Annotated in this window: 223 protein-coding genes, 8 tRNA genes and 2 pseudogenes (2 of these 233 cut by a window edge); 96 read left to right on the top strand and 137 right to left on the bottom strand. The window is 38.8% G+C overall.

The features are described from left to right. Positions 1-631, bottom strand: the 5' portion of a protein-coding gene (locus tag F2A31_RS05965) for a hypothetical protein (RefSeq protein ID WP_150025598.1). The gene continues 299 nt to the left of window position 1, outside the view; only the first 631 of its 930 coding nucleotides appear in the window; the start codon lies at positions 629-631; its stop codon lies off the left edge, out of view. 102 nt (positions 632-733) lie between these two features. Next, positions 734-1,288 (bottom strand): hypothetical protein, encoded by a 555-nt coding sequence (locus F2A31_RS05960; protein ID WP_150025597.1) that lies wholly within the window; start codon positions 1,286-1,288, stop codon positions 734-736. A gap of 95 nt (positions 1,289-1,383) precedes the next feature. Here F2A31_RS05960 and F2A31_RS05955 point away from each other — a divergent pair, with 95 nt between their 5' ends. After that, positions 1,384-1,599, top strand: coding sequence for a hypothetical protein (locus tag F2A31_RS05955; RefSeq protein WP_150025596.1), 216 nt, complete (start codon positions 1,384-1,386; stop codon positions 1,597-1,599). An 11-nt stretch (positions 1,600-1,610) separates the two neighbouring features. On the opposite strand, the gene F2A31_RS05950 is transcribed toward F2A31_RS05955, so the two are convergent. Then, on the bottom strand, positions 1,611-2,324 hold the full coding sequence (locus tag F2A31_RS05950) for a hypothetical protein (RefSeq protein WP_150025595.1): 714 nt from the start codon (positions 2,322-2,324) through the stop codon (positions 1,611-1,613). 121 nt (positions 2,325-2,445) lie between these two features. Continuing rightward, positions 2,446-2,571, bottom strand: coding sequence for a hypothetical protein (locus tag F2A31_RS15940; protein WP_267285522.1), 126 nt, complete (start codon positions 2,569-2,571; stop codon positions 2,446-2,448). Positions 2,572-2,741: 170 nt separating this feature from the next. Here F2A31_RS15940 and F2A31_RS05945 point away from each other — a divergent pair, with 170 nt between their 5' ends. Beyond that, complete coding sequence (locus tag F2A31_RS05945) at positions 2,742-3,638, top strand: hypothetical protein (RefSeq protein WP_150025594.1); 897 nt, start codon at positions 2,742-2,744, stop codon at positions 3,636-3,638. Between the two features lie 392 nt (positions 3,639-4,030). Here the strand turns inward: F2A31_RS05945 and F2A31_RS15850 are convergent, their stop codons facing one another. Next, positions 4,031-4,648, bottom strand: a complete 618-nt coding sequence (locus F2A31_RS15850) for an oxidoreductase (protein ID WP_228715653.1) — start codon at positions 4,646-4,648, stop codon at positions 4,031-4,033. A gap of 111 nt (positions 4,649-4,759) precedes the next feature. On the opposite strand from F2A31_RS15850, the gene F2A31_RS05935 reads away from it, so the two are divergent. The 3 genes and pseudogenes from F2A31_RS05935 to xseB all read left to right on the top strand — a co-directional run bounded on the left by F2A31_RS05935 (position 4,760) and on the right by xseB (position 6,268). Beyond that, the gene (locus F2A31_RS05935; protein ID WP_150025593.1) at positions 4,760-5,641 is read left to right on the top strand and encodes a LysR family transcriptional regulator; all 882 of its coding nucleotides are present in this window, start codon (positions 4,760-4,762) and stop codon (positions 5,639-5,641) included. Continuing rightward, positions 5,632-6,081 (top strand): annotated as a pseudogene (locus tag F2A31_RS05930) (exodeoxyribonuclease VII large subunit); the annotation flags it as partial. The gene F2A31_RS05935 and the pseudogene F2A31_RS05930, both read left to right, overlap by 10 nt. Continuing rightward, positions 6,074-6,268 carry an exodeoxyribonuclease VII small subunit gene (xseB, locus tag F2A31_RS05925; RefSeq protein ID WP_150025592.1) on the top strand — a complete coding sequence of 65 codons (195 nt, stop codon included), beginning with the start codon at positions 6,074-6,076 and terminating at the stop codon, positions 6,266-6,268. The pseudogene F2A31_RS05930 and the gene xseB, both read left to right, overlap by 8 nt. Before the next feature lie 54 nt (positions 6,269-6,322). Here the strand turns inward: xseB and F2A31_RS05920 are convergent, their stop codons facing one another. The 6 genes from F2A31_RS05920 to F2A31_RS05895 are packed head-to-tail and all read right to left on the bottom strand — an operon-like array spanning position 6,323 to position 11,310. Continuing rightward, positions 6,323-6,667 carry a hypothetical protein gene (locus tag F2A31_RS05920; protein ID WP_150025591.1) on the bottom strand — a complete coding sequence of 115 codons (345 nt, stop codon included), beginning with the start codon at positions 6,665-6,667 and terminating at the stop codon, positions 6,323-6,325. Positions 6,668-6,688: 21 nt separating this feature from the next. Beyond that, positions 6,689-7,558 carry a metal-dependent hydrolase gene (locus tag F2A31_RS05915; protein WP_150025590.1) on the bottom strand — a complete coding sequence of 290 codons (870 nt, stop codon included), beginning with the start codon at positions 7,556-7,558 and terminating at the stop codon, positions 6,689-6,691. 35 nt (positions 7,559-7,593) lie between these two features. After that, complete coding sequence (locus F2A31_RS05910) at positions 7,594-8,823, bottom strand: NADH:flavin oxidoreductase/NADH oxidase family protein (RefSeq protein ID WP_150025589.1); 1,230 nt, start codon at positions 8,821-8,823, stop codon at positions 7,594-7,596. Positions 8,824-8,880: 57 nt separating this feature from the next. Then, the gene (locus F2A31_RS05905; RefSeq protein WP_150025588.1) at positions 8,881-9,750 is read right to left on the bottom strand and encodes a metal-dependent hydrolase; all 870 of its coding nucleotides are present in this window, start codon (positions 9,748-9,750) and stop codon (positions 8,881-8,883) included. Between the two features lie 13 nt (positions 9,751-9,763). Then, entirely contained in the window at positions 9,764-10,510 is a 747-nt protein-coding gene (locus tag F2A31_RS05900; RefSeq protein WP_150025587.1) for an acetoacetate decarboxylase family protein, read from the bottom strand. Continuing rightward, positions 10,507-11,310, bottom strand: a complete 804-nt coding sequence (locus F2A31_RS05895; RefSeq protein ID WP_150025586.1) for an SDR family NAD(P)-dependent oxidoreductase — start codon at positions 11,308-11,310, stop codon at positions 10,507-10,509. The genes F2A31_RS05900 and F2A31_RS05895 overlap by 4 nt, the downstream gene beginning before the upstream one ends. A 108-nt stretch (positions 11,311-11,418) precedes the next feature. Here F2A31_RS05895 and F2A31_RS05890 point away from each other — a divergent pair, with 108 nt between their 5' ends. Next, positions 11,419-12,474, top strand: coding sequence for an AraC family transcriptional regulator (locus F2A31_RS05890; RefSeq protein WP_150025585.1), 1,056 nt, complete (start codon positions 11,419-11,421; stop codon positions 12,472-12,474). 436 nt (positions 12,475-12,910) lie between these two features. On the opposite strand, the gene F2A31_RS05885 is transcribed toward F2A31_RS05890, so the two are convergent. Beyond that, positions 12,911-13,000: transfer RNA gene (locus tag F2A31_RS05885), tRNA-Ser, on the bottom strand. Positions 13,001-13,086: 86 nt separating this feature from the next. After that, positions 13,087-15,117 carry an NADPH-dependent 2,4-dienoyl-CoA reductase gene (locus tag F2A31_RS05880; protein ID WP_150025584.1) on the bottom strand — a complete coding sequence of 677 codons (2,031 nt, stop codon included), beginning with the start codon at positions 15,115-15,117 and terminating at the stop codon, positions 13,087-13,089. A 169-nt stretch (positions 15,118-15,286) separates the two neighbouring features. On the opposite strand from F2A31_RS05880, the gene F2A31_RS05875 reads away from it, so the two are divergent. The 3 genes from F2A31_RS05875 (at position 15,287) to F2A31_RS05865 (ending at position 18,126) form a co-directional block, all read left to right on the top strand. Beyond that, positions 15,287-15,676, top strand: coding sequence for a hypothetical protein (locus F2A31_RS05875; RefSeq protein ID WP_150025583.1), 390 nt, complete (start codon positions 15,287-15,289; stop codon positions 15,674-15,676). A gap of 229 nt (positions 15,677-15,905) precedes the next feature. Beyond that, positions 15,906-17,249 carry an argininosuccinate synthase gene (gene argG, locus F2A31_RS05870; RefSeq protein WP_075315351.1) on the top strand — a complete coding sequence of 448 codons (1,344 nt, stop codon included), beginning with the start codon at positions 15,906-15,908 and terminating at the stop codon, positions 17,247-17,249. 193 nt (positions 17,250-17,442) lie between these two features. Continuing rightward, complete coding sequence (locus F2A31_RS05865) at positions 17,443-18,126, top strand: pirin family protein (protein WP_075315347.1); 684 nt, start codon at positions 17,443-17,445, stop codon at positions 18,124-18,126. Positions 18,127-18,722: 596 nt separating this feature from the next. Here the strand turns inward: F2A31_RS05865 and F2A31_RS05860 are convergent. Continuing rightward, positions 18,723-19,508, bottom strand: coding sequence for a BRO-N domain-containing protein (locus F2A31_RS05860; protein ID WP_150025582.1), 786 nt, complete (start codon positions 19,506-19,508; stop codon positions 18,723-18,725). Positions 19,509-19,654: 146 nt separating this feature from the next. Between F2A31_RS05860 and F2A31_RS05855 the strand changes: the two genes are divergently transcribed. After that, entirely contained in the window at positions 19,655-20,131 is a 477-nt protein-coding gene (locus F2A31_RS05855) for an Arc family DNA-binding protein (RefSeq protein WP_150025581.1), read from the top strand. Between the two features lie 100 nt (positions 20,132-20,231). Here F2A31_RS05855 and F2A31_RS05850 read toward each other — a convergent pair whose 3' ends face one another. From F2A31_RS05850 to F2A31_RS05830, 5 genes are all read right to left on the bottom strand, one after another. Beyond that, complete coding sequence (locus F2A31_RS05850) at positions 20,232-20,639, bottom strand: hypothetical protein (protein WP_150025580.1); 408 nt, start codon at positions 20,637-20,639, stop codon at positions 20,232-20,234. 29 nt (positions 20,640-20,668) lie between these two features. Beyond that, a complete protein-coding gene (locus F2A31_RS05845; protein ID WP_150025579.1) occupies positions 20,669-21,106 on the bottom strand; it encodes a hypothetical protein in 438 nt (145 codons plus the stop codon). Then, positions 21,103-21,561, bottom strand: a complete 459-nt coding sequence (locus F2A31_RS05840) for a hypothetical protein (protein ID WP_150025578.1) — start codon at positions 21,559-21,561, stop codon at positions 21,103-21,105. The genes F2A31_RS05845 and F2A31_RS05840 overlap by 4 nt, the downstream gene beginning before the upstream one ends. Positions 21,562-21,648: 87 nt before the next feature. Beyond that, the gene (locus F2A31_RS05835) at positions 21,649-22,734 is read right to left on the bottom strand and encodes an XRE family transcriptional regulator (RefSeq protein ID WP_150025577.1); all 1,086 of its coding nucleotides are present in this window, start codon (positions 22,732-22,734) and stop codon (positions 21,649-21,651) included. Positions 22,735-22,754: 20 nt separating this feature from the next. Beyond that, a complete protein-coding gene (locus F2A31_RS05830; protein ID WP_150025576.1) occupies positions 22,755-23,378 on the bottom strand; it encodes a hypothetical protein in 624 nt (207 codons plus the stop codon). Between the two features lie 217 nt (positions 23,379-23,595). Here F2A31_RS05830 and F2A31_RS05825 point away from each other — a divergent pair, with 217 nt between their 5' ends. The 9 genes from F2A31_RS05825 to F2A31_RS05785 all read left to right on the top strand — a co-directional run bounded on the left by F2A31_RS05825 (position 23,596) and on the right by F2A31_RS05785 (position 28,105). Further along, positions 23,596-23,817, top strand: a complete 222-nt coding sequence (locus F2A31_RS05825) for an excalibur calcium-binding domain-containing protein (protein WP_130161278.1) — start codon at positions 23,596-23,598, stop codon at positions 23,815-23,817. A 9-nt stretch (positions 23,818-23,826) separates the two neighbouring features. Continuing rightward, positions 23,827-24,477, top strand: coding sequence for a hypothetical protein (locus tag F2A31_RS05820; protein ID WP_150025575.1), 651 nt, complete (start codon positions 23,827-23,829; stop codon positions 24,475-24,477). A gap of 19 nt (positions 24,478-24,496) precedes the next feature. Beyond that, a complete protein-coding gene (locus F2A31_RS05815; RefSeq protein ID WP_150025574.1) occupies positions 24,497-24,745 on the top strand; it encodes a CPCC family cysteine-rich protein in 249 nt (82 codons plus the stop codon). Positions 24,746-24,860: 115 nt separating this feature from the next. Then, the gene (locus tag F2A31_RS05810) at positions 24,861-25,391 is read left to right on the top strand and encodes a PAAR domain-containing protein (RefSeq protein ID WP_150025573.1); all 531 of its coding nucleotides are present in this window, start codon (positions 24,861-24,863) and stop codon (positions 25,389-25,391) included. Next, positions 25,384-26,073: a hypothetical protein gene (locus F2A31_RS05805; protein WP_023013334.1), complete on the top strand. Its 690-nt coding sequence runs from the start codon at positions 25,384-25,386 to the stop codon at positions 26,071-26,073. Before F2A31_RS05810 ends, F2A31_RS05805 begins: the two co-directional genes overlap by 8 nt. Before the next feature lie 2 nt (positions 26,074-26,075). After that, the gene (locus tag F2A31_RS05800; RefSeq protein WP_150025572.1) at positions 26,076-26,489 is read left to right on the top strand and encodes an NF045616 family extracytoplasmic (lipo)protein; all 414 of its coding nucleotides are present in this window, start codon (positions 26,076-26,078) and stop codon (positions 26,487-26,489) included. A gap of 125 nt (positions 26,490-26,614) precedes the next feature. Next, positions 26,615-27,097, top strand: coding sequence for an NF045616 family extracytoplasmic (lipo)protein (locus F2A31_RS05795; protein ID WP_150025571.1), 483 nt, complete (start codon positions 26,615-26,617; stop codon positions 27,095-27,097). Positions 27,098-27,130: 33 nt separating this feature from the next. Beyond that, a complete protein-coding gene (locus F2A31_RS05790; RefSeq protein WP_150025570.1) occupies positions 27,131-27,586 on the top strand; it encodes an NF045616 family extracytoplasmic (lipo)protein in 456 nt (151 codons plus the stop codon). A gap of 105 nt (positions 27,587-27,691) precedes the next feature. After that, on the top strand, positions 27,692-28,105 hold the full coding sequence (locus F2A31_RS05785) for an NF045616 family extracytoplasmic (lipo)protein (RefSeq protein WP_150025569.1): 414 nt from the start codon (positions 27,692-27,694) through the stop codon (positions 28,103-28,105). Between the two features lie 114 nt (positions 28,106-28,219). Here F2A31_RS05785 and F2A31_RS05780 read toward each other — a convergent pair. The 7 genes from F2A31_RS05780 to efp form a co-directional block, all read right to left on the bottom strand. Next, positions 28,220-28,296: transfer RNA gene (locus tag F2A31_RS05780), tRNA-Val, on the bottom strand. Between the two features lie 35 nt (positions 28,297-28,331). Further along, positions 28,332-30,323, bottom strand: a complete 1,992-nt coding sequence (locus F2A31_RS05775; protein ID WP_150025568.1) for a transglutaminase family protein — start codon at positions 30,321-30,323, stop codon at positions 28,332-28,334. 4 nt (positions 30,324-30,327) lie between these two features. Next, positions 30,328-31,245, bottom strand: a complete 918-nt coding sequence (locus F2A31_RS05770) for a DUF58 domain-containing protein (RefSeq protein ID WP_150025567.1) — start codon at positions 31,243-31,245, stop codon at positions 30,328-30,330. Between the two features lie 14 nt (positions 31,246-31,259). Then, entirely contained in the window at positions 31,260-32,219 is a 960-nt protein-coding gene (locus F2A31_RS05765; RefSeq protein ID WP_005089856.1) for an AAA family ATPase, read from the bottom strand. 81 nt (positions 32,220-32,300) lie between these two features. Continuing rightward, positions 32,301-32,603: a YbdD/YjiX family protein gene (locus F2A31_RS05760; protein WP_008941998.1), complete on the bottom strand. Its 303-nt coding sequence runs from the start codon at positions 32,601-32,603 to the stop codon at positions 32,301-32,303. Next, complete coding sequence (locus F2A31_RS05755; RefSeq protein WP_150025566.1) at positions 32,590-34,704, bottom strand: carbon starvation CstA family protein; 2,115 nt, start codon at positions 34,702-34,704, stop codon at positions 32,590-32,592. Before F2A31_RS05755 ends, F2A31_RS05760 begins: the two co-directional genes overlap by 14 nt. Positions 34,705-34,884: 180 nt before the next feature. Continuing rightward, positions 34,885-35,454: an elongation factor P gene (efp, locus tag F2A31_RS05750; RefSeq protein ID WP_038342518.1), complete on the bottom strand. Its 570-nt coding sequence runs from the start codon at positions 35,452-35,454 to the stop codon at positions 34,885-34,887. An 86-nt stretch (positions 35,455-35,540) separates the two neighbouring features. On the opposite strand from efp, the gene epmB reads away from it, so the two are divergent. Genes epmB through F2A31_RS05735 form a run of 3 tightly spaced genes read left to right on the top strand, consistent with a single transcriptional unit; the run spans position 35,541 to position 40,400 of the window. Then, positions 35,541-36,557: an EF-P beta-lysylation protein EpmB gene (gene epmB, locus F2A31_RS05745; RefSeq protein ID WP_150025565.1), complete on the top strand. Its 1,017-nt coding sequence runs from the start codon at positions 35,541-35,543 to the stop codon at positions 36,555-36,557. A 13-nt stretch (positions 36,558-36,570) separates the two neighbouring features. Then, on the top strand, positions 36,571-38,325 hold the full coding sequence (locus F2A31_RS05740; RefSeq protein ID WP_150025564.1) for a GTPase: 1,755 nt from the start codon (positions 36,571-36,573) through the stop codon (positions 38,323-38,325). After that, the gene (locus F2A31_RS05735; RefSeq protein WP_150025563.1) at positions 38,307-40,400 is read left to right on the top strand and encodes an EAL domain-containing protein; all 2,094 of its coding nucleotides are present in this window, start codon (positions 38,307-38,309) and stop codon (positions 40,398-40,400) included. Before F2A31_RS05740 ends, F2A31_RS05735 begins: the two co-directional genes overlap by 19 nt. Before the next feature lie 87 nt (positions 40,401-40,487). Here the strand turns inward: F2A31_RS05735 and rpmE are convergent, their stop codons facing one another. From rpmE to F2A31_RS05715, 4 genes are all read right to left on the bottom strand, one after another. Then, positions 40,488-40,712, bottom strand: a complete 225-nt coding sequence (gene rpmE, locus F2A31_RS05730; RefSeq protein ID WP_004639630.1) for a 50S ribosomal protein L31 — start codon at positions 40,710-40,712, stop codon at positions 40,488-40,490. A 198-nt stretch (positions 40,713-40,910) separates the two neighbouring features. Further along, positions 40,911-41,879, bottom strand: coding sequence for a bile acid:sodium symporter family protein (locus tag F2A31_RS05725; RefSeq protein WP_150025562.1), 969 nt, complete (start codon positions 41,877-41,879; stop codon positions 40,911-40,913). Positions 41,880-42,018: 139 nt separating this feature from the next. After that, positions 42,019-42,420 (bottom strand): lactoylglutathione lyase, encoded by a 402-nt coding sequence (gene gloA / locus F2A31_RS05720; protein WP_150025561.1) that lies wholly within the window; start codon positions 42,418-42,420, stop codon positions 42,019-42,021. A gap of 2 nt (positions 42,421-42,422) precedes the next feature. Continuing rightward, positions 42,423-44,600, bottom strand: coding sequence for an AmpG family muropeptide MFS transporter (locus F2A31_RS05715; protein ID WP_150025560.1), 2,178 nt, complete (start codon positions 44,598-44,600; stop codon positions 42,423-42,425). A gap of 186 nt (positions 44,601-44,786) precedes the next feature. Between F2A31_RS05715 and F2A31_RS05710 the strand changes: the two genes are divergently transcribed. After that, positions 44,787-47,420 (top strand): Lon protease family protein, encoded by a 2,634-nt coding sequence (locus tag F2A31_RS05710; RefSeq protein WP_150025559.1) that lies wholly within the window; start codon positions 44,787-44,789, stop codon positions 47,418-47,420. 56 nt (positions 47,421-47,476) lie between these two features. Here the strand turns inward: F2A31_RS05710 and F2A31_RS05705 are convergent, their stop codons facing one another. From F2A31_RS05705 to surE, 3 genes are all read right to left on the bottom strand, one after another. After that, complete coding sequence (locus F2A31_RS05705) at positions 47,477-48,406, bottom strand: LysR family transcriptional regulator (protein ID WP_150025558.1); 930 nt, start codon at positions 48,404-48,406, stop codon at positions 47,477-47,479. Between the two features lie 149 nt (positions 48,407-48,555). Beyond that, complete coding sequence (locus tag F2A31_RS05700) at positions 48,556-49,383, bottom strand: peptidoglycan DD-metalloendopeptidase family protein (protein WP_150027691.1); 828 nt, start codon at positions 49,381-49,383, stop codon at positions 48,556-48,558. A gap of 110 nt (positions 49,384-49,493) precedes the next feature. Beyond that, the gene (surE, locus tag F2A31_RS05695) at positions 49,494-50,267 is read right to left on the bottom strand and encodes a 5'/3'-nucleotidase SurE (RefSeq protein WP_150025557.1); all 774 of its coding nucleotides are present in this window, start codon (positions 50,265-50,267) and stop codon (positions 49,494-49,496) included. Positions 50,268-50,419: 152 nt separating this feature from the next. On the opposite strand from surE, the gene F2A31_RS05690 reads away from it, so the two are divergent. Further along, positions 50,420-50,791: an MCR_0457 family protein gene (locus F2A31_RS05690; RefSeq protein ID WP_150025556.1), complete on the top strand. Its 372-nt coding sequence runs from the start codon at positions 50,420-50,422 to the stop codon at positions 50,789-50,791. 119 nt (positions 50,792-50,910) lie between these two features. On the opposite strand, the gene F2A31_RS05685 is transcribed toward F2A31_RS05690, so the two are convergent. Next, positions 50,911-51,273, bottom strand: coding sequence for a VOC family protein (locus tag F2A31_RS05685; RefSeq protein ID WP_150025555.1), 363 nt, complete (start codon positions 51,271-51,273; stop codon positions 50,911-50,913). Positions 51,274-51,455: 182 nt separating this feature from the next. Between F2A31_RS05685 and F2A31_RS05680 the strand changes: the two genes are divergently transcribed. The 7 genes from F2A31_RS05680 to purB all read left to right on the top strand — a co-directional run bounded on the left by F2A31_RS05680 (position 51,456) and on the right by purB (position 58,204). Then, complete coding sequence (locus F2A31_RS05680) at positions 51,456-51,851, top strand: MCR_0457 family protein (protein WP_150025554.1); 396 nt, start codon at positions 51,456-51,458, stop codon at positions 51,849-51,851. Between the two features lie 153 nt (positions 51,852-52,004). Then, on the top strand, positions 52,005-53,153 hold the full coding sequence (dacC, locus tag F2A31_RS05675) for a D-alanyl-D-alanine carboxypeptidase PBP5/6 (protein WP_150025553.1): 1,149 nt from the start codon (positions 52,005-52,007) through the stop codon (positions 53,151-53,153). Between the two features lie 97 nt (positions 53,154-53,250). Next, complete coding sequence (locus F2A31_RS05670) at positions 53,251-53,796, top strand: gamma carbonic anhydrase family protein (protein ID WP_150025552.1); 546 nt, start codon at positions 53,251-53,253, stop codon at positions 53,794-53,796. A 588-nt stretch (positions 53,797-54,384) separates the two neighbouring features. Beyond that, positions 54,385-54,873, top strand: a complete 489-nt coding sequence (locus F2A31_RS05660) for an NUDIX hydrolase (protein ID WP_150025551.1) — start codon at positions 54,385-54,387, stop codon at positions 54,871-54,873. 4 nt (positions 54,874-54,877) lie between these two features. Then, positions 54,878-56,011: a tRNA 2-thiouridine(34) synthase MnmA gene (gene mnmA / locus F2A31_RS05655; RefSeq protein WP_150025550.1), complete on the top strand. Its 1,134-nt coding sequence runs from the start codon at positions 54,878-54,880 to the stop codon at positions 56,009-56,011. An 18-nt stretch (positions 56,012-56,029) separates the two neighbouring features. Continuing rightward, the gene (gene hflD, locus F2A31_RS05650) at positions 56,030-56,761 is read left to right on the top strand and encodes a high frequency lysogenization protein HflD (protein WP_004639780.1); all 732 of its coding nucleotides are present in this window, start codon (positions 56,030-56,032) and stop codon (positions 56,759-56,761) included. Positions 56,762-56,815: 54 nt separating this feature from the next. Then, positions 56,816-58,204, top strand: coding sequence for an adenylosuccinate lyase (purB, locus tag F2A31_RS05645; protein ID WP_150025549.1), 1,389 nt, complete (start codon positions 56,816-56,818; stop codon positions 58,202-58,204). 68 nt (positions 58,205-58,272) lie between these two features. Here purB and F2A31_RS05640 read toward each other — a convergent pair whose 3' ends face one another. The 14 genes from F2A31_RS05640 to F2A31_RS05575 form a co-directional block, all read right to left on the bottom strand. Next, positions 58,273-59,466, bottom strand: a complete 1,194-nt coding sequence (locus F2A31_RS05640) for a hypothetical protein (RefSeq protein WP_150025548.1) — start codon at positions 59,464-59,466, stop codon at positions 58,273-58,275. Between the two features lie 149 nt (positions 59,467-59,615). After that, complete coding sequence (locus tag F2A31_RS05635; RefSeq protein ID WP_150025547.1) at positions 59,616-61,256, bottom strand: thiamine pyrophosphate-binding protein; 1,641 nt, start codon at positions 61,254-61,256, stop codon at positions 59,616-59,618. Between the two features lie 41 nt (positions 61,257-61,297). After that, entirely contained in the window at positions 61,298-62,764 is a 1,467-nt protein-coding gene (locus tag F2A31_RS05630) for an aldehyde dehydrogenase (protein ID WP_150025546.1), read from the bottom strand. An 11-nt stretch (positions 62,765-62,775) separates the two neighbouring features. Next, a complete protein-coding gene (locus F2A31_RS05625; RefSeq protein WP_150025545.1) occupies positions 62,776-63,567 on the bottom strand; it encodes an aspartate dehydrogenase in 792 nt (263 codons plus the stop codon). 9 nt (positions 63,568-63,576) lie between these two features. After that, positions 63,577-64,371, bottom strand: coding sequence for an SDR family oxidoreductase (locus tag F2A31_RS05620; protein WP_150025544.1), 795 nt, complete (start codon positions 64,369-64,371; stop codon positions 63,577-63,579). A gap of 19 nt (positions 64,372-64,390) precedes the next feature. Next, positions 64,391-65,206, bottom strand: coding sequence for an alpha/beta fold hydrolase (locus tag F2A31_RS05615; RefSeq protein ID WP_171490561.1), 816 nt, complete (start codon positions 65,204-65,206; stop codon positions 64,391-64,393). A 31-nt stretch (positions 65,207-65,237) separates the two neighbouring features. Beyond that, positions 65,238-65,759 carry a cupin domain-containing protein gene (locus F2A31_RS05610; RefSeq protein WP_004639794.1) on the bottom strand — a complete coding sequence of 174 codons (522 nt, stop codon included), beginning with the start codon at positions 65,757-65,759 and terminating at the stop codon, positions 65,238-65,240. A gap of 33 nt (positions 65,760-65,792) precedes the next feature. After that, a complete protein-coding gene (locus tag F2A31_RS05605) occupies positions 65,793-67,016 on the bottom strand; it encodes an MFS transporter (RefSeq protein ID WP_150025542.1) in 1,224 nt (407 codons plus the stop codon). A 41-nt stretch (positions 67,017-67,057) separates the two neighbouring features. Further along, the gene (locus F2A31_RS05600; protein ID WP_150025541.1) at positions 67,058-68,269 is read right to left on the bottom strand and encodes an NAD(P)/FAD-dependent oxidoreductase; all 1,212 of its coding nucleotides are present in this window, start codon (positions 68,267-68,269) and stop codon (positions 67,058-67,060) included. A gap of 26 nt (positions 68,270-68,295) precedes the next feature. Beyond that, positions 68,296-69,228 carry a VOC family protein gene (locus tag F2A31_RS05595; RefSeq protein ID WP_150025540.1) on the bottom strand — a complete coding sequence of 311 codons (933 nt, stop codon included), beginning with the start codon at positions 69,226-69,228 and terminating at the stop codon, positions 68,296-68,298. A gap of 12 nt (positions 69,229-69,240) precedes the next feature. Next, positions 69,241-70,005, bottom strand: coding sequence for an SDR family oxidoreductase (locus F2A31_RS05590; RefSeq protein WP_150025539.1), 765 nt, complete (start codon positions 70,003-70,005; stop codon positions 69,241-69,243). After that, positions 69,998-71,065 (bottom strand): aromatic ring-hydroxylating oxygenase subunit alpha, encoded by a 1,068-nt coding sequence (locus tag F2A31_RS05585; protein WP_150025538.1) that lies wholly within the window; start codon positions 71,063-71,065, stop codon positions 69,998-70,000. Before F2A31_RS05585 ends, F2A31_RS05590 begins: the two co-directional genes overlap by 8 nt. A 17-nt stretch (positions 71,066-71,082) precedes the next feature. Next, a complete protein-coding gene (locus F2A31_RS05580; protein WP_004639801.1) occupies positions 71,083-71,382 on the bottom strand; it encodes a recombinase-like helix-turn-helix domain-containing protein in 300 nt (99 codons plus the stop codon). Between the two features lie 25 nt (positions 71,383-71,407). After that, positions 71,408-71,713 (bottom strand): non-heme iron oxygenase ferredoxin subunit, encoded by a 306-nt coding sequence (locus tag F2A31_RS05575; protein WP_005084771.1) that lies wholly within the window; start codon positions 71,711-71,713, stop codon positions 71,408-71,410. Between the two features lie 266 nt (positions 71,714-71,979). On the opposite strand from F2A31_RS05575, the gene F2A31_RS05570 reads away from it, so the two are divergent. Together F2A31_RS05570 and pgaB (F2A31_RS05565) are read left to right on the top strand one after the other, a co-directional pair. Continuing rightward, entirely contained in the window at positions 71,980-72,792 is an 813-nt protein-coding gene (locus F2A31_RS05570; RefSeq protein WP_150025537.1) for an IclR family transcriptional regulator, read from the top strand. 247 nt (positions 72,793-73,039) lie between these two features. Beyond that, positions 73,040-74,221 carry a poly-beta-1,6-N-acetyl-D-glucosamine N-deacetylase PgaB gene (gene pgaB, locus F2A31_RS05565; protein ID WP_228715651.1) on the top strand — a complete coding sequence of 394 codons (1,182 nt, stop codon included), beginning with the start codon at positions 73,040-73,042 and terminating at the stop codon, positions 74,219-74,221. Here the strand turns inward: pgaB (F2A31_RS05565) and pgaD are convergent. From pgaD to F2A31_RS05535, 6 genes are all read right to left on the bottom strand, one after another. Next, positions 74,193-74,705: a poly-beta-1,6-N-acetyl-D-glucosamine biosynthesis protein PgaD gene (gene pgaD / locus F2A31_RS05560; RefSeq protein ID WP_150025536.1), complete on the bottom strand. Its 513-nt coding sequence runs from the start codon at positions 74,703-74,705 to the stop codon at positions 74,193-74,195. The genes pgaB (F2A31_RS05565) and pgaD overlap by 29 nt on opposite strands. Then, positions 74,702-75,970: a poly-beta-1,6-N-acetyl-D-glucosamine synthase gene (gene pgaC, locus F2A31_RS05555; protein ID WP_228715658.1), complete on the bottom strand. Its 1,269-nt coding sequence runs from the start codon at positions 75,968-75,970 to the stop codon at positions 74,702-74,704. Before pgaC ends, pgaD begins: the two co-directional genes overlap by 4 nt. Beyond that, entirely contained in the window at positions 75,970-77,787 is a 1,818-nt protein-coding gene (gene pgaB / locus F2A31_RS05550) for a poly-beta-1,6-N-acetyl-D-glucosamine N-deacetylase PgaB (RefSeq protein WP_150025534.1), read from the bottom strand. The genes pgaC and pgaB (F2A31_RS05550) overlap by 1 nt, the downstream gene beginning before the upstream one ends. Continuing rightward, positions 77,788-80,220: a poly-beta-1,6 N-acetyl-D-glucosamine export porin PgaA gene (pgaA, locus tag F2A31_RS05545; RefSeq protein ID WP_171490560.1), complete on the bottom strand. Its 2,433-nt coding sequence runs from the start codon at positions 80,218-80,220 to the stop codon at positions 77,788-77,790. Positions 80,221-80,580: 360 nt separating this feature from the next. After that, positions 80,581-81,387, bottom strand: a complete 807-nt coding sequence (locus tag F2A31_RS05540; RefSeq protein WP_150025532.1) for a hypothetical protein — start codon at positions 81,385-81,387, stop codon at positions 80,581-80,583. 127 nt (positions 81,388-81,514) lie between these two features. Further along, on the bottom strand, positions 81,515-82,414 hold the full coding sequence (locus F2A31_RS05535; RefSeq protein WP_150025531.1) for a DUF6502 family protein: 900 nt from the start codon (positions 82,412-82,414) through the stop codon (positions 81,515-81,517). A 432-nt stretch (positions 82,415-82,846) separates the two neighbouring features. Between F2A31_RS05535 and F2A31_RS05530 the strand changes: the two genes are divergently transcribed. Then, complete coding sequence (locus F2A31_RS05530; RefSeq protein ID WP_150025530.1) at positions 82,847-84,850, top strand: YadA-like family protein; 2,004 nt, start codon at positions 82,847-82,849, stop codon at positions 84,848-84,850. 570 nt (positions 84,851-85,420) lie between these two features. Further along, positions 85,421-87,679, top strand: a complete 2,259-nt coding sequence (locus F2A31_RS15890) for a YadA-like family protein (RefSeq protein ID WP_228715650.1) — start codon at positions 85,421-85,423, stop codon at positions 87,677-87,679. 1,035 nt (positions 87,680-88,714) lie between these two features. Here F2A31_RS15890 and F2A31_RS05520 read toward each other — a convergent pair. Together F2A31_RS05520 and F2A31_RS05515 are read right to left on the bottom strand one after the other, a co-directional pair. After that, positions 88,715-88,788 (bottom strand) — tRNA-Trp (locus tag F2A31_RS05520). 69 nt (positions 88,789-88,857) lie between these two features. After that, a tRNA-Leu gene (locus F2A31_RS05515) sits at positions 88,858-88,942 on the bottom strand. A gap of 287 nt (positions 88,943-89,229) precedes the next feature. Here F2A31_RS05515 and F2A31_RS05510 point away from each other — a divergent pair. Both F2A31_RS05510 and F2A31_RS05505 read left to right on the top strand, forming a co-directional pair. Continuing rightward, complete coding sequence (locus tag F2A31_RS05510; protein ID WP_150025529.1) at positions 89,230-90,219, top strand: formylglycine-generating enzyme family protein; 990 nt, start codon at positions 89,230-89,232, stop codon at positions 90,217-90,219. Positions 90,220-90,480: 261 nt separating this feature from the next. After that, the gene (locus tag F2A31_RS05505; protein WP_150025528.1) at positions 90,481-91,455 is read left to right on the top strand and encodes a formylglycine-generating enzyme family protein; all 975 of its coding nucleotides are present in this window, start codon (positions 90,481-90,483) and stop codon (positions 91,453-91,455) included. 24 nt (positions 91,456-91,479) lie between these two features. Here F2A31_RS05505 and F2A31_RS05500 read toward each other — a convergent pair whose 3' ends face one another. The 8 genes from F2A31_RS05500 to F2A31_RS05465 all read right to left on the bottom strand — a co-directional run bounded on the left by F2A31_RS05500 (position 91,480) and on the right by F2A31_RS05465 (position 101,702). Further along, positions 91,480-94,473, bottom strand: coding sequence for a hypothetical protein (locus tag F2A31_RS05500; protein WP_150025527.1), 2,994 nt, complete (start codon positions 94,471-94,473; stop codon positions 91,480-91,482). A gap of 6 nt (positions 94,474-94,479) precedes the next feature. Continuing rightward, positions 94,480-97,239 (bottom strand): type VI secretion system Vgr family protein, encoded by a 2,760-nt coding sequence (locus tag F2A31_RS05495; protein WP_150025526.1) that lies wholly within the window; start codon positions 97,237-97,239, stop codon positions 94,480-94,482. A gap of 93 nt (positions 97,240-97,332) precedes the next feature. Beyond that, the gene (locus tag F2A31_RS05490) at positions 97,333-98,271 is read right to left on the bottom strand and encodes a hypothetical protein (protein WP_150025525.1); all 939 of its coding nucleotides are present in this window, start codon (positions 98,269-98,271) and stop codon (positions 97,333-97,335) included. 99 nt (positions 98,272-98,370) lie between these two features. Further along, complete coding sequence (locus F2A31_RS05485) at positions 98,371-98,925, bottom strand: hypothetical protein (protein WP_150025524.1); 555 nt, start codon at positions 98,923-98,925, stop codon at positions 98,371-98,373. Positions 98,926-99,060: 135 nt separating this feature from the next. After that, positions 99,061-99,134: transfer RNA gene (locus tag F2A31_RS05480), tRNA-Trp, on the bottom strand. A 69-nt stretch (positions 99,135-99,203) separates the two neighbouring features. Beyond that, a tRNA-Leu gene (locus F2A31_RS05475) sits at positions 99,204-99,288 on the bottom strand. A gap of 100 nt (positions 99,289-99,388) precedes the next feature. Further along, on the bottom strand, positions 99,389-100,219 hold the full coding sequence (locus F2A31_RS05470; RefSeq protein WP_150025523.1) for a protein kinase domain-containing protein: 831 nt from the start codon (positions 100,217-100,219) through the stop codon (positions 99,389-99,391). After that, complete coding sequence (locus F2A31_RS05465) at positions 100,194-101,702, bottom strand: DUF3336 domain-containing protein (protein ID WP_150025522.1); 1,509 nt, start codon at positions 101,700-101,702, stop codon at positions 100,194-100,196. Before F2A31_RS05465 ends, F2A31_RS05470 begins: the two co-directional genes overlap by 26 nt. Positions 101,703-101,883: 181 nt before the next feature. On the opposite strand from F2A31_RS05465, the gene F2A31_RS05460 reads away from it, so the two are divergent. Further along, on the top strand, positions 101,884-102,774 hold the full coding sequence (locus F2A31_RS05460; RefSeq protein WP_150025521.1) for an ATP-binding protein: 891 nt from the start codon (positions 101,884-101,886) through the stop codon (positions 102,772-102,774). A gap of 99 nt (positions 102,775-102,873) precedes the next feature. After that, positions 102,874-103,974: a DUF6670 family protein gene (locus tag F2A31_RS05455; RefSeq protein ID WP_150025520.1), complete on the top strand. Its 1,101-nt coding sequence runs from the start codon at positions 102,874-102,876 to the stop codon at positions 103,972-103,974. Positions 103,975-104,043: 69 nt separating this feature from the next. Here the strand turns inward: F2A31_RS05455 and F2A31_RS05450 are convergent, their stop codons facing one another. Next, positions 104,044-104,604, bottom strand: a complete 561-nt coding sequence (locus F2A31_RS05450) for a TetR/AcrR family transcriptional regulator (RefSeq protein ID WP_004639856.1) — start codon at positions 104,602-104,604, stop codon at positions 104,044-104,046. A gap of 92 nt (positions 104,605-104,696) precedes the next feature. Between F2A31_RS05450 and F2A31_RS05445 the strand changes: the two genes are divergently transcribed. From F2A31_RS05445 to F2A31_RS05435, 3 genes are all read left to right on the top strand, one after another. Then, positions 104,697-105,239: an HPP family protein gene (locus F2A31_RS05445; protein ID WP_150025519.1), complete on the top strand. Its 543-nt coding sequence runs from the start codon at positions 104,697-104,699 to the stop codon at positions 105,237-105,239. A 137-nt stretch (positions 105,240-105,376) separates the two neighbouring features. Continuing rightward, positions 105,377-105,955 carry a TetR/AcrR family transcriptional regulator gene (locus F2A31_RS05440; RefSeq protein ID WP_150025518.1) on the top strand — a complete coding sequence of 193 codons (579 nt, stop codon included), beginning with the start codon at positions 105,377-105,379 and terminating at the stop codon, positions 105,953-105,955. Further along, a complete protein-coding gene (locus F2A31_RS05435; RefSeq protein ID WP_150025517.1) occupies positions 105,952-106,875 on the top strand; it encodes a DMT family transporter in 924 nt (307 codons plus the stop codon). The genes F2A31_RS05440 and F2A31_RS05435 overlap by 4 nt, the downstream gene beginning before the upstream one ends. A 96-nt stretch (positions 106,876-106,971) precedes the next feature. Here F2A31_RS05435 and F2A31_RS05430 read toward each other — a convergent pair whose 3' ends face one another. From F2A31_RS05430 to tsaD, 4 genes are read right to left on the bottom strand one after another with little or no spacing between them, the layout of a single operon-like run. Continuing rightward, on the bottom strand, positions 106,972-107,475 hold the full coding sequence (locus tag F2A31_RS05430; RefSeq protein ID WP_150025516.1) for a hypothetical protein: 504 nt from the start codon (positions 107,473-107,475) through the stop codon (positions 106,972-106,974). Positions 107,476-107,501: 26 nt separating this feature from the next. Next, positions 107,502-108,269, bottom strand: coding sequence for a tRNA(His) guanylyltransferase Thg1 family protein (locus tag F2A31_RS05425; protein WP_150025515.1), 768 nt, complete (start codon positions 108,267-108,269; stop codon positions 107,502-107,504). Positions 108,270-108,277: 8 nt separating this feature from the next. Continuing rightward, complete coding sequence (locus F2A31_RS05420; RefSeq protein ID WP_150025514.1) at positions 108,278-108,721, bottom strand: AAA family ATPase; 444 nt, start codon at positions 108,719-108,721, stop codon at positions 108,278-108,280. A 1-nt stretch (position 108,722) separates the two neighbouring features. Then, entirely contained in the window at positions 108,723-109,730 is a 1,008-nt protein-coding gene (gene tsaD / locus F2A31_RS05415; RefSeq protein WP_150025513.1) for a tRNA (adenosine(37)-N6)-threonylcarbamoyltransferase complex transferase subunit TsaD, read from the bottom strand. A gap of 144 nt (positions 109,731-109,874) precedes the next feature. On the opposite strand from tsaD, the gene rpsU reads away from it, so the two are divergent. Both rpsU and F2A31_RS05405 read left to right on the top strand, forming a co-directional pair. Beyond that, entirely contained in the window at positions 109,875-110,090 is a 216-nt protein-coding gene (rpsU, locus tag F2A31_RS05410) for a 30S ribosomal protein S21 (protein ID WP_005084707.1), read from the top strand. Between the two features lie 29 nt (positions 110,091-110,119). After that, on the top strand, positions 110,120-110,566 hold the full coding sequence (locus F2A31_RS05405; protein WP_150025512.1) for a GatB/YqeY domain-containing protein: 447 nt from the start codon (positions 110,120-110,122) through the stop codon (positions 110,564-110,566). 77 nt (positions 110,567-110,643) lie between these two features. Here the strand turns inward: F2A31_RS05405 and F2A31_RS05400 are convergent, their stop codons facing one another. The 6 genes from F2A31_RS05400 to F2A31_RS05375 form a co-directional block, all read right to left on the bottom strand. Next, positions 110,644-111,003, bottom strand: a complete 360-nt coding sequence (locus F2A31_RS05400) for a hypothetical protein (RefSeq protein ID WP_150025511.1) — start codon at positions 111,001-111,003, stop codon at positions 110,644-110,646. Positions 111,004-111,039: 36 nt separating this feature from the next. Then, the gene (locus tag F2A31_RS05395) at positions 111,040-111,405 is read right to left on the bottom strand and encodes a GFA family protein (RefSeq protein ID WP_150025510.1); all 366 of its coding nucleotides are present in this window, start codon (positions 111,403-111,405) and stop codon (positions 111,040-111,042) included. Between the two features lie 33 nt (positions 111,406-111,438). Next, positions 111,439-112,881, bottom strand: coding sequence for a M48 family metalloprotease (locus F2A31_RS05390; RefSeq protein WP_005084702.1), 1,443 nt, complete (start codon positions 112,879-112,881; stop codon positions 111,439-111,441). A gap of 124 nt (positions 112,882-113,005) precedes the next feature. Continuing rightward, positions 113,006-113,593 carry a 1-acyl-sn-glycerol-3-phosphate acyltransferase gene (locus F2A31_RS05385; protein ID WP_008942019.1) on the bottom strand — a complete coding sequence of 196 codons (588 nt, stop codon included), beginning with the start codon at positions 113,591-113,593 and terminating at the stop codon, positions 113,006-113,008. A 101-nt stretch (positions 113,594-113,694) separates the two neighbouring features. Further along, on the bottom strand, positions 113,695-114,660 hold the full coding sequence (locus F2A31_RS05380; RefSeq protein ID WP_150025509.1) for a 2-hydroxyacid dehydrogenase: 966 nt from the start codon (positions 114,658-114,660) through the stop codon (positions 113,695-113,697). Positions 114,661-114,677: 17 nt separating this feature from the next. Further along, on the bottom strand, positions 114,678-115,328 hold the full coding sequence (locus F2A31_RS05375) for a hypothetical protein (protein ID WP_150025508.1): 651 nt from the start codon (positions 115,326-115,328) through the stop codon (positions 114,678-114,680). A 266-nt stretch (positions 115,329-115,594) separates the two neighbouring features. Between F2A31_RS05375 and F2A31_RS05370 the strand changes: the two genes are divergently transcribed. The 3 genes from F2A31_RS05370 (at position 115,595) to F2A31_RS05360 (ending at position 117,639) form a co-directional block, all read left to right on the top strand. Continuing rightward, entirely contained in the window at positions 115,595-116,695 is a 1,101-nt protein-coding gene (locus tag F2A31_RS05370; RefSeq protein ID WP_150025507.1) for an MBL fold metallo-hydrolase, read from the top strand. Positions 116,696-116,837: 142 nt separating this feature from the next. Continuing rightward, positions 116,838-117,185, top strand: coding sequence for an ArsR/SmtB family transcription factor (locus F2A31_RS05365; RefSeq protein ID WP_017394480.1), 348 nt, complete (start codon positions 116,838-116,840; stop codon positions 117,183-117,185). Further along, entirely contained in the window at positions 117,175-117,639 is a 465-nt protein-coding gene (locus F2A31_RS05360; protein ID WP_150025506.1) for an SRPBCC family protein, read from the top strand. The genes F2A31_RS05365 and F2A31_RS05360 overlap by 11 nt, the downstream gene beginning before the upstream one ends. A gap of 61 nt (positions 117,640-117,700) precedes the next feature. On the opposite strand, the gene F2A31_RS05355 is transcribed toward F2A31_RS05360, so the two are convergent. Together F2A31_RS05355 and F2A31_RS05350 are read right to left on the bottom strand one after the other, a co-directional pair. Beyond that, on the bottom strand, positions 117,701-118,999 hold the full coding sequence (locus F2A31_RS05355; RefSeq protein ID WP_150025505.1) for a Y-family DNA polymerase: 1,299 nt from the start codon (positions 118,997-118,999) through the stop codon (positions 117,701-117,703). A 4-nt stretch (positions 119,000-119,003) separates the two neighbouring features. Then, the gene (locus F2A31_RS05350; RefSeq protein ID WP_150025504.1) at positions 119,004-119,615 is read right to left on the bottom strand and encodes a LexA family protein; all 612 of its coding nucleotides are present in this window, start codon (positions 119,613-119,615) and stop codon (positions 119,004-119,006) included. Between the two features lie 290 nt (positions 119,616-119,905). Between F2A31_RS05350 and F2A31_RS05345 the strand changes: the two genes are divergently transcribed. Next, positions 119,906-120,136 carry a hypothetical protein gene (locus tag F2A31_RS05345; RefSeq protein WP_004639899.1) on the top strand — a complete coding sequence of 77 codons (231 nt, stop codon included), beginning with the start codon at positions 119,906-119,908 and terminating at the stop codon, positions 120,134-120,136. A gap of 144 nt (positions 120,137-120,280) precedes the next feature. On the opposite strand, the gene F2A31_RS05340 is transcribed toward F2A31_RS05345, so the two are convergent. From F2A31_RS05340 to F2A31_RS05325, 4 genes are all read right to left on the bottom strand, one after another. Further along, on the bottom strand, positions 120,281-120,508 hold the full coding sequence (locus F2A31_RS05340) for a hypothetical protein (RefSeq protein ID WP_150027682.1): 228 nt from the start codon (positions 120,506-120,508) through the stop codon (positions 120,281-120,283). A gap of 459 nt (positions 120,509-120,967) precedes the next feature. Next, entirely contained in the window at positions 120,968-122,470 is a 1,503-nt protein-coding gene (locus F2A31_RS05335; RefSeq protein ID WP_005089731.1) for a tripartite tricarboxylate transporter permease, read from the bottom strand. A 13-nt stretch (positions 122,471-122,483) separates the two neighbouring features. Beyond that, positions 122,484-122,927: a tripartite tricarboxylate transporter TctB family protein gene (locus F2A31_RS05330; protein ID WP_150025503.1), complete on the bottom strand. Its 444-nt coding sequence runs from the start codon at positions 122,925-122,927 to the stop codon at positions 122,484-122,486. 58 nt (positions 122,928-122,985) lie between these two features. Continuing rightward, a complete protein-coding gene (locus F2A31_RS05325; protein ID WP_005089728.1) occupies positions 122,986-124,029 on the bottom strand; it encodes a Bug family tripartite tricarboxylate transporter substrate binding protein in 1,044 nt (347 codons plus the stop codon). A 679-nt stretch (positions 124,030-124,708) separates the two neighbouring features. On the opposite strand from F2A31_RS05325, the gene F2A31_RS05320 reads away from it, so the two are divergent. Both F2A31_RS05320 and F2A31_RS05315 read left to right on the top strand, forming a co-directional pair. After that, the gene (locus F2A31_RS05320) at positions 124,709-125,638 is read left to right on the top strand and encodes a LysR family transcriptional regulator (protein WP_004639911.1); all 930 of its coding nucleotides are present in this window, start codon (positions 124,709-124,711) and stop codon (positions 125,636-125,638) included. A 447-nt stretch (positions 125,639-126,085) separates the two neighbouring features. After that, the gene (locus tag F2A31_RS05315) at positions 126,086-126,877 is read left to right on the top strand and encodes a substrate-binding domain-containing protein (RefSeq protein ID WP_215899261.1); all 792 of its coding nucleotides are present in this window, start codon (positions 126,086-126,088) and stop codon (positions 126,875-126,877) included. A gap of 93 nt (positions 126,878-126,970) precedes the next feature. On the opposite strand, the gene F2A31_RS05310 is transcribed toward F2A31_RS05315, so the two are convergent. Beyond that, the gene (locus tag F2A31_RS05310; RefSeq protein WP_004639915.1) at positions 126,971-127,189 is read right to left on the bottom strand and encodes a hypothetical protein; all 219 of its coding nucleotides are present in this window, start codon (positions 127,187-127,189) and stop codon (positions 126,971-126,973) included. 579 nt (positions 127,190-127,768) lie between these two features. Further along, complete coding sequence (locus F2A31_RS05305; RefSeq protein ID WP_150025502.1) at positions 127,769-129,502, bottom strand: tannase/feruloyl esterase family alpha/beta hydrolase; 1,734 nt, start codon at positions 129,500-129,502, stop codon at positions 127,769-127,771. Between the two features lie 604 nt (positions 129,503-130,106). Between F2A31_RS05305 and mutS the strand changes: the two genes are divergently transcribed. The 5 genes from mutS to F2A31_RS05280 all read left to right on the top strand — a co-directional run bounded on the left by mutS (position 130,107) and on the right by F2A31_RS05280 (position 135,612). Beyond that, positions 130,107-132,746, top strand: a complete 2,640-nt coding sequence (gene mutS, locus F2A31_RS05300) for a DNA mismatch repair protein MutS (RefSeq protein ID WP_150025501.1) — start codon at positions 130,107-130,109, stop codon at positions 132,744-132,746. Between the two features lie 110 nt (positions 132,747-132,856). Further along, positions 132,857-133,396 (top strand): GNAT family N-acetyltransferase, encoded by a 540-nt coding sequence (locus F2A31_RS05295; protein WP_150025500.1) that lies wholly within the window; start codon positions 132,857-132,859, stop codon positions 133,394-133,396. A 247-nt stretch (positions 133,397-133,643) separates the two neighbouring features. Next, complete coding sequence (gene fdxA / locus F2A31_RS05290) at positions 133,644-133,973, top strand: ferredoxin FdxA (protein ID WP_004639922.1); 330 nt, start codon at positions 133,644-133,646, stop codon at positions 133,971-133,973. Between the two features lie 127 nt (positions 133,974-134,100). Further along, complete coding sequence (locus F2A31_RS05285) at positions 134,101-134,808, top strand: M15 family metallopeptidase domain-containing protein (protein ID WP_150025499.1); 708 nt, start codon at positions 134,101-134,103, stop codon at positions 134,806-134,808. A gap of 135 nt (positions 134,809-134,943) precedes the next feature. After that, the gene (locus F2A31_RS05280) at positions 134,944-135,612 is read left to right on the top strand and encodes an O-methyltransferase (RefSeq protein ID WP_150027676.1); all 669 of its coding nucleotides are present in this window, start codon (positions 134,944-134,946) and stop codon (positions 135,610-135,612) included. A gap of 119 nt (positions 135,613-135,731) precedes the next feature. On the opposite strand, the gene F2A31_RS05275 is transcribed toward F2A31_RS05280, so the two are convergent. The 11 genes from F2A31_RS05275 to F2A31_RS05225 form a co-directional block, all read right to left on the bottom strand. Then, the gene (locus F2A31_RS05275) at positions 135,732-136,574 is read right to left on the bottom strand and encodes a universal stress protein (RefSeq protein ID WP_150025498.1); all 843 of its coding nucleotides are present in this window, start codon (positions 136,572-136,574) and stop codon (positions 135,732-135,734) included. A 116-nt stretch (positions 136,575-136,690) separates the two neighbouring features. Next, on the bottom strand, positions 136,691-137,305 hold the full coding sequence (locus F2A31_RS05270) for an acyltransferase (protein ID WP_125316988.1): 615 nt from the start codon (positions 137,303-137,305) through the stop codon (positions 136,691-136,693). Then, complete coding sequence (locus F2A31_RS05265) at positions 137,298-137,897, bottom strand: IMPACT family protein (RefSeq protein WP_150025497.1); 600 nt, start codon at positions 137,895-137,897, stop codon at positions 137,298-137,300. The genes F2A31_RS05270 and F2A31_RS05265 overlap by 8 nt, the downstream gene beginning before the upstream one ends. A gap of 93 nt (positions 137,898-137,990) precedes the next feature. After that, positions 137,991-139,181, bottom strand: a complete 1,191-nt coding sequence (locus F2A31_RS05260) for an HlyD family efflux transporter periplasmic adaptor subunit (protein WP_150025496.1) — start codon at positions 139,179-139,181, stop codon at positions 137,991-137,993. 12 nt (positions 139,182-139,193) lie between these two features. Next, the gene (locus F2A31_RS05255) at positions 139,194-141,317 is read right to left on the bottom strand and encodes a type I secretion system permease/ATPase (protein ID WP_150025495.1); all 2,124 of its coding nucleotides are present in this window, start codon (positions 141,315-141,317) and stop codon (positions 139,194-139,196) included. Next, entirely contained in the window at positions 141,314-142,846 is a 1,533-nt protein-coding gene (locus F2A31_RS05250; RefSeq protein WP_150025494.1) for a TolC family outer membrane protein, read from the bottom strand. Before F2A31_RS05250 ends, F2A31_RS05255 begins: the two co-directional genes overlap by 4 nt. A 192-nt stretch (positions 142,847-143,038) precedes the next feature. Next, positions 143,039-143,785: an LPS export ABC transporter ATP-binding protein gene (gene lptB, locus F2A31_RS05245; protein ID WP_150025493.1), complete on the bottom strand. Its 747-nt coding sequence runs from the start codon at positions 143,783-143,785 to the stop codon at positions 143,039-143,041. Further along, positions 143,785-144,333, bottom strand: coding sequence for a lipopolysaccharide transport periplasmic protein LptA (gene lptA / locus F2A31_RS05240; RefSeq protein WP_150025492.1), 549 nt, complete (start codon positions 144,331-144,333; stop codon positions 143,785-143,787). The genes lptB and lptA overlap by 1 nt, the downstream gene beginning before the upstream one ends. Next, the gene (lptC, locus tag F2A31_RS05235) at positions 144,317-144,865 is read right to left on the bottom strand and encodes an LPS export ABC transporter periplasmic protein LptC (protein WP_150025491.1); all 549 of its coding nucleotides are present in this window, start codon (positions 144,863-144,865) and stop codon (positions 144,317-144,319) included. The genes lptA and lptC overlap by 17 nt, the downstream gene beginning before the upstream one ends. A 44-nt stretch (positions 144,866-144,909) precedes the next feature. After that, entirely contained in the window at positions 144,910-145,449 is a 540-nt protein-coding gene (locus F2A31_RS05230; RefSeq protein WP_150025490.1) for a KdsC family phosphatase, read from the bottom strand. Between the two features lie 3 nt (positions 145,450-145,452). Then, positions 145,453-146,430, bottom strand: coding sequence for a KpsF/GutQ family sugar-phosphate isomerase (locus F2A31_RS05225; protein ID WP_004639948.1), 978 nt, complete (start codon positions 146,428-146,430; stop codon positions 145,453-145,455). A gap of 276 nt (positions 146,431-146,706) precedes the next feature. Here F2A31_RS05225 and cysS point away from each other — a divergent pair, with 276 nt between their 5' ends. The 3 genes from cysS to F2A31_RS05210 all read left to right on the top strand — a co-directional run bounded on the left by cysS (position 146,707) and on the right by F2A31_RS05210 (position 148,963). Beyond that, entirely contained in the window at positions 146,707-148,128 is a 1,422-nt protein-coding gene (gene cysS / locus F2A31_RS05220) for a cysteine--tRNA ligase (protein WP_150025489.1), read from the top strand. A 63-nt stretch (positions 148,129-148,191) separates the two neighbouring features. Further along, a tRNA-Gly gene (locus F2A31_RS05215) sits at positions 148,192-148,267 on the top strand. Positions 148,268-148,495: 228 nt separating this feature from the next. After that, the gene (locus F2A31_RS05210; RefSeq protein ID WP_150025488.1) at positions 148,496-148,963 is read left to right on the top strand and encodes a copper resistance protein NlpE; all 468 of its coding nucleotides are present in this window, start codon (positions 148,496-148,498) and stop codon (positions 148,961-148,963) included. Between the two features lie 95 nt (positions 148,964-149,058). Here F2A31_RS05210 and F2A31_RS05205 read toward each other — a convergent pair whose 3' ends face one another. Beyond that, a complete protein-coding gene (locus tag F2A31_RS05205; protein WP_150025487.1) occupies positions 149,059-150,660 on the bottom strand; it encodes an isocitrate lyase in 1,602 nt (533 codons plus the stop codon). 541 nt (positions 150,661-151,201) lie between these two features. Here F2A31_RS05205 and F2A31_RS05200 point away from each other — a divergent pair. Both F2A31_RS05200 and F2A31_RS05195 read left to right on the top strand, forming a co-directional pair. Next, on the top strand, positions 151,202-152,191 hold the full coding sequence (locus tag F2A31_RS05200; RefSeq protein WP_005084639.1) for a LysR family transcriptional regulator: 990 nt from the start codon (positions 151,202-151,204) through the stop codon (positions 152,189-152,191). A gap of 105 nt (positions 152,192-152,296) precedes the next feature. Then, a complete protein-coding gene (locus tag F2A31_RS05195) occupies positions 152,297-153,625 on the top strand; it encodes a hemolysin family protein (protein ID WP_150025486.1) in 1,329 nt (442 codons plus the stop codon). A gap of 36 nt (positions 153,626-153,661) precedes the next feature. Here the strand turns inward: F2A31_RS05195 and F2A31_RS05190 are convergent, their stop codons facing one another. From F2A31_RS05190 to F2A31_RS05160, 7 genes are all read right to left on the bottom strand, one after another. Next, positions 153,662-153,925, bottom strand: a complete 264-nt coding sequence (locus F2A31_RS05190; protein ID WP_004639957.1) for a ribosomal protein L7/L12 — start codon at positions 153,923-153,925, stop codon at positions 153,662-153,664. 48 nt (positions 153,926-153,973) lie between these two features. Further along, a complete protein-coding gene (locus tag F2A31_RS05185) occupies positions 153,974-154,489 on the bottom strand; it encodes a hypothetical protein (RefSeq protein ID WP_004639959.1) in 516 nt (171 codons plus the stop codon). Positions 154,490-154,686: 197 nt separating this feature from the next. Continuing rightward, complete coding sequence (cysN, locus tag F2A31_RS05180) at positions 154,687-156,300, bottom strand: sulfate adenylyltransferase subunit CysN (RefSeq protein ID WP_150025485.1); 1,614 nt, start codon at positions 156,298-156,300, stop codon at positions 154,687-154,689. Between the two features lie 45 nt (positions 156,301-156,345). Next, positions 156,346-157,254: a sulfate adenylyltransferase subunit CysD gene (cysD, locus tag F2A31_RS05175; RefSeq protein ID WP_005089695.1), complete on the bottom strand. Its 909-nt coding sequence runs from the start codon at positions 157,252-157,254 to the stop codon at positions 156,346-156,348. 328 nt (positions 157,255-157,582) lie between these two features. Continuing rightward, the gene (locus F2A31_RS05170) at positions 157,583-159,034 is read right to left on the bottom strand and encodes a capsule assembly Wzi family protein (protein WP_150025484.1); all 1,452 of its coding nucleotides are present in this window, start codon (positions 159,032-159,034) and stop codon (positions 157,583-157,585) included. Between the two features lie 153 nt (positions 159,035-159,187). Continuing rightward, positions 159,188-160,714, bottom strand: a complete 1,527-nt coding sequence (gene lysS / locus F2A31_RS05165; protein WP_005084627.1) for a lysine--tRNA ligase — start codon at positions 160,712-160,714, stop codon at positions 159,188-159,190. A gap of 160 nt (positions 160,715-160,874) precedes the next feature. After that, complete coding sequence (locus tag F2A31_RS05160) at positions 160,875-161,342, bottom strand: SRPBCC family protein (protein ID WP_150025483.1); 468 nt, start codon at positions 161,340-161,342, stop codon at positions 160,875-160,877. A 353-nt stretch (positions 161,343-161,695) separates the two neighbouring features. Between F2A31_RS05160 and rubA the strand changes: the two genes are divergently transcribed. The 4 genes from rubA to oxyR all read left to right on the top strand — a co-directional run bounded on the left by rubA (position 161,696) and on the right by oxyR (position 165,062). Continuing rightward, positions 161,696-161,860, top strand: coding sequence for a rubredoxin RubA (gene rubA / locus F2A31_RS05155; RefSeq protein ID WP_000760495.1), 165 nt, complete (start codon positions 161,696-161,698; stop codon positions 161,858-161,860). Between the two features lie 76 nt (positions 161,861-161,936). Further along, complete coding sequence (gene rubB / locus F2A31_RS05150; RefSeq protein WP_150025482.1) at positions 161,937-163,118, top strand: rubredoxin reductase RubB; 1,182 nt, start codon at positions 161,937-161,939, stop codon at positions 163,116-163,118. 87 nt (positions 163,119-163,205) lie between these two features. Beyond that, positions 163,206-164,150 carry an alpha/beta fold hydrolase gene (locus F2A31_RS05145; protein ID WP_004639976.1) on the top strand — a complete coding sequence of 315 codons (945 nt, stop codon included), beginning with the start codon at positions 163,206-163,208 and terminating at the stop codon, positions 164,148-164,150. 6 nt (positions 164,151-164,156) lie between these two features. Further along, on the top strand, positions 164,157-165,062 hold the full coding sequence (gene oxyR / locus F2A31_RS05140) for a LysR family transcriptional regulator OxyR (protein WP_004639978.1): 906 nt from the start codon (positions 164,157-164,159) through the stop codon (positions 165,060-165,062). Between the two features lie 56 nt (positions 165,063-165,118). Here oxyR and dusB read toward each other — a convergent pair whose 3' ends face one another. Continuing rightward, positions 165,119-166,144 (bottom strand): tRNA dihydrouridine synthase DusB, encoded by a 1,026-nt coding sequence (gene dusB, locus F2A31_RS05135; RefSeq protein ID WP_113996959.1) that lies wholly within the window; start codon positions 166,142-166,144, stop codon positions 165,119-165,121. An 82-nt stretch (positions 166,145-166,226) separates the two neighbouring features. Between dusB and F2A31_RS05130 the strand changes: the two genes are divergently transcribed. From F2A31_RS05130 to F2A31_RS05110, 5 genes are all read left to right on the top strand, one after another. Beyond that, the gene (locus F2A31_RS05130; protein ID WP_150025481.1) at positions 166,227-167,435 is read left to right on the top strand and encodes a DUF1615 domain-containing protein; all 1,209 of its coding nucleotides are present in this window, start codon (positions 166,227-166,229) and stop codon (positions 167,433-167,435) included. Continuing rightward, positions 167,402-168,094 carry an HAD-IB family hydrolase gene (locus F2A31_RS05125; protein ID WP_150025480.1) on the top strand — a complete coding sequence of 231 codons (693 nt, stop codon included), beginning with the start codon at positions 167,402-167,404 and terminating at the stop codon, positions 168,092-168,094. The genes F2A31_RS05130 and F2A31_RS05125 overlap by 34 nt, the downstream gene beginning before the upstream one ends. A 51-nt stretch (positions 168,095-168,145) precedes the next feature. After that, a complete protein-coding gene (locus F2A31_RS05120) occupies positions 168,146-169,267 on the top strand; it encodes an ABC transporter ATP-binding protein (protein WP_150025479.1) in 1,122 nt (373 codons plus the stop codon). A 24-nt stretch (positions 169,268-169,291) separates the two neighbouring features. Beyond that, the gene (locus F2A31_RS05115) at positions 169,292-170,308 is read left to right on the top strand and encodes an extracellular solute-binding protein (RefSeq protein ID WP_004639985.1); all 1,017 of its coding nucleotides are present in this window, start codon (positions 169,292-169,294) and stop codon (positions 170,306-170,308) included. Positions 170,309-170,396: 88 nt separating this feature from the next. Continuing rightward, entirely contained in the window at positions 170,397-172,034 is a 1,638-nt protein-coding gene (locus F2A31_RS05110) for an ABC transporter permease (protein WP_150025478.1), read from the top strand. 72 nt (positions 172,035-172,106) lie between these two features. Here F2A31_RS05110 and proB read toward each other — a convergent pair whose 3' ends face one another. The 8 genes from proB to uvrB form a co-directional block, all read right to left on the bottom strand. After that, positions 172,107-173,240: a glutamate 5-kinase gene (proB, locus tag F2A31_RS05105; protein ID WP_004639988.1), complete on the bottom strand. Its 1,134-nt coding sequence runs from the start codon at positions 173,238-173,240 to the stop codon at positions 172,107-172,109. A gap of 79 nt (positions 173,241-173,319) precedes the next feature. Next, a complete protein-coding gene (cgtA, locus tag F2A31_RS05100; protein WP_004639989.1) occupies positions 173,320-174,540 on the bottom strand; it encodes an Obg family GTPase CgtA in 1,221 nt (406 codons plus the stop codon). A gap of 115 nt (positions 174,541-174,655) precedes the next feature. Next, positions 174,656-175,330, bottom strand: a complete 675-nt coding sequence (locus F2A31_RS05095) for a hypothetical protein (RefSeq protein WP_171490559.1) — start codon at positions 175,328-175,330, stop codon at positions 174,656-174,658. Between the two features lie 5 nt (positions 175,331-175,335). Next, complete coding sequence (locus tag F2A31_RS05090) at positions 175,336-176,079, bottom strand: MFS transporter (protein ID WP_150025476.1); 744 nt, start codon at positions 176,077-176,079, stop codon at positions 175,336-175,338. 137 nt (positions 176,080-176,216) lie between these two features. Continuing rightward, entirely contained in the window at positions 176,217-177,674 is a 1,458-nt protein-coding gene (locus tag F2A31_RS05085) for a glyceraldehyde-3-phosphate dehydrogenase (protein WP_150025475.1), read from the bottom strand. Positions 177,675-177,926: 252 nt separating this feature from the next. After that, positions 177,927-178,868 carry an EamA family transporter RarD gene (gene rarD / locus F2A31_RS05080; RefSeq protein ID WP_150025474.1) on the bottom strand — a complete coding sequence of 314 codons (942 nt, stop codon included), beginning with the start codon at positions 178,866-178,868 and terminating at the stop codon, positions 177,927-177,929. Positions 178,869-178,973: 105 nt separating this feature from the next. Further along, entirely contained in the window at positions 178,974-179,558 is a 585-nt protein-coding gene (locus tag F2A31_RS05075; protein ID WP_150025473.1) for a lipocalin family protein, read from the bottom strand. A 288-nt stretch (positions 179,559-179,846) separates the two neighbouring features. Then, entirely contained in the window at positions 179,847-181,880 is a 2,034-nt protein-coding gene (gene uvrB, locus F2A31_RS05070; RefSeq protein WP_171490636.1) for an excinuclease ABC subunit UvrB, read from the bottom strand. A gap of 400 nt (positions 181,881-182,280) precedes the next feature. Between uvrB and F2A31_RS05065 the strand changes: the two genes are divergently transcribed. The 3 genes from F2A31_RS05065 to F2A31_RS05055 all read left to right on the top strand — a co-directional run bounded on the left by F2A31_RS05065 (position 182,281) and on the right by F2A31_RS05055 (position 186,060). Continuing rightward, a complete protein-coding gene (locus tag F2A31_RS05065) occupies positions 182,281-183,912 on the top strand; it encodes a S8 family peptidase (protein WP_150025471.1) in 1,632 nt (543 codons plus the stop codon). Between the two features lie 67 nt (positions 183,913-183,979). Continuing rightward, complete coding sequence (locus F2A31_RS05060) at positions 183,980-184,774, top strand: A1S_2505 family phage non-structural protein (protein WP_150025470.1); 795 nt, start codon at positions 183,980-183,982, stop codon at positions 184,772-184,774. Positions 184,775-184,887: 113 nt separating this feature from the next. Further along, positions 184,888-186,060, top strand: a complete 1,173-nt coding sequence (locus F2A31_RS05055) for a S8 family peptidase (protein WP_407643269.1) — start codon at positions 184,888-184,890, stop codon at positions 186,058-186,060. 50 nt (positions 186,061-186,110) lie between these two features. On the opposite strand, the gene F2A31_RS05050 is transcribed toward F2A31_RS05055, so the two are convergent. Then, the gene (locus F2A31_RS05050; RefSeq protein WP_150025468.1) at positions 186,111-186,290 is read right to left on the bottom strand and encodes a hypothetical protein; all 180 of its coding nucleotides are present in this window, start codon (positions 186,288-186,290) and stop codon (positions 186,111-186,113) included. 211 nt (positions 186,291-186,501) lie between these two features. Here F2A31_RS05050 and F2A31_RS05045 point away from each other — a divergent pair, with 211 nt between their 5' ends. Further along, entirely contained in the window at positions 186,502-187,737 is a 1,236-nt protein-coding gene (locus tag F2A31_RS05045) for a pyridoxal phosphate-dependent aminotransferase (RefSeq protein WP_150025467.1), read from the top strand. 79 nt (positions 187,738-187,816) lie between these two features. On the opposite strand, the gene F2A31_RS05040 is transcribed toward F2A31_RS05045, so the two are convergent. After that, positions 187,817-188,236 (bottom strand): GFA family protein, encoded by a 420-nt coding sequence (locus F2A31_RS05040; RefSeq protein WP_150025466.1) that lies wholly within the window; start codon positions 188,234-188,236, stop codon positions 187,817-187,819. A 179-nt stretch (positions 188,237-188,415) separates the two neighbouring features. On the opposite strand from F2A31_RS05040, the gene F2A31_RS05035 reads away from it, so the two are divergent. Beyond that, positions 188,416-188,853 carry a PaaI family thioesterase gene (locus F2A31_RS05035; RefSeq protein ID WP_150025465.1) on the top strand — a complete coding sequence of 146 codons (438 nt, stop codon included), beginning with the start codon at positions 188,416-188,418 and terminating at the stop codon, positions 188,851-188,853. A gap of 16 nt (positions 188,854-188,869) precedes the next feature. On the opposite strand, the gene F2A31_RS05030 is transcribed toward F2A31_RS05035, so the two are convergent. Then, positions 188,870-189,301, bottom strand: a complete 432-nt coding sequence (locus F2A31_RS05030) for a hypothetical protein (protein ID WP_150025464.1) — start codon at positions 189,299-189,301, stop codon at positions 188,870-188,872. A 235-nt stretch (positions 189,302-189,536) separates the two neighbouring features. On the opposite strand from F2A31_RS05030, the gene F2A31_RS05025 reads away from it, so the two are divergent. Continuing rightward, positions 189,537-189,612: transfer RNA gene (locus tag F2A31_RS05025), tRNA-Asn, on the top strand. 102 nt (positions 189,613-189,714) lie between these two features. On the opposite strand, the gene miaE is transcribed toward F2A31_RS05025, so the two are convergent. The 11 genes from miaE to F2A31_RS04970 form a co-directional block, all read right to left on the bottom strand. After that, on the bottom strand, positions 189,715-190,371 hold the full coding sequence (gene miaE / locus F2A31_RS05020) for a tRNA-(ms[2]io[6]A)-hydroxylase (RefSeq protein WP_005084587.1): 657 nt from the start codon (positions 190,369-190,371) through the stop codon (positions 189,715-189,717). Between the two features lie 4 nt (positions 190,372-190,375). Continuing rightward, positions 190,376-191,104 (bottom strand): pyridoxine 5'-phosphate synthase, encoded by a 729-nt coding sequence (gene pdxJ, locus F2A31_RS05015; protein ID WP_150025463.1) that lies wholly within the window; start codon positions 191,102-191,104, stop codon positions 190,376-190,378. 50 nt (positions 191,105-191,154) lie between these two features. Beyond that, positions 191,155-191,862, bottom strand: a complete 708-nt coding sequence (gene recO / locus F2A31_RS05010) for a DNA repair protein RecO (protein WP_150025462.1) — start codon at positions 191,860-191,862, stop codon at positions 191,155-191,157. Positions 191,863-191,871: 9 nt separating this feature from the next. Beyond that, entirely contained in the window at positions 191,872-192,072 is a 201-nt protein-coding gene (locus F2A31_RS05005; protein ID WP_150025461.1) for an NF038104 family lipoprotein, read from the bottom strand. Positions 192,073-192,087: 15 nt separating this feature from the next. Further along, the gene (gene era, locus F2A31_RS05000; RefSeq protein WP_150025460.1) at positions 192,088-193,113 is read right to left on the bottom strand and encodes a GTPase Era; all 1,026 of its coding nucleotides are present in this window, start codon (positions 193,111-193,113) and stop codon (positions 192,088-192,090) included. A gap of 4 nt (positions 193,114-193,117) precedes the next feature. Further along, on the bottom strand, positions 193,118-193,813 hold the full coding sequence (gene rnc, locus F2A31_RS04995) for a ribonuclease III (protein ID WP_150025459.1): 696 nt from the start codon (positions 193,811-193,813) through the stop codon (positions 193,118-193,120). After that, complete coding sequence (locus F2A31_RS04990) at positions 193,782-194,159, bottom strand: DUF4845 domain-containing protein (protein ID WP_150025458.1); 378 nt, start codon at positions 194,157-194,159, stop codon at positions 193,782-193,784. The genes rnc and F2A31_RS04990 overlap by 32 nt, the downstream gene beginning before the upstream one ends. Before the next feature lie 28 nt (positions 194,160-194,187). After that, positions 194,188-195,051 carry a signal peptidase I gene (gene lepB / locus F2A31_RS04985; protein ID WP_150025457.1) on the bottom strand — a complete coding sequence of 288 codons (864 nt, stop codon included), beginning with the start codon at positions 195,049-195,051 and terminating at the stop codon, positions 194,188-194,190. Positions 195,052-195,123: 72 nt separating this feature from the next. Continuing rightward, positions 195,124-196,941: a translation elongation factor 4 gene (gene lepA, locus F2A31_RS04980; RefSeq protein ID WP_150025456.1), complete on the bottom strand. Its 1,818-nt coding sequence runs from the start codon at positions 196,939-196,941 to the stop codon at positions 195,124-195,126. Between the two features lie 153 nt (positions 196,942-197,094). Beyond that, a complete protein-coding gene (locus F2A31_RS04975) occupies positions 197,095-197,550 on the bottom strand; it encodes an acyl-CoA thioesterase (RefSeq protein WP_150025455.1) in 456 nt (151 codons plus the stop codon). A gap of 112 nt (positions 197,551-197,662) precedes the next feature. After that, positions 197,663-199,039 (bottom strand): Do family serine endopeptidase, encoded by a 1,377-nt coding sequence (locus tag F2A31_RS04970; protein ID WP_150025454.1) that lies wholly within the window; start codon positions 199,037-199,039, stop codon positions 197,663-197,665. Positions 199,040-199,383: 344 nt separating this feature from the next. On the opposite strand from F2A31_RS04970, the gene nadB reads away from it, so the two are divergent. Continuing rightward, positions 199,384-201,021, top strand: a complete 1,638-nt coding sequence (nadB, locus tag F2A31_RS04965) for an L-aspartate oxidase (protein ID WP_171490635.1) — start codon at positions 199,384-199,386, stop codon at positions 201,019-201,021. A 251-nt stretch (positions 201,022-201,272) separates the two neighbouring features. On the opposite strand, the gene tmk is transcribed toward nadB, so the two are convergent. From tmk to pabC, 3 genes are read right to left on the bottom strand one after another with little or no spacing between them, the layout of a single operon-like run. Further along, a complete protein-coding gene (gene tmk / locus F2A31_RS04960; protein ID WP_150025452.1) occupies positions 201,273-201,872 on the bottom strand; it encodes a dTMP kinase in 600 nt (199 codons plus the stop codon). Beyond that, complete coding sequence (gene mltG, locus F2A31_RS04955) at positions 201,873-202,949, bottom strand: endolytic transglycosylase MltG (protein ID WP_150025451.1); 1,077 nt, start codon at positions 202,947-202,949, stop codon at positions 201,873-201,875. 1 nt (position 202,950) lies between these two features. After that, a complete protein-coding gene (gene pabC, locus F2A31_RS04950; RefSeq protein ID WP_008941792.1) occupies positions 202,951-203,763 on the bottom strand; it encodes an aminodeoxychorismate lyase in 813 nt (270 codons plus the stop codon). Positions 203,764-204,013: 250 nt separating this feature from the next. Here pabC and F2A31_RS04945 point away from each other — a divergent pair, with 250 nt between their 5' ends. From F2A31_RS04945 to F2A31_RS04920, 6 genes are all read left to right on the top strand, one after another. Beyond that, a complete protein-coding gene (locus tag F2A31_RS04945) occupies positions 204,014-205,015 on the top strand; it encodes a sulfate ABC transporter substrate-binding protein (protein ID WP_005084562.1) in 1,002 nt (333 codons plus the stop codon). Positions 205,016-205,051: 36 nt separating this feature from the next. Beyond that, positions 205,052-205,654, top strand: a complete 603-nt coding sequence (locus F2A31_RS04940) for an RBBP9/YdeN family alpha/beta hydrolase (RefSeq protein WP_075315178.1) — start codon at positions 205,052-205,054, stop codon at positions 205,652-205,654. A 71-nt stretch (positions 205,655-205,725) separates the two neighbouring features. Then, complete coding sequence (gene cysT, locus F2A31_RS04935; protein ID WP_004640046.1) at positions 205,726-206,559, top strand: sulfate ABC transporter permease subunit CysT; 834 nt, start codon at positions 205,726-205,728, stop codon at positions 206,557-206,559. Next, positions 206,556-207,440, top strand: a complete 885-nt coding sequence (cysW, locus tag F2A31_RS04930) for a sulfate ABC transporter permease subunit CysW (protein ID WP_005084559.1) — start codon at positions 206,556-206,558, stop codon at positions 207,438-207,440. Before cysT ends, cysW begins: the two co-directional genes overlap by 4 nt. Positions 207,441-207,444: 4 nt before the next feature. Then, entirely contained in the window at positions 207,445-208,518 is a 1,074-nt protein-coding gene (locus F2A31_RS04925) for a sulfate/molybdate ABC transporter ATP-binding protein (protein WP_150025450.1), read from the top strand. Between the two features lie 156 nt (positions 208,519-208,674). Continuing rightward, positions 208,675-209,598, top strand: a complete 924-nt coding sequence (locus tag F2A31_RS04920) for a CysB family HTH-type transcriptional regulator (RefSeq protein WP_150025449.1) — start codon at positions 208,675-208,677, stop codon at positions 209,596-209,598. An 84-nt stretch (positions 209,599-209,682) separates the two neighbouring features. Here F2A31_RS04920 and carO read toward each other — a convergent pair whose 3' ends face one another. Then, positions 209,683-210,435 (bottom strand): ornithine uptake porin CarO type 5, encoded by a 753-nt coding sequence (gene carO / locus F2A31_RS04915; RefSeq protein ID WP_150025448.1) that lies wholly within the window; start codon positions 210,433-210,435, stop codon positions 209,683-209,685. A gap of 297 nt (positions 210,436-210,732) precedes the next feature. On the opposite strand from carO, the gene dapD reads away from it, so the two are divergent. From dapD to F2A31_RS04875, 8 genes are all read left to right on the top strand, one after another. Further along, a complete protein-coding gene (dapD, locus tag F2A31_RS04910; RefSeq protein WP_150025447.1) occupies positions 210,733-211,554 on the top strand; it encodes a 2,3,4,5-tetrahydropyridine-2,6-dicarboxylate N-succinyltransferase in 822 nt (273 codons plus the stop codon). Between the two features lie 145 nt (positions 211,555-211,699). Then, positions 211,700-212,410 (top strand): 7-carboxy-7-deazaguanine synthase QueE, encoded by a 711-nt coding sequence (queE, locus tag F2A31_RS04905; RefSeq protein ID WP_150025446.1) that lies wholly within the window; start codon positions 211,700-211,702, stop codon positions 212,408-212,410. 75 nt (positions 212,411-212,485) lie between these two features. Then, on the top strand, positions 212,486-213,154 hold the full coding sequence (gene queC / locus F2A31_RS04900; RefSeq protein ID WP_017394498.1) for a 7-cyano-7-deazaguanine synthase QueC: 669 nt from the start codon (positions 212,486-212,488) through the stop codon (positions 213,152-213,154). A 32-nt stretch (positions 213,155-213,186) separates the two neighbouring features. Continuing rightward, complete coding sequence (locus F2A31_RS04895) at positions 213,187-213,603, top strand: hypothetical protein (protein WP_150025445.1); 417 nt, start codon at positions 213,187-213,189, stop codon at positions 213,601-213,603. A 99-nt stretch (positions 213,604-213,702) separates the two neighbouring features. After that, positions 213,703-214,392 carry a Dph6-related ATP pyrophosphatase gene (locus F2A31_RS04890; RefSeq protein ID WP_150025444.1) on the top strand — a complete coding sequence of 230 codons (690 nt, stop codon included), beginning with the start codon at positions 213,703-213,705 and terminating at the stop codon, positions 214,390-214,392. A gap of 10 nt (positions 214,393-214,402) precedes the next feature. After that, positions 214,403-214,867: a peroxiredoxin gene (locus F2A31_RS04885; RefSeq protein ID WP_150025443.1), complete on the top strand. Its 465-nt coding sequence runs from the start codon at positions 214,403-214,405 to the stop codon at positions 214,865-214,867. 117 nt (positions 214,868-214,984) lie between these two features. Further along, positions 214,985-215,563: a CAP domain-containing protein gene (locus tag F2A31_RS04880; protein WP_150025442.1), complete on the top strand. Its 579-nt coding sequence runs from the start codon at positions 214,985-214,987 to the stop codon at positions 215,561-215,563. Between the two features lie 11 nt (positions 215,564-215,574). Then, on the top strand, positions 215,575-215,937 hold the full coding sequence (locus F2A31_RS04875) for a glyoxalase superfamily protein (RefSeq protein ID WP_150025441.1): 363 nt from the start codon (positions 215,575-215,577) through the stop codon (positions 215,935-215,937). Positions 215,938-215,946: 9 nt separating this feature from the next. Here the strand turns inward: F2A31_RS04875 and F2A31_RS04870 are convergent, their stop codons facing one another. Both F2A31_RS04870 and F2A31_RS04865 read right to left on the bottom strand, forming a co-directional pair. Beyond that, positions 215,947-216,324, bottom strand: a complete 378-nt coding sequence (locus tag F2A31_RS04870; protein WP_150025440.1) for a nuclear transport factor 2 family protein — start codon at positions 216,322-216,324, stop codon at positions 215,947-215,949. Position 216,325: 1 nt separating this feature from the next. Next, entirely contained in the window at positions 216,326-216,544 is a 219-nt protein-coding gene (locus F2A31_RS04865) for a 2-hydroxymuconate tautomerase family protein (RefSeq protein WP_008941778.1), read from the bottom strand. A gap of 125 nt (positions 216,545-216,669) precedes the next feature. Between F2A31_RS04865 and F2A31_RS04860 the strand changes: the two genes are divergently transcribed. Then, the gene (locus F2A31_RS04860) at positions 216,670-217,590 is read left to right on the top strand and encodes a LysR family transcriptional regulator (protein WP_150025439.1); all 921 of its coding nucleotides are present in this window, start codon (positions 216,670-216,672) and stop codon (positions 217,588-217,590) included. 17 nt (positions 217,591-217,607) lie between these two features. On the opposite strand, the gene F2A31_RS04855 is transcribed toward F2A31_RS04860, so the two are convergent. Then, positions 217,608-218,183, bottom strand: coding sequence for a nicotinate-nicotinamide nucleotide adenylyltransferase (locus tag F2A31_RS04855; protein WP_171490634.1), 576 nt, complete (start codon positions 218,181-218,183; stop codon positions 217,608-217,610). Between the two features lie 108 nt (positions 218,184-218,291). Between F2A31_RS04855 and F2A31_RS04850 the strand changes: the two genes are divergently transcribed. The 5 genes and pseudogenes from F2A31_RS04850 to F2A31_RS04830 all read left to right on the top strand — a co-directional run bounded on the left by F2A31_RS04850 (position 218,292) and on the right by F2A31_RS04830 (position 225,839). Then, the gene (locus F2A31_RS04850; protein ID WP_150025437.1) at positions 218,292-219,092 is read left to right on the top strand and encodes an enoyl-CoA hydratase-related protein; all 801 of its coding nucleotides are present in this window, start codon (positions 218,292-218,294) and stop codon (positions 219,090-219,092) included. A gap of 288 nt (positions 219,093-219,380) precedes the next feature. Next, entirely contained in the window at positions 219,381-222,233 is a 2,853-nt protein-coding gene (ptsP, locus tag F2A31_RS04845; RefSeq protein ID WP_150025436.1) for a phosphoenolpyruvate--protein phosphotransferase, read from the top strand. After that, a pseudogene (gene pfkB / locus F2A31_RS04840) lies at positions 222,226-223,175 on the top strand (1-phosphofructokinase). The gene ptsP and the pseudogene pfkB overlap by 8 nt, the downstream one beginning before the upstream one ends. After that, entirely contained in the window at positions 223,162-224,883 is a 1,722-nt protein-coding gene (locus F2A31_RS04835; RefSeq protein WP_150025435.1) for a fructose-specific PTS transporter subunit EIIC, read from the top strand. The pseudogene pfkB and the gene F2A31_RS04835 overlap by 14 nt, the downstream one beginning before the upstream one ends. A gap of 191 nt (positions 224,884-225,074) precedes the next feature. Further along, the gene (locus F2A31_RS04830) at positions 225,075-225,839 is read left to right on the top strand and encodes a nitroreductase family protein (protein WP_150025434.1); all 765 of its coding nucleotides are present in this window, start codon (positions 225,075-225,077) and stop codon (positions 225,837-225,839) included. Position 225,840: 1 nt separating this feature from the next. On the opposite strand, the gene F2A31_RS04825 is transcribed toward F2A31_RS04830, so the two are convergent. The 5 genes from F2A31_RS04825 to purL all read right to left on the bottom strand — a co-directional run. Continuing rightward, a complete protein-coding gene (locus F2A31_RS04825) occupies positions 225,841-226,155 on the bottom strand; it encodes an NGG1p interacting factor NIF3 (RefSeq protein WP_150025433.1) in 315 nt (104 codons plus the stop codon). A 67-nt stretch (positions 226,156-226,222) separates the two neighbouring features. Further along, a complete protein-coding gene (locus F2A31_RS15935; RefSeq protein WP_004640092.1) occupies positions 226,223-226,348 on the bottom strand; it encodes a KGW motif small protein in 126 nt (41 codons plus the stop codon). 101 nt (positions 226,349-226,449) lie between these two features. After that, the gene (locus tag F2A31_RS04820; protein WP_130161106.1) at positions 226,450-226,863 is read right to left on the bottom strand and encodes a hypothetical protein; all 414 of its coding nucleotides are present in this window, start codon (positions 226,861-226,863) and stop codon (positions 226,450-226,452) included. 42 nt (positions 226,864-226,905) lie between these two features. After that, entirely contained in the window at positions 226,906-227,298 is a 393-nt protein-coding gene (locus tag F2A31_RS04815) for a hypothetical protein (protein ID WP_150025432.1), read from the bottom strand. Between the two features lie 67 nt (positions 227,299-227,365). Beyond that, positions 227,366-230,686, bottom strand: the 3' portion of a protein-coding gene (gene purL, locus F2A31_RS04810; protein WP_150025431.1) for a phosphoribosylformylglycinamidine synthase. 510 nt of this gene lie beyond the right edge of the window; 3,321 of the gene's 3,831 nt are visible here — the last part of the coding sequence; its start codon lies off the right edge, out of view; the stop codon is at positions 227,366-227,368.

Here is a 230,686-nt window from a genome sequence, read left to right as displayed (position 1 = left end):
TATCTAAGTTCTTTAAATGAAGCTCACTCATTGAAACGACATTCAGTTCAGCACATGCCAATTCATGGAATTTGCGTGCCGTGTAATCATCAGTTTGCAATATCTTTTGTAATTCCTTAAAACTTCGGCATTGGGCAATCATTGCTTTATGCTTTTGATAAATTTTTTCTACCGCATACTGACTTGCATAATTGCGTGAAGACTTACGCTTAATCCTCACTTCACTCACTAAATAGTGGGAATAGTTTAGGACGCTACTTTTGCTGAGTCCATATTTTTCCAACAAAATTGGAAAACTATAATACAAGATTTCATTTTGATGCTGTACGATCCAAGCTCGGTCACGTCGAACTACTTTTTTTTGCAGCTCCAATATTCGTCGCATTCGAGAAATCACTGTACTTGATAAACCAAGCTCTTTTATCGCTTGTCGATATGTTGTCATTTTTAAATATTCAACAAGTTCCATCGTCATAATGATAGATTTAGAGCCTAATCGGGGTGCACCGTACAACCAGCCTAAATACAAAGTAAAACCCATCTGCGTTTTTCTTTCTTCATAAACATCCCAATCCTCTCCCTCCCAATCTTTCAGGGTTTGAATTGGATGAAGAACATGTTTTTTAGCCATAAGAATTTATAAGAAGTTATGTATGCGATTGGTTGGTTGTTTTATCAAATGACCGTATAGATGTGCAAGGCACGCGCACTAAACGATGCTATTGGCTTATGCTTAAAAAGAACAATCCGTTTGCATGTTTTTTGATTTAAAGAATTGATTAAATGCATCTTTCTCTTGTAACCAAGGAGACACCGTTTCCCAATTTTGCGCATTGAAATTTTGCCAACGTGCTAATCTTTCAGTTTGATATCCTTCATGTTCAATTTTGTCTTTATATCGTTGGAGAAACTGCATTTGCAGACAAAGCCCGCGAACACTTTTGGCTTCATAAATTGAATACCTAAAATATCTATTCAGTGTATCTATTAACTTTTCTCCATCCCCACTTTGATAGAGTACTCTGAGCCTATTCAGATCATTAAAGTAAATTTCATCGTTAATCGTATTTAACGGTACATTCTGTTTTAGCATTGCCTTATACAAATCATGCTTATATGACAAATCTTGCCAAGAAGATGCCATAAGAATTTCCTCAGCAATTGCCAAACGGGCTTTTTCTGTATCTTTAGGATAAACAATAAAAAAATAATACAATCCCAAGAAAACAATGAACATCAGAATGATAGAGAGCAATCGCCAATAATTTGTTCCTGTTATAACTCTCATCCGAGACCTTTCCAACATTGTGCTTTCAATATTAAATACGATGTGTATTCTATATCAAAAAAGATAGCCGTAATGTAAGTTATCCATTGGAAGATATGACAGACACCCATCAAACTAAATGCATTGGCGGTCCACTTTGGGGATTAAACACTCAACGCGCTGTTGAAGAATTTCATTACACCAATCCTTCGACAGGAAAGACCACCAAATACACAAAAAAAATAATGTATGGTCATGCTTTTTTTGTTGCAAAGGACATTGATGTCAACTTTGCAAAACAGATGGCTTTACTCTTATTAAATCCAATTTAACAAAATAAAAATCATCCCTTATCTCTTTTCCGCATCACGATGTTCTTAACTTTCTGCTTAACCCCTAACTTTAAAGCCTTTTTATCAATCTCATTCTTAACCAACTTTTCAGCAAAATATATTTTGGTAGAGTAGTTTAAAGATGTAAAAGCAAGGAATAGAAACATCAGTATCGAAGTAATCAATATAGCCCAAAAACCTTCAACTGAATTTTGTGAGACGATGCGATTGTATATTTCTAAATCTGGATCGAACAAATTCCAAAAAAACACAGGGGAAGCTGCGAGTAGAAAAAAGATCCCATATAAGGACAAGCTTCCCCATTTTTTGATCGCTCGAATCCATCCAACTTTAAACCCATCAACAAAGTTGAATTTATCTTCGACCTTCGAAAATTCAACCAATGATGAACCACGCTTGTATTGATCTATCTTACCAGTCTTATCTTTTTGCTTTAAAAGGTATTGCGCTTTTCCTCGATCAATTTTTGGAATCCCAACGATGAGCTGATATTTCTTTGTTTCAGCTAAGTCCAGTATATTGTCCCTATTGCTATCATCTTTAGACGTGTTTTCCAAAGCAAGTAAAAGTCCATCAAAATCCTCACGGAGTTGCTTCCTTTGGTTAATTGAGTTTTCTAGAAAGAATTTCCTGATACTAAACAAAGCAGTCGCAATTGTAAGTATTGAAACAACTAAAGTAATGATTTGAACAATATGATCCATTTTTCCCTCGTATTAAATTATTGGAATATCACTAAATTTATAAAGTTATGTTAAAAACAACCAATAAGTTCTGTCCAGTAATACGATTGAAAAGAGCATAAAATGCTCTTTTTTAGAATATTTAATTCAAAGCCTGTACCGATTGTTGTAACCCTTTCTGAATATCCTGAGCATTTGTTAGCTCATGCGTCTGTTGAGGTTGCGGTGAGTTAGATTCATCCGTGTAAAACTCCTCAATAATCTCCAAGCCCTCCTCACCTCCCACTGATGGGTAAGTTCATTTTAACTGACTTTAGGTTATAGCGATTTCTTGAAAATCAAAACTTATAAATACTCAAATTTTGAAATTTGCAAGAGTTCCAATATACTGCTCGTTATATTCTAATGATTTCATTTGCAAGGAAGCTCAGGACGAAAATGGAAATTAAAACTCTTACAGCAATCTTATGTAGCAGTGCCTTATTCTTAACAGCATGCGGCGGTGGATCCGATCATGATAATTATACTGGTAAAGAAATCAGCAATGTTGATTACAGCAAGTCACAAACCATTGAATTAATTACACCACGTGTCTTCTCTTTTACCAAAAATATAGGCAATCCTTTTATTTACATGGTCGATTTGATCAATGAAATTTACTATATTTCTTCGAACCCCAATGAACAAGACAATCAGGCAACCTGTGAATCTGGGACAGTACAAAAGAATGAAGATAATTCCATTACACTGAATAATTGTAAGAATTTAAGAGTAAATGGCAACATCGCCACAAACTTAAGAAATTTAACATTATCAGGAACAGTGCAAAGTAAGTTTACAGGAACACCATCTATAGAAAAACATGACATCACCCTTACATATCTAACGATAAAATATTCTGATCTTGAGCAAGTAAACTACCATGGTCATCTGCTTCGCGGCGTAACTGATAATAAAATACAATATGACGCCAATAAACTGGAAATAACTGGAACTGAACCATCTAATAAAGAACACCTCCTTTTAAATGACTATCATTTAACAATAAGCTCTACTCCGGTATCCTCTCTCACGTCTGTAATTACAAAAGGCTTTTTGCAAGCAAATAATAATGGTCAAAAATACACCGTAAAATTTGATAGCGATATAGAATTTCCCTCGGGCAAAACCATACCCAATAGTGCAATCATCAATATTGAAGATACTAAAAACAATAAAAATGCAATTTCAATTAAAAACACAACCAGTGGTCAAGCACTTGTTAGCGCTTTTGCAGAAGGTCGATCTGTTACTGGCTACCCTAAAACTATGGAATGGCGTGATCTGAGGCAGTAAATATAAAAAACTCGGTGTAAGACATTTCGACTTTGTTGCGCAAAGATTAAAATGTTAAGGTTTCATTCATATTCAATTCATAACTCGTGTGTGGTCTACCTAATTCAGTGAATTTGTTCAGGACTACCACACGGGAAAAAATTGATATGTGCTGAAAATAATAGCGGAAGACTTTTACAAGTTGGCTGCATAGAATCTATCAAATAGAAATATTTGCCAAGAATCAAAGTGATTGAGGACGCAAGTCATCGCTCTATAAAGTCCTTTAAATGGCGAATGCCTGCCTAGCGAAGCAATGGCTGGTTTTATATTGTTGCAATTACTGTTTGAATTCTCATTCTTTTAAAAACCGAATAGTCTTCTTACCTATAGATAAATTTTAGTTAAAATAATTAACTTTTATTTCTATACAAAATTTCTAGTTTAGATATCAGTTGATCTAAGTCTTTTACTCCATACAAGTAGTAGTTATTTTCTGATATATTTTGAGTGATATAAATAAGCTTACTAACATACTTATCCTTACGATTACTCTCCCTTAAAAAACTATGGTAACCAGCCAGCAAATTATTTTGATTATTAATAATACTATTTACTTTTAATAAACTTAAGACTTTACACCGTCTCTTAGACATAAAAACCTCCTTAATATCATTGCAATATCTAAACCTTAATTGGATAAAGATATGGCTCCCTTTTGCATGTACAGCGTCAATTGTTTTTTTCCAGCCTTGAATATGCGCATCTGTGTAAATACCAGGTGTAGCAAGATAGCCCTGTCCATCATCTGAAGGTTGGGCACCTTCTGTAATAATTAAGCCAACGCTTGCTCGTTGTGCATAATATTCTGTTGAGAGTTCACCTGGTGTACCATCGAATTGGGCACGAGAACGAGTCATCGGGGCCATAACAAGATGATTTCCTAAGGTATAACGCCCAAGTTGTGCTGGTTCAAATACTTTGTTCATATTCTGGATTGCCTTTAATTTTTTACAATCAGCTTCAATCACATGAAGTCTGATTCCTGATAACTTCTAGATGTTGATTAGTATTAATTAATTTAAAAAAGGGATAAATACGTTAAAATGGAAATGATTGCTGCATAAATGGAATAATTAACAATGGAACTTTTGAATGACATGGCATTATTTGTTGAAGTCTCTAAAGTGATGAGTTTTAGAAAAGCAGCAGAGAATTTGGATATGCCGAGTTCAACACTTTCAAGAAGAATTAGCCATTTAGAAGAGGCGATTGGTTTACGATTATTGCATCGAACAACCCGAAAAGTTGAGTTAACAGAAGCTGGTCATATCTACTTTGAACGTTGTAAACGAATTGTTGGTGAAGCTAAACTTGCGCATGAGCAATTAGGCGAAATGCTCTCTAAACCAAGTGGAACACTAAGGGTCTCATTGCCTGTTGATTTTGGAACCGTATTTTTAACATCTATCTTGATAGAGTTTGTGCAGCTGTATCCAGGAATAAATTTTGAAATTGATCTCACCCCGAGATTGGTGGATCTTGTAGCTCAAAACATTGATGTTGCGATTCGTATGGGGAATCCTCCTGATTCCAATTTAATTGCACATAAGTTAATGCAATTTAGAGGGCGACTTTTCGCATCTCCTAAATATTTAAAACAACATGGTATACCCCAACATCCAAATGATTTAGTTCATCATGAATGTTTGAGCTTTCCAAACAATACACGTTGGAAACTGTATCGATCTGAAGAAACGGTTGAAGTAAAGATTGGTGCAAGATTCATGTTGAATAACGTTGGTATGACACGAAAGCTATCTATTCTTGGTCAGGGTATTCTATTTACCCCTTATGAAGTGGTGCAAGATGATCTAAATGATGGTTTATTGATGCCAATTCTTTCTGAATGGCAAGGTGATGTTCTTCCTGTCTACGCTTTGACAGAAACTCGTTTACTACCAGCAAAAGTTCGTGTTTTTATTGATTTTTTAAGAAGTAAATTAAGGAGTTCAATGATTTAGCTTATTTAAATGACTATAAGCTTGCTGCTCTGTAAACGAAAAGTCCCGATTTGGGTCGGTATTGGATTCTCTGCAAACGATTAAATTTCTCTCAACATCAGATTACCGCCTATCAAAGCCAGAATGATCAGTTAATGAGTACTATTAAAACCTATGCTCAGAATCAACTAAATGTTGCAAATAAGAATCTCGACTTAGTTAAATCAACCACGCAATATTTTGCTCAGCAACAGCTTAAACTTGCATCCACACAGATTGAGTCATTGATGCGTGAGTCCTTGTTACAGAATCCTAGAAATGTTCTGGCAAAAGGCTATGCTATTGTGCGTCATAAAGGCAAAGCAATCCGTTCTATTCATCAAGCCAACTCATCAACTTCGATTGTGATGCAGGATGGGCATATACACGCCAACGTCAGTGAGGTAATCAGTAATGAGTAAGAAAGAGTTAAGCTTTAAAGATGGCTATGAATTGCTGAAGAAGAATGCTGCTTTGCTAGAAGCACAAGAAGAACCTGACATCGATAATCTTATGAAAATCGTTGAGGAATCCATGTCATCATACAAAGCCTGTAAATCACGCGTGGATGCCGTGCAACAAGATTTGAATGACACCTTTAAAAAATAATTTGAGTTATCCATATCTAAAGCTATTACTTTATTGTTTGTCAGAGGCTCTAGGCTACTCCAGCTCAACCAAGCTGTTTTTTGTACTCAGTATTTTCCTTAGAAGTGCATCAAACAATGTTTTAAACTGGATAACAAAAAAAAGCCTATCGAGAATATGCATAATAAATAGTGTCAGAACCGAACACGTATTCATGTAACTCATATTTAGTTGGATAAAGTCAAATGTTTGGTAATAACTTACCGTATTTCCAGCCAATATATCTTCTCTTAATTTTAAAGCCGCCACTCTTACATTATTTAATCGTGTTAAAGGATGCGTTGATAAACGAGCTTTATCAAAATGTTCAAGATAAGAAATATCTAGTTTTTCAAGTTCTGTTTGCGATATTGGATTCATTTTCTATCTTTCTCTAGAAAATCATTTGAACTCAAGCATATTATTTAAATATGTCAGTGCTTGTTCCGTTGAGCCTTCATTTAGTGGACTATGTTTAGGGTTAAAATAACGTAAGCATGCGCGCAGCACATAATCAGCACGAGGGACACGGTCTTGTCGAGCTGCTCGGAAATAATCTTTGAAACGAAAACGATGTGGTAATTGCGCATCTTGTTCTACTAGATTTTCGACAGCAACATAAGCCAAAACAATAAATAGCGGGAACGTGAAAGCTGCCGCCCCAACCCGAAGTACATTGCTATTGCTAAAATATCTAAACATTGCATCGGCTACTTCACGGTGCTCTACTTCTTCAGCTCCGTGCCATTGCAATAAACGTAACATTTCTACATCGGCAGGTGCTTGTTGTAGTCCCTCTGCATTAAGAACCCAATGTCCTAACACTCCAGTCAGATGTTCGGCAGCAGCCACCATTGCTAATCGGGTCGTTAACCACATCGACTTTAAGCGTGGATGCTTCAATTCATAGCCTAATGGTTTCGGGCCAATCATGTCATTAAATATCCAATTCGTAATCTTGGTATAACGACTTAAATCAATCCCTAACGCCTCTATGTGCCGTGTTCCAAGAGTGTGCCCATAACTATGAGCACCCTCTTGTTTAATGAAAGCAATTGCTGCCTCTTTAATTTTTTCATCTTTAATGTAAGGCAATGCATCTCTAAACGTCTGACAGAACCAACGTTCTGGTGCAGGTGTAATCGGGTTAATTGAATTTAATATTTGAGAAACTATTGGATCGTCATAAATCCAATGCGTTGGCGTTTCAGTAAAATTAAATACAGGACGCCGCGGAACAATCACATGGTTTTGTCTGATTAAACTATTCATGATAATAAATCCTTATATATCAAAAGCGCTTCCCATTAATCCTGAGTCAGAATGTTAAAGCCCATACGTGGACCAAAGGCAATCAATGTACGTACTAAGCCCTTAATCGCTTTGGGTTGTTGCCCACTGCTAATACGACGAAACTGCGAAGCATGCCAAGCGAGTTGCAAATAGGCATCAACGGGTTTGTATCCAATGGCTGGAATTTTTGCTGGTTTTAATACCGATTTTCCGGCTAACAGTTGTTTTGCTAAATCTGGCTGTACTGCAAAAGGCCGAGCCAATCCAACCAAATCGACCGTACCATTAGCAACAATATGATTCATGAAATCTACATCTCGCAGCCCACCTGTTAACATCAGTGGTAATTTGCTTTGTTTGCGAAGTGCAGTGGCATAGTCAATAAAATATGCATCACGCTGAGCAGAACGATCTGGTGCATAGCCTAACTGTGCAGGAGATTCATAATTCCCGCCTGAAATTTCTAATAGGTCGATCCCTTCTGCTTCTAAAGCTAATGCAATTTGTAGAGACTCTTCCTGACTTAAGCCGCCCTTTTGAAAATCGGCAGAGTTGAGTTTTACACTTAATATTTTGTCTTTGCCTATTGCAGCTCGTACAGCTCGAACCGTTTCAATCAACATACGGCGTCGATTTTCAGGACTTCCTCCCCACCCATCTGTTCGAACGTTTGAGAGTGGTGACAAAAATTGCGAGAGTAAATAGCCATGCGCTGCATGTACCTGCACGCCATCAAACCCTGCTTTAACAGCAAGCTCTGCGGTTGTAGCAAAGCGTTTAATTTGCTCTAAAATATCTGCTTCAGTCATCGCTCGTGGAATACGAATAATATTCATAGCAGGTAAATCAAGCCCGACTGCTGAGGGCGCGATCGGCTTTTTCAAAAGTGGCAAAACCGCAACACGGCCCGGATGGTTAATCTGCATAATAATTTTGCTGCCATTGGCCTTAGCAGCCTGAGCCCATAACTTATTGGCTTGTAAAAATTGCTCATCTTGCAAAACGACATTTCGTGGCTCAACAAAAGCACGATGGTCAATCATCACATTGCCCGTAACTAACAACCCAGTTCCACCCCTTGCCCATGCTGCATAGAGTTGCTGCAAGTCTGTGGTGGGTGAGCCGTGCCGATCAGCCAATTGTTCACTCATGGCCGACTTTGCAATACGGTTGGGTATGGTTATGCCGCACGCCAATTTTAATGGTTGGTGTAACGGAGAATTTGTAGATGTAGACTGTGCCATGATAATTATTCCTAAAATTGTTTGTTCTGTGAGTACTGCACAAGCATCAACTTTTGATTACTTCAGCAGCTCTTCATTGAAATATTGTTTTTTTAATAAGTTCATCATGTCCCGATTGTCATGCTGCCAAGGGTGAAAATCTGCGGAGAAAAAGTCGAGATAATGTCTACCAATCCGTCTAACTAAACCTTGTTTTCCAAACAAATAACGAAAACCTTGATAAAGTTCTTTTAAATCTCGTTGTTTGCCCGAAGCTCGTAACAGTTCGGTTGTTCCTCTGGTGGTAATGATAAGAAAAGAAAACGTGGTTTCTATCATGACCAATCGCAAGAAATAAGGTCTATTGACCAAAGACTGATACACATCAAAAGCCACAGCCTTATGTTCTGTTTCCTCAATCGAATGCCATGCCCAGATTTTTCTGACATGGGTATTAAACAACTCTAAATCTTGAGGCGCGGTACTAATAAAATAGTCAGCTAGAATTGCTGTAAGGTGTTCCATACATACAGTGCATGCAAGCTGATGAGCTGTAGAGAATTGCTCTTGCATCAAGCGATTCATTTTTTTAAAGCGCTTATAAATTCGGTCTACGGGATAACCCTTTTTCAGCATAACAGCATTGAGCACGTCATGTTCTTTACCGTGATGTGCTTCTTGACCAATAAAAGCACGGACTTGTTTAAGCAGAACAGGATCTTCAATTTTTGCCTGATAATTACGCACACTATGAATAAATTGACGTTCACCATCTGGAAATGCGCTCGATAATGCAGTCAACAACATCGTAAGTAAGGCATTGTTATCAAACCAGAACTCAGGAATTTCATCCGGAAAAGTAAAATCCATTGTTCTTACAGGAATATCAATTGAAGCCGAGATTTTAGAAAAATCATGTGTTTGTTTTGACTTAAAGAACGCATTCATCTTTATTCTCCAGTTATAAAACGCGAGGATTAAATTGGCGCAATAAAAATAACGGCGTGCGTAGACGAGGTATTTGAATTGGAGGAATTAACCCACCCGATAAATCAACTCGATGTAATCTTGCCTCAATGACTTTACCTAGTCCCATATCGTGTAAAGGATCATTTACAGTACCCGTAAAACGTAAGTTCATTTCTACACGACGGACTTCAAGTGGATGTTCTTTCGGAGTAAATCGAACCTCTCGTGGTAAACCAAGGCCCAATCCACCTGTGATATTACGATGTGGTAGTCCTAAAATTGGAGGTGCATCATCAATGACTTCACCAAGCTTAGCTTCCATTTCAATGAGTGTTGTACCACGGCGTGAGGCATTGCTAACAATACGTTTGCCGTCATTCTCCCAACTAATCTCACCCATCTTTTTAGGATAGCCAAGCAACTCACGTCCAATAATCATGGCGCGATCATCGTCTAAAATCATCCAAGGACAAAAGATTCCTGTTTTATTGCCTACTTTAATATGAACGAATAAACCCGCTTCATGGTAAGCACCCGTATAGACATTTTCAGGGAAATAAGCACAGAACAAATCAGCTCTGGCAGGCTGAACCAGTGTCATTCCAGACGGTAACCAACGAGCCATCGCTTTTTCATCCACTTCAACAACAGCCGTCAAATACTGCGCATTGTGATACAGCTTATTGCCAAGATTGGCTAAGCCCACTGGAACACTTAAATCATTGATGAGTTGTCTCATGATTTTAATCTCGAAAATACTTGTTTCAGAATTGGGAGCAAGATGATGCGCGGGGTATAACGTCCCCCAAAAGTTTGCGCCTGCGCAATAAAACCGGGAATCACAATACGGCGATTGCAATCCATGCCTTGAATCGCTTCTTTAGCTACTCGTTCTGCTGTTACCCAAACAAAATTGCCACCGACTCCATCAATTTTGGTAATTCCAGCAACTTCATTAAAACCTGTTTTAGTAGGACCCGGAGCAAGTAAAGTACAGGTCACACCTGTACCACTTAGTTCGCTATGCAAAGACTCTGCAAATGAGTTTGCAAATGCTTTAGTTGCCGCATATGTGGCATTTGCCGGAGTAGGTTGATGACCAGAAGTAGAGCCTACAATCAGTATTGCTCCAGATTTTCGTTTGAGCATTTGTGGCAACACGGCTAAAGTCAGGTCGTGAATTGCCACACTATTGACTTCGACTTCTTCACGCTCTCGATCTGCATCTAACTCTTGAAGTCGTCCAAAAGTTGCAAAACCTGCGTTATTACAAAGAATGGAAACCTCAAGACCTTCTAAATACTGACGAAACTTAGCTCTAGCTTGTCTATCTCCCAAATCACATGGATATAAATCTACAGATATTTGATATTCAGCTTTTAATTTTTCAGCCAGTGCTTCTAATTTTTCGACACGGCGAGCAACTAAAACTAAGGAATAGCCTCGTAAAGCGAACTGTTTTGCTAACTCTTCACCAATGCCCGATGAAGCACCTGTAATCACAACGCGAGATGAGGCTCGTGGAATAGGTAGGCTCATAATTCTTGCTCAAAATAGAATAAATTGATTATTCCGAAGTTTTAACTTGAGCGTGAGATGTAGATCAGACATACTGATAATCATTTTCGGCCACAACAAAAAAAGAATATGAAGGATCCTTATGGGCTATCCAAAGCCAGCATTCCTATTTCTTATGCTCATTTATTATTAGAAATTATGGTAGACAAAGGGTTTTCTGCGCTTGAAATTTTGAAAAAAAGTAAAATTCCCTTAACACTTTTAGACCAATTAGACGCCCGAATTACCCCTATGCAATGGTCTAAACTGGCGTGGGAAAGCTTGTTATTGTCGAAAGATTCTGGCTTGGGATATGAATATGGAATAAAACTGCGCTTAACTGCCCATGGGCCAATGGGATACGCCTTAATGAGCAGCCCCAATTTACGTCAAGCCATTGAGGTTTCAACGCAATTCTTTAACATGCGATTAAAAGATTATCGTATTGCTCTGCTAGAAGAGCATGAATTTTCTATTATTGAAATTAAAGAAACTCACCCTGTTGTCAGCAATCAAGCCGCTCAAGCAGAAACGCTTAGACGGTTTTTTTATGAATGTTTGATGTTTGGCGTGATTCAAGCTGGTCAATTTTTAAGAGAACATGATTTAGCTGATATTGAATTATGGGTGGACTGGTCAGAACCTACTTATCACAAAGCTTATCAACACCTCTTACCTACTATTCATTTTAATCAACCGACTAATCAAATTCGGTATAAAAAACAGCTTCTAGATTTACCCATTAAAATGGCAGATCCGATTGCTTTCAAACAAGCTTTAGCCCAATGTGAAGCTGAACAACTCCGCTTTTCCGAACAAATTAAAGATATATGCCTAACCGTAAAAGCAGAGTTAAATTTAAAACCACAATTGGGTTACCCCACTTTTGATGAAATTGCGAATCGCTTAAATATGACTAGCCGAACATTACGGCGCCATTTGAACCAAGTCGGTTCTTCATATCTGCAATTACTTGAAGAAGCACAACAAAAAGAAGCTGAAAACTTATTACTTAATAGTGATATGGAAATACAAGAGATTGCTCTTTATCTAGGCTACATACAGCCTACAAATTTCACACGTGCATTTAAGAGATGGAGTGGAGTAAGCCCTATTCAATTCCGTATACACAAAACAATGAGTTAATACCCAATGCCTAAAGAGATACAAATTCAAAATAAATTCCATAAGGATTTAATGTGGAATAAAATTCATCTTCTCCACAAATATATTGAACTCCCCTAATAAAACAAATTTATTATTAATATAATATTTTTCCCAACAACAGCTTAAACTTGCATCCGCACAGATTGAGTCATTGATGCATAAGTTTTATTACAGAATCCTAGAAATGTTCTTGTTAAGGGCTATGTAATTGTTCCTCATGAAAGCAAAACAACCTCAAATTACTCCCCCTATATTTTTGACTGGAAATCTAAACTCAATAAATGACTTTACTATTGCCATCCTAATTTGTCTAAATTAGTCCACGCCAATCCAAAACTTGATGGGGGCTTTTATGGGGGCACAATATTAGACAAAAAAATAAGCCCTTGCAAAAACAAGGGCTTATTTAGACATTTGGCGGAAGCGGTGAGATTCGAACTCACGGAGGACTCACACCCTCGTCGGTTTTCAAGACCGGTGCATTAAACCGCTCTGCCACGCTTCCATGTGCGTAAGAATACAAAGCTTGTTTCCTTTATTCAAGAAAAATTTAACTGCAATGTATTCAAATGCATAATGTTTCATCAATTATTAAAGTCTTGCGGCCAACTCTGCGCCATCTCGAATCGCTCGTTTAGCATCTAGCTCAGCCGCAAGCTTCGCCCCACCAATAATATGATAGTTTGCAAAGGTATTCTCACCCTCTTTAGGCATTAAATCCTTCACAGATTCTTGCCCTGCACAGACAACAATCGTATCAACACGCAATAATTGATCATGCCCATTGTGCTCAACCCACAATCCTTCATCAGTCACTGCTTTATATTGCACACCACGAAGCATACGCACTGCGTGTTTTTTCAATTGCGCACGATGCACCCAACCAGAGGTTTTACCTAAACCAATTCCGAGTGGTGTCGTCTTACGTTGTAATAAATAGATCTCACGAACAGGTGCTTCAACTTCAGGGCGTTGCATACCACCTTCTGAAATATAATTTGCTTCAGGATCCACACCCCACTCACGCTGCCATTCCGCTAAAGGTTGCGGTTGAGGCTGATGAGGTGGTTTTAATAAAAACTCTGATACATCAAAACCAATCCCACCAGCACCGATCACTGCGACTTTACGTCCAACCTCAGCACCCTTTAAAACTTCTGCATAAGATAATACTTGTGGTGCAGTGCTACCTTGAATTTTCAACTCGCGCGGTACAACACCTGTTGCAACCACGACTTCATCAAAACCTTCGCGTTCTAATTGTTCACGACTTACGCGCGTATTTAAACGAACGTCAACACCTGTTTGTTGAAGTTGTACTTTGAAATAACGAATCGTTTCATGAAACTCTTCTTTTCCAGGCACAACTTTAGCTAGATTAAACTGACCACCAACATCACTATTGGCTTCAAACAAAGTCACAGCATGTCCACGGCTTGCGGCAACAGTGGCAGCAGACATCCCTGCGACACCACCACCCACAACGGCAATGCGCTTTGGCTTTTTGGTTTTGATATAAACCAGTTCTGTTTCAAAGCATGCTTGTGGATTGACCAGACAACTCACACGCTGATTTTTGAATGCATGATCTAAACACGCTTGGTTACAAGCAATACAGGTATTAATTTCATCAACACGATTGGTCGCAGTTTTATTCACCCAATATGGATCTGCCAAGAATGGGCGTGCCATTTGCACCATGTCGGCCTTACCCGATGCAACGATCTCTTCAGCTACATCCGGCATATTGATACGGTTAGATGCAATAACAGGAATTGAAAGATGCTGTTTAACCTCTGCGGTATAATCTACAAATGCTGCACGAGGTACCGACGTTACAATCGTTGGAATACGTGCTTCATGCCAACCAATACCTGTATTTAATAACGTTACACCAGCTTTCTCTAATGCCTTGGCTACAGTAATCACCTCTTGCATGGTATTACCATCGTGTACTAAATCCAACAACGACAAACGAAAAGCGATAATAAATTTTTCACCGACTTTAGCGCGAATTGCTTTTACGATCTCAACTGGGAAACGCATCCGATTTTCAATGTCGCCACCCCAGCGATCTGTACGTTTATTTACATGATTGCTTAGAAACTGGTTAATTAGATAACCTTCTGAACCCATGATTTCCACACCATCGTAACCTGCTTTTTTTGCCAAGCTTGCACAGCGTGCATAATCATCGATGGTTGCCAAAATCTGAGAGTCAGACATTTGGCGCGGTTTAAACGGATTAATCGGTGCTTTTATCGCAGATGAAGAAACGGAAAATGGGTGATAACCATAACGCCCAGAATGCAAAATTTGCATTAAGATTTTTGAACCATGCTTATGTACAGCATGCGTTACTAGACGATGATGAGGGATATCAGCCAAACTATTCATAGTACCGCCAGCAGGCAATAACCAGCCTTGACGATTAGGAGAAATACCACCTGTAATGATTAGACCAACTCCACCCTTGGCTCTTTCTTCAAAGTAAGCCGCAAGCTTAGGGTAGTTATAGAAACGATCTTCTAAGCCTGAGTGCATCGAGCCCATTACCACACGATTTTTAATGGTGGTGAATCCCAAATGTAGTGGTTTTAATATATTTGCATAGCTAGTCATGGTATTCCTTCTATATTTTTGGCTTTGCAACTTGTTGCATACTACTTTGATTTGTTATTGGAGTGGATGACACTTTTTTACTAAAACGTGGTCAAATACGTCAATACATGTATACAGGCAAACTATATAGTCGATATAACTTTCAAATTTCAAAGAATAACAAAACAATATGTCATCTAAACCCCTACTCTTATTTCATGGTTCTTCAAACTATCGAGAATCTCTTGAACCAAAACTAGCTATAGGCGATGGGGAAATGGACAATGCCTTTGGCATATATGCCGTTGAAGATAAAAGAATTGCTCAATTATTTGCAATTGAATATCTCAGCTTATCCAATGAAGCTCGATTCAGCATAAAATTTGAGGATGACTTCGTTTATGTTGAACTTTATCAATGTAGTGTCAATTGGGATCGGCTTGGTTATTTATATACGCTCCCTTCAGAGAGCTTTGTAAAAGTTGATCACATGCAATCGGTGTCATCAGAAAGTGTTTTTCCCACAAAAGTTGAGCCTGTCAATCCTTACGATTTCAAAGCACATATACATCAACTATAAAAATAAAGGTATTTATAATATGAGAAATGTATCCATCTATTTTGAGCATTGATTTCAATAGATCTCTCAAATGATAAAAAATACGAATACCCCATAAAAATTTTAATTTTCACTAAGAACGATTCGATTTTACAAAACTTTGCTGCACGAAAAGTGTTACAATAGCTCCGATTTTTTATTCTCAAGACGACCTATTCGGTGTCTTTACTAATAAACGTTAGGACAAGCAATGACTGATAATGCAACTATCTTGCAGCACGTACCTGTAGGCAAAAAAGTTGGGATTGCCTTTTCTGGTGGTCTCGATACTTCAGCAGCTTTATTGTGGATGAAGCAAAAGGGTTCAGAACCTTATGCATATACTGCAAACTTAGGCCAACCTGATGAAGATGACTATGATGCGATTCCAAAGAAAGCTGAACAATACGGTGCAGTCAAAGCTCGATTAATCGATTGTCGTTTACAACTTGCACTTGAAGGTATTGCTGCGATTCAATGTGGTGCATTCCACATCAGCACTGGTGGTGTTCCTTATTTCAATACTACACCTTTAGGTCGTGCAGTAACGGGTACAATGCTTGTCACTGCAATGAAAGAAGATGATGTAAACATTTGGGGTGATGGTTCGACTTATAAAGGTAACGATATTGAACGTTTTTATCGTTATGGTTTATTGACCAACCCAGCGCTTAAAATTTATAAGCCGTGGTTAGACCAAACCTTCATTGATGAGTTAGGTGGTCGTGCAGAAATGTCACAATTCCTCATCGACAATGGTTTTGACTATAAAATGTCAAAAGAAAAAGCATATTCAACTGACTCAAACATGTTGGGTGCTACTCACGAAGCAAAAGATTTGGAATACCTTGATGCTGGCATCAAAATCGTTGAACCAATCATGGGCGTTGCATTTTGGAAAGATGATGTAAAAATTGATGCGGAAGAAGTATCAATCACTTTCGAAGAAGGCTTCCCTGTTGCATTAAATGGTCAACGTATCGAAGATCCTGTTGAACTTATCTTAGAAGCAAATCGTATCGGTGGTCGTCATGGTTTAGGTATGTCTGACCAAATTGAAAACCGTATTATCGAAGCCAAATCTCGTGGTATTTATGAAGCACCTGGTATGGCTTTATTGCACATTGCTTATGAGCGTTTAGTGACAGGTATTCATAACGAAGATACGATTGAACAATATCGTATTAACGGTTTACGTTTAGGTCGTTTGCTTTACCAAGGTCGTTGGTTCGACTCACAAGCACTTATGCTACGTGAAACAGCACAACGTTGGGTGGCTAAAGCTATTACGGGTACGGTCACTCTAGAGTTACGTCGCGGTAATGACTACACCATTATGAACACTGAATCTCCTAACCTCACTTATGAAGCTGAGCGTTTAACAATGGAGAAAGGTGATTCAGTATTTACACCAATGGATCGTATTGGTCAGTTAACGATGCGTAATCTGGATATTACTGATACCCGTGCAAAACTTGGTCTTTATACAGAAACTGGTTTACTTTCTGTAGGTCAAGGTTCTGCAATTCCGCAACTTGGAAATAAATCAAAATAATAAATTGGTAAATTAGCTTACTAATTTGAAAAGGCTGAATATTTTATTCGGCCTTTTTTATTCTATTCAGAAAAATACATTATATTTAATCATTGCATTTATAGAACAATATGTCGCAATTAAGGACTATTTATCATCATTATGAACCAATAATATATGCATTAAGCAAAACATAATAATTGGGAGATGCAGCATGAATGCTTATCTACATCGTAGTGAAAACCGTGGCCATGTAAAAGCGGGATGGTTAGATACCTATCATAGTTTTTCATTTGGGAGCTGGTACAACCCGAAATACATGGGTGTCAGTGCTCTCCGCGTGATTAATGACGATACCATTGCTGCACATAATGGTTTTGGTACTCACCCTCATGACAACATGGAAATCTTGACTTGTGTTCTTGATGGTACCATTTCCCATAAAGATAGTATGGGCAATGAGGGTCAAATCAATGCGGGTGAATGGCAGTTGATGAGTGCGGGTACAGGCGTTACCCATAGTGAAATGAATAAGCATGATAAAGCGGTACATCTATTACAGATTTGGATTCAACCGAATGTACAAGATGCTGAACCAACTTATCAGCAAATTCACCTAAATCCGAAAGATCATCCTAACCAATGGCATTTGATTGCAGGTGATGAGTCTGCACCAATGTTAATTCGTCAAAATGCAGAAGTGAAAACTGCTGTTCTTGAAAAGGATCAACAATTGGAGATCAGTGCAAAGAAAAAAGTGAACTATGTTCATGTGATTTCTGGTGAAGTTATGATTGCTGATCATGTTGTCAAAGCTGGTGATGCTTTACTGTTTGATGAGACTGCAACCATTACCGCATCACAAGATAGTCAAATGATTTGGTTTGATTTGCCTTAATGGTCTTTCTAAGTTGTAGACATTAAAAAAGCCCGATTTACGGGCTTTTCTACAACCTTGAACATTTTTAAAAACGATCTCAATCGTTTCGTTCGTTGTTAGCTGATGTATACGGGTTTGTCATAACGTTTATTATCCAGGCAAGATTTCTCTTAAATCCCAAATCGTATATGACTTCCGTATTGTTTAAATTATCATCAACATTTGATTAGGTCAAGTGGGTTAAACTTAAATACTTTTGTAGACCAATAAATAAAAGATTATCGCCGAAAAACAACAACGTCGGAAAATAAAAACGCGTTAAACACCCGTAAAAAAGACCTACAAGCTGCTGATTCGCTTATAAGTCCTTGATAAATTTTGGTAGGTATATCCAGACTCGAACTGGAGACCTCTACGATGTCAAGATTGCGTCAAAGTGAATCTAATCTACTGAATAATAAGCATATTATGTGCTTTTTTTGCCTAAAAATCAGGTCAAAAACAGCTTACCTAACTTCAATAAAATCAGTCATTTAGAAATTCATTCCCCGAAAGTTTTTCGAGCATTTTTTGATCAAAAATAAAAGTTAGCTCTATAAAATTCGGGGGTGAAATTACAGTAATTTTAACCTTTCGTTTATGGTTAAGTTCCATTGATGAGCATCCAACTTTCTGCGTAATGCTGCTTTCTCAGATTCATCTACATAACCCCAAGCGACGAATGAACCATCTATGAAATAGTCGTGTACAGATGAAGCAATATTCGGGTTAATTTTACGGATAGCATCACCATACTCCTTCCACCACTGGCAACACCAAATCATGCAATGAGCTAAAGCAATCGTATTCATGTCTGCCGTTCTATGTTCTCTATGGCTAAATAAAGCGATCAGATGATGGACGTATTCAACCGCTACAGGAATTTGATCAAGTGAGATCTCGTCTATACCTTTCACACTAAAACGTTGGTGTATGAGTTTGTAGGCTTCAGAAAAGTTGAGATGTTGTGACTTTGCCACAAGCATATTTACCGCATCGTTTAGAACTACACGTTCGGTTTTATGATTTTTGGTTTTAGGCTGCACGTCCCTATCCAAAATATCTAAAACCCATTTGCGGAATTCTTTTGCGACAGTAGTCTTTGCAAACATAGCAATCAAATGACATCCACGTAATGAAAAAACTCTAACTTCTCGCTGTTGACCCTGCAACGTCATTTTGACGTTACGGGTCATTTGGTATGAGAACTCATCTAAATTACGCTCATATATTTTATTAACTGCATCATCTCTCGCATACCCTAAAGCTTGACCAAGCTCACGAGAAGTAATCCACGCCTGCTGATCACACTCGACAATATTAAAAGTTGTTTCATGGAAAGTTAGTGATAAACTAGCCATATCAATATCTCCATAGGTATTGGTAAGTGCCCCGCGATCCGCCAAGATTCTTCGGGGCATTTTTTATAAAATAATGTCCACTGGACATATTGCAAATATATATGTCCACTTGATACCATGTCAACAGGATTTCTTAGGAAGATGTCATGGGTAAACATTTAGGTGTTGCTTATAATTTGCGTTTACCGCAAGAACTAAAAGATAAAATTGCAGAATCTGCGAAAGAACTGAATCGCTCTATGAATGCGGATATTGTGGCGAGGTTAGAAGAAAGCTTTTTAAGAAATGAAAGCTCAGTTCCTCCACGTTCAGAAGTTAAGATATTTCATTTAAAAAACGGTAAAAAACGTGTTGTTTATGGCAAGCTTTTAAACAACCTTAGCCTAGATTACACACAAGAACTTGAGCAACTTCGAGATGATATTCATCTTTCTCTTGAAGTATTAAGTGGTTCTTCATTTTGGAATTCATTAAAGTTTTTTAATAAAGAAGTACTTGTCTATAAAGGCGACAATCATATTGATGTTGTTGACAACGGCGAAGGTAGTCTTGGATGGTTAAGAGTTGAAGACCATTACACTAATGAATATATGGAAAATGTGAATAATAAAAATGATCGATAGTAAGTCACCACTTACTTTTTATAGGTAATACATAGCCCTCTACTTCTAGAAGCAAGAGTTTTAGGGATTAAAAAAGCACCGTGAGGTGCTTTTTTTTTAATTACATTTCTTCGAAATGATAATTATTTGTAAAATATGTATTGTATCCACTATTCACAAAAAAGTTATTTAACCATGAAACTACTAATGGAAACCCTTTCTCAGTTAGAGAGGATTCTAGCCAATCAGTTTTATCAAAATTTTCAGGTATTATTTCTTCCGCCCCAAAACGAACTACAAAATGAAGTTGAAAAAAACCATCTTCTAATTCACCCAAAAAGTCTTTAGCATCAATTCTGAAAATTAATAAAAATTCTTTTCCAGAAGCTTCCTCTTCATTAGGGATAACTATTTTAACTTTAACAGGGAGTATATCTGATTTTTTTGGTTTATTAAAAAACCTGATTATTTGATCATCAGCTCTAAAAACAAACTGTAATACTTTGTAATCTAAGATACTGAATTTCATTCCAAACCACCTAAATACATTGATGAACTTTAATGTACAAACTGTTGTACAGGAGGCTCAATAAATTTACGAGCCTCAGCATATGACGGTTTCTTTAGCCCTATCTCAGACTCTAATCCAAAACTTTGTTGAACAGCCTTAGGGAACAATTCAACGTGTAATAAATTAGTGTCTGCACTTAAATTTTTAAAACTATCTTGGGTTAGTGTTTCAACAAATTTATTTGAAAGATAGAATTCTTGAATTGATGTTCTTTTGGACTTTTTTACTGCTGTTAAATAAACATATTCATCATAAATCGATTGATATTTTATTAGTTGAATGCCTATGCTTAGTTCGTTGCGTTTAGCAACAAGTGACTTTTCAACTTTTCTAACTCTTGATTTTTTTACCAAATAAAATGATAAAAAACCTGAAACTACAAAAGCTATAATTAGGACTACTAAAGTAACAACCTCAAAGATCATGACATTTCCTCCTGACCACTTTCAGCTAGTTTAACACTAAAAAAATAGAAAAAACAAAATCCTACTATAAAACTAAACAAAGCCATAAAAAGAGAAGCACCCAACAATACCCAATGTCTCATAATGCCTTTTGCATCATTGATAAAAGCAAATGTCAAAAAAATACTTACTAGAATTATTAAAAATATACATACATAACTTATTGTATTTTTTTCTTCACCTAAACACTTGATGTGCTTTGCTTCCATCAATACGGATAAATAAATAATGAGACTAAATAAAAAAAAGTCAGTTATAGAGATCAAGCTAAAACCAGGCAAGTAAGGCGACGGAGCAATCCCCCAAACCATAAGTCTAAGAATAATTGGTAATGCAGCAATCCCTACAGTACCTACTAACCACTTAACGGCTAAGGGCGAAATTGAGAATGCTACAATTTCTTGCTTTGAAAGCATACTTAATATCAATAAGATTTTTTGGAATGATATGAAATAAAAACAAAAATAACAATATGTTATATAAAATAAATAAAAAAAGCGCCCTTAAGCGCTTTCTTCTACTAGTTTAGGGGTTCTTGGTTGTTTAGGAATCTGTATTCCTACCAAATTTTCAAGAAAACTAACATTCATATCTAAAGCTTTAGCTATATCTTCAGCATAAATTTTCTTCTTAGCAAGCATTGTAAAACATGCTTGAAGAAGCTCAGGTCTTTCTTTTGGAATTAAGTGATCTTCTTTCTCAGTAATTGCTTCACTTCGTTTTCTCAAAGTAACTACACCACTCGTATATTGCTCTTGAGTGAGTAGTCCTAAAGATTTAGCTCTATAAAGAATTGCAGCCTTACTTACTTTCCAAGTTTGTTTAAACTCACTAAGTTTGTCCCAATCATAACGCCCTGCTCTAAACCATGTTGGGAAATGAGTACGCATCATCGTTTGAGGAATCAAAAAAGCTGAGGCGAACTGATTTGCTTCAGACTCAGTAATACGATCCCCTGTAACCATGCCATCGTGCAGCACTAAATGACCGAGTTCATGAGCAAGATCAAAACGCTGGCGACACTCACTCTCTTTCGCTTCATTACGAACAAAGATTGGACGTGCTGTTGCTAACGAAAGCGCATCTACTTCTGTCGATAATGATTTAAAAGTAGTAACGACTACACCATGTGACTCACATAAACGAATCATGTTACTGATCGGTCCTAAACCCAGTCCCCACTCAACACGACACTGTTCAGCAATCGCTTCTATAGAACCAGAACGACTAGAATCTTGAATATCATATTTAGGCAAACGAAGTTTAGAATCTAAATATTCAGTTAAACGCTTGAGGTATTCACCGCGCGCAATAATAACTTGTTTAGTAGTTACTTTCGTAGATCTCAGACTTCTAAAATGGATTTGCTCTTCCTGTAATACAGGTTTTACATGAGTGAATAACTCTTCAGGAACATTAAAGTAATTCGCAGCTTGTTGAATAAATTGAATACTAGGAATGGTTTGTCCTGTCTCAACTTTGTGAACATACTGCCGTGTGCACTCTAGGTGCTGACCTAACTCTTCCAAAGACAGTTGGTTAAACTGTCTTAGAAGTTTTAGTTCTAATCCATTAAAAGGCGTGTTCATAATGACATTGCTTGTTACGACTATTTGAATTTAGTGTTTAAATCTTCATCTAAAAGATCATCTTCATCAGGATCTTCAATAAATGGAGCATTAAGCTCAACAGATTCAGGAGTAATTGGGTCTACCAAATGTAACTTATTACCATCTAAATTGTCATTAGATCTCCAATAAGCAACTGGTACAGTGGCTAAATTAAAACCAACAAACTCAACAAATGCTTCGTCTTCATCAGTTTTGGGTTCATTTAGAATAAATTTCCATATCACTGGTTGATTGTCATCAAACTGGAATAAGTCATAATTCGTTGGCGTATATTTTCTTAGTTTTAATGATTTAGGATCAGTAGAACTTCCTTTGCAAAAACCAATCTGAGCGTAACCAACTTGAAAAACAAATCTAAATGTTCCATCTTTAAGATGAACTTTTACTGGACAATCATCTGAAGCAATTAATTTTTTAAACTGTTCATACGTGCGACCAAAAATTGTTGTACCACGTGTATAGTTATCATCATTTTCACTATTTAATACTTCGTGAACATCATGATAAATTTCGAGCATTGGTGTTGCAAAGTATCTCAGCACCTCGTCTGTTAACTGAGGCTCAAAGGCTGAAGGAGGATGTAATTTATTACCGTCATTCATAAAATTATAAGTCCAAAAAATTTGAGATGTGGGTTAAATACAACTTAGGACTAAATATAAACTTTGTCAACCAAATTTTGCGACTATTTTCATATTTTGTCAACCAATAAAGAAAACTGAAAACTCGTTAGCAAGCTACAAAGTTTCAGCAACTAGAATTGCAGAGCTTAATTAAGCACTGATACAATGCTTTCAAACATTTATCAAAATTAAATTTATGAAATATATAACCTTTATATTACTAGCTCTAATTTCAGTTCAAAGCTATGCAAAGAAATGTGCTGACTTTACTACACAACAAGAAGCTCAATCATGGTACGAAAAAAGAAAGAAATCGGGTCAAACAGGATGGAAAAGTTTGGATCGTGACGGCGATGGTCAAGCATGTGATTGCTTGCCGGGTGGAAATGGCAAAAAATGCCCAAAGAAGAAAAAATAAGGAAATAAAATGAAGTTTAATTTTTCGTTGGATACAGCAATTATTATTTCTCTAATTGCCATTTTTTTATATGTATCGGGGCAAGCATATTTAGGCGGCTTATTACGTCCCTTTTTTGTCGACCCAGTAGTTTTAAATTTTAGCATTCAAGATAAAATCTATTGGGGATTTCTGAAAGCATTAAGCCCTTTAATCGCTATTTTCCTAACAGGAATAGGTCTCTATGTTGTACGATATATCTATGTTTCTCTAGATTTAGATCAAACGATCGTTGATTTTTTAAGACGAAAAATCAAATTTCGTTTAAAACACCAAGTTAAACCACATAATTCAAGTCAAATAGATGAATTGGGAAAAAACTATACAACTTTTACTATTTATGTATCTCTAATCGTAGGTTGTTCAGTTTTAATATTTACATCAATTCTTGATACACAAGATAAAGGCAAGAAAAATGGTACTGACATTCTTGCCAATATTAATGAATTACCTTTAATCAAAATTACTGGCTCTGAAACCGATTTAAAACAATACCGTATCTTATGTGGCTCTGCCCTATGTGCCGTGATTGATGAAAAGAAAAATGTCTCAATGGTTGAACCCAAAAATGTTGTGTATTTGAGTTCTAATTTTGCTGAAAAGCCTGAGAAAAATAGTTAAGTAAGCTTGGAGAAATAGTGTGCTCTACCCGTGTTTATGCTGTGGTTACTTAACCAGAGGTGAACCATCAAACGATGACTATGATATCTGCCCTGTATGCTTCTGGGAGGAGGACCCTGTTCAATCAGAGGATCATGATTGGGCTGGCTGTGCAAACGTGCCTTCACTTAATCAAGCTCCTGAAAACTTTAAAAAGTATGGAGCAATGGAAGAACGGTTTATTAAGGATGTTAGAAATCCAAAAGATGAAGAGATTCCAAAGGGTTAATCATTTGTGATTAGTTTTGATTTCTACCTTTGCAATAAAAATACATAAAAGTCCGTACACCCTGGCTCATTTTGCTATCATGTTGCCAAAATAAAATATAACGAGGGTTTTAAACTTGGCAACGCCATATATCGTAATTGGTTGCCCCACGACGGGCGGCGGTAAAGTTATTTCAGGAAATAGTAGTTTCTTAATCGAAAGTAAAGCCATTGCTTGCGTTGGTGATAAAGCTACCTGCCCTAAACACCAGACTGTTTCAACGATTATTAGTGGTGATCCATACATGCAAGTGTTTGGAAAAGCTGCTGCCCGAGTGAATGATTCTTTATCTTGTGGCTGTAAGCTATTACCACAACAAAATCTTGCTGTTCAGGATAATGGTGGTGGTAGTTCAAGTGCGTCATCGTCAACATCCTCTAAAGACAACCTAAGTAGCTTCCTAAGCTCAGAAAGCTTCGGACATAGATTCCAATTAAAGGATCAATTAACAGGAAACCCTCTAAGTAATATCTGCTATGAAATTGAGAAAAATGGCGAAATTATTCATGGTACGACTGATGATCAGGGTTTTACTGAGCTAGTCACGAATACGAGTGCAGAAGAAGTAACTATTAGCATTATTTATGAGGAGCATCAACATGGATAAAAATCCCACAAAACAATCAGCTAAAATAATAGTAGCAAATGCAACAGCAAAATTATCTAAACTAAAAAATAATCAATCACCACCAACCACCGAAATAAAAATTGAAACCAAAAGAAAACTAACATCTGGTGAAATTAAGATGTGTCAGTTGGTATTCAAAGATGCTATTGATTACTCAAAAGTATGGCTTCATATCGGTGGTTTTATTCATAGCGCTACAGGTAATGCCATGACACCTGCGGGAGAAATAATGTTACCCCGCTCAGAATATTTAGAAACACCAGATTTCAGTCAAACAATTGGAGAAAATCGACATTGGTTTATACATGAAATGACTCATGTCTGGCAGTATCAAATGGGTACTTCTGTAGGTTGGCTAGGTTTAAAACAGTTATGCAAAGGTGGTTATACATCTAATGTGCAATCAGCAGATTCTGGTGGAGAGCTCAAAGCATACGACACTGACATACTTGGCAGAGATTCAGGTAAAAAGTTTAATGAGTTTAACTTTGAACAACAAGGACGCTTAATTGAGTTTTGGTTTGATGCTTGCTACCTCCAGAACGTAAATCCTTCCCGACCACATCATATACAAAGTTTAAAGCTTTTAGGGTATGTTGAAAGAATCTTGAGAGATTTTATTCTAAACCCACATGATAAATCATTGTTACCGAGCAGCTAAAGATGATAAAAAAGAGCTTAAAATTTAGCCTTGTGTTGACTATAGGTATTGTATTAAATGCATGTAGCCAAGGTCCGCGGCCATTAGAGATAACCATTAAACAAGATAATCTATGTGCATTTACAAACAGTATTAAAACTTACTATGGTGTTGATAATACATTTTTAATTTACTTGGGTAAGATTGACTATACTAAAGAGTTCAAAAGTACCTACGAAAAGCTTTATAAAAATGCGCCTCTTCCAATAGATGAAAAAAATTGTGTTCTAATACCTATCAAGGAAATCGAAAAAAATATTGCTTATGAGATTGTATTAAGTACAAATAAAAGCTTTAAAACAAATGTTTGTTTAATTGATCGTAACAATAACTTATCGATTAAATACGTTGACCCTGGTAAATCTACCTGTGATTAATCCATGTACAATCTAAAGCCCTCTAGAGGGCTTTCACACAAATTCCAAAGAGCTAATTATTTGTGATTGGTTTTTGTTTTACCTTTGCATTTAACACAATCTTAAATAGTAAATAAACCATGAGAATGTTAGGATTATTTATCTTATTTTTATCAGGTCACGCTTTCGCAAATCAATTGCATGAACAACTATATTTATCAAAAACTCAAAACTCTTTGTGTCTGTATACAAATAATCCCAACTCTAAATTACGGGATGACAATATTGCACTTATAAATTTAGGTATACCCGGCAGTAATGCTCGATCTGTTTCAGAAGTTGTGGTTGATAACCTAAAAGCCCCTCCTCGACACAAATCAGATTGCCTACTATTTTCATTAAAGGATGTTACTGAATCAGGACCATATTCGCTCATCTTAGATATGGACAAGACATATGCTGCAAACTTCTGTCTTGTGGTAGATGATAAGAAAAATACATCTATTCATAAACTAGGTAGCCAATTACAGCGTCAACAATCTGAATACAAAAATCCTTTTAGCATTTCATTAGAAATCAAAAAAATTCTTTATAAAATTAAGAGTTTTTTTAGTTCGCTAATTAAATGATCTAAATAAATTATATAGACCTATATTTAAATCATGCATAAATATTTATTCTTAGCCTTTTTATCTCTTCCATTCCATGTGTCGGCCACTTCATCCCCATATAGAGGTGGTGAAGTGAGTATTGAACTAAAAAATAATAAACCATGTTTTTATATTAATGATACACAGCAAAAAGGTATATTTAACCTCGTCATACTTAATTTATCTCAAGATAGTACGGAATCTTGGATTTATGAAAATCATTTTGAAAATAACTATCCGACAAAAACCAATTGTATTCTTCTTACAGAGAAAAATTTAAATAACTTTAAAGGTTTAAAAGAAAATACACCATATAGTGCAACATTGGGTGGGGTGAAAAAAGCTTACAACAAAGATTTTTGCGTTAAGAAAAGTTCAGGAAAACTTGTATTGCAAGATGTCCAAGGGACCAAGTGCACAGATATAAAGCCAAGTTTTTGGGAAAACATAAAGAACTTTTTTAAATAGTTTTATTCGGATGCTTTCCTATAGATATCCCCTGAGCATACCCAAATAGAGGATAAACCTTGAATTTTAGGATTCTTTATTTCAATGTTAACAAGATCATAGAATATGAAAATTAAATTTCCCAGCCTATTTTTTCTACTTAATTTTTTTATATTTATAAGTGGATGTAATCCCCAAAGTAAAGACTTAGAGGTAACGCTAAAAAATGACCATTTGTGTGCATTCACAAATAATCCAAAAACTCACTATGGATTCGACAATACTATTATAGTCTCTACAGGTAAAATAGATTTTACAAAAGAATTTCAAAGTAATTATGAGCAACACTATAAAAATGGAGTGTTACCTATAAATGAAAACACCTGTACTAAAATACCATTAACTATTTTTGAAAAAAATGTTGCTTATGAAATAACGTTAGAAACAAATAAAATCTATCATAGAAGTATTTGTATTTTTGAGGACAATGGTCATTTCAATCTTAAATATATTGCCCCTAGTAAATCTACCTGTGACTAATACACATTTTATCTAAAACCCTCATCAGATCATCCTCACATAAATTGAACTCACCAAAAACAAAAAAGCCCACTTTTTGAGTGGGCTTTAATATACTGTTTTCACAGTGAATTCTGGTAGGTATATCCAGACTCGAACTGGAGACCTCTACGATGTCAACGTAGCGCTCTAACCAACTGAGCTATACACCTAGAATGAAAAGCATGATATGCATTTTTCAGACTGATCACAAGTTTTTTTGAGCCTGTTTGATTGCAATCGCACAGTCTTTAAGCAACTTCTTAAATTGAGCAAGTTCTTTAGCATTGCCCTGCTCCAAAAATACGATTTTCTGATACAACACAACCACTTGTTTAAAAGCTTCCTGATTTTCAAGATCAACCGATAAACGCTGCATCCAAGCCTGAAATGTCTCAGCTGGCATTTTCTGCATATGCTTAGGAACAGTTTTTTGAAATTTTAAAATCATTCTATGGTATGGTGCTTGCTGTTGATTTCGATGCCATAATGAGAAAAATATATAAAGAAGTAATATTCCTGCTACGCCACAAATCAACATGACAACGTAACCATAAGTCGTATCTAATCCTATTTTAGATAACCAGCTTTTCTGTTTATCAACATCATAACCGACAACCTTACTCTGCCATTGATAACCCAGATAATCGCTCCAAATACGGACATTTTTCAAAAATTTAAATTGTTGCACCTGCCAAGCTTTGGTCTGCTGATCTCCCCAGATCCGCTGATCCTGAGTTAAATAATCTTGCATACTAGTATCGAATCGTTGCGGTGCGATGATTGCCGTTGGGTCTACCCGTTGCCACCGCCCATCTAAATACACCTCACTCCATGCATGTGCATCTAACTGACGAACTTCCCAACTTTTTCCATCAAGAGCACGTTGTCCGCCTTGGTAGCCAGTGACGACTCGCGCAGGAATACCCACATATCGCATTAACATGACGAAACTTGATGCATAATGCTCACAGAAACCTGTTCGACTAGAAAATAAGAATTGGTCGATGCGATTTCCGCTCAATGTACCGGGGGTTAAAGTATAAACAAAGCCATTTTGCCTATACCACGTCAATACTGCTCGAACGTATCGTTCAGGATGACGCTGACTCTGTTCAAACAATTCATTTGCTAATTCTTGCGCCTTTTTATCCAAATCCTCATTAAATCGAGTATTTAACTCAAATTGTTGAGCTGATAAAACGCGACGCTCTGCACTTGTACGACCCAACCATTGCATTTGTATAGGTTGGTTACGTTTGATCAATTTAATTGGACGAATACTATCATCTTGATAAAGCTGCAAATATCTTTCTTGCGGAATAGAATATTCCAAGCCCATAATCCAATTACTTTGCTCGTCTGCGGGTAAATATTGATATGCCACACGGCGTGAACTGTTAGGTATCCCTCTTATCTGTTGATTAACATAACTACTGGTCCAAGTTACACCATCATATTCATCCAGAACCAAAGCACGCCAATACAATTCTTGTCGTGTTGGAAACTGCTGCATATTTGCAATAATCCGAAAAGCCAACGCCGTAGACTGCGATAAACGTGCAATATCTCCAGGTGACATACGATCACTGATACCTGTTATTGCTTGGTCATTTTGAATTGGAATCGCCCAAAGTGGCGGAAGTCGAGGAAAGAAAATGAATAACAAAATAAAAAATGGCGTGGCAATACCAATGAACTTAAAAATTTGTTTAGCATCTTGCTTTAATTGATTTGAAGATAATCTATTTTGGTTAAACAAACCTGTTTGAATACGATATAACCCCATCAAACACATAACAAATGTTAGCAGGACAATCAAAGCCATCCAAAATGCTTGGCTATGTAACAGCAAGCTAGCAGCTACAAATAAAGCAAAATTAAATACAATCAATAAATCACGTGTTGTTTTCGCTTCCAGACTTTTGGCAAATAAACACGTACTTAATAGAGCTACACCGGGTTCCACCCCCAACAAGCTTTTATAATGAAAATAGATTAGACCAAATGAGATAGCGATAAACCCAAGAAGGATAAGTTTAGATATCGGTGTTAAATCCTGCTTGTGATAACGCCACAACATTAATAGCCATACAATTCCCCAAAAACCACTCAAGGTGACAGGAATAAAAGCCAGCTGTCCAATCAAGATACAAATCAATGCGGTCAAAACAGAAAAATAATTTTGCTTTGTCATCATGTCATTACGCCTGTGCCAACAAGCGTTTTGCTTGGATCAATTGCGTATTCCCCTGACCTCTATCCAAACGTATATGCGGCAAAATCACGGCATAATCATCACCATACTGCTCACACTGTTCGATCAACCCCATCATAAAGCTCAGCTTTTCTTCATGGTTCTGTGCTGGAATATGCTGATAATCAATTTCTAAATACTGTTGTGTTGCTTGTGCCTCAAACATTTTAATAAAAAATCCTTGCCCTCTAGCCACCTGTTTCCATGCAACATTTTGGTAAGAATCCCCATGCTGAAATGCTCTTAGCTCACGAAATTCATCTAAACGATCATGCGCAGCACTCGGCTGATTTTTATGTTCTTTTTGCCACTCATAAGCTTTGGGCGCAATCCAAACTTTTTCCATTAAATTTAAATATGTCCATGCACGCACCAGTCCCAAAGGATAAGTCGAATAAATTTTAATTGCATCAAACTGATAAATTCCGCGCTGTTGTGGAAAAAATGCCAACTCAATACTCTGCTGAGTTTGATTTAAATAAAGAATCTGTTGCTGTTGTTGCCATTGGATTTGTAAATATCGATTCGTCTTTGCAGGCTGCTTAAAATTTAGTTTCAGTGTTAAAACCTGACCGACTTGCCCTACCTCTGCCGTTATTAGCTCAACATGCAGACCATGTAATTGTCTAAAAGTGAGATAAAAACTAATGCATAAAATTGCACTCATTAAAAAACAAAGACCTAAAATCAGGTTATTTGCATAGTTAATGCCTGCAATAAAGGTAATCAGAATAAGAACGATATATAGCAGACCATGAGTATGAATAAATACCAAAACATCCTTTTGCAAGAAGGTTTTACTTTGTTCTACCTGAAATCGCTTTGATACCCACTGTTGTAGTCTGCGCTTTAATCTGTTCTGCATGTGTTCATTCTCGACTACAACACATTAACCGATTGCAAAATCCTTTCCACTTCTGCTTCTGATACCCCTAAACGATGCGTTACCACAGCAACAAATACTGCCTGCACATCGTCTGTACTCACAAAACTACGCCCCTCTACTAATGCATATGCTTGTGATGCAGCTTTCAAAGCCAGTACGCCACGCGTAGACAGTCCATGCGGTTGTTTTCTTGTTTCAGCAGCAAGATCTAAAATATAAGTTAAAACAGCTTCACTAAGATAAACCTGCTGCGCCAGTTCACGTAACTGCAAAATATCGGTTTGATCAAAAACCGCATCTAATTGATGAATCAGCAATTGTCTTGAACTTTGCTGTAATAACAATTTTTCAGCCTGACGAGATGGATAACCCAAAGATAAACGCATCAGGAAACGATCCAATTGCGATTCAGGCAAAGCATAAGTCCCACTTTGAAATAGTGGATTTTGAGTGGCCAAGACCCAAAAAGGTTGTGGCAATTCGTAATTGATACCATCAACCGTGACTGCGCCCTCTTCCATTGCTTCCAACAGCGCACTTTGCGTTTTGGGACTACAACGATTGATTTCATCACCCAACAATATCTGGGTAAAAACAGGTCCTTTTTTAAACTCAAAAACGTGTTCTTTTTGATTAAAAATATTAATACCAATCACATCACTGGCTAACATGTCATTGGTAAATTGAATACGTTGAAAATGCAGACCCGCTAGCCGTGCTAAAGCACTCGCCAATGTGGTCTTCCCCAATCCCGGTAAATCTTCAAATAGCACATGACCACCTGCCAATAAGCAAGTCAGTGCCAATTTGGTTTGTTGTGGCTTATCAAGAATCAGTTGATTCACTTCAACTAAAAAACGTTCGATTTTAGTGCCATAGCCCTGAATATCTTGTTTTATTTTTTGATGTTGCTGCATATGATCTTGAGCTGAAACTTTTTCCAGACCCCACATTATTCTATCTCCCCAAAAATAAAACAGTGCATGATTCAACATACACTGTTTTATAATTTTTTCAAAGAAATCAAATAATTTCTAGCAAGGACATTTTTTCATATTTCCCGAACTTGGGTAACGTGCATCGACACAATGACGATAAAACGTTTTTGCATCCATAGGGGTCAGATCTGGATGATGTGTTTTCATATGCTGCAAATACGTTTCATAGTCAGGCACACCCACCATCAAGCGAAAGCTTTGCTGCAAACGTTGCCACAACACTGCAATACGAGACCAATTTCGTGGGGATAACAGTAATTGTTTTTGCGACATGATCGTAAATTTAATGATCTTTACGATGATCGAACCGCTTTTACGCGCAATCTTAAACTCCATCATGACCTCCTTTCAGACTATTTGCAGTCATTGGGGTTTCAGTAAATACCGCAGGTGCTTCTTTTGCTGTTGGCGTTGGGCTTGCCAAGGCTCTACGAACTGCACCAATTGACGCAATAATCATAACCACAGCAACAATCATAAAGAAGGCACATAATGCAGCATTGATTTGATTCGACAATACAATGGTTTGCATTTCAGCGATCGATTTTGCTGGTGCGAGGACTTCACCACGGGCGATCGCATCCGAAAAACGATTGGCTTGAGCAAGGAAACCAATTTTGGGATTATCGTGAAAAATCTTTTGCCAACCCGCAGTCATTGAGGTGATGACAAGGAAAATCGTTGGAATGATCGTCACCCAAACATATTTTTCCTTTTTCATCTTAAACAAAATCACCGTACCCAAAATCAATGCCATTGAAGCAAGAATTTGGTTACCGATACCAAACAATGGCCATAAGGAGTTAATACCGCCAAGAGGATCAACCACGCCTTGGTAAACGAAATACCCCCATCCTGCAACAGCGACAAAAGTACCGATCAGATTTCCAAAGAATGAACTTGAGTTTTTCACTGCTGGGACAACGATACCCACTGTATCTTGAACCATGAAACGACAAGCACGAGTTCCAGCATCTACTGCTGTTAAAATGAATAAAGCTTCAAATAAAATCGCGAAGTGATACCAAAATGCCATCATCGAGCGATTATTGAAAATCTCTGAAATAATGTGCGCCATACCAATTGCAAATGTCGGTGCACCACCCGTACGAGATAAAACAGAATTTTCACCCACTTCTTGGGCCAAAACAGTCAACATTTCAGGTGTGACCACAAAGCCTAGATTGCGTACAGCCTCCGCAGCAGATTCGACACTTGTACCCAATACCGCAGCTGGTGCATTAATTGCAAAATAGATACCTGGATCTAAAACTGTGGCGCAAATCATTGCCATGATGCCAACAAAAGACTCCATCAACATGCCGCCATAACCAATCATGCGAATATTGACTTCGTTATCAACCAATTTTGGCGTTGTTCCTGAAGAAACCAAAGCATGGAATCCAGAAATCGCACCACAAGCAATCGTAATAAATAAGAAAGGAAATAAACTTCCTGAAAAGACTGGTCCTGTACCATCAATAAAATGCGTTACCGCAGGCATCTTCAGCTCAGGCATCGCAAATACAATACCGACCGCCAAACCAAGAATGACACCAATTTTCAAGAAGGTTGATAAATAATCACGTGGCGCCAGTAGCAACCAAACGGGCAACACAGAGGCAATAAAACCATAGATAATTAATGCCCATGTCAATTGAGTTCCGCTCAACGTAAAAAACTCGCCCCAATATGGATGCTGAGCGACATTGCCACCAAACACAATAGCAGCCATCATCAGCACAAAACCAATAATCGAGACTTCTGCAATTTTTCCTGGGCGCAGATAACGCATGTAAATGCCCATGAACAAAGCAATCGGAATTGTTGCAGCAATACTAAACACGCCCCAAGGGCTATGCGCCAGTGCCTTGACCACAACTAAAGCAAGGACGGCCAAGATAATGACCATTACACCTAATGTACCCAACATCACGATTACACCAGCAAAGGTCCCAAGTTCTTGCTTTGCCATTTCCCCTAAAGAACGACCATCACGTCGAGTAGAGATAAATAGTACTAAGAAATCTTGTACAGCACCTGCAAGTACGACACCAACCAAAAGCCATATCGTTCCTGGTAAGTAACCCATTTGGGCGGCTAAAATTGGACCGACTAAAGGACCAGCTCCAGCAATCGCAGCAAAATGGTGTCCAAACAACACATATTTATTGGTCGGGACATAGTCCAAACCATCATTTAAGCGATGCGCTGGGGTCAATCGCTTGGGATTTAATTCAAAAACCTTGTTGGCAATAAATAAACTGTAGAACCGATAAGCAATGCTATACACACAGACTGCAGCGAGCACTAGCCAGACTGCATTCACATGTTCACCTCGACTCACTGCAAGTATCCCAAATGAGATCGCACCTACAATGGCAACCAAACTCCATAAAAGTTTGGAGGGAAGCGATGATTTTGTTTGTGTTGTTTCCATTCAGAACCTCTCAAATACATAACTTTTCGTTAGTTGTTACATGGCTTTCCATACCTATATTTTCTCTAAGGAAATATCTTCGTTAGTCTATCGTTTTTAAAGGTTGATTTATCTAATACTTTGGCATAAAAAAAGGGATGATTTTTATCATCCCTTCGATCATCGCATAATTAGAATCGCTTATGCACGTTCTAAATAATCACCAGTACGGGTATCTACGCGAACACTTTCATCTTGTTGTACAAATAATGGAACACGTACGACTGCACCTGTTTCAAGTTTCGCAGGCTTACCGCCACCGCCTGAAGTATCACCACGTACGCCTGGATCAGTTTCAACGATTTTAAGTACAACGAAGTTTGGCGGACTCACTGTTAATGGCACGCCGTTAAACAACATAATTGTACATTTTTCATTTGAATCATCTTTTAACCATTTCGCAGCATCACCCATTGCTGTTTTATCAGCAGCGATTTGCTCAAAAGTAACTGGATCCATGAAGTTCCACATTTCACCATCGTTGTAGAGGTAATCCATTTCAACTTCTACAATATCAGCAGCTTCTAAAGAATCACCTGATTTGAAAGTTTTTTCTAATACTTTACCAGAGCGAAGGTTACGCAATTTTACGCGGTTAAATGCCTGACCCTTACCTGGTTTTACATATTCATTTTCCATGATTGAACATGGGTTTCCATCAAGCATGACCTTAAGGCCAGCTTTAAAATCATTTGTAGAATAATAGGCCATGAAAGGCGCACTCCAAACTTAAAACTCGAATCTATTAATGCTAGACTAAGCAAACAGCTGCGGCTAACACTATTTTAACGTATGGCATGATAAACTATTTACATCAAGAGCAAAACTGGCAATCGCAACTCAGTGACCTAATTACTGATCCTTTAGAGCTGTTAAATCTACTTGAGTTATCTATCGATCAACTATTATCAGGGGCAATCCTCGCTTCTGAACAGTTTAAATTGCGTGTTCCTCGTGCATTCGTCGGAAAAATGAACATCGGTGATCCACTTGATCCCCTGTTACTACAAGTTTTACCACATCATCTCGAACTGGAAGAACACCCAGAGTTTGTGACCGACCCTTTAGGTGAAGAAGCAGCTAATCAAATGGCGGGTGTTTTGCATAAATACCAATCTCGCTTCTTACTGACGTTGACAGGCGCATGTGCGATTCATTGTCGCTATTGTTTTCGCCGTCATTTTCCCTATCAAGAAAACCTACCCAGAAATGATGATTGGGACAATATCAAGCAATATATTGAACAAAATCCCCTTATCAATGAAGTCATTCTAAGTGGTGGCGATCCACTAACATTGAACAATCGAAAAATTTCATTATGGTTAGAACGTCTAGCATCTCTCCCTCAAATCAAAATATTGAGAATTCATTCACGCGTTCCGATTGTAATCCCAAATCGTATTGATGAAGAGCTAATTTCTATATTAAAAAACAGTAGGCTACGCATTGTAGTAGTGGTACACTCAAATCACGCAGCTGAGCTTGATGATTTCACCTGCTCAAAGTTATTACAGTTATCACTACACCATATTACCGTGTTAAATCAGGCGGTTTTGCTCAAAGGTGTGAATGATTCTGCAAAAACTTTAACTGAGTTGAGTAACCGTTTATTTGATGCGCGAGTAATGCCATATTACTTACACGTGTTAGATAAAGTTAAAGGTGCACAACATTTTGATTTAAGGTCTTCAGAGATAGACCATATATACAATGATGTATTAGCAAGTTTACCGGGCTATTTAGTACCTAAACTTGTGAGGGAAATTGCGGGCGAAAAAAATAAAACACCGCTTTTTGGGGTTCAAACATTCTGAGATTGATAACACAATGATGAATAATGCTTTTTCGGATATATTTCAAATTCCAACCGTGTTACGACGGGATAAACTCAGCTTTTGTGATACGAATACCAAAAGTTTGAATGAATGGATTTCTAATCTATCGATTATGCAATTAGGTGATACATCCAAAGCCCTTTTTGCAGCATTATTGGAATTGAGTGAATTAGAGTGCTCTGAAACATTACGTTTTGACTTGGTTCAAGTCCTGCATCCAACAATTGAGAATGTCTTAGGTAGCTTAGAAAAGAACTTTTTTAATCAGGGAGTGATTAGTTCTGATCGTAACGAGCATATCATTGAACTTGCAATGTTGTTACGCTGCTATTTTGCAGCCGTTTATATCAATATTGTCCGTCGTAGTAACGACCAACTGGATCAGCAAAAATTTTCGATTTTTGCACTGAATCAAAAGAAAAATTTGCAAACGGCTCGTACACTAGCCACTTTTCAGGCCTTACAACAGTTAACCCAACTGCTCTATCAGCAACACATGCTATATAGTGAGCCTGTTGCAGGACAATGGTTGATTGCTCATCAACTCTATGATGCAGCCGTAACCTATAAATATCATCACACAAATCTAGAGCAAATTCTTGGCACACCAAATCCATTGAGCACAATTGCTCAAGCCTATGCTCAATTGATTTTAATGGATATTTTTAATACCAATCAAATACGTCAATCTGAGATACAAGCGTTATTTCAATGTAGTTTTGATTGGGCAAAAATGGTTCAAGTTTTATCAAAAGAAACTGAGCAGACCAAATACGTGATCGATACCAGTAAAGATCACCCACCTATTTATAATAAAAAACAAAGTTCTGGCTTTTTACCAAATGTATTTATCAGTACACATAGCCTATTAGATCATGTAACTGCAACTTTGCATAAAAATGCTGAGTATGTGTCTAAAAATGAAAAAATTTATTTAACACCCGCATTAAAATTTCATGTACAAACTATTCTAGGAACGATTGCTGAACGTCGACATGAACGTTATGAATACAATGCACAATTACATATTTGCTTTGGTTTACTGACCGCACATTTTTATTTATCCAAAGCAAAAAACTTTGCTGAAACATTGTTCCTAGATCATAGTTATGGTTTACAAAATGAATCCCGCTTCATGTCTTCATGGGATAGAAAAAATACGACTGACAATCAAGAATCTGCCATTCAACGCTTAAATCGTGAAAGTAAAACCGTTTATCAAGCTGATATACTCGACATTAGTGTCAATGGTTATCGTATTAAATGGTCAGGTGAAGCCCCTAAAAATCTAAGAACAGGAGAATATATCTTAGTCAAGGAAACATCACATGGACACTGGCGTGGCGGTGTTATTCGTTGGCTCAAACAATCAACCGAGAAAAGCTTGGAGCTTGGTTTAGAAGTTTTAGCACAAGAGATCTTCCCTTGTGCAGTCCGCATTCAAGCAGATCGACATATTAGCAATTATCACCCAGCACTTTTATTAAAAAATCAAAATCTGGATGAAACCAAAACGACTTTAATATTACCCGGTTCACAAATTTTTCGAGAACACCAAGCTGTTCATTTAAGATTGGGGAAAGAGGAAGTAAAAGTGTACTTATTAAACGCACAACTAATCACCCAAAGTTTTATTCAATTTGACTTTGAACTACTGAATGATGAAGAGCTACCTGTTCTTCACAAGTTTATGGCACAAAAAAATATGGACAAAATTGATCAAGATTTATGGGAAGCATTGAAGTGAGAAATTCTTTACTCTCTAAAAAACTAAAACGGACTGAAACACGTTTACTTATTATTGATGATAACCAGCTGCGCTATAATCGAATTTTAGCTTTATTTGCAACTCAAGATCATCAAGTTCACGCAACTTTACTCGATGACCTCAAGACATTTGAGAAGCAGCTCAATTTACCTTGGGATATTGTCATTTTTGGTCGTGCATATGATCTAAAAATTGAACAAACCCTCTCTCTAATTCAAGCTTCAACTCAACCCAGTCTTCCTGTTTTATTACTTGAATCCGATGATTACAAACCCGATCAATATCAATCATATATTCACAAAGGAATTTATGATGTATTAAACCTAGAATCATCAGAAAAGTTTTATATTCATATTGTTCGAGCACTTTCTTATAGTCGTTTGGTTCAAGGTGAACATCGTTTACTTAGTGAGTTAGAAGCAGCTCAATCTCAAGCTCAATCACTTGTTGCAGAAAGCCATAAAGCTGTTGCTATGCTTCAAGAAGGTATTCATATCAATGTAAATACCGAATATGCAAACCTTTTTGGCTTTGAAAATGCAGATGATCTTGTTGGTCTTCCCATTCTTGATGTATTACAACCTGAAGATTTGGCACAGTTCAAATCACGATTTAAAAAGATTTCACAAGGTCAGTTTGATCAAGCTCGATTTGAACTTCGTACTCAAAATCCAACGATTAAGAATAATCCTTTACAGATTGAATTCTTACCTTCAGGCAATGAAGATGAAATTCAACTTAATATTGAGTGTGGATCCACAACTCAATCTACAGCTACGACCAATACAACATCAAATGCCGTAGAAAAAAATTCAAACTTATTTAATGCATTACAGCAAATTAATCGCCAGATGGTAAATCATCCTGCCAATGCAAATGCATTAGTACTCTTTAGCTTGAATAACTGTCCAAATGAGGTTTTCCAAAAGGATTGGCGTGGTGCAAAAACATATTTTGCTAACATTCCAAACTTCCTCAAAGAACAAGTTAGCGTCCCTATCTATCAAATTGATACAGGTGTTTATGCCGGTTTATTTCAAGCTGAATCAAAAGCCGTTTTAAATTCACTTTTAATCAGTTTAAATAACCTACAGAAACCACAATTATTATCTACGGCTCAATTTACGTTCCCATTACATTTAAAGCTAGGTTATTGTGAACTCAACAAACAAATTCCTGATGAAGCTCATTTCGAACAAATAGTCTCTAAAGCATTCTTAAAAACACTTCCTGTTTTTAATACACCAAAAATTGATACCAATATTGGTATAACAACAGAGCATATTCCAAAGACTGTTCAGCTCACGCTGCTACAAGATCTTAAACAAAAACTGGATGCCGGCGATATTCATTTAAAATATCAGCAAACCTATGACAAACAAGATCAATACACCCATACTTATGAAGTCTCTAGTGGCTTTATACATAACAACCAATGGCAAGAAATCAGTGATCTGCAAGATTTGAAGGATGACCCAGAGTTGTCAGTTCAATTAGATCGATGGATTTTAGTCGAGGCATGTAAACAACTGCATAACTTTATTACTCAGTATCCAAAAGCAAAATTAATCATCAATCTGAACCACCACATTTTACTGAACGATAAGAAGCTACCTGAATTGGTTGCAAAACTACTCACCATCATTGGTAGTAAACAAGCACATCCAATCATCTTACAGTTCTCTGAACAGGCACTCCAACAGAATCTATCCCAAGCTCAACCGCAAATCGCATTGCTACGTCAGCATGGTGCGGAAGTAGCTATTCGTGGTTTTGGTAACTCACTATATAGCGATACGATCCTACAGCAAATTGATACACAATATATTACCTTTCACCCCAACCTTTCAAAGATGCTCTCATCAGAGAAAGAGATGGCCAATTTACAAGAAAAAGTTCTACATTTCATTGCGCAAAAACCAATTGAAATATTCTTAACCGAATTGAACGATATGAATTTATTTGCCAATGCATGGAATGTTGAAACACGCTTTCTTCAAGGAAATTATTTCCAGAAAAAGCTTGATCGTCTAACAGATGTGCAAGACCAATAACACTCGTACCTCACCTTTTTGATAAAGGTGAGGTATAAAAAAAGCATAAAAAAACGGGCATAAAGCCCGTTTTTTGTTTTCTTGATATTAACGTTTGATAGAACGTGACATACCAGAGAAACGTTGTTTGAATTTGTCGATACGACCGCCAGTATCCACATTCTTTTGTTTACCAGTATAGAATGGGTGGCAAGCAGAACATACATCTAGATAAAGTGTTTCTTTACCTAAAGCAGATTTAGTTTCGATAACGTTACCACATGAACAAGTAGCAACTAAAGTTTCGTATTTTGGATGAATATCGGCGCGCATGCTCGATGCTCCTAATAGTAAGAAAGGCTTAAGCTGTTATCGCAATTGATCACTCTCAAATATGAGGAAGGCAAAGTATTCTAAACTTGCAGACCAACACGACAACAGACCATTTCTTTTGACCCACCGAGACCCTAAAAGTCAGAGCAAAGCCAACAAGTGGCGAGCATTATACGCCAATAAATCAAATTTAGCGAATTATTCTTGTGTTGATTTTGACCAACGATTTGCAATGACACCACACACCATTAATTGGATCTGATGAAAAATCATAATTGGTAAAACAATCATCCCCAAAGGTTGCCCAATAAATAAAATCTGCGCCATAGGCACACCGCTCGCCAAGGTTTTCTTTGAACTACAAAAGAAAATCGTAACCTGATCAGCTCGATTAAATCCGAACCATTTCGGAATATAAAATGCCAGTAGCATCACAATGGTTAATAACATTGAGCAAGCAATGATAAGGTAAAGTAAAGTTATACCACTGACCTGCTGCCATAATCCTGCAACGACAGCACTACTAAATGCGCCATAGACCACCATTAAGATCGACCCTTGATCAAATGCTTTAACTATACTCGGCACTTTGACCATATATGGATAAATATAAGGACGTAATATCTGCCCTAGAATAAATGGGACTAATAATAGCAAGGTAATTTGTAGAATCGACTTGGTAGGATCAAAACCATGTTGACTCTGCCCTAGAATAAAAAAACTAACCAGAATCGGGGTAATAAACATACCAATAATATTAGAAAAAGATGCACTACACACCGCACCAGCAACATTACCTTTAGCCATTGAAGTAAAGGCGATTGAGGACTGTACTGTTGATGGCAAGAAGCACATAAACAAAAAGCCCCAATACAATTGTTGCCCCAATAATGGTTCTAAAACAGGTTTAGCCATCAAACCAAGTACAGGGAAAATCAAGAAGGTAAATGCAAAGACCAAAGCATGCATTTTCCAATGTAGCATCCCCTCCATCACAGCTTCACGTGATAATTTTGCACCATGTAAAAAGAAAAGTATTGCGATAGCGACTGTGGTTAGGATATTGAAATAAGATGCAATTTGACCTGAAACTGGTAAAAATGTTGCGAGTACAACCATTGCCACCAAGAGAAGTGTAAAGCGATCCAATGCCAAAATTTTGAACATAACTTATTCCTATTCACCCACTAATTATGATAAAGCCCAATATGATATTGTTGACCATTTGATCGACACATCATACTGGGCTGTATAAATAATACTAGCGCTTTTAAATGAGAAATCTTCAGCTTAAGATGAATTCAAATTAGTTATTACGAGCATTTTGATCCTGTTGAATCAACTCCACCTTATAACCATCAGGGTCTTCAACAAAAGCGATTACGGTCACGCCACCTTTCATTGGTCCAGCTTCACGCACAACTTTACCACCACGTGCCTTGATCTCTTCACATGCTTTATAAGCATCCTCTACACCAATCGCGATATGGCCATAGCCATTACCTAGATCATAACTGCTAGTATCCCAGTTATGGGTTAACTCAAGTACTGTATTGTTTTCTTCATCACCATAGCCAACAAAAGCAAGGGTAAAACGCCCCTCTTCATAATCACGTTGACGTAGCAATTTCATACCAAGTACCTCAGTGTAGAACTTTAAAGACTGTTCTAAATTACCTACTCGTAACATCGTATGTAACATGCGCATCACTATTCACCTGTCTGTTGCTGTGTTGTTTGGCGTTCATGGTCACGTAATAATTTCGCGACCCACACCACTAAAACTAAAATCGGAATACCGATTAAAGTTGTCATTAAAAAGAAATTCGGATAGCCCATGTTACTCACCATCGTACCCGAATAACCACCTAATAATTTGGGAGTTAAAGTCATTAAGGAACTAAAAATAGCATATTGAACCGCTGTAAAAGAAACGCTAGTTAAGCTCGATAAAAATGCAATAAATGCAGCACCAGCCAAACCAGCTGCAAGATTATCCACGATAATCGCGAAATATAACCATAACGAACTGTATTGCTTGATCACTTTACCCGATAACTCTGTATTACCTTGTCGGTTTGGATCAATTGGTACCACTGGCTGAATATCCATATCTAAAGTTGTCGCTACGGAAGCCTCTGGTACAACATGATATTGTCGCGTTGCTATGAGACTTTGTTCACCAGCATTTTTCAAATTTGCAATTGCAGTAATTTTTTTACTCGCTGAAGCTTGTAATATTTGCCCATTAATCACACCACTAAATAGACCATGTGGATCAACTTTCGCAATAAACTCTTGCTCGTCTAGTTTCAATACGATAGGTCGCTCAATGTCTAGTTGGTCAACATGAATACCCGCCAATTGCCCTTTAATGACTAGACTCTGCTTTAACTCATTAACATTGAGTTGATCATCATTACTAATCGGTAATAATTGAATCTGGGGCTGTTGTGTTGCAATTAAGTATGGCAACTCTAATTGAATTTTAGACTCAGCTTGGTTTTTGAATTGTGCAGCTACCTGCACCGAATCTGCCTGTTTTAGTATTTGGGTTGGGACCTGAACTTTCCAATAACCAACTTCATCTGTTGTTGCTTGATAAGAATGATTTCCAACCTGAACCTGAACTTGATCCAATGGCTTACCAGATTTAACCAAACCAATAAAAATCAGATTTGTCGAACTTGCAAGCACTGCACCGATAAACATTAATTTCATAATGTTCATCCGTTGTGCAAGCAAACCACCAAGAAAACCACCTAATAGGCTAAACAGAACACCATATACTTTCACGGCTTCCGCTATTTGCTCTTTACTGAAGTTCAAGTCCTGATAGAACACATTGGAAATCACACCAGCAATGATATCGGATACGCGGAAGAAACCGATCAACAGCAATAAAACTAATGCGAGCTTTACACCATAACGCTTAAAAAAATCTAGAATAGGTGCGACCCATGTTTCATGCGCCATTTGTTTATTTACAACACCCATTTTAACAAGACTAAAACCAATAAAAATAGCGGTTGCTGTCGCTGTCAAAAATCGTAATGCTTCCAAACCAAAAAGCGCTGCGGTATCTTTGATCGCAGTTGCTTGGATCAATGCTTGTGTAAGCTGACCAGAATAAATATATGTCACGACAAAAGTTGTGACCGCTAGAAAAAATACCAATACTAAACGATAGTAATCAGTCTTCTTATAATCTTTATAAACACGATCTACTTTAGGCTCACGCACAATCAGTGTGGTAATAATCCCGACGACCATAACAGCCGCCATGGTCAAATAAGTATATTTCCATGCTTCGTAAATATAATTGCCTTTTGCTGTACCTAGATAGGCAGCTAAGAACAAGGCCCCAGCACCCGCAACAATCATCCCAATGCGATAACCAGCATTGTAAGTTGACGCTAAAATGGTTTGCATCTCAGTTTCTGCCAACTCAATACGATAAGCATCAATAACGATATCTTGAGTTGCGGCAGAAAAGCCTAATAAAACTGCACCAGCAGCCATTTGTACTAAATAGCTCCGCCCCAATGATGGGTCCGAAAATGCCATAATACAGATTGCACAGATAATCAAACATTGAGCGATTAACAACCACGCTCGACGACGTCCTAAAGTCCTGGTTAGAAATGGTACAGGTAGCTCATCAATCAACGGCGCCCATACAAACTTGAAGGAATATCCCAAAGCAGCCCAACTAAAAAAAGTGACTGCGGTCTTATCAATCCCTGCTTCACCTAACCATAAAGATAAGCTCGAAAAGATAAGTAAAATGGGTATCCCTGCTGAGAAACCAAGAAATAACATAATCAGAGCACGGCGGTCTAAAAATGCTTTAAATGCAGATGCCCACCCAGAGGCTTGTGTCGTCATTGCTTATTATTTTCCTGAATATTCGAGAATCTGCCTATTCAATCGTTTCTTGCATCTGCTTGCAAGTTGCTTTATGCAATCATTGTTTTGTTTTGTCGATAAAAAACACAAGTTCGCTTGATCTTTAGGTCTAAAACTGTATACCTTTAATTAATTAAATTTCGTTTTATTTGTTGGATAGCAACAGTGACCCAAAAACTTGATCAAATGACTGCAACAACTTTATCTTTAACACCAACAAACACGATTACAGTAACGCTCAACTCCATTCCAAGTGCTTTTGAACAGACGGATATACAAGAAACTCTAACCAAAACTGCTTTAAAACCAAATCAACTAACTCATATTCCCGACTTGGCCAAAATTCCAAGTTCAACCAAACGGATTAAACCGCTAAATAACTTTTTAGGGCAAGATCGCGCACGTGCTTCAGTAGAGGCAGGCATCTCATTACCTTATTCAGGTTATAACATTTTCGCAGTAGGCACAGCTGGATTGGGCAAACGCACCATGATCAAACGCCTATTACAACAACACGCTAAAATGATGCCAACACCTGATGATTGGGTGTACGTCAATAATTTTAAAAACCCTAGACAACCGCTTGCATTGCGCTTTCCTGCAGGACAAGGTTCAAAGTTCCAAAATGCATTACAACAAACTTGGCAAATCATTTTAAAGCAACTCGAACGGCGCTTTAGTGCAGAAAGTTATCACAATCGTATTGAACGTATACGACAGGCTACAGGCGAGGTACAGCAACAAGCTTTAGCAGAGCTAACTAAAGAAGGAGAAGAACTGGACTTAAAACTGGTTTCTCGTAACGATAAACATGTTTTTATCCCGATGTTACTCAAAGATGATGAATATCATGAGTTAACCCAAAACGATCTGAATAATTTAAGTAATAAAGAAAGAGCTGATATCTCTTCTAATATTCGCTATATGGAGAAAAAACTCGAACGTTTAGGTCTCCATCTCGGTGATTTAGAAGATGATGCACGTGATCAAGTCTCCAGTTTAAATCGTGATATCGCAACCCAAGTTGTGATGCCACGCGTAGAATCTATTTTAAATAAGAATAAAGAGGTCAAAGGTCTAGATTTATATTTAAAACAATATGCTGAAGACATTATTGAAAATGTAGAGTTAATTCTCGAACAAGAAGAGGATGACTTTACTCCTGCCTTATTTAACCGAGTACCTGCTCGTTATCAAGCCAATGTGATCATTTCAAATAAACCCAATAGTGGCGCACCTGTCATTTTTGAAGATTTTCCAACCCACTACAATTTACTCGGGCATGTTGAACAACTCACGCATAACGGAACGATCACGACTGATTTCACCTTAATCCGCCCTGGTTCATTACATCGCGCGAATGGGGGGTTTTTGATGCTCGAAGCAGAACAACTACTCGAACAACCTTATGCATGGCAGGGCTTAAAACGCGCATTAAAATCTGGTCACCTAAAACTGTCATCTCTAGAACACATGCTAACCCTCACGGGCAGTATTTCAATTGAACCAGCATCAGTACCTCTAGAAATCAAGGTCGTTTTACTTGCAGAACCTGAAATTTATTATGAAATTTTAGAAGTAGAACCAGAATTAGGTAGCGTCTTTAAAATCCGTGCCGATTTCACTGATACATTACAACGTAATGACAGCAATGAACAAGCATATATGCAACTGATTGCTGACTATGTACAAGCAGATAAACTGTTGCCATTTGATCGTTCAGCACTTGCTGCTTTATTAACTGACTCGAGTCGTCAAGCTGAGGATCAAAGCTCCCTATCCTTACATGCTTCTACATTGGGTGATTTGATTCGTGAAGCACATCACCATGCATTTAAAGCAGACGATAAAATTGTTACGCATGATCATGTCAATCAAGCATTACACCATCGTCAATATCGCTTAGGTTATTTACGTGAATTGTATTGGCAAGATCTATCTCGCGGCACACAGTTGATTGAAACGTCTGGACATCGCTTAGGACAGATCAATGCTCTTTCTGTCATCCATTATGCAGATGTGGAATTCGGTCTCCCTTCACGTTTAACAGCGTCCGTATATCAAGGTGGTGGAGATATTCTCGATATCGAACGAAGTGTTGAACTTGGTGGCTCCTTACACGCAAAAGGTGTGTTATTGATGTCGAGCTTCCTTAAAGCACACTTCGGACGTGAACAAATCCTTCACTTCTCTGCCGCCCTTGCTTTTGAACAAAGTTACGGGCAAGTTGATGGCGACAGTGCTACGGTTGCTGAATTATCTGCATTGATTTCGGCTATTTGCCAAATCCCGATTGACCAATCTTGGGCAATTACAGGGTCAATGAACCAACTTGGTCAAGTTCAGCCAATTGGTGGTGTTAATGCTAAAATTGAAGGTTTCTATGATGCTTGTAAACTTCAAGGATTAACAGGTAAACAGGGTGTCATTATTCCTCGTCAAAATATGCAACATTTAATGTTACGCCAAGATGTGATTGAAGCTGTTGAGGCTGGACAGTTCCATGTACATGCGATTGATACAATTGATCAAGCATTAGAGATTCTGATGGCTCGACCAGTAGGAACACTGGATAAAAAAGGTCGATACAGTAAAGACTCCATTTATGCAGCGGTTATGGAACAATTAGAATATTGGCAAGCTATTGAAGACGGTGATGCTGTCGAGGACGATGAACCAAAGAAAAAGAAAAAGCGCAAAAAGTCTAAAAAAGAACAAGCCGAGTCTAAAACTGTGGATGAGACAGTTGAAGTAAAATCACTCAAACCACAGACCAAAGTGAAAGCTAAACGTAAATAAGTAAAAAAGCCATGTTTCTAAAGAAACATGGCTTTTTTCTCAAATTTCAATGATTGCTAAGCGACACCTTGCAAGGAACGCCCTCCTGGGAGTTGGGCAAAATACTGCTTCAGCGCATCAATACAACGATGAACTTTGACTGGGTACTGTTCACGCTTTGAAGTTAATGCTTGTAACGTATAAGTCGGCAATTGCCAATCAGGTAAAACCTCAACTAAAGAACCGTTTACTAATTCTTTTTGCACATCCATATACAAAATACGTGCGATCCCAAGCCCTTGTTGGCATAAAGATTTAGCCACAAAAACATTATTTGTCCCCAAACGTGTCTGCATATCCACGTTCACCACCTCACCGCTGAGTCCATGGCGAAAGGTAAAATGCTGAAAATTTTGCATTAATGTCACAGGAAGCAATTCATGATGAATTAAATCCTCTGGTCTAGTAATTGGAGAAGATTGATTTAAATAACTTGGGGACGCAACTAAAATCTGATCCACACGCGCTAAGGGAACAATTGTTAATTGTGGATCATCCACCTTTAAGCTCATTCGAATTGCAATATCAATCCGCTCTGCAATCAAATCAATATAGCGATGATCAGCTTCAAAATGAATAGCTAAACCTTTGTGCGCGGACATCCAATGAGATAAGGCTGGAACTATATGTAATGCACCTAATTCTGGTGTTGTCGCAATACGTAAATCACCTACAAGATCATCACGCAGCTCATTGATCCTAATCTTCCCTCGTTCTGCTGCAGCTAACATTTCCTGACAACTTAAAAAGAATGCTTGCCCAGCCTCAGTCAAACTTAATTTTCGGGTGGAACGGTGGAGTAAAGTAACATCCATTTCTTGCTCTAATGAGCGAATCTGCTGGCTCACTGCGCTCGTTGTTATGCCTAAGTCTCTAGCAGCCCCACTGAATGAACTCTTTTCTACAACGCAAGCAAAAACCCCCATTGCACGCAATTGATCTAACATATGCTTCCCTCTCAATTTATTAATATGCTTATTGTTCTAATAAAAGCAAACACATTGAGTATACAGAGAAGTCTATTGATAGACTAGTGATTATTAACAATTTGTTGAAAGTTTATTAGGGCCTATTAATAGACCCTAACCGCAAAAAACTAGTTCGGTACAACCGTCGTTGGATTAACCGGTTTACCATCCAAACGAACTTGGAACTCAAGCATCACACGTGAAGCCCCAGATGATCCCATTTCTGCAATTTTTTGTCCTGCAGTCACATTATCACCGCTCTTCACCAACATTTTACTATTATGTGCATACGCCGTGATATAACCATCCACATGCTTCACTAAGACCAAATTGCCATATTCTTTTAAACCATCAGCAGCATAAACCACTTGACCATTTGCAGCTGCGAATACTGGATCACCAACATTACCACCATAACGAGTACCCTTCACATTACTCGCCAAATTAAATCCTTCAATCACAGGACCATTTGATGGTTTTACCCAACGTAGACCGCTCGCTAAAGTTGACGGTGGGTTGACAGGAACAACTGGTCGTTGCGGCTGTACTGGAGTGACAGGTTTAACGGGTGGCGCAACTTGTTGTTGTGTTGGCAAATTAATGCTTTGACGCTGAATAGGTGCAGCCTGATTCATCGCTTGTGTTGAAGTTGTACGCTGAGCAGCCGAGCCTTTTAAACGCAAAGATTGATTTACGTAAATCCGATATGGTGGAGCAATACCATTTAGAGCTGCAATATCGAGGTAATTCATACCATAACGATTTGCAATGCCACTCAATGTATCACCAGAACGAACCGTATAATAATTCGGGGCATTTGCATAACTTGCCCCTCCAGCGACTTGAGGTTTAGATGCACAACCGCTAATAACAGCCGCCGTAACAACCGCTGTAGACAATACGATTGTTTTGATCAATTTTTTTGACTGAAAAATCGAGACGTGGTTTAAGTGCATCTTCGTCCTCATCGAAAAATCCTTAATCTATTTTCGCCTTAGAGTACCAAAAAAGTGAGAAAAAACGAGTATTCACGCACGAAATTCACAAAGTTATAACATTCAAGTCTCTAACCATTCACATGATTATGCAAATTATCTAACACCTCATAGTTAGTCGCATCCATTTGAATTGGTGTAATGCTTACATAACCATTTGACACCGCAAAAAAGTCAGATTGAATATGACTTCTCGATGCAGGTTGTCGCTCAAGTACAGCCTCTCCTGCCAAACCAATCCAAAACACTTGGCGGCCGCGAGGATCAACATGACTACTAATCGGTTTCGATTGGCCTCGGCGTCCTTGATAGGTTACTTTAGTCCCTTTGATGTGTTCTACATCAGGAATATTAATATTAAAAATATGACGAGGCGGTAAAATTGGTAAACCTTGAGCAATAAAATCATGCACCCATTGTGCAGCTCGGGCATAATCTTGCGGCTGCTCATAGGAGCGCACATTCGATCCTGCAAGTGACACTGCAATTGCTGGATGTTTCATCAAACGCCCCTCAAATGCTGCCCCCACAGTACCCGAATAAAGTACATCATCCCCTAAATTCGCACCGCAATTGATACCGCTTACGACAAGATCAAACTCAAAATCAAATAAACCATTCATCGACAAATAGACACAATCGGCAGGTGTGCCATTTACCGCCCATACATCCTTAGAAATCTGGACAGGTCGCAAAGGACGATCTAATGTTAATGCACTTGAATAACCACTTCGCTCACTTTCAGGTGCAACCACAACAACACGACCTAACGATTTTAATGCCTGAGCCAAAGCTTGTAGCCCTGGTGCAAAAACACCATCATCATTTGCTATTAAAATATTCACTACGTTCTCATCTCTTCAATTTCGAGCGATTGCTACTTCACCCCTATCGGTAAAATATGTCAATAGCCCTTTTACTACTCAGTTTTCATAATTGAATTATTCCTTCAATTATATATATTTACCACTTCATAGTATTAGAAATTTATACAGCCATGAGACATTTATCTAAATTTATTCGTATTATTGGGGTTAGCTTCTCACTTTTTACGGCTCAAGCAATTTTTGCAGAAGCAATTTCGGTTCAAGAAGCAGATGCACTGATTAAAGACGATATTGCCAATGCTCAAGTTCTCATCGAAATGTGCCCAAAACTGATTGGGAAAAATGCTAAATTTGATCAAAATATCAATCAAATTATTGCATCATATTTAGAAGGTTATTCAAACCAATCAGCATCATTGCAAAGTCTACAAACAGATAGTGATTTTAAAATATCATTAAAAGAGGCTCGTGCAGCAGCAAAAGAGATTGATCAAGCTGAGCAAAAATCGGTCTGTGAAGATGTACTCAATTTTGAAGGTTAATTAAATTTTAATGAATGTGGTAGCTTAGTTTAAGCTAAAACCAAGCTACCAACTTATAACTATAAAGTCATATTTAATTCAAAATATTGAATCCAAATCTTATTCTCTAACGTCATCAATTACCAAGCATCAGGTTCTCTAACCATGTGAACAATATTGGCTGGACTGCTAATCCACCCTCCTTTAAATCCTTCTGGCAAGGGTTCAATTTCATCACAACGTACAATGCCTGCCTCACTAAGATATTTCGCTGCCTCAGAGAAATTATCAGTAAATAGTTCTAACCAAAGCTCTGCCTGACTTATTTTAGGTGCAGTATCGATCCATAATTTTACTGGACCAAATTCAAAACCAATCTCTGATCCTTTATCCGTAATTTGTTTAAGACCAAGCACATCACGATAAAAAGCAACAGTTGCTTCAAATTGGTGTGGTGGAAGTTTCAGTGCAATATCAACTCCACCACTAAATTTAGTTTTCATTATTCAACTCCTTGTATATGAGTCTGTTTTTGTTTTACTGGTATTTATGGACAAGATTTAATTCCAAGCTCAGATTTAAAATCACATTTCCTCCATTGTTCCTACAGCAAGTATACAATTTTATTTTTCGGCTATGCTAAGTTATGCAAATTATGTAAGGTCTGATTTGAGTTTAGCTTGTTATGAAGAAAAATGTTTTTAAAACACTAAGTTTGTCTTTGTTGATTGCTTCAAGTGCACTGGCATCTACTGTTTTTGCCGCTAATGCGAAACAGGAATCAGAAAATATTGATGTCACCGCAACCGTACAAAGTACTACTCAGGAAGAGCTTGCGGCAATCTATGTACTCTCAGAAATTTGCCCAAGTTTAATTGAGCAAGATAAAAAGTTCGATCAAGGTTACGAACGCTTAGTCAAAGAATACTTACCTAAAGAATCCAAAGCTGTAAATGTATTGAATACACGCGCAAAAGCTAAAGATTTCCAAAAATTCCTCGTTGAAGCACGTAAAGATGCAAGCGCAGCATCTCAAGCGCAAAATCGTCAAATTTGTGAAGATGTTCGAAATTATAAATGAAATATTCATAAGAACTTAGCAAGAATTTGTCTTTCATAAGTCCTGGTTACAATACTGTGTGAAAAAGCCGATTTCCCCCATAGAAGTCGGCTTTGCTTTGTCCTAAAATGCTAGGCTCATCTGCACCATATTAAGATATTGGAACTACCTAGAATGACTCGAAAAAGCGCTCTTGCTGCATTATTACTTTTGCCAAGCTTTTCATATGCAGCGACTGTCCTATCTGCTCCACCAGAATTAAATAATAAATCCTATGTATTAATGGATTATGAAACTGGACAGATTCTCGCTGCAAAAAATGAAAATGAAAAACTTGCACCCGCATCTATGACGAAAATGATGACAAGTTTCATCATTGAACAAAAATTATTACAAGGCAAATTAACTGAAGATGAACATGTGCGTATGAATGAATCAGCTTGGTGCCGTGGCAGCAGCGCTGAATCTTGTATGTATGTTCCGTTAAATGGCACTGCGACTGTATTGGAAATGCTACGCGGCATTATCGTTCAATCGGGTAATGATGCATCAAAAGCAATGGCTGAACACATTGCGGGCAATGAAGGTACATTTGCTCACATGATGAACCAAGAAGCCAAACGTCTTGGTATGACCAATACCAACTTCGTGAACTCAACGGGTATGCCTGCTGAAGGTCATTATTCGACTGCTAAAGATATGGCGATCTTGGCTCAGCATATTATTAAAGATAGTTCGAAATATTACCCAATTTATTCTGAAAAAGAATTTACCTTTAATGGGATCAAACAAGGTAACCGTAACGCTTTGCTCTATACAGACCCAAGTGTTGATGGTTTAAAAACAGGTCACACCAGTGAAGCAGGCTTCTGCTTAACAACCTCAAGCAAACGTGGTCCGATGCGTTTGATCTCGGTGATCTTTGGTACACCAAGCATGAACGAACGTGCAAATCAAACACGTGCGTTGTTAGCTTGGGGCTTTGCAAACTTTGAAACCGCAAATGTCCAACCTGCAAACCAAGCAATTGCCAAAGCAAAAGTCTGGTTTGGTAAGCAAGATGAAGTACAAATTGGTCTAGCTGAAAACTTCAATGTGACGATGCCGAAAGGTCAAGCTGATAAAATCAAAACACAACTTGTGGTTCAACCACAGCTCAACGCACCTTTGGCTCAAGGTCAAGTCGTTGGGAAATTAGTTGCAAGTCTTGATGGTAAAGTCATCGCTGAAAAACCTTTGGTTGCACTCAAACCTGTTGAAGAAGCTGGCTTCTTCGCGCGTATGATTGATCGTATCAAGCTATTCTTTAGCAGCTTTTTCTAAGCCCTGACTTTTGAATAGTTAATTTAAGCATTCAGGCTGTTTAGTCTGAATGCTTTTTTACTTTATAATTCCACTATCGTTTATCTTGGTTGATCCCATGACTAAAAACATTCGCTCTTATTTAGACCAAACACCTGATATTGATGCAAGCTGTTATATTGACGATATGTCAGTCGTGATTGGTGATGTCAAATTAGCTGAGAATGTTTCGGTTTGGCCCTTTGCGGTCATTCGTGGCGACGTAAACTCAATTCAGATTGGCAAAAATAGTAATGTACAGGATCATTGTATGTTGCATGTCAGCCATAAAAATCAATCTAAACCAAACGGTTCACCTTTAGTGATTGGTGAAGATGTGACTGTTGGGCATCATGTGACTTTACATGGTTGTACCATTGGTAATCGTGTCCTGATCGGCATTAATACTGTCATTTTAGATGACGTGATTATTGAAGATGATGTGATGATCGGTGCAGGTAGTCTTGTTCCTCCCCGTAAAGTCTTAAAAAGTGGTTATCTGTATGTGGGTAGTCCAGTACAGCAAGTCCGCCCTCTCACAGATAAAGAAAAAGCATTTTTACCTTATTCGGCGCGTAATTATGTGAAAGTGAAGAATGATTATAAAAATCAAGTAACCGCATAATTAAGAGATAATAATGGTCAAAGTATCTAAAAAACTCTTATATTTGGGTTTTATTTTACCTTCGCTTGTTGTTTAACTCATATTTTTAGTCATCATATTATTTTCTACTATTAGTGAAATATACTCTGGCGAACATGTTATTACTCGGTATATTTTCAGTATCACTGTATTAGAAGCAATATGGTTTATCATCACCAGTGCAATAGGTATGTACTTATTCTTCATACTTCTGTTTTGTGGCACTCAATCCATCATCTATTCTTTTTTGATGAACTATATCATTTTCCCCAAAGTAAAAAGTCATTTTAGAATAGTGTTAATCAGTGGTGTACTCGGTGGGCTATCAACAACTCTACCAGTATTGTTCCTTTGTTTTTATTCTGCTTTATATGGAACAAGTGATTCTTCAAATATTTATAATAATGAAATTTTAATCATGCTTGGTCCCGTATTTGGTTTTGGGTTCGTAATAGGTCTGTTTTCAGGTTATTTTTTATTAAAAGCATACAAGTCACAAGAAAAGGCTTTAACCTAGCCATCTTGCCCCAAATTTTGTAGAATACGTTTTTTAAAATCATGGTGCTTTCTATGACCGCTTGGACACCTCATGTCACAGTCGCCACTGTTGTCGAAAAAGACGGACGTTTTTTGTTTGTCGAAGAACACAGTGAGGGCTATGTACATACTGTGTTTAACCAACCTGCTGGTCATGTCGAATGCGGTGAAACCATTATCGAGGCAGCGATCCGTGAGACCTTAGAAGAAACAGGTCATCATGTAGAAATAGATCACTTGCTCGGTATCTATACCTATACACCTCCAATGTTTCCAGATCGTACCTATTACCGTTTTTGCTTTTTAGCGCATGTCACTTCAGTTGAAGAAAATGCGCAACTGGATACAGGTATTGTCAGTGCAGTATGGATGAACTTGGATGAGCTACAAGAAACAGCTCGTGCACGTAGCCCATTGGTTTTAAAAGCTGTTCAAGATGCCCTCGCTGGCAAGAAATATCCTTTATCGCTTATTTATGAGCACCCTTTTTCTCCCTCATTAACTTCTCATTTGGATGCTTAATTAGATGCAACAACGTGTCATCGTCGGTATGTCTGGTGGTGTAGACTCCTCTGTTTCTGCCGCGCTTTTACTTCAACAAGGATATCAAGTTGAAGGTCTTTTCATGAAAAACTGGGAAGAAGATGATGGTACGGAATACTGCACAGCACTTGAAGACTTGGCGGATGCACAAGCCGTAGCAGATAAAATCGGGATCAAACTGCATACAGCAAATTTTGCAATGGAATACTGGGATCGTGTATTCGAGCATTTCTTAGCAGAATATGCCGCTGGTCGCACGCCTAACCCTGATATTCTCTGTAATAAAGAAATCAAATTCCGCGCATTCCTTGATCATGCGATAACATTGGGTGCTGACTTCATTGCAACCGGTCATTACGCACGTCGTGGTGCGAGTACGCAAAATTCACGTGGTGAAACTTACGCGCCATTACTACGCGGCGTTGATAATAATAAAGATCAAACCTATTTCTTACATGCAGTGCATGGCCGTGAAATCAACAAGACGCTGTTCCCTGTTGGTGAAATTGAAAAACCTCAAGTTCGAAAAATCGCTGAAGAACTAGATTTAGCAACAGCCAAGAAAAAAGATTCAACGGGGATCTGTTTTATTGGTGAGCGTCGTTTTAGTGATTTCTTAAAACAATACCTCCCTGCCCAAGCTGGAAAAATTGTCTTAGACAACGGCAAAGAAGTTGGTGAACATCACGGCTTAATGTACTATACGCTGGGTCAACGTGGTGGGATTGGTATCGGTGGTATGAAAGGTGCACAAGAAGGTGCATGGTTCGTACTACATAAAGATGTTGCCAATAACCGACTAGTGATTGGTCAAGGCCATGAACATCCATTGATGCAAAGTACGCAACTTTGGAGCGAGTCGATTGACTGGGTTGCAGGTGAACAGGAAATTCCAACATCAGGTTTCCGATGCACTGCCAAAACGCGTTATCGACAACCTGATCAAGCGTGTACAATTTATCGTGATGATCATAACGAAAATGGTATTCGTGTTGAATTTGACGAACCACAAAGAGCCGTTACTCCTGGGCAAAGTGTGGTGTTTTACTCAGGAGAGGTCTGTTTAGGTGGTGGCGTGATTCACCACACCAATGCACCTCAACCCGATTTTATCTAAGGATATTGGAAGCGTAGCATGGCGGAGTTCCCATTTCAGCCCAACCAAGCGTTGAATGTTCAACAAAACCGTGCTTTGGCATTGGCTGCAGTTTTTCAGGCAACCCAGTTGACACATATGACAGCCATGTCTGGTCAACAAAGTATTGGGGAAAGTGGTAACTTCTATTTTGAACTCCTCGTCAAAGCCAGCCTAAATATCCGTCCAACAAATAATAATGCAAAACAGACCTTAGATTTTTTTAACCAGCTTGCAGATATTTCTTTAGGATTAAAAACATTAGAAGGCTGTATTACCCAGCCTTTCAATACTGCTCCAAAATCCAGAATCCCTAAACTCAGTAACACCAAACTGCCAATGTCTTATGCAATGGCATTGTTGCAGTTGGAAAAAAAGGTTTATAGCAACCCCGAATACGTTAAAATTATTGAAAAATCTCAACAAAAAATCCTCAAACAGTTGTCTTTTTTCGATAACAACTATTTGCATCCAAGTGTGATTGCCAGTTTGGCACAAACATATGTTGAAACTGCTGGGCAAATCAATCCACGTATTCTCGTTCGTGGTAATGCTGAAGCATTTAAAGATATTAATCATACCAATCGAATCCGAGCATGTTTATTTACGGGCATACAATTGGCGCATTTATGGCGACAACTCGGTGGTAGTTCATGGACGATGGTTTTCAGAAAACGTAAGTTGTTGAACGATATTCAAGCTCTCGCTCGTTTGCAGTATCAGGTGGTTTAAACCGATGCTTCAACGAATTTATTTTTATGTTTATTCCAAGATTAAGGAATCTGTATGAATGCTTTAACCGCACTCTCACCACTTGATGGACGTTATGCAAGCAAATGCGATGCATTACGCCCTTTTTTGTCTGAGTTTGGTTTAATCCACGCTCGTGTCACTGTTGAAGTGCGTTGGTTACAAGCACTTGCAAATCGTGCAGAAATTATCGAAGTACCAGCTTTCTCTGCTGAAACCAATGCCGCTTTAGATGCGATTGTTGCTGATTTCTCTGAAGAAGATGCCAATCGTATTAAAGAGATCGAACGTACAACTAATCACGATGTAAAAGCAGTTGAATATTTCCTTAAGGAAAAAATTGCCAACATCGAAGAATTAAAAAATGCAGGTGAATTTATTCATTTCGCATGTACTTCTGAAGACATCAACAACTTGTCTCATGCATTGATGCTCAAAAATGGTCGTGAAGTTTTAGTTGCAAGCATGAAGCAAATTCTGAACGCAATTTCAGCTTTAGCTACAACACATGCTGAACAACCAATGTTGTCTCGTACACATGGTCAAACAGCTAGCCCAACTACTTTGGGTAAAGAAATGGCGAACGTTGCTTATCGTTTAGCGCGCCAAATCAAGCAATTTGAAAATGTTGAATTATTGGGCAAAATCAATGGTGCTGTAGGTAACTACAATGCTCACCTTTCTGCTTATCCAGAAATTGATTGGGCTGCACATGCGCAAGCATTTGTTGAGTCTTTAGGTTTAAGCTTCAACCCATACACCACACAAATTGAGCCACATGATTACATGGCTGAATTGTTTGATGCATTACGTCGTTATAACACGATCTTGATCGACTTTAACCGTGATGTTTGGGGTTATATCTCGCTTGGTTATTTCAAGCAAAAATTAAAAGACGGTGAAGTTGGTTCTTCAACCATGCCTCATAAAGTAAACCCAATTGACTTCGAAAACTCAGAAGGTAACTTAGGTATCGCAAATGCGGTATTGGGTCACTTAGGTGAAAAACTTCCGATTTCTCGTTGGCAGCGCGACCTAACAGACTCAACTGTGCTTCGTAACATGGGTGTTGGTTTTGCACAAAGCTTGATTGCTTTTGATGCTTGCTTAAAGGGTATTGGTAAACTTGAACTCAATGCGAACCGTTTAAATGAAGATTTAGACCAAGCACAAGAAGTTCTTGCTGAGCCAATCCAAACCGTTATGCGTCGTTATAACGTTGAAAAACCTTACGAAAAACTAAAAGCACTTACTCGTGGTCAAGCAATGACTCGCGACATGATGGTGAACTTCGTTAAAGGCGATGAACTAGCACAAGTTCCAGCGGAAGAACGTGATCGTTTAGCAGAACTTACACCTGCAACTTATACAGGTAATGCAGCTGAGCAAGCAAAACAAATTAATGAATTGATCAGCAAAATCTAAGCCGAAAATTCAATCATAAAAAAAGCAAAGCCCCGGCTTTGCTTTTTATTTTTCTTAAAGAAAGATGTTTAAAAACTAAAACCAATATTTAAGTTGATACGATAAAGCCATTTATCACTATTTGGTGAAACAGTAGAAGTAAAGCCCGTTGCATTGGTTGCACCACCAATAAGGTTAGAGTTTTTACCCCATGTATAATCCGCCCACACCATGAAAGGTGAAGCAATAAACATCATGCCTGTGGTATTCATTTGTGAGGCTGACCAGTCCTCTCGTTTTTTATCGAAATAACTATAATCATTGTAGAAACGGATTGCTTTGAGTTTCCCCATGTCTTGTACAGGTAATGTATATGCGAGGTTTAAACTCGCAATGGTTCCTTCAGAAGCAATGAAATATGCTGGCGTTAAACCATTCGCCCCCATCAGTGTCATATCATTGTTTACACCATCAGGATTTTTTGCATCATATTGATAATGAATCACTGAGCTTTGTAAATTAAAACGCTTGTAATTATTATCTGTATGCAGTCCCACAGCATAGTACTTACCATTTTTATCTGTGATCTTGTTGTGTAGCTGAGCAATAGCACCTGATACACCAAACTCTTGCTTGCCAAATTCAGTTTCTAACTTACGAACAATCCGTGTATTCACTTGGTGACGTTTTTCATTTTGATAGCCTTGTTGTGTTGGGAATGCATTTTCAGCTAAATCATCATAGGTCGCACTTTCAGGAGAATAACGAAGATTGGTTGCGAGCATCTCAGGATAATAGCCTAGCTTCATGTCCCATTCTTTATTCTGAAAATTCCAATTCAAGCCTGGAGCAATGTTATTACCATAACCCAAGAAAAATGGAATGTGATAAGTCCAACCATTTTGTGGATAAGGATAAATTGCAAAAGGTTTATAGACAAAACCAGCTTCTATGCTGTTATTTTCATCCAAATGATAACCCACATAAGCTTTTTCTATCGAGCGCTTACCTTGATCTTGAAAGAGGTAACTGGCATTAAAATAGGCATCATCAAACTTGCCTTTCAAATCAACTCGGAAAATATCAAAATAGAGTTTTCCAAAACCACCATTTGGCCCCTCCCAATTTTCGTAACGTTGATTTAAACGCACTACACCACCCAGTTTGACAGAATCCGTCCCATCTTCACTTTTCCATTCTAGTGCCGAACTTTGTGCAAATGCATGAGATGCTGTACCCAAATAACATGCAGTAAGCATCGCGACCATCATTGTCTTTTTCATATCATGTTCCTTCGCTTTGATACCAACCATCCTGTTGGTTCTGTTTTTTGTTTTACCTGTAAAACATAGTTTTTATCGATTTGTAGACAAAAATTTTTGCCTACAAATCATTCTTCAGCAGTGCTACTACCTAGCAATGCTGAGATGGATTAATACAATTTCTTCTGTGGAGGACCTGCAAAGTTGAGTGGTCCAATTGAATGCATATCTAGTTCAATGACGCTTGGTCCTTGGAAATCAACTGCTTGCTGAATCACCGTTTTAAACTCATCTGCACTGCCGACTTTCCAGCTTTTCACGCCCATCGCCTCACCCAATGCTTGGTAATCAGGTGTGTGTAATTCGTTAAAATACTGACGACCACCGAAGTAATTATTTTGAATACCGCGCATAACCCCATAACCACCATCATTCATGATCATCAGTACCATATTGGTATTTTCTTGCGCCATCGTCGCAATCTCACCAATCCCGAGCATCAAACCACCATCACCGACTAAACCAATCACTTTTTTGTCAGGATTGGCAACTGAGGCACCAATTGCGGTTGCCAGACCTAGACCAATCGCCCCTGCTAAAGAGTGAATATTTTGGTTTGGTGCTTGTACTGGGAATAAACGACTGCCCCAGGTACTGCCTGACATCGTAATATCACGAACAAAAATGCCATCTTGTGGCAGTGCTGCACGAAGGTGATCACAGATCAAAGCATATTGATCAAGCTGTGTACGTAAAGCATTGATTGCTGCCTGTTTTGAATCAACAACTGCTGCATCATAATCAGCATCTATTTTAGATACGCCTGCTAAACCTGTGAGAACACGTTGCAACACATCTTTGGCATCACCACAAATGAAATTACGAATTTTGTAATTACGTTGTTGTGCAACAGGATTAGCATCAACTTGAATAATATTTTCAGGGAACTGCACTGAATAGGTTTTGGTTTCGTTACTACGTAAGCGAGAACCAACAACAACCAATAAATCGGCATCTTTTAAAAGTTGTTCAACGCCTGCTGAGTTATGGAATGCACCTAGGCTACGTGGATGGTCATCTGCTAGCACACCACGCGCATGGGTTGAAGACACCACTGGAATACCCAAGTCAGCAATCGCTTTGACTTCATCCACACTATTGAGCGTTCCACCACCGATCCAAAAAATTGGACGTTTGGCTTTTTTGATTTCATCAATGATCAAATCAACTTCAACTTGATCTGCTTGAGGTAATTCCATCGCTTTGACTGGACCTAGATTCAGTGGTAAATCAATTTCTGCTGCTTGCACATCAATCGGTAGCTCAACACTGACTGGCCCCATAGGCACAGTCGTTGCGACACGAATCGCTTCACGAATCACGCCAACTGCATTATCAGGGCTGGTAATACGAAAAGCAGCTTTGCTCGATGCACGTAAGAAAGTCAGTTGATCTTTGGTTTCATGGATAAAACTTGCATCACGATCTAAATATTCACGCTCAACTTGACCTGTTAAATGCAATACTGGACTGCCCGCATTCATTGCTTCAATCAATGAACCCACAGCATTCCCTGCACCTGCACCAGTACTGGTCAAGGCGACACCTAAACCTTTAAAGCGTGAATGACCATCTGCCATCGTCACCGCACCTGCTTCACCACGTGCTGCGACGAAACGAATTTTTTCACGACGACCGACTGCATCAGCAATTGGCAAGTTGTGAATTGAAATAACGCCGTAGATACTATCAACTTGGTGCGCCTCTAAAACACGAGCGATTGCTTCGCCTACATTTACACGTTCTGTCATTACTGTATTCCTCAAAAATTTTATTTCATTCCATGAATTTATTAATCGCACCAAGGATTTGGCTGTTCGCTTAATCCCATATAAATGCTTTTTTGTTGCATATACGCCAAGATGCCTAAACGACCTTTTTCACGCCCAATTCCACTTTCTTTGAAACCACCAAAAGGTGCAGAAATTGAGAATTTTTTGTAGGTATTGATCCAGACTGTTCCCACTTCCAAAGCACGTGCAAGTTGCCAAGCTTTACGATAGTTTTCAGTCCAAATCCCTGCGGCCAAACCAAAACAACTGTCATTGGCTTGGGCAATCAGATCCGCTTCATCGTCATATTTCATGACTACCAATACAGGACCAAAGATTTCTTCCTGACAGGTTTGTGCTGAATTATTGAGACCTGTGATAATGGTCGGTAAATAGAAGCTGCCTTTTGCTAAATCACCTTCAGTCAATGCCTGACCACCAACCAAAACTTGACCACCTTCTTTTTTTGCTAACTGAACATAAGCATCTACTGAGGCTAAATGCTTCGGATTGATCAAAGAACCCAAATGCACGCCTGCGGTTTCAGGATGTCCTACGCGCAAGCCTTTGGTAATTTCAACTAGACGCGTTAAGAATTGATCATAAATACTGCGATGCACAAATAAGCGTGATCCAGCAATACATGCCTGTCCTGCTGAACTAAAAATGCCATAAGCCACACCTTTTGCTGCAAGCTCAATATCGGCATCTTGCATGACGATCGTTGGTGATTTTCCGCCAAGTTCTAAAGATGTGGTGATCAACTTGTCAGCGGCGATATGTGCCAAATGACGTCCTGTACTGGTTCCACCTGTAAATGAAATTTTGCGTACCAATGGGTGTTTTACGATTGCGTCACCAATGACTGAGCCACGTCCAACGAGCACGCTCAATAAACCTTTAGGCAAACCAGCTTCTTCAAAGATTTTCGCTAATTCCAGTGCGATCAAAGAAGTCACTTCTGCTGGTTTTAGAATGACTGCATTACCGCCTGCTAGTGCAGGTGCTAGCTTCTGTACTTCGCTGGCAATCGGTGAGTTCCACGGTGTAATCGCTGCCACAACACCCACAGGTTCATGCACACTCATGGTCATAAAATCTGGCGCACGTTGTGTGGTTAATTCATCATTTAGTGTCTCGCAAGCTGCTGCCACATAACGTGCTGTTGCCGCTGCACTCAAGGTTAAAGCACGCGTTTCAGCCAATGGTTTACCGTTATCACGAGTTTGCAGCTTTGATAGCTCATCCACACGCGCTTCAATAATGTCGGCTACTTTATACAAAATGCGCGCACGCTCGTGTGGCATGCTGTTGCGCCACTCCGCCTTGCGCCATGCCAAATCAGCCTTTTCAATCGCTTCATTGACATCATCTAAACTTGCCGTTGAAATCTCAGCATTCACAGATTGATCTGCTGGAAACAGACTTTGAATCGTGTCGCCTCGACCTAATCGCCATTCACCAGCGATATAAATTTCCTTTACCATGATCAAATCCTTTAAATCTGAATTGCTTGAACACTATTGCGACAGGCACGAATCACACTGAGTGCAGCCAATGTCGAGGTTTTCGGGTTACTCGCCAAAGGTACACCGACCAATTCAATCGTCATTTCACCAAATACACCTTCTGCCACGATGGTGTGCTTGTTTTTATTGATGTTTGGATCAACCGTGAGTTCCACCATGGTTTCATCCATACCTAAACCTGCAAGTGCAATCGTCGCTGCAACATTGGCATTGGCAGGAAACTTCAATGCGGCCTCACGCGCTGTACCACGAAAAAAAACGGTTGCTTCACTCACCTGATCTAAATCAACCAATTGCTCTGCATAGCTACCACGCCAACTTCTTGGACTCTTGCATCCTTTGTATGTGACCTTTTCCAAGCCACCTTCTTTCGCCGCTGAGATTCCATCAATTCCGGCTATCGCCCCTGCCAAAAGATGTAAATGGGCATCATGTTGCTCCGCGGTATTTTTTAACTGAATCAAAAACTCGTTATCCGCCAAAGTTCCAACCGAGATCAACCCGATGGTCCAACCCTTTTCCAAAACCTTTTGCGCATGCTCTTTCACCGCAGCTTGACCCGCAACTTCAATCACGTAATCAGGTGTACCCTGACATTCATCAATCGAGCTAATCACTTGCACGTCAGGAGCAACTTGCGCCTGAACTTTTTCAACACTCCGTGCTGGTACCACAATCCATTTAAGTTGTAAGTCTTGCGGCATATGGGTATACACTTCTGCTGCCATTGCGCCAAAACCAATCATCATCAACTGTTTCATGTGCACACCTTATAAATGTTTATTAAATCCACCAGAGACATCGAGTGTTGAACCTGTGGTATAGGAAGCTAAAGGCGATGCGAGAAATACCAAGGCACGTGCAGGTTCTTCTGGCTTACCTAAACGTTGCATCGGGATTCCACGATTTTTAGCAATATTGCCTGTCCACTGTTCCCATGTTGCATTCGGATCAGAACGTGTTTCAAAACGGCGTTTCCACTGTGCCGACTCCACCATACCCAAAAGGATTGAGTTCACACGGACACCATATTGAGTAAATTCATGTGCCAGTGAATGAGTGAGATTCAGCAATGCCGCACGTGCAGATGAGGTTGCGATCATGTGCGGTTCAGGTTGCAGGGCTAACAATGAGTTCACATTGGTGATTGAGCCAGATGCAGACTGTTTTAAATCGTCTAAAAATGCGCGAACGGGATGTAATACACTGAAATACTTCAGCTCAATCTCTTTCATCCAATCTTCGTCTTGGGTATTTTCAAAATTCGACACACGACCTTGACCCGCGTTATTGATCAACATGTCGACATTGCCTAAGTTTTGTTTTACATCTCGTGCAAATCGTTTTACGTCTTCTTTGTCCAAAACATTGCAGATACTGGTGTAAATATTGGCATGTGGATATTTCTCTAAAATATAAAGTTTTGATGCCGCTAAACGGGCTTCATCTCGACCACACCATGCGACCTTTGCACCTTCTGCAACTAAAATTTCTACAGCAGCCAAACCAATGCCTGACGAGCCACCTGTTACAACTGCTACTTTTCCTTCAACTTGGAAGCTCATATCCATATCTCTCGTTTAATTAATTTGCCGATAAAACAATGTCGTTAAACTGATCAGGTTGATCGACATAACTCAGATGACCTGCATCTGTAATGAGATGACATCGGCTCAATTGCATTTCCATCGCCAGCTCCATGATGGCTTGAGCGGGCGTGATTTCATCCTTGTCACCAGCAATCACCACACATGGAACTTTGATATCTGTTAAATAATTTCTAATCTCGTCATACGCCAACAAATACGATGCTCGCGTAAAACCGTCTAAAGTGAGCTGCCCCATCACTTCACCAACCAATGCCAGTGCTTGAGGGTCTTGTTTATAAATTAAATGTGGACCACGGCTTGCCGCCATCCCCGCATTGCCCAAACTTTTCAATAGATTTGGGCGTTTCTGATAAACCTGTGCTTTGGTGTCTTCATCCGATCGTTGATAACCCTGCGCTGCATTGGCAATGATTAAGGTTTCAACACGTTCAGGATATAGATGGGCAAAAGCACTTGCCTGTAATGCACCTAATGAATGACCTACAATGATGGCTTTAGAAATCGCCAATGCATCTATGATCGCCAGCACACGCTGAGCATAATCGGTTGCATTTGGCTGTTCCGTATTTAAACCCTCAGATAAGCCATAACCCGGTGCATCCCAAGCAATGACATGAAAGTGATGACTAAGGACATTAAGCTGATTGACCCATGATGCAGAACCAGAGCTAATACCATGTAAAAGAATCAGCGTTTGGCCTTGTCCAGCTTCGCGATAGGCTTGCAGCTGACCATCGATCTCAATGGTTTTCACTGGGTATTTGGCTAATGTGTCAATCAAAGTCATCACTTCATTCCTTTTTTACAATTAATCGTGTTGATTAACGTTTGATTTGAGATAATGGATGCTCAGGTGGATAGTTTGGAATAGTTGGTTTCCCAGCACCCAACATCACACACATCAAAGCATCTTCTTGGCCAGGGTTAAACAAACCACGATAAATACCCGGTGGAATTGAAATCAGATCACGCTCTTTCAATTTGGTTTGAAATTTTTCACCGTTATGCTCGATGAACAGGTCAATCTCGCCACGTAACATGAAGAACACTTCTTCCACATCGTGGTGGATATGCAATGGACCTTCACATTGAGCAGGTAATACCATGGTTGAAAAGGTAAAGTTTTCAGCTGGAACCGTGTTGCCATCATTAACCACACCTGTTGCACCTGTCCCCATATAACGCATTTGCGCACGGCGATATTTCGGGTCGTAATCCGCTTGGAATTTCAACGCATCGAAATCATATTTACGTGTTTCGAAACGTGCGATACGTGTGTTTAACCAATCTTCTAAACTAGCGCCTTCAGGCTGTTTCCATGATTCAAATTGTTGAGTAGACATGTTTAACTCCTAAGTTTTTGATGAATAGTTTGATTAATAACGTTTCAATAAAGGAACCAAGAAGAATGACCCAATAACGGCGACTGCTGCTAAGAAGGTAATTCCTAAATTAAAACTGTTTGTTTGCATCACGATGTAACCGATAAGAACTGGGGCAATTGCACTGGCAAAATTGCCCATTCCATTGAAAATCCCGCCTGCTGTTGCACCGACATCAGCTGTCGTCACTCGTGCAAGTAATGCAAAGACTGCTGCGACACCAAAACCCCATGCCATTGCACTCAAAGACATCGCTGCGATGACTAAAAATGGATTGGTCATAATCACCATGACGTACATGAAAATACCTGCCACCAATAAGCCACCAAAAACTTGGATCGCGCGGCGTCCGGTCTTGTCAGACAAAAATGCACCGACAATTTCACCAATTAACATCGCAATGAATGGGAAACTTGAATAAATACCAAACTCTTTAAGATTGAAGCCTTTGTCTTGGATTAAATAAGATGGCACCCAACTGTTTAATCCCCACAAATAGGTCATCAAGGCGATATTGAAAATACACACCAACCAAAATGAACGGTTCTGCAATAAAACCTTGGTATTCAGGATATGACCTTTGAAATTGACGCGTTTGCTGGTCGATTCCAGATCAATGGTTTTCTTAAGTTGTAGACCACGTAAACCAATGACAATGGCGACTAAGGCAACAAGTGTGAGCGCGGCCATCACAAAGAAGGTGGTATGCCAATCGTATTTGGCCAAGACTGCTGCGGTGATCGGAAAGCCCAGGAAAGCACCAATTGGTGTTCCCAGCAAAAACATGGTCGAAGCACGGGCTTGCTGACGATCAGTATAAGTCTGTTTCACAATGGTATAAGCCAAGGCGAATAACGGACCTTCAGCCAATCCAAGCAAAATACGTAAGAACAACATGCCTGCATAGCTCGTGGTAAAGCCCATGCACAGCATAAGCACACCCCACGACGCGACACTCCAAAACAGCATTTTCTTAGGGTCGAAAATATCCCCCAGGAAACTGAGAAATACAGATGAAAAGCCATATGCCAGCAAGAAACTGGTCATTAACCATCCTAACTTGGCTTTATTCTCCGCAATCTGCATTGCATCTTGGAAATGTGGATCAGCAAATAAAACCGCAATACTAATCTTGTCAAAAAATGCAAGTACAACGCACACCATTAGGACAAAAGCTGGCACCCAATGCTTAAATCCACTTTTTTCTTCATTACTCATACTTCATTCCTTCGATTGAGTCATGAACCAGAATTTAATGTTTATGGTTTTAATTTCATGACATTAAATTCAGGGTCTGCTAATAGTTTTGGGTCTAATACGGTATTGGACTGCATCCAACGTTTTGCCAATTTGACCAATTTTGAGTCATTGATTGCGATCATATTGATTAAACAATTTTGATCATCCAGATACAGATAACTACATTGATCATCCGTACTTCTACGTACCACTGTCTGCTTGGTTCTTTCTGGTTGATAAGTCCCTAATATCTGAATATTGAAGTGATATTGATCCGACCATAACCATGGAATATCGGTATATTCAGTTTCAATACCCAGCATCGATTTAGCGGCTGCAATTGCTTGGTTCTGCGCATTTGCCCATGACTGAATGCAATAACCTAAACTAGGATGGATCGCCACATCACCTGCAGCATAAATATCTTGATCAGAGGTTTGACCAAAACAATTCACTACGATACCGTCTTTGACATCCAAGCCGGCATTGACACCCAGCTCTTTTGCAATATCAGCACCTGCACCAACCACCACACAATCAAATAGTTCAGTCGTATTGGGGTGATTCACCACTTCTACTTTGTGATGACCTGCTTCAATCAAATGTAAGTTTTTACTATTCAAATGAATTTGCGTACCTTGTTGCTCATGCATCGCTTTCAAAAAATCAGATACATCAGGACTGACACTTCGAGCACAAAGACGATCGCCATATTCAAAAATATGAACCTCTTTGCCCTGTTTACGAGCAGTCGCTGCAATTTCTAAACCGATCCAACCACCACCAACAACTGCCAACTTTTGAGCATGTTGTAAAATTTCTGCAAGGCGTTCACAGTCTTGTACATTGCGAAGCGTGACAACATTTGGAATAAACTGCCATGTGTTAACTGGCACACGAGCACGACTTCCCGTTGCAATCAATAACTTGTCATAAGGCAATATTTGGCCACTTTCTAAAACCACTTGCTTCTGCTGACGGTCGACTTGGGTTGCCACATCAGGCTTATGCCATTGAATATTAAATTCTTGCACCTGCTCTGTTGAAAACAAATTTAAGCTTTCATAACTCGCCTCTTTCGAAAGTACTTGTTTTGAAAGTGGCGGACGTTCGTAAAACACCTGATCCTCATTGGAAACCACATGGATTTCACCTAAGAAACCATTTTGACGCAGCGTACTAACAGCCCAACCTGCGGCTTGTCCCGCCCCAACGATCACGATTCTTTCCATAGCATTTCTCCCTGCTTCATCGCGTTTTATGCAGGTTTAACCTGACGGCGGGTATGGTCATCTAAACCACCCTCGATCGCCCATTCAGTGAATAGTTCCAAACGATGCTCTTCAACACGCGGCTGCCATTCTTCAGTCAAATAATCATCATTGGTGTAATACTCAAATGCACCCCCCAATGGTGAATTGACATACCAGAAATAAGCCGAAGAAATTGGATGCCGACCAGGACCTATAAAAGTTGACCACTCAGAACGGTTCATATTCAAACCGCCACCAATCACTTCGTGAATATCACGTACCACAAAAGCAACATGGTTTAGACCAGCAGGTTTATTTGGGATCGACAATAAAAACAGGTCATGATGAAAACCCTTGCCACGACAGCGTAAGAATGCACCACGATTACGATAGGCATCAGATAGATAGAAACCCAGTTTTTCAATATAGAATTTCTCAGTTTTTTCTAAATCTGGAGTAAAGAACACTACATGACCAACCGCCACAGGTTGACCTTTCTCGTATACAGGACTGGCAGCATTAATACGATTTACACTGCCATATTGATTGATCCCTTCAGTTCTTAGTGCAGGTAACTCATGCGTGAAACTTTGTTGAAAACGAATCGTCATTCCATTTGGATCTATACATTGCACCAGATCAGTGGTGGCTTGGTATCCATCCACATCAGCCAAACGATCTGCTAAATCTGCTAAATCTTGTTCGGCGTCATCAAGCCCCCACGTCACTTCACGTAAGGTAGAGCCTGATTCAATGGCCTGAGGTAGACGTGTATCATCACAATCAAACAAATAAATCTTGCTACCATTTTGGGTTTGATAAAGATCAGTACCTTCAATATCTGAACTTCTCTGAGTTAATCCAAAGTCTGCCAAAAACTTATTGGAAGCAGCCCTGTCCTCAACACCAAACTTTAAAATCTCAATCCCTGTAATCATGAGATAAACTCCTTAATTAAAGACAAAACCGCCATTCACTGGAATATTTTGACCTGTCACAAATGAAGACAAATCCGACAGTAAATACAGTGCTGTTCCGTTTAAATCCTGTGGTAGTTGCTGACGCTGAATCGCACGACCATTCACATATAAATCATGACGTTCTTGCGGTACATATTCAGTCGCCTCTACCAGTGTTAAACCCGGTGAAAGCGTATTGATACAAATATTGAATTGCCCAAGCTCTCTCGCCATCGAGCGTGTCATGGCAACCAATGCACCTTTACTCGCAACATAAGCCATCAGATTTGGTGCACCCCACAACGCTGTATCAGAGGCGACATTAATCACTTTTCCAGCATTCGCCTGTTTGAGATATGGAACACATGCCTTAGTGACCAACCATGTACCTTTGACATTAATGTTCATGACCCGATCCCAAAGATCAGCGTCATAGTCCATCAAACTTTTACCGCCCACATTGGTTGCAAGTGCAGCACAATTGACTAAACCGTCTACTCCACCTAAATATTCAACAGCCTGTTCTACAGCCTGCTGAATTGAAACAGCATCAGACAAATCAATTTTTACAGCCTCAACTTTTAAACCTCGTTGTTGAAGTTCAATCGCTTCTTTCTGAACAAGTTCATCTAAAATATCCGCCATGACAACTTGAGCACCTGCTTCAGCAATTGCTTGTGCAAAGTCGCGTCCCAAGCCTCTTGCCGCGCCTGTGACAAGGACTTTTTTGCCTTGTAACAATGCAACATTAGCCATGCGCTTCTTCCTGCATTTCAATACGGTTTGAGGTATTCAAAGCTGCAATTTTCTTTAACTGCTTTTCTGCTTCTTTTTTCATTAAACGGCGTAAACGAGACAAACCGACATCATGTTGATAGAGGAATTCTTGTTGACGAGCATTCGGTGCAAGGTTTTCTAAAATAATGCGATCTTGTTCCAATACGTCCCAATGCAATTTTTCTAAATGATTGCGGTAAAGGAAGCGCCACACATTACGTTGCCAACCACTAACTTTACGACAACGCCAGAAGAATACACGGGTATTCTTAGCATCAATTGGTGTTGCATAGCCCACGATCCAGAACTCACCACCCGGCCCAAAATCTTTGCGATAAGGAATGGAAAGTCTTAACCAGCTTGCACCTGTATTGGCATATTCAACCCAGTCGAAATTAACACCAATTTGACCTTCTTTCTCAAAAACAAAACCATGTTCAGTTGAACGGTGCTTCATTTCTGCAGTGCGGTCCCCTTCAGCCATTGAGTGCGAAGTACAATGCAAATAGCTACCATGCATTGGGTCCATGACATTATCAATCGCATATTGATGATTCACTTTCCAATCTGCTTGGCAAAGAAATGCACTCCACTCTTCACTCGCAAGTTGTTCAGGAAAATCGAGTGCTTTCGGTTCTTCATTTGGGTCGATCCCAAACCAAAGGAAAATTGCACCATGTGCTTCGATCACTGGATAGCTTTTAATACATTTTGTGCCTTTCATTGGACATTCATGTACCGCTGGTACATCTTCAACCACACCGTCATGGCGAACCTCAACACCGTGATACCAACAAGCCACACGATTTCCAAGATTCCAACCTAAAGAAAGACGTGCACCACGATGCGGACAACGATCTTCTAAAGCATGAACTTGACCTTGGTCATCACGCCAAACCACAATATTCTCACCCAAACGAGTGATACCCACTGGATTTGCGGCGACTTCCCAGCTTGCAAGCACTGGATGCCATTGATCACGTAAACCTAAATCTAAATATTCTTCGACACTCGGCGTAGCTGATACTGCTGCGTTCATAATCGTTCTTCCTTGAATCAATAACCTAAACGTTGCATTTCTTCTGAAAAACTTTCAGAAGTCCAAAGCTCACCAGACTCACAACGGAAACCTTGCTGATTTAAAGTCTGTACGAGATCATTCAGCTCAGTTACACCCGCTGAAAATGCTTTGATTAAATGTTGTACAAAGTCTTGCTCATAAACCGTTGGTTCTTTATAACGAGTTTGCCAAATTAATAATTCTGGCTGTCCTGGAACTTGGATATTGTTAATTCCTGCTTCGGTTGCTGGCACTGCATGGATCCAGTTAGCTAGCTTCTCATTAAATGTTTTCACGCGATTCCTTCCTTCTCATTAAGACCTAGAGTTGAATTTGAACTTCTTGCCCTTCAACACGTACAGGATAAGTGCATAGATCACGACATCCTGGTCCACTCTTTAGCTCACCTGTTTGAATATCAAAAATCGCCTCATGCAAAGGACATTCAACGGTCTGATCTTCAATAAAGCCTTCTGTTAATAATGCGTAGGCATGTGGGCAAACATTCTCGATAGCAAAATATTTTTCATCGATGAAAAATACGCCAATTTTCTTACCGTCAACTTCTATGGCTTTTGGCTCGTCTTCGGTTACGTCATCTTGCTGACAAACTGAGATCCAACTCATCCTTGCATCCTCATTTGTTTTATATATAAAACATTATTTGATATAACAAACTTTAATTAAGAATACTCCTATGCTTATTTTTTTGTCAAACTATATAAATCATTAAATTTCAGCAACTTGATTTTTATTACACATTATTTTACGTTTTACTTAAAAAATTAAGTTTTATATATAAAACTATCATCTACATCTGTTTTGCAGTTACAATAGGCTTATTAAGAAAATGAAATTTAGTAATTAGCCTTTTTTACAGGAATATTTATTCGATGAATTTAAGTGTTGAAACAGACTCTCAAGAATCTGAACTCATAAAAAATGACGACCGTTATTTAGTACCCGGTTTGGTACGTGGCTTGGCAATTTTGCAAGCTTTTAATCAGCAAACCCAAGAAATGACCATCACGGAAATCGCCGAAATTTTAGATGTAAACCGTTCTAGTGCTTTCCGTCTGATTTACACATTAGAATCATGTGGCTTCCTGAGAAAAGCTTCTCAAAAAACCTATGCGCTTGATTCAAAAGTGATGGAGCTTGGCTTTAATAGCTTGTCGAAACAATCTTTATTAGATCTCGCCACTCCTTTGATGAAAGAACTGCGTGATCAAACCAAACTTGCGGTACATTTATCCATTTTAGAAGGTACGCATATCGTCTTTATCAACAATGTGCAATCCAATGGAACATTCACCAGTAACATTGGTTTAGGAACTCGCTGGCCGGCTCATGCAACTGTGATAGGGCAAATGTTACTCGCAGATTTACCCGAAACGGAAATTCGTGACCGCTATAAAAATTTCAATCAATGGGATACTTTTTCCGAATTAACCCCCAAAAATCTTAAAACACTTTTGCAGCGTTTAAGCTTTGTCAAAACACAGCGATCTATGGTGAGCTGGGGGCATTACAATCATGATATGGCCGCCTGTGCTGTGCCCATTTTTAAACAATCCACGGGTAAAGTAACAGCCGTATTATCCGTCAGCTGCCCATTAGGTACGTATGAGGAAGATTATTTTAGAAATGAAATTGCAGAGATGGTTATCCAAACAGCGGATAAAATTTCTAAATTTATTTATTAAAGTTGAATATAAAACTGTTTGTCTCAGCTATTTTTATGATAGTTGAGATAGAACTTAAGTGATAGCTATAGGTTCGTTTTTCGATGCTCTGCCTCATAGAGCATTCAATTTCTTAAGAATCTTATTTATATTATTTTGCCTCACAATAAAAATGTTCAGCTTACACATTAAAACAATTATTTTTTATTTACTCTGCTTTATCTATGATAAGTTAATTTTGCCTTAACAAAAAATAAAGTGTATATTAATGAAAAACTTACTACTAATATTTATAGCATCATTGTTACATTCAACATCAACATTTGCAGAATATTTAGACTTTAAAAAACATCCAATACAGTCTTATATTCCTCTTTCGACACAATGTGAATTCAACACAACGCCGAGTAAAGTACCCAGTAATATGAATATCATGCATGTTGATTTGGACTATGTATTCGATACAGATAAAGTCCAACAACAACGTAACATCCTCGCACTGATTTCACGTATCAACCAAATCCGCCCTAATACTATTTTTTTACAAGCTTTTGCAGATCCCGATGCCAATGGATCTGCGAGTACGGTTTATTTTAAAAATCGCCATATACCAACTAGAGATAATATTTTTAATACGGTTTCTCAACAAATAAAGCAGTTTACTGATGTACAAGCTATTTTTGCTTGGCTACCTCTAATAGCATGGGAGCCAACTACACCAAACTTAACTTATGTTGAACACGCAAAAAACAACAGAGATGGCTATATTCGTCTATCTCCGTTTGATACAAATAATATCAAAATCATTGCAGAAATTTATCAGGACTTCGCTGCGAATAATCCAGTAGACGGCATACTATTTCATGATGATATAACACTCAATGACTTTGAGGACACACAACACCTAGCCCTAGCCACTTTTAACTCATGGGGCTTTAATAAGCATTATGTCTTCAAGCCGTGGCAACCACAACAGATCCTTTTTGCAAAACATAAAACAGAATATTTAGATCAACTCGCTTATGGGGTTTCAAAAATTGTCAAATGTAAACAACCCAATATAAAGACCGCTCGTAACTCATATGCACCAATTACACTTAATCCTGAAAGTGAGAAATGGTTTGCCCAATCGTTAAAAAGTACATTTAAATACTATGATTATAATGCCATTATGGCGATGCCTTATATGGAACAAGCACCAGACCATCAAATGTTCTACCAACAGCTTGTGAAGAATTCAAAACAGTACGATCCTAATTTAGAACGCACTGTATTTGAACTACAAACCTTCGATTGGCATAAAAATATAGCGATTAATAGCCTAAAAATTAAAGCAGATATTATATTGCTTAAAGATCTTAATGCTAAACATATTGGCTATTATCCTGAGGACTTTGTACAACAGCATCCAAATGCTAATGCTATAAAACAAGCTTTTGACTACCAATGATATCGAAATCACATAACTGCCCTTGAACATCATAATGTAAAATGAGTGTTTTGGCAGATTGCATCTTTTGCTGATCTGCCAAAGTTACGCCGAAGAAATGAACAAACTCTTCTAATGGTGTATTTTCCATTTTCAACCTACGTTCATTATCTTTAAACCGATACCAGTTATAACTTGCCCATAACAACAATGTCACCACAAGAAGTGATATACCCAATACAATAAAACGTAAATTATAAACTTGTGCAATTATTGGTGGGATCATGACATACTGATGAACAACCCAAAATTCATACATCCAAAGTACAATTGTGAACAAAGGTAATAATAACCATATCCACAATAACCATCCGATCATCTGCAAACTATAGCCAGCTTTACGATTAGTCACATATTCAGGTTTATCTATATATTTGGGAATATCTAACTTACTTACATCATGTTCAATGTTCGTCACAATAGTACGAATAAATTGCTGATTCATTTTTCATTTCCTCCCCTGAAACCACGGTCTGGACTAATCCACCGCGCACGCTGTTTAGGTTTTTTGAATAATGTTTTCGGCAAAGCGAAAACCGTAGTAAAAACACTCAATAGCCAAAAAAATATTGGATACCAAATAATCCAAATATAGTTACGGATGAAACGATCACCGTCATAACGTTTGTCTATATATAAACTGACACCAAACTGTACAATGCATGTAATACCTAGCAGTGCGCCGTACCATTGCGGTAGCAACGTATGGATGTACCATTGAGCTGGTATTGGTACGAACAGGCCAGCAAAAAATAATACGATGATCAATAAAATGACGTAGGCCCATACAATACTTGTTAAGGTTTCTAGCATTACAGGCCACATACGCCGTAATCGCCACTTAAACATTTTGGGTACATAGTGAAATAATACTTCTAGCCCACCTTGAGCCCATCGCAAGCGCTGTTTCCATAAACCTCGAAAAGTTTCTGGCATATATATGTAGCAAAGTGCTTGTGGAACATACTGAATATCCCAATGGTCAAACTGCAACTTCCATGAAATATCAATATCCTCTGTAATCATGTCTTCCGACCAAAAACCAACACGATGTAGAGCGGTTTTACGAAAACCAGCTATTACCCCTGAAACAGTAAATAAACGGCCATAAGTACGCTGTGCTCTTTTCACAATACCGATAATGGATGAGAATTCACCAACCTGTAACTTGCCCAACATACCTGAACGATTAAGAATACGCGGATTTCCAGTCACAGCTCCTACACGAGGATGCTGGACTAAAGGCTGCATCATCCATAACGCTGTATGTGGATGTAGTAAAGCATCGCCATCAATACATAATAAATATTCGTACTGACTAACCAAAGCACCAGAGCGCAAGGCATAAGCCTTCCCTTGATTTTCTGCTAAATGTACTACGCGTAATTTCACATATTGTTCAGCTAACTCATTTAAAATTTCAGCAGTCATATCCGTGCTTCCATCGTTCACTGCAATAACTTCAAACTTTGGATATTGGCTTTGCATTGCGTAACGAATAGTTTCACGTACCTGTGCCTCCTCATTGAAACAAGGGATAATAATGCTACACCCCTCATCAAAAAGTTGAGGAAAAGGTTGGGCTTTTCGCTCTCTTTTCCAAAAGAACCACAATCCACCAACAACCCATACCCAAGCCATTGCTAATGGATAAAAGAAAGCAAAGCCAAATAAGATATCAATCCAAGGGAGTCCTAAAAACCAATTCATCATTGCGCAGCTCCATTACTATCATGATTAAAATTCTTATAAGTCATGGGACTATCATTCAAACTTAATACTGAATAGAGTTGTCGATGAATCGCCTCTCCTGAATAAAGATGGTGAGGTGTAATACCTAATTTTTGTATGCCATGTTCACGTAAAAGTAAAAATGACTGTCTTAAAATTTGGCCTTGAACATCATTTAAAGTTTCTGGTGTAGTTAAATGAATAGCGATATGTTTCTTTTTTTGATCGGTTAACTGATCAATTGCCCACAACAAATCGTGCAAAACTTGAGGTTGTTTTAATACATCTATCTCTAAAATTAAGAGACTATCTTCTAACTGTAATTGATGAATAGCTTGAGATATTGCTCTGGCTTGTGCCTGTCCAACCGACACTTTTAAACTAGGGAAATAACGACTACTCATATCCAAATATGGTCGAATTGCTTCCTGTATTCGTTGCTGTAAATGTAAAACTGTTTTTACATTGTTTTGACACTCAAAAGTCGTTATTTGATCAGTCCACAAACAATCTAGAAATTGCTCAGAATCTAAACTAATACTATTTATACTTGGATTAAATCTGGCAGCATCACGAGCTAAATCAACCACTTGATCAGGTTTATAAACATTTGGAAAAATTGGTAGATTCACAATTACTAATTGCCCTACACGTGTTCGTGCCTGCCATGCAATTCGCGAAAGCATATCTACTGACTGTGGTAGATGAAATGTTGGGAAATAGGCTTTTTGATAAGGACCTTGATGATCAGGCTTTGCTAAACCATCTATCAAGAGGACATTACTTTTTAGCACTTCAAGCTGCTGCAACAGCCTGCCTAAACTTGGTTCACTCTCGTCCTGTAGATCAGTTTCCAACTTCATCAAATCAAAATGAATCATTCGAAAAGGCGGATATAAGGGCTCACTCACATATTTGCCCGCACTACGCACACTCCCAGCAATTTGCTCTGGTGTTGGGTTTCCCATAATCAGTGCACGTTGATAAGTTCCAGTTTGTTGATTGGTATTTGTAAATGCCTGTCCTAAACTAAATGACATTGAAAATCCAGCCTGCTTGGCTACCTCTGCTACTTCAGTAGTAACGGCACCATAAGGCCAAATTATCGCTTGCGAATCTCCACCTAGTTCTTTATCCAGAACTTGTTTTGACTGTTGAAGATCATGGTAAATTCTCTGTTTAAACTCATTATCTGTTTCATAACGGTGTTGTTCAGGAAAATACTGGTAACTAATAGCAGCTGGTTTTTGATTTTGTTGCGGATTTGCCAAGATGCCATGATGCAAATCATGAGAGTGCGATGCAAATTCAGCTAGCCCTGATGCCTGCATTTCTCTCATTTGCGACCAAGTCATTAAGTTCCCTTCACCATATGCTTCATAAGCAGCTTGGGTATTGCCATTTATCCAACTTGTTGGAATCGCAAAAACAGCGGGTACGTTATAATGTTTGAGTAAAGGAAATACTTTAAGATAACTACTCAAAGCACCATCATCGAAACATAGCAATACAGCATTTTTAGGCAGTGGATTACCCAACTTTTTTGCTTGCTGTATCTGTTTCAAAGTGATAGGTGTCCAATCATTTGCCTTCATCCAATCGAAAAAACTGGATAAATTTCTTGTGCTAATTGCATAAACATCATGGTCACCTTGCTTTTTCACATCATCTCGCACATCGTGGAAAGTCAGTGCGACAAATTGATTTTGTGCTCTTGTTGGCTGGATTAAATGTGGGGTCAAACTTGCTGTGATAACAACTGATAGTAAGATCTTTCTCAAAGTTAAAGTTTTCATTTAAAATTTCCCCTCAAAACCAATCACACCATGTGTACGTTGTTCCTGTTGACCATCATACGGATGCCGCTGCCAACCGATGCCATAATGAAGTTTCCAAGCTTTTGTTACCTGCCATTCATGACGATATAAAGCGGCATAAGTCGGCAAGGTGGTATAGTCTCGTTGACTATATATTCCGATACCCAACTCAAAATGCTGGTTAAATAAGCGTTCATAATTACGCCATGTAAGCCAATCATGTGACCAATTAAAATCTAGGCTATAGTGGTTTCTAGGGTTAAAATAAGTGGCATGAGGTAAGTTATTCTTGCCGTAATAGGCAGAAATATTGACCTGCGAGGTCTGATGAGGGGTGTACCACAAACCTTGATTAAAGTTCAGCTGCAATTCTTGACGGGTGTTACCATCATTAATATCAACCCACTGATAATCTGCACTGGCTCTACGAGATGAGTCTTGTTTCCATGTCAAACCAGCACTGTAAGACTGACCATTATGATTTTGTTGAATTGCTTGTAAAGGAATATCAGCCGCACTATCAAAACCAAAACGATAGCTCCAATGATCATTCAACCAATGCGACCATTGGATATTCACACCAGCACGTTGTCCTAATTCATTTTCTGATAATAAAGCTGTCAATGTTTTACGATATGCTGACCATTCACCACCTAGAGCATAACGATTCTCATGGATGACTCCATCACGATACTCGGACCATCGTGTAGTATACTGAGCTAAGATACGAAACTGATCTGATAAAAACCAAGGTGAATACAACTGTGTTTTTGAGTTACGATCACTTAAACCTTGTATGCCATGAACAGAGTCACCCTGTTTCGTGCGACTGCGACCAAATTCACTATGATGAACAATACTAGGTCGATCTCGTTCTTGAAGCTCAATGGCAGACTTCATCACACCAGTATCTTCTGGATCAATTTGCTTCAATTCGTGCAATGCATTACGCCAAGTTTTGACATCACCTAATGCCTGAGCATTTTGCATATGGTTAAGTTTTTGACTTTTTGAAACAGGCTGTAATCCATTTAAGCGAGCTAGAGTTTTATTTGCTTGTAGTGGTTTGTCACGCCAGCGCTGAATCATTGCCAATTGATTGATATAACTATCATTATTTGGCGCAATAGTTAACAAGTCTTGATAATATTGCTCAGCTTGTTTAAGACGATTGCTGTAAGCTTGATTTAATCCCAGTAATTCTATATAGCTTGCACGATCAGGATGTACCCATGGATTAGAACCTTTAGCATCACTGTACTGTAATCGTGGTAATTGATGATCAAGATCACTGAGAAGCTTTTCAGCTAGAAAATATTCTTCTTGTTCAATATAAGAATAATAAAGCCCGGTATAAACTTCAAAATTTAAATATTTCTGATCATCTAATAAACTTTTATACCATTGCTCAGCATGTTTTGGTTTTCGTAAAGCTAAATAGGCATCAGCTATCGCATGACGGGTATAATTGGGAATATCTCTATCAGAGAAATATCCTTCCCCAACATTTTTATTCGTTTTATTTAACCAATCAATCGCCTCTTGACTATGTCCTCTTACACTTAAAGCATAAATATAGTCATAATAAAATGTGTTAAACATTTTATCATTTAGATCAATATCTTGTGCATAAGCTGACATTTCAGCAAGAACCTGATCAAGTTTCAAATAAGGTTGCTGCTCAGTCCAATTTTTTTTATACCTTAAATAATCAATGGCATAACGTATATTTTGAGCAAAATAGGCCTGTTTAATCTGATGATAGAGTTTGGTGTTTTTTACTTTAAGCAGATCCTGTTCTGCATCTGCTAAAGCTTTTTTACTGCTTTCTAAAGCTAAAAGTGTAGGATAATATTGTTGTAGTACTTCATCAGAATGAGGTTGTAATAACCTAGCCATTGTTGCCCAATCTAATGCTTGGATTAAATCACCAATACGCCGATAAGCATAAGCCCCCTGTACCAGTTGACTAACGTTTAACTCTTGAACGCTGACTAGATCTAAATATAACTTTGCAGGTCCGATCTGTTGATCCTCTGCATAAAGCCCCCCTAGCATTAAACCTAAATCATTAGATGACTTATAAGTATAAAACTTTTCAGCAAGCTCCAATGCGAGCTTAAACCTTTTTAAATCTCTCAACGCATAGAGTAAAGACATTTGTGCATATTGAGGAAACAAATGCACATTAATTTCCTGCAACTGTGAAAGCGTTGAATCGTTAAATCTCCCCGCTTGTAACTCGACCAATAAATAATCCGCTAGTATTTTCTGATCCTCTGGATACTTGCTCCTTAATTGAGCAAGTTGTGCCACTCCCTGCTCAGTATTACCTTGACGAATGGACTGTACTGCCTGTTCTCTCTCTTGATCAATTACTGAGTTAGCAGCATCAACATGAGTGGATAACAAGCAATAACCTATGCCTAAAGAAATGGAGATTAAGTTAATATGCTTCATCTGAACAAAATATAAACAGTCGACATTAAATTGGTTGAGGACTATACATTAAAAATGCGCTAATTGCACATTTTTTTAGAATTATTTGCCCTTTATCACTATTTTTATTAGCCTATATTTAATCAAATCTACGAAATCAGCATCCAAATATGACCAAAGTTAATCTATCAAAGACATACAAGGTATTGATTTTTTAAAAGCAAAGTTAAAAACGCCACAATATAAATATATTGTGGCGTTTTTTAAGATTTATTTAGATTCTGCATGTTGGCTAAACATCTGAATCAAATTAGCATATGTTTGACAATCCAATCATGGTGGTGGTGCAACTCCAACAAGCCCACCATTAGATGGAAAACCCCCACCAACCAATGGAGGTTGCTGATCAATATCAGGTGACGTTACTTCTTCCTCCTGATCCATTGCAACAATTTTCAACGATGTCTCTAATGGTTCACACTGAATTCGATTATCATTTCCAATCAAATTAAAAGCATATTCAGTCTGATATCTGAACTTCCATTGTTTGATCACATTGGCAAATGTATAACGAAAATCATATGTATGGCACTGGTTAGGTTGATAAACATGAATAAATTCCGAGTTAATACAACTCATCCAGTTATGCGGCAAAATAGGTGTTCCATTCTGATTCAACAATGAAATCGGAGATCGGCAACTTGGAATATATTCATAAACTGGACTAGAAGTTGTATTACATACCTTTACATGTAGAATTGCACCTACAGTCCGATCATATTGCGAAATTGGGGTACGTAACTCCTCGACAATTTCATCATATTGTCCATTAACCAATCCTTTAAAATACATTGAACGATGTAATCCACCACAACTTTGTTCTTTTTTTCCTGAATACACTTGTTCTTTTAAAATACTAGTATCAACCTCTTCAAGTTCAGGAATTGGTGTTTCATCAGGCTCACCAATAATAGGAGGATTGGTTGTCGGAGGTTGAGGGTTATTTACACCTATCCCCGATCCATTACCTGTCCCTCCTAAACTGACCCCAGCACTAAAATCATCCCCTCCACATCCTGTCAGGAGAATACCACCCATAAGTAAAAAAGTACGTAATTCCATATCACCCTCTTTATTCATACAATTCCATTTGTGGGACGAATATTTCTCTTCTAAGAAAAATCTCAGCCGAACAAATAAATGATTGAATAAAGTATCTCCAAAAGAAATTTATGTGCATTATAAACATAACACACATAACGAGCAATTAACTACCACTTTCCTTACAAGAATTACGGCTACTGTTTATTCCTACAATATGCTGTTCCATTGCCTCATATTGAAAGACTCCTAGTCTAAAGCGATAACTTGCATCTAACTTTCCTTCGTCCTTCCGGCACAGCTCCATCGTTCGAGCTAAAACCGTTTTTGCCATGGTTTGCCATTGGTCTACACATAGTTTTTTAAGCTCTACAACAGATTCATAAGTCAATTCATCTGCAAAAATCGCCTGCTCTAGAAAAGCATCATCTCCTTCCGTAATGTTATGAATACCTGCAGCTAAATGATCCACAATACTTTCAGCAAATAGCTTCTTACTTTCATCAGCATGTGGTGAAGGTGTAAAACTTCCTGTCTGCAATATCACATCATCATTGATCTCAACTACAACACCAAGTCGTTTGAGTTCGAGTAAAATAGAACGCGGATGTTTTTCAGATGATATTTGTTGAACAAGCGATTCAAAGCTTTCCTCACTGCCCGTGATTGGAATACGAAAAGGCAATCTTTGATGAATCCACAGCCCAACAACTCTTGCAGGTACACTGACAGGCATTAAAAACTGCTGCATGTCTATACAAACATGTTGTTTTGAATCTGGTGGGCGAAAAGCATTTACTTCACGCCGAGTGAGACCAGACAATATGCTAATTGAAGAATCAGTTTTCTTTTGCGCAATCCTATCAAGCTCCTTAATCGCTTCATTATAAAATAAAGGTCGCAAAGCCGCAGAAAACTCACTATAACCAATGCCCGATTTTACAAGCCAACGAATCAATTCTGGCATAATATCAAGCACATGTTCCAAAGTCGTTTCTGTATTATGAGATAGCTGTGTAGTAACTGATAACTCCATATTTTTACTTGCTAAAACGTGTTTTTGCATAATCTCTCCAGCAAAGACTATATAAAATACATACGTTGATTACTTTAACATTTCTAAATCATAAAAATGTGTAAATTTCATATTACTATTTTATCACTTGGAAAATTAAAAAGCCTGATGGTTGGATACTTTCACGAAAGAAACATCAAAATATTGTCGACTATGAATATTTCTCATGGTCAATAATGTTTAGAATCAATATTTTCAATATTGCATCGGATATCACACTATATATACCAAATGCACACAATACACATAACGAGAAGCAGCAACAAAAAATAAATTTAAATACATTAATAAAAATCAATAACATAAAAAAATTAATATAAAAAAATATACAAAACTATTGTGAGAAGCAACATTTAAATATAAATTTAAATGTGTTAAACAAACATTTAAAATCAATAATCTTAAATTTCTAGGACGTATTTCATGAAAAACATTTCAACATTAGCAATTGCTTTAGCTTCTGGGGGCGCTTTTGCCGCACCTGCACCTGTAGAGAATCAAGCCTGCACAACTTATTGGACTAAGGCATGTTTAGATGGTCAAGATGGTTCCGCAGCTATTTTCGCTGACAATGATGGTGTAGGTGGATTAGAGTTAAATAGTATAAAAGGATTTGTAGGAAAACCAGGCGTTGATCAAGTAAGAGTATTCCAATTTAATCGAGATAAAACAACTATTCAAAATAATACAGGAGCTCAACTTGAGATTAATGGTGGATTTACAAAGTTAAGATCTTCAGGTCTTGGAAGCATGTGGGTAGAGGACTCTGGTGTAACAATTGTTGCGCCTAATCACTTTACTAGATTTATGGCAGATGGCGTTCACTTTAATGATCAGCAATTAATGGGGGTTGCTAATGGCACAGAAGATACTGATGCGGTGAATTTAGGGCAGTTAAATGAAGCAATTTCCAATATAAGTGTTGGTTCAGGCGATAAAGTTTTAGGGACAAGTAACCCTGTTGGCAGCAATGGCACCCCAAATGCTGAACACGAATCTTGGGCATTGGGTACAACCGCAACGACAAATGGTCCAGGAGCTGTGGCGACAGGACATGGCGCTATTGCAGATCAATATGGTGTCGCAACTGGTTTTCTTTCACAAACACAAGGTGTCGCTGGAACAGCACTAGGAGATCAATCAAAAGCTTTAGCTGATTATGCTAGTGCCATCGGTTTTATGGCAGAAGCATCAGGTCAATCCGCACTTGCACTAGGACACGCTTCAAAAGCACAAGAAGATAACTCTGTTGCACTGGGGTCAGGTTCAATCGCAGACCGCACAAATACTATTTCTGTCGGCTCAACTGGTGCTGAACGCCAAATTACCAATGTCAAAGCAGGTATAGAAGATACTGATGCGGTGAATTTTGCTCAGTTAAAGACAGTAGAGACTAAAGCTGATGATGCACAAAATACAGCAAACCAAGCTTCTACAATAGCAGGCGCAGCGCAAACAACAGCAAATCAGGCACTCACTCGGGCTAATGATGCGCATACTCGAATTGATACGCTGGATACACGTGTCACAAATATTGAAGGCGACGTAAATACACTTAAAACAGATATGACAGCAGTTAAAGGAGATATTATACGACTTGATGGCCGTATAGATCATATTGCAACAGATATAGCAAATAGCACTCAAGAAGCCAAAGATTATACAGACTCCCAGATTGCTAAAGAAACAGAAGCACGAGAAGCTGCGGATACAGCATTAAATGCTCGTATTGATACAGAAAAGGCTGAACGTATTGCTGCTGATAATGCTGCAACTACAGACCGTGAAAAAATCCGTACTGAATTTGCAGCAGCAGATGCCAAAGAAAAGGCAGAACGTGTAGCTGCTGACAATGCAGCAACAGCAGATCGTGCAAAAATCCGTGATGAATTTGCTGCCGCAGATGCAGTACTACAAGCAAATATAGATGCCGAAGCTGTTATTCGAGCAGATGCAGATGCGAAGGAAAAAGCTGAACGTATAGCAGCTGACAACGCAGCAACTGCTGACCGCACAAAAATTCGTGATGAGTTTGCTGCCGCAGATGCTAAAGAAAAATCCGAACGTATTGCAGCTGATAATGCAGCAACTGCTGACCGCGCTGCGATTCGAACAGAAATGGCTCAAGGTGATGCTCAAACACTGGCATCATCTAAAGCCTATACTGATCAACGCATTAACAAACTAGAAAATCGTTATCAAGCAGCAGTAGCTTCAAGCATCGCAATTGCATCATTACCACAACCCACAGAAGCTGGAGGTAGTATGGTAAGTGCAGGTTTAGGTCAATGGGAAAGTGAAACGGGTTATGCTATTGGCGTTAGTGGCGTGACAGAAAATAATAAATGGGTATACAAAGCTGCAGGAACTGGAAACAGTCGTGGTAATTGGGGCGGCGGTGTATCAGTAGGTTTTCAATGGAAATAGCAAGAAGTTTCATAAAATAATTTTACTGTAATTTATAAAGGCTGTTTTAGGTTTAGCTACCCTATAACGGCCTTTATATAATTAAAAGCCATAAAACAACACCTATTACAAAGTATCAATTTCACCTAACTTAACCTCAGTAAGTATCCAATTAAGTCTATTACGACTCAGAGAAAAGCATCTATAAATGCAAATTTACAAAACAAAAAATATGTGTATAATACACATATTATGCAAATTACCTATTTTCTAAAAATAGTCTCACGGACAAAGCTCGAGTCTTAAACGATATCCGGTGAAATATAAATATCAAATAATTGAGGTAACCAATGAAAACAGAATCGATTATGGCAATTTCATTTATGATCTTACTACTACTTTGTATTTTAGCCTCTTTACTGACAGAGTCCTCACTTATCAAAAAGAACTCAGAACTATGTGCGCAAATAAAAAATAGTGCGCATATTGCACATTAAAGCAACATATCGTAAGATCAATTGAATGCGCTATAAGCACATTTATGTCAACCAAATTTTACATCTATCACAGACTTAAAAAAGGGAAAACTTCATGAGAATTAAATTTCAACTTTCAACATTAACAATTGCTTTAGTTGCTGCTGGAAGTACTTTTGCTGCCCCAGCCTCACCTACCAATCAGGATTGTAATAGTCAGTGGACAACTTGCGTCTCTGGTAGTGGCAATATTTCATTGTTTGCGGATAATGACGGTGTTGGAGGTGGCACAGGACCATACAATACGATTAAAGGATTTGTTGGTGAGGCTGGCGTAAATCAAATTCAAGTAGTCGATTTTGGCAGAAATTCTAGTATGATCCAAAACAATCAAGGGTCTAAGCTTCTTATAGATCAGGAGGGTACTGCTTTGCACTCATCTGACTTTGATGTTAATAACCAAACAGGAACTCGCGTCTTAGTCAACCATTTAGGTGCTGGTGTTTATGCTGGAGACAAAGCGACTCATTTTTCACAAACAGGTGTAAATTTTAATAGCCAAACTTTAAGTGGTGTCAATGCAGGTGCAATCAATGCAAATTCGACAGAAGCTGTTAATGGCTCACAGTTGCATACATTACAAACACAGGTCAACAATTTAGGTGCAGCAAATACCACGTATATAGATCAAAAAATAGCTGAAGAACACCAACATCATATTGATGGTGATAACCAAATTCGTGCTGAAATAACACAACGTGTTGAGACCAATGAACTACAAGTCAATGGAAACACTCATATCACAGGTAATGCACGTGTTGATGGAACATTGAGTACTACAAATCTAGAAGTAGATCTAGATATCAGTGCTGGTCGTGACGTCAATGCTGGGCGGAATGTGAATGCAACTGAAAACATCATGGCTGGTAATAATGTTTCAGCTGGTAATGCAGTTACTGCTGGTACCGATGTACTTGCAGGGCGTGATGTAAGAGCACTTCGAAATGTTGATGCCAATCAAGATGTTAATGCCGGTCGAAACGTGAATGCAACTGAGCATGTAAACGCAGGTATTGATGTCAATGCTGGGCGTGACATGAATGCAGGACGTGATGTAACTGCAGGGCGTGATGTAATTGCTGAAAATGACGTTTGGGCTAAAGAACATGTTTGGGCAGATGGTGATGTAAAAACTAACCGTGTTGATCTCACATATGGTGGTGAAGGACGTAATCTCCCTCAAAATCCATCAACGACTTACAGCCCTATCAGTAATGATACTCAAACTAAGCTTGTTGAAAAATTCAAAGCAGCTGATGGTACAGAATACTATCGTATTGAAGATGGATTAGGTAACAATTCAAATGGCGATAAAGATTCTGCATCTTTATATGTCTTAGATAATGGTGATTTTAAACGCTATACAGGTTCTACAGAAGGAGCTGAATTTGTACATGGTGGCACAGCAGCAGATTACCAACGTGTCGATGCTATCACCACAAATGTTGTAAAAGAATTAACCGATGAGAACTTAACCTATAAAGACTCAACTGTAACTAAACCTTCTTTCACTGCTAACGTTGCTACAACTGATCAAAATGGTAATGCAGTTTCACATCAAGATGTTTCAGTCGTTGACTCACTTGAACGTACAGAAGAAAGCAAAGAATTTGTTTCTGGTACTAATGCAGATGGAAATGGAGCATATGGTGTTCGCGTTAGCCAAAAAAATGCGCAATACAATGCTAACGGTGAACTTGAATCAGGTATGGAAGAAGATGCTCTATTAACAAGTAGCGCATTAAAACTTAGTAAATCCGTTGACGGTGAAACATCAACGACAGAGTTGACGGCTGAAGGTTTAAATACAACAACTGTAAATGCAAAAAATATTAATACAGATGTATTAAACGCAAAAGATGTTAACGCAGATAAAGTAACTGCTAAAGATGTTATCGCTGATAAAGTCGTTGTAAATGGTCGTGATGTTGAAGCTGAGTTTAATTATGCAACTGCAGATCGTGCAAAAATTCGCCAAGAAATGATTGAAGGTGATGCGGCAACATTACAAGCAGCAAATGCCTATACAGACACGCGTGCAAGTCAATTAAATCGTCGTATAGATGATGTACAGAAAACAGCATATCGTGGTGTTGCGATTGCCTTGGCTGCTCAACAAGCTGTTCCAAATGTTGCACCTGGTCAAGTTGCAGTATTTGGTGGTGTTGGCCACTATGAAGGTGAAACTGCTGGATCAGTTGGTGTTGTAACATCATTTACAAACAGACTATCTGCAAGTGGGGCTTTTGGCTTTGCTGGTGGTAATGAGTTTGGTGGTCGTGTCGGCGTTGCTTATGTCTTTGGTGGAAAATAACGCTTAAACCTGCCCTCTTTAGTTGTTCTTATTACACAGTATAAGAACAACTCTTTTTATTCGCTACTTCCACCTGTAATTTGAGTTCAAAATGGATTTTACAAATAGACTTTCTATCGAAATTGACCAGTACGATGTACTTTTCGATCTAGATCAATATAAGTTTACTCTATATAAAACAGGTGGCTGTGGCATTATTTTATGCTTTGCAAATTATGAACTCACTCTAACCTCTGACCTATTGGGTCTTCTATTTCATTATTCAAACTCATTTTATTCAAAAATTCATTATGTTCCATTTAACCTATTTGTAAACAAAGTCTTAACAAAAAAAATGTATTACAAAATATGGCTACAGGATGGTATATGTACGCTAGATATATGGGATGTAAGATTAACAATCGACCTCAATATATTAAATCTTAATAAAAAAATCCTTTCTGATACGATTCTTATAGAGATAGGAAAATCTCGAAACAATACAAATCCATACTTAATCAAATTAGACATTCCCTTAATGTCATAGTTTCATTGAATTTCCACTCATTAAAATTCTGCAAAATAACAATAAGAAAAAAGTAGGTAATTTATCTATTCAAGCACATGCCTAGCATATGCTGAGTGATAGATAAATTCCATTCATGGCTATTCCTCTCCTTCCAGCACGTAGGAGTAGCCATTTTTTTTAATAGGAAAAAATTGCACTTCATTGGAAAATCAAACCCTATCCCATAATACAAACTTACCTCTACGATATTCTAAATTAGTCTTTTTAAAATCTTACTTAATAACACTTTATAAATTATCATCAATCATTACACATATTTTATGTTTTTATTATTCAACCTGAATATAGTTCTTAGCTATTGATGCATATGAATATGTTGATCGTTATTGTTAACAGATATCGCATTTTAATATAAAAATAAGCTCAGAAAAACCAATAAAATTTCTCAAGACAGTAGCTATATCTTATACAAAATAAAATTTAAGCAATAAAAAACCCTTGTTGCAATACAAGTTTTTTTTTATATTTGGCAGAGGATCAAGGACTCGAACCTTGACGAACGGTTTTGGAGACCGTCATGCTACCATTACACCAATCCTCTAGAACATGCATGATTAAATCATATCAGACTTAACCATAAAAAAAGCAAGATACGCTTGCTCTTTAAATTTGGTGGGGGCGAAGAGACTCGAACTCTTACACCTTGCGGCGCTGGAACCTAAATCCAGTGCGTCTACCAATTTCGCCACGCCCCCGATGGATGTGTATATTAGTGATAAACCTTTCTGCTGACAAGTCCTTTTTTATAAAAAAACTATGCTTCTCAAGGCTAATGCTTTTTTCATATACAAATGAAAAAATACAAAAATAAAAAAAGGAACTTTAAAAAAGTTCCTTTCATATTTGGCAGGAGTTTCACATTTAACAAAGCGCTTATACAGTCAAATCAACGATATCCCCCTCATGGTAAAATCCTGCTAACACAACATTTCTTTTCAATCCCAACAAACTCCCTTAAAATTTAGGCAATATCTGCAACCTAATGATTTTAAAAAAGATGATTAAACAAAATCTTGCGATCATTCTACTTTCTAGTATGGCGCTATCCGCTTGCGCCAAATCTACTTCAAATCCAAATCAAAACGCACAAGCACCAACCACCAAAGCAAATCTATCCCCTGAGCAACAAAAACAATTGCAACAATTGTTAGAAAAAACCAAAAAGAATCTCATCTTAGTCAAAGGTGGAACCTTTATGATGGGTGACTTTGGTCCTGAACATAGTATTGATAAACTTCCCTATGCTGGTGGAGACAGCAGTCCTCTACACAAAGTCACTTTGGATGACTTTCATCTCAGTGCCACCAAAGCCACATATGCAGATTTTGATGTCTATACCGATGTCACTGGACAAAAAAAAGTTGGGGTCTTTGATGAGTTTTCAATTAAATACCGTATTCCTACCTCTGCAGCAGGCATCAATTGGCAGCAAGCACGTGATTATTGCCAATGGCTCGGTCAACAGCTCAACTTAAACATGGATTTACCGACCGAGGCGCAATGGGAATATGCTGCTCGTAATCGTGGGCAATACGTCCTATATGCAACCGATAATGGTAAAATCGATATTGGTCGTAATATTTGGAGCTTTGAACAAAAAAAAGCATCTAATAGAGAATATAAGGCGAGAAAGAATATATCAATATTGCAGAAGTTTCCCCCAAGTCCTTTAGGCTTCTATGATATGTTAACCGATAACTATGAATGGATGCTGGACTGGTACGACCCTGAGTACTACAGTAAATCGCCTGAAAAAAATCCACAAGGTCCTGCAACAGGTACCTTAAAAGTAGTACGAAGTTCAGAACCTGATGATGGACAAAATATGCACATGGCTGGAAAGGGCTTAACCATGCAGCGTCATGCCATACATCCTGTCGCTGACCCTAAATTTGTAGAATATTACTCAAAAAAAGACTATCCTTTTTATTATAATCAAAATAATTCAGTACGTTGTGCAGCCAACTCCTAATCCTATTAAGGTGTACCTTTAAACATGGTACACCTTAGACTCCTCAGATTTATCCTGTTCAAAAGGCGCTAATATTTCAAGGTTACTCGCCATCAACGCCTGCTCCTCAAACCCTCTCGATATGCCTTGCCGTATTTTAAATTACACCTCGGGTGCACAGATAACATTCCGTTTGGAATACTTAACACAATGTTTCTTTTCAATCCCAGCAAACTCCCTTAAAATTTAGACAATATCTGCAACCTAATGATTTAAAAAAAGATGATTAAACAAAATCTTGCCATCATTTTACTTTCTAGTGTGGCGCTATCCGCTTGTGCCAAACCCACTTCAAATCCAAATCAAAACGCACAAACACCAACCACCAAAGCAAATCTATCTGCTGAACAACAAAAACAATTACAACAACTGTTAGAAAAAACCAAAAAGAATCTCATCTTGGTCAAAGGTGGAACCTTTATGATGGGTGACTTTGGTCCTGAACATAGTATTGATAAACTTCCCTATGCTGGCGGAGACAGCAGTCCTCTACACAAAGTCACTTTGGATGACTTTCATCTTAGTGCCACCAAAGCCACTTATGCCGATTTTGATGTCTATACCGATGTCACAGGACAAAAAAAAGTAGGGAAGTTTGATGAGCTTATAAAAAAATATCGTATCCCTACTTCAGCAGCAGGCATCAATTGGCAACAAGCACGCGATTATTGTCAATGGCTCGGTCAGCAGATCAACTTAAATATGGACTTACCGACCGAGGCACAATGGGAATATGCTGCTCGTAATCGTGGACAATATGTTCTCTTCGCCACAGACAACGGCAAAATCGATATTGGTCGTAATATTTGGAGCTTCGAACAACGACAACAATCACAAGATAAATTTAGAGTGTATAAAAATGTCTCTATATTACAACAATTTCCGCCAAGTCCTTTAGGTCTGTACGACATGCTAACGGATAATTATGAATGGATGCTGGACTGGTACGATCCTGAGTACTACAGTAAATCACCTGAGAAAAATCCGCAGGGTCCAGCGACAGGCACTCTAAAAGTGGTCCGCAGTTCTGCACCTGATGATGGGCAAAATATGCACATGGGGGGGAATGGTTTAACCATACAACGCCATGCCATGCATCCTGTTGCTGATCCTAAACTAGTAAAAGAATCTGCAAATGAGAAATATTATTTTGATTTTAATCTAAATAACTCAGTGCGTTGTGCAGCCAATCCTTGATCATTTTCAAGGTGTACTGTACCCTTAAACATGGTACACCTTAGACTCCTCAGATTTATCCTGTTCAAAAGGCGCTAATATTTCAAGGTTACTCGCCATCAACGCCTGCTCCTCAAACCCTCTCGATATGCCTTGCTGCATGCGTAATTGCTCAAAACGATAGTCATCTTGATTTTGCACCAACATATAGTTCCATGAAGTTCCAGTCACCGCCCTTGCTCCCTTACGATATTTCAAATAGTCTTTGAGCCACTGATTAATATTGCTTCCTGCATAATCAATGCCTTGATTAATACAGCGAATAATATCTTCCGCATATTTTTTATCACTGCCATAATTTAAAAAGCGAATCAAGTCCCCTTCAACCTTACCAAACTCAGAGGAATTTAACTTCTTCGCTCTCGGATGAATATGTTGAATGGTATTTTGCCATTCTGCTACGGTGATACAGGTTTTTAAGATGTTAATCACTGCGGTTTTTCGTGCAGGGAAAAACTGAACCTCTCGCTCACTAAAAGACACCCGAATATCAAAAATCGGGGCGGTACGATCACTCCAATGGGTCACTGCATACAGTAAGATGCCTTTGGTTTCTGGTGGGGCAATGATTAACTCCTCTCGTCCTTTAGCGGAGTTTACATGATTAGCTGTTTTTAAACGTTCTTGATCCACATTAAGCTTTTCAAGCCAAATGGCGTATTGATCAGCTAAGTGCTTAGCCCCTTTAGTTAAAAGATGGTCCTCACCAATACAAACGGCTAAAATTTGGGACATTAAAGAGAAAGCTTGTCCCGAGATATAGACTAAACTTCTAAACCCTGCTTGCAATAACTGCAATTTAATAAAACCAATATAGTTGAGGATATGCTCAGTCCCTACGGTAAATGTCGCAATCCCTTTTGCACCAATACCCCAACATAAATGCGCTGCGGCACGAACCTTAAAACAGCCCGCATGATACACTATCTGAAACTGCCCTTGTGCCCCTGCACCTGCACTGACTGCTGCACCAGCAGACACCGCAGCGATGGTGACAAATTCTCCCTCTCCACTGCTATCTGCACTCGGTTTGAACCACTCTATTCCGCCTTTTAATACGCCTTGAATTTGCGCACCAATAAATGCCTCCACACCTACGGTTGCTTGTGGCTTGCCACTGTTCTGATCAGCAGCAATTTCTTTTAAACCACCTTTTGCGGGTTCAAACATCGGTTTACGCTCACGATTTAGCATATTCGTCATCGACTGCTCTGGCTCACGGACCACGGCAGATAACATTTGAGTCGTACCTTGATGGGTAATATCAACCGATAGATTTCCTGCAATCCCCAGATTGGCACCCGAGAAACCTGATAACTCGGCACCAATTAAAAAACGAATCGTACCTAAATCATAATTTTCAATTTCTAGCGTCCATCCTGACTCACACGGATAGAACCGACGCCATTCTTTTACCCCCTCAAACAGCGTCCATTTAACAGAAGCATCTCCACTTACTTTCATTTTGAGTCCAGCGGAAGATGCACTGATCATCCCTTCACCACCAGCACCTGCAACCATGCGCATCCACTGTGCTTCCTGATTAACAGTGACGTCATTACTGTTGACATATTCTTCAGCAATTTCACCGCCCAAACCACCAATCAGGTTATAAACAGCTTTATCACCGCCCACTGATTTTTTTGCGGTCAGCAACTGTTGTCCTAATTTTTGAAACTCCCTTCTGATAAAGCTCGGTGATGCAACCTCTCCATTTTCCCCTATAATTTGAACTTGTTTTTCTTCATTTAAACGTTCTTGCCTATAGCTTTCATAGTCAGAAACTTTTAAATAGCGTCTGCCCAAGTCATATTTAGAAGCAGCCTGCCCTTTTTTACCTGTTGTTTCAACGATCCAAACTTCTTGTAAGTCTGTAACTTGTTTAAATTCACCATTTATTTTTTCAATGGCTTTTTGCTGATTGATATTCAGTCTTTTTTCAAGCTCCTTGATTTCTTCAAGACGTCGACTTTGAATCTGACGAGTGAGATCAGCATTGGCTTTATGCACATCTTTTATAGCATCTGATAACACTTTGGTTTTTCGATCAAACTCCGCATAAAGTGCAGGCGGCAGAATCAACACTTCATTGTTATGTGGATTGATCACAATCGGCGGTTTTTGTGCTTCTCCCAAATTTTCGGTATGGTCAATATTAGGATTAGTCGTTGCACGTGCTACTGGAAAAATGATCTGATGAATGACTTGTTTATCCACACAGGTAATAGGCTCAAACAACTCACTCTTTTTTGAGGTACTGCCCAATGGGTATTTAACTTGACTCTTTAAATAGGTCTCTGCGAGTTGTGTATAACCATTTTGATCGGTTGGTGTTGGTCGAAGTCCGACTAACGGTTTATCCTGACCTTCCCCAAAAATTTGATAACTCATATTCGGGATACCATTGCCCCGACTATCGGCAAAACGGTACAAAACATACATTTTAAATTTGAAATACTTTCTTTCTTTGGTTAAGCGTGTATTGTTCTTTTTGTATTCCTCATAGGGCATATTAAAACTCTGCTCAAGTCTTTGTACGCCCTGATGAAAAGCAGGAGGCATCTGGGAACGATTAAAGAAACTTCCCTTAGGTGTGGTCTTTGCTTGATTTTGTAACTCAGCACGAGCTTGTCTTGATTTTTCTTGTTGAAGTTCATACTGTTCTTTTGTTATGAATTTCAGATTGTCATCCAAACGACGTTCTTTAATCTCAATAACATTTGTGCCTTCAGCTAAAATAGGCTTAATCAGCTTTCTCGGACTAAAAATGGTTTGATGCCCTTCAACAAAGACATGAAGCTTACCATTTGCGGTAAGTTCAATCGGTTTGGTTTGCCCACGTTCATCAGTCACACCTGTATAAGTAATACGCTCTCCTTGCTGTGGAAAAAAAATAAGCGTGTACTTAACATTTGCCAAGCTTTTGTTTCTTTGGTTGTAAAAAATAAGGGTATATTCGAGGACATTATATTTATTCATTATTTTTTAACCCTTTGACACAAGCTTATACTTAGAAGCATTTTCATCACTTATATGGATAGAAATTTGCTCTGAACTCTCTGTTTGGAATCTTTGCGTTTGACCTGCTGCATTGGTTCGACCAATTTGTTGGCTGCCATCTGCCCTAAAAGCAATATATTCCACATTTTTCGCTGGCTTACCTGCGAGATCCACGATTTCAAAAGTTAAATAGCAAGGTTTACTATTTAACTTTACATCTGGCATCGCAACTTGCGCACCTCCCATAAACAAATGCTGACCAGCTTTTGCCTCGAACTTACCACCCGTCGTTGGGAAAATTCCACCACCACTAATTTCAATCCTTGAACTACCACCCGTCATAACAATTTTCTTTTTTGCTATGAAATAAATGGTATCTTCAGTCGAGATAATCTGAATATCGCCACGTGCAATCAAGTCAGCCCCATCTGTCTGCGCCTGTATCTCAACCTTACCTTTGCCTGCCACTTGTTTAATTCCATTTTGTGCTGCAAATAAACTGATCTTTTGACTGACTTGGGCAATCATGTTCTTTTGTGTGGTCAGGTTAACACTGTCCCCTGCAAATTGGTTTAGTTGTCCATCTGCGGATAGATGGATGTCTTCTGATGTGCTAAGTCCGATGCCATTTGGTGAGCTGAGTAATAGTAAGGCTTTGTTGAATTTGGCTATATCTTGCTGAATTTCTTCTGCAAAGCTTTTGAGCTGCTCTACCGACTCCAATTCATCCGTTTGTTGGTTCTTTGCCACTTCACTCAGGGCTTTGGCATTGTTTTGGTTGCCTTCCAGTTGTTGTTTGGCTGTTTGTGCTTCGAGATGATTGCCTTGTGCCTGTTCTTGTGCATGGGTGGTGATCAGTAAGCCTTCCCCTGCTCGGATCGCGCCCCATTGGTCAGTGCGTAGTTCAAAGCCTTCGCCTCGGTCTTCGCTTTCTGCTTCTGATTTGGGATGGCTGAGTTTGCCGAGATTGAGTTGGCTGGCTGCATGGCTACTTTGTAGTTGCGCGCTGATCTGTCCAGTGGTGTCATCAAAGCGTAGTTGGTTGTAGCCTGAACCTTGGTATTCTTTGGATTTGATCCCTGCTAGTTTTTTGGTATCAGGTAATTTGCCTTGGTCATCGAATTTTGTTGGACTGCGTTGTGCTTCGTGGAGTCGTCCTGTGACAAAGGGACGGTCGATGTTGCCATCAAAGAAGTCGATGACGACGATTTCACCAATGCGGGGTAGGAAGCGTGCGCCATAGCCTTCGCCTGCCCACGGGGTTAGTACGTCCACCCATGCTGAATCGGTATCGTTGTTGTTGCTGCCTGCGCCACCATCGTGGCTATGGTCGTCATTGCGGGTAAATAGGAAGCGAACTTTGATTCGTCCCCATTCATCCACATGGATTTCTTCGCCTTCGGGTCCCACTACTCTTGCACGTTGTGGGTGAGCAGTTGGACGGTGTTGCAGTGGGTGGTATTCGGGTACGGTTTTGATGTTACGGCGTTGTAGCGTCAGTTGGTTGGCTTGGCGTTCTTCACTCTTGCTTGAATGCTGCCATTGGCTTTGTTCTACTAATTGGTTGATTTGATCATTCAAATCTTTAGGAAGGTTGTTTTGATTAAACCAATCCTTTTTCGTGATTAAGAACTCCTGATCTGAAGATGAATGTTGATCAACTTCAGGGTGTTCGTTGAGTTTAAACCAATAACCCACTTGGGTGTCTCGTACGGTAGTATTGGCGATAAATTGTTTGGCTTGGGCATCGTGGTAGTGACTGAGGTGTTGGTTCAGTTTTTCGATTTGGGTGTTGCCTGAAGCGGTTGCACCATCTTCACCATTCAGGTCTTGCATCCATGCTGGAGTGAAGTGCCATACATCTTCGAGTCCTAGACTAGCGTTGTCGTATTGTTGGCTATGTTGGTGTTTGCTTTGGACGCTACCTGCCCCATCTTCTTGTTCTAAGGCATCAGCTTGCCAGCGTTGGATATGGACTGCGGTCGGTTGTAGCGAACGTTCTGCAATGAGGCTGGTCATGCTGTCGTATTGTTCGGTAGCACTGCTACGATGGTAGCGAATTGTTCTTCGTTCTAGGGCTTGGTATTGGCTGTTGTCATCGATCAAACGGAGTTTTTGGGCTTGGATTGGACTGTTGCTGTTGGCAACAGTGAGTTGGGCTTCGTCGATCAGCCAGTTAATGCCTTCACTACGCATTAAATTGGTTAGAAATTCTGCATCTGTTTGGTTTTGTTGCATGACAAATGGACGAACATCATAGTCTTGGGTAAGTCCACTCAGATCAAGGGTGAGACTCGATGCAAACAACTGGCTGCGTTGCTGCCATTCCTTAAACAATACTTGAAGGATGTCCACCACGGTTTTATTCATAAACACACGGCTGTTTCGGCGTTTATGCCACAGTGCAGTTGCATCTTGTAGTTTGAGTTTATACAAGGTCAGACTGCCATCGGATTGTCCTTGTACAGCTTCAGTGATGATCCCTGTGGTTCTAAATAGAGCGCCTGAGTCTGTTACGGAATCAACAGCCGCTTGAGAACCAATAAACTGTTTTAAGGGGATGGTTGCGTCCGTTGATAGGCAGGTGAGTTCTGCGCTAACCCCACCATTTAGACTATGCGTACCTTCAATACGCTGTAAAAACACCTGATTGGCTAAAGCAGGATTTGAAAATTGAATATGAATTGCACGCTTTTGTGCAGTTAAACCAAGTTGTTCTAATGCGGCATAAATCGTCTTGAACATCGCTTCTTTTTGAAATTTTTTAAATGTGAATGCATTTTACAGGAAAAAGTGTGTTTATGCTCAGACAGTTTTGTCTATTTGTGACCTTATGTGTCATGCTTTTGATTGCAACTTTTTCAGTAGCATCCGTCGAGCACCGATCTGTGATTTGCTCATTTGGTATTTGTGCTTCAATTGACTGATCTTGAGTGTTTTTAAGTCTTCTGCATGCGCTAAGACCCAGTCTTCTATGTTTATTTTCACGGGTCCAATCCTTTCTTTAATCGCTAATCGGCGACGTAATGCTTTGCGGGCATTATAGATTTCATCGGTTGTTGTTTTTAGTTGTTTTGCAATTTGCTGAATTGTCATGGTTGGGCTAAGAATTGTGTCTCGATGCTGATAACGCCAACGCCATGTTTTATCTAAGTTCTTTAAATGAAGTTCACTCATTGAAACGACATTCAGTTCAGCACATGCCAATTCATGGAATTTGCGTGCCGTGTAATCATCAGTTTGCAATATCTTTTGTAATTCCCTAAAACTTCGGCATTGGGCAATCGAAGCTTTATGCTTCTGATAAATTTTTTCTACCGCATACTGACTTGCATAATTTCGTGACGACTTACGCTTAACCCCCACTTCACCCACTAAATAGTTGGAATAACTTTGGACGATACCTTTTCTGAGTCCATATTTTTCCAGCAACATCGGAAAACTATAATATAAGATTTCATTTTGATGTTGGACGATCCAAGCTCGATCACGTCGAACAACCTCTTTTTGTAAATTGAGTTCTCGTCTGATTTTCGTGACCGTCGCACTTGCCATACCAAATACATCAATCATCTCACGCCAAGAATACTGCTTAAAGGTTTCTGCCAATTCAGGTGTAATAATTAATGCCTTAGAACCTTTACGTGGCATACCATATAACCAACCGTAATTTAATATGACCCCAATTTGAGTTTTTCTTTCCTCATAAACATCCCAATCCTCCCCTTGCCAATCTTTCAAGGTTTTAATTGGATGAAGTACATATTTTTTAGCCATAATGATTTATAAGAAATTATGCATGCAATTGGTTGGTTGTTTTATCAAAGACAATATAGACATACAAGGCTCTCCTTAAACGATCTTGTTGACTTATGTTTAAAAAGAACAATCCATTTGCATTTTCTTTGATTTAAAGAATTGATTAAATGCATCTTTCTCTTGCAACCAAGGAGACACCGTTTCCCAATTTTGCGCATTGAAATTTTGCCAACGCGCTAATCTTTCAGTCCTATAGCCTTCACGTTCAATTTTGTTTTTATATCGTTGAAGAAATTGCAATTTCAAACATAGTCCACGCACACTTTTAGTCTCATAAATTGAATACCTAAAATATCTATTCAATGTATCTATTAACTTTTCTCCATCCCCACTTTGATACAACACTCTGAGCATATTCAGATCATTGAAGTAAATTTCATCGTTAATCTCATTTAGCGGTACGTTCTGTTTTAACATTGCTTTATACAAATCATGTTTATATGACAAATCGTGCCAATAAGATGCCATAAAAATTTCTTCAGCAATTGCCAAACGGAATTTTTCTGTATCTTTAGGATAAACAACAAAAAAATAATATAATCCCAAGAAAATAATAAACATCAGAATGATAGAGAGCAATCTCCAATAATTTGTTCCCTTTATAATTCTCATCCGAGAGATTTCCAATATAGTTCTTTCAAAATTAAATACGCCGTGTATTCTATATCAAAAAATAAGATTTCTTTTTTGTCGTTTAAGTGAATTAACAATAAAAAAAAGGAACTTTAAAAAAGTTCCTTTCATATTTGGCAGAGGATCAAGGACTCGAACCTTGACGAACGGTTTTGGAGACCGTCATGCTACCATTACACCAATCCTCTATAACTTTATGATTAATTCATTTCTGATTTAACCATAAAAAAAGCAAGATACTCTTGCTTTTTTAAATTTGGTGGGGGCGAAGAGACTCGAACTCTTACACCTTGCGGCGCTGGAACCTAAATCCAGTGCGTCTACCAATTTCGCCACGCCCCCGATGGCTATGCATATTAGTGAGAAAGCAGCTTGATGACAAGTCTTTCTGAGAAAAAACTCATTCAAATGAACATATAATATTCAAATCAATTATTTATGTTTATTTTTGCAGCAGATTAATATCATTTAACAAGACTTGTGCATCTAGAACAGAACATAAACGTTGCTCAGAATGTTTTTGAGTCAAACCTTTTAATAATGGCAAAAATGGCTCCAATTGTTTCGGAACTTGAAGTTGCAGCTGCTGACAGTGTAATACGGCCCAATCGTGATAGCTATTTGCTCTCAGTTTCATCTGAGTCAACCATTCATATAGAATAATTCCCAAAGCATATAAATCACTCTGCACTGATTTATTTTTGCCATGAAATAGCTCAGGTGCCATATAGTGCGGTGTTGCATTCAAATTATGAGTTTGATGATGCAATTGCAGACTTTGCTCGAAATCAATCAATCTACATGTATTTTTATATAATCGAAAATGTTCAACCTTGAGATCCCCATGAATCCATCCCATTTGATGTAATTCACCGAGTGAATTTAAAGCTTGCTGGATCATTTGTTTAATCGTTTCAAGTGTTTTGAAAGTGCTCAAATCAGTAAAAAAAGGGACTGAATCCCACAAGACCAAACCATTCCCCTCGCCTAAATCACGAAGAACTGTCCCTTGCTGTTCAAAGTCAATAATTTGATGATCTATAAGAAAAGAAATTTTATTCTTCGAGAAAGATTGATAAAAACTCAGCTCATGTTGAAAAGCGGCGTATAACGTCTGATTGGTATTTGCCAGATGGAATTTAAGCCAATAAGCGTCCGCGCCTATTTGAAAAGTATATAGTCGTCGCCCATAAGCATAACTTTGGCTTTTGGTGCGGAGCTTTAATTCATCCAGTTGGATATTTGAATCAAAGATCCACGTAATAGAACTCATTTTGCTGCTTTTCTTCCTGCTTTCGCAGTGATGTTAAACAATGTTCAATCGTTTTACCAATCCGTGCATGAGTTTCTATTGAGGTAATTTTAGGCCAGGTCGCACGCTCACCTTCCTGCTGCAAGATCTGAAATAATTTCGGACGTGGATTTTGTAGCATATAGCTATAATGTCTTAAACCGTATTTGGCAATAATATTAACATCGCCATAATAACGCTGTCCCAATATGCCATAACCGTGATCTAGGGCGCGACGAATAGGGAAAATATCTCCTACATAGTTACGGGTCAGATCCATCACTTCTAATGCGATGGCCTTGCCCTGACGGCGGATAATCCGCTCTGGCCAATTTAATACATCTCGACGGAACCGTTTCGTATCACTCTGCATAAACGGTACGATATGCGGATTTACCTGACTCGCAATGGTGTAATTAATATTATACAGCCTTGCCATTTTCTCTTGAGGAAAATCGCTACGCATACTGCCATCTACCCACTTGGTATTCGACATATACGGCGTATGTTGTCCATCATAACGTTTACTGGTCAAATGTACTGGTGGGAATAAGACAGGAACCGCACATGAAGCAAGCACAGCACTCCAAACTAAAACATGTGGTGCTGTTAAAGCATTTAAAATGCGTGGATTTTGAGCAGTATTATATGGAGCAACGGCAATATTGATATGTAACCCTGAACGCTGATAAGCTTCGGCAAAAGTCACATCGCCTAGGTTTTGTACCAAGAATTTTTTTAAGTACATCACATCGGCAATGCCACCGCGCCCTTTAATCAGTTCCATGATGTTTCTAAAACGAAATGCTTTATGAAAAAAATGTTCCCCAGTGAGTAATTCTGGAATCTGGTCTGGTAAAGATACACCAAGCATTCCCGTCATGATTGCCCCTGCACTCGAACCAGAAATAACCTTAGGGAGCAAATCACGCTCTAATAGTGCTTTACAAACACCCGTATGGAATAGCCCCAATGTCGCGCCACCAGACAGCATCAATGCAGGTTGGCCATAGGCTTTTTGACATTCTTCAAAAAACTGGATTTTTTCTTTAAGCTGGAACGTTATACATTCACTTGATGATAAATAGCGGAAGCATTCACTCACTTCTTCCACATAGTTTTCGATAATTTTTTTTGTGCCAATATAGGTTTCAGCAAACAACATCGGATGTCCGATATTAGCAAAATCATAAGATAAACCTTCACGTAACACGTACATTAAATCTAATGTACGATGCTGTGTTCGATATTTTCTTAACAGGTTGTGTCGCCTAGACAGAATTTCAGCATCGAAATAAGGTGATTCATTGTCATATTTCCATGCCTCAGCCCCCATTTCCTGGTCTAATTTTAGAGCAACATCTTTCCACTCTTCATAACTACTTGTATGTCTTAAACGCTCTTGCAACACACCCACTCGATAAGTTTGGTATGTATTTCTTTTTCCTAAAAGCAGATTTGACATGGATGATCCCAATTTTTAATCGTATTTTTCGAATCGTGCACCTATACAATGCAAAAAGCTGTCGCAACAATCAAGGGTTAAATCGACGTATTGCAATATTTATGATGATATTTTCTTTTTTTCCGCGAAAGCAATGCTAGTATCCTTAATCATTGATTACTGAGTTTGGTTTGTATTCATTATGGCGATCCTCAATTTACCTGATTCTATTCTCCAATCATTATCGAGTGTTTTAACACAGCTTCAACAAGTTCTCCCTGCACCAAAACAACCCACCGATTTTTCTGCAATTGCCTTTCGATGGGAAAATCAACAATTGGTTGCCGTACAACAACCTAAAAAAATGTATTTAGAAGATCTCAAAGGAATTGAGCGCCAAAAAGATAAAATCATTCAAAATACGCTACAGTTTTTAAATGGTTTTCCTGCAAATGATATTTTACTGACAGGTTCGCGTGGTACAGGTAAGTCCTCAATTGTTCGAGCCTTACTGACAGAATACTCAGCACAAGGTTTGCGCTTGATTGAAATCGAACGTGATGATTTATCTGATCTGCCTAAGATTCAAAAACTGATTGAGCATCGTCCTGAGAAGTTTATCGTCTATTGTGATGATTTGGCATTTAACGCAGAAGATGAAAATTATCGTAGCTTAAAAAGTGTTTTAGATGGCTCACTACAGTCAGGGTCAAGCAATTTTATTATTTATGCCACCAGTAACCGTCGTCACTTATTGCCCGAATTTATGCATGAAAATACCCCGGTGCGTAAAGTTGATGTACCCCAATATACAGAGTTGCATCCACAAGAAGCCATTGAAGAAAAAATCTCACTTTCTGACCGTTTCGGCATGTGGCTATCATTCTATCCAATGGATCAGCAACTGTACTTAGAAATTGTTGAGCATTACATTACTAAAGCAGGTTTGGAATATAATCATACCGTACGTGGTGAAAGTTTAAAATGGTGCCAAGCACGTGGCCAACGCTCTGGGCGTGCAGCCTATCAGTTCTCAAAGCATTGGATCGGTTCACAGAATCTAGAAAAATTGTCCAACAAAACCAATCAATAAATGTCCTGAAAAGCTGTAGTGCTGTCCTTATTTCCGCTTAGCAATGGCAGTTGTTTTTCTTAACCTAAGTCTCAGCATAAGATGAGTATAGGAATAAAGATGAAAAAACAACTGCCACCCACTTCCCTGACCAGTAAAATCTTGGGCAAAAGCTTGTTGCTCGCGCAAGGTACCTTGGATCAAGCTAAAAAATACTCAACGATTCCATTTTCTAAACCAGAAATTATTGTTCCAAGAACCAATGAGAAGTTTTATACGTGGACACATTATGGCATCTTCTTTCCACTCCTGCCTGAACCACACCGTTATTTGAATATTATGATTTTGTTGGGAACACCCGGTGCACTGGCTTTTGACCATGATGACATCACTTTAGGTGACCCAAGAAACACGGCAACGTTTTTTTCAAGTACAGCGGCATTAGATAAGCATCTCTTAAAAGCCTATATCATTTCAGATGAAACCAAGATTCTAGAAAATGGCACTCAGATTGAATTGGGTGAAGAAGTTTCGATTACAGGGACTTTACCTCATATTCATCTTCAAGGTGATTATTATGGTCTACATTTTGAATTTGATTTAGATGTCACTGATCAAGTCTCATGGTTTATCAAGACTCCTATTTATGATCATTTTAGCCTGTTGGCTAAATTCAAGGGTCAACTTGAATATCGAGGTGAAACGACTGTAGCAGAAGGTTTATGTACCTATGAATATGCACGTGCAGCTGGCGCACATGGTATTATTAAAAAACTATTGCCTGAGGCGTATAAGCTACCGCTTGATTTCTTTACCTATCAAATTATCAACCTAAATGAGACAACACAATTGTTGTTAACCAAAGCGGATATTTTAGGAAAGCCTGCTGCTTATTCTCTACATGTTAGACACACTGATCGACCAGCAGAAATCTATACCCATGTTGAATTTAGGGTCATCTCTCATCAAGTCGATGACTATGTTTCACCTAGTGGTAAGAAAATGCGTTTACCCCAGTTATTCTCATGGATGGTAAAAGACACAGCAGATCAAAAAATCTTAGAAATCTATGCTGAAATTGATAGTCCATTTCGTTATGGGCATGGCATTGGCTATGCTAGTGCCTACACTTTCACAGGTGAATATTTGAGTCAACCCGTTCAAGGACGTGGCTATATCGAATATATCGATGTAGAAGATCAAAAGCTGTTTAGTGAATAAACTCTTTTAGCTTTAATATAAAACATCATTAAACCTTTGATTGATAAAACTTAAAGGTTTAATGGTGATTCATCGGCTTTCATGAGAAAATGCATCCATAATTTGATCGATTGCATGTTTGATATCTTCAGCAACTTTTACATCATATCCTTCCACCAAAAAACGACTAATTAAACCCTCGATCAAGGTATAGATCGTTTCAATGCATATTTCAGCATGGATCGAGCCATCAAGATATTGTGCAATCAAATCTCTGATCCATCGTTTATGTTGCTGAGAAACTACAATAATGTCGTGATCACCTGAATGCGACTCAGCCACTGCCCGAACAAATAAACATCCTTTAAAATTATCCTCTTGAAACCATAGCAAATGCCATTCAATTAACTTATTCAGTGCTTCTCTACCTTTGGTATCAGCCACATAATTGAGCAAACTCTGTCGGAACTTTTCGTCTCTTGCTTGCAACACAGATTTCACCAAATGATTTTTATTCTTAAAATAAGTGTACATCGTTGTTTTTGAACAACCTGATTCATCTCGAATTAAGTCAACACCGACACCAACAAAACTATTTTCATAAAATAATCGTTCTGCGGTATTCAAAATTTTATTCGCTGATTTTGACATAAAAATTTACTCAATTAAAAATAGTACAGATCTGTACCATTTTTAATTTTAGTTCTATTATTGATGGAAAGCAATCACCCTGTGAGATCAACATGCGATCACTATTTCATGGTAAAGAACATCTCGCTCCTTTACCTCATTCTATTGATATTTTAAGAAGCCTCATTGGTGGAACATTAAGTATTTTGATCTTAATTTTGCTCAGCAAATTAACTGATAACTTATTTATCATGGCACCTTTCGGAGCAAGCTGTGTGATCTTATATGCGGTATCACAATCCCCTCTAGCCCAACCTCGTAACGTAATTTTGGGGCATTTTGTCTCAGCATTTATTGGCTTAATCTTTTTAAAAATCTTTGGTGTTTCAGCGATAAGTATTGCATTATCTGTTGGTTGTGCGATTGCTGCCATGCAAATTTTACGTTGTGTTCATCCACCAGCTGGCGCTAATCCGTTGGTCATCTTACTCACCGCAAATAGCATCCAGTACGAATGGAGTTTTCTATTTTTTCCAGTGTTATTAGGGTCAATCGCTCTTGTCCTTGTAGCTTGGCTTGTCAATAACATTAAAACAGATAAGAAATGGCCCACCTACGGCTTAGCTTTTATCCATAGCAAAAAACCCAATGAATAACACAGCCCATCAATAATTTTTATCGCTTCATTTTCAATAAGTTGATTTTCAAATCAGAAGTAAAAAGCAATATATGCTTGCTTCAAATGTATGATCAACTTAATATTAGGTAGATCGGTATACCTAATAGATATTTTATGAGCACAAAATCTGCAAAACAAAAAATCTTAGAAACAGCCTCTGTATTGTTTTATAACGATGGGATTAACAATACAGGGATCAATAGCATTATTGAAAAAGCTAGCGTCGCCAAGATGTCGCTGTATAACAATTTCAAAACCAAATCCGAACTGGTGACTTACTATATCGAAGCTCGTCATCAGGAATGGTTAGATTTATACGAAAAAAGAAAAGCAACAATCCAATCACCTATCGAAGGCATTCTCGCTGTTTTTGATGCCTATCAAGATCATGCTGAATTTGCTTACGAAAATGGTTTTCGTGGTTGTGGACTACTCAATGCCGCAGCAGAATTTCCTGCTCACAGTCCAGAACGTTTAGCTGTGAAAAGACATAAAGATGAAGTTGAAAGTATCGTGGCACAGCATCTAAGCCAATTTATTGCCGATGATGAAAAAGTCAAACAGCTTTCTCTTTTACTTTCTTTTCTTTTAGAAGGCTCTATCGTCCTCGCCGGTTTGGAAAGTTCAAGCACAAAAGTCTTTGCTGCTAGACAAATGGCTCAAACCTTATTAGAACAAGAGATTTCAAATTGAAAAGCTCAACATTCAACTTAAGTTCACATTATGGATTTATCGCAGTTCTAGTTGCTTCAATTCTATGGGGAACAACAGGCACGGCTGCATCTTATGCACCTAATCTAAGTCCTTTGGCAATTGGGGCGATTGCAATGGGTGGTGGTGGCCTATTACAAGCCTTACTGGCACATAGAAATATTCTCGGTCATTTACCCCAGATCCGTAGCTATTTACCCCTACTGTTAGTTGGCGTAATTTCTGTCGCTATTTATCCATTGGCTTTCTATTCGTCGATGCGTATGGCAGGGATTACTATTGGCACAGTCATTTCAATTGGTTCAGCACCTTTATTTACAGCACTCCTGGAAAAGTTCTTTGACAAAAAATCACTATCAAAGCAATGGTTTATCAGCTTCATTTTTGGTGTTATCGGTGTATTTCTTTTGTCGATTGGTGAATCACATTCTCATGGATCAACACAAAATATCTCCACAGATCAGAAAACGATTGGGATTATTCTTGGACTGATTGCAGCACTTACCTATTCTTTATATTCATGGGCTGCCAAGAAAATGATTGATCGTGGTGTCGACTCTAAAGCCTCCATGGGCTTAATATTTGGGTTTGGCGCTTTAATTTTGTTGCCTACATTATTTTTTACTGGGTCTAATCTATTTGATGAACCGATTAACCTCTATGTTGTCGGTTATATGATGCTTATTCCAATGTTTCTCGGTTATCTGTTATTTGGTTATGCTTTAAAAACAATTTCTGCCAGCACCGCAACCACGCTTACTTTATTTGAGCCACTTGTTGCAGCACTGTTTGCAGTATTGCTGGTCGGTGAGCGATTAGCACTGATTGGTTGGATAGGTATGATTTTGATTTTTTTGTGTTTAGCCGTACTTTCCAAAGCACATCAACCCAACTCCAATTAAGCTTCCAAAAATAGGCTACAATTGTATAAGTGTCGAAAGCAAAGCTTAGAAATGAATGCAGAAAAATATTTCTGCATTCATGATAAGAGTTGAGTATCAATACTCTTTTGCTAACTTCTCTAAAGTTGTCAGCATTTTTCTTACTACACTTCTTTTATGCTGCAACATATTTTTGATATTCGCTGGATTGAAACCTGTTAATTTCGCAATGCCACGACTGGTCATGTATTCACCCGTCTTTTCAAAGTGTTTTTCACTTAACTCAGTTTTTGCATTAGAAAATCGAACAGCTAACTTATAATCATTAAACTCAGACCATGCGCCCGTTCTATATTCGTCTGCATCAAAGTCTTTCTTCTGCTGAACTGGTTTTTCTCGAAGAATATTACTTAAACGATTGATGACAATTTTCTCTTCACTTTGTTCAATCAATTGATAAAGTTCAGTTTCTTCAAATGGTCGCCCTAAAGCGATATCTTTTCTATATTGTTCTATTACTTTTTCTTTTGATGCAACCGTCTCCTCACCTTTTTGAGTGAGGCATAGAATCTTAAATAAAGATTCTAATCGGCCACAGGTAAAAATATAAGAAATTTTCAACTTACAACTCCATTATGAACGACTGTTCATAAAAATATTTTCAAAAAATTTTGATGTATAAATTCACTATAGAATTCATTTAAAGGCAAATCAAAATCAGCAACTAACTGCCTTCTTGTCGTTTGTGTAATTCCACCAGTTTTCGGATTCAGACCAGTCTTTTCAACTTCTTTCCAATAAACTCCTGTGCCTCGTTTTTGCCACGCAGGAAGTTCATTAAAATTAATTTGCTGTGAGAAGAGTAAATCATGCTTTTCTTGCCGATTTAGCCCTTTAACTTGTTCAGTCGCTTCGCTTACTAAAAGACCTGATTTTCTTAGCATCCAATAACAGTGAGCATTTAATGCGTTCCGATGAGCATCCTCTTGTCGCCAACGGAAATAATCATCTACTAATTGCGAATTGGGTAAAATACAAACTCGAGCATCAAAAGTAGCAATTTGACCATGCATAACTGAAAATTTTGCGCTAGCTTCACTTGCTAATATCGAAAGGATTTTACGTTCTTTGCGATTAAAACTTTCATCGTTGTAATGAAATAAAAGTGAAATCTCATCACTTTGAGTATAACCGTAGACAATATTAAAACCACACTGTAATAAATGGCTTGTGGTTTCTACCATTAAATCTCTAAAACGTACATCAAATGGTGCTTCAAATTGCCAAATATCTTTGGTTAAACGGGTAAAACCACGTCCATCCAAACGAACAACAATATAATTTTGAGCTGGAATACAAAAATCATATGCCGTTTCATATTGTCTTAACCTTGTATCTAAATCTTCAAAACGCATCTTTATTCTCATTGCTCAATCAAACGAATATTAAAGTGATATTTCTTATCAATTGAAACTTGATAAATTTCATCAAACCCTTCATCAAATTCTGGTGTTTCTAATTGTTTAAAAGTAGAAATCACACCAACTCGGGGAATTTTTGCTTTGCCTTCACGCTGTTCATTCCGTAAAAGAGCATCATCTAAACAACTTTCAAAATAGTAAGCAATCACTTTAAAATGGGCATTTTTTGCTTGCTGAATATAGTTTTTTCGATCTAGTTTACTCGGATTAGTATTATCAACAACAAACTTTTGTTTGGCATCTAAACATGCTTGAAACAATATTTTCTCACGATGTCTTGTTTTCAACATATCCAAGTTTAAACGGATATGTGTATCTGAAAAGTATTGCTTAAAAAAAGTTGATTTACCTGAAGCCTGACAACCGATAAAGATGATGAGCTCCATCTTAGGTCGGTTCTAAATCTGTCATCGGCCAACGTGGCGTCGTGGTTACAGCTAAACCATCTTGCTGTCCCGCTTTTAAACGCTGATAGCCTGCAAAAGCAATCATTGCACCATTATCGGTACATAGTGCAGGCTCTGCATAATAAACTTGAGCCTTAATCTTTTTCAGAGAAGCTTCCAATTGTTCACGTAATCGCACATTGGCACTCACCCCTCCAGCAATCACCAATCGCTTTAAACCTGTTTGTTTTAAAGCTTTTACTGATTTTTTAGTTAGCGTATCAACCACTGCTTCTTGGAAAGAGGCAGCAATATCGGCATTACGATTTTCTTCACCAAGTTTCTTAAGCTGGACAGAAACCGCGGTTTTTAAACCACTAAATGAAAAATCCAGACCTTGATGTAAAATTGGGCGAGGAAAATCAAAAGCCTGAGCATCACCATTTAAAGCCAACTTGGCAATATTCGGTCCACCTGGGTAAGGCAACTTCATCATTTTTGCGACTTTATCGAAAGCCTCACCTGCGGCATCATCAATCGACTCACCCAGTAACTCATACTGACCGATGCCATAAGCCGCCATCAATTGTGTATGTCCGCCTGAAACCAATAAGGCAACAAAAGGAAATTCTGGTGGTGTTTCTGAAAGTAATGGAGCAAGCATATGACCTTCCATATGATGCACACCGATGGCAGGTTTATTTAAAGCAAAAGCCAAAGTACGCCCAAATAACGCACCTGTCATCAAGGCACCCATTAAGCCAGGACCACGTGTATAAGCAACTGCATCAATTTCATGTTTTTGCAAACCACTTTGTTCAAGCAGTTGATTCATCAGAGGAATCATTTTACGAACATGATCACGTGATGCCAATTCAGGAACGACACCACCATATTCTGCATGAAGTTTAATCTGACTATAGAGAACCTGTCCACGCAAGCCGAGTTCGCTATCATAGAGTGCTAACCCAGTTTCATCACACGAAGTTTCTAAGCCCAAAACTATCATTAAACTGCCTTTACAACGATCAAAAATAATATCGAAGCTATTATAGACTTGTGATCTGAGTTGTAAATGAGTAAAATACTGACCTTCACTTGCGATCTAGTGCATTGTGCGTTAGATCTTATCCATAATCTTAGAGGATTTTACATGCCACAAGTTAAGTTGAAAGAAGGCGAACCAGTAGACGTAGCTATCCGTCGTTTCAAGCGTTCATGCGAAAAAGCGGGTGTTTTAGCTGACGTTCGTAAGCGCGAATTCTATGAGAAACCAACTCAAGAACGTAAGCGTAAAAAAGCTGCTGCAGTTAAGCGTTACCAAAAGAAATTGTCTCGCGAATCTGTACGTACTACTCGCCTTTACTAATTAATTTGTGATTGACTGCTGAAAAGACTATGACGACTTTAAAAAACCAAATTACTGACGTATTAAAAAACTCAATGCGTGCCAAAGATATGGCATCAGTAACGGTAATTCGCGGTCTACAAGCAGCAATTAAGCAAATCGAAGTCGATGAGCGCATTGAGCTTGACGATGCTCAGGTTCTTGCGGTCATTGAAAAGCAAATTAAACAACGTAAAGAATCGATCAAAGCCTTTTCTGGCGCTGGTCGAGATGATTTAGCTAGTAAAGAACAAGCCGAAGTTGAGGTTATTTCTCAATTTCTACCAGCAGCTATGACTGAGGAAGAACTTGATTCTATCATTGAGCAAACGATTTCTGCTCAAGAAGCTACTAGCATGAAAGATATGGGTAAGGTGATGAATTCTCTACGTCCGATCATAGCCGGACGTGCCGATCCTGCACAAGTATCTGCTAAAATTAAAGCGAAATTAAGCTAATCCTGCTTAACCCCTCATTTATACTCCCTATTTTGTAAAGTTGGATTCATTGCAACAATGAACCCAAAGTCTTTCGATTATTTAAATTCACACTGAATATTATATTTTTTCAGCATTTGCATTTCCTTTGACTCAGTGACTTGCTCAATCACATTTTGCTTGGTCATACTGGCATACTCTCTCGGTAATTGTGATCTATTCTTTTCAATTGCTGCATAAGAATCTTGAACATATTGATTCACAATGGCACAGTATTTGGCCTGTTGTGCAGGCGTAAAATGTGAAAGTTGTGGATCTAAACTACGCAGAAAGTTCCGCATATCTTGCGCGTAAGTTGTCGTTATTTTTTCTACTGTACGCACATATTGTTCAACTGAAGCCGCTGAACAAATCCCCATAAAAGTAATTGCACAAATAAAAACAATAATTTTTTTCATCAACTTCTAACTTCTTTAACGCTCAAGCCTGCCATATTATCTTACTTCAATAAATTTTGGCTTATGCTCGGTAAAAAATTCTTCTGTCGGCGCAGGAATATGCCCCTCAGTCACAGTACCTAGGCGCAATCGAATCACATTGGGCAAGTCCGTACGATACGAATAAATTGGACTTGCACAATGCTGACAAAAAACGCGTGCTTTATTTGGTGTATGGAAATATTCTTTGAGTTGATCTCGCCCCATCACAAACTCAAACTTGCTTTGATCTAGTGGGCTATTCCAACCTGCAATCGCACCTTGTGCTTGCTGACAATGTTGGCAATAACACAAAATACTATTTTCGATCTCTGCATAATATTGATATTGCACAGCCCCACATAGGCATTGTCCTTTAACCATTCGCTCCCCCAATTACACTTTTTCTAATAAGAATTAAATTTTTCTACGGCGGTCATCTTGCATTTGTTTTAAGCGTGCATCAATTTTTGCAGACATTGCCATATTACCTTTTGCCAATCGTTGCGCATGAAGCAATGACTTAATCGCATTCTCTTCATAACCAGACCAATACTCAACCTCAGCACGATAACACAAGACATTGACAGCTTGTAATGGTAACTCTTTATCTAGATTTGCAGCACGTTGCAATAGTGCCCAACCTTGAATATCTCTCTGATTTTTATGGATGAAACGCTGTACCAAACTTTGCGCTTGTGCTACCTGCCCCTGTCGAATCAATACTTCAGCAAACTTATAGGACAAAGCTCTATTTTCAGGCATGGTTTTTTGGATTGAACTAATCGCATCATGTGCTTGTGCTAATTTATTTTGACCTAGATAAATATCAGTTTGGATCAAAGGCACCAATACATGTGACTTTAATCTATTTTTGACCAAATCAAGATTTGCCTGAGCTTGGGTATAATCACCTTGTTCAAGATAAAATTTACTCAGCGCCAGTTGAGCTGCGGTATTTTTTTGATTTGCTAATGCTAATAACTGAATTTCGTTGGCTTGGTTAGACGTAACAGTGGTATACCATTTCAGTATTTCAAAATCGAGATCATAAATTTTAGGTTTAACTCGTGGTAATTGATTGGCACGTAAACGAGCTTCACTCATACGTTCGGTGGTTAATGGATGGGTCAACCAGAAGTCTGGTAAAAAACTCACTCGACTGGTCGCGCGATGCATCGTTTCGAAATAATCCGCCATACTCTGAGGGTTATAGCCTGCGGCATACATAAATTGCATACCAATACGATCCGCCTCACGCTCCTGATTACGACTATAACTAAGCTGCTTATCGATCAGTGCGGCTTGCGTTCCCATCATGACAGCAGACCCAACATCACCATCTGCCTGTGATGCAATCGCAGCACCAACAAGAATCCCAGCGAGAGCAAGTAAGCCCTGCCCCTTAAATGCTTCTTGTGAGCGACTATAATGACGTTGAGTAACATGGGCAATTTCGTGCGCCATAACACCCGCAATTTCATCCAAATTTTTTGCTGATGTAATCAAACCTGTGTTCAGGGCAAATAATCCACCTGGCACAGCGAACGCGTTGATTTGAGGATCTTTAATAACAATAAGACCAATTGGTTGCCCAAGTTGAGTTTGACTGAGAATCCCAGAGAAAACCTGTAGAAATTGATCTTCTAACCAAGCATCTTGAATGGTTGGCATTTGACGATGCACTTGTCGATATACTTTTTCACCGATAAATTTTTCTTTTTGTTGATCAAGCAAACCAACGCCGCTGCCAATATCAGGCACTTCTGTTTGTCCCGCTGTTTGAGATGGCAAGAAAATCTGAGTGTGGCTAATTTGAGTGGTGGCAATTAAGCCACATGCGAGTAGCAGCGATCTCAAGTGGTTTCTCTATGATTCTAATGGAGAAAATTAATATAACATCGAAAATGAGAAGAATTTGCAACAAAGTGTTATAGAAGACAGCTTTCCTGTCTTCTTTTATATCCGAACAATCAAATGTAGATTATTTGCTCGATGTATAACGTTGGTCAACACTAAATTTCTCTGGAAATTTTGCGTGAATATTTTCATAAAATGCCATGATCTCTGTCATATCTTTTTCGTAGTCACCCGAAGGATAGACAATTTTTCCAACCCCTGTTTTTTTCTTGGCATAGTCCATATAAGCCAGTGCAATTGGAACACCTGCTGCCACAGCCACATGGTAAAACCCTGTTTTCCATTGTTCTTGTTTAGCACGAGTTCCTTCTGGAGTAACAAGCATCACAAGTTTAGGATGGGTTTTAAACAAATCACTCATGAGCTGCACCATACTTGGTCGCTGTTGATCTTGTTGTTTCACACTGCGATCAATTCCTATCCCTCCCATTGCACGTACAAATGGGCCAAAAGGAAATTTCATATAACTATCTTTAATCGTTAGACGAACATTCACTCCTAACGCTTTAAGCGCTAAACGCGCATATAATGCATCCCAATTACTGGTGTGTGGTGCGGCAATCATGACACATTGATCAATATCCAAATCCCAATGATTGTCGATCTCCCACCCCATTAAGCCTAAACTCTGCTCAGCTAATTTCTCGAACACACGCACCCCAAGGCCAGATTACAAAGGGCGCAAGTGTATCAATATTAAGCAGGCTTAAAAGATAGTTGAGTACAATTAATCAGCAATCAAGTTGTAAGCAATTATTCAAATTTTGGATTGACTAAATAACGGGGTACGCGATCTTCTAAAGCATCAATCAGGTTTTGATAAGCGAGATTCACCATCTTTTGGCGTGTTTCCAAAGTAGCTGAACCGATATGTGGTGCAGTGACTACATTTGCAAGCTCAAATAACGGGGAGTCTTGTAAAGGTTCTTTTGCATAGACATCCAAACCTGCTGCAAAGATTTTATTTTGTTGCAATGCTTGGATGAGAGCATCTTCATCAACCACTGAACCACGTGCAATATTCACGAACACCGCATGTTTTTGCATGAGATCAAATTGTGCTTCACCCACCAGTGCTTTTGACTCATTATTTAGATCCACCGCAACCACGACAAAATCAGATTGTTGTAATAATTGATCTAACTCTCGATATTGCGCATTAACGGCTTGAGCAACTTCGATTTTTTCACGGCGGTTATGATACAAAATATTCATATTGAAACCATAAAAACCGCGACGTGCAATGGCTGCACCGATATGACCTAACCCAATAATACCGAGGGTTTTACCGAAAACATCCACACCAAATTGATCCGTTGGTACTGTTCGTTTCCATTGTCCTTGCTTGGTCCAACTATCTAACTGTGGAATCTTACGCGCTGCACTGAGTAGCAAACTAAAAGCTAAATCCGCTGTTGTTTCAGTCAATACATGTGGCGTATTCGCAAGCCAAATTTTTCTTTGATTTAGATACTCAACATCATAGTTGTCATAGCCAACTGAAACAGTCGAAATGATTTTTAGTTTTTGTGCAGGTGCTAAATTACTTTCATTAAGTAAACGTCCTGCACCAATCATGGCATCTGCGTCAACGACTTCAGTACGGATTTGCTCGTTAATATCCCCTAGTTTAGGGTTGAGAACCACAACCTGATAACTTTGTTGTAAGCGCGCTAAAACGTCTTGATCAATTTGACTAAATACAACAACTTTCTTCATTCTGAGCTTTCCATTTCCTACGACTGCATAAGCTGCCATAACCGTCTTTTTAATAAAGGTTGAGCAATCATTTCCTCTAAACTTGCAAGATGCAATATATTGGTATGTTGAATAAAATCGAGCTGGCCAAGGCAAAGAATTTTTTTATTGTTTGCTGTTGCATCTAAAAAGCCTTGAATATAAGACGAAAGTCCACGACTTTCCTGAAAAGCAGCCAGTGGAAATGGCCATTTCAATTCAGCATACTGACCAAGTCGAGCTTTTTGAATATTTTGCCATAGTTGTCGTTGTGCATCATTTAGCTGACTACTTTCCAATAAAATAGCGCAATTTTCTAGAACGTACATCTGCAACTCAAACGCTTGGACTGGCGCAGTAATGACGATTTGCTCTTTTTCCACAACAGGAGCTTTCACAACGGAGTTTTCAACAAGCTCAACCTGTTGTGAACTCTCTCGGACTGTCGCTGGCTGAGTTTCCACAGATGCCATTGGAGCATCTTGAATAATACGAGCACTGTTCGGTATAGGTTCACTGTATTGAGTCGGTTGATCAATGATCTGATCTCGCCACAGACTTGGCGCAGTATTTTTTTGACATACAACGTCTCTAGGAATCCAAACATCTATTCCCATCGCTGCTAATATGTTTCTCTGCTGCCCAATCATCTTATTTACTCATTTTATTCACAGTGATGAATACTGTTATCCACATATAGTCTAGCATAAACCACTTCCCGCTAATGGCTTCGTTTTGCTCAATCATGTCACCGCTGACTTACTTTTTCAGCTTTGCATGATCACAATAAAAATAAGCTATATCACGATCACGACATTTTCATTCATCGACTTTTTATTAATGTTTCATCATTTTGTCGCTTTTACTTTCTATTAATATTGACTATCGAATGCTCAAATAAAAGGTAATGCGATTTATGCTTATTGTTTTTGCTCTCGCTCTAAGCCTACTTATTTTTATCTGTTTTCTCTATACACGACACCCTCTTTTTGGAAAACTCCCCTCCGGGGAACGACTACAACGTATTCAAAACTCTCCCAACTATAGACAAGGTCAATTTCGCAATCTCACCGACAAACGAGGCATGACAGATTGCTCCCACACCTTCATTGAACTATATAGAACCTTTATTAAAACCATTCCGCATCGTCACCCCAAAGATATTATCCCTTCGGTTAAAACCAACTTACGGACTCTCAATCCTCAACAGGATGTCATCATCTGGTTCGGGCATTCTTCTGTTTTTATGCAGCTCCACGGTAAAACGTTTTTAATTGACCCAGTCATGAGTGGCAAAGTCTCGCCTCTGCCTTGGGGAACTCGTGCTTATCGAGGAACTGATATCTATACCGTCGATGAATTACCTGATATTGATTATTTACTGATTTCACATGATCACTATGATCATTTGGATTATAAAACCATTTTGCAATTAAAGAACAAAGTTAAATATGTGATCACAGGGCTCGGTGTTGGTGAACATTTTGAATATTGGGGTTATCCCAAAGATATACTGATTGAAAAAGATTGGGGAGATCGCATTGAGTTTGACGATGGTATTACTATCATCACCGAGACCACTCATCACGACTCAAGACGTGCTTTCGATGGCGGCAAAAATCTATGGATTTCATTTATTATTCAATCACCAAATAAAAAGATTTTTTACACAGGCGATGGTGGCTATAACAAACACTTTGTCGAAATCGGTGAAAAATATGGGCCTTTCGATTGGGCATTGATGGAAAATGGACAATATGATGCCGCTTGGCATGCGGTACATTGTCACCCGAATGAGGTTGCTCAAGCCACTGAGGAATTGAATGCACGTAATATGATTCCTGTACATCATTCCAAGTTTAGTTTAGCCAAACATCCGTGGTATGAACCAATTACTAGAATTACAGAATATTCAAAATCGAGAAAGTATCGACTTGCGACACCGATGATTGGTGAGTTAGTTGAACTCGATAACGATCATCAGCGCTTTAAACAATGGTGGGAAAATATTCGGTGAGCTCACTAAGGAGTTTGAGCATTGAATATCAAACCATCATTTTTTATTTATGAGCATGTACTACAACTGAGTTACTGGGAAACTTAGCCTTTTGGATAAGTTTTTCTTGACTTGTGTTTTTTTTAAGCTAATACTTAGCTATATGGCTAAGTATGATTCGCAACTCGATCTTTTATTTAATGCTTTAAGTGATCCAACACGCAGAGCTATCTTGACTCGTCTGTCTCATGGTGACGCGACCACGACATCATTAGCAGAAGAACATGCGATGGCATTACCTTCTTTTCTGAAACACTTGAGAAAACTAGAAGAAGCTGGACTTATCACAACCCTAAAAAATGGCAGAGTCAGAACATATGCACTTAGCCCCAATGCCTTAAATCCTGTGCAACACTGGTTACATCAACAACAAACCATGTGGGAAACACGCTTAAATCAATTAGAAGACTACGCACTCAATTTACAAAGGAAAAGAAAAAATGAACCTTGATCCTCAAACAGATCTAAAACTAGAGCGAACTGTCAATGTACCAAGTGAATTACTCTGGGAATGTTGGACTACGCCAGAGCATATTAAACACTTCTTTATTCCCAAACCTCATTCGATTGTGTCTTGTGAAATTGATTTAAGAGTGGGAGGAAAATTTAATACGCTATTTGATGTCGATGGTAATCAGATCCCGAATCACGGTGTATTTTTAGAAATTATTGAGCATGAAAAATTAGTGTTTACTGATGCTTATACTGAAGACTGGAAACCAAGTGAAAATCCATTTATGACTGCGATTATTTTGTTTGAAGACCTTGGTAATGGCTCAACCAAATATACAGCGATTGCACGTCACCGCACACCCACAGCTCGACAACAACATGAAGACATGGGCTTTTTCAGTGGCTGGGGAACTGTGGTCGATCAACTCGAAGCCTATGCAAAAAGTTTATAGTCTATGCTTTATATTATCACCCTAGACAGGCTTCGACCTGTCTTTTTTACTTTTAGGCCATTTAGCCAACCCTTAACACATCCTCCCACTTTGTTAGGTAGCTTGGTGATTTATGGTTTTGGGTCATTCCCCACGCTCGCCCTTGTGGACCAATCAAGCGTCCAAAAGTCATTACATCTCGCCCAAACCGCTCATTAATTTCATCAAACGCAACCGAAAGATTTTGTCGGGTCAGCATTTCTTCTGTGTTATAGAACAAATCAACGGCATGACGATGTTGAGGAATAATATCTAACAAAATAACTTCTGCTTTTTTATAGCGATGCCCTGCCTGATAAATCCGATCTAAGCCCTGTTGTACCGCTTTCATAATCACTAAACGGTCATCACTATAATCGACCAAATACACCACCGTAAAAGGCCGATAATACGCGTCCTTATTGAATCGATTGGTGCGGATACTTATACCCACGGCTTTACACAATAATTTTTGTTTCCTAAGTCGTTCAACTGCACGTAAAGCAAATTCGGTAAGTGCACCACTGAGGCTATTTTTATCTTCAATCGGTTGTCCAAATGAACGACTACTTAAAATTTGCTGACGATCAGAAATGACATCTTCGATTTCTAAACATGCAACGCCCTGAAGCTCTTTAACCGTATTTTCCAATACCACCGAAAAATGCTTACCCATCCTTTTCGGATCAGTTTGGAGCAAATCCATCACAGAGTGGATATTCATTTTTTCCAAACGCTGACGAATTTTTCGTCCCACCCCCCATACCTCTCCTACAGGGGTGTGCATTAATAAATCCTCGATGATGCAAGGATCCTCATCAACGAGATTACAAACTCCGTTAAAACTGGCATGCGTTTTTGCCAAATGATTTGCGAGCTTTGCTTGCGTTTTTGAATAACCAATTCCAATACAACAAGGTAGACCCAACCATTTCTTTACAGTAGACAGAATCTGAAATGCATACTCGCTTAGATCATAATGATGTTGATAAGCTGTAAGTTCTAAAAAGCACTCATCTATTGAATAGACTTCCTGCTCACAAGGATCAACAAAGCTTGCCAAGATATTCATAAATCGCCGAGACATTTCTGCATATAAGGCATAGTTACTTGAAAATACGGCAACATGCTGCTGGCGAATGATCTCTTCAATTTGGAAAAATGGTACAGCCATTCGAATACCCAATTGTTTTGCCTCATACGAGCGGGAAACAACACAACCATCGTTATTCGACAAAACCACCACAGGACGATTCTCTAGCTTTGGATTAAACACACGCTCACAACTAACATAAGCATTATTTACATCGACCAAAGCAAAAATACGTTGTGGTAATGGCATAAGTTTATCTCATTGGCTTCAAGTTATAGGTCACGACGCCCCAAATCACTAACTCCTGTCCTTCAGTGATATAAATATTTTGATAATCAGGATTTTCTGCTTTTAGCCAAACTTTTGGAGGATTGAAATGATGATCGATCATTAAACGTTTTACAGTAAAGTCGTTATCAATCAGAGCAATCACAATATCACCTGACTTGGCAGGAATACTTCGATCCACAACCAAAGGATCATCAATATCAATCCCAGCATCCAACATCGACAGTGAATTGGCTTTCACGATAAATGTTGAGTTTTCATTTCGAATTAAAAACTCATTTAAATCCAAAGCTTGCTCGACGTGATCTTGAGCAGGTGAAGGAAAACCTGCTGCAACACGTTCAGTTGCTAGTGGAATATGATAAATTCGATCATTCTTTGCCTGCACGTTTTGGATTTTCATTGTCGACGTCAAATCATTCCGTGCGCCAGTTTTGACATTATTCAGTAACCATTTTTTGATGAAATCGACCTGAGATTCAGGAACACGAATCACTTTAGTCGGTTCACTGAATTGGGATTTTCGTCCTGCATTGGCTCTGGCTCCACCATGCTCAGATTCAGTCTTTTTGGACATAACTTCCCCCTTACCCAAGTTAAAAACGCTTTCAGTTAATTTAACTTGAAAAAGTTACAAATTCAAGTTGACGAAAAATTAATTTTGCATAACAATGAATTTCATAGATCAGATTTCAGCTTGTTCAAATAAGACAAGGATGTTGAACAAATTAAATTACTGTTTTAAATGAATAACTTAATACACAGCTCTTGTATCTAAGACATTAAGTTATTGATCTAATTCACGAATATATTTGATCTCTAAATAGTAAGCTTTATGCAAATATTTTTGATGTGGAGACATGAAAAATGAACAATCAACGCGATGCTATTCTTGGTTATGCTGACGAACAACATGCTTTCTTTATTCGTCTCATTGAGAACAATACTGTTCTTGGTAATAGCTATGGAATATTCTGTGAAAACGAAAATAGTGAAGCTGCTGAAAGTATTATGACGACGCTATTTTTAAAGAAATCTTTTTGGTTAAATGGTTCTGAGTTTAAAGATATTGTGAAAGGACTTAACCCGATTACTTAGTATATCCGTGCAATACTCCCAGACATAAACTTCAGAATAATCAACAATGATAACGAATCAATTGAGTCAAATTAAATTAAAGCCCACTGATTTTATACAAATCAATGGGCATTTTTATTCGGGCTAGAATGGATCATTTCATTATTACACTGGTCTTTTGTCATTCACTAAAGCAACTAATTTATAAATTTTCCCATCGAACTCATCTTCAAACAGCAAATCCATATTTGGAAAGATCGCACGACCATCAATTTCAATATGCTCTACTCGTTTGAAAAATGAAACCTCATGGTCCTCAAGTTCATTCAATTGCGCAATAACAATTGATTCATTTTCTTCTTGATCCTTTACCCTTACCGTGACCTTATTCATATTCATGAGTAATTCTCCCGATTCCCAATTTTATCTGTATAGAACTATGTAAAAATTTCGAATGTTTGTCGACTATGGCGTTGTAACAAGAGTTATAATTATTATATTTTTATTGCCAACCCACGTAAGACATTGAATTTTATTATTTAAAAATAAAATAAGTTGTATCTTTATTTAACCATCGGGTTACAAAGAAATGCTTTGTTTCACACACACAAAAGTACACCCCTAAACCATAATCGATGCAGCTAACTTAATTCAACTTATCGAGTGACGATCAATTTTTCTTATCAAAACGAGTAATCGGCTAGATACAATCTCCATCTATAACCAAAGCCGTCGTAATTCAAAATAATTCACAGCAATAACACCAATGTAGGCAAATACAAACCCAGAGAGTTGAAAGCAATCTTTTCCATAATCATAAAAAAGGTCAGGAATCCTGACCTTTAAAAGAGCTTATTTCCGCATTTGTCTTTTGACAAATAAGTATTTTCTGACAAATGGTAAAATCAGAAGCAATCCTGACATCACCCACAAGCCTATACTTATATTGCTATCCCACAGAATGTTTAGCTCACCATGAGAAATAGAAAGAGCACGGCGTAGATTGGACTCCATTAATTCACCAAGGACAAAGCCTAAGATTAAAGGAGCCAATGGAAAATCAAACTTTCTTAATATATAGCCGACAACACCTAAACCAATACACAGTAATAAATCAAAAATCGTACTATGAATTGCATAAACACCGACGAAACTAACTGTTGCAATTACAGGGATAAGAATATAGTTAGGAATATTAAGTAGTTTGGCAAAAAAACCAACTAATGGTAAGTTTAAAACCAAAAGAATAATATTCCCAACCATCAGCGAAGCAATCAAAGCCCAGACTAATACAGGTTGTTCTGCAAACAGTTGAGGGCCTGGTGTAATGTTATATAACGTCAAAGCTCCCATCATAACGGCTGTTGTACCCGATCCAGGCACACCCAAAGTTAGCATGGGAATAAATGATCCACATGCAGCGGCATTATTTGCACTTTCTGGAGCAGCCAATCCTCGCAAGTCTCCTTGACCAAACTTACCTTTTTCACCCGCCAGCTTACGTTCAGTGGTATACGCCATAGCACTCGCTACACTTGCCCCCGCCCCAGGTAAAATTCCTGAAAAAAATCCAATGAATGAACTTCGAATAATGGTTGCTAATGAGCTCAATAACTCTTTTAAATTAAATAAAGATCTTTTGCCTTGAGCAAGTACAACCTTTCCAACGGTTGTTCTTTCCAATAGTAGAAGAATTTCACTGACACTGAACAGACCAATTACGATGGTTGTAAAAGCAATACCATCACTTAACCCCACACTATCAAAAGTAAAACGATATACGCCTGTAATTGCATCCATACCAACCGTGGACAAACCCAACCCAATCAAAGCCATGATTAATGTTTTAAAGGGCTGAGTGCTCACCAAACCAGTTAGACACACAATCGCAAAAACCATCAAAGCAAAGTATTCTGCTGGCCCAAATGCAATCGCCCAGTTCGCTAAAATCGGTGCAAAAAAAACAATTCCAATAAAAGCAACCATACTTCCAATAAATGAACTCACTGAGGAAAGTGATAAAGCAATACCAGCTTTACCTTGCTGAGCTAAAGGATAGCCATCCATCGTGGTCATAATGGCACCAGCGTCACCTGGAACATTAATTAAAATTGCCGAAATTCGCCCTCCATACTCACAACCCAGATAAACTGCAGCAAGTAAAATTAATGCGCTCTCAACTGGCAAACCCAATGCATATGCAAAAGGTAAAAGTATCGCAACACCATTAATTGGCCCCAAACCAGGAAGCAATCCCACAATAGTTCCAACAAATGCACCAATAAATGCAATTAATAAATTTTGTGGCTGCAGTGCAACCTCAAAGCCAGTCATTAAGAAACTTAATACGTCCATAAATTTGTCATCCTTAACCCAGCAATCCCATTGGTAATGGCACATCTAAAACACGATCAAATAAGTAGTAGGTTGTTACACCCAAAATACAGGCGGTGATAATGGTTGGTCTTGTTTTTCCTTTGAATAATTTGCCTATAGCTGTTGCCATCAATGTTGTTGCAATAATGAACCCTAGTAACTCAAATAAAGCTGCATATAAAGTCAACGCAAATGCACATAATGTAATTCTAAAAAGCAAATGCTTAGTCCAGCCTAACTCAACAGGTTCAAACATGATCGTGGGTCTAACAGTCAAATAGACAGCACTCACCGTGATCAGTCCCATAATCAAAAGAGGAAAGGCTTTTGGTCCCACAGAGTCATAGGAGATTGGCGCATCAAAGTTACTTGCATAAATCACCAACCCCAAACCACAAAGGGCAATAATCCCCGTTAGGATACGTTCTGATTTCATTGTTATTCCTTAACACGACGAAAAGTACCAAATCATCGATTTGGCACTCATTCATTGATTATTTAGATAATTTATATTCGGCAGATAATTGACGCATTTGATCAGTTTGCTTGTAGACATAAGCTGTGATCTGATCGCCAGTCAGTGCAAATGGCAACAAATCCTGATTATTACGAACGGTTTCAAATTTTTTGTTTTCCATCATTTTATCGAATGATGTTTTCCACCATTGATAAGCATCATCACTAACTTTAGGTCCCATGTAAAAGCCACGAATCACAGGCCATTCAATATCATAACCCTGCTCTTTCGCAGTTGGTAAGTTTGAAAACTTCCCTTGTAAGCGCTCATTTGCAAATACAGCAAGTACTCGTATTCTGCCAGCTTCCAAATTTGAGCTGACTTCACTAATATTCCCTACCGCTACTTTGACATGCTGCCCTAAAAGCGCTGTCAGAACTTCGCCCCCTCCCTCTAAAGCAACAAAACTCATTGCCGAAGGATTTATTCCTGCTTTTTTTGCAAGCATCGCTGATTGCATCCAATCCTGACCACCAACACTACCAGCTCCACCAAAACTGATTCCCTTAGGGTCTTTTTGTAAATCTTTTATAAGATCACCCAAGGTTTGATAAGGCGAATCTTTATGTACAGCAACTAAACCATAATCAACCGCAACACCTGAAAGCCATCTCACATCTTTTTCTGTGAAATTTCCAAATTTACCTTGGGCTAGATTGAGTAATGATCCAGTGGAAAATGCAATTACAGCTTCATTATTTGCAGAATCATTGCTCACAATTTTATTGTAGGCAACCGCACCTACTCCACCTGGCATATACGTTACGCGGATTGGATCATTTAAAACCTCAGTTTCTTTCAAACCTGCTTGGATTAATTTACAAGTCATATCCAAACCACCACCAGGCTTTGCTGGGGCAATACATTCAGGACGTTTAGGTTGTCCTGCCTCTTTTGCACCATTAGTATTACATCCAGTGAAAACCAGAATCGAACATGTAACTAGAGCAAATGAAAGTTTTTTCATTATAAAAACATCCTTATTGTTTAAGTGATCCATTAAAGTTTTCCCTACTACCATTGCAGAACCTCCTTGATCGTTGTTTAGCCTTGGTGATTTGAAAACTTTTCTAAACAGCGAGTTTCAATGTAAGCGTCGTGAGATAGAGCCTCATTCCAATAAAAACCTAAGTTATTACATGGTCTTAGACACAATCTAAGACAGCAAACACGATAAAATTCGTATGCATTTCAAAACTAACTTATTGTTATTTTCTGTTGGGAATTCAAACCCAATTCATGTGATGATGAACATTCAAAAGCAAGCAAACATTTCTGATACAACGCGGCATTCCTGTTGCCAACAATGAGAACATCGTCCATCGATCTCTCTCCTCTCAAATTTTCCTTACTTTAAGTTGAAACAGCGAGCTGCTGTGATAGCGAAGAATTAAAGGGGTATTTAATTATTTTAAATAGCATTGAATTTCAGAGTGTTTTAGCGCCAAATTGCATATACGTAAAAAAACAATTTAAACCATTGTTTTGATTAAAATAAGCTTAAAAACACTTGCTAAGGTATTTAAAAAAAATATAGGCTAAATCTTTAAAACTCAGAATTACGTTCTCTCCCCACCCAAGATCAATATATTTTTTGCTTGAATAAGCATTAATTTTGTAGACACTATTAAAATAATATTACTTGATATGTTTAGTAATATTTTTAGAAATATTTAACATGGATGCTTAGAGAACTTTTCATGGAAATTAAACAAATAAAATACTTTTTAACGGTGGTTGAAGCAGGAAGTATTGGAAAAGCAGCCCAGAAACTTGATATTGGTGCTTCGGCGATTAGTCAGCAAATTAGTAAGCTTGAGCAAGAATTAAGTATCCGTTTATTACAGCGAAATGCTTTTGGAGTATCGCCAACACCAGCAGGGCTCGCATTTTTAAAACATTCACAATTAATTCTAAGACAGATCAACTTTGCAATTGATGCAGCACACTCAGCAAGGCTCTCAGGTCATGTCAGTATTGGTTTACCCCCCACAATTACAGCATTATTGGGCATACCATTAATGAAATTGATGTCAGAACGCTATCCTGACATTCGTCTTGAAATGATAGAAACCCTATCTGGCAATCTGATACAAGCAATTAACTCACGTCAACTTGATCTCGCTATTATTTTTACCAATGAAGTAGACAGGCAATGGTCTATACAACCGTTAGTTCGAGAGCAAATGTATTTAATGGGGCGTAGAGAAATTTTAGAAAAACATCATCTTCATGACTGCCTCAAGAGCGGTGTGATTCAGTCTCAATACATTGGTGATATTCCCTTAGTTCTACCTCGCCAAAGACATAGTTTGAGAAAATTCTTAGAACATAAGATTGGTGTAGTAAACGTTGCTTATGAGATTGATGGGTTACATTTACTCATGGATAGTCTGATTCACCTAGACCTTGTAAGTATTCGTCCCGGGAGTGCTTGTCTACAAGAATATAAACATAAATTACAGCTACTTAAAATCGTAGATCCAGAAATTGAACGTATCAATTATTTAGTGAGCATCGCCGAAGAACAATTATCACCTGCTGCGTTAGCCGCTAAATCAGCAATCAAAGCCTGTGTTAAAGCGCTTGTACAGAACAAAAGCTGGCCATGTTCTGAATTAATTTTCTAGAACATCATTAGTTTTTTTAAATACCTCATTAGATTTAGCCTATCACTCCTCGCTTTTATTTGGGTTTACATTCTTTATTGAGTCAAAGAGCTATTTCTAATTATTGAAATATTGATGGCATGTTCATCCTAAGCATAAAACATCTCTCTTTTACTCAAAAAATTATCTTTGATCTCAGCTAAGTTGAAACTAATTAACTAAGAATCAGATCAGATAAAACATAAGAATATAGAACAAGGAGGTTTCTAAATGCCAATATATAAACACCCAAGCTAATTTCCAACCTGTGTCAGATCTCACACCTATTTTTCTTGTGCTATTCCATAACAACAGCGCTATGTCATAAAGTCGCGCAGAAAATAGCATCTAAAACAAGAAATTCTTTATCCATCAACAATATGGTGCTCTAGTCATTTTCCATACTGTACTCAATTTAAGCGATCTAACATGAAAAAATCTCCATTCTTAACAATTGTTTGCTTAGTAAGTTTTAGCTTCAGTCCGATTGAAGTCTATGCAGATACACTCAAAGTAATTAGTTCTGGTGGGTTTTATTCTTCTATGGAAAAACTCATCCCTCTTTTTGAGGAAAAAACAGGTCATAGCATTGAGCTATCCTCAGGTTCATCTATGGGAGCCTCAAGTACATCTATCCCAAATCGGCTGGAGCGTGGTGAACAATTCGATGTTGTCATTCTAGCCTCACCTGAACTCAACAAACTAATAGACAAAGGTTATCTCAACTCAAGTACGCATGTAGATTTAGTCAACTCTAGCATTGGCATGGCGATACCTAAAGGCGCCAAAAAACCAGATATCAGTTCAGCTGAAAATTTTAAAAAAGCATTATTAGATGCACGACAAATTGGATATTCTGCAAGTGCGAGTGGTACACACCTTGAAAAGGATGTTTTCCCAAGTTTTCAGCCCGTAGAATATAAGGTAATTCGTGCTAAAGCCGAAAAGGTTATCGGTGATCGAGTTGCTAAACGCATTGCGGAAGGACAATTTGACATTGGTTTCCAACAAATCAGTGAAATCAAACCATTTACAGGTAAATATGGACAGGTTGAATTAGTAGGACCTATTCCTGCCCCCTATCAAAAAGTGACCATATTTTCTGCAGGTATCGGGAAAAACTCTAAAAATGAAGTATTGGCTAAGGAGTTAATTCAATTTGTGAAATCACCACAAGTGAAACACATTATCGATGATCAAGGTTTAGAGCAGATCAAGTGAAGTCTTATGATCTCAGACTAGATCAGGAAATAGCCCCATAAGGCACATAAAATCCCATCCTCATATAGATGGGATTTTACAAGTAGTTAGACTTTAATTTATATCAACAATATCAACAAATTGATAAATACGTCCATCTTTAGGATTTTCGAAGAGTAATTCCATATTTGGTCTTAAGATTTCCCCTTCAATTTCGATATGCTCTATACGCTTGAATAAAGGAATGTCTTGTTCATTCACTTTTTTAATAAACGCAACTGCAATATTTTCGGTTTCAAATTGGTCCTTCACTTTAATTTGTATATTATTCATTGAAACTCTTCCTTTTCTAAATTAGAAAAACATAACTGCACTAAATAAAAATGGTGTAATTACCACAAAAGGTATGGCAAAGTAAAAAAGTTACCGTAAAAGCAATTATGCATTGTAAAATTACATCAACATAAAAATGATGTACTAAGTTTTTGCTAGCAAAATATGACAAATATACAATAAGTTTGTCGATAAAAGCCTTGTAACCAAAAGTGTAAGAATGTTTTATAACGAGATAAATCAATACTTTAAATAAAAAACTATATCGTACACTTTATGAAGATTTAGCTTAAAATCACATCCAAATGTTTAAATAACACTCAAATTTATACAGTTCGTTTTCATTTATTCAACATGATTGAATCTATGCTTGCTGTTATCCTAGAATTTGAATCAAGTAGACCTAAAGTACCTAATTCCTCTCTATTTGATCACTATCCTTTTCACAAGCTAAACATACTTCACAATAATACAAATACCCAATATTTATTCTAGAGAATATCAATGGTTTAAAAATCTCGATCAAAATCATACTTGATCGAGATTTTGTAGATATGCCATCAAACAGCATAAATCATATCATTCATGTGCATTTGGGCTTGGTTTACAAATATAGCCTTGAGCTTGATCTACTAGTCTAATATCACCATTAAAATGTGGATAATTTGGATAGCGGCACATTGGTTTTGAAACAATAGTAGTATAAGGCGGAGTAACCAACTGGTTTTTTAACACTAATGCATCTGCAGGTTTTTTATTGTGTACAACCCACTCATCCAGGGCTGCTAATAAATCGACTTGACCAGCAATACCACTTTCTGGTGCATTATTACTTGCTGCTCTGATACCATTTGAAGTATGTGGTAAGCCAGGTGCCACGTAAGCAACAAAAAACTGCTCTACAACCTCTTTGCCCATTTTATCGACCACCAGATCCCAATACTTCAACCCGGTTTGTGGACTTTGCGCTTTATCACTTAAATTTTCACGTAAAATAATTTTTCCGCCACGCTCATAAAATTGCGTAAGGTCAGGATTATAAGCATCAATTGCTTGTGAAACTTTTAAGACTCTGTCTTTAAAATCAGATGGGTTATAGTTTAACGTATTATAATTAGCGTCTTGCGCAATGAAGTAGCGTACATAACCACTACCAAAGTTGTATACACTAGACATGCCTGCTTTATAAGGGAAGCTCGGCGCCTGATTACCTGTAATCCACAACTCCCAATTGGCGTTAAGCCCTTCTCCACCATATAAAAAACCATCATAATGATTTTGGCCATCAGCCAATGTAAAATCAAATTGATACCCTTTATATGCAGCTTGTAACACTTTAAGCTGTGCAGCACTTAAACACTTAGTATGATCTGAAGTATTATCAGAACACAATAAGGCATCTAATGCTGGTTGAGCCTTAGTGATACAAGCTTGATAATTACTTACCACATAATCATCAATACCATCTAAACCATCACAAACTTTGACAATAGTCTCATGAATTAATTGAGTCTTCCCCCCCAACCAAGCATCAGGCTGACTTTGTAAAATACCTGTAAGCCAGTTTCCAAAAGTTTGTAATCCTGTCCAATTCATCACAGGATCAATTGCAACGATACCATCATAATCATCAGGAAAACGCTGTGCAGCTAGCATTGCCTCACGACCGCCCTCAGAGCCACCCATATAATAACTTTTTTCGGCATCTTTTTGATAATATTGCTTTACTATAGCTCGGGCCACATCGTGGGTCTTTTTATAAGCGGCATAAGCATGATTCATCAACGCTTCTTCATTTAGCGCAAATGCTTGAATATCTACCCCATCTTGAATTTGATGGCCAGAATCTGTGCCATAGGTAACATAACCCTGCATCAGTGGTAAAGGAACTTCAGGTCCAGCACCACGACTTGGATCTAGACCTGTAACAAGTGTTCCATTATACCCACTACCGCCATACTGCAACATTTTTTGATTCCAATTGATAGGTAAGTTTACCTGTACATTAATCAATGGTGCTTCGGGGTCAATAGGACTTATCGTAAGTAAAACCTGACAATAATTTGGTGTAGCTTTTTGAACACTTAACCCATCTTCACTCAAACTATCATCTTTGGCCAATTTGAATTCAGCCAGCTGTACAATAGCCTTCCCTGAAGCTAATCCAATTTTATTGGCACTGACTTCAAAGTTTTGCAAGGCTGAACAACGAGATTGAGCTTGGCTTAATTCAGTATATTGCTGATCGGAATCAGAAGAATTGCATCCTGCAATAAGCGTCCCTAGCATCAATGGTAATATGAGTTTCTTCATTATTTAATATGTCCCTTTTCCAGAAGGAATAGTTTTATTGTAGAAAACGGGTTCAAATATTTGACCCGCTTTTAGAGCATCCCACCCTCTTCATACTGATTAACTGGATCCAAAAAATAAACATTTTTTTATAAAAAATAAAATTAAAAAAAATATACAATAAAATTAAATTACTTAAAAAACAGAAAACCATCAATACAAGATTAACCCCCACAACAATGGATCCATAACATAAAGTGTAAATGGCATTGATAAACAATAAATGGTTGTCCCTATCTTTATTTAAACAGCATAGATCGTATTTGTTTGCTCATCTTATCTATTGCACAAGCTGACAAAGCAATTTTCCTTTTGCTGTTTATTTCCTCAGCTAAACAAGGAATCTTTTTTGTGAATCCAATCCAATTTGTTAAGATGTCAAACATGAGAAAATGACCTCATTTCTCATACTCTTTTGAAGAATTTTTTGACATAAAAGAGGTACACTAAAACGTATACTTTTTTGTTGTTTTCTATCATAGATACATAAAAGTTATTCAGGTTGATTAGAGACCAAGAATTTCACCGCCATAATTTACGCTTTACTTTTAAGGATTTAATACGCATGAATAGTGACACAGTTATAGCTGATCTTTCATCTCACACACCGATGATGCAGCAATACCTCAAGGTCAAGATGGAATATTCACATGCGTTATTGTTTTATCGTATGGGTGACTTTTATGAATTATTTTTCGAAGATGCCCATCTAGCCGCCAAACTTTTAGGTATCACGCTAACCCATCGTGGGAAAGCCAATGGTCAACCTATTCCAATGGCTGGTGTGCCTTATCACTCAGCAGAAGGTTATCTAGCACGTTTAGTTAAAGCTGGTCGTACTGTTGCGATTTGTGAACAGGTTGGTGAGGTTACAGGTAAAGGTCCTGTTGAACGCAAAGTCGTACGTGTTCTAACACCTGGTACACTCACTGACGACGCCTTGCTCGGAAGCTACCAATCTTCAAATCTTGTCGCGCTTTGCATCCAACAAAATCAAATCGGGATCGCTTTACTTGATCTCAGTGCCAGTATCTTTAAAGTACAACAACAAGACTATAAACCTGAACAACTCGCAATTGAGTTGGCTCGTTTAATGCCAAGCGAAATCTTGATTGATGAGGATTTAATTGATCAAAACATTATTGAACATATTAAGAAGAACCTCGATTGCTCTGTCACCAAACGCCCCAATGTTGATTTCAATCTCAATAATGCCCAAAAAACTTTGTGTGATCAGTTCGCAGTTTCAACCTTGTCAGGATTTGGTTTAGACTCATTGCCTCTTGCCAAAGCTGCCGCTGCTGCATTGATTCACTATGCAAAAGAAACTCAAAAAACAGCATTACCTCATATTCGTTCGATTCAAATTGAGCAAAGTACCGATTTTATTGCACTCGACCCAATTACACGCCGCAATTTAGAAATTATCGAACCGTTATTTGAACATGGAACCTCATTATTCCAATTGATTAATGACTGCCAAACAGCTATGGGTGGACGTTTACTCAGTCGTACACTCATGCAACCTATTCGTGATACTGCAATTCTCGACGCACGACTGGATGCAACCGAACAATTGCTCAAAGGCTATCATGAATCCCCAGTCCGTTTAGTATTGAAAGAGATTGGAGATATTGAACGTGTGCTCAGTCGTGTTGCGTTAGGTAGTGCACGCCCTAGAGATTTAGTACAGCTTCGTCAAGCTTGCGCACAGATTCCATTTTTACGCCATGCTTTAGCACCTGTTTTAAAAATACAGCAATCTAAGTTACTTCTTCAGCTTGATCAAGAACTTGGAGACTTCAAAAACCTACATGAACACTTGATGGCTGCGATTGTAGAAAGCCCACCTGTATTACTACGTGATGGCAATGTAATTGCAGAAGGTTATGATGATGAACTGGATGAATTACGTAAAATCCGTGATCACGCAGGACAATTCCTCATTGATTTAGAAATTAAAGAGCGTGAACGCACAGGTATTAATACGCTAAAAATCGGCTACAATCGTGTGAGTGGCTACTATATCGAACTCAGCCGAGCTCAAGCAGAACAAGCACCTGCTGACTATATTCGTCGTCAAACATTAAAAAATGCTGAACGCTATATCACACCAGAACTAAAAAGCTTTGAAGATAAAGTTTTATCGAGTGAATCACGTGCCCTCGCCCGTGAAAAGCTTTTATTCGAATCGTTATTGGATGAACTGCGCCAAAATATTGCCCAATTACAAATGATGAGTGCAGCGATTGCTTATATTGATGTATTGGCTAATTTCGCCCACCAAGCAAGATTAAATAATTGGGCAAGACCAGAATTTACACCTGAAACTTGCATTAAGATTCACGCAGGACGCCATCCTGTTGTCGAGGCTCTTAACAAAGCACCATTTACACCAAATGATACCTTTCTTGATCCTCAACATCGCATGGCGATTATCACAGGGCCAAATATGGGAGGTAAATCAACCTTCATGCGTCAAACGGCGTTAATTAGTCTTTTGGCATATTGTGGAAGCTACGTTCCTGCTAAATCAGCAAAATTAGGTTCAATTGATCGAATTTTTACCCGTATTGGCTCAGCCGATGATTTATCGACAGGTAAATCGACCTTCATGGTTGAAATGACTGAAACATCACAAATTTTACATCATGCGACCAGCCAATCTTTGGTACTCATGGATGAAGTTGGACGCGGAACCAGTACCTATGATGGACTATCTTTAGCTTGGGCCTGTGTACTCGATCTAACTAAACGCGTGAAATGTTTATGTCTATTTGCCACCCACTATTTTGAACTGACCGAACTAAGTAGTGAAACAGGTATTGATAACTACCACGTCACTGCACAAGAGTTAAATGGCAATCTCATTCTCCTTCACAAAGTCCAGCAAGGACCAGCGAGTCAAAGTCATGGCTTACAGGTCGCAAAACTGGCGGGCATTCCAGCAAATGTCATTAAAGAGGCACAAAAGCGATTAAAAATCTTGGAAAAACAGCAACACCAACATTTGCAAAATACAGTTCAAAATGATTTGTTTAGCTCAATCGAACATGAGATAGAAACTCAAGTGGTTGAAAAAATTGTTGAGGTTGAAGTAGCCTCGCCTGCATTAGCACTATTACATCAAATCGATGTTGACGATCTCACACCTCGTCAGGCACTTGAACAACTTTATTCGTTAAAAGCTGCCCTCAAATCCTAAACAGCAAGCTCTCAGAACAAGACCGCAATGCTTGTCTGAGAGCTTTTTCAAATAAGGTAATTCCCTTATATGATCTATAAAATAGACGAAGACATCAATCGAAGGAACAAATGCTTAATATTGTACTTAGAGAACTTCACACTTCAGAAATCGATTTAATTTGGCAGCAGATTAGCCGCCGTGAATTGATCACTCAAATGTACGTTCAACAGGGGCAAGATTTAGGTTTAATTGATTGTTTTTATGATGTTGAAAATTGGGATGCTTATCATCTAGAAAATGATCCACCATTATTAAAACAAATCGGCCAACAAGGTGGATTATGTATCGGAGCATTTAACTCAGATCACCAGTTAGTTGGCGTACAAGTTGTTTCCAACCAAACGATCGTAGACTATCCAGACGCAAAATTATTGCAATATTTTTATGTCGATGCAGATCACCAAGGTCAAGGAGTTGGAGCACAATTGATGTATTCTGCTATAGCGTCAGCGAAACGATTGGATGCAAAACAACTCTATATTTCAGCAACACCAAGCAAACGTACTGTGGACTTTTACCTCAGACATGGTGCCAAATTATTAACACAAGCTGATCATCATTTATGGGAGTTAGAACCAGAAGATATTCACCTTATTTATTCAATATAAGCATTGATCAAAAATATCCTCTCTTGGCCTTTAAAGCAAAAGATAAACCAATTCATCATCAATACTTCTGTATATTATGCCTTTAAAATCAACACACCCCTACAACATATTTAAATTTATCAATTAGTTACCATATTTTTCACATGTATAAATAAACAATATCAATAAAAGCAATTGTTTGTTCCCCCTATTTTTGCCTACAATAGCCTATTCCAAACAAAAACCGTATTTTTAGGTAGCTGTCGCCATGACCTTTGTTGTCACTGAAAATTGTATTAAATGTAAATATCAAGATTGTGTTGAAGTTTGTCCTGTAGACTGTTTCTATGAAGGTCCAAACTTCCTTGTTATCAATCCAGATGAATGTATTGACTGTGCGTTATGTGAACCAGAATGTCCAGCAAATGCGATTTTCTCTGAAGATGAATTACCTGAAGGTCAAGAAGTCTTTATCGAGCTGAATGCTGAGTTATCTGAAAAATGGGCTGGCAACAACATTACTCAAATCGGCGAACAACCTGCTGATCGTGAAGAATGGAATGGCAAACCAAATAAATTGCAATATCTCGAAAAATAATTTAAAAAAAGGCCAGTTAATCTGGTCTTTTTTAATACTGGAATCACACATTTCTTTGCAATTGATCCATTATATGTGGGCTATTTTGCATTAAAATAATAAGCTTATAGATTGTGAATTACCGTTTATGTTGCAAAAAAGATTACAGGGCTTTTTATCATTCTTTATCGTCCCTGTGATGATGGTCGGTTGTGTGAGTTCAAAAACACAAGTAAATCAAGGTAAAAGAATTTATATTCCTCAGGAGCAGGTCACTCTAACACGTCCAGTTCCAGATAAAACCGAACCCACCTCTTATCGTCAATGGCTAGGACAAGGCGATAATTACGCACGTGTTCGCGAATACGAACAATATCTAGCTCGCAATCAAGTCGCACATATTATTCCAAGCTTTGAGTTATTACGTACCGCACGTGATTGGCAAAAGTGTGGTCGTTCTGAATACGCTGTTCCAAATCGTGAATTATGGGGCAACTCACTCTCTACATTACGTGTTTTTAAATACCTTATCTCAGCAAAAATCCTCACGGATTTTGAGGTGACTTCCGTGTATCGTGACCTCCCCTTAAATGAATGTGCTGGTGGAGCAAGTTCTTCACGACATTTATTTAATTCTGCAATCGATTTCCGCATAGGCCCTCAATATCCTCAACCACAGGATTATGCTTATATTGAACAAACGAAATTTAAGCTCTGTCAGTTTTGGGCACAACATGGTCAAAGTCTGAATCTCGGTATTGGACTCTATCGCTCAGGTCAAATCCATATCGATACACAAGGATATCGAACATGGGGACCTGATCTGAGTCGGAATAGCTCAATGTGTAATCTTTAACATCAGACCCAAAATTCAAAGAGATCATCTGATCTCTTTTTTCTTGCTGATTACAATGAATAATTCAGCAATCAAATTGCACTCTGAAGATAAATGTTTAAAATGCAGTTAACAGATTCAAAGGTAACATTGATTATGCAACAGTTGTGGACTGACATTGATGACTATATCAATTCGCATTTAATTCCCACAAATCCAAAACTTCAACACGCATTAGATAATACGGATACACAAGGATTCTCTAATCATTTGGCTGTTGCACCTAATCAAGGTATGTTTTTACAAATGTTGATTCAAATGAATCAGTGTAAACGGGTGTTAGAACTTGGGACTTTTGCGGCATATAGTACGATTTGGTTAGCGAAAGCTTTACCTAAAGATGGTTATTTATTAACAGTTGAAGGTCGAGACACTCATGTAATTATTGCGCAAGAAAATATCGATTTTGCCAATATGCCTACCAATATCGAGCTTAAAAAAGGGCGCGGCGCTGATGTGATGAATCAACTCATCGCTGAGAATAGTGAACCTTTTGACCTCATTTTTATCGATGCAGATAAACAAAGCTATCCTGAATATTTAGAACTTAGCTTACAGTTAGCCCATTCAGGTACGATACTTGTTCTCGATAATGTGATTCGTGCCGGTGACATCTTGGATGAAAACAATAAAAAACCAAGTATTGAAGGTATTCGTGGAACCTTTTCCGCACTCAAAAATCACCCGAAACTTTTATCATGTACAGCATTACAAACAGTTGGCTCTAAAGGGCATGATGGCTTTGCTATTGCTATCGTAAAATAGAGATTAAAAAACAACCTATTTAATTTAATTATTAAATATCAACAAATTATCTTTATCCAAAGTGCTTTTCCATATAGTTATCCACAGTATTTGCGGATAACTATATGGAGTAAAATGAATCACTTAGCGACAAGTAAGGGAACATTAGCATTACGGAAAATCGTTGTCGTAATACTACCCAAGAAAAACTGATGGATTTTACTATGGCTAAACGCACCTAATACGATTAACTGTATGTTATGTTCTCGTTGATATTCCAAAATATTTTGAGCAACATCGCCATAACGATAGATTGACATAACTTCTAAACCTGCATCAGTTAAGTATTTCTCAGGCTCAACCAACATTTCAGGATGATCACCGACATAGAGCAAATGACATTGCAGTTTTTTTAATAAATCACTCTGTGCAATGCGTTGCAACATTTTTTGGCAAGTTGGTGAATATTCATAAGCAAAAATGAAGCGTCTTGGGGGTTCAAAATGTTCACCCACCGTGATCACGGTACAATTTGCACCTCGGATAAAATTTTCAACATTGCTTCCGATCGGTTTATTCTTCTCAGCCGCACGTTCCCCAACACGCCCAATAATTACAACATCATTTTCATTCAGTAGGTTAAAGCTTTGTTCAAGGAAATCCCCCTTTTCTTGAATCTTACTACTGGTTATACCATACTGTTTTTCAATCAAATCAGAAATATGATTCAGTAAGTTATTACTATAATCCAGCGCTAATTCGCTTTGTTTCTGCTCTAATTCAGCCAGCTCTTTGAGCAGCATTGCGTTGCTCTCAAAACCAATAACACCGCTGATTTCACCTAAATGATAGCTTGCAGGATAATAATCCAAGATTTGCAACAGCACTAATTCCCTTTGCGTTTGCTTCGCAACCCATACCGCGGCCTCAGCAACAGCATCGATACAGGGTGAAGAATCAATACATGCAATTACGCGCTTCATGTTCGCCTCTCTTTAGGTTTAGCACCTTAGGTCTTTTACTTATTTTTAACTTAACACAGAAAAAAGCATGATGGGTTAAATTTATGTATCGAATCTCACAAGATTTTTAATGCTTTTTATTCAGTCCGATAGCGAATTAATTTCGCTGGATTCCCTGCCATAATCGCAAAATCAGCAACATCTTTAGTGACCATGCTATTCATTCCAATCACCGCATGATGACCTATTTTTATTCCATCTTTAATTCCAACGTGTGCACCCAACCATACATCTCGACCAACCTCAATTCCCTTCGACGTAACCGGTTGCTGATAAATGGCTCGATCCATTTCCATACCGTGATCAAATGCATATAAATGACTATAAGCTGCGATTCTAACTTGATCATGTAATTTAATTCCGGCACGCCCCCCATCCAAGATACAGTGGTGATTGATCGCCACTTCATTACCGATCTCTAATGGACCATGTAGAGTACAATCTGCCGCAATAAAAGTATTATCACCGATACTGATTTTCCTTCCTGGTTCAGCAAAAATATGAGCTAAAGGGGAAATAAAACAGTTCTTCCCGATTTCAACCGTTTCCATCTCCATCAAATAAGCTTGATATTCAGCTTGCCATACCTCAGCCCATTCACGATGCTTTGGTTTCAATGACCAATACAACCAAGGCATATAATTTAAGCGTTGCTTATGTTGCTCTCTATATTTTAGTAAAGGATCATTCATCACGTTGTTCTTCTATTATTTTTAATTGCTCACGTCCACGCGTAATATCCTGAAGCTTACTTTTTAAAGCATCAATTTGATGAATCTGCAAACGTGCTTCAACCAATACACCCGTTTCATTATAACTTTCCTGATAGTCAATCTGTTGTTGCGTTAATTCATATTGAAGGATTGCCCATTCATTAAACCAACAAGAAAATCGAATCTGCTTTTTCTGAATCAGCTCAATTTTTTCGGCTAGCATCAAGCATTGACCAGCACAACCGCCATAAGCACGAACTAACCCTCCCGTACCGAGTTTAATACCACCATACCAGCGATTTACCAATACGATCACATTGGTCAAATCGTTTCCTTCAATCGTCGCAAGAATTGGCCGTCCCGCTGTACCAGAAGGTTCTCCATCATCATTGAATCGAACATTGTGCCCGATCTTCCATGCCCAACATTGATGCGTCGTAGACAGATCCTTATTTTCTTCCAAAAATTTTTTAACTTGCTGCTCATTTTCAACAATTGCAGCAATCGCTTGAAAACGACTTTTTTTAATTTCTTCTTCAAAAGTTACCGAAGAGGCAATGGTGAAAGGCATAAAACTAAGATACAAACTTAAAATGTGATTATAACTGCTTCTACTGCAAATAAAAAACCTCGCCTAAGCGAGGTTTTAGATACAAAAAGAAGATTAACGTTCACGTAATGCTTCTTTCGCTTTATTAAATGGTTTCAACAGATAATCCAATACCGTTTTTTGCCCAGTACGAATATCAACGGTAGCAACCATACCTGGTGTGATACTAAATTCTTTACCTGCTTTATTATATAAACGATCAGAATCGGTACGAATATAAACGCGATAGTAGAATTGGTCTTGTTTCACTTCATCACGTATTGTATCTGGTGAGATTACCGTTACTTTACCTTCTAGACCACCATAAATGGCATAATCATAAGCTGTAATTTTAACCAAGGCCTCTTGGTTAGGACGAATAAAGGCAATATCTCGAGGGGAAATACGAGCTTCAATCAGCAACTTATCTTCTAAAGGAACAATGGTCATTAACTTACCATTTTGTGGTACGACTCCACCTAAAGTAGTCACATCAATTTCTTTTACAATACCGCGAACAGGTGCTCTAAAAACTGCACGCTGCAAGCTATCGGTTCGACCTTTGACAACTTGTTGCTGTGTTTGAATATCAGTATTGGCTTTTGATAGCTCCTCTCGTGCTTTCACATAGTATTGGTTTCGAATGTCATTAATTCTATTCTGTAAGTCATTGGCTTCACGTCTTAATCGAAGTACTTCAACTTCACTTGCTGCACCTTTAGCCACTAGTGGTTCTGTCATTGCCAACTCTTGCTGTACCAATTTCAGCGCTTGTTGATTACCAGAAATAGATTCTTCTAAATTTGCACGACGTGAATAATAAAGTGCTGTTTCCTCTTTCACCAGTTTTGGTTCTTTTAGCACCTCTTCTGGGAAAGTGAGTGCTGTACCGTTCACTTCTGCACGTAAACGTGCTGCTGTTGCCATAGCTGACATAAGCAAAGACTGTGATTCACCAACATTTGAAGCAAAACGAGTTGGATCTAACTGCGCTAAGATTTGTCCACTTTCAACAATATCCCCTTCCTTAACATCAAGTTTAGTTAAAATCCCTCCTTCAAGTGACTGAATAATCTGCTCTTTTGAAGATGGAATAACTTTACCTGTACCTGTAGAGACTTCTTCTAAACTAAATAGCCATGCCCAAACGAGCAGTACCACTAAACCAATCCCAATTAACCATACAATGATAGATGAACTCGGTAATTTTGGTTCTTTATAAGTCACATTCATGGGACGACTGCTAGTTTGTTCTTGATCACTCATGAATTTTCCTCTTTACACTGTTTTTTGTTTTACAGCTGATTGTTGTAATACTTTATCTGCTGGCCCATCCATGACGATTTTCCCATCATTCATGACAATAATACGGTCAACTAACTCCAGTACCGCACGTCGATGCGTTGCAACAATTAAAGTACGGTAACCCAACCAGCTTCTTAAATGATCAATCAATTGTTTTTCTGCGACATCATCAATCGCTGCTGTCGGTTCATCCAGTAATAAAATATTCGGCTGGCGAATAAGCAAACGTGCCAATAATAATGCTTGTCGTTGTCCGCCTGAAAAACCAACTCCACCTTCTAAAACTAAATGGTCCAATCCTTCTTTCTTTTCATGCACAAAACTTAATGCGCCTGTAACTTTTAGAGCTTTTAAAATATCCTCATCACGTGCTAATGGAGCACCCAAGGTCAGGTTTTCACGGATCGTACCGTAGAATAAATGCGCATTTTGATTTAATAATCCCATATCACGACGCACATCAGCAGGATCAATCAAGCTAATATCTAACTCATCAAGATGTACTGAACCTGAGTTTGGCATCTGCATCGCAGACAAGATTTGCAATAAAGTCGACTTACCGGCACCATTTCGACCCAAGATCGCAATACGCTCACCTGCACGAATTTTTAAATGCTGGATCATTAAACTTGGTCGAGGATCATCCTCGCCATATTGGAACACTACATTTTTAAGTTCGTAGTCACCGTGTAATACTTCTTTATGTACAAGATGCGCATGATCTGCCTGATCTACTGGACGCTGCATCAACTCATCCAAACTTTGTTTAGCAACTTTAGCTTGCTGCAAACGTCCCAATATGCCTGTAATTTGAGAAATAGGTGCCAACATACGCGATGACAAAATAGAACATGCGACCAATGCACCTGTGGTCATTTCACCTTCCATTACCGCGAAACATCCAACGAGAACCACAATCGCATAGGTAAGCCCTTGCAGTTTTTGTGTCCACGCCGTAAGAACCCCTACAATTTTACGTTGCTGCATACTAATATCTGCAGAAACTTCATTCATATGATTCCATTGATTTTGGAAACGAGATTCAGCACGTAACAGTTTAATATCTTCAATTCCCTGTACGGCCTCAACTAAAATTGCGTTACGAATTGAAGATTCACGCATACCTTCTTGTGCAAGTTTTGCTAGTTTTTTCTGCACTAAGATCCCAGGTAAAATCATTAAAGGAACAATCGCCAGCATCACCCAGAATAAGTTTCCACCAATGATTGCGAAGATAAATAAGAATAAGAAAAAGAATGGAAGATCAGCGATTGCACCCAAAGTTGTTGAAGTCACTAACTCGCGGACGCCCTCTAACTCTCGAATTTGGGAAATAAAGGTACCCGTGGATTTAGAACGTTCACTATTTTTGATTCTAAGTGCATGACCAAAGACACGATCCGATATCCGCAGATCTGCACGCTTCCCAATAATATCAGAGATATACACCCGTGAAATACGAAGTACAAACTCAAAAATCGCTGCAATCAACACACCACCAGCCAATACCCAAAGTGTTGGTATCGACTGGGATGGAACCACACGGTCATAAACTTGCATCGAAAACACGATCGTAGCTAAAGCTAATACGTTCGCAATCATGGACGCAAACATAATATCGATATAGCGTTTCCAATCACTTAAAACAATTGACCAAAACCAACTGGGCTCATATGGCTTAATATATTCATCAATACGGGCATCTGGAACTGATTTTTCTGGTCGTAAAATAAATACATTTTTAACAATATGTTTTAATGCACCTACTGCAAACTTTTGTGCTAATCCTTGATCACCACTCAGTTGAATACTGACATGCCCTGAGCCATCTGCTTTGTCAATTACACCAACTTGACCATCTGCTAACTCAACCAGAATTGGCAAACGCCAAGGGTTGATAACATCATTGCTAAACTTTACCCGTCGAATACTTAAACCAACTTGGCGACCAATCAAAGTCAAAACTTCATCAAGATTTTGATTTTGATTCCAATCCAATTGCAAACGAACACGCTCTTCTGATGGTTCAATTCGATAGTGCTTCGCAATGGTTAATATCGCCTGTAACCAAGGTTGGTAATCTATTTTTGTCATCATGGTTGCACCTCAAAACCTTGAATTTTTATATTATTCAGGTCATAGGCTTGGCGAGAACGGCCAGTGGCGGCAATATATTGGGCGATGCTGCTATAAATATCATAACGAGCCATTTCTACTTCTGAATTTGCGCTATGAATAGCTTGTTCAGCATTTAATAAATCGACAAGTGTACGAGTTCCCAGTTTATATTGTTCTTGATAAAGCTCTTTAGTCCGTACAGTCGTAGCTTGTTGTCCAGCTAAGACTTGCATTTGACGTTGCTTATTTTCAATTTGTTCTCGACTGGTTCTGATCTGATCCAATACTCTTAAATATACCGCATTTACTTGTGCTTTGGCTGCTTCCTCTGCAAAACTTGCAGCACGTAGTCTCGAAGTAGTGGCACCGCCTTGATAGAATTGGCTACTTGCCTCCAACATAATTGCACTATCAAAACCACCTCTCTTATCGTTATTCGGATTTCGTCCATGCAATGCTTGGCTGACCTCGCCCTTCACTGATAACGTTGGATAATTACTGACTTGAGTTTGTTTCTTTTGATTTTTTGCAACTTCAATACTTGCTTGAGCAGCAATCATTTGTGGAATCGTATTAAATGCAGGCTCTACATATAAATCTGATTGCTTAATAAAATCATCTGTAATTGCCCATTGCACATTACGCGCATCAAAACCTAACAAAGTATACAAGTGCTGTTGATATTGACTAAGTAACGATTGTTGTGCAATCAATGCTGACTGAGCTGATTGCACATAAGATTGGGCTTGTACAGGATCAGCCTGGCTACTAATACCCGCATTGGCACGTAAATTTGCCATTTCTTGAATACGTTTAATCCCAGCAATCTGCTGATTTGCAATCCTAATCAGTTTCTGTTGACGTTGAATATTAATAATGGTCTGTGCAACATCTAATGAAATATCATCAACTTTGACCAATACATTAGCCTGCTCCAGCATAAGCTTTGCTTCTTCTGTAGAAACGCCAGATTTGACTTTACCAAAGTCATATAACATCTGGGTCGCATTCAAAGCTAATATTTGCCGACCTCTTTCACCTTTTCGAGTCAAATCACCCGTATTCACACCACCAGATATTTGGGGATAGTAGCCAGCTTTGGCGACGTCAATATTTGCATTTTGAGCAGCAAGCGTTGCCAACGTTTGTGAAATTTCAGGATTACGCTGCACTGCAATTTGTATTGCATCTTTTAACGTTCTGTTTTGATTCTGCCATACGGCTGCAGGTGCCGATGTCTCAATTGGACGTCCAGATCCAACGACGGGCAATTCAGCCACAGTCGAGTTAACAGAGAAGTTACTCAACTTCTGCATATTCGCCGTTTTAAACTCATCATTACTCTTAGGTGAAAACAATTGAGATAAATTGTTTTTTAAAGAATGGTACTGTTCACTCGGTGTAGAGGCATGCGTAACTGACATAGACAAAGTTGCTATACAAAATAGCCACTTAATATCCATACATGTTTTACGTGTTCCCTCATCTATATCTTTATTAATACTCATATTCTTTTCATGTAATTATCGCCTAAAGCATCCTCATTCTACTCTTATTTTTGTAGAAAACACCACGTTTTAGATGCAAATTCAGCCAGTTATAAATGTTTATTTTTTGTAAATTAGTTCACACTTTTATAGATCATGTTTTTATAAAAAAAGAACCTAATCGGTTCTTTTTTAAAGTTACAACAATTTTACTCAGACCATAAAATCGTCGCCCAGATAAACTTTACGTACTTGTTCATTATCCAAGATTTCTTGCGGGGTTCCTTCGGCAATCACAGCCCCCTCACTGACAATATAAGCTTTCTCACAAATCGCCAACGTTTCACGGACATTATGATCAGTGATTAATACACCAATCCCTCTATCTTTAAGGGTTTGAATAATATCTTTAATATCGCCAACAGAAATCGGATCTACACCTGCAAATGGTTCATCCAATAGCATAAATTTCGGATCAGCAGCCAATGCGCGCGCAATTTCAGCACGGCGGCGTTCACCACCTGACACACTCATACCTAATGAATCTTTAATATGATTAATTTTAAAATCATTTAAAAGCTCATTTAAACGTTGCTGGCGTTGCTGCTTGTTTAAATCTTTCCGTGTTTCCAAAATTGCCATAATATTTTCGGCAATCGTGAGCTTTCTAAAGATTGAAGCTTCCTGTGGCAAATAACCAATTCCCTTACGAGCACGTTCATGCATTGCAAGATCGGATAAATCAAGATCATCTAAATGAATCTCACCTTTATCCATACGAACAAGCCCTACAACCATATAAAAGCTTGTCGTCTTGCCTGCACCATTCGGACCTAATAAGCCCACAATTTGCCCACTTTGCATGGTAAAAGAAACATCTTTAACCACCCAGCGTTTGCTATAGTTTTTTGCTAAATGCTTAATACATAAGGTTTGTGGTTGTTGCAACGATTGTTCCATTAATCACGCGCCCCTGGAAAACTTTTTGAACTTGATGGAGGGATAATAATTTGTACTCGATTAGAGGACGACCCTTGAGCTTCAACATCACCTTTATTCATACTGTATTTCAGGCTATCACCACGAATACTTGAGCCATCCTGATACAAGTAGGCGCGACCTGTCAAAGTAAGAATACCTGTATCAGCATTATAAACAATTTGTTGAGCCTCACCTCGGGCTAAACCCCGATTTGAATCAATTTGCTGTTGAAACTTTGCTGGTTGTCCTTTGGCAGTAATGGTCTGGATTTCTCTCTTGCTATTTAAAGTCGCAACAATCGAATCCGCTTGTAACTTCATCGTTCCCTGTTCAATCACGACATTACCTGTATACGTGGTAATACCTGTTTTATCATTATAAGTTGCGCGATCTGCAACCAACGTCAATTGTTGATTACGATCTGAAGGCAAAGCAAAACTTGATGCAGAAGACAAAGCAATGACTGCTATGCATGTGAATTGCTTTAAGAAAGTAAAACGATCATTTAAATTAAGAGTTTGGCGCATACTTTCCTCGAACTTTAAAAAACTCATATTGACCATCATTCAAATTTGCCTTTAAACCTTGACTGACAAACTCAGATGATGGAGATTGAACAATGACCTGATGTTGTGTCTCTAATTCTCTAGTTTTTGGATAACCTGTAATTTCATCCGTACGAAACTCCATGTTACCTTGATCAGATAGATTAGTTACGATGACATCTCCTGCCAATACGATTTTACGGTTATCATCATAACCATTCGCCTGTCGAGCCGAAAAAGTCGCATCCGCTTTCCCTTGCTTGTACATAACTGCGCTCAGTTGATCAATCTGAGAGGTTTTTTGCTGCATATCTTGCTGTAATTGCTTAATTTCAGCACGAACATACAAGTTCCCTTGCTCATCTGTTTGAGTTAAATGAACACCATGTGCTGAATAAGTCATATTCTTAGCAGCATCGACATCTAACTTTTTCGCTTTACCGCTAAAGTAATAAAAACCGCCGCTGACACTCGCAACGGCTATAGCGATAACATATAAAACTTTGGTATCCATAAACAGGGTTACCTAACCTTGAGCATATGAACTCTATACTTGTATTAATGTGGCACAGCAAGATATTTTTCAAGCAGTTCTTGGTAAACGCCTTTTGCCGTCAATAACATATCGCATACTTCTCGTACCGCTCCACGACCACCCATCGCCTGAGTGACGAGGTGCGCACGACGACGTACTTCTTCATGGCCATTTGGCACTGTGACACACATACCAGAGATTGAAAATGCAGATAAATCAGGCCAATCATCTCCCATATATAAACAATCTTCAGGGAGAATATTAAACTGAGCACATGCCTCTCTAAGCGCAACACCTTTATCTTCACGACCTTGAAAAACTAAGTCAACACCGAGGTCAGACATTCGTTTTTCAACAATATTACTCTTACGACCAGTAATGATAATAACTCTCATACCAGCCTTCTGGACTAATTTCATCCCTAAACCATCACGAATATCGAATGATTTAATTTCATCACCTGAATTAGTCAATGTCACAAAGCCATCGCTTAAGATCCCATCCACATCTAGCACTAAGGCTTGTAAATGACGTGCTTGTTCTTGTAAAGCATACGATGCCATGGCTTAATTTACTCCAGCTTCAATAAGATCGTGCATACTAATAACACCAATCACTTTTTTAGCATCATCAACAACAACGAATTGGTTAATTTTCTTCTCATGCATTTTTTCCAAGGCTTCTACTGCACGAGCTTCTTGAGAAATTGTAAGTGGATTTTCCGTCATCACATCCGATACGGCAGCAGTCACATCAAAGCCCTGTTGTCGATCAATCATCCGACGTAAGTCACCATCAGTAAAAATACCTAACAAAATATCTTGATCATCTACGATGGTAGTCAAACCTAAACGTTTATCAGAAATTTCGTATAACACTTTATTCATCGGTGTGTCTGGTTTTACTTTTGGTAATTCAGCGCCTGTATGCATTAAATGCTTTACATGTAACAACAATCGTTTACCCAAAGCACCTGCAGGATGTGAACGTGCAAAATCATCAGCGGTAAAGCCACGAGCCTCTAGTAATGCAACAGCTAAGGCATCACCCAAGACCAATGTAGCCGTGGTACTTGAGGTCGGGGCCAAACCTAAAGGACAAGCCTCATCTGCCGCACCTAAAGTTAAGGCAACATCCGCATTTTGTGGCATTGGCCCTTTATCATCACGACTGATCGTAATTAAAGGTACACCTAGATGCTTGATCAATGGCATGAGCATCATAATTTCATCACTCTTTCCAGAGTTTGAAATCGCGATCAGTACATCACCACGTACCAACATACCAAGATCACCATGACCAGCTTCGCCTGGATGCATGAAAAATGATGGCGTACCTGTAGATGCGAATGTCGCTGCCATTTTACGTCCGATATGACCTGATTTTCCCATACCTGTGACAACGACACGCCCTGAACATTGCAATAGAATTTCACAAGCACGATCAAAACGTTCATCGACTTGAGTTGCAAGCACTTCGATTGCTTGTTGTTCAATACGCAAAGTTTCCAATGCACTTTTCTGAAAATTTATAGCTTGTGACATGTGAGTCTGACTCAAAGTAATACTCTATCCACTTGATGATGGATGATTTTAATCGAAAGAATTGTGGAGATTCTAGCACAACTGTAAGTTATACACGTTTCCAAATGTATAAGTTTTCAAGGAAAATGGAGAGACATCTTTTCTCAAAACGAACAATCGTAAAAGATCAATCTACTCCTCACCGTCAAACTAATCTTTTTTCTCTAGACAACTTTATGAAAAATGATGCATACGTTATGATGTAACGCTAATTTTGTAGAGTGTTTGAAAACCCTTATGCAACCTTTTGTTTTATATAACTCTGAGCAACGTAAAAAAGTTGAATTTGTCCCACGTAAAGAAGGTCAAATCGATATCTATGTCTGTGGTATGACCGTATACGATTACTGTCATATTGGACATGCTCGCGTTATGGTTGCATTTGACTACATTATACGTTTCTTACGTAGCCAAGGCTGGAAAGTACGTTATATTCGTAATATCACCGATATTGACGACAAAATCATTGCTCGTGCAAACGAAAATGGTGAAAGTATTCAACAACTCACCGCACGTTTCATTGATGCAATGAATGAAGATGCTGCAAACTTGGGCTGTGTCGCACCTGATGAAGCACCAAAAGCAACAGAATATATCGATCAAATGCAAAACATGATCAGCACTTTAGTAGATAAAGGTGCTGCCTACCCTGCAAGCAATGGCGATGTATATTTTGAAGTAAGTAAATTTGAAAAATATGGTCGTTTATCTGGCCGTAAACTTGAAGATATGCAAGCAGGTGCTTCAGAACGAGTTGACGTCGAAGTCGACAAAAAACACCCATTTGACTTTGTACTCTGGAAACACGCAAAGGAAAATGAACCTGCTTGGGCATCACCTTGGGGGAATGGTCGTCCAGGTTGGCATATTGAATGCTCTGCAATGTCTACATGCTGCTTAGGCAATCATTTTGATATTCATGGTGGCGGCTCAGATTTAATGTTCCCTCATCATGAAAATGAAATTGCACAAAGTGAAGCAACAACTGACGAACAATATGTAAACTATTGGATGCACGTTGGTTTTATCAACGTCGATGGTGAGAAAATGTCTAAATCATTAGGCAACTTCTTTACGATTCGTGATGTGATGGAAAAATTCCATCCTGAAGTAATCCGTTACTTTATTGTTTCGTCACATTACCGTAGCCCAGTCAATTTCTCTGACGTTGCATTAAAAGAAGCCAAAACTGCGTTAAGCCGTTTCTATCATTCATTTAAAGCCTATCAACAAGTATATGGTCAAAAAACGGTTGAAGCTTTAGAACAAAATTTTGTTGAACGCTTTAATAATGCAATGTGTGATGATTTCAACACTGCAGAAGCAATGGCTGTTCTATTTGAACTGAATAAAGAGCTAAATCGTGCTGTGAAAGAAGAACAAGCTGAACAAGCAACTGTTCTTTATTCAACTCTACGTCACTTAACCCATATTCTTGGTCTAGTTCAACATAATGTGGATGACTTCCTTAAATCAGACATTGGTCAAGATGCCCTTGCCCTTTCTGATGCAGATATTGAGGATTTGATTCAACAACGCGTAGACGCAAAAAAAGCAAAAGACTTTGCTAAAGCTGATGGTATTCGCCAAGCCTTATTAGATCAAGGGATTGTTTTAGAAGATACACGTCAAGGAACAATCTGGCGACGTGCTGATTAATTCAACACTTAGCATTATAGAGAGTTGACAGTTTTATGAAACTCTCTATAATGCGACCATATTGCGGGAATAGCTCAGTTGGTAGAGCATAACCTTGCCAAGGTTGGGGTCGCGAGTTCGAGTCTCGTTTCCCGCTCCAAAATTCAAAAAGCCCTAATCTATGGATTAGGGCTTTTTTTATTAGAAACGAATTAAAAAAATATTAACACTCGATCAAAGCGACCCAATTTAACAACAGCAATTTGAAAAATTAAAATATCGAATATTTACCAAAGGTTAAATAAACTTACATTCTCCAACTACCCTTTCACGTTAAAAGCCCATAACTTAGGACACGGGTATTTCTCGTTATAAGGTTCAATTTAAAATGAAAAAATCAATTATAGCTCTATCTCTCGCTTCTGTTTTCTTAGTTGCATGTAGCAAAAACGACAACACAAAAAATGAGGAGCAAACACCAGTTACTGCTGCTAGCGAAGCTATTGCAGTGGATAATGCACATACTGCAGAAAACTCTTTAGACTGGAATGGCACCTACAAAGGCATATTACCTTGCGCTGATTGTGAAGGGATAGAAACAGAGCTTGAGTTAAACTCAGATAAAACCTACGAATTGAAAGAAACCTATCTTGGTAAAGGCGATGGTAAGCCATTTGAAAGCAAAGGTAACTTTACATTCAATAGTGCTAACACCTCAATTATCGAACTAGATCAAGCAGGTGATGGTCGTAAATACTTCGTTGCAGAAGGTTATTTGAAAGCACTTGATATTGAGGGCAAAGAAATCACTGGCGATTTAGCTGATAAATACGAACTAAAGAAAGAAGCTGAATAACACTGAATATCCAGCCTTTCGACAAAATATTAAATTTCTTTTAACAACAAAAAAACCCTGCATAAGCAGGGTTTTTTTGAATCAATCAGAAGCGATTAGCCACCGAATTGGTTCATAGTGTTTTTGCTAGCATCACCAGCTTTAAGTGCATTTTCACCAGCAAAGATTTCTTTGTGATCATCACCGATGTCTGAACCAGCCATTGCTTGGTGTTTAACACATGCGATACCACCGCGGATTTCTTTACGTTGTACGCCAGCAACATAAGCCAACATACCTTCTTCACCGAAGTAACCTTTAGCAAGCTCATGAGTAGAAAGAGCTGCTGTGTGGTAAGTAGGAAGAGTGATCAAGTGATGGAATACACCTGCTTCACGTGCAGCATCAGCTTGGAAAGTACGGATCTTTTCATCAGCATCAGCAGCTAATTCAGAGTTGTCGTACTCAGCGCTCATCAATTTAGCACGGTCGTAAGCAGAAACGTCTTTACCTTCAGCAACCCAACGATCGTAAGCTTGTTGACGGAAGTTTAACGTCCAGTTGAACGATGGAGAGTTGTTATAAACAAGTTTTGCATTTGGAACTTGTTTTTTGATGTCGTTTACGAAACCAGCGATACCGGCAACGTCTGGAGTTGGAGTTTCGATCCAGATCATGTCAGCGCCGTTTTGTAAGCTAGTTACACAGTCAAGTACAACGCGGTCGTGTTGAGTACCTTCACGGAACTGGTATAAGCCAGAAGCTAAACGAGTTGGACGATGTAATTTGCCATCACGCTTGATCAAGATTTCGTCATCAGAAGCTTCAGAAATATCGATTTCTTTAGTGTCTAAGTAGCTGATGTATTGAGAAGCTAAGTCGCCTTTCTCTTTAGATACAGGGATCTTTTGAGTTAAGTCAGCGCCTTCAGAGTCAGTACGTGCAACGATAACACCTTCATCAACACCAAGCTCAAGGAACGCGTAGCGAACAGCATTGATTTTAGCTAAGAAGTCTTCGTGTGGAACAGTTACTTTACCAGCTTGGTGACCACATTGTTTAGCGTCAGAAACTTGGTTTTCGATTTGGATTGCACAAGCACCCGCTTCGATCATTTGTTTAGTTAACAAATAAGTCGCTTCTTCGTTACCAAAACCAGCATCGATATCAGCGATGATTGGCACAACGTGAGATTCGAAGTTATCGATTTGAGAAATGATTTCAGTAGCTTTAGCAGAATCACCAGCAGCTTCAGCTTTTTGTAAAGCACGGAATAAATCGTTTAATTCTTTCGCATCAGCTTGACGTAAGAATGTGTAGATTTCTGCGATTAGTTTAGGCACAGAAGTTTTTTCGTGCATAGATTGGTCAGGAAGCGGACCAAATTCTGAACGAAGAGCAGCAACCATCCAACCAGAAAGGTAGATGTAACGTTTGTTTGTAGTACCGAAGTATTTTTTGTTCGCAATCATTTTTTGTTGCGCAATGAAACCATGCCAGCAACCTAATGATTGAGTATATTTGCTATTATCAGCGTCGTATTCAGCCATATCTTTACGCATGATAGCAGCTGTATATTTAGCGATGTCTAAACCAGTATGGAAACGGTTTTGAACCATCATACGAGCAGCATCTTCTGGGCGAATCGCACCCCATGTGCCACCTAATTTTTCTTTAACGGCACGAACGTGCTCTAAAGCTGATTGATATGTCATGATATTTTCCTTTAAGGGATTGGCATCGATTGGACGCTGAAAATCATGCTTCTAATGTCGGCGAGATTTCGAGCAATGCATCAATATGAACACAGCTTAGTCTTTGCCAAGGGATTAATCCAATATTCTAGCTTAATTTTCGGTATTTTCTTAAAAAATATATGAGGAGGCATTTTTCAACACCCTAAAAAAATACAAAATAAACCATTGTTTTTAAATTAATTTCAAAAATACAAAATCATGGTTTTTTAGCTAAATTTTCGCTATATTTTTTTATTTCAAAAGATTCTTAGTACGATATCCAAGCGAATAATTATACAAAACATGCTGAATTGGTGCTGAGTTTCCCCTCCATTTCTATAATAAGACTGGACACAAATACATCACTCAAGATATCTGATGTCATCAGTATTCAGTCCAACTCCTTAAGTTATTTATCCTTTAAGATTTGGCTGTTGCTTTTTGTAGTATTAAGTTACACAAATGAGTTCAGATATGTCATAATTCATCACAATTCAAGGATTTTATTTTCGGTATTTTTTTTATGAATCTGGAGCGAGTCGATCTTAATTTATTAATTTATCTTGACGTACTTCTTCGTGAAAAAAATGTCACCCGTGCAGCTGAGCAGCTTGGTGTCACTCAGCCAGCTATGAGTAATATTTTACGTCGATTGCGTAATTTATTTAATGATCCTCTCTTGATTCGATCTTCTGAGGGAATGACACCAACAGAACGCGCACTGGAATTACAACCTCGTATTCGTGATGCACTTTCTGATCTCTCCATGATTCTTGAGCCTCGAACAGAGTTTCGCCCATATACGAGTAATCGCGTATTCCGCATCATGACATCCGATTATGCTGAGGCGACTTTAGTTCCGCGTTTAGTTAAAGCATTACGTTCAGAAGCACCAAACGTAGTACTCGACTTTTTAACCCCAAGTGATGTGTCCTATCGTGACATGGAACAAGGTAAAGTTGATTTAGCGATTAATCGCTTCAATGAAATTCCACAAAGTTTTCACCAAGTCTTGGTATGGCGTGATAGTTTTAGCTGTATTTTAAATGATAAGCACCCTGCCGTTCAGCACTTAAATCTTAAAAGTTATTTAGATGCACAACATATCTGGGTTTCAAAAACAGGTATGGGCGTTGGTTTTGGTGTCAATCCCGACAAACAAGCAGGTTTAGGTTGGATTGATCAAGCGCTAGAACGAATTGGGCAGCGTCGTAAGATTTCTGTCTTTACACGACATTATCAAATGCCTGCACTCTTAGCACAAAATGTAGATTTGATTGCAACCTTACCGACACGCATGGCCCAGCTTCAAACACAAAACCCAAGATTGGTTATAAAAGATCCTCCATTTTATATTCCTGAGTTTGAATTAAAAATGGCATGGTGTCCTTTACTTCATCATCATCCAGCTCATCGTTGGTTAAGACAGCTGATTTTATTTGTAGCTCGCCAAATGATTGAGGAAGAAAACCGAGAGTTTTTATTAAATAACTCTCAATTTTCACAGTACTAAAATTAACGATAAAAGATGAACAATGTCGAGTTAATCTAAAGATTAACTTGACAACTTTTTTATGTTAAAACATTAATATAATAATGATTCAAATTCAGGTGACGTGTGAGTCTCGTTCAAAATATCATTATCATCGCAATGCTGATTATTGCAGCTGGTTTTTTATCCCTCACTGAAATTGCACTTGCAGGTGCACGAAAAGTTAAACTTAAAATTTTAGCTGAATCAGGTGAACATCGCGCTCAAAAAGTACTAGATCTACAAGAGCAATCCGCAGACTTTTTTGCTGCCTCTCAAATTGGATTAAATGCGGTTGCTATTTTAGGTGGTATTTTAGGTGAAGCCGCTTTTCGTCCTTTTTTCGTAGATTTGATTGGTCGTTTTTATACAGGTGCATGGTTAGAAACCATAGGTTTTGCACTTTCTTTCACCTTTGTAACCTCACTATTTATTTTATTTGCCGACCTAATGCCAAAACGCTTGGCAATGATTGCTCCAGAAAAAATTGCAATTAGCGTGATTGACCCTATACAAATTTTCATCAAAATTTGTAAGCCTTTAGCTTGGGGTATTAATGCGATTGCGAACCTATTGTTTAGATTATTTAAAGTGAATACCACACGTGATGACAATATCACTTTCGATGATATCTCTGCTGTCATGGATGCAGGTGCTCAAGCAGGCGTTTTACAAAAGCAAGAACATCATTTCATTGAAAATGTATTTGAACTCGAAGAACGTACTGTACCCTCGAGTATGACCACACGTGAAAATGTTGTGTACTTTACACTCAAAGAAAATGAGAGCAGTATTCGCCAAAAATTAGCAGAATACCCTTATTCAAAATTTTTAGTATGTAATGAACACATTGATCAAGTCATTGGTTATGTTGATACTAAAGACATTCTTGTTCGTATTTTAAACAATCAATCCTTACTTCAGTTAAATGAATCAACGATTCGTAATGTTCTGATTATTCCAGATACACTCACTCTTTCTGAGCTACTTGATCGTTTCCGCTCGACTAAAGAAAAGTTTGCAGTCGTTATCAATGAATATGCATTGGTTGTGGGTGTTATTACGCTCAGCGATATCATGATTACCGTCATGGGTGATTGGGTTACACCTATGGAGGAAGACCAGCAAATTATTAAGCGCGATAACCATTCGTGGTTAATCGATGGAAGCACACCAATCGAAGATGTGAAACATGTCTTAGAGATAGAGGAGTTTCCCGAAAACGAGAACTATGAAACGATCGCAGGCTTTATTATGTACCGTCTTCGTAAAATCCCTCGCCCTGCAGATGCGGTCGAATATGCAGGCTTTAAATTTGAAGTCGTTGACATTGACCATTACAAAATTGACCAGCTGCTTGTCACGCAAATTCTCTCAAACCAAGAGAATGACAATCTCCCAATAAAAGAAGAATAATCATTTGCACAGCAAGCTTTCTCCAAGCTTGCTGTGTTATTGCATTACAAACCAAATCAAAATGACCAGTATCAGAAAAATCACAACAAAAACTTTTAATCCACTTCGACTACGCTGAGTTAATTGTTCCTGAATTCTAGTTTGTTCTTGGGGATGATCATTTAGATATTGATCAATAAGATCTTTGGATTCTTTTAACCCCAGTCCAGTTTGCTCACGAGTGATCTTAATCGCGTGTATTAATTGCCCATCGCGCAGCATTTGCAGCGCTTCTGGCGGAATTTTATGAGGTAAGTTCATAAAGTTAACAATCCTTGTTATTTTAAATGAATCACTTATCGTCGTATGTTAATTCCCGCCATATAGCGAGATTAACTCATCTAAAGTGGCTTGGTAATGAATCAATATATCTTCAGCCAAAATTTTATAAGCATTATCAAATTGAACCATTGGCCAGCCTTCTTTCCAAAATGGGAAAATATTATGCAAACCTTCGGTAACGATTGCGTCTTCTCGTGTGATTGCTTGTGCAATTTGAGCCAATACTTGTGCCGTTTCTGCTCCGTCAATTGCGAGATAATCAATACCACGTACTTTTAAAATTCGGATACGATCTTTCTTATAACGAATTTTTTTAGCCTGACCTGCATTTAAACCTAAAGCTAAAGTAACAGCTTCAACAAATTTTTCTTCAAAGCTTGTATTTAATGCAACCAAAGCCAGTTTGTGCGCTTCTTGGCGACCTGCTTTCCCCCCATTACGAATGATCTCTTTGGCTTCAACATCTAGCTCATCTTTTTTCATAGACTGTAAAATGTCTAAAATTTCGATATCGCTTAAAGATTCAGGAGATTGCTCAGTCATGGGAGTCCAAATACAAAAAATATGAATTGATATTGTCTCATAAAAGCAGCCTTAAAAGAAAATTAAAAGGCCAACTTCTTTCTAAAATAAATCCCTTACGTATTTGATCTATTTTATTAATTTCTTCATCGCCAACTGAATATCAAAAACAACAAAGCCCACCTACATGGTGAGCTCTGTTAAACCAACTAAATCAATTACAAACGCACCAACTCCACGATTTGGTCAGCAGCTTCTTCAGCAGTTTCAGCTGTAATGTCGGTATCCGTATCGTCAACAGTCGTAGTAATCACCACCACACCTGTTTCACGTAATAGATTAATTTGATCAGCAGTTAAATTTGCTTTAGCAATTGCCACGATACCTTGTTGGATTAGTAGGCTTTCTATAGCTTGAGCCTGCCCAATCAACTCTGCTGAAACGCCAATCACCGCAGGTTTTTGACCTAAACGCGCCGCACGATCTTCTGCAGTCACAGGATTGCTATGAGCCTTCCATTCAACAGCTGCCTCAACCATGCCTGCACCAACAGTGACGTTGCTTAAACGGTCAATAAAGATAAATGAACCTGTGTAACGACTGTCCTGATATTGGTCAAATACTACTGGCGCATCAAACTCAATTACAACGTCAGCAATTGCATTCAACTCAAGCTCTTCAACCTGACTATGCTCAAGTGTATTCACATTGACACGGAAGTTAATTTCCGTAACTTTCGCCGGAACAGTTTGAGTGCCGATTTTGACGTTGTAAAGCTTACCTTTAACCAAAGGATGCTCAGTCATCCAAACCACTGATGCACGAACACTACGAGAAATTAACGGTTGCTCACCCGTACGGACCAATACATTACCGCGTGAAATATCAATTTCATCATTTAATGTTAAGGTAACAGCTTGACCAGCGCCTGCTTTTTCAAGATTGCCATCAAAAGTCACAATCTCTTTAACTGTTGATTTCTTCCCTGATGGAAGTGCAACAATTTCATCACCAACATTAATCTCACCCAGTGCGATCGTGCCGGCAAAACCACGGAAATCAAGATTTGGACGATTCACATATTGAACAGGGAAACGGAATTCATGTTTATTGGATTCACGTTTGATTTCCACTGACTCAAGAATATCCATTAGCGTTTGCCCTTTATACCAAGGCGTATTTGCAGATGGATTTACAACGTTATCGCCATTCAGGGCAGAGATAGGAACGAATACAATATTTTCTGGACGGCGATTACCTAGCTGGCTCACAAAGGCATCGTATTCAACCTGAATTTCATTAAAGCGTACTGCTGAAAACTCCACCAGATCCATCTTATTAATCGCAACAACGATATTTTTAATACCGAGTAAACTTGCAATAAATGTATGACGACGCGTCTGTGTTTGAACACCATAACGCGCATCGATCAAGATAATCGCAAGGTCAGCAGTTGAAGCACCTGTAGCCATGTTGCGGGTATATTGTTCATGTCCCGGTGTATCTGCGATAATGAATTTACGTTTCTCAGTCGAGAAATAACGATACGCTACATCGATGGTAATACCTTGCTCACGCTCTGCTTGTAGACCATCTACAAGCAGTGCTAAATCAGGCGCCTCTCCTGTCGTACCCACTTTTTTACTATCACGTGTAACCGCTTGCAGTTGATCCTCATAAATCAATTTTGAATCGTAAAGCAAACGACCAATGAGTGTCGATTTACCATCATCGACGTTACCACACGTTAAAAAGCGCAGGAGGTCTTTATTTTCATGCTGTTTTAGGTAGGCCAAGATATCTTGACTAATAAGATCTGATTGATGAGACATTGCTCAAAACTCCACAAAATTTGAAATCGGATTTCCTAAACGAAATTAGAAGTAACCTTCCTGCTTTTTCTTTTCCATCGAGCCAGCTTCATCATGGTCAATCATACGACCTTGACGCTCAGAACTCGTCGCTAAAAGCATCTCTTGGATAATTTCAGGTAATGTATCCGCCTCAGACTCAACTGCACCCGTTAATGGATAACAGCCTAATGTACGGAAACGTACCGATTTCATTTGTGGGACTTCACCTTCTTTCAAACGCATACGCTCATCATCCACCATGATAAGTGTGCCACTGCGCTCTACCACTGGACGTACAGCAGAGAAATAAAGAGGAACAATTTGAATATTTTCTAAGTAGATATATTGCCAAATATCTAATTCAGTCCAGTTAGATAATGGGAATACACGAATACTCTCACCTTTGTTCACTTTACCATTGTAAAGATTCCAAAGCTCTGGACGTTGGTTTTTCGGATCCCAGCGATGCTTCGTATCACGGAATGAATAAACACGCTCTTTTGCACGTGATTTCTCTTCATCTCGACGTGCACCGCCAAAAGCAGCATCAAACTGATATTTATCTAATGCTTGTTTTAATCCTTGCGTTTTCATGATGTCTGTATATTTAGAACTACCATGATCAAATGGATTGATACCTGCCTCACGTCCTTCAACATTTTGATGAACGATCAGATCAAAACCATGTGTTTTCGCCATATTATCGCGAAACGCAATCATATCTTTAAACTTCCACCCCGTATCCACATGTAACAGTGGAAATGGAAGTTTCGCAGGATAAAATGCTTTAAGTGCAAGATGTAACATCACTGCTGAGTCTTTACCAATCGAGTAAAGCATCACAGGATTTTCAAATTCAGCCGCAACTTCACGAATGATATGAATACTTTCAGCCTCAAGTTGCTTGAGGTGCGTTAATCTATTCTCAGTCATGTACACTTACCTCCTTATCCATGTTACCCATAAAATCTATAAGTGGTTTTACACCACCACTTGGAAGACCGTGTGGAGGAACGAGTGCCATAACAACTCCAATTTTTCATGATATCAATATGCTTACTAACCAGACTTTTTCATCCGCTAGCAAAGTTTATTCATTATAATAATTTAGAATGAGTTCTTTAGCTTGTTTTTTCATATAAATATGCAAAATTGTGATATGTGGAGAATAATAAAATCCCAAAAATATTCTCCAATTCACATGATTTACCCCATACAAAAAGAAGCCTATGTAGGCTTCTTTTTTAGCAATCAATTATGTTTAGAAACGGAACATATTTTTCTCTAATGGGATTTCTACACCAACAGAAACACCACCATCACTACCATTCACATCAGAGTCACTCACCCAACCATTTACTTTTAATGGGATGGTTGGTTTGACATAATGAGTCCAAGTGATATCTAAACCTTTGATCTTATCTGATTTAGGGAATGCTGCATTATTTAACTCTACACGCTGTGTTTGGCTAACGTTTGCATACATCACTCGTCCACTTAAACGATTCATCGTATCAAAACGAATATCTCCACCAACGGAATACATTTGTCCATCCCCCCCCATAGCATGCCCTAAGGGGAAACCATGTTGGTAGTAGCCATCTCTGTAAATATGATGATTATAGGAAATGCCTTTTGCCTCTCCATTAGTACGCGTATCCGCCCATTCTGCATATAACTGGTACGGCATATTTTTATAGCTTGATGAGAAATCAGCACCACCTAGATACAGATATTTTGCAGGTAAACCACCAGCTTCATCTTCGCCAACAAATTGGGTATACAAGCTAATTGGCACATCCCATAACGGTTGTAAGAACAAACGAGCATCAAAGCCTGCAATCTGATTGGCAGGATCTGGTTTACCTCGACCACCGTTATCTCTCGTTCCTAACATTGCATCCCATAAAGAACTAAAGCTCTCAGGACGCCCATCCCCACCCCATTGGATTGCACGTGAAGCACCAATTTCCAGAGCTTGGAACGGACGCGCTGTGAATCGAAGACCGATTAGCTTTGTATCTGGAATTGCCTCATAGTCATCTAATTGCCCTGCAAAGGCCTGATATTGCCATGGCCCAATCCAAGACAACCATTTTGTTTCAAATGCATTTTGTACTGCACGTTGAACCGTAACACCGTAAACTGGACGGCTGGCATCACCACGAATCAAGCTACCATCATGTCCTGGCCCCCAATACGTAGGAATTTGACCAGCAATTATCCATTGATTCCAAAGCTTTCCTGCAATATATGATCCCTCAACATTGACATCATCTCCATTGTCAATCAAAGGATCTTTTTCGCCATTCACTCTGATTTTTGCATCCCAGTTTTCACCTCCTGCATTGAACTCTAAAGCAGCTTGGTATTGGGACTTTTGACTATCACCAAAAGCTTGAGGCACAGTTTTAAGATCAGTACCCGCATGCAATCCAACTTTAGCAGTTGCATTGTCAGCAGCAAGCGCATGCACAACAGAATCGATAACTTTCTGTTGTGCTTTATTGGTTACTTGAGCTTGTGATAAAGCGCGTTTAATCTCATCTCCACTCATTGGCCAAGTTGAAGTACTGATCTGAATCACACCTTGTTGGTTTAACCAATTCAAGTCCGTACGTAAGTTTTCATCATTTAACACAATACCTTGTGCAAATGTTGTAGAAGCGAGAGAAGCAAATAATGCGACATAGAGCGATTTTTTTAAAAACATATCCAGACTGTTCTCAAATTTATTTATGAGCACATCATCGTTTTTTTACAGGTTGTTTTCAATCACCAAACTGAACAATTACATTTCTTAACGTAGAATGCAAAAAAAGACCACTTATAAAAGTGGTCTTTGATATTCCGCATAACTCGAAAATTAGTCTTTACGGCGCATATGTGGGAACAACAACACATCACGGATACTTGGTGCATTAGCAAATAGCATTACCAAACGGTCAATACCAATTCCTTCGCCCGCTGTTGGAGGTAAACCGTATTCAAGCGCTTCGATAAAGTCCGCATCGTAATGCATTGCTTCATCATCACCCGCATCCTTTTCCGCAACTTGAGCTTGGAAACGTTCAGCTTGATCAATTGGGTCATTTAACTCTGAGAAGCCATTCGCTAACTCACGACCGCCAATAAAGAACTCGAAACGATCAGTGATATGTGGATTCTCATCATTACGGCGCGCAAGTGGTGATGTTTCAGCTGGATATTCAGTGATGAATGTTGGCTGACGTAACTTGGTTTCTACCGTTTCTTCAAATACGATCGTTTGCAACTTACCTAAACCAAAACCTGGTTTCACTTGCTCTTTCAACACCTCTTGAGTAAATTTCGCCAAGAATTCACGATCATTGACATTTTCAGGTGTGAAATCAGGGTTATGCTCAAGAATGGCATCAAACATTGAAATCTTCTTAAATGGGCCTTTGAAGCTATAAACTTCTTCGCCATAAGGCACATCAGTTGTACCTAAAATATCAATTGCTAATTTCTCAAGCATGTTTTCCGTAAGTTCCATCAAGTCTTTATAATCTGCATAAGCTTGATAAAACTCAATCATGGTAAATTCAGGGTTATGACGTGTTGAAACCCCTTCATTACGGAAGTTACGGTTAATTTCAAACACACGCTCAAAACCACCTACAACCAAGCGTTTTAAATACAACTCAGGAGCAATACGCAAATAAAGTTCCATGTCTAACGCATTATGATGAGTCACAAATGGTTTTGCAGAAGCACCACCCGGAATGACATGCATCATCGGTGTTTCTACTTCCATGAAACGTTCATTTGTTAAGAATGCGCGGATACCGGCTACAACTTTGGCGCGAATCTCAAAAGTTTTACGTGTTTCTTCGTTTACGATCAAATCTAAGTAACGTTTACGATATTTCGCTTCAGTATCGGTTAAACCATGAAACTTATCTGGAAGTGGACGAAGCGATTTAGTAAGCAACTCAAAAGCTTCAAGGTGCACATATAAATCACCTTTCCCAGAACGCCCGATATAACCTTCAGCTGCAATAATATCACCAAGGTCTAAACTTTTAATTGTCTCTAGAACATCTGCTGGTAAACCTTTACGATCAACATAAAGTTGGATACGACCTGTCATATCCTGAATCACAATAAATGATCCACGGTTAAGCATGACACGACCAGCAACTTTTACATAAACTTTTTCAGCACCTTCGATTTGCGCTTTATCCTGATCTTTAAATTGTTCTTGTAAATCTGCCGTATAGTGTTCACGTTTAAATGTATTAGGCCAAGGACTCTTACCCGTTTGTTTAGCAGTCTCTTGAATTTGCTTTAATTTGGCATGACGCTGTGCGATTAAATCGTTTTCGGAAAGTGTTTGTTCAGAAGTCGATTGAGCGTTTTGTTGCGTCATCTCTGCCTCGGTTTAAGTAAAAATAAAGGCGCATAGAATAGCAGATCGCAAGACATTTTCGTATCTTTTCAGTGAAACAATCATGAAAAAAGCACATATTGATCAGTTTTCATTGCTTTTTACACTGTAATTACAGACTGATTTACAATACCAATTTGATTTAACTTTCAGCCATTTGTTTAACCGCCTCCAAGCCTTGCTTAAACCCTTTGTCCATCATTTCAATATATTCAGGCTGCACATCTACTTCGACATGTAATTCAGTATCACCATCCAAATCAAGTAGAAAATATTTTTCTAAAGCGCCAGCCCAAGACTTTACCAAATCACTTTCTAAATCCTCTTTACCATCGATGATCATCCCCAAATGCTTAAAAACAATTACATTAGGTTCATCCAAACGATCTATCGTCGAAATCATTCCATTTCCACTTCCATCACAAAAATAAGTTTTTCCTCCTACTTTCCAGTCACTTTGCATCGTTGAATTACTTGCATTATTTGACGTCGTTGAATCATCACATAGAAAAAATTTTGTCCAAGCTTGATAGCTTTCTGTATCCCAAAGTACCCCCCACACTTTTTGCTGGGGGGCATGAATTTTTATACTATATAATAAAGTTTCCATACTTATACTTCTCTAACAAAAAACACTATTAGTTATGATACTCTGCACTCAAGTGTTTATTTTTTATTCACACCAATTTTATACGTTTAGAAATTTTTTAATTACATTAGTCAGGAATGAATTAAAAAAATTAGAGCAATTGCTCAAATAACAAGACTTTCGGCTTGAATTGCCATATCACTTTTCTTATAAATGATTAAACTCTTGCATTTACTTTACTTAAATGTCGTTCTGCGTAAAAATCTAACTCCCGATCAACACAAGTTAGTACTATATTGCAGCGATCGTAGCGACATTATGGAACAGTTTTACTGAAAGGCAATTTGAGCATACCTATCAGTTTGGAGAGTCACATGAAAAAATATCAATGTATCGTTTGTGGTTGGATTTACGACGAAGCAGAAGGTTGGCCACAAGACGGCATTGCAGCAGGGACAAAATGGGAAGATATTCCTGATGATTGGACTTGCCCAGATTGCGGTGTTTCAAAAGCCGATTTTGAAATGATTGAAATCTAAGATTGTCAAAAAGATCATGCTTACATGGTCTTTTTTTCTATAGTTTAATTTTATATAAAAAATGTTGGAGAATCTCATGCATCCTATCGTCATCATCGGATCTGGTATGGCTGGTTATACCGTTGCTCGTGAATTTCGCAAACTGAGCCCAGAACAAGAACTTGTTATGATCTGTGGAGATGATGCGGTAAATTATGCAAAACCAACATTATCCAATGCTTTCGCAGGCAATAAAGCACCTGAGCAAATTGCTTTAGGTGATGCTGCTAAAATGGCAGCTCAATTGAATATGCGTATTGAAGCAGAAACGTGGGTCAAAGAAATCCATGCAGAAGCACATGAAATCGTTTTAGAAAAAAATGGTGAGACGATCACGCAACCCTACTCTAAACTTGTTCTTGCAGTCGGTGCGAATCCAATCCGTCTAGCTATTTCAGGTGATGGCAGTGATGATATTCATGTCGTTAACTCATTGATTGACTATCGTAACTTCCGTGAAAACCTTGCCCAACGTAAAGATAAACGTGTTGTTATTTTAGGTGCTGGCTTGATTGGATGTGAGTTTGCCAATGATTTATTGCATAGCGAATATGATATTACAGTAATCGATCTTGCCCCACAACCATTGGGACGTTTATTGCCTAGTCATGTTGCAGATTTATTCAAAAACAACTTAGAACAAGCTGGAATTAAATTTGTCCTTTCAACAACAGTTGAAAAAATTACCAAAATTAATGATGGTGAAGATTACGCTGTAACACTTGCAAATGGACAAACCTTGGTTGCAGATATCGTTTTATCAGCAATTGGTTTACAACCAAATACAGCCCTAGCAAAATCAGCAGGGATTCAAACAAGTCGTGGCGTCATCACCAATACTTTATTAGAAACCAATCAAGCAGATATCTACGCGGTTGGTGACTGTGCTGAAGTCAACGGAACTTTACTTCCTTATGTGATGCCAATCATGCAACAAGCTCGAGCATTGGCTAAAACTTTAAGTGGTCAAAACACTGCCGTACACTATCCAGCGATGCCTGTTGCAGTAAAAACTCCTGCAGCACCACTCACTGTTTTACCAGCCCAATTAGATATTGATGTGACTTGGGAAATGGAAGACTTTGAAGATGGAATGTTAGCAAAAGCAGTTGATGCAGAAGGCACATTAAGAGGCTTTGTACTTTTAGGTACAACAGCTGGAAAACAGCGTTTGACACTGACCAAACTTGTGCCTGACTTGATTCCTGCACAAAATTAAGGTTTATTAAATATAGCGAGTTTGTTGAAAAATGAGGTTTCAGCAAACTCAATACTGACAAAAATAATTCAACTTGGAACGAGCAGCATGAACAGTGCCCTTCAATTTAATGTGTCGCCTTATACTGCATTTATGCAAGAGACCAAAGTAAGTTTGGGCAATGGTATCGAACTCCATGTTGAAATCGGCGGAAACCCTGAACATCCAACAGTTCTGCTCATCATGGGATTAGGTGCACAAATGTTATTTTGGCCTGATTTCTTTTGTAAAGCGCTGATTGACCAAGGGTTTCGTGTGATTCGTTTTGATAATCGTGATATTGGTTTATCTTCAAAAATTAGAAATAAAGGTAAAAGACTCAATACAATGAAACTCATGGGACGTTTCATGTTTGGGCTTGGCAATGAAGGTGCGCCTTATACACTGTACGATATGGCAGATGATGTCGCTATGCTCATTGACCAATTGGGTATTGAAAAAACCTATCTACTAGGTGCATCGATGGGCGGCATGATTTCTCAAATCGTTGCGGCGAAATACCCTGAAAAGGTAGAAAAAGTTGGGCTATTGTTTACGAGTAACAATCAACCTTTCCTTCCGTTCCCTTATCCAAAACAACTTTTCAGTTTATTGGGAAGGCCTCCAGCACGTGATGAAGAGTCAATTGTTAATCATAGTCTAAGAGTATTTCAAATTATTGGTTCACCTGGTTATGTGAATCAAGTTGAAGCAATTCAAACCATTCGAAAATTATATCGCCGTAGTTTTTATCCAGCGGGTGTACTTCAACAATTTTTAGCAATATTATGTACAGGTTCTTTGTTACCATTGAACAAGAATACCACTCAGCCCACTTTGGTTGTGCACGGTTCAAAAGATCGTTTACTACCACCAAGTCATGGTAAAGCGGTTGCAAAAGCAATTACGGGTGCTAAGTTTGAATTAATTCATGGAATGGGGCATGATATTCCTGCACATTTCATCCCGCAACTTAGCGATTTGTTTGTTCATCATTTTAGATCATCACACTAGGACACTATGGCTGCATTACCCTCATTAAGACAGCTATCATATTTAGTTACGTTGTCAGAAACATTACATTTTACTGAAGCAGCACGCCGTTCGTTTGTTACCCAGTCCACTTTATCTGGGGGAATCATGGAACTAGAGCGTCTGCTAGGTGGCGTCTTAGTTGAACGTGATCGTCAAAACGTCCGTTTAACCCCTCTAGGTGAACAAGTTGTTGCTCGTGCACGTGTGTTATTAGCTGATGCACAAGATCTTATGCGTTTAAGCCGAGAAATGAGTGAGCCGCTAACAGGTGACCTGCATCTTGGTATTATCCCAACAATTGCACCTTTTATCTTGACGCAACTCTTGGATGAAGTGCATCAGCAATTGCCAAAAATTCAACTCCATCTACATGAAGCACAAAGCGAAAAGATTGTAGAAAAATTGGAACATGGCAATCTAGATATGATTGTTCTTGCACTGCCATTTGATACACGCGGTTTAAAAGTTGCTGAAATCGCAAAAGAGCATTTATCACTGGTTTACAATAAAAATGACAGCAATGCTGCCAATGCAAACTCTTTAGATGATCTTGATCTGTCACGATTGATGTTACTTGAAGAAGGCCATTGTTTACGTGATCATGCATTGAGTGCCTGCCCTGTTGGTGAACGCAAAAACGATCATCGCTTAAAAGCAAGTTCACTACCAACATTGGTCGAAATGGTATCTTCTGATTTAGGTTTCACACTTTTACCTGAAATTGCGATTAAAAATAGCATGTTGAATGGTAATGAAACGATTTCTATTAAATCCATCGAAGATGCTCCAAGTCGTACTTTAGCTTTAGTGACACGCAAAAGCACACCACTTCAAAGTGAGTTTGATGTGATTTTGCAAATCTTGCAGAAAATTACAGCTCATTTAGCATAATAAAAAGCCTGTAATTCAAATCGAATTACAGGCTTTTTCAAATACGCAAATTCTGCTTATTTGATCTCTAACAAATTTACTTGTTCAACTTGTACATCACTCATCCTCTGACCGAGATCAAGTAATTGATCAAAATAGGCTTCAACGACTTTTGCCTGATCTGCGGTACTTTCAACCTTGTACATATTCTGCCGAAATTCATTACTTGAACGTAAACCCTTGGTGTACCAAGCAATATGTTTACGGGCAATACGGCAACCTGAATATTCACCATAAAATTGATAAAGTTCAGATAAATGCCCCAATAAAACAGCTTTAACTTCAGCAATATCAGGCGTAGCGAGATGTTCACCTGTTTTTAAGTAATGTCCAATTTCTCTGAAAATCCAAGGTCGCCCCTGTGCTGCTCGTCCAATCATGATGGCATCTGCGCCAGTATAATCTAATACATATTTTGCTTTTTCTGGACTATCAATATCACCATTCGCAATCACTGGGATGCTGATGAGTTGTTTCACCTGTTTTATGAGTTCATAGCGAGCATGATTTAAATACATATCTTCACGCGTACGCCCATGCAGAGCCAAAGCAGCAATCCCCGCCTCTTCAGCTCGTTTCGCCACACGCAAAATATTTTCTTGACCATTTAAAAAACCAAGACGAGTTTTTAATGTTACTGGAACATCAACAGCAGCAACAACTGTATCCAAAATACGTGCAACCAGATCTTCATCTTGCAACAAAGCAGAACCCGCCAGTTTGTTACAAACCTTCTTTGCAGGGCAGCCCATATTGATATCAACAATTTGCGCCCCATTGGCAACTTGATAGCGCGCAGCCTCAGCCAATTGCTCAGGATCAGAACCCGCTATTTGTGCTGAAATTGGTGCTAATTCACCATCAAAATTTGCACGATACAGACTCTTTTTGCTCATACGCAAGGTTTTATCAGCGGTCATCATTTCACTAACCGCGTGCCCAGCACCAAAGTATTTACACAATGTTCGAAATGGTCGGTCTGTAACCCCTGCCATCGGAGCAACGATCAAATTATTTGACAGTTGATATGAACCAATATACATATATTTTCTTACAATTTCTGATCACCATAGTATACTTCATTCGCCCATTCGACTCATCTTTTTATGTGGTGTTGTCCTGATCATGAACAAATCATACTCATCTCGTCCGCTATTAAAAACACTTAGCCTAATCATCAGCTGTGCCAGTCTCACCGCTTGTGGTGATTTTGCATGGTGGGCAAATGATAAGGAACCTGCACTGAAAGCAGATCAGATTAAAAGTGTGATTCCAACACGTGTACGTGATCGTGACTCTTGGGCACAAGATATTCATGACATTATGCAAGAACTTAATATCCCACAATCTAAACAGAATGTATGCACGATTGTTGCCGTGGTGGATCAAGAGTCAAATTTTGTTGCAGACCCACAAGTCGCAGGTTTAGGTGAAAAAGCAGTTCAGGAAATTAATACACGGTTAAATGAAAAATTCGAAGCAAAACTTGGGGAGACAATCGGTGGTACCGTCGCAGGTTATTTCGAAGATGTGTTAAAAAATCAACCTTCTCCTGAAGACAACTATATGCGCCAAATGCGTAGAGTTAAAACAGAACGTGAGCTTGATCTACTTTATCGTGAAATTTTTGATTACATGGCGAAGCATTACCATATTAGTGCTTTAACTGGCGCTGCAAAACTTGTAGGCCAAGATATTAGTGAGAAAATGAATCCGATTACCACTCTTGGATCGATGCAAGTTCATATTAATTATGCCAAAGAGCATAAACGTATCGGTATGAGTACTGCAGAATTACGCAATGATCTTTATACCCAATACGGTGGCCTATATTATGGCATCCATCGTTTAATGGTTTATCCAGCAGATTATGATCGCGCAATTTATCGCTTTGCTGACTATAATTCTGGCATGTATTCCAGCCGTAATGCAGCATTTCAAAGTATGTTAGATGCATTAACTGATATTGAAATTGATTTAGATGGTGATCTACTTATCTATAATAAAGAAGGTAATGTTCGTCCAACTCAAAGCCAAACCGAAAAAGCTTTGATTTCAGTATTTGCTGAAAATGGGGTTTTAGTTACCCCACGTCAAATTCGAAGTGACTTGAAAAAGGAAAAATCAAAGAAATTCGAAAATACACAGACTTATACTGCGCTACAAAATTTATATCAAAGCAAAACAGGCAAAGATGCAAAATATGCGATCATGCCTCAAGTCGTAATTTCCGGTCCAAAATTGAGCCGTGATTATAATACCAATTGGTTTGCAAGCCGTGTAAATGGACGATATGAAACATGCATGCAAAGAGCAAAACAACTAAAACTGTAAATCTTGCTTTATTTGATTTTGATGGCACACTTTATCCCAAAGACAGTTTTACCCGATTTATTTTTTTCGCCCTCCCGAAACATCATGTTATTTTAAAAGGCTTGAAAATCCTTCCTTGGATTCAAGCCTACTATCTAGGTCTATATCCTGCACATGCGATGAGACCTCGATTATTTCGAACGATGTTTAAAGGCATGACAGCGAAGCAAATACAAAGTATCGCAATCAATTATGCACAACAAATTATTAAAGAATTAGATCCAGATCTACTTCAACAACTTTATTTACACCAACAACGTGGCGATCATGTTGTGCTTGTTTCCGCTTCAATTGACTTATATTTAGCGCCGATCTGTGAATTATTAAATATCGAATTGATTTGTACAGAAACAGAAATTGTTAATGGCACACTCTCTGGCCATTACCAGTCTTTGGATTGTAGCTGTGAACAGAAAAAAATTAGAGTACTGCAACAATACAATCTGAATGAGTACCATCAAGTTTATGCCTATGGTAATAGCCATGAAGATCTTGAAATGTTCAGCTTGACAGATCACGCTTACATGGTTGGACAAGATTTAACACTTCCACATGTTATATATCCACAACATGTTAATGAAAAGCAACCGCAAAAGAAATTAGAAAAAGACTCTACATGAGAAGAATTATTAGTTATTATTTGCTCAAATAAATTGTACTGTGAATTGACCATGAATGCTCATACTGCACCTCAGGCCAATGTCTTAACCATCCAACAATTGAGCAAGCAATATGGAGCTCGATTTGCGGTCAATCAGGCAACATGGTCTGCTACTCGCGGACAGATTATCTGTTTACTCGGACATTCAGGTTGTGGCAAAACGACGATGCTACGGTTGATTGCGGGTTTAGAAACGCCTAGCAGTGGTTCAATTCAACTTGAACAAGACATTTTATGGAATGCACAACAACAAGTGCCGGCAGAAGAGCGAAATATTGGCTTAGTGTTTCAGGATTATGCGCTGTTCCCTCACCTAAGTGTGTTGGAAAACGTCATGTTTGGTTTAAGAAAATTACCAAAACAACAGCGACAAACGATTGCAGAACAAGCATTGAAACACGTCTCTATGCATCATCATCTACATAGTTATCCATATACCCTATCCGGTGGTGAGCAACAACGTGTTGCTTTGGCGCGTGCTCTTGCACCCAAACCGCAAGTTCTACTGATGGATGAACCTTTTTCTAATTTAGATCATCGTTTGCGTGATCATATTCGCCAAAGCACCATCGAAATCTTAAAGAAGACAGCTACAACGACCGTCATCGTAACCCATGATCCAGAAGAAGCCTTGCAAATCGCGGATCAAATTATTTTGATGCATCAAGGCAAAATTATTCAGATCGGGACACCAAAACAGCTTTATTTACAACCTAAAACCTTATTTGCGGCACGTTATTTTTCTGCACTCAATGAAATATCTGTACAAATAGAAAATGGTCAACTTCATACAATTTTTGGGGCAATCCCAACACCTCCACACTTAAAACAAACAGAGCAAGCAATTCAATGTTGTTTTCGTCCGCACCAGATTCACATTTTCAAAGACGCCGCTGAAAATAGATTACCTGCAAAGGTCATTTCTTCAAGTTTTATGGGACATACTCAACAATTACGTCTACAAATTGAGAATGAAAATAATATCTTATTGGCACAAGTTGACTATCAACAGAATTTTAGTACAGCTGAACAAGTGTATATCCACGTAGATTTGACTACATGCTTCTTCTACGCTTTAGATGATCAAACACCGATCGAAAATATTCGCACCAAACAAACTTTCAATGTTTAAACTTTGTGATTAGGGATGAAATAAATGAAACAACTGTCAAAGCTTCATATTGCTTTAGCTGGACTAGTGGCATTAGGAAGTAGCTGGGCTAATGCCGCTCAAGTAAACCTATATACCACTAGAGAACCTGTTTTAATTCAACCACTTTTACAAGAATTTAGTGAAAAAACAGGCGTTAAAGTAAATACTGTTTTTATCAAAGATGGATTACTTGAGCGAGTAAAAGCGGAAGGACGACGTTCGCCTGCTGATGTGATGCTGACTGTTGATTTTGGTAATTTAGTTGATTTAGTTGAAGGTGGGTTAACTCAACGTATTAACTCAAAGGTTCTGAATACTGCTATTCCTGGAAACTTACGTGCGGCAAATGGCCACTGGTATGCATTATCAATGCGTGCACGTGCCGTTTATGCATCTAAAGAACGCACGCCTTTAACTGCAATCAATTATGAAGATTTAGCTGATCCAAAATGGAAAGGAAAAATCTGTATTCGTTCAGGTAGTCATGCATATAACACCAGTTTAATTGCAGCTTATATTACCCATCATGGCGAAAAAGCAACTGAACAATGGCTTCGTGGTGTGAAAGCAAATTTGGCACGACCAGCAAGTGGCGGTGACCGCGATGTAGCCCGTGATATTCTAGGTAAAATTTGTGATATCGGGGTAGCGAATACTTACTATGTTGGTACGATGCGTACCGGAGATGCTGAACAACAACGTTGGGGCAATGCCATCAATGTCGTATTACCGCGCTTTAAAAATGGCGGTACACATGTCAATGTCTCAGGAGCTGCTGTCGCTAAATACGCGCCGAACCCTAAAGAGGCTGTTCAATTACTTGAATTCTTAGCTTCTGACCATGCTCAAGCAATTTATGCACAAAGTGGCTTTGAGTACCCTGTAAAAGCAGGTGTTAAAGTTGATCCAATTATTGCGAGCTTTGGTAAACTGGAAGTTGACAAAATTCGTTTAAGCGATATTGCACGTCATCGTAAAACAGCCAACCTTTTAGTCGATAAAGTTCAATTTAATCACTAAGCCTCGCAATGCGTAAACAGGCGATCATCAAGATTGCCTGTATACTGATTTGTTTTGCCTTTTTCTCACTTAGCCCCCAATATCCTCGATGATCAAAAAGAAAGACTCACCTCGTTTACTATTTTCGCTTAGTGGTATTTTGACCCTACTGGCTTGTTTGCCTGAACTGGCACTAATTTGGACAGCATTACAAGGCAATAGCGATATTTGGGGACATTTGCTGCGCTATGTTCTTCCACCAACCTTAGTTGATACCACGATCCTTTTATTAGGAGTCGGTCTACTGACCATTTTAATCGGGACTGGTAGTGCATGGTTGGTGACTGCATATCAGTTTCGAGGACGTGCTTTTTTAGATTGGGCACTACTACTTCCACTTGCGGTTCCCACCTATATTATTGCTTATAGTTATATTGATATTCTGCATCCAATTGGTCCTGTACAAACGGTCTTAGGTGCTTGGTTTGGTTGGGAAACACAACCTTGGTGGTTCCCCAACATTCGATCAGTTTGGGGTTGTATTTTCCTTTTAAGCTTTGTGTTATATCCCTACGTATATCTCAGTACGCGTGCCATGTTCCTGATGCAATCAGCCAGTCTGATTGAAGTCGCACGAAGCCTAGGGCTAAAACCCAATCAAGTATTCTTACGGGTTGCCATTCCTCTAGCTCGACCGGCAATCGCAGTTGGTGCAAGCTTGGCATTGATGGAAACCATCAATGATATTGGAGCAACCGAATTTTTAGGCGTTAAAACCCTCACGTTATCCATCTACTCTACATGGATAAACCAATCCGATCTCGCCAGTGCTGCACAGATTGCTATTTTCATGCTAATCATCATTACTTTATTGGTGATCGTAGAACGACTTGGACGACGTAAACAACGCTATATGAATTCGGCCCAACGTAGTCGATTGATGCCTGCACAACACGTCACAGGAAGCAAAGCATGGTTATTTCTAGGCTTAGGATTAATTCCAATCTGCATCGGTTTTTTGATTCCGATCAGCCACCTTCTCGTAGAATCATATAAACGACTTCAATATGCAGGGTTTTCTGATTATCTATTACAAGCCTCAATCAACACGCTAAGCCTAGCCAGCATCGCAACAGTGATCACTATTTTTATTGGTTTTCTCATCGTCAGTGCGGCTCGTTTTACTCAAAATACATGGTTTAGCCGTATTTCCAGCTTAGGCTATGCGATTCCTGGAACCGTTCTAGCAATTGGACTCATGCTATCACTGGGCAAAATAGATCATGCTGTTGCTGACTTCTTGGAGTTTAAACTTGGGATTCACACAGGTTTATTATTTCTAGGTACCACATTTACCTTGATCTATGCATATTGCGTCCGTTTTCTAGCAATTGCCATCGGTGGAATAGAGTCAGGCTATAATCGTATTCATGGTGTCTTTGACGATGCTGCACGTAACTTAGGCCAAAATCGTTTTTCTATTTTATGGCGTGTACATTTACCGTTATTACGCCCCGCCATTATTTCAGCAGCTCTACTCATTTTCGTAGATTGCATGAAAGAACTTCCTGCAACCTTATTGCTCAGACCACTCAATATGGAAACGCTGGCAACTCAACTTTATGCTGAAGCAGCTAGAGGAACATATGAAGATGGTGCAATCGCAGCGTTGTTAATCGTCTTAGTTGGGCTGATTCCCGTCATTTTATTGGCAAAAATGGGGAAAAATATTCAACAGCAGAAATAATTTAAAAGCTCAAATAAAAAAGACTTCCCGAGAGAAGTCTTTTTTATTTTATAGGGTCGAGACAATATTTGATCAGTAAATCGCCATATGATTACGGTGAATCATTTCCAAAGAACGTGCCTCACCTAAGACCTGATGGACTTTATCTGATGACAATCCTTTTACAAGATCAGCAGAGCGTGAACTAAAATTGACACGTCCAACTGCGATACGTTGTCCTTTTTTATCCACACACTCAACCACATCACCGCGATCAAAATGCCCTTCTATCGCCTTTACACCAACGGGTAATAAACTACGATGTTTCAGTTTAATCGCTTCTACAGCACCATCATCGATGACCAAACGTCCAGCAGTTTGTAGATGAGCCGCTAACCATTTTTGGTGTGCGGTAACACGATCATTGTCAGTGGTAAATAACGTTCCCATCATCTCACCCGACATTAAACGAGCGAGTACATTTTCACTTTCACCACTTGCAATCAATGTTGGACAACCAGAACGCGCAGCTAAACGAGCAGCACGAACTTTTGTCACCATACCGCCACGTCCTAACACGCCACCACCACCTGCCATTTCGAACAAGCGATCATCAAGTGCGCGAACAGAAGAAAACAGTTTGGCATTTGGATTGTTGCGTGGATCTGAGTCAAACATACCTTGTTGATCCGTCAAGATAATCAACAAATCAGCCTGTACCTGACCTGCAACCATTGCCGCCAAGGTATCATTATCCCCAAAACGGATTTCGTCTGTAGATACGGTATCATTTTCATTGATGACAGGAATCACACGCCAATCAATCAAGTTTTGCAATGCATCACATGAGTTGAGATAACGACGGCGATCAGCAAGATCATCATGAGTCAAAAGAACCTGAGCAGTGCGGATGCCATGTTGATCTAATACACTTGACCATGTATGGATCAAGCCCATTTGACCGATCGCAGCACAAGCCTGCAAACTGGGTAGATCAGTGGGTCGACTCGCAAGTTTCATGCGTACCATCCCTTCTGCTACTGCACCAGAGGACACTAAAATAATTTCATGTCCAGCATTGTGTAGATCTGCAATTTGTTTCGCCCAATGCGAAATTGCCTGTAGATCTAAACCTTGCCCATTTGCAGTCAGTAAAGATGATCCGATTTTAACAACGATTCGTTTACACGCATTGAGCTGACGTTGCCCATCGACCACTTCTATCATTTTTTCCTCAAATTATTTTTCCTGTTGCACAGCAACGATTGCTATACAACAGGAATTAAAAGGGAGTTTAACAGTCTAATTAATCACGAACGTAGACGCTTTCTACGCCGCCATCATCATCTTCATCGTCAAAATCATCTTCGTCATCTTCTAGGCCTGCTTCACGCTGGGCCTTACGCAATGCACGATAAGCTTCTTTTGCTGCGATGGTTTGTTCACGTGTTTCAGCTTCAAGCTGATCACGGAATGCTTTAACTTCTGCTGCGTACTCAGGATCTTCAACTTCACGCTCGCGTTGTTGCTCGATTTGATCCATGAGGTAGTACACAACCTCCTTGGTTCCTTCAGACATAAGACCAGAAGTTTTAAATACTGGACCTTTCCATTGCAATTCATCAAGAATGTGCTGACACCATTCTTCTCGTGACTCTTCTGGCAATTGATCTAATTTATTCAACACCAACACCACAGGAAGCTTCGCCAATGTTGGAGAGAATTTCTCTAACTCAGCCAAAATCGCTCTGGCATTGTGTGCTGGATCAGATCCGTCAATCGGCTGAACATCAACAATGTGTAAAAGAATACGTGTACGCGCCAAATGCTTAAGGAAACGAATACCAAGACCTGCACCTTCTGCAGCACCTTCAATCAATCCAGGAATATCGGCCATCACAAATGAGCGATGACGATCTGCATCAACGACACCTAAATTTGGCACCATCGTCGTAAATGGATAGTCTGCGACTTTTGGTTTTGCAGCACTCACCGCACGAATGAAAGTTGATTTACCCGCATTCGGCATACCCAGTAAGCCAACATCAGCAAGCACTTTTAACTCTAAACGTACTTCACGATATTCACCTTTGATACCATGCGTACATTTACGAGGTGCACGGTTCGTTGATGATTTAAAGTGTGTATTGCCTAAACCACCATCACCACCATTGGCAACTTTGACACGCTGACCATCTGCAACCAAGTCACCAATAATGTCACCAGACTCAGTATCAACAATCGTGGTACCTACAGGCACTTTTAAAATGACATCTTCACCGCCACGTCCTGAACAGTTCGCACCCGAACCATTCTTACCACGTTCTGCACGATAGCGACGTGTATATCGGTAATCTACAAGTGTGCTGGTATCATCATCTGCTTGGATGTAAATACTTCCGCCACGCCCTCCGTCACCACCATCTGGGCCACCAAAAGGGACAAATTTTTCACGGCGAAAACTGGCTACGCCATTGCCACCGTCGCCAGCCTCTACGGTAATGACTGCTTCATCAACAAAGCGCATGTGCCAATCCTCTAAATTCTTTAAAACGGGCTATTTTGCCACATTTTAATAAAATTCTCGAATAGAAAAATCAGCAAATAGGATTTTGGCTTTAAAAAAACAGATTTTATTTACTTTAAGGTCTTACATTTCTTAATGGTAGGTCCATTTGCATTTCTAAATTTGCTTTTGTGTCTTGCACTGAGTTAAACATGATTGCATTGAACGATGAAATCGAACTCATATTCATCTCATCATTGATATTTAAACGTGGATAGAACTGATGCTTCACCGGCAAATGAATAGATTCATTAAATGCAAAATGTACAGGTCCATCAAACACAATTTTAACTGGAACGGTATAACTTCGTTTGAGTTCAAATGGTATATCTAGCTTTACAGGTATATTTAGGCTTAAAGGAAATTTGGGTAATAATTTGTTCTGATAGATGAGATCGGTGGTGGTCTCTATCGGCATAACCTCATCTACTTTAAGCATCGTTTTATAATCAATATCTACTGTAATCGGCGTTTCAACTTCAAAACTTAAATCCGCTAAATATTTGCCTTGCAATGGTAGTTCTAAGGTACGATCAATGAGTAAATCCGTGTTTAACTCACCTTTAGATCTTACTTGTAAATGCTGCCCAACTTGGATTTGGGTGGCTAAAGATTCAGGCAAACGTATATCCGCCTGCTGAGCCGACACCATCACCGATGCTTGGATATTCAAATAAAACCAAAACAAGATTGCAACCAAGGTGGTCAAAATCACAAAACTAATGACGGCGCTTTTGTATGATTTAAGCATTAGACTCATTCACCTACTTTTATTTCTGTTTTATGAGGCGTATTTTCACTCGTCGTTGAAGTAACTCGATCTAGGTACATACTTGATAGCGGAATTTTTAGTTCACCTTCTGCGATTTTTACAGGCAAAGTATTTTTAACATCCACATCAGCATTTAAATCGGAAGTAATCGGAACATTTAGCTTGCCTTGTACAGGAATGTTCGCATTTAGCTGTGTTTTCAGTGGAATATTGAGATTTTCTTTCAGCACAGTTTTTACTGGAGCATCAAACTTTAAATGTACTTTTTGTTGTAGTGGAACTTTAATATTAATTGGCACATCAAGCTGTAGAGGAATAGAGCCTTTCAAAGGCAAAGTCACATCTTTACCAAGAATTTTTACCTGAACCTTAGTGTCAATTGGAAGCTCTTGCTGAACTTTAATCATTTCTTGAACAGGAATAACCGTACTAATCGGGACTTGACTATCAAAGTAAACATGTGGGGTAAGCGTTTGAGTTAAAGGTACACTAAGCTGTTCGTTAATTGGAATCTGCGCATCAACTCTCCCATTTACCTCAACATCCAATGCTTCTTTCACTTTAACTCGAACCTGCAACGGTTCTTGTAAATCAATCGCAACTTTTTGATCTTTTAATGGAATGTAAATATTAAAATGCTTAAACACCCACATTGCGATATAAACGCCACACAAGTTGGCAACTACAATTAAAGCAAAAACTGCAAACAAACGTCTAAACTGCAACAATGAAGTATTCCTAACTCAACTTTCCCTTTGTCCCTATTCTCTTCGATTTTTTTGTTTTAATCTGCTGAGATTCTGTACAGTCAATAAAAAGCCCAGTCAAAACTGGGCTTTTTATTTTATATCTTAGCTAGCAAATATTATGCATTCGTTTCTGCTGGAACTTTTGCATAGCTTACACCACACATTTGCTCAGCAATACGTAACACTTGGCAGCTATAACCTACTTCATTGTCATACCAAACATAAGCAGTTAAACGGTTACCAGAAGTGATTGTTGCTTGCGCATCAAATACACCCGCAGTGCGCGAACCGATAAAGTCACTTGAAACAACTTCTGATGAGTTGGTATAACCAATCTGACCTTGTAGTTTAGAGTTGATAGAGATTTGGCGAATATATTCATTCACCTCTTCACGATCAATCTCTTTATCTAAAGTTAAGTTCAAAATTGCTAAAGAAACGTTTGGTGTCGGAACACGTACAGAGTTACCTGTTAATTTACCTTTAAGCGCAGGCAAAGCTTTAGCAACAGCTTTAGCAGCACCAGTTTCAGTAATTACCATGTTTAGTGTTGCTGCACGCCCACGACGATCCGCTTTGTGATAGTTATCAATCAAGTTTTGGTCATTTGTGAACGAGTGAACTGTTTCAACGTGACCATTTAACACTTTGTATTTGTCATCTAAAACTTTTAATACCGGTGTAATCGCATTAGTTGTACAGCTTGCTGCAGAGATGATTTTATCTTCATCTAAAATATCAGCTTGGTTTACACCAAATACAACGTTCTTCATGTCACCTTTACCAGGTGCAGTCAAAACAACGCGAGCAACACCCGCACATTGTAAGTGTTGGCTTAAACCATCAACATCACGCCATTTACCAGTGTTGTCGATAAGAAGTGCATTATCAATACCATAAGCTGTGTAATCTACTTCGCTTGGGCTTGATGCATAAATCACTTTGATGAATTGGCCATTTGCAATGATTGCTTCATTTTCTTCATCAACTGAGATTGTGCCGTCGAATGTACCGTGAATCGAGTCACGACGTAATAAAGAAGCACGTTTTGCCAAATCACCATCAGATGATTTGCGTACAACGATTGCTTTTAAGCTCAAACCACGGCCTAAACCAGATTGGCTGATAATCAAACGAGCCAAAATACGACCAATGCGACCAAAACCATAAAGTACAACATCTTTTGGTTCAGCAGCTTCTGCATTGCCTTGAATTGAAGCAACTGCGTTCGCTACAAAAGCGTTAACATCACCGCCTTCATTTTTGTATTCAACAGCAAGTTTACCGATATCAACTTCAGCAGAGCCAATGTTTTCAACTTTCATTAACGCTTCCAAAATTGGGAAGGTGTGAACCACTGAAAGCTCGACATCAAGCATACGAGTACGACGATGTGATTTTAAGATTTGGATAACTGAACGGTTAATTAAAGAACGACCGTAAACAGAAACAACAATATTTTTCTCACGGTACAATTGACCAATCAAGGCAATCATACGCTCCGCAATTTCTTCACGGTTTTTCCAACGACCTTGGTGTTCTGCATGTAGGGCAACGATAGTGTCTTTGCTCACAGTTACGTCCTCTAATTTAATATCTATACTGGGCGTGAAATTTTAAAACGCCATAATTGTAATGGAATTATCATCAAGATTGAATCAAAAGCTGTTAAACCAGCTAAGATTTTGTCCCAATTGACTATAAATTCATAAAATACCTATAATTATTTTTGTGATTTTAGGTAAAAATCTTTCTCTATCATCGTAATAGCCATCCCTATAAAAATGCTTGATGGTCATTTTGCAAATATGATTGCGATTTTTGGGTCAATCTTCCGCATTATTGAGCCGCTTTGGGTATTGTTTTAGATTCAACTCAAACTGCTGTTTTCGTCGTTTTTGTTGAACAAGATGAATAGCCCCTTCGATCACGAGTACCAAGACCGCCAACCAAATAAGAATATAGGTTAACCATTCTTCTGCACCAATTTTTTCACCAAGAGCAAATGATACCATTGCCAACAAAACGGGTTCCAAATACCCCAATAAGCCAAAAAGAATTAACGGCAAATAGCGGCTCGCAAGAAGATAACTTCCTAAACCAATTGCACTAAATAAGCCCAGCCCCATCACCACCAAAATTAAACTTGGCTGTTCTAGAAACTTGAAATATGGCGTTTCGCCCGTTTGAGTGAAGAAAATTGCAACAGGCAGAATAATGATCATATCCCACCAAAATCCACCTAAGTTATCTGTTTTAATTTGCTTTCGAATCACAAAATATGCGGTATAACCGATTGCAACTAATGCCGTCTCCCAAGCAATACTGCCCAATCGCCATATTTCATGCCCTACACCCAATACTGCTAAAAACACAGCTAGTGCTTGGAACTTTGAGAGTTTCTCTCCATACAAAACACTACCCACCAATACCAAGACGAGAGGTAAAAGGAAATATCCCAAGGAGACTTGCAAACCACGCCCATGCATCGGCCCCCATAAGAATAACCATAATTGCACAGAAGTTAGGATCGAGGTGATTAGCAAAACTAGCAGTAAACCGGGCTTTGCCAGAACTCTTTGAAAAATGGCTTTGATATGAACAATATCGCCACTTAACCACATGAATAAAGTTAAAAATGGCAAAGTCGCAATAATACGCCAACCAAAAGTTTGTTCACTATCAAAGGCGCCAAGCAACTGAGTATAGTAGTACAAAACCCCAAAAGTTACAGATGCCAAAACTGAATAAGCAATTCCTTTAAACATTTTGAACCTCTGAACTATAAAGCATGTTATAAAAACTTGATTTATCCACTATATAAAATAAAAAAAACCATGCACGCATGGTTTTCAACAAGCATATCTTATTTATCAACGATGTTCAGGATAAATGACATCACTAATATCATAACCAACCGATTTTGCGTAATTTAAATACTCCTGCATCACATTCTTTTGTACCTCAGGAGTACGCGAAAGTACCCATAGGTATTTACGTCGAGGCTCTCCAACCAATACTGTTTGATAATCGTCATCTAGCTTCAAAACCCAATAATCACCACGTCCAACAGGAATCCAACGGACGCCTTCGGGTAAAAAGCTCACACTCAACTTACTATTAAATGGTGCATTTGCAACAAAAGCTTCCCCTAAACTTTGCTGTAAATTTCCATCACTATCATAACATTTGTTATCGACGACAATATTCCCATTTTCATTCACTGTATATGTTGCGGTAATGTTATAGGCACACTTTCGCTCGAAAGAGACTGGCTTTCGAGCAACCTCATACCAAACCCCCAAATACTTATCCAGCTCCACCCTTTCAACAGTTGCCAATGGTTTTGTCTGTGCATACGCTATGGTCCCCACAGCCAATCCAGTCAAAATAGCGCCACCGACTGCAATTTTTGCTAAACGCCAACCTGCTTTTGGGAAACTTTTAATAAATGGCATGAAAAAACCTCAAAATAGAATTTGTTATAAGTAGTCATATAGTTAACTAATAAAAATAGTCTATTTTATAAGCAAAAACTGTTGCGATATGTATCACTAAAAAGGTTTTTTCATCTACTCATATATCGTAATCATCAAAATAACATCTTGCCCAGCTCTCATTGGGTAGTAAGAATGCTACTCGGTCTCACACACACTAAGCTTTAATTACTTTAGTTGGTTTAAGCTCAATTTGAGAAGTATTTAACACTGCTCAAATATTCAGCCTGCGTAGAAAATTTAATGCATTTAAGATTGCAACATATGTGCTTTCAAGCGAACAATTTCATCACGTAATCTAGCAGCTTGCTCGAACTGTAATTCTTTTGATGCTTTCAGCATTTCCTTTTCCAATTTAGAAATATGTTTTGCAAACAACTTCGGATCTGAAAGTAAATGCTGTTCATCTGCACTAATAGATTGTGCTTGCTCCAGTGCCTTTTCATCAATCTCGTCATCAGTGAGAATCTCACCTGTATCAATTTCCTTGATGGTTTGACGCACTGCACTTCGTGGCGTAATACCATGAAGTTCATTAAATTCAATCTGTTTGTTACGACGTCGCTCGGTTTCATCAATCGCTTTACGCATAGAGTCGGTAATACGATCTGCATATAAAATGGCTTTACCTTTTACATTACGTGCAGCACGTCCTATCGTTTGGATTAATGAACGCTCTGAACGTAGAAACCCTTCCTTATCTGCATCTAGAATAGCAACCAAAGAAACCTCTGGCATATCCAAACCTTCACGTAATAAGTTAATCCCAACTAAGACATCATGTACGCCTGTCCGAAGTTCGTGAATGATTTTAACGCGTTCTACCGTATCAATATCCGAGTGAAGATAAGCAACCTTCACACCGTACTCTTTCAAATATGAAGTTAAATCTTCAGCCATACGCTTCGTCAAAGTTGTAACCAAGACTCGCTCATTCAACTGTTTACGGATATTAATCTCTGACAATACGTCATCTACTTGCGTCAACACTGGACGCACTTCAATTTCAGGATCAATCAATCCCGTTGGACGCACGACCTGCTCCACCACCTGCTCAGATTTTTCCAGCTCATATAATGCTGGTGTTGCACTCACGAATACAGTTGTCGGAACAATACGCTCCCACTCTTCAAATTTCATCGGACGATTATCTAAAGCACTTGGCAAACGAAAACCATAATTCACCAAGTTTTCTTTACGTGAACGATCACCTTTATACATTGCACCAATTTGCGGAACGGTCACATGCGACTCATCAATAATCAATAAAGCATCTTCTGGAACATAATCAAATAAAGTTGGGGGAGCTTCACCTGCAGCACGACCAGAAAGATGACGAGAATAATTTTCAATGCCATTGGTATAACCCAACTGCTGCATCATTTCTAAATCATAGCGGGTCCGCTGTTCAATACGCTGAGCTTCAAGCAATTTATCATTGTCTTTAAAAAATTTAAGCTGATCTTTTAATTCATCTTTAATGGTATCAATAGCACGGGTTAAATGATCTTTTGGCGTAACGTAGTGACTTTTCGGATAAATTGTTACACGAGGTACTTTTCGGACTAACTTCCCAGTTAAAGGATCAAACCAACGAATCGAGTCAACCTCATCATCAAATAGCTCAACACGAATCGCATCCTGATCTGATTCAGCAGGGAAAATATCAATAATCTCACCACGAATACGATATGTACCACGTAAAAACTCTAATTCATTACGGGTATATTGCATTTCAACTAAGCGACGAATAATGTCATCACGGCTCACTCGATCACCTTGTACAATATGCAGAAGCATCTGCATATATGCATTTGGATCACCCAAACCATAAATCGCTGAAACGGATGCAACGATGATCGCATCACGACGTTCTAATAATGCACGTGTCGCTGAGAGTCGCATTTGATCAATATGATCATTAATTGCCGAATCTTTTTCAATAAAGGTGTCTGATGAAGGAACATACGCTTCAGGTTGATAGTAGTCGTAATAACTAACAAAATATTCAACAGCATTATTCGGGAAAAATGCTTTGAATTCACCATAGAGCTGTGCAGCAAGTGTTTTATTATGTGCCATCACAATGGTTGGACGTTGGGTTTTGGCAATCACATTCGCCATGGTATAAGTTTTACCTGACCCTGTAACACCAAGTAGCAATTGATTACGAAAACCGTGCTCAATACCATTCACCAATTTTTCAATTGCTTGGGGCTGATCACCTGCAGGTTGGTAATTGGTGACTAATTCAAATGGCTGACCAGTCTGTTGTTCTTGCATATTTTTCATCTTGCTACACTCTTATCGATCTATGATATTGAGATTAATCTTTCATATACAACCCTAAATCTCAGTGTGATGAAAAACTTCTATAATTTTCCAACAACGATGCATTCACCTAAATACGCTATTTAGCCAAATTTTTTACTTTTTTATCAAACTAACTTACCACACATCAGATTTTTTCGAGTCTAATTAAAATTTCAACTAAAAGATCAATCACATCTAATAACTTGATCTAACAAAAAATAATTACCAAAAAGTGACTAAAATCACATTAACGTTAAATTAATGTTACAAATTACTGATTTTCACATGATTAGATCAGCTTATGATCTCTTTAATAATAAGTATCACAACACACTTAAAATGAGAAATTGCATAGGCATGGAGGCTTATCTTGAAACGCACATCTACGATTGCTATTACCGCCATACTTGCTGCTATCACTTATGCAGCAATCAATAAAGCTCCTGTAATCCCCCCAAAAACCAATGTTCAGATGAGTGCTAGTGAATTCCATCACGAATTATTAAAACAAACCAAACTTACAGAAAATTTGCAACAAATCCGCTCCTCCACACAAGCTTCACCTTTGGCATTACGACATTATATCGTTGTGTTTAAAGATTTTTCCGAACCATCTACACAGCTTTCTCAAACCATCCAAACACAATACGGCGGTCAGACACGTTATCGTTTTGATCAAGCACTCAAAGGTATCGCGATTAGCATTCCAGAGGTTGCTAGTGAAGCATTTTTAAATGCAATGTTACGACACCCATTGGTCAATTACGTTGAAGAAGATCAAGTCATTCAAATCAATGCAACACAACATAATCCTTCTTGGGGGCTCGACCGAATTGATCAACGAACACTTCCTTTAAACCAAAGTTACCAATATGAACATACAGGCACTGGCGTAAATTTATATATCCTAGATACTGGGATTTTAGCGACTCACCAAGAATTTACAGGTCGAGTTAAAAAAGGATTTTCGGCAATTTCTGACTTCAATGGTACTAATGATTGTAATGGGCATGGTACGTTTGTAGCTGGACTTGCTGGCGGTACGACCTACGGCGTAGCGAAACAAATCAGTCTCATCCCTGTACGTGTCGTTGGTTGCTCTGGTTCAGGGCTAATGAGCAATATGATTGCAGGGATTGATTGGATATTGAAAAATGGTCAAAAACCAGCCGTTGTTAATATATCAATGGGGGGACCTGCATACGAGCCTTTAGATACAGCAATCCATAATTTATCCAGCCAAGGCTTTATCCCCGTTGTTGCAGCTGGAAATGCCAATACCAATGCTTGTGATCTATCTCCAGCACGTTCAGCAAATGCGATAACCGTCGCTGCAACAGACAAAACAGATACCCGTGCAAGTTATTCAAACTACGGTGCGTGTATTGATATTTTTGCTCCTGGTAGTGGTGTTTCTTCTGCTTGGAATAGAAGCAATAGTTCAGTTGGCACAGGAAATGGGACTTCGATGGCTGCTCCACACGTTGCAGGCGCTGCTGCTCTCATATTACAACAAAATCCAACCGCAACTACGAAAATGGTCACCGATCAAATTCTGACAACAGCTACGCCAAATGTTGTCAAAAATGCATCTGGCAGCCCAAACCGTTTATTATTTACTGCAACTGCATTTCAATCGGATAATACAGCCCTATCTAACCAAACAGCACAGCAATCCACCGACATTCTAGCGAGTGTTAATCAACTTATCGGTTCTACTACACGCAATTGGTTATTTGGTACTTGGAAAGCAACTGTCAACATTAAAGTTGTCGATCAAAATCAAAAAGCCGTCAGTAATGCCACAGTTACTGGAGAGTTTAGCGTTGGCGCCTCCTCAATCAATTGCATAACCAATAGTATTGGTGAGTGCCAGCTAAATAGTGGAACACTTTCTCGTAATGTAACCAGTACGACATTTAACGTGGTTAATATAACGGGTACAAATCTAACTTATGCAGCAAATCACAATCAGGTCAGTCATCTTACATTGACACCTTAAAATCACTTGACCCATATCACAAACGCCTTCAACATGAGCTGATACTTAATTACTTATGATAAAAAATATGTCTTACCAATATCATGATGAAACGATTGTCACTGAACTCCCAGAAGATACGGTATTTGTTTTTGGTAGTGATTTAGCAGGAAGACATGACAGTGGCGCCGCTCGTGTTGCGGCTCAGCACTTTGCGGCAGTAAAAGGTGTCGGTCGTGGATGGGCTGGGCAAAGCTTTGCGATTCCAACGCTGAATGAACATATGCAACAAATGCCCCTGTCACAAATAGCACATTATGTTGATGATTTTAAAATTTATGCAAAGAATCATCCCAAAATGAAGTACTTTTTAACAGCATTAGGTTGTGGTATCGCTGGATATAAAGTCTCCGAAATAGCCCCCTTATTTAAGGGGATACATTCAAATGTGATTTTCCCTGAATCATTTCGTCCATTTATCGAAGAAGATGCTGTATCAAAATTTCCAGATCTAACAGCCGAAATCGTTCATGCTTTTATCAAAGATGAAGTTATTTTTTACTTCGACCATGGTTATGAATCTTTCGAAGAAGCATTAGCCGAAACAAATTTATCAGCTAATGAAAAAGCAATTGCTTTGATTGTACTCAATGAAGAACTTTATCCACGCGATCGTTATGGGCGTGGTCGAGAACATGAAATTAAAGATATTTTAGGAAAGTTAAATGGGAAAATTTTTAATTTTCAAAACAATTCTGAAGGTGCAATGATTTTTGTTAGCGTGATTATTGCATTGATGGAACTTTATGATATCGACGAACAAGACTTCATTAAATTATGGCGCGGTGATTTAACGATTCAACATCCAATAAATCGCCGTTAACTTTACACAAACCACATGATGAAAAAGGAGGAAAAATCCAAAACTCTATAACTTTATGGGATAGAGCAAACAAAAATGATAATGCAGCACAGAAAAACAGACATACTATAAAAATGGAGATTCGAGTGAATATTCAACAGCCTTTATTTGCCTTAATTTTGACGACTTACGCTAGCTTTACTTATGCAGCCCCACCTAACACTTTATCCAAACATGGTCCAATCAAAGACCAATACATTGTAACCTTTAATAAGTCACAAACATCTTCTAAAGATTTAGCCACAACATTAGCCAAATCTCATGGCGGAAAAATTTTGCATACTTATGAATCTGCACTGAAAGGATTTGCAATTTCGCTCCCCAGCAATGCTGGCAATGCTTTTGTAGAAGCAATGAAAAAAAATCCGAATGTACTTTCTGTTGAACCCGATATTGTAATGAGTATTCATAGTACCGTTCAAAATAATGCAGTATGGGGACTAGATCGCACTGATCAAAAAAGCCTTCCACTTGACTCCAATTACAGCTATACCCAAACAGGAGCTGGGGTTACAGCCTATATCGTAGATACAGGCATATTAGCCTCTCATCAACAATTCTCAGGCCGAGTCAAATCAGGATTTACAGCCATTAGTGACGGTAAAGGAACAACTGATTGCAATGGACATGGTACACATGTAGCAGGTACTGTCGGTGGAACAACTTATGGCATTGCCAAAGATGTGACATTAATTCCAATTCGTGTTTTAGACTGCAATGGTGCTGGTACATCTAGTGGAGTATTAGCTGGCTTAGATTGGATCGTCCAAAATGGTAAAAAACCAGCTGTAGTCAATATGTCATTAAGTGGTGAGGTGAGTTCAGCTTTAGATAACGCAATTGTTACTCTTTATGATCAAGGATATACCCCTGTCGTTGCTGCTGGAAATTCTAATACGGATGCATGTAATTCCTCACCTGCAAGAGCGAGCAAGGCGATTACCGTTGCAGCAACAGATAATAGTGATACACGAGCCAACTTCTCCAATTATGGTAGTTGTGTTGACATTTTTGCACCTGGGACACAAATCACCTCAGCATGGTACGATAGCAATACAGCCACTAAAGTCTCTCATGGCACCTCTATGGCAACACCACATGTAGCAGGTGTGGTTGCCGAAATGCTACAAAGCACCCCTACTGCAACGCCTCAAATGATTACAACTAATTTGCTAAAACAAGCAACAACAAACATCGTCAAAGATCCAGCCAATAGTCCAAATCGTTTACTTTACAAAGCACCTTAAATCTCATCCTAAAAAAAAGGATATCTTTAAGATATCCTTTTGGGTTTGATTTAACGTTTTCCCATCGAACGACGCGTGCCACGTGGAGGCATCCAAGTTCGGTCAGCATATTGCTCAGGTTTTGGACGAACCTGATTATGTGCCACATCCTCAGAGTCATTTTGAGCAGATGGCATTGGAAATGGCAATTTAACCAAAGCTTTTTTAGCTTTAGGCGGTTGGGTACTCATTAAAATTCTCTCGAAATCTAAATTTCTAAACGCTATTGTAATAGATTTTTGAGAGTTTTATAAAAATAAAATATGTAAAAACAGAAGCCCTCTTCCTGCCCATAATTTGGTAACTTTTTATGCGATTACGGCAAGTTTTGACCACAAAGAGCTCCAATTAAGCTAAGATAACCTGCTTTTTATTTTTAATCCCATAAGAAGGAATAATGCCGTGGACGTACGTCTCTCTGATCGTGTCAATGCCATCAAACCGTCCCCTACACTTGCAGTAACCAATAAAGCTGCTGAGCTTAAAGCTGCTGGTAAAAATGTGATTGGTTTAGGTGCAGGCGAACCAGACTTTGATACCCCTCAACACATCAAAGATGCTGCAATTGAAGCGATTAACAAAGGCTTTACGAAATACACGGCTGTCGATGGCACTCCAAGCCTCAAAAAAGCAATTATTGCAAAATTGAAACGTGATAATAACTTGGACTATCAAGCAAATCAGATTTTGGTTTCTTGTGGTGGTAAACAAAGTTTCTTTAACTTAGCACTTGCTTTGCTCAACAAAGGGGATGAAGTCATTATCCCTGCTCCATTTTGGGTAAGCTATCCAGATATGGTGATTATTGCTGAAGGCACACCAGTGATCGTGAAATGTGGTGAAGAGCAACGTTTCAAAATCACACCTGAACAATTAGAGTCTGCGATTACACCAAATACACGCTTAGTTGTATTAAATAGCCCATCTAACCCAACTGGTATGATTTACACCAAAGCAGAGTTAGAAGCTTTAGCTGAAGTTCTTCGCCGTCATCCACAAGTTTTTGTTGCTTCTGATGACATGTATGAACCAATTCGCTGGGAAGATGAGTTCTACAACATTGCAACCGTTGCACCAGACTTATATGACCGTACTATCGTTTTAAATGGTGTATCTAAAGCCTATGCAATGACAGGCTGGCGTATTGGTTATGCGGCTGGTCCTGCAAAAATCATTGGCGCGATGAAAAAGATCCAGTCTCAATCAACCTCTAACCCAACGTCGATTTCACAAGTTGCAGCTGAAGCAGCGTTGAATGGTCCACAAGACGTTTTACAACCAATGATTGAAGCATTCAAACGCCGTCATGATTTAGTTGTTAATGGTTTAAATGACATCAAAGGTATTTCATGCTTACCAGCTGATGGTGCATTCTATGCGTATGCAAACATTCGCCCATTAATCCGTGCCAAAGGCTTAAAATCTTGCACAGAATTCTCTGAATGGTTACTTGAGGAAACTGGCGTTGCTGTTGTTCCAGGTGATGCATTTGGCTTAGGTGGGTTTATGCGTATCTCTTACGCAACTGCTGATGAAGTTCTAGTCGATGCTTTAGCTCGTATCAAAAAAGCAGCTGAATCTATTGATGGTGTTGATGCAGCAATTGCATCTATCAATGCTGAAAAAGCTACACAATAATCTTAGTTGAGAAAAAGAAGCTTCAAAATGAAGCTTCTTTTTTATATTCCAACTTGGGTTTAAATCTCAATCTGCTGCCCTACTCCTCAGACTCACCGTTAAATAAAGCAATGACCTCAGCCTCAGTCATTTTCTTAGTTGAATTTTGGAAAGCATAAAACTCAGGTTTATTATCAATAAAAATTTCAAGATCCAACTTTAAATCTTTCGGAGATTCATTAAGAGAAAATACGTTGATATTGGAATAGTTCTGATCCTTTGTACGCCAAAATAAATTGGTGCCGCAAACATTACAAAATCCACGCTCCCCCCATTCTGATGAGTTATAAACTGTAAGATGATCTTGCTTTAAAAACGCTAAACTACCGTGTTCTACATCAACAGTCATAATTACACCACTGGTTTGTCTACGACAAATAGAGCAATGGCAAACATGAACATCATGATTTTTTAATTTCACCTCAAAGGTGGTTGCACCACACAAACATTGTCCGTCCATTTTTAATTTTACCTTGTGTTTGATTTATTATTTGTAAGTAAATAGCTTAAAACACTTTATCTCTTTCGCAATAAATAATTTGTAAATCCAACTTTTGGTCCATCATACACTTGACACTTTATTTTTATGTCTCTATTTTACCTATAAGTTCTATTTTGGAACCTATAAGGAAATAAAAGATGAAACACCCTAAAGATATGAACGGACTTGAATTTTTGACTGCAATGTGTGAAGGGAGAATTCCAACAGCGAGTATTAGTGAAACCATTCCCATGCAGCCCTTAGAGGTAGCTGAGGGATATATAAAATTTGGGGTGCAAGCTGATCATCGTCATCTTAATCCATTAGGTGGAGTACATGGAGGCTTTGCCGCCACTGTACTTGACTCTGTTACTGGATGCGCGATTCATACACTTCTTGAAGCTGGGGTCGGCTACGGTACAATTGATCTTAATGTTAAAATGTGTCGTCCAATCCCCCAAAATCAGAAATTAATCGCAACAGGTAATATGATCAACCTCAGTAAAAACTTGGGGATTTCTGAAGGAAAAATCGTGGATACAGAAGGTAAACTTTATGCTTATGCCACCGCGACCTGTATGATTATACGTTCATAAAAAAAAGATAAGGCAATTATGCAATTGCCTTATCACATTTCACATTTTTTGGGCGATCACATAAATGACTAAAAACAGCATATTGCCAAATACTTTTTACTTGTACAGTAACCACTTTCTGCTCTGCAACAGACCATGCTAATGCAGTATTTGCACCGAGAATGAGTTCACCTCCAAGTTGAAATAAATATAATGGAGATTGAACACTCACTAAAAGTGGATTCTTTTGGCTTAGCAAGTTACGAGAGTCCTCAATTTTCCACTTATTCCCAAGCCATAACTGTAACAAATCACCTAAATACAAAGTATTTTGCTTAAATGGAAAAGTATTTAAAAATGCATTTTCTACGGGCGTGTAATAACGCTCAGGATCCTGCAAAATATCAAGATAGTTTTGTTGATAAAAAGAGAAGTTTGAAAAAATAGTTTGAATATTTAGAATAGTCATTTTGACCTCCGATTTAGCCATTTTAGTGCTGGCAAGTAGGGTTAAATCCACACTGTTTAGGTCTTACCTAAACGCTCTTTCTGATTCGAATCTAGCAACAGCCAAATCAAAGTTCAAGTTTTTTTTGCTTTTTGCTATCAATTGTGCAAATAAAAAGCATATAGCATCAAAATGAAAGAAACATGACATTTTTAGCTTGACCGATTTCAAAAGCTGCCTATAATGGCTCTCAGATTCTCCCATAGCTCAGTCGGTAGAGCGACGGACTGTTAATCCGCAGGTCCCTGGTTCGAGCCCAGGTGGGAGAGCCAAGATTCAAAAAAGCCCATATCAATGATATGGGCTTTTTTACGCTTGAAATTTAATGCAAAAAAATACCCCTATCAATTAGAGGTATTTTCTATTACAAGTCGCTAAGCGATAACCTTCGCTGGTACACCACTATGAAAACGGAAAGTATCATCTGGGCTTAAAATCAAGTTCTTTTCGACTTCACGAATGTGATCAATCCGTTGTTGAATATTTTCTTCTGGATCTTTAAGTTTAGCTGTTTTTGCAACATCCAAAGCCAAGGCCAAATAATCTTCGAAATGACGAGATTCCGATTTAAGCAAATAACGATAATAACGCCCTAGCTCATCATCGACTATGGGCGCAAGCGAATAGAATCGTTCACAAGAACGCGCTTCTACAAATGCACCAATGATCATGACGTCAATTAAAGCTTCAGGCTCATATGTACGGATTTCTTTACGTAGTTCGCCCGCATAACGACCTGCACTCAAACCTTTCCACTCTTGACCACGTTTGGTCATAAATTCTAAAACTTGCTCATAATGCAGCATTTCTTCACGTACGAGCTGTGCCAACTTCACTTGTAAGTCAGTAAAAAAGCTATAACGAAACATCAAATTCATTGCTGTTCCCGCTGCTTTTTTCTCACAATTCGCATGATCCTGCATGAGAATATCTAAATTATTGATGGCTTCATCTAACCAAGCTTGAGGTGTAGTACAACCTAAAAACTTGATCACTGGTTGCATCAACTCATCATAATTCACACTACTCATTTACTTATCTCGCAGCAGCCTGAATCGCTGCTTTCATATCTTTCACGGCCTGAGCCAAACCAACAAATACACTATCAGCGATAATTGAATGCCCAATGTTGAGTTCATGAATTTGTGGAATTGCGGCAATGGGTGCCACATTGTTCAAGTTTAATCCATGACCCGCATTGACCACTAAACCTTTAGATGCAGCATATTCTGCGCCTTTGATAATCCGTACCAATTCAGCTTGTTGTTGCTCATCTGTTGCAGCATCTGCATATGCGCCTGTATGGATTTCAATTGTTGGCGCTCCACATGCGACCGCTGCATCAATTTGAGCAAAATCAGCATCAATGAAAAGTGACACATCACTACCAATTGCTGTCAATGCTTCTGTTGCAGCCTTAACTTTTTCAAAGTGCCCCACCACATCTAAGCCACCTTCAGTGGTGACTTCTTGACGACGTTCAGGTACGAAACATACATGTTGAGGTTGAATTTCTTGAGCAAATGCGACCATTTCATCAGTAACAGCCAACTCAAGATTCATTCTTGTTTTCAACAATGGACGCATACGGCGAACATCGTCATCTTGTATATGGCGGCGATCTTCACGTAAATGTAAGGTAATCCCTTCTGCACCTGCTTGCTCACAAACCAGAGCTGCTTGTACAGGATCAGGATAAACGGTACCTCGTGCTTGTCTTAATGTTGCAACATGATCAATGTTTACACCCAAGATTGCAGCCATAAAAATATCCTATTGTTTATCAAATTAAAGCAATCAATACTTTAAATAGATTAAGTTTGTGTATTTTGAATCCAAAGTTGACGACTTTTTAGTGGTCGATCACCCAACAAAGAAGTGATCATTTGGCGGTATAGTTTAGCCAATAATTGCAATTGTTCGTGAGTAAAATCTTGCCCTTGCTCATAATTTTGCATGGTCGCAATAAGCCGCCCAGACATAGATGAGCGTGATGCTTGAGCAACAGGCATAAAACCATCATTCAATTGAAACTGATAATTTTGTTCATGTTGGATAACTTGTTGATTAGCATCAATTGAAAAATCAATGGCATAACCTAGTTCTTGCAATAACACATGTTCAAACTGTCGTAAAATTTGACGAAGAAACAATGGTGCATGTTCATGTGTTGCTAATAATTGAAGTTGTAGAAGAATCAGCTGATATTGTTGAAAAGTTTGCGGCATCGCCTCCTCTAAAGGGCATAATCGCAACACAATCTCATTTAAATAAAAACCTGCAAAAAAAGCATCACCATGAAAAAATACAGGTTGATTCAGAATTTCCAGTTTAGTGAGATTTTTGAGCTCTGATTTTCCTGTCGCTTGCAAACGAATCGGCTGATATTGTGGTGGAGGAATTTGTCTTAAAATTCCATCCACCCGACCATATTCTTGCGTAAACAAATGCACAATATGGCTCTTTTCCCGATATCTACGATGATGAATCAAATAACCATGTAGGACTTCATTACGCATCATAAGACGATACTAATCCTTCTTTTTATGGTCCTTTTCATCCTCATCATCGCCATCAGGTATCACGGCTCCTACAACTGCAGCCGTGCCTTTCACAACACCTTTAGTGGTTTTATAAGCAACTTTAGCAGGAACAGTTACAACTTTATGGATACAACCTTGTAACATGGATATACAACTTAGAATTGCCAGCATTCGTACTGTTATTTTCATATTCATTCTATCCGATTAAATGTCGCTATAACCTAAGCTTTTGAGTGCACGTTCATCATCAGACCATCCACCTTTCACTTTCACCCAAAGCGTCAGCATGATTTTTTGTTCAAACATTTTTTCCATGTCTGCACGTGCATCCATCCCAATACTCTTGAGTTTGGCGCCTTTATCACCAATTACAATCGCTTTTTGACCTTGGCGCTCTACAAAGATTGTTGCATCAATATATGTACAAGGCGGTTTTAGACGACCTGTTTTTTCATTGACTGTGGCTTCTTCCGTCTTAAATGACTCAATTTGCACCGTTAAATCATATGGAAGCTCTTCACCCAACTGACGCATGATTTTTTCACGAATGATTTCACTCGCAAGGAAACGCTCAGAACGATCGGTGATTTGATCTAATGAATACAATGGCGGTTGATAAGGCAGGTACTTTTCAATGGTGTCACGCAAGTGTTCTAAATTTGCACCACGCAAAGCTGACACAGGAACAATTTCAGCAAAGTTCATTAACTTGGCACGTTCTTGAATCAAAGGTAAAGCTTCATTTTTATTTTCAAATGTATCTAGCTTATTAATCACCAAAATGACTGGCATATCTGCATTTTTAAGCTTTTCCAAAACAAGTTCATCATTTTGGGTCCACTTCTGAGCATCCACCACAAATAAGACTAAATTTACATCTCGCAATGCTGAGTGCGCGGCACGATTCATCATCTTGTTAATCGCACGTACTTCTTTTTTATGCATCCCGGGAGTATCTACAAATACAGCCTGTGATTTCTCACGTGAATCAATACCAACAATCTTATGACGAGTGGTTTGCGGTTTACGCGATGTAATCGATAACTTTTGACCAAGTAAGTGATTCATTAGGGTCGATTTACCCACATTTGGGCGACCTACAATTGCAACAAAACCGCTCTTAAAATCAGAAGGAATCGTAGTTCCCTGAGAACTAAAAAATTGATCAATTAAGTTGTTGCCATCTTGCTGTTCATTTGCTTCTGGCTTATTGTCATTTGAATGAGACATCAGGTTATTGCTCCAATAATTTTAAAATTTCAGCCGCTGCCGTTTGTTCGGCGAAACGACGACTTGAGCCCTCGCCTTGAATTTTCGGCAATCCATCAACCAAACATTCCACTTTGAAATGTTGATTTGGTGCATCACCTTGAATATCTACAACCTCGTAAACTGGGAGAGGTTTTTTACGTGCTTGTAAATACTCTTGTAGCCGTGATTTCGGGTCTTTCAGTTGATCCGTCGGTTCGATATGGTCGAAGTAAGGTTCATACCATTTTAACACAATGCCTTGCAGCAAGTTGAGATCATTACTGTCTAAATATATCGCACCGATAATGGCTTCAACCGTGTCAGCGAGAATAGATTCACGATGATGACCACCTGATTTTAATTCACCAGTGCTTAAAATTAATGACCGACTCAGTTGCAAGTCATTCGCAATTTTACCTAGTGCCTCCTGTCGAACCAAAGTTGCACGCATACGCGTTAAACGACCTTCGTTTTCAGTTGGATAGGTATGGTATAAATAATTCGCAATGATCATCCCCAATAACGAATCGCCTAGAAATTCTAGGCGTTCATAATTGTGTTTATGACTAACAGACCGGTGAGTTAAAGCCAATTTCAACAAATCAATTTGTTGAAATTGATAACCTATCCTTGCTTGCAGTCTTGTATCATTGAGCTTGTTTGGCAGATTTTTGGTCAAAAGTCTTCTCAAAAGTCATCACTAAACTAATATTTAGCATGAAAGGCTTTCGCACTTCATACTTTTTCACGACGATCAAATCATCTTTATATGTAGCCTGTGCGATATCCTTAAAACGAAGATCTCGTACACCATTCATATCCAAACGTTGATCCATCTGAGATGCAAACTTGGTTGGCGTCGTATTTAGCGGACTATCTTTCAATAAACCTTCAATCTGACTGTCAATAATTTTGTCATCCCAATATGCTGGCCATATTGCAATTGCAGCTTTCACAGCAATTGCAAATAAAACCACCCCAAATAAAATTGCAATATACGAAGTCCCTTGTTGAGATTTACGCATTTTTTCTTTCCTATGTGTTTTTTATTTATTAATCAATTTTACCATTTCGGCTAAAACTTGGAAGTTTTAGACCTGGTTCTTTATGCATCCATACATAAAAAGCACGACCCGTTAAATTTTGTTCAGGCACAAATCCCCAAAAACGGCTATCTGCACTTTGGTCTCGGTTATCACCCATCGCAAAATATTGCCCTTTTGGTACAGTTACCTCCCAATCTCGACCTTGAGTATTGATAAACACATCATTGGTTTTCGCAACAAATGGAATGAAAGAATCCGCGCCTTTAGCTTGAGCAAACTGATAAGCCTCAACAAGTGTATTTCGCCCATCTAAATAGCGAACTGTATACTGATGATCACCCAGAGTTTCTTTAAAATACGAAACTGCTGGTGTCTCTAGCGCGTCTTTTTCACGACTAAATTCAGTTGAAACTTTAGCAATGCGTTCACCGTTTACGACCAATTGACCATCTTTAAACTGAATATGATCACCAGGTAAACCAACCACGCGTTTGATATAACTAATACTTGGTTGCGGTGGATAACGGAAAACGATCACTTCACCACGTTTTGGTTCACCAACATCAATAATCTTGGTATTAACGATCGGTAAACGCACCCCATAATCAAATTTATTCACCAAAATAAAATCACCTGTCTCTAAGGTTGGCACCATTGAGTCAGAAGGGATATTAAATGGTTCATATAAGAAAGAGCGTAAAACGAGCACAACCGCTAACACAGGCCAAAAATCATACGCCCATGTAATGATGAAGTTTTCTTGGTTTCGTCCTCGGTTTGCACGTTGCTTAAGTACAAACTTATCGAGTAACCATACCAAGAAAAAAATCAGTGTCGCTGGTACTAGAATCAAATTAAAATCAAAATCCACAAACCCTCACTCGCAGTCTGACTGCTCGTCTTAGGGCTAGGTTAAGCAATGCTTACCCAGCCTGATCTTTCTTTATCTATCTACTTTCAATACAGCTAAGAAGGCTTCTTGTGGAATTTCTACACTTCCCACTTGTTTCATACGCTTCTTACCTTCTTTTTGTTTCGAAAGAAGTTTCTTCTTACGAGACACATCGCCGCCATAACATTTTGCTAAAACGTTTTTACGCATTGCTTTAACAGTAGAACGAGCAATAATTTGTGCACCTATTGCCGCCTGAATCGCCACATCAAACATTTGACGTGGAATCAAGTCTTTCATTTTTTCAACTAAAGCAATACCACGATGGCGTGCATCTTGACGATGGCAGATCATGGCTAAAGCATCTACCTTTTCACCATTAATTAATACATCAACCTTAACTAAGGCTGAACTTTCAAAACGGACAAAGTTATAATCCAATGAAGCAAACCCACGCGAACATGACTTTAACTTATCAAAGAAATCCATCACGACTTCAGCCATTGGAATTTCAAAAGTAACAGAAACTTGATTACCCAAGAACTTCATATCTTTTTGAACGCCACGACGTTCAATACACAATGTCATTACATTACCCAAGTATTCTTGAGGAACAAGAATATGACACTCTGCAATTGGCTCGCGCAAATCTTCAACTGTCGAACCGTCAGGCATTTTTGATGGACTATCGATATAAATCGTCTCACCTTTCTTGGTGACTGCTTCATAAATCACAGTAGGTGCCGAACTGATTAGATCAAGATCATACTCACGCTCTAATCGTTCTTGCACAATCTCCATGTGCAGCATACCTAAGAAGCCACAACGGAAACCAAAGCCTAAAGCATCTGAACTCTCAGGCTCAAAGAATAACGCCGAATCGTTAATTTGCAGCTTTTGTAAGGCCTCACGGAATGGTTCAAAATCACTTGAATCAATCGGGAACAAACCTGCATAGACCTGTGGCTTTACCTTTTTAAATCCTGGTAAAGTTACAACTTCAGGTGTAGATGCAAGCGTAATGGTATCACCCACTGGCGCACCAAAAATATCTTTAATCCCTGCGATTACGAAGCCAACTTCACCAGCTTCCAAAATGTCAGTTTCAGTATGTTTTGGATTAAATACACCAACTGAGGTTACTGGATGCGTTTGTCCAGTTGACTTAACCAACATTTTATCGCCCTTGCGGATACGACCTTGTTTGATACGGACCAACGAGACAACACCAAGATAATTATCGAACCATGAGTCAATAATCAAAGCTTGAAGTGCTGCATCACGATCACCTTCAGGTGCTGGGATTACATCAACTAAACGCTCTAAAACCCCTTCAACACCTAAACCAGTTTTTGCTGAACATGTTGGTGCATCAGTTGCTTCAATCCCAATAATTTCCTCAATTTCATGAATTACACGCTCCGGCTCTGCTTGCGGCAAATCAATCTTATTTAAGATCGGTAACACCTCTAAACCCTGCTCGATAGCGGTATAGCAGTTTGCTACGGATTGAGCCTCAACACCTTGTGCTGCATCAACAACCAATAATGCACCTTCACATGCTGCCAAAGAACGTGATACTTCATAAGAAAAGTCTACGTGTCCAGGAGTATCAATAAAGTTCAACTGATATTCTTGACCATTTGGATGCGTATAATACAACGTCACCGATGCAGCTTTAATGGTAATCCCACGCTCACGCTCAAGCTCCATCGAGTCTAGTACCTGAGCTTGCATCTCACGATCTTGTAGACCACCACACATTTGAATAAAACGGTCAGCCAAAGTTGACTTACCATGGTCAATATGTGCAATGATCGAGAAATTGCGTATATTTTTGATATCTACGGTTTTTTTAGCTTGCGCCATGGGTTACCTTGAGAAAATAAATCGCCCTATACTTTTAAAAAGTTATGAGCCAAAGCGGTTTAACAAAATTGTTGGGGATTATAACAGAACGACCTTTCAAAGTATTCAAAATAATTTTCACCGCTCTAAACCAAACTGCCATGATTTCATGGTTTAAACTTGCTCATAAAGAACAGAAAAATCAAGAGGGTTCAAATCTGTTGAAATCGGCTGGTAAGCTTGGATAAAGCTGGGAGACATACGCTTCGGACGACCAGTTGCAATTTCAATACAAGCCCACTTTGTTTTTCCTAGAAATAAAACGCTTTGATCTTTTTCGCGATAAAATGCGTACTGCCTAAAAGAGTACAATGCATTAATATCATCTAGCCAAGTGCGTAAAATAACTTCCTCACCTTCCAGCGCTGCTTTGCGATATTGAACATAATGTTCTACTGCAACCATTGCATGTTTAAGCTCCAAATATTGGGCTAAACCTAAACCTAAAGTTTCGATATGTGCAGCAGCAACATCTTGCATCCACTGAACATACATCACATTGTTGACATGACCAAGGACATCAATATGCTCAGGTTGAACGCTTATTCTTAAATCAAAAATCGTACTCATTTCTCGTCATACTTATACATCAACATGTTGCAACATACAGTAGTTGAAACAAATCAAGATTACAAAATAAAAACCACTCTAAATAGAGTGGTTCTTATGACTTTATACAATGTTATTGTAGACGTAGGCCTAAGATCGCACGTTGTCCTTGACGGATAATCGCTACACGAGCAACACTACCTTTTGGCAATCCAGCAATTACTCTCGCAAAAGTTGCACTGTCATTAATTGCTGTACCGTTGACTTGTAGAATGACATCACCAGCAACAATATTAGATAAAGAAGCGAGGCCCCCACGCTGTACCTCTTGTACAAGGATACCGCCGCGTACATCTAAACGAGATTGCTCAGCGGGCGTAAGATTTCGGATACTCATCCCTAAGCCACTCGTTGGACTATTTTTATCACCAGCTGCAGGCGTATCGTCAGGCGCTGTACTTAATGTCGCAGAAACAGTACGAACTCTCTCATCACGCAAAACTTCTAATCGAATGGTTTGATTCGGAGAAATACGATTCAAGGTATAAAGTAAGTCACTGGTTCGAGAAATTGACGAACCATTAATTTTCAAGATCACATCCCCAGATTTTAATCCCGCTTTTTCAGCAGGTGACTTTGGTGCAACTTGAGTAATTAACGAACCTTCAGGTTTCGGCAACTTATAAGCCTCGGCAAGGTTGCGATCAATATCTTGCAACATGATGCCGAGATAAGAGCGAGTCACTTTACCATTAGCTTTCAGTTGTTGAACAACATCCATCGCAACATCGATTGGGATCGAGAACGACAATCCCATATACCCTCCCGTACCACTAAAGATACGAGAGTTTACGCCAACAACTTCACCTCTTTGATTGAATAACGGGCCACCAGAGTTACCTGGGTTCAAAGCAGCATCTGTTTGAATAAAGGGAACGGACGTTTCACCACTCATATTACGTGACTTAGCGCTTACAATCCCTGCTGATGCTGAATAATCAAATCCAAATGGTGATCCAATTGCAAGAACAGGTTCACCTACTCGTAACTGGTTCACATCCCCAACTCTGAGCTCTGGAAAATTCGTCCCTTCAACCTTCAGCACGGCGACATCAGTACGCTCATCGCTTCCTACCAGAGTTGCATCAAATTCACGACGATCATTTAACGTAATACTGATACGTGAAGCATTTGCAATCACATGATGATTTGTCACAAGATAGCCATCTTTACTGATAAAAAAAGCACTACCAAATGCAGTCTTCTCTTGAGGTCCTTGTCGCTGAGGAATAATGACCTGATTGCCAAAAAAGCGTCTTAAAATTTCAGGTACTTGTTGCTGCAACAACTCTTCCTGAGTCATTTTTTTCACAACATTGACACTCACCACAGCAGGGCTTACCTGCTCAACCAGATTTGAAAAATCTACTGGCGCTGCAGCATTGACTTGAGCAGCGGCAACTGTAAATACCGCAGCATACATTCCTTGTTGTAAATAGCGACTTTTCATGAAGCAAGAACCTACAGATGAATGATCAAAAAAAATTTAAGACTATGTTTTTAGCATAAGCCCAACATAATTTTCGTAAAAATATGTTTATATTTTCAAGGCATAGAATAGAAATCTCCCATAAAATATGAAGAAATTATGAAGAGCCTTAAGTTTACGAATACGTATCAGCGATCTACCCAAACAATTTCTTAATTTTTCTCGATTTACTTCAAAACATCTGTATTGGATAAACCACTATCTCACATTTCATTCGCTAAAAAATCACTCAATTCTAGGCAGATTGGCCCTTGCCTTTTTGATAAAAAAGCGTTGTCATTAGCAAACGTTTAAAACTGAAGCAGATTGACATGCCTGATTTAAAAACAATTCACCATTTTGATGTGATTATTGTGGGCAGTGGCGGTGCAGGTTTAAGTCTTGCGCTCTCTTTACCAAGTCATTACAACATTGCGATTTTAGCAAAAGCAGCCTTAACAGAAGCCAGTACCTTCTACGCGCAAGGTGGTGTCGCTGCGGTATTAGACGAAACAGACTCCATTCAACAACATATTAATGACACTATGATTGCAGGCGGGCATCTATGTGAACTAGATGCTGTCAAACATACAGTTGAAGGAGGAAAACCTTCTGTTGATTTCCTTCTTGGGCAAGGTGTGCAGTTTACTTTAGACGATGATGAACAACTTCACCTCACTCGTGAAGGTGGCCACTCTCAGCGTCGTATCATTCACTCTGCTGATGCTACAGGCAAAGCTATCTCAACCACTTTGGTTGAGCGCGCTAAAGAGCGTGAAAATATTACAATATTTGAAAATTACATTGCGATTGATTTAATCACCCTGCACAAACTGGGTCATCAAAATCAAAAGAATCGTGCGATTGGTCTATATGCACTGCATGAAGATAGCGAACAAGTTCATACCTTTTTAGCACCATTTACTGCCCTCGCCTGTGGCGGTGCAATGAAAGCGTATCTGTATACTTCAAATCCTGACATTGCAACAGGTGATGGTATTGCTATGGCCTATCGTGCAGGTTGCCGTGTAGCCAATATGGAATTTAACCAATTCCATCCTACTTGTTTATATCACCCGAAAGCGCGTTCTTTCTTAATTACCGAAGCAATGCGTGGTGAAGGTGCATATCTGCGTTTACCAGATGGCGAACGTTTTATGCTGCGTTTTGATGAACGTGCCGAACTTGCACCGCGTGACATTGTGGCACGTACTATTGACCATGAAATTAAACGCTTAGGTATTCGTCACGTTTGGTTAGACATTACGCATAAATCACCTGAATTTATTACTGAACACTTCCCTACACTGTATGCACGTTTGCTTGAGCTTGGGATCGACATTACCAAAGACATGATCCCTGTGGTTCCTGCGGCTCACTATACCTGTGGTGGTGTCGTCGTCGATGAACATAGCCAAACTGATTTAGATGGCTTATATGCGATTGGTGAAACCTCTTATACTGGTTTACACGGCGCAAATCGTATGGCGAGTAACTCATTACTTGAATGTTTTGTCTACGGCATGAGTGCAGCAGAAGATATTCAGAGCAAATACAACACAAGCTTTGAGTTTCCAGATGTACCATCTTGGGATGAATCTCAAGTCACCGATGCAGATGAAGATGTGGTCATCCTGCAAAACTGGGATGAACTACGTTCAACGATGTGGAACTATGTCGGCATCGTTCGTACGACGAAACGTTTACAACGTGCTTTACACCGTATCGAAATGTTGAAGCGTGAAATCAATGAATACTATCAAGATTACCGCGTCAGTAAGAACCTGATCGAATTGCGTAACCTCGTTTTAGTTTCGGAAATGATTGTACGTTGTGCGATGGAACGCAAGGAATCACGTGGTTTGCATTACACACTGGATTATCCTGAGCTTTCTAATGAAATTCGTAAAACAGTGTTAACGCCACCAAATTTTAAGGTGGAACAACCGTTGGTGAATGAATAACACCCAATTTATTCATCTATTATTTTTAATTGGCACTGCCTCATATAAGCAGAATAATTAGATCTCGTTTGTATAGGCAATACATTACTTTGAAGGATCAAAGTAATCAAAATCCATTGTTGGGCAGAGGGTACATCCTTGTTACCCCTGTCCAACTGGCTGCATCCATGCCGCCGATCTCGATAGTGAATAACAACTTGAATTCAAATACTAAAAATCAGGCTATTTTCAGATTTACTATTGCTTAACGTCTATTTCAAATATTGCAGCGCCTCTCCAAACACAACATCCGCATTCTGTGTTGCATCCAAACGTTTGATCCGTTCCGGCTCTGCTTGCCATAAAGTCTCATAACCTGCACGAACTTTAGCAAAGAAACTCAATTTCTCTTGCTCAAAACGATCCAATGCACCACGCTCTCGTGCACGGGTCATTCCCAACTCAATCGGCGCATCCAGCCAAAAGGTGATATTCGGCATTTTCGCGACAAAGGTTTGATTTAACAGTTGCAACTTTTCCTGACTTAAGCCACGACCAGAACATTGATAAGCAAAGCTGGCATCAGTAAAACGATCACTCAGCACAATCTTGCCTGCTTCTAATGCAGGTAAAATCACTTGCTGTAAATGCTGTGCACGGGCAGCGTAAATTAATAATAGCTCGGTATCATGACTCATTTGCTCTTCATGATTCACTGCCAATAATAAAGAGCGAATTTGTTCCGCCAAAGGTGTACCACCCGGCTCACGGGTTAATACGACTTCTTTACCTTGCTGTTCAAAATACTGATGAATTTTACGAATCAGCGTGGTTTTACCTACGCCTTCGGTACCTTCAAAGCTAATAAACATTTACTGTTGCTCCTGCTTCTTGGCACGTAAAACCGCCAAATACTCTTGTACTGCACGATTGTGATCTTGCAAATTGGTTGTAAATTTATGCCCACCTGTGCCTGTTGCAACAAAATAAAGATTCTGCGAATCATCAGGATGCATCGCCGCTTCAATTGCTTTTTTACTTGGCAAAGCAATCGGTGTTGGAGGTAAACCGAAAATGGTATAGGTGTTATATGCTGTTGGTGTCCGTAGGTCATTACGTGTGATATTACCTTTGTAATTGTCTCCCATACCATATATGACGGTTGGATCAGTTTGCAGGCGCATGCCTATTTTTAGTCGACGAACAAACACACCTGATACTTGCTGTAACTCGCTATCCAAACTAGTTTCTTTTTCAATAATCGAAGCCATAATTAATGCTTCATATTTATTTTTATATGGCAGATTAGCCGCCTTATTAGCCCATGCTTCATCCAATGCTTTCATTTGACGACGATATAAATCCGTCAAAATTTTCTTGTCTGTTTCACCTTTCGCAAAAAAATAAGTATCCGGTGCAAATAATCCTTCAGGATGAGCATAGGAAATATCTAAAGCTTTTAGTAATTGATCTTGAGGCAAATCTAAAATTGTATTGGTCACATTCGGATCATTTTTTAACTTCTGTACAAGTTGCTTGAAGTTTGTCCCTTCGATGACCAATATTCGATTCATTTGAGCATTATCTGCATTGGCAAGCATATCCAGCACTTGACGAACACTCATCCCTTTAGTTAGCTCATATACACCAGCTTTCATACTGTCATGTATCATAAATTTCTGATAGAGCTTTAAAATGATCGGGAAACTTACCTTCTGTTCTTCAGCCAATCGATCAATGAAACGAGAATATGTATCTCCAGATGAAATCACTAATAATTGTTTTTTATTCTCCATTGGATAAGGCTTAAATAAATTTGCCCATATCACGCCAAAGACCACCATCGTAAAAACACAGATAAATACAAGAAATGCTTTAAAGGTAAATCTTGATTTCGGCTTTGCTTTTAGTTTTTTCTTACTTTTGCTTGAGTTTGGTGGCTTTGGCATATTAATCAATCTGGCTAAGTTTTAAAGTTTCAAATAAATCAAGGTATGGTTGTTGCGCTAACGCGCGATCATTCAATCGTACAACCGCTCGCATCGGATGCAATGCATTGCAAAAAAACAGGTTTTGAATACGATCAATCTCATCCATGCCGATACAACGTTGTTCGCATGACACATTGTATTGTTGCATTCGAGATAAGATTTTGGCTCGCATCACACCGTGGACGCCATTATAACGAAGTTCAGGCGTAATCCACTGATCATTTATACGAATAAAACAATTACTGCTCACCCCTTCTACGATATAACCCTGCACATCACTGACTAAGGCTTCTAGCCACCCCCGTTGATCCGCTTCTTGCTTAAGCAAAACTTGTTCAAGACGATTCAATGTTTTTAAACCTACAAGGTGTGGCATGTTTAAACCCAAGGCATGATTGAGTAAGCCACTCTCAATCCATTCAGGCTGAAAAGCTTGCATTACTTTGGGGTAATACCACACATAAAGATCAGCAGCATGTAAAGGTAGACTGTAACCACGATCACCTTCACCGCGGCTAATCACAACTTTGAGTGTGCCATTTAGGCTTTGAAATTGCTGTTGTAATTGTTCAAAAACCTTGTCGATCAAGGATAAATCAGTTTTTAAACTCAAATGCTGGCAAGCTAGTTGTAAACGTGCAAAATGCAGTTCCTTTAACTCAAAACACCCATCAAAAATACGCGCAGTTGTAAAACAACCATCTCCATAATGAAATGCCCGATCAAGTAAAGGAATGGAATCAATTAACTGTCCATTTTTATAGCATTGCATGATCTAAGCACCTTTTCAGTTTATCAGAATCAAAGTTTAAAAGCGAATAACTCTTTGATTTTGAAAAATTATAACAACTAAAACACTGAAATAAAAATTTATTATTTATCAACGATTCAGCATAACTTATCACATTTATATATTTCTCTTTTTTTCATAACAAATGCTTTTTTTATTATTTTTTTTGCAAAAAAACCAGCGTTATGCTGCATCCATATTCTAAATGCTTATGTAATTTCAAGGGGTTTTTATGCGTTTATCTCAGCTCAAAGTTGGTCTTTTGGCTGCTTTACTTTCAGCATCCAGTTTGGCTGCTCAAGACTTTTTAAATGTCTCTTATGATCCAACACGCGAGCTATATACAGATTTTAATAAACAATTTGGTAGCTTTTGGAAACAACGTACTGGACAAGATATTAATTTCAAACAATCACATGGTGGTTCTGGTAAACAAGCACGTGCCGTTATTGATGGTCTAAATGCCGATGTCGTAACTTTAGCTTTAGCTGCGGATATTGATGAAATTGCCAAAAATGCAAAATTGCTACCTAATGATTGGCAGAAAAAATTACCAAATAACTCAACGCCGTATACGTCTACCATCGTATTTTTAGTACGAAAAGATAATCCTAAGCAAATTAAAGATTGGGGTGATCTAATTAAGCCGGGCGTAGAAATTATTACGCCGAATCCAAAAACGTCAGGTGGCGCTCGCTGGAATTATTTAGCAGCTTGGGCTTGGGCAAAACATCAGCCCAATGGTAACGATGCCAAAGCACAAGAATTTGTCCGCCAAATCTATAAACAGACCAAAGTACTTGATTCTGGTGCACGTGGTGCAACAACCACATTTGCTGAGCGCGGCATTGGTGATGTTTTATTGGCTTGGGAAAATGAAGCATTCCTTGCAATACGTGAACAACCAAACAAATTTGAAATTGTCGTTCCTTCGCTCTCGATTTTGGCAGAGCCTCCCGTTGCAGTGGTAGAAAAAAATGCGACTAAAAATGGCAACCTACAAATTGCACGTGGTTATTTGAACTACCTCTATTCACCAGCAGGTCAGGAAATCGCTGCACGTCATTTTTACAGACCACGTAATGCCGATGTACTGAAAAAATACCAAAGCGTATTTAAGCCGCTCAAACTAATCACCATCGACAAAGAATTTGGCGGCTGGACCAAAGTGCAGAAACAGCATTTTGATAATGGCGGAATCTTTGATCAGATTGTTAAGGCAAACAGCCGATAAGAATTACTTTTAGAAGAAATTCTCAGGAGAGCAGACATGGTTCACACTTTAATTGTTCCGGGTGTAGGTGGTAGCGAAGCACAGCATTGGCAGTCTTGGTTACAGCAACAACTGGTGTCTAGCTCTCGTGTACAACAAAAATATTGGGATCGACCAGTATTAAGTGAATGGGTTACCGAGTTTCTCAGCGCATTAGAAGCAATCAACTCTCCAGTCCAAGTTGTTGCACATAGTTTTGGTTGCTTAACCAGTGTCGCAGCACTTGCAGAACATCCTGAATTGAAAGCTAAAGTAAAAAATCTAGTGCTAGTCGCTCCAGCAAATCCTGCACGTTTTGGTGAAAGTGGTTTTGCACGCCACAGTTTAACTGACTACAAACAATATTTTCATCAACTTCAAATTGATTTACCGACGACTTTATTGATCAGTGAAAATGACCCATGGTTAGGTTATGTCGATGCTTTACAACTCGCACAAGCATGGGAGCTCACCCCGATCAATTTAGGTGCTGTTGGTCATGTCAATGTGGCATCAGGATTTGGTCCGTTTCCAGAAATCCTGAATTACTTATTGCCTGAAAAAAACATGCAACCGCGAACTCGAATGCCTCAGGCAAATTTTAATGTGAAATTTGCCTAACTCTCGCTCCTTATATTTTTATATTTAGCTTATTTGCTTGTTTAGCAAACATTTCTCTTTGAGGAAATATCATGTCGCAGCGTTCCCGAGTGCTGCCTGGGTTTGGCCTATCCTTAGGCTTTACCCTCGCTTACGTGTCTTTAATCGTACTGATCCCTTTATCAGCCGTCTTTATCAAATCTTTTGGAATTGGTTGGGACGGGTTATGGGAAATTCTAACGTCAGAGCGAATCTTAAAATCATTACAACTCAGCTTTAGCGCTGCGCTGATCGCTGCTTTTGTCAATGTGATCTTTGGTTTACTCCTAGCGTGGTGCTTAGTTCGCTATAGCTTCCCTGGTAAAAGAATAGTAGATGCTTTAGTCGATTTACCCTTTGCCTTACCTACAGCAGTTGCAGGTATCGCGCTCACCTCACTCTATTCTAAAAATGGATGGATTGGACAATATCTTGAACCATTAGGAATTCAGGTTGCCTATACTCCGATTGGTATCACGTTGGCATTGATTTTTATTGGTTTACCGTTTGTTGTTCGTACTGTACAACCCGTTTTGAGTGATATTGAAACAGAACTAGAAGAAGCTGCTTCCGCATTGGGTGCAAATCGTTGGCAAACCATTACCAAAATCATTTTGCCTATCTTATTTCCTGCCTTACTGACTGGTTTTGCTCTGGCCTTTGCTCGTGGCGTAGGAGAATATGGCTCTGTGATTTTTATTGCGGGCAATATGCCTTATAAAACTGAAATTGCGCCTTTAATGATTATCTCTCGTTTAGAAGAATATGATTATGCTGGTGCAACAACCATTGCTGTAGTCATGCTGATTCTCTCTTTTGCCATTTTATTCTTAATTAATTTAATACAGGCATGGGCGAGCCGTCGCACAGGGAGAGTTGCACAATGAGTTTAAATAACAATAGCAATGCTTTAGCACTCAAATTACAGGCTCGAGATGCAACTCGTGAGCCGACTTGGGTCCGCTATAGCTTGATTGGCATTGCACTTATCTTTTTTCTAAGTTGCTTAATCTTGCCACTCATTTTGGTTTTTGCAGAAGCATTTAAGCAAGGTCTAGCCGTTTATATCAATGCTTTAACCGATGCAGATACCTTATCAGCAGTGAAATTAACTTTATTGACAGCAGCGATTGCCGTACCAATTAATGTAATATTTGGTGTTGCTGCAGCATGGTCTGTCGCTAAATTTCAGTTTCGTGGTAAAGCCATATTAACCACCATTATCGATATGCCCTTTTCAGTATCACCGGTCATTGCTGGTTTAATGATTGTTTTAATTTTTGGCTCACAAGGCTGGATCGGTGGTTGGCTCATGGATCATGACATTAAGATTCTATATGCCGTACCCGCAATTGTCCTCGCCACAATCTTTATTACCGTTCCTTTTGTGGCTCGGGAACTCATTCCATTAATGGAAGCCCAAGGTACTGAAGAAGAAGAGGCTGCAATCGTATTGGGTGCCTCTGGTTGGCAAACCTTTTGGAGAGTGACTCTACCGAACATCAAATGGGGTCTTATCTACGGTGTCATTCTGTGTAATGCCCGTGCGATGGGTGAGTTTGGTGCAGTCTCTGTTGTTTCAGGACATATTCGCGGTGAAACCAATACTTTGCCTCTACACGTTGAGATTCTCTACAACGAATATACCTTTAGTGCTGCATTTGCTGTGTCTTCATTACTGGCATTTTTAGCAATCATCACCTTGATCTTGAAAACTTGGTTGGAAATCCGCCAAGAACAAGCAAACAGCCAACCCATTAAGGAATGAACACATGAGTATTCAAGTTAAAAATATTGAAAAACACTTTGGTGCATTCCATGCGCTAAAAAATATCTCTTTAGATTTTCCTGAAGGTGAATTAGTTGCATTACTGGGTCCTTCAGGCTGTGGAAAAACCACATTATTGCGCATTATTGCAGGCTTAGAGTCAGCAGATGGCGGTCAAGTGTTACTTGAAGGTGAAGATGCAACCGACATCCACGTACGCGAACGCCAAGTAGGTTTTGTGTTTCAACATTATGCGCTATTCCGTCACATGACTGTTTTTGACAATATCGCATTTGGTTTACGTGTCCGCCCAAGAGCAACTCGACCATCAGAAGCCGAAGTTAAAAAGCGTGTAACGCGTTTACTCGACCTCGTTCAACTGGGCTTTTTGGCAGATCGTTATCCAGCTCAGCTTTCGGGTGGGCAACGCCAACGTATTGCTCTTGCACGTGCGCTTGCAGTTGAACCTCGTGTGTTATTACTGGATGAACCTTTTGGTGCCTTAGATGCTAAAGTTCGTAAAGAACTACGTCGTTGGTTACGCACCCTACATGATGAACTACATATCACGTCTATCTTTGTAACCCATGACCAAGAAGAAGCATTAGAAGTTGCTGATCAAATCATCGTCATGAACAAAGGAGATGTTGAGCAAATTGGTTCTCCCCGTGAAGTCTATGAAAAACCAGCGACGCCTTTTGTATTTGATTTCTTGGGTCAAGCAAATCGCTTCGAAGGCGAACATACTGGCGGTATTATCCGTATCGGTGATGATCGCATTCAACTACCAACAGCGGTACAAGCACCTCAAGGTAAAGTGATTGCATTTGCAAGACCAAATGAATTGCATATTCACGCTCAACCTCAAGCAAATACCATTGAAGCAACATTTTTACGCGAAGTATGGATTGCAGGTAAAGTCATCGCTGAATTACAAGATCGCAGTGGACGTACTATCGAAATTTTATTAAGTGTAGAGGAAGCAAACTTACATCAATTCAAACCGAATCAAACGGTTTGGATTAGTGCTGCCCAGCTTCATTTATTTGCAGATCAAACAAGCATACAAGTTGCTTAAGAATCACTCTCCCCACCGTCCGTTGAAAGGAAGGTGTCCACAAAAGCAATAAATTCCATGCTTTTGTGGAATTTTCCCTTTATTAAATGAGGATTTAGGGAAATATAGAGATAAAATGCTTTCGAATTACCATGCTTTTGCAAGGAACAAATATTTATGAACTTTCAACAACTCAGAATTATTCGAGAAACTGTTCGTCAAAACTTTAATCTCACTGAAGCATCAGCAGCACTTTACACCTCACAATCAGGCGTGAGTAAACATATTAAAGATCTGGAAGATGAATTAGGCGTACAGCTCTTTGTACGTAAAGGAAAACGTTTATTAGGCTTAACTGAGCCCGGAGAATCTTTACTGAATATTGTTGAACGTATGTTAGTTGACGCAGACAATATCAAACGTCTTGCGGATGACTTTAACAAAGTGGATGAGGGAACTCTTACCATTGCCACTACACATACACAGGCACGCTATGTACTCCCGCCGATCGTAAATCAATTTAAAAAACTATTTCCTAAGGTTCATTTGGTTTTACAACAAGCAAGTCCTGTAGAAATCGCTGAAATGCTTCTTCAAGGTGAAGCCGATATTGGTATTGCCACTGAATCTTTAACCACAGAAGAGAACTTAGCGAGTGTTCCTTATTATGAATGGCACCATAGTATTATCACACCTAAAGACCACCCTTTGAGTAAATTAGATCACATCAGTTTAGAGTTGTTAGCTGAGTATCCATTGATTACTTATCATGGTGGCTTCACTGGTCGCTCTAAAATTGATAAAGCATTTGAAGATGCACATTTACATGCAGATATTGTGATGTCTGCCTTGGATGCAGATGTAATCAAAACCTATGTTGAACTCAATATGGGCGTCGGTATTGTCAACGATGTCGCTTATGATGCAGAACGAGATTATCGCCTTCAACAAATTAAAACAGATGTATTTGGCGTAAATACGACTTGGATCGCCGTTCGCAAAGGCCATCTACTACGTGGCTATGGTTATGAATTTATCTCGCTTTGCTCCCCAACTACAGATATTAAAGCACTAAAAAAAGTTGCTTATCCCGAAGAGTAAATCTGTATAAATATTTTGTAATTGGGAAAAATAAGACATAAAAAAACGAGCATAGTGCTCGTTTTTTTATGGTAAATGTATGGATTAGAACTTGAAGCTCACACCTACTTTAGCCACTGGCATCCACTCATACTTACCTTTGTTTTCAATATTATGCTGCTCTTTTGCTACAGCACTTTCTAAAGTGTTGCCCTTACTACCAATGATTTGATCATCGCCAGAAGTTTTTAAGTTTACAGTCGGATTACCTGTATAGTAGGCACCCATTTCACCGAACAAACCAATATTTTTATATACAGGCGCGTTTATACCCACACCTAAGTATGGTGAAATATTGTTATCATATTTCATTTTACCATCAATTTGCGCTTTTTGGGTGTTGTCTGTTGTAAAACGCTCACCATCAACTCGCACTAAACTATTGGTACCAATACGCTTTTTCAAATCATATTCATTATCTAAGTAAGCAACACCTGCTGCAACATAGAGTGAACGCACAAACGTATTTTGACTTGTACCCCATGGGTAAATTTCAGCATTCAAATACGTGTTATTATTGTCCATGTCCATATCATACTTGGTACCATCGATTTTTAACTCATCAGACCAAGAGATATCACCGCCGTTATAACCTAAAGTTACACCAACGTATGGATTAACACGATAAGAAATCGCACCACCATAACCAGTAGTACCGACTTCAGCACGTACTGAAACTGGATTTAAGAAAGAAGGAAATGCATAAGCTGATTCTCTAACGACTTGTTCGTCAGCAAATGTAGTACCTGCAATTGCAGTTAGCACACCCGCAGCAAGAATAACACGCAAAGTTTTCATTGAGGTCTCCTTAAAAAATACTTTTATTTCAATTTCAATATAATTGTTTCTGTAAACTCATATTAAAAGAATGCCTGATAACTTTTTATACAGAAAATGATTACTTTTTGTTATTTTCTGATACAAATTAGACGTAATTGTGTATTCGGAAATAATTTATAAAAAACAACATATTTCATTTTATGACAAATTTATTGCATAAAATTCCAACAATTTATTGTAACGACTTTTTTCAAAGATTCTTCGATCAAATTAGTGTAAAATCTTTAAAAATTTTTTTTTGGAAGAAGGAAGATCATGTCTCAGCTTTCTACAATCATCGAGCAAGCATTTGAAGACCGTGCCAACTTTAGCGCTGCGGACTGCCCTACAGAAATTCGTCAAGCTGTAGAAGAAGCATTAACAGGTTTAGACAATGGCTCACTTCGCGTTGCTGAAAAAATCGATGGTGAATGGGTTGTTCATCAGTGGTTAAAAAAAGCCGTTTTACTTTCGTTTAAACTCAATGATAACCAACCAATCGAAGCATGTGATCTACAGTTCTATGACAAAGTAGCAACCAAATACTCTGGTTGGACTGAAGAACAATTTAAAGCTGCTGGTGTACGTGTTGTTCCTCCAGCTGTTGCTCGTCGTGGTAGCTTCCAAGCAAAAAATGTTGTATTGATGCCGTCTTATGTCAATATCGGTGCATATGTTGACGAAGGTACCATGGTAGATACATGGGCAACTGTTGGTTCATGCGCTCAAATCGGTAAAAATGTTCACTTATCTGGTGGTGTCGGGATCGGTGGTGTTTTAGAACCATTACAAGCAAATCCAACGATTATTGAAGATAACTGCTTTATCGGCGCGCGCTCTGAAATTGTGGAAGGCGTTATCGTTGAAGAAGGTTCTGTAATTTCTATGGGCGTATTCATCGGTCAATCGACTAAGATCTATGATCGTGAAACTGGTGAAGTTCATTATGGTCGTGTACCAGCTGGTTCTGTGGTCGTTGCGGGCAGCCTTCCATCAAAATGTGGTACTTACAGTCTTTACGCTGCGATCATTGTGAAAAAAGTAGATGCAAAAACTCGCGCTAAAACGAGCTTGAATGATCTATTACGCGCTGACTAAGCTGTAATTTATTCTGCGGAGTGATCGCTTCTCGGAGCTTTTCGTCGCTTCAATCGCTCCTCATCTCTACGGTTATCACTAATCGTAGAGATTTTGTTTTTATATAGCCTGCTGCTTCTGTAGCAACTGTTTCGTGGTAACTATTATGGCGTCCTTACGTTCTTCTGCAATCCCTGTTTCTGATCCTGCGGCTGGTTTACGTATCACTGAGATCTTTTATTCTTTGCAAGGCGAAGCGAATACTTTTGGTTTACCAACAGTTTTTATTCGTTTAACAGGCTGTCCATTACGTTGTAGTTATTGTGATACCACTTACTCCTTTGAAGGAGGTGAACGTTTATCACTAGAACATATCATCGAAACAGCAAGCCAATACAAAACACCATATATCTGTGTCACTGGCGGTGAACCTCTTGCTCAACCCAATTGCTTAATATTGTTACAGCGTTTATGTGATTTAGGGTTTCAAGTATCACTTGAAACCAGTGGTGCGTTGGATGTATCAAAAGTTGATTCGCGTGTTTCTAAAGTTCTTGACTTAAAAACACCAACATCTAAAGAAGATCATCGCAACTTGCTAACCAATCTCGACTATTTAACCCAACATGATCAAATCAAATTTGTGATTTGTAATCGCGCTGACTATGAATGGTCTAAACAACAACTTGAACAATTCCAACTGCAAGATAAAGTGAGTACAGTTTGGTTCTCTCCTGCTTTTGCTGTTGAAAAAGGTGCTGTTGCCCTTCCTGCTTTAGCACGTGATTTGGCTCAGTGGATTTTAGACGACCATCTCCCTGTTCGATTCCAACTCCAGTTACATAAACTGCTCTGGAATGATGAATCAGGTCGTTAAAATTTCAGAATTGGTTTGTGTGAATGTCACATCCGTTCTTAATCAATATTTTTAGGTTGAATCATGGAAAATAATATGCGTTCTCGTGCCATCGTATTATTGTCTGGTGGCTTAGACTCAACAACATGCCTCGCTTGGGCACAAGCGCGTTATGATTGTGTCGCTATCAGTTTTATGTACGGTCAACGTTCTACAACAGAATTAGATGCGGCCAAAGCACTTGCACAACGTGCTGGTGTAGAGCATCGTGTTATTAATATTGATTTAGGTAATCTTGGTGGTTCTGCACTTACAGATCATAACATTGATGTACCAGAACAATTACAAGAAGGTATTCCTGTAACTTATGTTCCAGCACGTAACACAATTTTCTTGTCTTATGCCCTCGCTGCAGCCGAAGTTTTTGATGCTGAAGCCATCGTGATTGGGGTCAATGCTGTTGATTATTCAGGATATCCTGACTGCCGTCCAGAATTTATTGACGCTTTTGCCAATTTGGCTCGTCTTGCAACAAAAGCTGGCGTTGAAGGAAAACCTCTTAAAATTGAAACACCTTTGTTACATTTATCCAAAGCGAATATTATACGCTTAGGTATCGAACATGGCGTAGACTATAGTCAAACGGTATCCTGCTACCAAGCAGATGCTCAAGGACGTGCATGTGGCAAATGCGACAGTTGCCGTTTACGTCAACAAGGTTTTATCGAAGCAGGTATTGCGGATCCTACGCGTTATACCAACTAGACGATATTAGGGTAATAATTAGGTACATATATATGAAGTTTTTAAAATCAAATCTTATTCTTTCTACAATGATGGCGGCGACTGCTTTAGTTGCAACGGCAACTCAGGCAAACACCAATCCACTCGAAGCTGCATATAAAAGTACCAATGTAAAAGCAGCGTTGGTCAACGTATGTAAGGACCAAACGGCTAAAGGCGGTAAATTAACAGCAGCAGAAGTAAGCAAATTCTGCGGTTGCCAAATTGATGCTCAAGGTAAAGTAACTGAAGCTCAAAAATGGGAAATCCAAAGCGCAATTAACGCCAAGAAAAGCCCAAGTTCTTTAGCTTTTGTACAGCAACAAAATAAAGATCTACAAGCTTGTTTAGGTGCTCCACTGGTTAACAAATTAGAAAAGTTAACTGAAGAAGCGATGAAAGCTGCTCAACAGCAAGCTCCTAAGAAATAAGCTGATATTGCTTAAAATCAAGCCTGCATTTATGCAGGCTTTTTTGTAACTCTGTTAAAATCGAACTTATATTTTATTTAAATCGGCTGAATAACCCCCATGTATGATCAATGGAAAAATAATGCAACCAATAGCCGATCAGTCGTCTCTTTTAGTGGAGGTAAAGATAGCACTCTCGCTTTGTATCATGCTATGCAAGCTGGTACTGTCATCGGGCTAATTGTAATGCTGGAAGAGCAAGGACAACGCTCTCGTTCACATGCGATGCCACTTGATATCATCCACGCTCAAGCTAATGCAATTGGTCTACCCGTGTTTATGGCTTCTTCGAGTTGGGCTGATTATGAAACTAAATTTATTGCACTACTTGAACAAGCTAAACAGCAAAATGCAGAAGTATTAGTTACAGGCGATTTAGATATGCCTGAACATGGATGCTGGCATGATCGTATAACTCAACAAGTTGGGCTAAAACTAGGTATGCCTTTATGGTTGCGCCCACATCGTGAAGTGGTTGAAGAATTTATTAATCTCGGATTTCAAAGTGTAATCGTCACCGTAAATCTTAAATTGGGAATGAAGATAGAAGATTTAGGCAAAACCTTAACTCTAGAATATATCCAAGAACTTGAAAATCGTGGGATTGATCCATGTGGCGAAAGTGGTGAATTTCATACAACAGTGATTGATGGACCAATTTTTAACAAAGCTATTCCTGTACGTCGCTGCGATATTGTTTATCATGAAGAATATGCTTTTTTACCACTTGAATTAGATCAAATAGATTGAAGGATGAAATATGTCTGAGAATATTCAACTACCGAATCAAACATTCCCGACCACACATGGTGAGTTAAACCTCACTGAACTCACCAATGAATGGCTAATTTTGTATTTCTACCCTAAAGATTCAACGCCAGGTTGCACGACTCAAGCGGTAGGTTTTTCATGCCTAAAAGATCAATTTGACGCCTTGAATTGTCAAATAATTGGGGTGTCACGCGACTCTGTAAAAGCACATCAAAATTTTACTGAGAAACAAGCACTGACAATCGATCTTATCAGCGATAAGGAAGAAATTCTTTGTAAGCATTTTGATGTGATCAAAGAGAAGAACATGTATGGTAAGCAAGTGATGGGGATCGAACGCTCAACATTCATTTTCCATAATCAAAAATTGGTTAAAAGCTATCGAAAAGTCAAAGCGGCTGGCCATGCAGAACAAGTGTTAGCAGATCTAAAAGCACTTCAGGCTGAAATGTAATTTCAAGCCTTCATAAAGCGGGGGTTAAATCCCGCTTTTTACATAAAGAAGCATATTCAATCTTAATGCCATAAAGTATTATTAAAAAATCATAATAATTAAAGTCTAAGCAATCACATGAATATTTCTAAACCATCTATATTGATACCATTTGGAATTCTAATCTCAGCTTGTAGCAATTCTGGCACTCCTCATCTGCCAAACAATCAAATTAGCCAAACACCTGTAATACAAACAACAAAAGCAAGTATAAATATCACTTGTCAGGATCTATCAAATCCAGCCTATCAACAGGCAATCATGAATGCAATCAACCATCTACGCAGTCAATCTCGCCAATGCGGACAACAACATTATGCTGCTGCAAAGCCATTAGCTTGGAATCAACATTTATATAAAACAGCCTTAACGCACTCCAAAGACATGTCAACACACAACTTTCTAGGTCATGTCAGTTCGACGGGGCAAGATTTAAGAACTCGCTTAAAGCAATCCCAATTTAACAGTCGCGGTGGTGCCGAAAATGTCGCCCGTGGACAGAAAAATCTTGAAGAGGTTCTAGCATCATGGCTTAAAAGCCCAACACATTGCAGCAATATGATGCACCCAAAATTTACAGATTATGCGATCGCTTGTACTCCTGATCAATCACCTCAACAACGTCACTACTGGACTCAGCAATTTGGCATCCGCTAGAAGGTTAAACTATGTACTCTGGATCGATTACCCCTATTTTACGTATTTTTGATATTGATGTAGCTCATAATTTTTATATGGAATATCTCGGTTTCCATATCGATTGGCAGCACAAATTTGCAGATAATTTTCCTTTATATCTACAGATCTCAAAAGGTGACTGCATTATTCACCTATCTGAACATTTTGGTGATGCCAGTCCGCATAGTGCAATCCGCATTTATTGGGAAAATCTAGATGCCCTGCACACAGAGTTAATTCAAAAAGATTATAAATATGCAAAACCACAAGTTGAAAAAACAGATTGGGAAACACTTGAGTTAAGCATTACAGATCCATTCTCTAATCGGCTGATTTTTTGGGAAGATGCCTAGACTGCTGATCTAATCAAGCAATTGATAACTAAAAACTTTACTGATAATTTTCCATTGATCATGATCTAAGGTAAATGTGAGTGCATCATAAAAATACTTAGGCTCAATCACGCATTCAACATGTACGATTGCTAACTGATCATGGATTAAATCAATAGATTTCACTTTATCTTGTCTAATCTGATTTTTTAAATCAGGAGAAGTTCTGCTTTCAACAATCAAAAAATACTCAGCCATATCCAATCGTAATATGGGCTGTTCAGTTACATTCATATAAATCGCATCAGCATGAAAAACTTGTTTTAAAAGCGCCAGATCACAGAAATATAAAGCATCAAAATATTTTTCTATTTGCTGCTGAATATCAAATATTGCATGTTTCTTCATTTTATTGATCCAAACTTTGTAAGTACTTTTGGCGTATCACGGATACAGATTCACCTGCTACTCCCCAATTATCTGTTTCAACCTCATCAATCACGACAAAGGTCGTGGCTGGCTCTTTATCCAGTACATTGACCAACAAATCGGTTGCACCACGAATCAATTGTTGTTTCTGTGCTGTTGTCACACCTTCTTTAGTGACTTGAATCAAAATATAAGGCATCGCTATTTCCTCATTTAGAAATTATTGGTTGAAATAAACTGGCTAGGGTTATTGTTCATCGTATTATTTACATCAATGTGATTAAATAGCCTTTAGATCAAATCATTTTTTACATGGTGTAATAAATGACACAACAACTAAAAAATGTGATGTTGAGTAGTGTTGAATTATTCTGTGCTGTCGCTGAGCATAAAAGTTTTACTCAAGCAGCCAAAATTGCTGGCCTGACACCAGCTGCTGTCAGCCGCTCTATTGCTCGTCTAGAGCAACGTCTCAATACGCAATTATTTGTTCGGAGTACACGTCAAGTTCGCTTGACCCATGCAGGTGAAATTTACTTTCAACAATGTCAACAAGGCTTAACCCAAATTATTGAAGCAGAACAATTATTAAGAAATCAAAGTCAGCAACTCAATGGTAGAATTCGCATCAGCCTCCCTACTCCTTATGGACATTATCGAGTATTACCGCTAATTCCAATTTTTAAACAAACATACCCAAACATTCAGATTGATCTTCAATTAACCAATAAAAATGTCGACTTCATTGCGGAGGGTTTTGACTTAGCAATTCGTGGCAGATACTTCAAAGACTCCAATCTAATCGTTCGTACCTTAGAACATGCTGAATTAGTTGTGGTTGCTGCAGCAAGCTATATTGATTCACATACAAGACCAACAGATATCGCAGCATTAGATCAGCACGAATGCTTGCAATTCATCTTACCCAGCACGGGGAAAAGTGTTCCTTGGCTGTTTAAAGTCAACAATCAGATCCATGAATATACCACCAAGGGATCATTACATTGTCTAGATGACATCTTAGGGACAGTTACGCTTGCGAAACATGGTGCAGGATTATTACAAACCTATCGGTTTATCGTTGCGCAAGACATTCAAAATAGACAATTCGTAGAACTGTTGCATCCATTTGCTGGAGCAAGTCGTCCATTTTCTTTAGTTTACCCATCTCAAAAATATGCATCAGCACATATTCGTACCTTCATTGATTTTTTAATAACACATTTAAAAACAGACGTTCTTTAAAGGTTCATCAACTCACTTTATTCCGTAAGGTCTAAATTACTCGTGTCACCTGCCAAAAACTTTTGTTGTAACGCTGCATAAATAGGCGTTTTTTGAAAGTTCTCTAAAAATTGAATACTGCCTTTTGGAAAAGCTTGAGTTCTGATTTCACCGCGATAATAAGCTTCACGCATCGGTGTTGCTGACATTGAGGCTTTTAAACTCTCAAGTTCAACCATTGTCCACTCTGGAAATAATTTTAAATAATAAGATGATTCATCTTTAAAGTGACCAATTAGGCCAACATTGGAATGCGCAGGAACAACCTGATTTACCAGTTGTTTGACTTGTTTTACCCATTTTTCATCATTATAAACATCAATAACATGCACAAAATGAATACGTTTTTGATCTTCCTCAGAAAAATTAGAAAGAATCATCTGCTCGCGTTCCGTAGCCAAAAATGGATTCTTGGTATTTCGTTCTGGTTGTGCTGAGCCTAAAGCAAGTACCACATGCTGACTCTGTCTCAGTGCAATTTCAATGGTCAGCATATGTGCCAAATGAAAAGGCTGGAAACGTCCAATAAAAACGAGATAGTCAAATGTGTACATAGGCTTAATTTCACTTTTTGTGAACTCATCAGTTGCACTATAAAAATAAATATGCGACATAATGAGACCACTTTAAAAATCAATCTGGATTAAAGCAAGGATAGTACGATGACACTTAGCTGTATTCAACAACCTCATCAACATTTGCAAGCAAATTTAGAAGATGGCGTACTCACCTTAGCCATTAACCGTTCAGAAGCCAAGAATGCACTTTACGGCGAACTTTATCTTTGGATCGCAAAAGCTTTAGATGAGGCAGATGCAAGTAAAGAAGTTCGTGTGGTTATTTTCCGTGGAGCAGAACAAGACTTTACTGCGGGTAATGACATGAAGGACTTCATGGGCTTTATTCAAAAGCCACATGAGGGCAAAGCAGGTGATCAACCACCATTTGTTTTATTAAAAGCTGCGGCTCATTTTTCTAAACCATTGATTATTGCAGTGAAAGGTGTTGCAATTGGTATTGGTGTAACGATCTTACTCCATGCTGATCTTGTATATGCTGACAACACTGCCCTATTCCAAATTCCATTTGTCAGCCTTGGTCTCTCTCCAGAAGGTGCAGCAAGTCGTTTACTCGTGAAACAGGCTGGCTATCAAAAAGCTGCTGAGTTATTGTTTACTGCCAAGAAATTTGATGCTGCAACAGCAGTGAAAGCAAATCTAGTGAATGATGTTGTTGAAGATGCATATGCAACGGCTCAACAAACGGCTCAACAGTTAGCTGCATTACCATTGGCGTCAATTAAGCAAAGTAAGGCTTTGATGAAAAAAGACTTAGCTGAAATCATTGCATGTGTTGATGAAGAAGCTGAAATCTTTATGCAACGCGTACGCTCTCCTGAGATGATGGAAGCAGTTCAAGCCTTTATGCAAAAGCGTAAGCCGGACTTCTCACAGTTTAATTAAGCAAATATAAACGGCATAGATGTTTATAAAATGTATCCTCAGAGGAATTTGTAAGATTTTCACCTCGATATCTTTTTGAGCATCTGTTAAAGTTTAAATTAAGAAGCTAAACCATGATTGTCAGAGACATGAAATGGAAATTAGCTTCTTTTTTTTATCTTTGACGTGTGCTGTTGATCGTTTGCAATTGCCTGCGACATATACGGTTAATTTAAAAAAATATCTCTGCTGTTATATCGAAGTATAGACTTAACAGAGATTATTATTTTCATCATTAAAGGATGTTTTATGTTTGTACTTGAGCCACAACATGTACATATGAATCAATCTGCTAAGGATAAGGCAGAAGCTCTCGAATGTTTAGCCAATATTTTGGTTCAAGATCAATTAGTCAAAGCAGATTACTTATCTGGATTACATGCACGTGAAGCTCAAAGTGCAACCTATTTGGGTCAAGGGATTGCAATCCCTCACGGCACTCCGCAATCCCGTGAATTTATTTTAGAAACGGGCATTCGTTTAGCACATTTCCCAAAAGGTGTGGTTTGGGACGGCGAAAATACAGTTTATTTAGCTGTTGTGATTGCAGCAAAGTCTGATGAACATTTACAAGTTTTGCAAATTCTGACTCGTGCACTTTCTCAAGATGTTTCAGATCAAGTCCAACACGCTAAAAATGCAGCGCAAATTATTGAGATTTTACAAGCTCAACCCGAAACATTAGTTTTACATGAAAACCTAATTGAAACTCAAATTCAAGTTACTGATATTGACGATTTTTTATGGTCAGCAAATAAACTCCTCAAACAACAAAAATTAGTTGAGGCTGGTTTCATCAGTCAACTTGATCCTAAAAATCTCATCCAAATTCAAGATACGCTTTGGTCTATTTCTGCAAAAAACTATGTTTCACAATCTGCAGTGAGTATCGTCAAAGCTGATCAAACCATCGATTTTAAAAACGGACAAATTCAAACCTTGATTTGTATTGCCCAGCACGAACAATTAGATTACCAACAATTACAACGCTTACTCGATTTATTATTCCAACCACAAATCCAGCAACAACTCAATGATCAGCATAATCGTCAAGATATTGCCAAACTGGTTGGCGCGGAAACGATCCCAGATTGGCCATCACAACGTATTGTGTTGGCAAATGCGCATGGACTACATGCCCGCCCTGCAACTCAACTGGTTAATATTACCAAAACTTATCAAGGCGAAATTCGAGTTGCTGTGGATGATGGACAATTCATCTCTGCAAAAAGCTTAACCAAACTACTCGCAATGGGTTGCAAATATGGACAAACACTTACTTTCATTGCTGAACCGGATACAGATGCTGTAGAAGGCCTTTCGAAAATTATCCAAGCTGTTCAACAAGGTTTAGGTGAAGAGGTCGAAGCAATTGAACATAAAATTGACAGTCAACAGACCAATACTCTTGAGTTTGAAGAAGAGATTACAACACCAACAACAGGTATTCCTGCATCCACAGGACTCGCTTTTGGCCCAGCTCATGTAATCAAACCGAAACATTTCCAATATGAACGTTTTGGAAATAATGTAAAAGCAGAAAAGGAAAAACTAGAAATTGCACTACATAGTGTAAAAAACACACTCCATCAACTCATAGCCAAAACTGAAGCCAATGAAATCAAACAAATCTTTATGGCACATTTGGAAATGCTGGATGACCCTGATCTCATTCAGCAAGTTCACCAGTCTCTGAATCAAAATCTAAGTGCACCTGCAGCATGGCATCAATATATTGAAAAAGCAGCTCAAGCCCAAGCTGCTCTACCCGATCGTCTGCTCGCAGAACGTGCCGCTGATCTACGTGATATTGGTGACAAGGTCTTAGCTGTTTTATGTAATGAGGTTGCAGCTCAAGAACCTGAGCAACCCTATATTTTAATCATGCATGATGTAGGGCCAAGCGATGTAGCACGCCTGAATAAAGACCGTGTCGCAGGTATTCTGACTGCTGTGGGTGGTGCAAGTGCGCATAGTGCGATTGTTGCCCGTGCTTTGGGAATTCCGGCGATTGTAGGTGCAAGTGACGCGGTGCTTAACATCACACCTCATACAACGGTATTAATTAATGGTGATACGGGTGCATTCGAAATCAATCCATCTCAAGCACAGATTGACGATGCCATCCAAGAACGTGAGTTACAACAACAACGTCGTCATGAAGCTGAGCAACATTGTCACGAGCCAGCGATTACCTTAGACCAGCACCAAGTCGAAGTCGCGGCCAATCTCGGCAAAATTTTAGATACTGAAAAAGCAGTAAACTATGGGGCAGAAGCAATTGGTTTATTGCGCACTGAATTAGTCTTTATGGCGCATCGCCAAGCACCAGATGAAGATGTACAAGAAAAAGAATACCGTCATGTATTAGATACGTTGGCTGGTCGACCATTGGTGGTACGTACCTTAGATGTCGGTGGTGATAAACCATTACCATACTTACCAATCGATGCCGAAGAAAACCCTTTCTTGGGCGTGCGTGGTATCCGTTTAACCTTACGTAAACCACAACTATTACGTCAGCAACTCACTGCTTTGGTTCGTGCTGCAGATGATCGTCCTTTAAGAATCATGTTCCCGATGGTCGGACGTATTGAAGAATGGCGCGCTGCTAAAGCAATTTTAGATGAGGTTTTGCTCAAGCATCCCTGCCCAAATCTCGAAGTCGGTATTATGATTGAGGTTCCATCAGCTGCATTAATCGCGCCCTTGCTTGCAAAAGAAGTCGACTTTTTCAGTATTGGTACCAATGACTTGACCCAATACACCTTAGCGATCGATCGCGGACATCCAGTTTTGTCTGGCGAAGCTGATGGGCTCCACCCAAGTATTTTAATGTTAATTGATCAAACTGTACGTGCAGCTCACGCACAGCAAAAATGGGTCGGCGTCTGTGGTGAGCTTGCTGCAGATCCCAAAGCTGTGCCTGTTTTACTGGGTTTGGGTGTGGACGAACTCAGTATGTCAGCGTCCAGTATTCCGCTAGTGAAAGCACAAATTCGTCAGCTTAATTTTGCTGATTGCCAACAGCTTGCCCAACAAGCACTCAAATGTGAAAGTGCATTTGCCGTTCGATCATTCGTGGAGCAAACACATGGCTAAAATTTTAACCATTACTCTCAACCCTGCCATTGATGCCACCATCGAACTTGAACAGTTACGTATTGGCGAAGTCAATCGTCAGCAGAACATTCAGTACCACGCCGCAGGTAAAGGGCTCAATGTTGCTCAAGTGCTACATGATTTAGGGCATGAGTTAATTGTGTCTGGTTTTTTAGGTACAAAAAATCAAACGCTCTTTAAACAGCATTTTCAAACTATGCAGTTTGATGACCAGTTTATTTATATCGAAGGTGAAACCCGCCAAAACATCAAAATTGCTGAACAGTCTGGACGAATGACCGATATTAATGGTCAAGGCTTTCAGGTGTCTACTGAAGATAAACAAGCATTGTTCAAACGTATTCAACAATGTAGTGACTCTGTAGATTATGTGGTGATTGCGGGTAGCCTACCGTTGGGCTTTGGCGTGGATGATTTAAAACAGCTCATTCAAATTCTACACCTACAAAACAAACCTGTTGCTGTAGACACGAGTGGCAAGGCTTTAACTGCAGCGATCGCTATGAATCCGTGGATGATCAAACCCAATACCGATGAATTACAAGAAAGTTTTGGCGTGCTAGCTGAAAACCTTGACGATCAACAACAATTATTTAAATCACTCAATTCTCAAATTGAACATATCGTCATTTCAATGGGTGAACATGGCGTACATTGGCTTCATCAAAACAAAGCTTATGCTGCACACCCCCCTCAAGTACATGTGAAAAGTACAGTAGGTGCTGGAGATTCTCTTTTGGCAGGCATGATTCATGGATTAGCATGCCAATTACCGACAGACGATATCCTAGCAACAGCAACGGCGATTGCCAGTCATGCCGTAACTCAGGTGGGCTTTCGTGTTCCCCCCCTGAACTTTTAGCTGATTTAAAACAACACACCACGATCAAAACCTTGAGTGAATCTGATGCAAACCCTTAACTCTATCTTATTGGTCATCAATCATCCTCAAAATCCTGTTGATGCATTGATTCTGACAAAAAAATTAGCGCAACTTGCGAAACAACAAGGTTTTGAAAGTCATACTATTTCAGTAAAAGATCAAATTCCTAACATTGCATTTAGTAAAGTTGTTTTTATTGGTCAAACACCGACTCAACTTGACCCATTTAAAGCCTATTCTGTTGTAACCATTTCACTGGAACAAGCGAACCAAGATATTCAGCAGGCCTTTGAATACGCTTTAACGCATGCACAACCGATTGATCAACTCAAAGCTGAAACTCAATTGAACAACACACAGCAAGCGCAACGTTTTGTTGCGATTACCGCTTGCCCAACGGGTGTTGCTCATACGTTTATGGCTGCCGAAGCATTGCAACAAGGTGCAAATAAACTTGGCTATCAGATTGATGTTGAAACACAAGGCTCTGTAGGTGCAAAAAACATCCTCACAGATGAAGCCATTGCTGCAGCTGACATTGTTATTCTAGCCACTGATATTGAAGTAAATACCGATCGTTTTGTAGGTAAACGTGTTTATCGCTGCAGTACAGGCTTTGCCCTCAAGCAAACAGATAAAGCATTTGCCGAAGCAATCAGTGAAGCAACCGTTCTTGAATCATCCAAACAAAGTAAACAAACGGCAGAAAATAAAAGCCAAGAAAAAACTGGCGTTTATAAGCACCTACTAACAGGTGTGTCTTTCATGCTGCCTATGGTCGTGGCAGGTGGTCTTTTAATTGCGCTATCACTTTGTTTCGGGCTGAATGCAGCAGAAGAAACAGGAAGCTTAGCTTATATATTAAAGCAAATCGGTGCAGCAGCATTTACCTTAATGGTGCCAATGCTTTCGGGTTATATTGCCTATTCAATAGCTGATCGTCCCGGTTTAGCGCCAGGTTTGATTGGTGGATTAATTGCCACACAACTTGAAGCTGGATTCCTCGGTGGTATCGTTTCAGGTTTCCTTGCAGGTTACATTGCCCTATTTCTCGCCAAAAAAATCAAATTACCAACCAGTTTGGAGTCATTGAAACCTATTCTGATTGTTCCGCTTTTAGGCACATTATCGGTAGGTTTGATTATGTACTATGTAGTTGGACAGCCAGTCGCACATATCTTTGAGATGATGAAAGATTTCCTCAACAATATGGGCACAACCAATGCTGTTTTAATGGGAGTTGTACTCGCATCAATGATGTGTATTGATTTGGGCGGTCCAATTAATAAAGCAGCTTATGCCTTTACCGTAGGACTACTCACGACAAATACCTATATGCCAATGGCGGCGACCATGGCTGGCGGTATGGTTCCAGCCATTGGTATGGCGATTGCAACCTTGTTAGCAAAAAATAAATTCAATCAAAGTGAACGAGATGCTGGCAAAGCTGCTTTTGTATTAGGTCTATGTTTTATTTCGGAAGGTGCAATTCCCTTTGCAGCTAAAGATCCGATGCGTGTGATTCCTGCTTGTATTTTAGGTGGTGCTGTTACAGGTGCATTGGTTGCCTTATTCCACTGTGAACTGGTTACACCACATGGTGGCGTATTTGTTTTACTGATTCCAAATGCAATTAATCATGCGTGGCTATATCTCGCTGCAATTACAGCAGGTAGCTGTATTACAGGCATTAGTTATGCATTACTCAAACGTCCTGAGCAGAAACTAGAAACCGCCCCTGCCTAAATCGTCCTTACATTCTGATTTTACAAGCAAGTTATTCCCATTGAGTAACTTGCTTTTCTATTTAGATGAGCTTTGATTCTAAAAATCGAATAACTATAAACTTTATAGAAAAGTAACTTTTTCGATTCATCAGTTGGTTTTTTCAGATACATCCCAATAGAAGAATAAACATTTTGGAAAATATCGGACTCATGACCACTTCAAATGCAACCGTCGAAAAGAAACGCTACTACGAACCTGCCCCACAAGATATTGATGTTGCCAATTTCCGTAAAGTCATTGAAAGCCGTCGTTCAGTACGTAAATTCACTGATAAACCGATTCCAAGTGAGATTTTAGATGAATGTTTAGATTTGGCACTTCTTGCACCCAACTCATCAAACTTACAGCCTTGGACATTTTATGTCGTACAAAACCCAGCCAAGAAAAAGCAACTTGTTAAGGCGTGCTTAGGGCAACTTGCTGCTAAAACAGCATCTGAGTTGATCGTCTGTGTTGCTCGAACGGATCGTGTGGATGAAATGGCAAAATTGAATATCAGTGAGTTTCCATTTCCCGAAGCACCACCAGCGATTCAAAAGTACTACCGCTTTATCCCATACAACTATAAGACAGGTTATCTCAACGCATTAGGTAACTTTAAAAAAGTTGCATTTAAAGTTGCCCGCACACTCGATAAACAACTTCCTGTGACTGCATTTAACCCTGCTGATGCCAAATTATGGGCGACTAAAACCACAGCGCTTGCTTGTGAAAACCTAGTATTGGCGTTACGTGCCTATGGTTTTGATAGTTGTATGATGGAAGGTTTTGATGAGCCTTTAGTGCGAAAAATCTTAAAACTCAATGATCAACAACATCCTGTAATGGTAATTGGTGCGGGCGAACGTGCCAATGATGGCGTGTTCTTCCCTCAATATCGTTTTGATCGTGATTTATTTATTCAAAAAGTCTAAATTACTCTATATCTAATATTTGGATAAGCTCAAAGGCAGGTTCTTCATAAGGATGGCTTGCCTTTAATGCCTTTGCCACAGCACTGGCTTTTTCTTCAGGCACAATCGTTTCAACACGCCATTCTTCGAATTGTTCTAGTTCATCTAACTGCCCTAAAAATGGATTTGCACCTTTAACCGGCTTAAATTGCCCGATGCCTTTCACTTGCCAAGCGCATTGTTCATAATTCCCTATCCCACCTGCACCGGCTTCAAAGATAGCAAGTTTAGTTGATTCAAGATGTGATTCTGGCACGTAATAAATAAGTTTTAGCATAAGTTGAATGGCTGAGTAAGTTAAGCTGTACTCAAATCATAGCTTTAAAAAAGGTTAAGAATCAAAGTTAAATCTTGATTAGGACATAACTCAAACTTATGAATAAGATTTGGAGAACCACAGTTAAACCAAACCAAAACCAGCCTTTTCCTTTGCTATGGATCGTCCTCATGTAATTTTCGTTTTTCATCATGTTGTTCTCCGATTTTTATGATCATTATTGAGAAAGCAAAAATTGAACCAGTTTGATTAAATAAATACAAGATTGTTACGTTCCAAATTTATCCAAAAAGACTATTCACACATACCAAATATGGTTAAAAACCCATCAGAAAAACCTAGGTAAACTTTATTCACTTTTAATATACTACCAACTTGAAAAGAAAGTTGTATATCTTCTACATATTCAATACCAGTAGTCATTAAAAATTTAACAATTTCATCTTGATGAATTTTTAATAAAGTAAAATCAACATCGAAATATTTTTCCTTTTGATAATCAAATGTGAAACCTTTTACTAAACTATTGAACAGATAAATCTGTAACACGCCATAAGACAATATTTCTTTGTTATTCTTTCTTTGTGGTGATGAATCTATAGGATTACCAAATATTTTTAAGATATTTTCTTTAGTCTGATCCAAAAATATTTCACTAAAATTGTTAGTCATCAATAATTTTTTTATACATAAAATATCTACTATCATCTAATACTTACTCGAAAATAATATTTACACACGTTCAGTTAATTAATTAAAAAAACAATTATCATCACCATCCATACTGAGATACTCTCTAGTCACATTTCCATTTTCTATCCTATGAAAACAACCATCATCGCACTCAGAATTAAAATCACTCACATAAAATATGATTTCATTATCAAGTGTCCATTTCTTTAATTTACTCAAAAAAATATCAGGACTTGTATTTGGTGTATTTGTAAAAAACAATTCACAAAATACATCGCCTTTCAATAAAGAAACCATGCAAAATAACAAGTTCTCATCTAAATTTACATCATCGTAAATATTAAAAATCAGAATATCACTTTCAGGAGTATCGAATATAAAGGACGTTAAAAGCTTCATATCCTCTTGATCAACATCATTTTTTATAACTACACTGTGCGAAGTATTCATTTTAAGTACCACATCAGCATTAAAAATAAAAAAGCCACCTTTCGGTGGCTCTTATGGTTAAGTCACATTAACCAATAAATTTACGTGCATTGCGGAACATACGCAACCAAGCACCATCTTCAGCCCAATCTTCAGGCTTCCAAGAATGCTGCAAAGCACGGAAGTTACGTTCTGGGTGTGGCATCATCACTGTTGCACGACCATCTTTAGAAGTTTGAGCTGTAATCGCTTCAGGTGATCCATTTGGATTCAACGGATAATGTTGAGTTGGATTACCCAAGCTATCTACATAACGTAACACCACTTGGTTCTCAGCATTTAAAGCTGCAAGTTGTTGTTCAGTTGCAACTAAACGACCTTCACCATGCGCAACTGCGATCGGTAAAATCGAGCCGTGCATATCTTCAAGCAACACAGAAACAGATTTCTCTACACGAACGTTCACTGCACGCGCTTCAAATACTTCTGACATGTTACGGTGGAAACGTCCCCAATGCTCTGCACCCGGAATCAGTGGTGCAAGTTGTGACATCATTTGACAACCGTTACATACGCCTAAGCTGAATGTATTTTCACGATGGAAGAATTGTTCGAACTGATCACGTAATTTCGCATTGAACAATACTGATTTCGCCCAGCCACCACCAGCACCCATCACGTCACCGTATGAGAAGCCACCACACGCCACTAAGCCTTCAAAGTCACTTAAGCTCACACGACCTGCAAGCAAGTCACTCATGTGTACGTCGATGGTATTGAAGCCCACTTTGTCAAAAGCAGCAGCCATTTCCACATGACCATTTACACCTTGCTCACGCAAAATTGCCATATTTGGACGGCGTGTATTGATAAACGGCGCTTCAACTGGCTCATTTAAGTCATAAGTTGGTTGAGCAATTAAACCTTTGTGGTTTTTATCTGCAATTAAGGCAAACTCTTGATCAGCTGTTTCAACGTTGTCACGTAAACGTTGGATCTGGTGAGATACTTCAGCCCAAGCTTGTTGTAGTTCAGCACGCTCAAGTGTTAAACCATTTACAACCAATTGATCAGTTGTATTCACACGACCTACCACTGCAATGGCATCTTTCAAGCTAGATGCTGCAACTTCAACTTCTAACTGTGCCCAATCAGTAGCCGTAATTTGAAGTACTGCACCAATTTCTTCAGCAAATAAGCTTTCAGTGGTTTGATTTTCTAAAGCCACACCTAAGCGCGAAGCAAACATCATTTCAGCAACAGTCGCCAATAAACCGCCATCACCGATGTCATGGTAAGCCTTGATCAAACCACGATTGTTCCAGTCTTGAATCAAGGCAAAGAATGCTTTGAAGTCATCAAAACTATCAACATCTGGGGTAACTGAACCGATTGCTTTATATACTTGCGCAAGGATCGAACCACCTAAACGGAATTGACCTTTAGATAAATCAATACGAACCAGTACTGAGTCTGCTAAGTCCTTCAATTCAGGTGTTAATGTTTTACGTACATCTAAAACAGGTGCAAACGCAGTAATCACGCCTGTCATTGGAGAAGTAACGGCTTTATCTTCGCCGTCATTCCAAGTGGTACGCATTGAAAGTGAGTCTTTACCAACAGGAATGGCGATACCCAATGCAGGACACATTTCCATACCAATCGCTTTCACACCTTCAAACAAGGCTTGGTCTTCACCTTTTTGACCAGCAGCAGCCATCCAGTTTGCAGAAAGTTTGATATCGCTGATTTGTTCGATGTTTGCACATGCAATATTAGTAATCGCTTCAGCAACTGCCAAACGTGCAGATGCTGCAGGATTTAACAAAGCAACTGGTGGACGTTCACCCATCGCCATTGCTTCACCCGTGAAGCCTTGCAAGCTTGTCGTTGTTACTGCTGCATCCGCAACAGGAACTTGCCAACGACCAACCATTTGATCACGAGCAACCATACCGGTAATCGAGCGGTCACCAATCGTGATCAAGAATGATTTAGATGCAACTGTTGGATTTTTCAATACACGGAAAATTGCATCTTTCAAATCAACTTTTGATGCATCAAAGTCATTACCTTTACGTTCAATCGTTTCATATGAACGTTGCATACGAGGCGTACCACCCAACATCACTTGCATTGGGATATCGACTGCATTGTTTTCAAACAATGGATCTTCAACAGTCAAATGACGTGCTTCAGTCGCTTCACCCAATACAGCAAACGGACAACGCTCACGTGCACAAATTTCTTCAAACTGTTCTAAAGATTCTGGACGAATCGCTAACACATAACGTTCTTGCGCTTCATTTGACCAGATTTCCATCGGGCTCATGCCTGACTCTAAAGATGGAATCTTACGAAGGTTCAATACAGCACCTAACTCATGATCATTCACTAGTTCAGGCATCGCATTTGATAGACCGCCCGCACCTACGTCATGTACAGACACGATTGGGTTAAAGTCTTCTAAGCGCCAGCACGTATCAATCACTTCTTGGCAACGGCGCTCCATTTCTGGATTTTCACGTTGTACCGAAGCAAAGTCTAAACTCTCGCCCATGGTACCGCTATCTACAGATGATGCAGCACCACCACCAAGACCGATCAACATGGCAGGACCACCCAATACAATGAGTAAGTCACCTGGTTGAATTGCATCTTTTTCTACATGGTCAGGACGAATGTTGCCGTAACCACCAGCGATCATAATTGGTTTATGAAAGCCTTTAACTTCACCATTCACATTCTGTTCGAAGGTACGGAAATAACCATTCAATGCAGGACGGCCAAACTCGTTGTTAAACGCCGCACCACCCAATGGACCTTCAATCATAATTTGTAATGGCGATGCCATACGTGAAGGCTTACCGTAGTTTTCTTCCCAAGGCTGTTCGAAACCAGGGATATTCAAGTTAGAAACCGTAAAGCCTGTTAAACCTGCTTTGGGTTTACCACCACGACCTGTTGCACCTTCATCACGGATTTCACCGCCTGAACCAGTTGCAGCACCAGCAAATGGAGAAATTGCGGTTGGGTGGTTATGCGTTTCAACCTTCATTAAAATATGAGCGGCTTGGCTCTTATATTTATAAACAAAGTGACCATTTTCATCCGCTTTTGGATAAAAACGCATCGTGTCATAACCCACGATCACAGAAGCATTGTCTTTATACGCCGACAATACATCTGTTGGAGATTCTTTATAGGTATTCTTAATCATTTGGAACAATGATAATGGTTGTTTTTCACCATCAATTGTCCATTCAGAACCAAAGATTTTATGACGACAATGTTCAGAATTCGCCTGAGCAAACATCATCAATTCGATGTCATTTGGATTACGACCAAGCTTAGTAAATGCTTCGGTTAAGTAATCAATTTCTTGCTCAGATAAAGCAAAGCCAAACTC

This window comes from Acinetobacter suaedae, assembly GCF_008630915.1.
Classification (GTDB): domain Bacteria; phylum Pseudomonadota; class Gammaproteobacteria; order Pseudomonadales; family Moraxellaceae; genus Acinetobacter; species Acinetobacter suaedae.
The sequence above is the reverse complement of the archived record's forward strand: the minus strand, read 5'-3'. Positions and strand labels throughout refer to the sequence as shown.

What these genes read in the sequence shown, in the direction of transcription:
- F2A31_RS05960 (WP_150025597.1), bottom strand. Translation starts at nt 1,288, where the DNA reads ATGAGAGTTATAACAGGAACAAATTATTGGCGATTGCTCTCTATCATT.
- F2A31_RS05955 (WP_150025596.1), top strand. Translation starts at nt 1,384, where the DNA reads ATGACAGACACCCATCAAACTAAATGCATTGGCGGTCCACTTTGGGGA.
- F2A31_RS05950 (WP_150025595.1), bottom strand. Translation starts at nt 2,324, where the DNA reads ATGGATCATATTGTTCAAATCATTACTTTAGTTGTTTCAATACTTACA.
- F2A31_RS05945 (WP_150025594.1), top strand. Translation starts at nt 2,742, where the DNA reads ATGGAAATTAAAACTCTTACAGCAATCTTATGTAGCAGTGCCTTATTC.
- F2A31_RS05935 (WP_150025593.1), top strand. Translation starts at nt 4,760, where the DNA reads ATGGAACTTTTGAATGACATGGCATTATTTGTTGAAGTCTCTAAAGTG.
- xseB (WP_150025592.1), top strand. Translation starts at nt 6,074, where the DNA reads ATGAGTAAGAAAGAGTTAAGCTTTAAAGATGGCTATGAATTGCTGAAG.
- F2A31_RS05920 (WP_150025591.1), bottom strand. Translation starts at nt 6,667, where the DNA reads ATGAATCCAATATCGCAAACAGAACTTGAAAAACTAGATATTTCTTAT.
- F2A31_RS05915 (WP_150025590.1), bottom strand. Translation starts at nt 7,558, where the DNA reads ATGAATAGTTTAATCAGACAAAACCATGTGATTGTTCCGCGGCGTCCT.
- F2A31_RS05910 (WP_150025589.1), bottom strand. Translation starts at nt 8,823, where the DNA reads ATGGCACAGTCTACATCTACAAATTCTCCGTTACACCAACCATTAAAA.
- F2A31_RS05905 (WP_150025588.1), bottom strand. Translation starts at nt 9,750, where the DNA reads ATGAATGCGTTCTTTAAGTCAAAACAAACACATGATTTTTCTAAAATC.
- F2A31_RS05900 (WP_150025587.1), bottom strand. Translation starts at nt 10,510, where the DNA reads ATGAGACAACTCATCAATGATTTAAGTGTTCCAGTGGGCTTAGCCAAT.
- F2A31_RS05895 (WP_150025586.1), bottom strand. Translation starts at nt 11,310, where the DNA reads ATGAGCCTACCTATTCCACGAGCCTCATCTCGCGTTGTGATTACAGGT.
- F2A31_RS05890 (WP_150025585.1), top strand. Translation starts at nt 11,419, where the DNA reads ATGAAGGATCCTTATGGGCTATCCAAAGCCAGCATTCCTATTTCTTAT.
- F2A31_RS05880 (WP_150025584.1), bottom strand. Translation starts at nt 15,117, where the DNA reads ATGACTAGCTATGCAAATATATTAAAACCACTACATTTGGGATTCACC.
- F2A31_RS05875 (WP_150025583.1), top strand. Translation starts at nt 15,287, where the DNA reads ATGTCATCTAAACCCCTACTCTTATTTCATGGTTCTTCAAACTATCGA.
- argG (WP_075315351.1), top strand. Translation starts at nt 15,906, where the DNA reads ATGACTGATAATGCAACTATCTTGCAGCACGTACCTGTAGGCAAAAAA.
- F2A31_RS05865 (WP_075315347.1), top strand. Translation starts at nt 17,443, where the DNA reads ATGAATGCTTATCTACATCGTAGTGAAAACCGTGGCCATGTAAAAGCG.
- F2A31_RS05860 (WP_150025582.1), bottom strand. Translation starts at nt 19,508, where the DNA reads ATGGCTAGTTTATCACTAACTTTCCATGAAACAACTTTTAATATTGTC.
- F2A31_RS05855 (WP_150025581.1), top strand. Translation starts at nt 19,655, where the DNA reads ATGGGTAAACATTTAGGTGTTGCTTATAATTTGCGTTTACCGCAAGAA.
- F2A31_RS05850 (WP_150025580.1), bottom strand. Translation starts at nt 20,639, where the DNA reads ATGAAATTCAGTATCTTAGATTACAAAGTATTACAGTTTGTTTTTAGA.
- F2A31_RS05845 (WP_150025579.1), bottom strand. Translation starts at nt 21,106, where the DNA reads ATGATCTTTGAGGTTGTTACTTTAGTAGTCCTAATTATAGCTTTTGTA.
- F2A31_RS05840 (WP_150025578.1), bottom strand. Translation starts at nt 21,561, where the DNA reads ATGCTTTCAAAGCAAGAAATTGTAGCATTCTCAATTTCGCCCTTAGCC.
- F2A31_RS05835 (WP_150025577.1), bottom strand. Translation starts at nt 22,734, where the DNA reads ATGAACACGCCTTTTAATGGATTAGAACTAAAACTTCTAAGACAGTTT.
- F2A31_RS05830 (WP_150025576.1), bottom strand. Translation starts at nt 23,378, where the DNA reads ATGAATGACGGTAATAAATTACATCCTCCTTCAGCCTTTGAGCCTCAG.
- F2A31_RS05825 (WP_130161278.1), top strand. Translation starts at nt 23,596, where the DNA reads ATGAAATATATAACCTTTATATTACTAGCTCTAATTTCAGTTCAAAGC.
- F2A31_RS05820 (WP_150025575.1), top strand. Translation starts at nt 23,827, where the DNA reads ATGAAGTTTAATTTTTCGTTGGATACAGCAATTATTATTTCTCTAATT.
- F2A31_RS05805 (WP_023013334.1), top strand. Translation starts at nt 25,384, where the DNA reads ATGGATAAAAATCCCACAAAACAATCAGCTAAAATAATAGTAGCAAAT.
- F2A31_RS05800 (WP_150025572.1), top strand. Translation starts at nt 26,076, where the DNA reads ATGATAAAAAAGAGCTTAAAATTTAGCCTTGTGTTGACTATAGGTATT.
- F2A31_RS05795 (WP_150025571.1), top strand. Translation starts at nt 26,615, where the DNA reads ATGTTAGGATTATTTATCTTATTTTTATCAGGTCACGCTTTCGCAAAT.
- F2A31_RS05790 (WP_150025570.1), top strand. Translation starts at nt 27,131, where the DNA reads ATGCATAAATATTTATTCTTAGCCTTTTTATCTCTTCCATTCCATGTG.
- F2A31_RS05785 (WP_150025569.1), top strand. Translation starts at nt 27,692, where the DNA reads ATGAAAATTAAATTTCCCAGCCTATTTTTTCTACTTAATTTTTTTATA.
- F2A31_RS05775 (WP_150025568.1), bottom strand. Translation starts at nt 30,323, where the DNA reads ATGATGACAAAGCAAAATTATTTTTCTGTTTTGACCGCATTGATTTGT.
- F2A31_RS05770 (WP_150025567.1), bottom strand. Translation starts at nt 31,245, where the DNA reads ATGCAGAACAGATTAAAGCGCAGACTACAACAGTGGGTATCAAAGCGA.
- F2A31_RS05765 (WP_005089856.1), bottom strand. Translation starts at nt 32,219, where the DNA reads ATGTGGGGTCTGGAAAAAGTTTCAGCTCAAGATCATATGCAGCAACAT.
- F2A31_RS05760 (WP_008941998.1), bottom strand. Translation starts at nt 32,603, where the DNA reads ATGATGGAGTTTAAGATTGCGCGTAAAAGCGGTTCGATCATCGTAAAG.
- F2A31_RS05755 (WP_150025566.1), bottom strand. Translation starts at nt 34,704, where the DNA reads ATGGAAACAACACAAACAAAATCATCGCTTCCCTCCAAACTTTTATGG.
- efp (WP_038342518.1), bottom strand. Translation starts at nt 35,454, where the DNA reads ATGGCCTATTATTCTACAAATGATTTTAAAGCTGGCCTTAAGGTCATG.
- epmB (WP_150025565.1), top strand. Translation starts at nt 35,541, where the DNA reads ATGATAAACTATTTACATCAAGAGCAAAACTGGCAATCGCAACTCAGT.
- F2A31_RS05740 (WP_150025564.1), top strand. Translation starts at nt 36,571, where the DNA reads ATGATGAATAATGCTTTTTCGGATATATTTCAAATTCCAACCGTGTTA.
- F2A31_RS05735 (WP_150025563.1), top strand. Translation starts at nt 38,307, where the DNA reads ATGGGAAGCATTGAAGTGAGAAATTCTTTACTCTCTAAAAAACTAAAA.
- rpmE (WP_004639630.1), bottom strand. Translation starts at nt 40,712, where the DNA reads ATGCGCGCCGATATTCATCCAAAATACGAAACTTTAGTTGCTACTTGT.
- F2A31_RS05725 (WP_150025562.1), bottom strand. Translation starts at nt 41,879, where the DNA reads ATGTTCAAAATTTTGGCATTGGATCGCTTTACACTTCTCTTGGTGGCA.
- gloA (WP_150025561.1), bottom strand. Translation starts at nt 42,420, where the DNA reads ATGCGCATGTTACATACGATGTTACGAGTAGGTAATTTAGAACAGTCT.
- F2A31_RS05715 (WP_150025560.1), bottom strand. Translation starts at nt 44,600, where the DNA reads ATGACGACACAAGCCTCTGGGTGGGCATCTGCATTTAAAGCATTTTTA.
- F2A31_RS05705 (WP_150025558.1), bottom strand. Translation starts at nt 48,406, where the DNA reads ATGTTAGATCAATTGCGTGCAATGGGGGTTTTTGCTTGCGTTGTAGAA.
- F2A31_RS05700 (WP_150027691.1), bottom strand. Translation starts at nt 49,383, where the DNA reads ATGCACTTAAACCACGTCTCGATTTTTCAGTCAAAAAAATTGATCAAA.
- F2A31_RS05690 (WP_150025556.1), top strand. Translation starts at nt 50,420, where the DNA reads ATGAGACATTTATCTAAATTTATTCGTATTATTGGGGTTAGCTTCTCA.
- F2A31_RS05685 (WP_150025555.1), bottom strand. Translation starts at nt 51,273, where the DNA reads ATGAAAACTAAATTTAGTGGTGGAGTTGATATTGCACTGAAACTTCCA.
- F2A31_RS05680 (WP_150025554.1), top strand. Translation starts at nt 51,456, where the DNA reads ATGAAGAAAAATGTTTTTAAAACACTAAGTTTGTCTTTGTTGATTGCT.
- dacC (WP_150025553.1), top strand. Translation starts at nt 52,005, where the DNA reads ATGACTCGAAAAAGCGCTCTTGCTGCATTATTACTTTTGCCAAGCTTT.
- F2A31_RS05670 (WP_150025552.1), top strand. Translation starts at nt 53,251, where the DNA reads ATGACTAAAAACATTCGCTCTTATTTAGACCAAACACCTGATATTGAT.
- F2A31_RS05660 (WP_150025551.1), top strand. Translation starts at nt 54,385, where the DNA reads ATGACCGCTTGGACACCTCATGTCACAGTCGCCACTGTTGTCGAAAAA.
- mnmA (WP_150025550.1), top strand. Translation starts at nt 54,878, where the DNA reads ATGCAACAACGTGTCATCGTCGGTATGTCTGGTGGTGTAGACTCCTCT.
- hflD (WP_004639780.1), top strand. Translation starts at nt 56,030, where the DNA reads ATGGCGGAGTTCCCATTTCAGCCCAACCAAGCGTTGAATGTTCAACAA.
- purB (WP_150025549.1), top strand. Translation starts at nt 56,816, where the DNA reads ATGAATGCTTTAACCGCACTCTCACCACTTGATGGACGTTATGCAAGC.
- F2A31_RS05640 (WP_150025548.1), bottom strand. Translation starts at nt 59,466, where the DNA reads ATGAAAAAGACAATGATGGTCGCGATGCTTACTGCATGTTATTTGGGT.
- F2A31_RS05635 (WP_150025547.1), bottom strand. Translation starts at nt 61,256, where the DNA reads ATGACAGAACGTGTAAATGTAGGCGAAGCAATCGCTCGTGTTTTAGAG.
- F2A31_RS05630 (WP_150025546.1), bottom strand. Translation starts at nt 62,764, where the DNA reads ATGGTAAAGGAAATTTATATCGCTGGTGAATGGCGATTAGGTCGAGGC.
- F2A31_RS05625 (WP_150025545.1), bottom strand. Translation starts at nt 63,567, where the DNA reads ATGAAACAGTTGATGATGATTGGTTTTGGCGCAATGGCAGCAGAAGTG.
- F2A31_RS05620 (WP_150025544.1), bottom strand. Translation starts at nt 64,371, where the DNA reads ATGAGCTTCCAAGTTGAAGGAAAAGTAGCAGTTGTAACAGGTGGCTCG.
- F2A31_RS05610 (WP_004639794.1), bottom strand. Translation starts at nt 65,759, where the DNA reads ATGTCTACTCAACAATTTGAATCATGGAAACAGCCTGAAGGCGCTAGT.
- F2A31_RS05605 (WP_150025542.1), bottom strand. Translation starts at nt 67,016, where the DNA reads ATGAGTAATGAAGAAAAAAGTGGATTTAAGCATTGGGTGCCAGCTTTT.
- F2A31_RS05600 (WP_150025541.1), bottom strand. Translation starts at nt 68,269, where the DNA reads ATGGAAAGAATCGTGATCGTTGGGGCGGGACAAGCCGCAGGTTGGGCT.
- F2A31_RS05595 (WP_150025540.1), bottom strand. Translation starts at nt 69,228, where the DNA reads ATGATTACAGGGATTGAGATTTTAAAGTTTGGTGTTGAGGACAGGGCT.
- F2A31_RS05590 (WP_150025539.1), bottom strand. Translation starts at nt 70,005, where the DNA reads ATGGCTAATGTTGCATTGTTACAAGGCAAAAAAGTCCTTGTCACAGGC.
- F2A31_RS05585 (WP_150025538.1), bottom strand. Translation starts at nt 71,065, where the DNA reads ATGAACGCAGCAGTATCAGCTACGCCGAGTGTCGAAGAATATTTAGAT.
- F2A31_RS05575 (WP_005084771.1), bottom strand. Translation starts at nt 71,713, where the DNA reads ATGAGTTGGATCTCAGTTTGTCAGCAAGATGACGTAACCGAAGACGAG.
- F2A31_RS05570 (WP_150025537.1), top strand. Translation starts at nt 71,980, where the DNA reads ATGAATTTAAGTGTTGAAACAGACTCTCAAGAATCTGAACTCATAAAA.
- pgaB (WP_228715651.1), top strand. Translation starts at nt 73,040, where the DNA reads ATGAAAAACTTACTACTAATATTTATAGCATCATTGTTACATTCAACA.
- pgaD (WP_150025536.1), bottom strand. Translation starts at nt 74,705, where the DNA reads ATGAATCAGCAATTTATTCGTACTATTGTGACGAACATTGAACATGAT.
- pgaC (WP_228715658.1), bottom strand. Translation starts at nt 75,970, where the DNA reads ATGAATTGGTTTTTAGGACTCCCTTGGATTGATATCTTATTTGGCTTT.
- pgaB (WP_150025534.1), bottom strand. Translation starts at nt 77,787, where the DNA reads ATGAAAACTTTAACTTTGAGAAAGATCTTACTATCAGTTGTTATCACA.
- F2A31_RS05540 (WP_150025532.1), bottom strand. Translation starts at nt 81,387, where the DNA reads ATGAATAAAGAGGGTGATATGGAATTACGTACTTTTTTACTTATGGGT.
- F2A31_RS05535 (WP_150025531.1), bottom strand. Translation starts at nt 82,414, where the DNA reads ATGCAAAAACACGTTTTAGCAAGTAAAAATATGGAGTTATCAGTTACT.
- F2A31_RS05530 (WP_150025530.1), top strand. Translation starts at nt 82,847, where the DNA reads ATGAAAAACATTTCAACATTAGCAATTGCTTTAGCTTCTGGGGGCGCT.
- F2A31_RS15890 (WP_228715650.1), top strand. Translation starts at nt 85,421, where the DNA reads ATGAGAATTAAATTTCAACTTTCAACATTAACAATTGCTTTAGTTGCT.
- F2A31_RS05510 (WP_150025529.1), top strand. Translation starts at nt 89,230, where the DNA reads ATGATTTTAAAAAAGATGATTAAACAAAATCTTGCGATCATTCTACTT.
- F2A31_RS05505 (WP_150025528.1), top strand. Translation starts at nt 90,481, where the DNA reads ATGATTAAACAAAATCTTGCCATCATTTTACTTTCTAGTGTGGCGCTA.
- F2A31_RS05500 (WP_150025527.1), bottom strand. Translation starts at nt 94,473, where the DNA reads ATGAATAAATATAATGTCCTCGAATATACCCTTATTTTTTACAACCAA.
- F2A31_RS05495 (WP_150025526.1), bottom strand. Translation starts at nt 97,239, where the DNA reads ATGTTCAAGACGATTTATGCCGCATTAGAACAACTTGGTTTAACTGCA.
- F2A31_RS05490 (WP_150025525.1), bottom strand. Translation starts at nt 98,271, where the DNA reads ATGGCTAAAAAATATGTACTTCATCCAATTAAAACCTTGAAAGATTGG.
- F2A31_RS05485 (WP_150025524.1), bottom strand. Translation starts at nt 98,925, where the DNA reads ATGAGAATTATAAAGGGAACAAATTATTGGAGATTGCTCTCTATCATT.
- F2A31_RS05470 (WP_150025523.1), bottom strand. Translation starts at nt 100,219, where the DNA reads ATGAGTTCTATTACGTGGATCTTTGATTCAAATATCCAACTGGATGAA.
- F2A31_RS05465 (WP_150025522.1), bottom strand. Translation starts at nt 101,702, where the DNA reads ATGTCAAATCTGCTTTTAGGAAAAAGAAATACATACCAAACTTATCGA.
- F2A31_RS05460 (WP_150025521.1), top strand. Translation starts at nt 101,884, where the DNA reads ATGGCGATCCTCAATTTACCTGATTCTATTCTCCAATCATTATCGAGT.
- F2A31_RS05455 (WP_150025520.1), top strand. Translation starts at nt 102,874, where the DNA reads ATGAAAAAACAACTGCCACCCACTTCCCTGACCAGTAAAATCTTGGGC.
- F2A31_RS05450 (WP_004639856.1), bottom strand. Translation starts at nt 104,604, where the DNA reads ATGTCAAAATCAGCGAATAAAATTTTGAATACCGCAGAACGATTATTT.
- F2A31_RS05445 (WP_150025519.1), top strand. Translation starts at nt 104,697, where the DNA reads ATGCGATCACTATTTCATGGTAAAGAACATCTCGCTCCTTTACCTCAT.
- F2A31_RS05440 (WP_150025518.1), top strand. Translation starts at nt 105,377, where the DNA reads ATGAGCACAAAATCTGCAAAACAAAAAATCTTAGAAACAGCCTCTGTA.
- F2A31_RS05425 (WP_150025515.1), bottom strand. Translation starts at nt 108,269, where the DNA reads ATGCGTTTTGAAGATTTAGATACAAGGTTAAGACAATATGAAACGGCA.
- F2A31_RS05420 (WP_150025514.1), bottom strand. Translation starts at nt 108,721, where the DNA reads ATGGAGCTCATCATCTTTATCGGTTGTCAGGCTTCAGGTAAATCAACT.
- tsaD (WP_150025513.1), bottom strand. Translation starts at nt 109,730, where the DNA reads ATGATAGTTTTGGGCTTAGAAACTTCGTGTGATGAAACTGGGTTAGCA.
- rpsU (WP_005084707.1), top strand. Translation starts at nt 109,875, where the DNA reads ATGCCACAAGTTAAGTTGAAAGAAGGCGAACCAGTAGACGTAGCTATC.
- F2A31_RS05405 (WP_150025512.1), top strand. Translation starts at nt 110,120, where the DNA reads ATGACGACTTTAAAAAACCAAATTACTGACGTATTAAAAAACTCAATG.
- F2A31_RS05400 (WP_150025511.1), bottom strand. Translation starts at nt 111,003, where the DNA reads ATGAAAAAAATTATTGTTTTTATTTGTGCAATTACTTTTATGGGGATT.
- F2A31_RS05395 (WP_150025510.1), bottom strand. Translation starts at nt 111,405, where the DNA reads ATGGTTAAAGGACAATGCCTATGTGGGGCTGTGCAATATCAATATTAT.
- F2A31_RS05380 (WP_150025509.1), bottom strand. Translation starts at nt 114,660, where the DNA reads ATGAAGAAAGTTGTTGTATTTAGTCAAATTGATCAAGACGTTTTAGCG.
- F2A31_RS05375 (WP_150025508.1), bottom strand. Translation starts at nt 115,328, where the DNA reads ATGATTGGGCAGCAGAGAAACATATTAGCAGCGATGGGAATAGATGTT.
- F2A31_RS05370 (WP_150025507.1), top strand. Translation starts at nt 115,595, where the DNA reads ATGCTTATTGTTTTTGCTCTCGCTCTAAGCCTACTTATTTTTATCTGT.
- F2A31_RS05365 (WP_017394480.1), top strand. Translation starts at nt 116,838, where the DNA reads ATGGCTAAGTATGATTCGCAACTCGATCTTTTATTTAATGCTTTAAGT.
- F2A31_RS05360 (WP_150025506.1), top strand. Translation starts at nt 117,175, where the DNA reads ATGAACCTTGATCCTCAAACAGATCTAAAACTAGAGCGAACTGTCAAT.
- F2A31_RS05355 (WP_150025505.1), bottom strand. Translation starts at nt 118,999, where the DNA reads ATGCCATTACCACAACGTATTTTTGCTTTGGTCGATGTAAATAATGCT.
- F2A31_RS05350 (WP_150025504.1), bottom strand. Translation starts at nt 119,615, where the DNA reads ATGTCCAAAAAGACTGAATCTGAGCATGGTGGAGCCAGAGCCAATGCA.
- F2A31_RS05345 (WP_004639899.1), top strand. Translation starts at nt 119,906, where the DNA reads ATGAACAATCAACGCGATGCTATTCTTGGTTATGCTGACGAACAACAT.
- F2A31_RS05340 (WP_150027682.1), bottom strand. Translation starts at nt 120,508, where the DNA reads ATGAATAAGGTCACGGTAAGGGTAAAGGATCAAGAAGAAAATGAATCA.
- F2A31_RS05335 (WP_005089731.1), bottom strand. Translation starts at nt 122,470, where the DNA reads ATGGACGTATTAAGTTTCTTAATGACTGGCTTTGAGGTTGCACTGCAG.
- F2A31_RS05330 (WP_150025503.1), bottom strand. Translation starts at nt 122,927, where the DNA reads ATGAAATCAGAACGTATCCTAACGGGGATTATTGCCCTTTGTGGTTTG.
- F2A31_RS05325 (WP_005089728.1), bottom strand. Translation starts at nt 124,029, where the DNA reads ATGGTAGTAGGGAAAACTTTAATGGATCACTTAAACAATAAGGATGTT.
- F2A31_RS05320 (WP_004639911.1), top strand. Translation starts at nt 124,709, where the DNA reads ATGGAAATTAAACAAATAAAATACTTTTTAACGGTGGTTGAAGCAGGA.
- F2A31_RS05315 (WP_215899261.1), top strand. Translation starts at nt 126,086, where the DNA reads ATGAAAAAATCTCCATTCTTAACAATTGTTTGCTTAGTAAGTTTTAGC.
- F2A31_RS05310 (WP_004639915.1), bottom strand. Translation starts at nt 127,189, where the DNA reads ATGAATAATATACAAATTAAAGTGAAGGACCAATTTGAAACCGAAAAT.
- F2A31_RS05305 (WP_150025502.1), bottom strand. Translation starts at nt 129,502, where the DNA reads ATGAAGAAACTCATATTACCATTGATGCTAGGGACGCTTATTGCAGGA.
- mutS (WP_150025501.1), top strand. Translation starts at nt 130,107, where the DNA reads ATGAATAGTGACACAGTTATAGCTGATCTTTCATCTCACACACCGATG.
- F2A31_RS05295 (WP_150025500.1), top strand. Translation starts at nt 132,857, where the DNA reads ATGCTTAATATTGTACTTAGAGAACTTCACACTTCAGAAATCGATTTA.
- fdxA (WP_004639922.1), top strand. Translation starts at nt 133,644, where the DNA reads ATGACCTTTGTTGTCACTGAAAATTGTATTAAATGTAAATATCAAGAT.
- F2A31_RS05285 (WP_150025499.1), top strand. Translation starts at nt 134,101, where the DNA reads ATGTTGCAAAAAAGATTACAGGGCTTTTTATCATTCTTTATCGTCCCT.
- F2A31_RS05280 (WP_150027676.1), top strand. Translation starts at nt 134,944, where the DNA reads ATGCAACAGTTGTGGACTGACATTGATGACTATATCAATTCGCATTTA.
- F2A31_RS05275 (WP_150025498.1), bottom strand. Translation starts at nt 136,574, where the DNA reads ATGAAGCGCGTAATTGCATGTATTGATTCTTCACCCTGTATCGATGCT.
- F2A31_RS05270 (WP_125316988.1), bottom strand. Translation starts at nt 137,305, where the DNA reads ATGAATGATCCTTTACTAAAATATAGAGAGCAACATAAGCAACGCTTA.
- F2A31_RS05265 (WP_150025497.1), bottom strand. Translation starts at nt 137,897, where the DNA reads ATGCCTTTCACCATTGCCTCTTCGGTAACTTTTGAAGAAGAAATTAAA.
- F2A31_RS05260 (WP_150025496.1), bottom strand. Translation starts at nt 139,181, where the DNA reads ATGAGTGATCAAGAACAAACTAGCAGTCGTCCCATGAATGTGACTTAT.
- F2A31_RS05255 (WP_150025495.1), bottom strand. Translation starts at nt 141,317, where the DNA reads ATGATGACAAAAATAGATTACCAACCTTGGTTACAGGCGATATTAACC.
- F2A31_RS05250 (WP_150025494.1), bottom strand. Translation starts at nt 142,846, where the DNA reads ATGAGTATTAATAAAGATATAGATGAGGGAACACGTAAAACATGTATG.
- lptB (WP_150025493.1), bottom strand. Translation starts at nt 143,785, where the DNA reads ATGGAACAATCGTTGCAACAACCACAAACCTTATGTATTAAGCATTTA.
- lptA (WP_150025492.1), bottom strand. Translation starts at nt 144,333, where the DNA reads ATGCGCCAAACTCTTAATTTAAATGATCGTTTTACTTTCTTAAAGCAA.
- lptC (WP_150025491.1), bottom strand. Translation starts at nt 144,865, where the DNA reads ATGGATACCAAAGTTTTATATGTTATCGCTATAGCCGTTGCGAGTGTC.
- F2A31_RS05230 (WP_150025490.1), bottom strand. Translation starts at nt 145,449, where the DNA reads ATGGCATCGTATGCTTTACAAGAACAAGCACGTCATTTACAAGCCTTA.
- F2A31_RS05225 (WP_004639948.1), bottom strand. Translation starts at nt 146,430, where the DNA reads ATGTCACAAGCTATAAATTTTCAGAAAAGTGCATTGGAAACTTTGCGT.
- cysS (WP_150025489.1), top strand. Translation starts at nt 146,707, where the DNA reads ATGCAACCTTTTGTTTTATATAACTCTGAGCAACGTAAAAAAGTTGAA.
- F2A31_RS05210 (WP_150025488.1), top strand. Translation starts at nt 148,496, where the DNA reads ATGAAAAAATCAATTATAGCTCTATCTCTCGCTTCTGTTTTCTTAGTT.
- F2A31_RS05200 (WP_005084639.1), top strand. Translation starts at nt 151,202, where the DNA reads ATGAATCTGGAGCGAGTCGATCTTAATTTATTAATTTATCTTGACGTA.
- F2A31_RS05190 (WP_004639957.1), bottom strand. Translation starts at nt 153,925, where the DNA reads ATGAACTTACCTCATAAAATTCCGCCAGAAGCGCTGCAAATGCTGCGC.
- F2A31_RS05185 (WP_004639959.1), bottom strand. Translation starts at nt 154,489, where the DNA reads ATGACTGAGCAATCTCCTGAATCTTTAAGCGATATCGAAATTTTAGAC.
- cysN (WP_150025485.1), bottom strand. Translation starts at nt 156,300, where the DNA reads ATGTCTCATCAATCAGATCTTATTAGTCAAGATATCTTGGCCTACCTA.
- cysD (WP_005089695.1), bottom strand. Translation starts at nt 157,254, where the DNA reads ATGACTGAGAATAGATTAACGCACCTCAAGCAACTTGAGGCTGAAAGT.
- F2A31_RS05170 (WP_150025484.1), bottom strand. Translation starts at nt 159,034, where the DNA reads ATGTTTTTAAAAAAATCGCTCTATGTCGCATTATTTGCTTCTCTCGCT.
- lysS (WP_005084627.1), bottom strand. Translation starts at nt 160,714, where the DNA reads ATGACGCAACAAAACGCTCAATCGACTTCTGAACAAACACTTTCCGAA.
- F2A31_RS05160 (WP_150025483.1), bottom strand. Translation starts at nt 161,342, where the DNA reads ATGGAAACTTTATTATATAGTATAAAAATTCATGCCCCCCAGCAAAAA.
- rubA (WP_000760495.1), top strand. Translation starts at nt 161,696, where the DNA reads ATGAAAAAATATCAATGTATCGTTTGTGGTTGGATTTACGACGAAGCA.
- rubB (WP_150025482.1), top strand. Translation starts at nt 161,937, where the DNA reads ATGCATCCTATCGTCATCATCGGATCTGGTATGGCTGGTTATACCGTT.
- F2A31_RS05145 (WP_004639976.1), top strand. Translation starts at nt 163,206, where the DNA reads ATGAACAGTGCCCTTCAATTTAATGTGTCGCCTTATACTGCATTTATG.
- oxyR (WP_004639978.1), top strand. Translation starts at nt 164,157, where the DNA reads ATGGCTGCATTACCCTCATTAAGACAGCTATCATATTTAGTTACGTTG.
- dusB (WP_113996959.1), bottom strand. Translation starts at nt 166,144, where the DNA reads ATGTATATTGGTTCATATCAACTGTCAAATAATTTGATCGTTGCTCCG.
- F2A31_RS05130 (WP_150025481.1), top strand. Translation starts at nt 166,227, where the DNA reads ATGAACAAATCATACTCATCTCGTCCGCTATTAAAAACACTTAGCCTA.
- F2A31_RS05125 (WP_150025480.1), top strand. Translation starts at nt 167,402, where the DNA reads ATGCATGCAAAGAGCAAAACAACTAAAACTGTAAATCTTGCTTTATTT.
- F2A31_RS05120 (WP_150025479.1), top strand. Translation starts at nt 168,146, where the DNA reads ATGAATGCTCATACTGCACCTCAGGCCAATGTCTTAACCATCCAACAA.
- F2A31_RS05115 (WP_004639985.1), top strand. Translation starts at nt 169,292, where the DNA reads ATGAAACAACTGTCAAAGCTTCATATTGCTTTAGCTGGACTAGTGGCA.
- F2A31_RS05110 (WP_150025478.1), top strand. Translation starts at nt 170,397, where the DNA reads ATGATCAAAAAGAAAGACTCACCTCGTTTACTATTTTCGCTTAGTGGT.
- proB (WP_004639988.1), bottom strand. Translation starts at nt 173,240, where the DNA reads ATGATAGAAGTGGTCGATGGGCAACGTCAGCTCAATGCGTGTAAACGA.
- cgtA (WP_004639989.1), bottom strand. Translation starts at nt 174,540, where the DNA reads ATGCGCTTTGTTGATGAAGCAGTCATTACCGTAGAGGCTGGCGACGGT.
- F2A31_RS05095 (WP_171490559.1), bottom strand. Translation starts at nt 175,330, where the DNA reads ATGCTTAAATCATACAAAAGCGCCGTCATTAGTTTTGTGATTTTGACC.
- rarD (WP_150025474.1), bottom strand. Translation starts at nt 178,868, where the DNA reads ATGTTTAAAGGAATTGCTTATTCAGTTTTGGCATCTGTAACTTTTGGG.
- F2A31_RS05075 (WP_150025473.1), bottom strand. Translation starts at nt 179,558, where the DNA reads ATGCCATTTATTAAAAGTTTCCCAAAAGCAGGTTGGCGTTTAGCAAAA.
- uvrB (WP_171490636.1), bottom strand. Translation starts at nt 181,880, where the DNA reads ATGCAAGAACAACAGACTGGTCAGCCATTTGAATTAGTCACCAATTAC.
- F2A31_RS05060 (WP_150025470.1), top strand. Translation starts at nt 183,980, where the DNA reads ATGTCTTACCAATATCATGATGAAACGATTGTCACTGAACTCCCAGAA.
- F2A31_RS05055 (WP_407643269.1), top strand. Translation starts at nt 184,888, where the DNA reads ATGGAGATTCGAGTGAATATTCAACAGCCTTTATTTGCCTTAATTTTG.
- F2A31_RS05050 (WP_150025468.1), bottom strand. Translation starts at nt 186,290, where the DNA reads ATGAGTACCCAACCGCCTAAAGCTAAAAAAGCTTTGGTTAAATTGCCA.
- F2A31_RS05040 (WP_150025466.1), bottom strand. Translation starts at nt 188,236, where the DNA reads ATGGACGGACAATGTTTGTGTGGTGCAACCACCTTTGAGGTGAAATTA.
- F2A31_RS05035 (WP_150025465.1), top strand. Translation starts at nt 188,416, where the DNA reads ATGAAACACCCTAAAGATATGAACGGACTTGAATTTTTGACTGCAATG.
- F2A31_RS05030 (WP_150025464.1), bottom strand. Translation starts at nt 189,301, where the DNA reads ATGACTATTCTAAATATTCAAACTATTTTTTCAAACTTCTCTTTTTAT.
- miaE (WP_005084587.1), bottom strand. Translation starts at nt 190,371, where the DNA reads ATGAGTAGTGTGAATTATGATGAGTTGATGCAACCAGTGATCAAGTTT.
- pdxJ (WP_150025463.1), bottom strand. Translation starts at nt 191,104, where the DNA reads ATGGCTGCAATCTTGGGTGTAAACATTGATCATGTTGCAACATTAAGA.
- recO (WP_150025462.1), bottom strand. Translation starts at nt 191,862, where the DNA reads ATGATGCGTAATGAAGTCCTACATGGTTATTTGATTCATCATCGTAGA.
- F2A31_RS05005 (WP_150025461.1), bottom strand. Translation starts at nt 192,072, where the DNA reads ATGAAAATAACAGTACGAATGCTGGCAATTCTAAGTTGTATATCCATG.
- era (WP_150025460.1), bottom strand. Translation starts at nt 193,113, where the DNA reads ATGTCTCATTCAAATGACAATAAGCCAGAAGCAAATGAACAGCAAGAT.
- F2A31_RS04990 (WP_150025458.1), bottom strand. Translation starts at nt 194,159, where the DNA reads ATGCGTAAATCTCAACAAGGGACTTCGTATATTGCAATTTTATTTGGG.
- lepA (WP_150025456.1), bottom strand. Translation starts at nt 196,941, where the DNA reads ATGGCGCAAGCTAAAAAAACCGTAGATATCAAAAATATACGCAATTTC.
- F2A31_RS04975 (WP_150025455.1), bottom strand. Translation starts at nt 197,550, where the DNA reads ATGAGTACGATTTTTGATTTAAGAATAAGCGTTCAACCTGAGCATATT.
- F2A31_RS04970 (WP_150025454.1), bottom strand. Translation starts at nt 199,039, where the DNA reads ATGAAAAGTCGCTATTTACAACAAGGAATGTATGCTGCGGTATTTACA.
- tmk (WP_150025452.1), bottom strand. Translation starts at nt 201,872, where the DNA reads ATGTTTATTAGCTTTGAAGGTACCGAAGGCGTAGGTAAAACCACGCTG.
- mltG (WP_150025451.1), bottom strand. Translation starts at nt 202,949, where the DNA reads ATGCCAAAGCCACCAAACTCAAGCAAAAGTAAGAAAAAACTAAAAGCA.
- pabC (WP_008941792.1), bottom strand. Translation starts at nt 203,763, where the DNA reads ATGCAATGCTATAAAAATGGACAGTTAATTGATTCCATTCCTTTACTT.
- F2A31_RS04945 (WP_005084562.1), top strand. Translation starts at nt 204,014, where the DNA reads ATGCGTTTATCTCAGCTCAAAGTTGGTCTTTTGGCTGCTTTACTTTCA.
- F2A31_RS04940 (WP_075315178.1), top strand. Translation starts at nt 205,052, where the DNA reads ATGGTTCACACTTTAATTGTTCCGGGTGTAGGTGGTAGCGAAGCACAG.
- cysT (WP_004640046.1), top strand. Translation starts at nt 205,726, where the DNA reads ATGTCGCAGCGTTCCCGAGTGCTGCCTGGGTTTGGCCTATCCTTAGGC.
- cysW (WP_005084559.1), top strand. Translation starts at nt 206,556, where the DNA reads ATGAGTTTAAATAACAATAGCAATGCTTTAGCACTCAAATTACAGGCT.
- F2A31_RS04925 (WP_150025450.1), top strand. Translation starts at nt 207,445, where the DNA reads ATGAGTATTCAAGTTAAAAATATTGAAAAACACTTTGGTGCATTCCAT.
- F2A31_RS04920 (WP_150025449.1), top strand. Translation starts at nt 208,675, where the DNA reads ATGAACTTTCAACAACTCAGAATTATTCGAGAAACTGTTCGTCAAAAC.
- carO (WP_150025448.1), bottom strand. Translation starts at nt 210,435, where the DNA reads ATGAAAACTTTGCGTGTTATTCTTGCTGCGGGTGTGCTAACTGCAATT.
- dapD (WP_150025447.1), top strand. Translation starts at nt 210,733, where the DNA reads ATGTCTCAGCTTTCTACAATCATCGAGCAAGCATTTGAAGACCGTGCC.
- queE (WP_150025446.1), top strand. Translation starts at nt 211,700, where the DNA reads ATGGCGTCCTTACGTTCTTCTGCAATCCCTGTTTCTGATCCTGCGGCT.
- queC (WP_017394498.1), top strand. Translation starts at nt 212,486, where the DNA reads ATGCGTTCTCGTGCCATCGTATTATTGTCTGGTGGCTTAGACTCAACA.
- F2A31_RS04895 (WP_150025445.1), top strand. Translation starts at nt 213,187, where the DNA reads ATGAAGTTTTTAAAATCAAATCTTATTCTTTCTACAATGATGGCGGCG.
- F2A31_RS04890 (WP_150025444.1), top strand. Translation starts at nt 213,703, where the DNA reads ATGTATGATCAATGGAAAAATAATGCAACCAATAGCCGATCAGTCGTC.
- F2A31_RS04885 (WP_150025443.1), top strand. Translation starts at nt 214,403, where the DNA reads ATGTCTGAGAATATTCAACTACCGAATCAAACATTCCCGACCACACAT.
- F2A31_RS04880 (WP_150025442.1), top strand. Translation starts at nt 214,985, where the DNA reads ATGAATATTTCTAAACCATCTATATTGATACCATTTGGAATTCTAATC.
- F2A31_RS04875 (WP_150025441.1), top strand. Translation starts at nt 215,575, where the DNA reads ATGTACTCTGGATCGATTACCCCTATTTTACGTATTTTTGATATTGAT.
- F2A31_RS04870 (WP_150025440.1), bottom strand. Translation starts at nt 216,324, where the DNA reads ATGAAGAAACATGCAATATTTGATATTCAGCAGCAAATAGAAAAATAT.
- F2A31_RS04865 (WP_008941778.1), bottom strand. Translation starts at nt 216,544, where the DNA reads ATGCCTTATATTTTGATTCAAGTCACTAAAGAAGGTGTGACAACAGCA.
- F2A31_RS04860 (WP_150025439.1), top strand. Translation starts at nt 216,670, where the DNA reads ATGACACAACAACTAAAAAATGTGATGTTGAGTAGTGTTGAATTATTC.
- F2A31_RS04855 (WP_171490634.1), bottom strand. Translation starts at nt 218,183, where the DNA reads ATGTACACATTTGACTATCTCGTTTTTATTGGACGTTTCCAGCCTTTT.
- F2A31_RS04850 (WP_150025437.1), top strand. Translation starts at nt 218,292, where the DNA reads ATGACACTTAGCTGTATTCAACAACCTCATCAACATTTGCAAGCAAAT.
- ptsP (WP_150025436.1), top strand. Translation starts at nt 219,381, where the DNA reads ATGTTTGTACTTGAGCCACAACATGTACATATGAATCAATCTGCTAAG.
- F2A31_RS04835 (WP_150025435.1), top strand. Translation starts at nt 223,162, where the DNA reads ATGCAAACCCTTAACTCTATCTTATTGGTCATCAATCATCCTCAAAAT.
- F2A31_RS04830 (WP_150025434.1), top strand. Translation starts at nt 225,075, where the DNA reads ATGACCACTTCAAATGCAACCGTCGAAAAGAAACGCTACTACGAACCT.
- F2A31_RS04825 (WP_150025433.1), bottom strand. Translation starts at nt 226,155, where the DNA reads ATGCTAAAACTTATTTATTACGTGCCAGAATCACATCTTGAATCAACT.
- F2A31_RS15935 (WP_004640092.1), bottom strand. Translation starts at nt 226,348, where the DNA reads ATGATGAAAAACGAAAATTACATGAGGACGATCCATAGCAAAGGAAAA.
- F2A31_RS04820 (WP_130161106.1), bottom strand. Translation starts at nt 226,863, where the DNA reads ATGATAGTAGATATTTTATGTATAAAAAAATTATTGATGACTAACAAT.
- F2A31_RS04815 (WP_150025432.1), bottom strand. Translation starts at nt 227,298, where the DNA reads ATGAATACTTCGCACAGTGTAGTTATAAAAAATGATGTTGATCAAGAG.